The organism is Streptomyces sp. NPDC029122 (genome assembly GCF_055569445.1).
The window spans coordinates 167,487-393,214 of sequence record NZ_JBVHWK010000001.1 but is presented as its reverse complement, the minus strand read 5'-3'; the positions used below and the strand labels follow the sequence as shown (position 1 = coordinate 393,214).

Genomic DNA, 225,728 nt, shown 5'->3' with positions numbered 1-225,728 from the left:
CCGTCGGCGCCGGGTGAGTCGCGTTCCCGTGGGCCCGGCAGGCGGTCGAGTCCCGTGACGGGTGCTCAGCGCCTCGTCTCGTACCTGGTCAGGACCACGCCGCAGGGAAGCGTCCGCGTCTCCACCAGGTTCAGGCTCACCCAGCTGTCCAGCGCGGTGAAGAACGGCGTGCCGCCGCCCACCAGGACCGGCGCGGTCGCCAGCACGTACTCGTCGATCAGCCCGGCCCGCATGGCCGCCCCGGCGAGCGTGGCGCCGCCGATGTCCATCGGGCCGCCGTCCTCGGCCTTGAGCCGGGTGATCTCGGCGACCGCGTCGCCGGTGACCAGGCGGGTGTTCCAGTCGACCGTGTCGATGGTCGAGGAGAACACCACCTTCGACATGTCCCGCCAGCGGCGCGCGAACTCCATCTCCGCCGGGGTGGCGGTTGGCTGCCGGTCGCCGGTCGGCCAGTAGGAGCTCATCGTCTGCCACAGCTTGCGCCCGTACAGCGTCAGGTCGGTCGCCTGCAACTGGTCGGACCAGAACTGGAACAGCTCGTCGCTCGGCACGCTCCAGCCGATGTCGTCGCCGGGCGCGGCGATGTAGCCGTCCAGGCTCAGGTTCATGCCGTAGATCAGTTTTCGCACGGCGCCAGCCTTCCACGAGTCGGTCTCACGCTCACAGACCGGCGCGGCGCGGGAATCCCATCGGTGCGCGGCGCTCCGCGGCGCTGAGCCGGGTCCGGCGTCAGGCGCCCTGTTCGCGCAGGCGGCGGCTGACTTCTCCGAGCCCGTCGGCGAGGGCGTCCAGCTGCTCGGGGGTGAGGACGTCGACGAGGACCTCGCGCACGGCGGTGACGTGGCCGGGGGCCGCCTCCTCCAGGCGGGCGCGGCCGGCGTCGGTGAGGACGGCGAAGATCCCGCGCACGTCGGAGGGGCAGCTGCGGCGGCGGACCAGGCCGGCCTTCTCCATCTGCCCGACCTGGTAGGTCAGGCCGCTCTTGGAGTTGATCAGACCGTTCGCGAGCTCCGTCATGCGCAGCTCCTGGCCGGGTGCCGCCGCGAGCCGCACGAGGATCTCGTACTGGGGGTGGGAAAGCCCCGAGTCGTCCTTGAGCTGCTGGTCGAGACGCCGGTTCACCAGTGCCGAGGCGGCCAGGAAGCCCCTCCAGGCCCGCATCTCGCGGTCGTCCAGCCATCTCGTGTCAGCCATGGCGCCAGGGTACACGAGTTGTTCGAATTTGAATCAGTGGCTAGGCTCGCGTCCGCCGGTTCGAATTTGAACTAACTTCCCTCGGGCCGCGAACGACCGGAAGGACCCCCATGACCAGCGCCTCCGCCACCCTGACGCAGACCCCGGCCGCCGCCCCCGCCGCGCCCGTGGCCGACACCTCCGCCCACGACGCCGGACTGCTCCTGCTGCGCGTCGTGCTCGGCCTCGCCGTCGCCGCCCACGGCACCCAGAAGCTCTTCGGCTGGTTCGGCGGCGGCGGGATCGGCGGCACCGGCCAGTTCTTCACCGCCGGCGGCTACCCGGCGGGCGACGCCATGGCCGTCGTCGCCGGCCTGACCGAGACCCTGGGCGGCCTCGGACTCGCCCTCGGCCTGCTGACCCCGCTCGCCGGAGCGGCCGTCACCGGCACGATGATCAACGCCCTGGCCGTCCACGGCGCCGGCGCCTTCTTCGCCCCGAAGGGCATGGAGTACGAGCTCCTGCTGGCCGCCGCCGCGGCCGCCCTCACCCTCGCGGGCCCCGGCCGTCACGCCGTCGACCGCCTCCTGCCCGTGCCCGCCCTGCGCACCCACCGGCTGGCCCTCGGCGCCCGGGCCCTCGCCCTCGGCGTGGTCCTCGCCGCCGTCGCCCTGCTCATCCGTCACTGAAACACCCTTGCGGGCGGACTGATTGACCCCCCGCGTTTGCGGGAAAAGCGGATGAATGACACAACCCATCGAAGACTACGCACTCATCGGCGACCTGATGACCTGCGCACTGGTCGGCCGCGACGGGTCCATCGACTGGCTGTGCCTGCCCCACTTCGACTCCGCCGCCTGCTTCGCGGCCCTCCTCGGCGACAAGGAGAACGGCCACTGGCGCATCGCCCCGGCCGGCGCCGAGGAGGGCGAGCGGTGCACGCGGCGGGCGTACGTCGACGGCTCGCTGGTCCTCGAGTCCTACTGGGAGACCGACGAAGGCACCGTCAAGGTCGTCGACTTCATGCCGCAGCGCGGCAGCGCGCCCGACGTCATGCGGATCGTCGAGGGGGTCTCCGGCCGGGTCACCGTCCGCAGCACCCTGCGGCTGCGCTTCGACTACGGCCACGTCGTGCCCTGGGTACGGCGCAGCGAGGGCGACCGCGTCGCGATCGCCGGACCCGACTCGGCGTGGTTCCGCAGCGAGCCGCCCGTACGGACCTGGGGCGAGGACCGCAGCACCCGCTCGGAATGCACCGTCGGCCCGGGGGAGAAGGTCGCCTTCGTGCTGACCTGGCACCCCTCGCACGAGCCGCGGCCCGAGACCGTCGACCCGTACGAGGCACTGGAGCACAGCCTCTCCGACTGGCGCGACTGGTCCGCCCAGTGCCGCTACGAGGGGCCCTACCGGGAGGCCGTGACCCGCTCCCTGATCACCCTCAAGGCCCTCACGTTCGCCCCCACCGGCGGAATCGCCGCCGCCGCCACCACCTCACTGCCCGAGGAGATCGGCGGGGTCCGCAACTGGGACTACCGCTACTGCTGGCTGCGCGACGCCACCCTGACCCTGGGGGCCCTCCTGTCCACCGGATTCCTGGACGAGGCCCGTGCCTGGCGGTCCTGGCTCCTGCGCGCCATCGCGGGCGACGCCGCCGACCTCCAGATCATGTACGGCATCTCCGGCGAGCGCCGCATCCCCGAGACCGAGCTGCCCTGGCTGCGCGGCTACGAGGGCTCCGCGCCGGTCAGGGTCGGCAACGCCGCCGTGAACCAGCTCCAGCTGGACGTGTACGGAGAAGTCCTGGACGCCCTCCACCTGGCCCGGGCCTCCGGGCTGGCCTCGGAACGGCACGCCTGGAAGATCCAGCTCTACTTCCTCGACTTCCTGGAACGCAACTGGCGCCGGCCGGACGAGGGACTGTGGGAGGTGCGCGGGCCGCGCCGGCACTTCACGCACTCCAAGGTGATGGCCTGGGTCGCCGCCGACCGGGCCGTGCGGACCCTGGAGGGCGCCCCGCACCTGCCGGGCGACATCGATCGCTGGCGGGCCATGCGGGACGAGGTGCACCGCGACGTCTGCGCGAAGGGCTACGACCCCGAGCGGGGCACCTTCACCCAGTACTACGGCTCCCGCGAGCTGGACGCGGCCACCCTCCTCATCCCCCGCGTCGGTTTCCTCCCGCCCGACGACCCCCGGGTGACCGGCACCATCGACGCGGTGTGGGCGGAACTGGGCAGCGGTGGCCTGGTCCGTCGCTACAGCACCGAAGGTCTCCCGGTCGACGGGCTCCCGGGGGACGAGGGCGCCTTCCTGGCCTGCTCGTTCTGGATGGCCGACGCCCTGCACATGACCGGCCGGACCAAGGAGGCCCGCGAACTCTTCGAGAGGCTGCTGGCGGTACGCAACGACGTGGGCCTGCTGGCCGAGGAGTACGACCCCCGCGCCGGCCGCCAGCTCGGCAACTTCCCGCAGGCGTTCAGCCACGTCGGCCTGGTGAACACCGCGATCACCCTGTCCGCCGGCGGAGCCGCCGGCTGAACCCCGTCCCCGCCACCGGGGCCGCCGCGGATCGCGGCGGCCCCCGTGGCCGTACTCCGGGCGCAGGGGCTACGCCTCCCGCGCCCCCTCCGTGTCGGGGATGCTGACCAGCCAGCGCGGTCCCCTCCGCTTCGCAGGACCGCGAGACAGGCCCGGGAGGGCCGGCGGGGCACCGTGCGGGAGTTCTGGCCGCGCCTGTGGGCCTATGTCGCATGCGCCCGAATCGTTCCGGGGAACTGGGCGGCCGGCGGACCGGTGCGCCTCGCCGCGGTGGCCCCCGCTCAGGAAGGTCCGGCGGGCGGCTCCGGCGCGGCGCCCGCAGCCGGGGTCGGGGCCGGATCGCGGGAGGCCAGGAGGAGGGCGATGTCGTCCGGGCGGTCGGCGGTGCGGGCCGCCTCGGCGACAAGCCGGTCGGCCGTCTCCGTCAGCGGCGACGGCCGGGCCGCGGCCAGCGCCGCCCGCAGCCGCTCCACGCCGTCGTCGATGTCCGCGCCCGGCGTCTCCACCAGCCCGTCGGTGTACAGGGCCAGCACCGCGCCCGGCGCCAGCTCCAGCTCCGTCACCGGGTACCGCGCCCCGGGGTCGACGCCGAGCACCACCCCGCCCGCCAGGTCCAGCACCTCGGCCCGGCCGTCGGCGTGCCGCAGCAGCGGCTGCGGGTGCCCGGCGCGGACGGCCAGGGCGCGGCCGGAGCCCGGGTCGAGCAGGACGTAGCAGCAGCTGGCGAACTGCCCCGGGTCCAGGTCGATCAGCAGCTGGTTGGTACCCCGCACCACCTGCTCCGGGTCATTGCCGCTGAGCGCGAAGGCCCTTACCGCGCTGCGCAGTTGGCCCATGGTGGCGGCGGCCGCCACCCCGTGGCCCTGGACGTCGCCGATGACCAGTGCCAGCCGGCCCTCGGCCGCCTCGATGACGTCGTACCAGTCGCCGCCGACCTCCATGCCGTCCGTCCCGGCCAGGTACCGGCCCACCGTGGTCACCTCGCCCCGCACCGGCAGCCGGTGCGGCAGCAGCGCCGCCTGGAGACCCCGGGCCAGCGCCGCCTCGCTGTCGTAGCGCCGCGCCCGCTCCAGGGCCTGCGCGATCAGGCCCGCCAGCGCCGTGAGGACCGTACGCTCCTCCGGGCTGAAGCCGCGGCGCTGGTCGAAGCCCAGGATGCAGGAGCCGACAGGGCGGCCGGAGGCGATCAGCGGCAGGAAGGCCCGGGCGCCGATCTCCGCGTCCAGCGGGATCCCCGGATAGGCCTCCGCCAGGCGCTCCATCGACTCGAAGAACAGCGGCCGGCCCGAGGTCAGGGTCTCCACGCCCGGCAGCCGTTCGTGGAGCGAGACCCCGTCGAACCGGTTCAGGAACCCCTTGGGGAAGCCGGTCTCCCAGGCGAGGTACAGGTGCCGTTCGTCGAGCACGTAGATCGCCAGCTGCCGGCCGCCGAACGCGGGCAGCAGCTCCTCGGTGACCACGGCCGACACCTGGCGCGCGGTGACCGCCTCGGTCAGTGCGATGGCCAGGGCCACCGGCCGGTAGAGGGAGGAGGCCCGGTCCGCCGGCGAACCGAGCCCGGCGCCGGGACGGGTCACCGACCCGGGGGCGTAGGCGGGAGGGTCGGCGGCCTCCAGGGTGACCGTCACCCCCGACGGCCCCGGATACAGACCCACGGACAGCCACTCCGCGTCCGGGCCGGTGCCGGTGCCGGTGCCGGGACGGGCGTCGGCGTCCGGCGGCGGGCCCCGCCGGGCCGTGAAGCGCACGGGCTCGCCGGAGATGAACACCCCCCGTACGTGGTCCTCGTAGGCGGGGTGGCCGAGCCAGGGCAGCGCCTCCCACAGCACACGTCCCCGCAGCGGGGGCGCGTCCCGCCCGAGCAGCTCCCGGGCGGCGGTGTTGGCGAAGGCGATGCCGCCCTGCCGGTCCACCGACAGGACCGCCGTCCCGAGCCGGTCCACGGCCTCCCGCGCCTCGTCCGCGGCGGCGGGCACGGGCACGCACAGCGGGTCGCCGTCCCAGCGGACCGCTTCCCCGGCGGCGCCCAGCGCGGCCAGCTCCCCCGCCAGCCCGGCGGCGACCTCCCGCAGCCGCTCCCGGGCGCCGGCCCCCAGCTCCTCGCCGGGCGTCGCGGGCCGCAGCACCAGCAGCACCCCGAACCGCTCCGCACCGGCGGTGACCGGCTCGTAGAACGACCCGAACGGGAACGGCAGCCCGGCCATCAGCTGCGGGAAACGCCGCATCGCGGCCTCCGCGTCAGGCAGGTGCACGGACTGCCCCGTGCGGTACGCCTCGGCGACCGGGTACGGCCGGTTCACCTGCATCCGCCACCAGGGCCGGAACAACCGCACGGGCAGCCCCGTGACCACGGCCATCCGCAGCAGCCCGTCCGTATCCGAGCGCAGGTAGACACCGCCCCCGTACCCGCCGACGGCCCGCATCGCACCGGCCGCCGCCCGTGCGAGCGCCCGGCCCGTGTCGACGGGGGAGGGGCCGCCGCTGTCCGCTCTCGCCGTCACACAGTCAGGATGCGCCCTCGCCCACGGCGGCTGCACCCGCGCGCCCCCGGCGCCCCCCGTCCGCGCCCCGGTATCCCCGGACCACCACCGCCGCGGCGACGACCAGTACGGCAGCCACCGTCCGCAGCGCCACCCCCATGGCGTCGGTGAAGGCGGCCGCCTGCGCGGGATCCGCCGGGTCCCCGTGGAACCGTGAGGCCAGCACCGTCCCGACCACCGCCACCCCGAGCGCCGCGCCGATCTCCCGCGCGGCGGTGTTCAGCCCCGAGCCCAGCCCCGCCTGGTGCGCCGGCAGCTCCGAGACCACCGTCAGCGTCAGCGCGGGCGCGCACAGCCCGGTACCCACCGACAGCACCAGCAGGTAGCCCGCGTACGCGGCGTACGGGGTGCCCGCGTCGGCGGTCGACACCAGCAGCAGCCCGGCCCCGATCAGCAGCAGCCCCGCCCCCACCGGCAGCCGCGGCCCCGTCCGCTCCGCGAGCCGCGCGCCGAACCGGGGCACCACCGCCATGCCGACGGTGAGCGGGACGATCGCCAGCCCCGCCAGGGCCGGCGAGAAGCCCTTGGCGTACTGGAGGTACTGGGCGTTGACGAAGAACAGGGCGAAGAGCCCGAAGAAGGCGGCGCCGATGCCGAGCGTCCCCGCGCGCAGCCCCCGCGAGGCGAAGACCCGCGGGTCCAGCAGGGGGCGGGCGGCGCGCAGCGCGTGCGCGGTGAAGGCGGCCAGCAGCACCGCCCCGCCCCCGAAGGAGCCCAGGACCCGGGTCGAGGACCAGCCGTACGAGGGCCCCTCGATGATGCCGTGGACCACCGCGAACAGTGCCCCCGCCAGGACCAGGGCGCCGAGCGGGTCGACGGCCGCGTCCGCGCGCGACGGCGTACGCGGCACCGTGCGGGCCACGGCGAGGGCGAGCAGCGCGCCCAGCGGGACGACGGCCCAGAACAGGGCCCGCCAGGTCAGGAACTCCCCGGCCAGACCGCCCGCCACGTTGCCCGCCAGGCCCCCGAGGCCGGCGGACAGCGTCCAGGTGGCCAGCGCCCGCCCGCGCCGCTCGGGCGGGCTCAGGTGGACCAGTACCGACATGGTGGCGGGCATGATCAGCGCCGCTCCGGCCCCGCACAGCCCGCGTCCGGCGATCAGCGTGGCGGGGGAGGCGGCGAGCGCGCTGAGGGCCCCGCCCGCCGCGAACAGGGCGAGCCCGGCCAGCAGGGCGCCCTTGCGGCCGTAGCGGTCGCCGAGCGCCCCGGCCGGGATCAGCAGCGCGGCGAAGACGATCACGTACGCGTCGACCGCCCACAGCAGCTGGCCCGGACTCGGGTGCAGGGCGGAGGCGGCGAGCTGCGGGATCAGCAGGTTCACGGCGGCGACCATGCCCTGGGCGACGAGCACGCAGGCGCACAGCGCGAGCAGGGCGGCGCGGGACGGACCGGGCGCGGAAGCACCGGCCGGCGGCGACGGCGGTGGCGACGCCGGCAGCGGCGGCAGCGGCGGGGACGGTGTGCGGGCACGGCGGAGCACGGCTCCTCCTGGGAGTCGACGGTCGGTGGGGACGGGATGCGCGGCGGTCCGGTCCGGTCTGCTCGAACACCCCGGAATCACCGTAGGGTTGGCGTGACCTGCTTTCCAGTGCACGTTCTGCAAGGGATGAATGCGCGTGACGCAATCCGCATCCGGGCTTGACCTCAACCTGCTCCTCGCCCTCGACGTCCTCCTGGAGGAGTCGAGCGTCTCCCGCGCCGCCGCCCGCCTGCACCTCTCCGAGCCCGCCATGAGCCGCACCCTGGGCCGGCTCCGCAAGGCCCTCGGCGACCCCGTGCTGGTCCGGGCCGGCCGGACGATGGTCCCCACCCCGCACGCCCTGTCCGTCCGGGGCGAGGTCCGCGCCGTGGTCGAGCGGGCCCGCGCCCTGTTCCTCACGGGCGGCCAGGTGGACCTGGCGACCCTGAGCCGCACCTTCACCGTCCTGGCCCACGACTCCTTCGCCGCCGCGTTCGGAGCCGCGCTCTTCCGGCGGACGGCCCGCGAGGCGCCCGGGGTACGGCTGCGGTTCCTGTCCGAGAGCCACGTCGACCTGCCGGTGCTGCGCGAGGGGGTCGCGGACCTGGAACTCGGCGTCATCGACAGCCGTTCCCCCGAGGTGCGCGCCGAGCACCTCTTCGACGACCGGATGCTGGGCGTCGTACGCGGCGGGCACCCGCTGCTGCGCGGCCGGATCACCGCGCGCCGGTTCGCCGCGGGGGAGCACCTGACCGTCTCGCGGCGCGGCAGACTGGAGGGGCCGGTCGACGCCGCCCTGGCCGAACGGGGGCTGTCCCGGCGGGTGGTGGGCGGCGTCGGCTCCTTCCCGGCCTCCCTCTTCGTGCTGCGGGACACCGACCTGATCGGCCTGATCGCCTCCCGCAGCGTCCCCCAGGCCGAGGCCCTCGGCCTCGTCACCTTCGAAGTCCCCCTGGAGCTCCCGCCGCTGCCCGTGGGGCTCGCCTGGCACCCCCGTCATGACGCCGACCCGGCGCACGTCTGGCTGCGCGCCTGCGCCCGCGAGCTGCTGCCCGGCTGACGGGGCGCTTCCGCAGCCGCGATGCGCCGAACGCCTCCCCCGAAGGGGGGACGCGGCACCGCGCACGCCGTCAGCCGCGCCCCCGCCGGGGAGGCATCCGGCATGCGACCCCCGTACGACGACACGCACCCGGCACCCCGCGCCGCCTTCACGGCGGCCGACGCCTTCACCCTCCGCACCGCCCTCGACGCCCTCGGCGGGGTCCGCGACCTCGACACCCTCGACGTGGCCTGCGGACACGGCGGCACCGCCGCACTGCTGGCGAGCGGCGGCGCCCGGCGCACCGTCGGCGTGGACAGCTGCCCGGACCGGGTCCGGCGGGCCCGGGCGTCCGCGCCCCCCTCCGCCACCGTCGAGTACGTGCTCGCGGACGCCGCCGACATGCCGCAGCTCGGCCCCTTCGACCTCGCCACCGCCGTCTACCTGTTCAGCCACGCCCCCGACCGGGCCGCCCTGCACGCCATGTTCCGCGGCATCCGGGCCAACCTGCGCCCCGGCGGACGGCTGCTGTCGCTCGTGCGCAACCCCGGCGCGTACCCGCGCGTGGACTGGTCCCCCTACGGGATGCGCATCCTCGACCGGGTGCCGGACGGGGACGCCCCGCTGCTGAAGGCCCAGTTCCTGACGGAACCCCCGCAGCACTTCGAGTACCGCGAATGGGCGCACGCCGACTTCGCCGAAGCCGCCGTCGACGCGGGCTTCAGCACCGTCGGCTGGCAGCCCTCCCGCACCCCGCCCGCCGACGCCGCGCGCGACGAGGCGTACTGGACGGCGTACCGCGCCTGGCCGGTCAGCTCGCTCATGACGTGCACCGCCTGACCTCGCGCGGCGCGCACCGCCCGGCCGCGGGCGGCGAGCACCTTCCGGCCGCGGGCGGTGTCCCGGCCGGTGCGGCTCCGGCCGGTCTAGGGGGTGTCGGCGGCCTCCCCGATCAGCTCGACGATCCTGTCCCGGGCCGCCCGCCCCTCCGGGACCGGCAGCAGCGGGTACGCGTGCGGCAGGCCCGGCTCCTCGTGCCACTCCACCCGGACCCCGGCCGCTCCGGCCCGCCGCCGCAGCTCGTGGCTGTCGGTGGCCAGCACGTCCCGGGTGCCGGTGAACACCGTCAGGGGCGCCAGCCCCTCGAAGGAGCCGTACAGCGGACTCACCCGGGGGTCGTCCACCGCGAGGGTCCCCGCGTACAGCCGTCCCGCCTCGGCCAGACCGGCCCTCGCCAGCACCGGATCGGCCGCCTCCAGCGCCTCCTGGCCGGGGTGGCTCATGCCCAGGTCCAGCCAGGGCGAGATCAGCACGATCCGCGACGGCTGCGCACCGGTGCGCTCCCGCAGCCGCTGCGCGGCGGCCAGCGCCAGCCCGGCCCCGGCGCAGTCCCCGATCAGTACCGTCCCGCCCGCGCCGCCGCTCTCGATCAGGCCGCTCAGCAGATCGGCGGCCACGGGAACGTTCCGGTCGGCGGTCCCGCGCGGGGCGAGCACGTACGCCGGTACGACCACCCGGGCCCGGGCCCGCGTCACCAGGGTCCGGATCAGCGACCAGTGCGGCCGGACCAGCTCACCGATGTACGCGCCGCCGTGGACGTACAGCACCTGGGCCACGGGCTCCTCCCCGCGCGGCGAGGCGTCGTACACCGGCCAGGCCCCGACGAAGGTCCGCGACAGTTCCGCTACCCGTCCCAGCGAGCGCGGGGGCAGATGCGAAGCGGGCCTGCGGGCCGCCTGTGCCACGGCCGCCCGCACCGCCTCGGCGGTCGTGAACCGCTTGCGCCGCCGCATCGCGACCAGTGCGGCCGAAAGCGCCCTGCTGCGCAGACTCGGCACGCCCCTCACCTCCCCTTTTCCCCGGTGAGGGACCATAGCGCGGCTGCCGCCCCCCGGTCCCCTCCCCGTCACGGGAGGAGCATAGGCGTGAAGCTGCGCTGTCGACCCGCTTAAGAAAGTCTCGATGGACTGATCACCGAGCCGATCGGCAGATTGGTCCCCGTCACCCACGCCCCCCGCGCACCAGCGGGAGCGGCACTCCCTTCCGCATGCCTGGAGCCACCGCCATGAAGGCACTCGTCAAGCACAAGGCCGAGCCCGGGCTGTGGCTCATGGACGTCCCCGAGCCCGAGTACGGCCCCGGCGACGTGCTGATCAAGGTGCTGCGCACCGGCATCTGCGGGACCGACCTGCACATCCGTGCCTGGGACGGCTGGGCGCAGGGCGCGGTGAAGACCCCGCTGGTCCTCGGCCACGAGTTCGTCGGCGAGGTCGCGGCGGTCGGCGCGGACGTCCGCGACATCGAGACCGGCGCCCTGGTCAGCGGCGAGGGCCACCTGGTGTGCGGCAAGTGCCGCAACTGCCTGGCCGGCCGCCGCCACCTGTGCCGCTCCACGATCGGGCTCGGCGTCGGACGCGACGGGGCCTTCGCGGAGTACGTGGTGCTGCCCGCGCAGAACGTGTGGGTGCACCGGACCGCCGTGGACCTCGACGTGGCGGCCATCTTCGACCCCTTCGGCAACGCGGTGCACACCGCGCTGTCCTTCCCGCTGGTCGGCGAGGACGTGCTGATCACCGGCGCGGGCCCGATCGGCATCATGGCCGCCGCCGTGGCCAGGCACGCCGGCGCGCGCAACGTGGTCATCACCGACGTCAGCCCCGAGCGCCTGGACATCGCGCGCAAGGCGGGCGCCACGCTCGCGGTGAACGTCGCCGAGTCCTCCATCGCCGAGGCACAGACCCGGCTGGGGCTGCGCGAGGGCTTCGACGTCGGCCTGGAGATGTCCGGCCGCGCCGAGGCGATGCGCGACATGATCGACAACATGACGCACGGCGGCAAGATCGCGATGCTCGGCCTCCCGGCCCAGGAGTTCCCGGTGGACTGGGCGAAGGTCGTCACCTCGATGATCACCATCAAGGGGATCTACGGCCGCGAGATGTTCGAGACCTGGTACGCGATGACCGTGTTGCTGGAGGGCGGGCTCGACCTGTCCCCGGTGATCACCGGCCGCTACTCGCACCGCGACTTCCAGGCCGCCTTCGACGAGGCCGCGACCGCCCGCAGCGGCAAGATCATCCTGGACTGGACGGCCTAGGACCCCACGGCCCGGGGCGACACGGCCCTGGCCTCCGGCGGTGGCCGGGCCGGGCCACCGACCCGCGCCCGGGGCCCGGACCCGGGAAAACCGGTCCGAGCCACCGGACCGGAACCGGCGTCCGGCGCCCGCCCTCCCGGCCGGGACGGCGGGACCGGTGGTTCGGGCCAGGGCCCACGAGCAGCACCCGGTCGCCCGGGCGACCGCCGCGACCACCGCACGAGACCACCTCCCTCCGGGCCGGGCCCCGCCAACCCTCCCCCCTCCGCGGGGCCCGGCCCCCTCCTCCCCGTCCGCCGGACGGCGATCCGCACAAGGAGAATCCGAAGCCCATGTTCGAGTCCGTACGCGAAGACCTCCGCACCACCCTCGACGAGATCCGCGCAGCGGGCCTGCACAAGCCCGAGCGCGTCATCGGCACCCCGCAGAACGCCGCCGTCGCCGTCACCGCGGGCGGCGCCCCCGGCGAGGTGCTGAACTTCTGCGCCAACAACTACCTCGGGCTGGCCGACCACCCCGACGTGGTCGCCGCCGCGAAGGACGCGCTCGACCGCTGGGGCTACGGCATGGCCTCCGTCCGCTTCATCTGCGGCACCCAGGAGGTGCACAAGGAGCTGGAGGCCCGCCTGTCGGCCTTCCTCGGCCAGGAGGACACGATCCTCTACTCCTCCTGCTTCGACGCCAACGGCGGCGTCTTCGAGACCCTGCTCGGCGCCGAGGACGCGGTGATCTCCGACGCCCTCAACCACGCCTCCATCATCGACGGCATCCGGCTGTCCAAGGCCCGCCGCTTCCGCTACGCCAACCGCGACATGGCCGAGCTGGAGGCGCGCCTGAAGGAGGCCACCGAGGGCGGCGCCCGCCGCAAGATCATCGTCACCGACGGCGTCTTCTCCATGGACGGCTACGTCGCCCCGCTGACCGAGATCTGCGACCTCGCCGACCGCTACGACGCCATGGTCATGGTCGACGACTCGCACGCCGTCGGCTTCGTCGGCCCCGGCGGCCGCGGCACCCCGGAGCTGCACGGGGTGATGGACCGCGTCGACATCATCACCGGCACCCTCGGCAAGGCCCTCGGCGGTGCTTCCGGCGGCTACGTCGCCGCGCGCGCCGAGATCGTCGAACTGCTGCGCCAGCGCTCGCGCCCGTACCTCTTCTCCAACTCCCTCGCCCCGGTGATCGCCGCCGCCTCCCTGAAGGTCCTCGACCTGCTGGAGTCCGCCGACGACCTGCGCGAGCGGCTCACGGCCAACACCAAGCTCTTCCGCACGAAGATGACCGAGGCCGGCTTCGAGATCCTGCCCGGCGACCACGCCATCGCCCCCGTCATGATCGGCGACGCCGCCGAGGCGGGCCGGATGGCGGAGCTGCTGCTGGAGCGCGGCGTGTACGTGATCGGCTTCTCGTACCCGGTCGTTCCCCTCGGCGCGGCCCGTATCCGCGTCCAGCTCTCGGCGGCCCACTCGACGGCCGACGTGGAGCGCGCGGTGGCCGCCTTCGTGGACGCCCGCGCGACGCTTTCCGCTGCTCAGGGCTGACATCATGGGGGTGTGATCGACCCCCGCCGGCTGCGCATCCTGCGGGCCGTGGCGGACCACCGTACGGTGACCGCCGCGGCCGCAGCCCTGTACCTCACCCCCTCCGCCGTCTCCCAGCAGCTCGCCGCGCTGGAGCAGGAGACCGGCCACGCGCTGCTGACCCGCAGCGGCCGGGGCGTACGGCTCACGGCGGCCGGGGAGATCCTGCTGGGCCACGCGCACGAGGTGCAGGCCCAGCTGGAGCGCGCCGAGGCGGAACTCGCCGCCTACGCGGGCGGTTCGGCCGGCGAGGTCACGGTGGCGGCCTTCGCCACCGGCATCGCCGAGGTACTGGCCCCGGCCATCGCCCGCCTCGCCCTGGAGCACCCGGGCATCCGGCTCCGGGTCCGCGACGCGGAGGGCGACCAGAGCCTGCCGCTGCTGCTCGCCGGGGAGGCCGACCTGGCGCTGGCGGTGGAGTACCGGGGCGCGCCGGGCGCCGACGACGGCCGGCTGTCGGTGCTCCCGCTGTACGCGGAACCCTTCGACGCGGTGCTGCCGGCCGGGCATCCGCTCGCCGGTCTGCCCGCCGTGGCGCTGGCGGACCTCTCCGACGCGGACTGGGTCGGCCAGTACCCGGGGAACCCGTGCCACGACGTGACCCTGCTGGCGTGTGAACTGGCGGGGTTCCAGCCGCGCTTCGTCCACTCCTCGGACGACTTCCGGGCGGTGACCGCCCTCGTCGGAGCGGGCGCGGGGGTGGCGCTGGTGCCGCGTTCGGCGCTGCGCGGCATGGACCTCCGGGAGGTCCGCGTACGCCCCGTCGCGGGCCCGGCCGCCACCCGCCGCGTCTTCGCCGCCACCCGTCGCGGAGCCGAGACCCACCCGCTGATCGCCCCGGTCCTGGCGGCCCTGACCCACGAGGCCCGGCGGGTCCCGGCACACTGAGCGGCCGGGCGCCGAAACCCGGTGGGCGCCGGGCGGGGAGCGGCCTACGGTGGGTCCGTGACGACTCAGATGATCATTCTCAACGGCGCGTCCAGCTCGGGGAAGTCCGGGATCGTGCGCTGCCTCCAGGCCGAACTGCCCGAGCCGTGGCTGGCGTTCGGCTGTGATTCCTTCGTCGACGCCCTGCCCGCGAGGATGCGGGACGCGGACGGGGGGATCGTCTTCGGCGAGGACGGCCGGGTGAGCGTCGGGGCGGACTTCCGGGCGCTGGAGGAGGCCTGGACGGAGGGCATCGCGACGATGGCGCGGGCCGGCGCCAGGATCGTCGTGGACGACGTCTTCCTCGGCGGAGCGGAGTCGCAGAAGCGCTGGCTGCGGGCCCTGGCCGGGCTGGACGTACTGTGGGTCGGGGTCAGGTGCGACCCCGAGGTCGCCGCGGGCCGGGAGGTCGCGCGCGGCGACCGCACCCCGGGCATGGCGGCGTCCCAGGCGGCCGTGGTCCACGAGGGGGTCTTCTACGACCTGGAGGTGGACACCACGCACACCGAGTCCCTCGCCTGCGCCCGCACCATCGCCGCCCACCTCGCCCGGCCCGGTTCCTGACCGCCGCGCGATCCGCGTCCCAGCCGGCTGAGGACCCGGTCGGAGGGCCCAGGGCCGTCGGCATGGCTGAGTGGGGGCTATGCGGTGAAGGGCGAGACCTGGCCCTTCTCCCGGCCGCCGCCACGACACCTGCGCAAGCGGAGTCGCCTCGCCGTTGGCGGCCTCGTGGGGGTTCAATGTCCAGGTGGTGGACTGGACACAGATGCGTGACTGCTGGTTCGAGGTTGATCGCGTTCCCGAGCTCTTGGAGCGGGTGGAGCGCGAGGGCGACCCTGAAGCGTGGAAGGAGCTGGGTTGGCGGCTCGTCCTTGAGCACGACCTGCTGTCTCCGGCCAGTTTCGCCGCCTTGCCGCGCCTGGTTCGCCTCGCGCCACGCAGCGCGGAGGCGCGCGGGCTGGCAGGGAAGATCCTTGAGCGCGTGGCAGGGCGGCACGGCTGCGATGGCCTGCTGGCTGACTGCGCCGACGCGATCAAGGAGTTCCGTGAGGTGCTGGACGGGCACCTGCGGTCGAGGCCGGCTGACTACTTCGCGTGCTTCCGTGCCCTGCTCGCAGTTGAAGAGGAGTACCACTGGGCGAACGCCCTGGAGGGCTTCACGGACGACATCATGGGCGTGGACTGTCCCCACTGCGGCGTGGCCGTGACGATCGCCATCGGCGGCTTCGGACGCTACTCGCAGGTGTACGACGCCGGTGAGCTGATCCGACGGGACCTGCGGCCGGCGGCCGCCGAGGAACTCACCGGAACCGGCCGATGGATGCACGAGGTCACTGTCCGCGACGGGCAGGAGGCGCTCGCCAACGGGATTGCCCACCTGTTCGGTGGAGCGGAATGCCCGCGATGTGCCAGCGTCTTCACAGTCGCGGACGAGTACACGTCCGCCAACCGTCCGGTCGTGCGGTAAGCCACAGCCACGAGCCGGGTGCTCCCGCCCCATCGGACAGCCCTCAGGCACCTCGCAGTGCGGCGAGGAGCCTGGCGCGCAGCAGCCGTACGGACGGGGAGTGCTGGTCGCGGCGGGCGATGAGGCCGAGCCGGCCGTGCGTGGCGGCGTCGGCGAGGGGGACGGCCCGGAGGCCGGAGCCCTGGGCGGAGGAGGCGCTGAGGACGGCGACGCCCGCGCCGCGTTCGGCGAGGCGGAGCAGGGTGAGCGGGGAGCTGGCCTCGATGTCCACGCGCGGGTCCAGGCCGAGCCGGCGGCAGGAGTCCTCGTAGGCGGCACGGATTCCGGTGCCCCGGGAGAGGCAGAGGACCTTCTCGCCCCGGAGGCCGGCCAGCCGGGGTTCCGCCCGGTCGAGACGGTGCCCGGCCGGCACGCATACGGCGATCGGCTCGTCGACGACGACGTCCGACTCCAGGCCCGGGGCGACCTCGCCCGCGTAGGCGATCAGGGCGAGGTCGAGGGCGCCGGAGAGGACCTGGGACTGGAGGTCGTCGGAGTGGCCCTCGTGCAGGCTGAGTTCGATGCCGGGGTGGGTGCGGCCGAGGCCGGCGACGGTGTCCAGGAAGGGCGGGATCGAGCAGCCCATGATCATGCCGAGCCGGACGCGGCCGCGGACCGCGTCGGCGAACTCGGCCGCGGTGTGCTGGATGGCGTCGACGGTGGCGAGGGCGTTCTTCGCGAGGGGGAGCACGGCCTCGCCGGCGGGGGTGAGGCGGACCCGGCGTCCGGAGCGGTCGAGCAGGGGCTGTCCCAACTCGCGTTCCAGTTTCGCCACTTGGGTGCTGATGCCGGATTGGCTGACGTGCAGGCGGTGGGCGGCGCCGGTGAACGTGCCCTCGTCCACCACGGCGGCGAAGTAGCGCAGCTGGTGCATCTCCATATTCCAGGATGATAGATCCCATCACCATCATCTGTTGGACTGATGGCCGCGGCGCTCGGGAAGATGGGGACATGACGACAACGAAGAGCGCACGACAGCTTGCAGAGGCCTACTTCACCGCCTGGGAGGCGGGCGACTTCGAGACCGTGCGGGGGCTGGTGGCCGAGGACGTCGACTTCGTCGGGCCGCTGGGAACGGCAACGGGGGTGGAGGAGGCGCTGGCCGGGCTGAAGGGGGTCGGCCAGGTGCTGGAGAAGATCGACGTGAAGGCGCGGGTGGCGGAAGGCGATGAGGTGATCACCTGGTTCGAGCTGCACACCACCGTGGCGCCGCCGGCGCCGACGGCGAACTGGATGCACGTGGAGGACGGCAGGATCGCCCGGATCCGGGTCGCCTTCGACCCCCGCGAGGTGCTGGCGGGGTTCGAGGGCCGGGGCTGAGCGGAGGGGGACGTTCGGTACGCCTTCCCCTGGCGCGTCGTCAGACCCGTACGACGTCCACGCCCGCGTCCCGGAAGGGCCGGGCGGCGGCGTCCGTCAGGGCGGTGTCCGTCACCAGGACGTCCACGGCGGAGGTGGCGCAGATCCGGGCGAAGGCGCGGACTCCCAGCTTCGTGGAGTCCGCCGCCACGACCACGCGGCGGGCCCGTTGGCACAGCAGCGCGTTGACGGCGGCCTCGTCCTCGTGGCGGGTGGCCGCGCCGTCGGCCGGGTCGAAGGCGTCGACGCCGACCACGGCCGTGTCGACGGTCAGCTGACCGAGCGTCTGCTGGGCCAGCGGCCCGGTCAGTTCGTACGACTGCGGCCGGGCCACTCCGCCCGTCAGGACGATCTTGAACTGGGGCCGGACCGCCAGTTCGCCCGCGATGTTGAGCGCGTTGGTGACCACGGTGAGCGCGGGGGAGCCGCCGACGGGTGCGGCGAGGTCGGCGCGGGCCGCGAGGGCGCGGGCGACCTCCGTCGTCGTGGTGCCGCCCGTCAGCCCGATCACCTCGCCCGGCGCGATCAGGGCCGCGACCGCCTCGCTGATCCGGCGCTTCTCGGCGGCCCGGCGCGAGGTGCGGTACCGCAGGGGGAGTTCGTAGGAGACCCCGTGCGGCACCGCTCCGCCGCGCGTGCGGACGAGCAGCTGCTGCTCCGCGAGCTGATCGAGGTCCCGCCGGATGGTCGCCGCCGACACGCCGAGCGCCTCGGCGGCCGGTTCCACCTCCAGCCCGTGGCGTTCCACGAGCAGGTCCAGCAGTCTTCGCCAGCGTTCCTCGCGGGTCATGGCGCCCCTCCCGTGTCGTCCCCCGGGCCTCCGCCGGGCCCGCCGTCGAGATTAACCCAGCGGATCACCGTGGAGATGCTTGAAGTTGCGCGAAACAGCCCGCTACCTTGCAGGAACACGCAACAGCAGGCAGAACACGCAGGAGCACGCAGGGAAGTCCGGCCGGTAGGCATCCCGGCCGACGCATCCGACCCGCAAGGAGCCCGCATGAGTCACGTCGCGTACGAGCTGGCCACGCAGCCCGACAGCTGGGAACGGGCCGCCGAACTGGCCCCGGCCCACCGGGCGGTGCTGCCCGGGCCCGGCGAGCGTACCGCGGTCGTCGGCTGCGGGACCTCGTACTACATGGCCCAGGCGGCCGCCGCCCTGCGCGAGGAGGCCGGGCACGGGGAGACCGACGCCTTCCCCGCCTCGGAGTTCCCCCGCCACCGCCGCTACGACCGGGTCGTCGCCCTGACCCGGTCCGGGACCACCACCGAGGTGCTGGACCTCCTCGCCGGGCTGCGGGAGGCCGGGACCCCGACCACCGCCGTCATCGGGGACCCGGACACCCCGGTCGTGACCCTCGCGGACGACCTCGTCGTACTGGACTTCGCCGACGAGCGGTCCGTCGTCCAGACCCGCTTCGCCACCACCGCCCTCACCCTGCTGCGGGCCCACGTCGGCGCCCACACCCCCGCCGTGATCGCCGACGCGCGCACCGCCCTGGAGCTGCCCCTGCCCAACGGCCTCGAGGCGCGCGGCCAGTTCACCTTCCTCGGACGCGGCTGGAGCGTGGGCCTGGCCCACGAGGCCGCCCTGAAGATGCGCGAGGCATCGCTGTCGTGGGCCGAGGCCTATCCCGCGATGGAATACCGGCACGGGCCCGTCAGCGTCACCGGCCCCGGCTCGGTCACCTGGTCGCTGGGCGACACCCCCGAGGGGATCGCCGAGCAGGTCCTGGGCACCGGCGCGCAATGGGTCGACGGGGAACTCGACCCGCTCGCCGAGCTGGTGCGGGCACAGCGCCTCGCCGTCGCCGTCGCCGCGCACCGGGGGCTCGACCCCGACGCGCCCCGCAACCTCACCCGCTCGGTGATCCTCACCGCGGGCGAGGAGGCGGTCCGATGAGCCTCGCCGCCGCCGGGGCCCTCGTCGCCGGGGCGGCCGCGGCCGGCGGCGCCGTCGCCGCCTTCAACATCATCACCCTGGAACACGCCGAAGCCGTGGTCGAGGGCGCCGAACGGACCGGCCTGCCCGTCATCCTGCAACTCAGCGAGAACGCCGTGAAGTTCCGCGGCGGAGCCCTGCTGCCCATCGCCCGGGCCGCCGCCGCCTGCGCGGAGGCCGCCCGGGTGCCCGTCGGCCTCCACCTCGACCACGTCAAGAGCCCCGACCTGCTGCGGCAGGCCGCGGACGCCGGCTTCGGGTCCGTGATGTACGACGCCGCGCACCTGCCCTACGCCGAGAACCTGGAGTCCACCCGGTCCGCCGCCGACTGGGCCCACGCCAACGGGCTGTGGATCGAGGCGGAGCTGGGCGAGGTCGGCGGCAAGAACGGGGCCGCGCCGCTCGACCCGCACGCGCCGGGCGCCCGTACCGACCCGGACGAGGCCCGGCGGTTCGTCGCCGACTCCGGGGTCGACGCCCTGGCTGTGGCCATCGGCAGCAGCCACGCCATGACCAGCCGCACCGCCTCCCTCGACCACGCCCTGCTGGCGCGGCTCGCCAAGACCCTGGACGTGCCGCTGGTGCTGCACGGCTCCTCCGGCCTGCCCGACGCGGAACTCGCGGCCGCCGTCGCCGGCGGGATCCGCAAGGTCAACATCGGCACCGCCCTCAACCTGGCCATGACCGAGGCCATCCGCACCCACCTCACCCCGGCCGACCCCCGCCCGTACCTCACCGCCGCCCGCACGGCGATGGCGGCGACGGCCGAGGCGATGATCGGGGCGCTGGGCCGGCCCTGACACCGCCGCCGGAGCCGCGCGTCCGCGCGGGCGCGGGCCTCGTCAGCCGTCGAGCGCCGCCAGCAGCGCCCGCGCGAACCCGCCCAGCGCCTCCGGCTCGGCCAGGGGTATCCCGCCCAGTTCCGCGAAGCACCAGCCGAAGGGATTGGCGTACCGGGGCGAGCCGTTCGCGTCGGTGCCGACCCGGTCCCGGTCCAGGTCGAAGGTGGCCTCCAGCGCCAGGTAGAGCTCGGGGCCGTAGCCGACCGTCGCCCGCACCTCGGTGTACCCGTCGTCGAAGAGCCGGAAGTCGGGCTCCCCGCCGCCGGCCTCCAGGGTGTCCAGGATCCCCAGCGCGAAGTCGCGTACGTCCTGCTCCCGCGCGGTCCCCGCCAGCAGGGGCGCCCGGGCGACCGGTGTGCCCACTTCGAAGATCCACGTCCCGTCGGCGGTCCGCCGCCGGAGCCGCAGGGGAACCGGGGTGTCACCCGTGTGGTGGTGGGTGAGCCCCGGGCACTCCACCACGATCTCGCTGCCCGCCACGACCGTCTCCACGTCCCTCATGGGGCGTGACCCTACCGGCGCGGGGGCCCCGGGTCGCCGTCCCGGCCCTTCCCAATTCCTGTAACGGGTTCTACTCTGACCGCCGCCACCGCAGCGACCGGCGCGACCGCGAGACTCCCGGAGGGGCCGTGCACCTCGAATACACGCCTGAGCAGCAGCAGTTGCGCACCGAACTGCGCGCCTACTTCGCCGAGCTCGTGCCGGAGGACGTCCACGCCCGCTACGAGGACCCCGCCGCGCAGAAGCGCTTCTACCGGGAGACCATCCGCCGCCTCGGCGCGGACGGCTGGCTCGGCGTCGGCTGGCCGAAGGAGTACGGCGGCCGCGGGATGTCGGCCATGGAGCAGTTCATCTTCTTCGACGAGGCCGCGCAGGCCGTCGTCCCGCTGCCGCTGATGGCCCTGAACACGGTCGGCCCGACCCTCATGCGGTTCGGCACCGACGAGCAGAAGGCGTACTTCCTCCCCCGGATCCTCTCGGGGGAGATCGACTTCGCCATCGGCTACAGCGAACCCGACGCCGGCACCGACCTGGCCGCCCTCAGGTGCGGGGCCGTCCGCGAGGGCGACGAGGAGAGCGGGACCTACGTGGTCAACGGCCAGAAGACGTGGACCACCAACGGCGACACCGCCGACTGGGTCTGGCTCGCCGTCCGCACCGACCCGGACGCCCCCGCTCACAAGGGCATCACCATGCTGCTCGTGCCGACCTCCGACCCCGGCTACTCCTGCACCCTGATCAACACCCTCGCCTCGCACGACACGACCGCCAGCCACTACGAGGACATCCGCGTGCCCGCGAGCCGCCGCGTCGGGCAGGAGAACAAGGGCTGGCGCCTGATCACCAACCAGCTCAACCACGAGCGCGTCACCCTCGCCGCTCACGGCACCATGGCCATCCGCGCCCTGCACGACGTACAGCGCTGGGCCGCCGCGACGAAGCTCGCGGACGGGCGCCGAGTGATCGACCTGTCCTGGGTGCGCGGCCGTCTCGCCCGCACGCACGCCCGCCTCGACGCGATGAAGCTGCTCAACTGGCAGATGGTGGGCGCCGTCGAGTCGGGCACCCTCACCCCGCAGGACGCCTCCGCGGTCAAGGTGTACGGCTCGGAGGCGCGCAGGGACGCGTACGCCTGGCTCATGGAGGTCGTCGGCGCGGCGGGCTCCCTCAAGGACGGCTCCGCGGGCGCGGTCCTGCACGGCGAGCTGGAACGGGGCTACCGCAGCGCCGTGATCTTCACCTTCGGCGGCGGCAACAACGAGATCCAGCGCGAGATCATCTCCTGGATCGGCCTGGGCATGCCGAGGGTCCGCCGCTGACCGCCCGCGCGCACCGCCGGCCGAGGGACCGCCCCTCGGCCGGCGGTGCGGCGGGTCAGACCAGTTCGGGCTGGGGCTCGTGCGAGCGGGGCGCCGGCAGGTGCACCGCCGGGGGCTGCCGGTCCCAGAGCCGCGTGGTCCTCACGTAGCCGTAGACGACCGCGGCCGACGCCAGGAGCACCAGCGGACCGAACACCCAGGGATGCCCGGCCATCTCCATCGACAGATAGCGGTACGACACCAGCAGCGCGGTGAAGACCGCGGTGCCGGAGCCGACCAGCAGGGTCGCCCGCCGGTCCCAGCCGCGGGCGAGCGCCCGCAGCGCCGCCTCGATCGTGAGGGTGAACACCACGCCCGAGACGATGTCCGCTCCGTAGTGGTAGCCGAAGCCCAGCGTCGCGCCGAGCGTGGCGATCAGCCAGAAGGTGCCGAGGAACCGCAGGACCCACGGACCCTTGCGGGAGTGGATGAAGATCGCGGTGGCCCACGCCGTGTGCAGGCTGGGCATGCAGTTGCGCGGGGTGATCTCGTCGAAGAGCATCGGCCGCGGGGTTCCGAGGGCGGGCATCGTGTGCGGCCACAGGTTGGCCACCGCCCACTGGCCGCCGTCGGCGCCGTAGGCGAGGATCGGCCCGACCACCGGGAAGACCATGTAGATGCCCGGCCCGAGGAGGCCGACCACCAGGAACGTGCGCACCAGGTGGTGGGCCGGGAAGCGCCGCTGGACCGCCACGTGGCGCAGCTGGTACAGGGCGACCAGGACCGCGCCGACCGCGAGCTGGATGTAGACCCATTCGAGCACGTGGTGGCCGAGCGGGCCGGTGGCCTCCACGATCCGGCCGGCCACCCACGACGGGTTGCCGAGCGCGTGGTCGGCGGCCGCCACGTACTGGTCCAGCACCATCGGGCGGGTCTTCGCGGTGATCAGCAGCCAGGCGTAGCCGGTCTTGCGGCCGGTGACCAGCAGCAGCGCCAGTCCGGCGCCCTTCAGCAGCAGGGCGCGCTCGGGGCCGGTGCGGCGCGTGACGGCGAAGACGGCACAGCCCAGGGTCACCCACAGGGCGCCGCTGCCGGCCATGTTCTCGGCGCCGAGCGCCCACCGTACGAGCCACAGGACCAGGTCGATGCCGACCGCGGCGCCGAGCGCGATGAACCGCTGCCGCCAGGTGAGCACGACCATCATCAACGCCATGCTCGCGTACAGCACGGTCCCCGACCTCGGGGCGAAGATCACCTCTCGCGCCTGGTCGGTGATCGGACCCGCCACGCCGTAACGGCGCGCGGTTATTTCCAGGGCGACGAGGAATCCGAGGCCCGTCACGCTCACCGCGGCCCACAGAATGACCCGTGGCCGACGCCAAGCCCCGGACTCGATTCCGCCGCCCATGCGCGCAAGCGTGCGCGATACCGCAGATATCATTTTCAGCCGATGTTCATATTTCAACCTGGTGATTGTTGGCTCGAACATGTTAGCGGAGCGGTGTGGCTCCGCTCATGAGGTCGGCCCGGACCGCATCAGGGATCGCCGCACCACCGGTTCTGTGCTGAGCTGGGAGGGTCCTCGGGCCACCGCGCGCCCCCGGGAGGCGCACCATGCCGCACGTCCGTCCCGGCGCACCCGCGCCGAACCGGCCCGGAGTCCTGCTGCCGAGGCGCGAGCTGGCGGTCGGCTGGACGCTGATGGTGCTGATCGCCGTACTCGCCTGGGCGGCCACGGTCGCCCAGTCCCGGCGGATGGGGACGGGGCCCGGCAGCATGGGCACGGCGCCGCCGCTCTTCCTCGCTCTCTGGGTGGTCATGATGGCGGCGATGATGCTGCCCTCGGTGGCGCCCGTGGCCCTCACCTGGGTGCGCGGCATCGGCCGCCGCTCGGCGGGCCCCGCCCGCGCACTGCGCACCGCCCAGTTCGTGAGCGGCTACCTGCTGGCCTGGACCGGCTTCGGGCTGCTGGTGTACGGGGCGCTGGCCGTGACCGGGCGCCTGGTGGAGGCCGCTCCCGGGGCGGCCCGGTGGATCGGCGCGGGCGCCTTCCTCCTCGCGGGGCTCCAGCAGTTCGGGCCGCTGAAGCGGGTCTGCCTGCGGCACTGCCGCAACCCGATGTTCCAGCTCGCCCGGTACGCGCGCTACCGGCGGTGGGCCAAGGACCTGCGGGTCGGCGCGCACCACGGCCTGTACTGCGTCGGCTGCTGCTGGGGCCTGATGATCGTCCTGATCCCGCTCGGGGTGATGAACGTGGCCGCGATGGCGGCCGTCGCCGGGGTGATCTTCCTGGAGAAGCTCTGGCGGCGGGGCCCGTGGCTGGCCCGGGCGGTGGGCCTCGTCTTCCTCGTGCTGGCGGCCCTCGCCCCCTTCCAGGACTGGCTGCTGCCGGGACTGGATCCGGGCCCGCCGATGGGGGAGATGGACATGCACCGGATGGGGTGACCGCTACCGCCGTCGCGGCGGCAGGAGGAGAATCGAGCTGATGACCCGTACCGCCGAACACGGGCGGCGGTGTCGGCCCGGGCATGGCGGGCCCTCCGCGACGCCCGCCCGGCGCGGGGTCACGTGGAGGCGATGAGATGTCCGAGACCCCAGCGACCGTCCCGGCCTGGCACGCGGCCGGGGACTGGTTCGACACGTGCAGATGTGATGTTCCGTGCCCCTGCTCCTTCGCCCAGCGGCCCAGCTACGGCGAATGCGACGGAGTCCTCGCCTGGCACATACGCGAGGGCAACTACGGTGACGTGACGCTCGACGGCCTGAACGTCCTGATGCTCGGCTCCTTCGTCGGGAACGTGTGGGCGGAGCACAGCGACACGTACGCGGCGATCTTCCTCGACGAGCGCGCCGACGAGGCCCAGCGCCAGGCACTGCAGATGATCTTCGGGGGCCAGGCGGGCAGCTGGCCGGCCGAGATGGTGGCCATGATGGACGCCGAGATGCGCGGCCTGGACTTCGCCCCCGTCCACATCGAGGTCGACGAGGACCTCGGCGGCTGGAGGGCCACCGTCCCCGGCCGGGTCGAGGCCAGCGCGGTGGCCCTCACGGGTCCCACGACCCCGGAGGGCGCGCGGGTCCAGTCGACGAACCTGCCGGGCTCGGAGACCGGGCCGGGACAGGTCGCCACCTGGGGCCGCTCGACCGCGGACCGGGCCGACGCCTTCGGCTTCCACTGGAGCAGGGAGGGCCAGTCCAGCAAGCACATCACCTTCGACTGGACCGGACCCGACGACACGGGCGCGGGACGCTAGCCGCCGATGTCGCGGCTGCGGAAGTCGTCCAGGGTCTCGCGCCTGACGAGGAGCCGTGCCGCGGCCCCGTGTACCGCGATCACCGGCGGCGGGCCGACCATGTTGTACCCGGAGGCCATGGAGAGCTGGTAGGCCCCGGCCACCGGTACGGCGAGCAGGCCGCCGGGGTGGACGTCGTCGGGCAGGGGCACCCCGGCGGCGAGGACGTCACCGGCCTCGCAGTGCCGGCCGACCACGGTGGCCGTGCCGGGGTCGGCCGTGGAGGCGCGGGCGGCCAGCCGGGGCGCGCACCGCACCCCGTACAGGGCGGGCCGCGGGTTGTCGCTCATCCCGCCGTCCACGGCGACGAACACGTCGTCCCGGGTGCGTTTCACGGCGAGCACGCGGTACAGGGCGACCCCGGCCGGACCCACGACGGCCCGCCCCGGCTCGATCGCGAGCCGGGGCACGGGCAGAGCGGCGGCGGCGCAGGCCCGGGCGAGGCCGGTGCGCAGCCCGCGTGCCAGCGAGGCCAGGTCCAGGGCCGGTTCCCCGGGGCGGTACGCGATGCCGTGCCCGCCGCCCAGGTCCAGCTCGGGCAGCGCGACCCCGTGCGCGTCGCGGACCTCGGCCATCAGCTCCACCATGCGGCGCAGCGCCACCAGGTAGGGGGCGACGTCGGTGATCTGGGAGCCGATGTGGCAGTGCGGCCCGGCCAGTTCCAGCTGCGGCTGGGGCAGGATCCGGTCGACGGCCCGCCGGGCGCTGCCGTCGGCGGCGGACAGCCCGAACTTCTGGTCCTCCGTACCGGTACGGATCTTCTCGTGGCCGCCGGCGCGGACACCCGGCACCACCCGCACCAGGACCTTCTGGCGGCCCCGGGGTCCCACGGCGGCGGCGATGCGGGCTATCTCGGAGGGGCTGTCGATGACGATCCTCCCCACGCCGAGCCGCAGCGCGGCCCCGATGTCCCGGGGTGATGTGGCGTTGCCGTGCGGCACGATCCGCTCGGCGGGGAACCCCGAGGTCACGGCGAGTTCCAGTTCCCCGGCGGAGCACACGTCCAGTCCGAGGCCCTCCTCCCGGACCCAGCGCACCATCGCGCGGGAGAGGAAGGCCTTGGCCGCGTACAGGACATCGGCTCCGGGGAAGGCGTCCCGGTAGGCGCGGCAGCGTGCGCGCACCTCACCCTCGTCCAGTACGTACGCCGGGGTCCCGAACCGTTCGGCGACCTCCGCCAGCGGCACCCCGCCGACGGCCAGGCCGCCGCGGGCGAGCGCGGTCGTGGACGCGGGCCAGACGGACAGGCCACCGGCGCCCGCCGACACCTCGGGGACGGCTGCGATGGTCATGGCACCCTCCCCTTCAGGCGGTCCGGGCGGCGGCACCCGACGCCCGGGGCGCGGGCACCGAAGGCGAAGGCGAGGGCGAGCACGCGGGCGCCGACGGAGCCGGCACCGCGGGCGTGCCGGACGGCCCCGGGGTGACCCCCGGAGCGGTCAGGACCGGGTCGACGGTGAGCGGCGTCGCCCCGAGCGGCTCGGCCAGGGCGCGCAGCGCCGGCTCCGAGAGCCGGATCCAGGGGTGCCCGGCCCCCAGCACGGCGGCGAGCCGGTCCGGCCCGGTGAAGCCGACGGCGGTACGGGCGCCCAGCGGGGTGCGGAACAGGCGTACCACCACCTCCGCGCCCCCCGGCCGGACCGGCACGTACAGCGGTCCGGCCGGGGCGCGTTCCTCCGGCTCGGGATCGTCTTCGTACGAGAACACGCACATGAGGTCTCCTCCTGGAGGAACCACGAGCGGCGGACGGACGGGCCCCGGGCAGCGGGGAGGCGTCCCGGGGCGCGCCACCGAGGCCAAGCCCGCCTCCGTCCGCGCGGGGCCACCCCCCGACGGGTCGTTGACGCCGCCCGGTCCCATCCTGACGGCCCGTTGACACCGTCCGCGCCGGTCCCGCCGGGACGCGACGGCCCCCGCGGGGTGCGGTCTGTGCCGCTATGCCCGTAATCAGGCCCGCTGCGCAAACGTGAAACGCACGCTTATGAAGCCGCGCGGAGCCTTGGGAGGCCGAAAAACCACCCCGGTGTGGGACAGGATTCAGGTGCAGGAGCTGATGCCCTCCCGAGCCGCCACACCCCAGCTGACCAGGGGTTTAGGCGCACCTTCCCCGACCCGTGGCCAGGCTTCGCCCTGCCCAGGAGCGGACGGGGGAGCGGGGGACGGACAGGCCCGAAACCGACCATCCAGGAGACCACACGTGTCCACCACCGCACACGAAGCCTTCCTCGCCGACACCCACACCGGTCTGCCCATCCCGGCGGACCCGGTCTTCGCCTCCGCCGAGGAGGAGCGCCGCCACCGCAAGCGGCGACTGGCCGCCGCCATGCGGCTGTTCGGCAAGGCGGGCTACGCCGAGGGGATCTCCGGCCACATCTCGGTCCGCGACCCCGAGGAACTCGACACCTTCTGGGTCAACCCCTTCGGCGTCTCCTTCAGCCGCGTCCGCGTGGCCGACCTGATCCGCGTCGACGCCTCGGGCCGCGTCGTCGACGGCACCGGCAAGGTCAACCCCAGTGCCTTCACCATCCACTCGAAGATCCACGAGCGGCCCGGGGCCGACGCCATCGCGCACGGCCACACCGTCCACGCCCGCGCCCTCGGCGCCCTCGAACGGCTGCTGGAGCCCTACGACCAGGAGTCCGCGGCCTTCTACCAGGACCAGGTCCTCTACGGCGACTACGACGGCCCCGCCATCCGGATCGAACACGGCCAGGACATCGCCGACCGCCTCGGCGCCAAGCGCGCCATGCTGCTGCGCCACCACGGCCTGATCACCGTGGGCGGCTCCCTGGAGGAGGCCGTCCACTGGTTCTTCACCTACGAGAGCTGCGCTCAGGTCCAGTTGCTGGCCCTCGCCGCGGGCCGCCCCGTCCCGATGTCCCACGAGCAGGCCCTGCTGGCCCGGGACGGCTTCGGCGACGAGCAGCTCGGCCGCTACAGCTTCCAGATCATGTGGGACGAGATCACGGCGGAACAGCCCGACCTGCTCGACGAGTAGCCGCCCGCGCCCCGACGCCCCGGCCCGCCCGCCCGGCCGGCCCGGCCCGCCCGCTCCGGTCCCGGCCGCCCGCCTGCCTGCCGCACCAGATCCCAGGAAGCAATCATGAGTTCGACCGCCTCACCACGCGCGGAAGCGCGCACCATCCTCGTCATCGTCGCGATCGTGCAGTTCGTCATCGGCGGCTGGTTCTCCTGGTCGGCGTCCCACGCCGCTCCCCGGGACCTGCCCGTCCTGGTCGTCTCCGCACCGGGCGCCCCCCAGAGCGCGGAGCAGCTCGCCGACCGGCTGCGCGAGGCCGCCCCCGGCGCCTACGACGTCGGGACCGCCGCCGGTGTCGAGGAGGCCGACGCCGCCCTGCGCGACCGCAAGGCGTACGGGGCCCTGCTGCCCATCGCCGGCGGACTGGAACTGCGCCTGGCCTCCGCCGCCTCGCCCGCCGTCGCCCAGACCCTGACCGGGCAGGCGCAGGAACTCGCCGGCGGCCCGGTACGCGTCACCGACGTGGTGCCCGCGGACCCCGACGACCCGCACGGCGCGGGCCTCTCCATGGGCTTCCTGCCCCTGCTGATCACCGCCGTGATCGCCGCCCTGCTCTTCGTCCTCAAGGTGCGCGCCGCCGGCGCCAAGTTCCTCGGCGTCATCGGCTTCGCCCTCGCCTCCGGACTCCTCAGCTCCCTGATGCTGACCCACCTCAGCGGGGTGGCGCCGGGCGGCTACTTCGTCAACGCCGGGATCGTGGCCCTGCTGGAGCTGGCCATGGTCTCCCTGATCACCGGGCTCGGCTCGCTGATCGGCCCGCCCGGCATAGCCGTCGGCGCCGTCCTGATGTTCGTCGTCGGCAACCCGCTCTCCGGCCTGGCCTCGGCCCCGGAGATGCTGCCCCAGCCGCTGGGCTCGATCGGCCAGTTCTTCCCGGCGGGCGCCGCCGCGACCCTGCTGCGTACCGCGGGCCCCTTCGGCGGCGCCGGCGCCGGCGGCCCGGTCCTGGTGCTCGTCGTCTGGGCGCTGATCGGCCTCGGCCTGCTCTACGCGAGCTCCCGCCGTCGCCCCGCCGCCGCCCCCACGGCCGCCGCCACCGAGCCGCAGCCCGCCTCCGCGCACTGACGGCGCCCCCGCGGGCGCCCCTCCCGCCGACTCCTCTCCACGAAGGGTGACCATGACCATCGACACGAACGACCGCCCGCCGACGCGCATCGGCCTGGTCGGCGGAGGGGCCGCGGCCGTCTGCCTGCTGGACCGGCTCTCCCGCACCCAGGGCCGCGGCCGGGGCACGATCACCGTCTTCGAACCCTCGGGCGGCCTGTGGCGCGGCCGCGCCTACCAGCACGACGCCGACACGGTCCTCGCCAACATCATCCCGGCGGAGATGAGCGCCCGCACCGGAGACCCCGACGACTTCCTGAACTGGCTGCGGGCGTCCGGACTCCCCTACGGGCAGGGCGACTACGCCGCCGACGGCTACTTCCCGCCCCGCTGGGTGTTCGGCAGCTACCTGGAACGCACCGCCGAGAACGCCGTCGGCGAGCTCTCCCTCGGCGGCTGGCCCACCGGCATCGTCCGCGACGCGGTCGTCGCGGCCCGCGAGGCGGGGGAGGAGGTGGTGCTGACCACCCGGGACGGCCGCACGCACGCCTTCGACTACGTGGTCTGCGCGGTCGGCGCCGGCCGGCCCGCCGACCACTACGAACTCGACGGCAGCCCCGGCTACTTCGGCGACCCCTACCCGCTGCGCACCACGGTCGCCGCGATACCCCCGACCGCCGACGTCACCGTCCTCGGCACCGGCCTCGCGGCCGTGGACACCGTCGTCTCCCTCGCCGCCCGCGGCCACCGGGGCCGGATCACCATGGCCTCCCGCAACGGCGCCCTGCCGGCCGTGCGGCAGCGCCCCGTCTTCCCCGAGATCCGGCACTTCACCCCCGCCGCCCTGCACACCCGCGCCGCCGGGAACCACGACGGCCGGCTCGCGCTGGACGACGTACTGGAGCTCCTGGAACGGGAACTGGCCGCACACGGCGCCGACCCCTCCGCGGTGGTCGCCGAACTGTCGTCCCTGGGCACGGAATCCCCCCTGGAGCGGCTGCGCCGCCAGTACGACCGCATCGACGAGGCCGACACCGGCATGCGGGTCATGCAGCACGCCGTCCCCGAGAGCGGCCCGGACGCCTGGACGCTGCTGCGCGCCGCCGACCAGGACTTCATCCGGGAGCACCACTACCGGGCCGTGATGAGCCTGTGCTGCCCGATGCCCCCGGCCAACGCCCGCAAGCTGCTCGAGCTCCACGAGGCGGGCGGCCTGCGCGTCCTGCGCGGCCTGTGGAACGTCAAGCCCCTGGCCGGAGCCGGCTTCCACATCGGGGCCGACGGAGGGGAGTACGAGAGCGACGTCGTCGTCAACGCCGTCAGCGCTCCCTCCCACCGGGTCCCGGCCCAGGCCCGCCCGTTCGTCGACTCGCTCGTCGAGGACGGCATCGGCGAGTACCACCCCTACGGCGGCCTGCGCATCGAACCGTCCACCAGCCGGGCCGTCGGCGCCGGCCGGCCCCACCGGCGGATGCACGCGATCGGCGACATGGGCGCCGGGACCCTCTTCTTCACCTCCGGCATGCCCTCCGTCCTCGAACGGGCCGACGACATCGTCCGGGCGGTCCTCGAGGACATCACCGCACCGGCCACCGCACCCCAGGAGCAGCGCGCATGAACACGATCACCCGCAGGGACATGATGCGGGCCGCCCTGACCACGGCCGTCGTCGTCGGCACCAGCGCCGCCGTCGCGCCGATCGTCCTGGCCGACCCCGCCCCCGCACCCGCCGGCGCACCAGCCGGGTCCGGCACCGCCGCCGCGCCGGCCCCGCCCGGCAGCTTCGACGAGGTGTACCGGGGCCGGCGCATCCAGGGCGGACCGACGGCCGTGCGCTACGCCTCCGCCCGGAGCGCCGCCGCCCCGGCCCCGGGCCCCGGCATCGAGGTCAGCATCGACGGCCGTCCGCTGCACGTCATGCGCCGCGCCGACGGCAGCTACCTGAGCCTGGTCAACCACTACCAGTCCTTCCCCACACCGCTGGAGGTGGCGCGGGCGGCGGTGGACGAGATAGGCACCGCGCAGCTCTCGACGGCCCGGCTGCACCACCACTGACGTCCGACAGAGCGAGGAACAAGCACACGTGTACACGCGCAAGAACCAGAAGGACCTGGACGCCGACGAGCGGGCGAGATTCGTGGCGGCCCTCCTGGAGGTGAAACGACGCGGCGTCTACGACGAGTTCGTCCGGCTGCACGGCCAGTACTTCGTCTCCGACGGCGAGGGCGGGCAGCGGGTGGGACACATGTCCCCCTCCTTCTTCCCCTGGCACCGCCAGTACCTGCTGGAGTTCGAACGCGCCCTCCAGCGGGTCGACCCGAAGGTGACCCTGCCCTACTGGGACTGGACCGCCGACCAGTCGCCCACCTCGGGCCTGTGGGCCGACGACTTCCTCGGCGGCAACGGCCGCCCCGGCGACCGCCGGGTCATGACCGGCCCGTTCGCCTTCGACCGGGGCGACTGGCCGGTGAACGTGGGCGTCACCGAGGAGAAGTACCTGATGCGCGACTTCGGCCGCCCCGCGGACCCGGTCGCGCTCCCGACGCCCGCCGAACTCGCCCGGGCCGTCGACGACCCGGTGTACGACTCCGCCCCCTGGGACTCCACCTCCACCACCGCGGGCTTCCGCAACAAGCTGGAGGGCTGGACCGTCGGGGAGAAGGAGGGCTGGCACAACCACAACCGGGTCCACCTGTGGGTCGGCGGCCAGATGACCGGCGGGACCTCCCCCAACGACCCCGTCTTCTGGCTCCACCACACCTTCATCGACCTCGTCTGGGCCCGCTGGCAGCGCAAGCACCCCGGATCCGGCTACGAGCCGCGCCGGCCCCTGCCCGCCACCGACCCCCAGCACGGCCGGGTCATCAGCCTCGACGAGCCCATGTCCCCGTGGCGGGTGCGGCCCTCCGAGCTGCTCGACCACACCCGCTTCTACCAGTACGCGCAGTGACGCGCCCCGCGCGCCCGCTGCCCACCCCCCGTCACCACCACAGAGAAGGAACCGTCATGCGCCTGCGCACCACCGTCCCGGCCCTCGCCGCCACCGCCCTGATCGCCCTCGCCGCGGCCCCGTCCGCCCAGGCGGCGGCCCCGGCCCCGGCCGCGGCCCTCGCCGCCCCCGCCGCACGGCCGGCCGCCGCCGTCCCCGCATTCGCGGGCCACACGTACGTCCTCACCCTCGACAACGGCGCCGTCCTGCGCAACTCCTACTCCGCCGACGGCACGACCCTCGACTGGACCGCCCTGGAAGGCCCGATGGCCGGCCGCGGCGGCCAGGAGCGGCTCTCCGTCCGCCAGGTGGGCGAGGGCCTCTACTTCGTCAACTGGGTCGAGGCCTCCGGCATGACCGTCAGCCACGTGATGGACCTCGGCCGCTCCACCGTCAGCGTCTACTGGACGTACGCCACCCCCGACGGCGGCCGCGCCGGCGAGCTGCACACCGCGACGCTCGAGCGCGTCTCTTCTTGACCGACACCGTGACGCGGGGCCGGCGCCACGGACGCCGGCCCCGCCCACGTCCGTACCCGGGGGAACCGCACATGCCCGCTCCACTCACCCAGACACCCCGGCCGCCCGCGGCGCGGGCCCCGGCCGACGGGGAGCTCGCCGGCGCCCTGCGCCCACGCCACCTGACCATGCTGGCCCTCGGCGGGGTCATCGGCGCCGGGCTGTTCGTCGGCTCCGGAGCCGGCCTGCGGGTCGCGGGCCCGGCCATCATCCTGTCGTACGCGCTCGCCGCCGCCCTGGCCCTGCTGGTCATGCGGATGCTCGGCGAGATGGCCGCGGCCATGCCGGCCAGCGGCTCGTTCTCCGTCTACGCCGACCGCGCCCTGGGCCGGTGGGCCGGCTTCACCGCGGGCTGGCTGTACTGGGCCGTGACCGTCATCGCGATCGCCATCGAGCTGATCGCCGCCGCGACCATCCTGCACCAGTGGGTCCCGGCCGTACCGCAGTGGGCGATCGCCCTCGCGGCGCTGGCCGTCTTCACCCAGTCCAACATGCTCTCGGTCTCCTCCTTCGGGGAGGCCGAATTCTGGTTCGCGGGAATCAAGGTGGCCGCCATCATCGCCTTCCTCGCCCTCGGCGTGGCCGCCCTGTGCGGCGCCGTGCCCGGGGTCGAGTCACCCGGCATGACCAATCTGACCGGCCGCGGCGGCTTCCTGCCCCAAGGCTGGGACAGCGTCGTCGCAGGCCTGCTGACCGTGGTGTTCGCCTTCGGCGGCATGGAGGTCATCACCATGGCCGCCGCCGAGTCCGGCGACCCCGCCCGCTCCGTCACCAAGGCGGTCGGCAGCGCCATCTGGCGGATCAGCCTCTTCTACCTCGGCTCGATCGCCGTGATCGTCACCCTGCTGCCGTGGGACGCGGCCACGCCCGGCCGCAGCCCCTACGTCGCGGTCCTCGACCGGCTCGGCATCCCGGGCGCCGGGCGGCTGATCGAGGTCGTCGTGCTCATCGCCCTGCTGTCCGCGATGAACGCCAACCTGTACGGCGCCTCGCGCATGGCGCACTCGCTCGCCGCCCGGGGCGAGGCCCCGCGCGTCCTGCTGCGCACCTCCGCCCGGGGCGCGCCCCGCGCGGCCGTCGCGGCGTCGGCGGCCTTCGGCTTCGTCGCGGTCGCCCTCGACCACCGCTGGCCGGAACGGATCCTGCCGTTCCTGGCGAAGGCCATGGGCGGCTCCATGCTCTACATGTGGCTGACCGTGGCCGCCGCCCACCTGGTGCTGCGCCGCCGGCTGGAGCGGGACTCCCCGCACCTGCTGGTGGTGCGGACGCGCGGCTTCCCGTACCTGTCCTGGCTCGCGGCGGCCGGCATCGTGGCCGTGCTCGTGCTGATGGCCCTCGACCCCGGGGCGCGCGGCCAGCTGGGCTGGTCGACGCTGCTGGTCCTGGTGCTGCTGGCGGCAGCCGGCGTACGGGCGCTGCGCGCGCGCCGCGCCCGGCGCTGAGGGGCGGGCCCGGCCGGGGTGCCCGGCCGGGCCCTCAGGTGCTCGACGGGTGGGATCAGGCCGAGAGGGGGGCGCAGTCCGGCTCGGCGCGCTCGTCCACGGGCAGCAGCCCGCTGGTGGCGATGAGGTAGCCGAGCTGGGCCCGGCTGCGGCTCTGCAGGGTGGCGGCGATCCGGCTCACGTGGGCGGCGACGGTCCGCCGGCTGGTGCCGAGCCGGCGGGCGATCGCCTCGTCCGTGTGACCGGCCACCAACAGGCGCATCACGGCCCGCTGGATCTCGTCGGCGATGTCGGGTTCCACGGTGCGCGAGGCACCCGGGTCGATGGTCGAACCCCGTTCCCAGGCCTCCTCGAAGACCCGCACGAGGAAGGAGACGATGGAGGGCTGCCTGATCTCCAGCACCGAGGTCCGGCCCTCGCCGGGGCCCGGGACGTAGGCGACGGCCCGGTCGATGACGATCAGCCGGTCGAAGACGTGGTCGAGGGTGCGGACCTCGCACCCGGCCTCGGTGAGCCGTTCGATGTGGCGCAGCGTTGCCGCGTGGGTCCGGGCCGCGTGCGGGTACAGGGTGCGGTGCCGTACGGCACCGCGTACGTGGTCGAGTTCGTCCAGGTCGTACGAGACGCGCGAGCCCCCCGGCTGCACCGTCATGAGCTCCTCCCGGCACTCGCGGACCGCGTGCGCCAGCGTGGAGTGGACGACCTTCTCCCCGTCGATCGCGGTGGCCCAGCCGGTGTGCTCGCGTTTGGCGGCGGTGTAGATCGCGGCCACCGGTACGAAGCTCCCGGCGATGGCGTGCGCGTCCAGCCGCTGCCGCTCCAGCGACTGCTCGATGGGGCGGACGAGTTCGGCCTTGGCGACGTCCGGCGCCACGGGCACGAGGACGGTCGGGTCGTCCGGCGGAGCGACGAGCAGCCCCATCCGCAGGAGACAGGCGGGTGCGCCGTCCCTGGGCGTGCATCCCTTCACGACGGCCTGGCGGTAGACGGTCAGGCCCTCACCGCATACGCCGCCCCCTGTGTCCGCGGAGCGGTCACGTTCACAACATTCCCCCGGGTACTGCCTTGCATGATCCTGCATGGCCTCATTATGCACTTCGAAAAGTAGCCGGTATCGGTACGTAGGCTGCCAACATGGTGTCTTAATAAGTTATTGACCATGGAACCGGAGGTAACGGGCGTTTGTCGAACCGTTTTGGGGTACTCGCCGACATCCTGGAGGAGTGGCGCGCGGCCTTCGGGGAGCGCCGCGTCGACGACATCGTGGCCCTCTTCGCCGAGGACGCCCTCTTCCAGGGCCTGTCCCCCCGGCTGCTGAACGGCCGGGCGGAGATACGGACCTACTACGAGAACGTCCCGCCCGGCACCACCGCCACCGTGGAGGTCCTGCACTCCCGCCCCGTCGCCGCCGAGGCGCTCGGCGGGTTCGCCACCGTCACCTTCCGGACGCCCACCCCCGAGGAACCGGCCGGGACCCCGCTCACCGTCCGCCTCTCCGTCCTCGCCCAGCACACCGGAGACGGCTGGCGGATCCGCCAGTACCACGTCTCGCGGCTGACCTGAGGCACGCCCGGGTGGGCTTCCCGGAGCAAGGGCGCCGTACACCCGCCCCGCCGCCGGGCCGGCGCCCGTGCCGCCGGGGAACTCCCGTGCGCCGCCCCGGCCCGCGGACCTCGGCCCTGGCCGAAATCCGCTGGGGCGCCCGCCCGTTGGCCCCGCCCACGGATCCCTGCCCCACCGGGCGCACCAGCCGTACGGACACCCCGCACCGGCCCCGCGCGCGGTCACCCGCCGCCTGCGCCCCACGCGCCGCGTGCTGCGCAGCATTCCCGCAGGTCCGCCCCGGCGGCTGCCTCCAGGTCACATCTTGAGAGCGATGCGCCGACTCGGCCCCGGCACCCGCCCCTCCGCGTACACACTGCGAACATCAGCGGCCATACTGGACCGGCCGGGGAGGGCGCGGCACGACGACGGGGGCGGCTTTAAGACATGGCGGAGTCCAGACTGATCCAGGGCCGGTACCGGTCACTCGATCTGATCGGGCGCGGCGGCATGGGCGAGGTGTGGCGTGCCCGCGACGAGTCGCTCGGCCGGCAGGTCGCGGTGAAGTGCCTCAAGCCCCTCGGCCCGGAACAGGACGCCCACTTCACCCAGGTCCTGCGCGAGCGCTTCCGCCGCGAGGCGCGCGTCGCCGCCTCGCTCCAGCACCGGGGCGTCACCGTCGTCCACGACTTCGGCGACGACAGCGCCTCCGGCGGCCCCCTCTACCTGGTCATGGAACTCCTCGAGGGACGCAACCTCAGCCAGCTCATGGAGGAGAACGAGGCGCGCCCGCTCCCCGTCGACGTGGTCCTCGACATCGCCGAGCAGATGGCCGCCGCCCTCGGCTACACCCACGACCAGGGCGTCGTCCACCGCGACCTCAAGCCCGCCAACATCATGCGGCTCACCGACGGCACGGTGAAGATCTGCGACTTCGGCATCGCCCGCCTGGCACACGACATCGGCTTCACCGCCAAGCTCACCGGCGGCGGCATGGCCATGGGCACCCCGCACTACATGTCGCCCGAACAGATCGCGGGCGGCGAGGTCGACCACCGCAGCGACCTCTACTCCCTCGGCTGCGTCCTCTACGAGATCGCCACCGGAGCCCCGCCCTTCGACCTCGGCGACTCCTGGTCCGTACTGGTCGGCCACCGCGACACCGCGCCCGTACCGCTGCGCGACCACCGCCCCGAACTGCCCGGCTACTTCGAGCGGCTCGTGCTGGAGCTGCTGGCCAAGCGTCCCGAGGACCGGCCCGGCGACGCCCGCCACCTGCACCGGCGCCTGGTCGAGTCCCGCTTCGGCCCCGGCGGGCGGCCCGCCGCCCAGCCCCCGCTGCCCGCCTGGGCGGCGGGGATGACCGCCGGGCGCAAGGCCGGAGTGGACGCCCGCCCCGCCAGCGGGGAGTGGGCCCTGCTCACCGGCTCCTGGACGGCGGCCCGCTCCGCCGCGACCGGATCCGGTGCCGTTTCCGCGAGTTCCGGCTCGGCCTCCGGTTCGGGTTCCGCAGGTTCTGGCTCTGCCTCCGGTTCCGGTTCCGGTTCCGCTCTCGGGACGGCCGAGCACCGCATCAGCCGGCCCGCCCCCGCCGAGGACCCCCGGCTCACCGCCGCGTACGGGCTGGCGCTGCGCACTCCGGCCGCCGGAGAGCCCGACGCGCTCGCCGCCGGCCACACCCGCGCCTTCGCCCTCAGCCGCGCAGGCCGGCCCGAGGAGGCCCTCGCCGTGTACGCCGCCGTGGCCCAGGGCCGGGCCCGGGTGCTCGGCCCCGACCACCCCGAGACCCTCGCCGCCCGCCAGGAGGAGGCGTACGAACTGGGCCGCCTCGGCCGCCACGGAGAGGCCTACGAGATGTACCGCGCGGTGCTGGCCGCCCGCGTCCGCGCCACGGGCCCGCTCCACCCCGACACGCTGCGCTGCCGCCACAGCCTGGCCTGCGCCCTGAGCGCCCTCGGCCGGCACGCCGAGGCCCACGTGGCCGCCGCCGAGGTGGCGGCCGACCGCGCCGCCGTGCTCGGAGCCGAGCACGCGGAGACCCTGCAGAGCCGCTACGAGGCCGCGTACGCCCTCGGCCGGCTCGGCCGCTGGCAGGAGGCCCTGACCGGGTTCCGCCAGGTCGCCGCCGCCCGGGAACGCGTACTCGGCCGGGACCACCCCGACGCCCTCGCCGCCCGCTACGAGACCGGCATCGCCCTGGGCCGCACCGGCCGCGCCGCCGAGGCCCTCGACCTGTTCCGCTCCCTGGTCCGCGACCGCACCCGGGCCTACGGCGCCGCCGACCCGGAGACCCTGCGCGCCCGCCACGTCCTCGGGGTCAACCTGGGCCGCCTCGAACGCTGGGAGGAGGCAGTCGCCGAGGCCCGCGAGGTCGGCGCGGCGCGCGCCAGGGTCCTCGGCGCGGAACACCCGGACACCCTGGTCAGCCGCCGGGAACTCGCCGTCGGCCTGGGGCGGCTCGGCCGCTGGGACGAGGCGCTGCCCATCTACCGGGACCTGTCCGGCATCCGCGAACGCTCCCTCGGCGACGAGCACCCCGACACGGTCCTCGCCCACGCCGACGAGGCGCACTGTCTGGAGCGGCTCGGCCAGGTGTGCTACCAAGAGCCATGACCGCCAACTCAGGTTCCCGGGGCTTCGCGCAGGACGTGTACGACGCGGTGATCGTGGGAGGCGGCCACAACGGCCTCGTCGCCGCCGCCTACCTGGCCCGCGCCGGCCGCTCGGTACTGGTCCTCGAACGGCTCGACCGCACCGGCGGGGCGGCCGTCTCCACCCGCCCCTTCGCCGGGGTCGACGCCCGGCTCTCGCGCTACTCCTACCTGGTCTCGCTGCTCCCCGCGAAGATCGTCCGGGACCTGGGGCTGCGGTTCGCGGTACGGCGGCGCACGGTCTCCTCGTACACGCCCTTCGAGCGCGACGGCCGCCCCGGCGGGCTCCTCGTCGGCGGCGGCGAGGCCCGCACCCGGGAGTCCTTCGCGAAGCTCACCGGCTCGGACCGGGAGTACGAGGCGTGGCGGGCCTTCTACGGGACCACCGGCCGGATCGCCCGCAAGGTCTTCCCCACCCTCACCGAACCGCTGCCCACCCGTGCGCAGCTGCGGGCCCGGATCGACGACGAGGCGGCCTGGCGGATGCTGTTCGAGGAGCCGCTCGGGCGGGCGCTCGAGGAACGCTTCGCCGACGACCTGGTCCGGGGCGTGGTCCTCACCGACGGCCTGATCGGCACCTTCGCCGACGCCGACGACCCGTCACTCGTACAGAACCGCTGCTTCCTCTACCACGTGATCGGGGGCGGGACCGGCGACTGGGACGTGCCCGTCGGCGGCATGGGAGCCCTCACCGACGCGCTGGCCGCGGCCGCCCGGGCGGGCGGCGCGCGGATCGCCACCGGCCACGAGGTCCTGCGCATCCACACCGACGGCACCGCCCCGGCCGAGGTCGTCTTCCGCACGGCGACGGGCGAGGGCACGGTCGTGGCGCGCACCGTGCTGGTCAACGCCTCCCCCCGGGCGCTGGCCGAACTCCTCGGCGAGGCCCCCGGCACCGCCGCCCCGGCCCCCGAGGGCGCCCAGCTCAAGGTCAACATGCTGCTGAGCCGGCTGCCCCGGCTGCGCGACACCTCGGTGGACCCCCGCGAGGCCTTCGGCGGCACCTTCCACGTCGCGGAGGGCTACGAGCAGCTCAGGCGCGCCCACGGCGAGGCGGCGGGAGGGGAACTGCCGTCCGTACCGCCCTCGGAGCTCTACTGCCATTCGCTGGCCGACCCCTCGATCCTCGGGCCGGAGCTCGCCGGCCAGGGCTACCAGACGCTCACGCTCTTCGGCCTGCACACCCCGGCCCGGCTCTTCGAGAAGGACAACCGGCAGGCCCGCGAGGTGCTGCTGACCGCCACTCTGGCCCAGTTGGACGCCCACCTGGCCGAGCCGCTCACCGACTGCCTGGCCTTCGACGGCGACGGGCGCCCCTGCATCGAGGCCAAGACCCCGCAGGACCTGGAGCGCGAACTGCGGCTGCCGGGCGGGCACATCTTCCACCGGGACCTGTCCTGGCCGTACGGGGACGAGGCGGAGACGGGGCGCTGGGGCGTGGAGACCGCCCACGGCAACGTCCTGCTGTGCGGTGCCGGGGCGGTCCGCGGCGGCGGCGTGAGCGGGATCCCGGGCCACAACGCGGCGATGGCGGTACTGGGCCGCTGAGCCGCTTCGCGTCGGGCGGAGCCCGGGGGCGGTCTTCATTCCGGGTGGGCCGGGTGGGCCGGGTGGGCGGGGAGGGCCGGGAGGGCGAAACCGTCGAACAGGTCGTCCAGCGCGCGCCGCGCGGCGCTCGCCGGGGCGGCCCGGAGGGCGAGGTCGCGCGCTGCCACCGCCAGCGGATGGGTGAGGGCGGCCACCCGGCCCATCCGGCGGGCCCGGATCCGGATGGCGTCGGTGCGGGCGAGCCTGGCCCGGGTGTAGGCGGCCAGGGCGGCCGGCACGTCAGGGCCGCCCAGCAGGTGGGCGAGGACGACGGCGTCCTCGACGGCCTGGCAGCCGCCCTGGCCGAGGTTGGGGGTCATGGCGTGTGCGGCGTCGCCGATCCAGGCGGTGCGGCCGTCGTGGAGCCGGGGGAGCGGCGCGGCCAGGTCGTACAGGTCGTGCTGGAGCACCGCCTCCGGGTCGATCCGCGCCAGCAGGGCGGGTATCGGATCGTGCCAGGTGCCGAAGCGCCGCAGCAGTTCGGTGCGGACGTCCGCGGGCCGGTACCCCTCGGGGACGACGGCGGTGGCGTACAGGTAGACCCGCCCGTCGGCGAGCGGGACCGTCCCGAAGCGTTCGCCCCGGCCCCAGGTCTCGGCCGCTTCGGCCGCCGGCCCGGACGGCAGCACGGTCCGCCAGGCGGTCTCCCCGGCGTAGTGCAGGCCCGGGTGGTCCGGGAAGCGGCGCCGGCGCAGCGGGCTGTGGATGCCGTCGGCGGCGACCACGGCGTCGGCGGTGAGGTCCCCGGCGGCGGTACGGACCACCGCGCGGCCGCCGTCCCCGTCCACGGCGGTGACCCCGGCCCCGTACACCAGGGTGCCCCCGGGCAGCGCCCGCGCCAGCGCGGCGGTGAGCGCGGTGCGGTGGACGGCGAGCGGGGGCCGGCCGTAGCGGGCGGCCAGTGCGGCGGTGTCGGCGCGGCTGAGCCGGGCGCCGCCGGGGCGGCGCACGCCCAGGGAGGCCGGGACGGCGCGGCCCGCCGCGCGGGTGGCGTCGAAGCCGATGGCGTCGTAGGCGCGCAGGGCGTTGGGGGCGAGGACGATCCCCGCGCCGACGGCCGCCGGTGCGGCCGCCCGTTCGCAGACGGTGACCCGCCACCCCTGGCGGTGCAGGGCGAGGGCGGCGGTGAGACCGCCGATCCCGGCACCGGCGACGACGGCGTGGCGCGGGGTTTCGGGCATGGCACGGCCTCCTGCCTTGACGGCTCCTCTACATCCGTAGAGGGCTCGACCGTCACTCTACAGCTGTAGAGTGACGGCATGTCCACCCCGGAGAGCCCGCCCCCCGCCGCCGACCGCCGGACGCTGATCGCGGACACGGCCATCGCCCTCGTCGCCGCCGGAGGACTGCGCGGCCTGACGCACCGGGCCGTCGACGGCGCCGCCGCCCTTCCGGCCGGCAGTACCTCGTACTACTTCCGCACCCGGACCGCGCTCATCGGCGCCTGCTACCGGCGCCTCGCCGAGCTGGACCTCGCCGACCTCGACGGCGCCGGCCCGCCGCAGGCCCCGCAGGACCGGGACGCCGCCGCGCGGCTGTTCGGGGCACTGCTGCACCAGTGGCTGACGCGGGGACGCGAACGGCAGCTGGCACGCTTCGAGCTCAGCCTGGAGACCGCCCGGAACCCGGAACTGGAACCGGCCCTCCGCCAGGCGGGCCTCGCCGCCCGCGCCCGCGCCGCCGCCGTCCTCGCGGCCCTCGGCGCACCCCGGCCGGGGGAGTCCGCCGAACTCCTGGCCGCCTGGACCGACGGCCTGCTCTACGACCGGCTCGCAGGCGCCCTCGCCCACGCCCGCCCGGCACCGGACCCGGCCGAACTGACCACCGTCGCCCGCCGGATGATCGACGCCGCACTCGCTGCGGCCTGAGGGCCGTCCCGTGATCCGCGGTGGGTCGGCGCCCGGCGTCGGACGCGGTGCACCGCGAGGCGGAGGGCCGTGCGGCGAGGTGCCGTGGCCGGCGCCGCGCGCCCGCCGGGGATCACGGACAGCCCTTAGGATCCCGACATGATCGCCGAACTGCAGTGCGTGGTGCTGGACTGTCCGCAACCGCTCGAACTCGCCCGATTCTACGGCGAGTTGCTCGGAGGGGAGGTCAACCGGCCCGACCGGCGCTGGACCCTGGACGAGCACTGGGCCACGCTCCACACCCCGTCCGGAGCCGTCCTCGCCTTCCAGCAGGTCACCGACCACCGGCCGCCGCGGTGGCCCGACCCCGCCCACCCCCAGCAGGCCCACCTGGACCTCGCCGTCGCCGACCTCGACCGCGCCCAGGAACGGGTCCTCGCCCTCGGCGCCACCCTCCTCGACGACACCCCCGACGCCCGGGGCTGGCGCGTCTACGCCGACCCCGCCGGACACCCCTTCTGCCTGATCCGGGAGGGCCAGTGAGCGTGCCCCGGCTGGCCCCGCTCATACGGCAGTTCACGTTCGCGTCCACGCGCCTGTCCGGCCGCCTGGCGGGTCCGGTGATGGACAGCGGCGACGGTACGGACACCCGGGTGGTGCCCATGACCGACGAGGAGTACCTCTGGGAGCCGGTGGCCGACTGCTGGTCGGTCCGACGGCGCACGGACGGTCCGGGGCCGCGCGCGACGCTCCTGGCCGGTGCCCGCACGGGCGAGTGGGGCCGTGACGCGGCCTCCTACCCGCACCCCTGGCCGCCGCCCTTCACGACCCTCGCCTGGCGACTGAGCCACCTGACGGAGATGCTGACCCTGCGCGCCGACCACACGGCCGGCACCCGCCGCCTCACCCGCGACGACCACCCCGTCACCGGCGACGCGGCCGGGGCCGTGGCCGCGTTCGCGACCGCCGCCGACGCCTGGCACACGGCGCTGCTGAGCGTCGACGAGGCCGCGCTCGACACCGTCGGGTACTGCACCTACCCGCACGGCAGCGACGCCGAGGAGCCGTTCGTCGACATCGTGTGGTGGGTCAACCAGGAAGTCCTCCACCACGGCGCCGAGATCGCCCTGCTCCGCGACCTCTACCGCGCCCGCCGCTCCCCGAACGGCGGCCGGGGGGCCGAAAACGCCTCGCCCGCACCCGGGACCAGCGCCTAGCCTCGGTCCGCATGAGCACCTTGAGCACCATCCACGACGTGCCCGTTCTGCTGTGCGACCCGGAGGGCGGGCGGATCGGCGGCGAACGGGACGTCCTGGACCTGGTGGGCAACGCCGCCTGGCAGGGCGCCCGGTGGGTCGTCGTCCCGGCCGGACGGTTCGACGAGGCGTTCTTCCGGCTGAGCACCCGGATCGCCGGTGACATCGTCCAGAAGTTCGTCACCTACCGAGTGGGCCTCGTCGTCCTCGGCGACATCTCCCGCCACACCGACGACAGCACGGCCCTGCGGGACTTCGTCCGCGAATGCAACCGGGGCGGCCAGACCTGGTTCCTCACCGACCTGGAAGAGCTGCGGGAGCGGCTCAAGAGCTAGGCCCGTCGCCGAAGTCGCGGTGGGCCCGTCGTCGGAGTTCCCGCCCTGTCCGCGACGCCCGGCACCGCGCCTCGGACGCCACTCCCGTCCCGCCCGGCGGGCCTCCGTAGGCCGCCACCCGCCACCCGGCCCCGCGAGGTCCGTCAGTCCGCCGAACGGGTCCAGCCCAACGCCTCGATGCGGGACGCGTCCGCCGGGAGGTCCTCCGAGAAGAGGAGCCCGGCCGGTTCGGCGACCCGCAGGACGTCCACGTACACCCCGCGCCCCACGTAGCGGCCGGTCGAGGCGTGGCGGAAACGGATGCGGACCTCGCGGCCGGCGGTCCAGGCGGGCAGGGGGGCTTCGAGGCGGTGCCAGACGCGGCCCGACCAGCCCCCGGCCGAGCCGGCCGGCCACTCTTCGGGAGCGCCGCCCGTGGTGCGGACCGTGCTGAAGGGGAGCGGCTCCCAGGCGGCCCCGTCGGGGGAGACCTCCAGGTGGAAGGCCCCCGCGCCGGGCACCGTGTCCCACCACACCGCGCAGCGCAGGCGGGCCCGTGCCGTTGTGGGGGTCAGCGGGGGCAGGGTGAGGGTGCCCGAGCCGCCGGCCTCCATGCCTGAGAACCAGGCGGGGCCGCCGTGCTTCGTACGGACCGGCACGGCCCGGGCGAAGCGGTTGCCGGTCGCGACGCGGGGCGCGCTGCCGGCCCGCCAGGTCCGCACGGGGTGGACGGAGTTGCCGAGCAGGATCAGGAAGGAGTCGGTGGAGGGGTCCAGGACGAGGGAGGTGCCGGTGAAGCCGGTGTGCCCGGCGGAGTGCGGGGTGGCCAGGGCCCCCATGTACCAGTGCTGGTAGAGCTCGAAGCCGAGGCCGTGGTCGTCGCCGGGGAAGGCGGTGTTGTAGTCGGTGAAGAGCAGTTCGACGGAGGCGGGGCGCAGGATGCGCCTGCCCGCGTAGACCCCGCCGTCGAGCAGGGCGCGGGAGAGGACCGCGAGGTCCCAGGCGGTGCCGAAGACACCGGCGTGGCCGGCGACCCCGCCGAGGGCGTACGCGTTCTCGTCGTGGACCTGCCCCCACACCAGCCCCCGGTCCAGGCCCGACCAGGGCGGGCGCTGCACCTCGGTGGCGGCGGTGACCCGGCGCCAGGACAGGGGTGGGTTGTAGCGAGTGCGGTGCATCCCGAGCGGAGCGGTGATCTCGTCGTGGAGCAGGACATCCAAAGTGCGGCCGGTGATCCGTTCCAGGAGCAGGTGGAGCGCGATCAGGTTGAGGTCGGAGTAGCGGTACACCGTCCCGGGGGTTTCCTGCGGCCGCACCGACCACAGCAGGCGCAGCTGTCCCTCGCGGGTGGACTCCTGGTAGAAGGGCGCCCACGAGCGCAGCCCCGAGGTGTGGGTGAGGAGCTGTCGGACCGTCACGGCCTCCTTCCCGCCCCCCGTGAACTCCGGCAGGTACCGGTCCACCCGGGCCTCCAGCTCCAGGCGGCCCCGCTCGATCTGCTGCACGGCCAGGATCGAGGTGAACAGCTTGCTCAGGGAGGCCAGGTCGAAGACGGTGTCCTCGGTCATCGCGATCCGCTCGGCCGCCGGGAACTCCACCGGCCGGTCGGTGCGGCCGTCGTAGTCCGCGTACCGCACCGCGTCCCCCATCGCCCGGTGCAGGGCGATGGTCCGGCCGCGTCCCGCGAGCACCACGGCCCCGGCGTAGTACGGGTGCTCGGGGGAGGGGCCCAGGAAGCGCCCCGCCTCCTCCGCGACCCCCTCCAGGTGCCGCTCCAGCAGCCCGGCCTGCCGCGCCGATCCGTAGCGCAGCCGCAGGCCCTGGAGGGCGCGCCGCTCGGCCGCGCCGCCCGCCGCCCCGGCCGGTGACCCCGGCAGCGCCGCGTGCAGGACCAGCACCCCGCCGAGCGCCAGCAGCCGCGCCCCGAGGCGCCGCCGACTCGGCCCCGGACCGGGCACGCCCCCCACCCATGGCCCGGCCCCGGCTCGGATGCCGTGCCCGGCCCCGGCCCCGACGCCGTGTCCGGGTCCGATGACGGTTCGGGCTTCGAGGCCGGCCCCGGCCGTGGGCCCGGCCCCGGCCCCGGTCTCGACGCCGTGCCGGGCTCCGAGGTCGCTCCCGGCCCTGGCCCCTGCTCCTGCTTCGGCCCTGGCCCCGGTTCCGCGCCCGACCCCGGTTCCGCGCCCGACCCCGGTTCCGCGTCCGTGCTCCGGCCCGCCGTCGTCCCGCGGCCCGCGTGGCGCCTCCGCTCCCGCCCCCGTGATTCCCACCATGATCGGCCTCCTGTCGGCTCCGAACCGTCCGCTGCCCGCCGAGTGTTGCCCGCCCGCCGTCCTGCGCCCGCTCCGCGGCCCGCCCGTCCGCGGCCCGGTACCGCCACGTGTCCCGTGCCCCCGGGCCCCGGCCGCTCGGCGCGGGCCCGGGGTCCGTTCAGCCTGCCGCCCCGGGCGCTCCGCACGCTACTGGGTATCTGCCCGCCCGCCGGGGACCCTCCGCACGGGCCCGCCCGCAAGAATCTGACACAGCATCAGAAAATCTCTTCCCTCGGCCGCCGCCCTGCGGCATCCTCACGCCCATGGAGACGGAGCTGAGCAAGGAACTGGGTATCGAGCACGCCATCTTCGGCTTCACGCCCTTCCCGGCGGTCGCCGCGGCCATCACGCGCGCGGGCGGTTTCGGCGTACTCGGCGCCGTCCGCTACACCGCCCCCGACGACCTCAAACGCGACCTCGACTGGATGCAGGCGCACACCGACGGCAAGCCCTACGGCCTCGACGTCGTCATGCCCGCCAAGAAGGCCGTCGACGGCGTCAGTGAGGCCGACATCGAGGCGATGATCCCCGCGGGACACCGCGCCTTCGTCCGCGACACCCTCGCCAAGCACCAGGTCCCCGAACTCGCCGAGGGCGAGGCCTCGGGCTGGCGGATCACCGGCTGGATGGAGCAGGTCGCCCGCAACCAGCTCGACGTCGCCTTCGACTACCCCATCAAACTCCTGGCGAACGCCCTCGGTTCACCTCCCGCCGACGTCATCGCCCGCGCCCACGAGAACGGCGTCCTCGTCGCCGCCCTCGCCGGCAGCGCCAAGCACGCCCGCCGCCACGCCGAAGCCGGCATCGACATCGTCGTCGCCCAGGGTTACGAGGCCGGCGGCCACACCGGCGACATCGCCACCATGGTCCTGGTCCCCGAGATCGCGGAAGCCGTCGCCCCGCTCCCCGTCCTCGCCGCCGGAGGCATCGGCAGCGGCGAGCAGATCGCCGCCGGACTGGCCCTCGGCGCCCAGGGCGTCTGGCTCGGCTCCCTCTGGCTCACCACCACCGAGGCCGACCTGCATTCCCGTGCCCTCACCGAGAAGCTCCTCGCCGCCGGCTCCGGCGACACCGTCCGTTCCCGCGCCCTCACCGGCAAACCCGCCCGCCAGCTGCGCACCGAGTGGACCGACGCCTGGGACGACCCGGAGGGGCCCGGCGCCCTCCCCATGCCGCTCCAGGGCCTGCTCGTCGCCGAGGCCGTCTCCCGGATCCAGAAGTACGAGGTCCAGCCGCTGCTCGGCACCCCGGTGGGCCAGATCGTCGGCCGGATGAACAGCGAGCGCGGCGTCCAAGCCGTCTTCGACGAGCTCACCGGCGGGTTCGAGCGCGCCATCGACCGCATCACCCGTATCGCCGGCCGGTCCTGAGGAGTGAGAAGCAGCATGACCGACACGCAGCAGCTGCCCAACGGATTCTGGGCGCAGGCCGCCGCAGATCCCGGCCGTACCGTCCTGTACACCCCCGAGGGCGAGGAATGGTCCGCCGGCCGGCTGCACGCCGACGTGAACCGCCTCGTCCACGGCCTGCGCGCGGCCGGGCTGGAGAAGGGCGACGCCTTCGCGGTCGTCCTGCCCAACGGCGTCGAGTTCTTCACCGCCTACCTCGCCGCCTCCCAGGCGGGCTTCTACCTGGTGCCCGTCAACCACCACCTCGTCGGGCCCGAGATCGCCTGGATCGTCTCCGACTCCGGCGCCAAGGTGCTCATCGCCCACGAGCGGTTCGCCGACGCCGCCACCGCCGCCGCCGAACAGGCGGGGCTCGACCCCGGCCGCCGCTACGCCGTCGGAGCGGTACCGGGCTTCCGGCCGTACGCCGAACTCCTCGACGGCCGCAGCGGCGAACCGCCCGCCGACCGCACCCTCGGCTGGGTCATGAACTACACCTCCGGCACCACCGGCCGGCCCCGCGGCATCCGCCGTCCGCTGCCCGGCAAGCCACCGGAGGAGACGTACCTCGGCGGGTTCCTCGGCATCTTCGGCATCCGTCCCTCCGACGGCAACGTCCACCTGGTCTGCTCGCCGCTCTACCACACGGCCGTGCTCCAGTTCGCCGGTGCGTCCCTGCACATCGGGCACCCGCTGGTGCTGATGGACAAGTGGAGCCCGGAGGAGATGCTGCGTCTGATCGACCGCCACGCCTGCACCCACACCCACATGGTCCCCACCCAGTTCCACCGCCTCCTCGCGCTCCCGCAGGAGACGAAGGACGCCTACGACGTCTCCTCGATGCGGCACGCCATCCACGGCGCCGCCCCCTGCCCCGACCACGTCAAACGGGCGATGATCGACTGGTGGGGCCGGTGCGTGGAGGAGTACTACGCGGCCAGCGAGGGCGGCGGGGCCTTCGCCACCGCCGAGGACTGGCTGAAGAAGCCCGGCACGGTCGGCAAGGCCTGGCCGATCAGCGAACTCGCCGTCTTCGACGACGGCGGCAAGCGACTGCCCCCCGGAGAACTGGGCACCGTCTACCTCAAGATGAACACCGGCGGCTTCAGCTACCACAAGGACGAGGACAAGACCCGCCAGAACCGCATCGGGGAGTTCTTCACCGTCGGTGACCTCGGCTTCCTCGACGAGGAGGGGTACCTCTTCCTCCGCGACCGCAAGATCGACATGATCATCTCGGGCGGGGTGAACATCTACCCGGCGGAGATCGAGTCCGCCCTGCTCACCCACCCGGCCGTCGCCGACGCCGCCGCCTTCGGCGTCCCCCACGCCACCTGGGGCGAGGAGGTCAAGGCCGTCATCGAACCCGCCGAGGGCTTCGAGGCGGGCGACGCGCTGGCGGCCGAGATCCTGCACCACTGCGAACGGCAGCTGGCCGGCTACAAGCGGCCGAGGTCGGTCGATTTCATCCGGGCGATGCCCCGCGACCCGAACGGCAAGCTCTACAAGCGCCACCTGCGCGACCCCTACTGGGAGGGCCGCGAGCGCGCCGTGTGACGGCGCCCCGCCGTCCGCCCGGACCCCCGGCGGCCCCGTCGGTCCGCTCCCGCAGCGGACCGGGGTGGCCGTCGTGGCGCGCGTACTCCCCGACGGGAAGAGCGGGTCCGCCTCACAGCTGTCCACCCCGCCCCGACATGTCATGAGAAATGCCACTTCAGGCCCCGGATGCGCGCCCCACGGCGCACCCGGGCGGCAACTCTGGCACCTTGGCTGGCATGAGTACGGCAACGCGCAGGTCCCCCCTGACCGACTGGACCCTCCTGGTCCCCGTGGTGGCGCTCCTCGCGCTCGTCCTCAGCTGGGGACGCGACCTGCCCGGCCCCGCCGTGGCCCTGGTCGCCCTCTGCCTCGCGGGAGCCGTCCTCGCGGCCGTGCACCACGCCGAGGTCGTCGCCCACCGGGTCGGCGAACCCTTCGGCTCGCTCGTCCTCGCCGTCGCCGTCACCATCATCGAAGTGGCCCTGATCGTCACCCTGATGGCCGACGGCGGCGACAAGACCGCCTCCCTCGCCCGCGACACGGTCTTCGCCGCCGTCATGATCACCTGCAACGGCATCGTCGGCCTGTCCCTGCTGGTCGGCGCCCTGCGCAACCGGGTCGCCGTCTTCAACGCCGAGGGCTCCGGCGCGGCACTGGCCACCGTCGCGACCCTCGCCGTGCTGAGCCTGGTGCTGCCGACCTTCACCACCAGCAGGCCCGGCCCCGAGTTCTCCTCCGCACAGCTGACCTTCGCCGCCGTCGCCTCCCTCGCCCTCTACGGGCTGTTCATCGCCGTCCAGACGGTCCGCCACCGGGACTACTTCCTCCCCGTGGACACCGCCGGCACCGGCCCGCACCCCGGCGGCGGTGGCGACGACCACGCCGAACCGCCCACCGCCCGCGCCGCCCTCATCAGCGTCGGCCTGCTCTTCGCCGCCCTCGTCGCGGTCGTCGGCAACGCCAAGGCCGTCTCCCCGACCATCGAGAAGGGCGTCTCCGACGCCGGACTTCCCCACGCCGTCGTCGGCGTGATCATCGCCCTGCTCGTCCTGCTCCCCGAGACCCTCGCCGCCGTCCGGGCCGCCCGCCGCGACCGCGTCCAGACCAGCCTCAACCTGGCCTACGGCTCCGCGATCGCCAGCATCGGCCTGACCATCCCCGCCATCGCCCTGGCCTCCGTCTGGCTGACCGGGCCGCTGCTGCTGGGCCTGGGGGCCGTCCACATGGTGCTGCTCGCGCTGACCGTGGTGGTCGGAGCCCTCACGATCGTCCCGGGCCGCGCCACCCTCCTCCAGGGCGGCGTGCACCTCGTGCTGCTGGCCGCGTACCTCTTCCTCGCCGTCAGCCCGTAGCACCGGCCCCGGCACCCCCGTCGGCATGCCGTTCGGGCCGTCCCCGGCCGGTGCGGCGATATTGACCCGGCGGCGGGGCCGGGCGAGGATCACGGCCATGACGGCAGTGCGGCACCAGACGGTCGACGGGCTCGTACGGGACAGCGCGCGGCGCGGCCCCGGCCGGGTCGCCCTGCGCTACCGGGAGCGGAGCTGGACGTACGGGGAGCTCGACGCGGCCGTCTCCACCGGCGCCGCCGTGCTGCGCCGGCGGTACGGGCTGGCCGCGGGGGACCGGGTCGCGGCCTTCGCCCACAACTCCGACGCCTACCTCATCGCCTTCCTCGCCTGTGCCCGCGCCGGACTCGTCCACGTCCCCGTCAACCAGAACCTCACCGGCGAGGACCTCGCGCACATCCTCGGCGACTGCGCGAGCTCCCTGGTCCTCGCCGACCCGGACCTGGCCGCGCGCGTGCCGGACGGGCACCCCGTACGGGCGCTGCGCGACGCGCCGGGCTCGTTCCTGTCCGAGCTGTCCGAGCCGCTCGCGTACGAGCCCGCCGGGGATCCGGCCGCGGTGGTGCAGCTGCTCTACACCTCGGGGACCACCGCACTCCCCAAGGGCGCGGTGATGACCCACAGGGCGCTGGCCCACGAGTACGAGAGCGCGATCGAGGCCCTGGACCTGGGGGCGGACGACCGGCCCGTCCACTCGCTGCCGCTCTACCACTCGGCGCAGACGCACGTCTTCCTGCTGCCCTACCTGGCGGTGGGCGCCGAGAACACCATCCTGGACGCCCCCGTCGCCGAGGACCTCTTCGACCTGGTGGAGGCCGGCGCCGACAGCCTCTTCGCGCCGCCCACGGTGTGGATCGCGCTGGCCGGCCACCCCGAGTTCGCGCGGCGGGAACTCGGCGCCCTGCGCAAGGCCTACTACGGGGCGTCGGTCATGCCGGTCCCGGTGCTGGAACGGCTGCGGGCCCGGCTGCCCGGGCTGGGTTTCTACAACTGCTTCGGACAGAGCGAGATCGGCCCGCTGGCCACCGTCCTGCGTCCCGGGGAGCACGAGGGACGGATGGAGTCGTGCGGGCGCCCGGTGCGCCACGTGGAGGCGAAGGTCGTCGACGAGGACGGTGCGGACGTCCCCGACGGCACGGCCGGGGAGGTCGTCTACCGCTCCCCGCAGCTGTGCCTGGGCTACTGGAACGACGACGAGGCCACCGGGAAGGCCTTCCGGGACGGCTGGTTCCGGTCCGGCGACCTCGCGGTACGGGACGCCGACGGGTACTTCACCGTGGTCGACCGGGTGAAGGACGTCATCAACTCGGGCGGGGTCCTCGTGGCGTCCCGGCAGGTGGAGGACGTGCTCTACACCCACCCCGGCGTGGCCGAGACGGCGGTCGTCGGACTGCCCGACGAGCGGTGGATCGAGGCCGTCACGGCGGTGGTCGTCCCCCGCGGCGAGGTCACCGAGGCGGAGCTGATGGCCTACGCCCGCGAACGGCTCGCGCACTTCAAGGCACCCAAACGGGTGCTGTTCGTGGAGGCCCTCCCGCGCAACGCCAGCGGAAAGATCCTCAAGCGCGAGCTCCGCGACCGCTTCGGCACCCGCTGAGGCCCTCCCGGCCGCCGGGGCGCTCCCGGCCGCCGGGAGGGGCCGTCAGCCATATCCGTCCGGCGGGGCGAGCCTGCTCTCCCATCAATCCGCCGGTGTCCCCCTGGCGTTGCCGGAGGTGCGGACCCGATCCGGCCACCCGCCGCCGCCCCCGCGGTCACCCCTGTCCCGGATCATGAGAAGGCCCCGGGTGCGGGGGCAGTACCCCGTCCGCGCGCAGCCGGCGCAGGGTCAGGTGCTCGTGGGCGAGGCGCCCGAGCATGGCCCCGCCATAGACCACGAAGCCGACGCCGACGAGCCAGGACTGGACGACCAGCAGCGTCCCGAACGGCCCGTACGTGACGGCGTTCGAGGCGATCAGCGGGGAGAACACCATCTGCGAGAAGATCCTGAGGCCCAGCAGCCCGAGACTGGTCGCCACCGCGCCGGGCAGCAGCGCCCGCCAGCGGACCCGGCCGCCCAGCAGGAGCCGCCCGGAGCTCCAGAAGAACAGGCAGGTGCCGACCGTGTCGCTGAAGGTGCTCACCGCCGCGCCCGCCGCGGTGTCGGACGGGGAGGGGATCCCGACGAGCAGCGCCAGGTAGCAGACCAGCAGCGCCAGCCACACGACGTGCCGCCACATGGTGTGCCAGCGGGCCGTCGGCAGGTCCCACACCTTCTCGTAGCCGGTCTGCACGGCGGAGCCGAAGGTCAGGCCGAACACGGCGAGGGCCGCCAGTCCGAAGGCGGTGGTCCGCTCCAGCGCCAGGTCCGCCGCCCCGAACAGCATCTCGACCCGGGACCGCGAGGCCGCCGTCACCCCGAGGGCCTGTCCCAGCCAGCGGCCGAAGTTGGACCCGCTGCCCGGCGCGGCCGCCGCCACGACCACCAGCAGCGGCACCAGGGTGAGGAACCCCAGAGCGGCGAAGCCCATCGCCCGGTGCATCAGCTCGATCTCCCGGCCCCGGCTCCAGGCCAGCCCGGCCGGGGAGCCCAGGAGCCGGGCGTGGAGGCGCCGGAGGATCGAGGTCACACCTGATCCCCTACCCGTACGGGCCCGGCCGCTCCCGGGAGCGGCACCGAAGTGAGCCCGAACAGGTGGTTTCGGCCGCCCACCGGTGTGGGTCGGCCTCCTCAGGGGGCGTGCGGTTCCCGGAGGTCCTCCACCCGCCTGATCTTGCCGACGGAGCGCTCCAGGCTCTCCGGTTCCACCACGTCGACGGCGACGGACACCCCCACGGACTCCTTGACCGCCCGCACCAGCTCCGCGGCCGCCGCCCGCCGTCTCCCGGCGTCGGCGTCCCTGCGTGCCTCCACCCGCACGGTGAGGGCGTCGAGGCGGCCCTCCCGCGTCAGCCGCAGCTGGAAGTGCGGGGCCAGGCCCGGGATGCGCAGGAGTATCTCCTCGACCTGCGTCGGGTACAGGTTCACCCCACGCAGGATGATCATGTCGTCGCTTCGGCCGGTCACCTTCTCCATCCGGCGGAAGGCGGGGCGGGCCGTCCCCGGGAGCAGCCGCGTCAGGTCCCGGGTGCGGTAGCGGATCACCGGCATGGCCTCCTTGGTGAGGGAGGTGAACACCAGCTCCCCCGGCTCACCGTCCGGCAGGACCGCCCCGGTCAGCGGATCGATCACCTCGGGGTAGAAGTGGTCCTCCCAGATGTGCAGGCCGTCCTTGTGCGAGGCGAACTCCTGGGCGACACCCGGTCCGATGACCTCGGACAGGCCGTATATGTCCACGGCGTCGATGCCCAGCCGGTCCTCGATCTCCCGGCGCATCTCCTCGGTCCAGGGCTCGGCGCCGAAGATCCCGGTGCGCAGCGAGGTCCGGCGCGGGTCGATGCCCTGGCGCTCCATCTCGTCCAGCAGGGTGAGCATGTAGGAGGGGGTCACCATGATGACCTCCGGGCGGAAGTCCTGGATCAGCCGGACCTGGCGGTCCGTCATGCCGCCCGAGGCGGGCACCACCGTGCACCCCAGCCGCTCCGCGCCGTAGTGCGCGCCCAGGCCGCCGGTGAACAGGCCGTACCCGTACGCGATGTGCACCATCTGCCCCGGCCGGGCGCCCGCCGCACGCAGCGAGCGGGCGACGACATCGGCCCAGGTGGCCAGGTCCCCGTCGGTGTAGCCCACCACCGTGGGGCGGCCCGTGGTGCCGCTGGAGGCGTGTATGCGGCGCACGTCCGCGCGCGGCACCGCGAACATGCCGAAGGGGTACTGCTCGCGCAGGTCCGCCTTGGTGGTGAGCGGGAAGAGGGACAGGTCCGCCAGGGAGCGGCAGTCGTCGGGCCGGACCCCCGCCTTGTCGAAGGCCTGCCGGTAGAAGGGCACATGCTGGTACGCCCGGTGCAGGGTCGCACGCAGCCGCTTCAGCTGGAGCGCCGCCAGCCCGTCGGCGCTCAGCCGCTCGCCTTCGTCCTGGAGATCCCCGAGGTCATCGAGACCCGCACGCGCCGTCATCGCCGTCACCTCATCGTCGAGAGTCGGACCCACCAACCCAACCGAACGTTCATTCGGTAGCCTGCCGGACCCCGCCGGGCAAATCAATGACTCGAACGAGTGATCGTCTGATCTGATGGCGCCCATGCCTGTTCTCACCACCTGTGACGGAACCCAACTCGCCTACCACGTCCGGGGCGAGGGGGAACCGCTCGTCTGCCTCCCCGGCGGCGCCATGCGGTCCTCCCGGTACCTCGGCGACCTCGGCGGACTCGCCGCCGGCCGCCGGCTCATCCTCCTCGACCCGCGCGGCACCGGCGACTCCGCGATACCGGCCGACGAGTCCACGTACCGCGTCGACCACCAGGTCGCCGACGTCGAGGCGCTCCGCGTCCACCTCGGCCTGGAGCGCATGGACGTCCTGGCCCACTCGGCCGCCGGCAACCTCGTCATGCTGTACGCCGCCGCGCACCCCGGGCGGCTGCGCCGGACCGCCCTGATCACCCCGACCGCCTGGGCGGTGGACCTCGGGACCGGACCTCGGGAGCGGCTCGAGGCGGCCCGCCTCAGGGCCGGCGCCGAGCCGTACGACACGGCCATCGCGTACGAACGGATCCTCGGGGGCGCCGACACGGACGCGGACTGGGAGAGGGCCGCCCCGCTCTTCTACGGACGCTGGGACGACGCCGCGCGGGCCGTCTTCGCGGCCGGCAAGCAGGACCAGAACGAGAAGGCCGCGCTGGCCTTCGCGGGCCCCGGCGCCTTCGACCCGCCCGCCACCCGCGCGGCCCTGCGGCACGTCGAAGGGGAGGTGCTGGTCCTCGCGGGCGAACTGGACGGCAACCCGCCCCCGCCCCTCGCGGCCCGCATCGCGGAGCTCTTCCCGCGCGGGATCCTGGAGGTCCAGCCCGCGACCGCGCACTTCCCCTGGCTGGACGACGCCCCCCGCTTCGCCGGACGCGTCGAGCGCTTCCTCGCCACCGGAGGCTGACGCAGCGCCGGCCGGGGGGCCGCCGGCCGGGGGGCCGGCGGCCGTCCCCCGGCGCCGGCGGTACGCCCCGAGCCGGCCGGGCACCGACGCGGACGCCGGAGCCCGGACGCCGGAGCCGGCCGGGTCAGCGCCCCGCGTCGGCCTCCGTCGCCACCGCCTTCGCCCATCGGTAGTCCGCCTTGCCGCTCGGGGAGCGCTGCACCGCGGGCGTGATCACCAGCTGCCGCGGGATCTTGTAACCCGCCAGCCTCGTCCGGCAGTGGCGCTGGATCTCCTCCAGCGTCGGCTCCGGCGCGCCCCGCCGTACCTGCACCACCGCGGCCACGTGGTTGCCCCACGTCGGGTCCGGGACTCCCGCCACCAGGGCGTCGTACACGTCCGGATGCGACTTCAGCGCCTGCTCGACCTCCTCCGGATAGACCTTCTCGCCCCCGGTGTTGATGCACTGCGAGCCGCGGCCCAGCACCGTGACGATGCCCTCCTCGCCGACGGTCGCCATGTCGCCGAGCAGCACCCAGCGTTCCGTGCCCTTCCGGAAGAAGGTCTCCGCCGTCTTGGCCGGGTCGTTGTAGTAGCCGAGCGGGACGTGCCCGCGCTGCGCGAGGCGGCCGGGCACGCCGACCGCCACCGGCTCGTGCGTCACCGGATCGACCACCTGCGTACGGTCGTTGACCTGGAGCCGGAAGCCCTTCTCCGGGCCGGAGTCGTCCGTCGCCCGGCCATTGGAACCGGACTCGGAGGAGCCGAAGTTGTTCAGGAGCAGCACGTTCGGCACCAGCCGCTGGAACTCGGCGCGGACGGTCTCCGACATGATCGCCCCGGAGGAGGAGACGCTGAACAGCGAGGACAGGTCCGTCCCCTTGAGCGGGCCGTTCAGCGCGTCGACGAGCGGCCGCAGCATGGCGTCGCCGACCAGCGACACGCTCGACACCTTCTCCTTCTCTATCGTGCGCAGCACCTCCTCGGGGACGTACTTGCGGTGGATGACCACCCGCTGGCCGTAGTTGAAGGCGATGAACGAGGTCAGCGTGGACGTGCCGTGCATCAGCGGGGGAGCGGGGAAGAAGGTGAGCCCGGCGCCGCGCGCCGCGACCCGCTCGGCCAGCTCCTCGGGCCGCTTCACCGGCTCCCCGGAGGGTTCCCCGCCGAAGAGTCCCGCGAAGAACAGGTCCTCGGCCCGCCACATGACGCCCTTGGGCATGCCGGTCGTACCGCCGGTGTAGATGATGAAGAGGTCGTCGGGGCTGCGCTCCGGGAAGCCGCGCTCCGGGGACCCGGCCGCCTCGGCGTCCGCGTACGCCACCGGCGCGACCGCAGGCTCCGGCACCCCGGCCGGCGCCCGCCCGACCCGGACCAGGTGCCGCAGCTTCGCCGTCCGCGGCAGCGCGGCGGCCACCCGCTCCGTGAACTCGCCCTCGAAGACGAGGGCGGCGAGGTCGGCGTCGTTGTAGAGGTAGACCAGTTCCTCCTCCACGTACCGGTAGTTGACGTTCACCGGCACCAGGCGGGCCTTGAGGCAGGCCAGTACGGTCTGCAGGTACTCGATCCCGTTGTAGAGGTGCAGCCCCACGTGTTCGCCGGGCCGCAGCCCGCTGTCCAGCAGGTGGTGGCCGACGCGGTTCGCCGCCGCGTCCAGCTCCGCGTACGTCAGGCGGCGCTCGGCGCCGGTCCCGGGGTGGTCGACGTACACCAGCGCCTCGCGGTCCGGGACCACGTCCACGACCGATTCGAACAGGTCGGCAAGGTTGTACTCCACCGTTCCTCCTGACCCGAAGTGCTCACGGCTGGGCTGCTCGGCGGTCATTAGAGCGCCGCCCGGTCCAAGTGGGAAGGGCGCATGCGCAAGAAATCTGACTGAGTGTCAGGAAACTATTGAACTGGACCGGACCCTGCTGCAACCTGTTCTAGGTCTTGAGACGGGAGGACGGCAATGGGTGGGACCGAACACCTGACCGTGGAACGCCGCGGCGCCACTCTGGTGCTCACCATGAACAGGCCCGAAGCGAAGAACGCGCTCTCGCTTCCCCTGCTGGTGGGCCTGTACGACGGCTGGCTGGAGGCGGACGCGGACGACACGGTCCGCTCGGTGGTCCTGACGGGCGCGGGCGGTGACTTCTGCGCCGGGATGGACCTCAAGGCGCTGGCCGGCCGGGGCATGGCGGGCGACCAGTACCGGGACCGCCTCAAGGCCGACCCCGACCTGCACTGGAAGGCGATGCTCCGCCACCACCGGCCGCGCAAACCGGTGATCGCGGCGGTCGAGGGCTACTGCGTGGCGGGCGGCACGGAGATCCTCCAGGGGACCGACATCCGGGTCGCCGGGGCCGGGGCCACCTTCGGACTGTTCGAGGTCCGGCGCGGACTGTTCCCGATCGGCGGCTCCACGGTCCGGCTGCCCCGGCAGGTCCCGCGCACGCACGCGCTGGAGATGCTGCTGACGGGGCGCCCGTACACGGCCGAGGAGGCGGCGCGGATCGGTCTCGTGGGGCGGGTGGTGCCGGACGGGACGGCGCTGGAGGCGGCGCTGGAGACGGCGGAGCTGATCAACGCGTGCGGGCCACTGGCCGTCGAGGCGGTGAAGGCGTCGGTGTACGAAGCCGCCGAGCTGACGGAGACGGAAGGCCTGGCGGCCGAACTGACCCGGGGCTGGCCCGTCTTCGAGACGGCCGACGCGAAGGAAGGGGCGCGCGCCTTCGCGGAGAAGCGGCCGCCGGTCTACCGCCGGGCCTGAGAGCCGTCCCGCAGTCCCCGGCCCCGCCACCGCCCGGTGACCGTTGCGATCGCCCGGTCCCACCGCCCCCGAGAATCGGAGAGACATCCATGACAGCCGCGTCCCCGCCCGAAGTGCTGCGTGCGCCCCTCGTCGTCGAGTTCCCCTTCACCCGGTCCCTCGGACCCGTCCAGAGCGCCTTCCTCACCGGGCTCCGGCAGCGGGTCGTGCTCGGCGTCAGGATCTCCGACGGGCGGGTCATGGTGCCGCCCGCCGAGTACGACCCCGTCACCGCCGAGGAGATCCGGGAGCTCGTGGAGGTGGCCCCCACCGGTACCGTCACCACCTGGGCATGGAACGGCGAGCCCCGCCCCCACCAGCCCCTCGGCACCCCCTTCGCCTGGGTCCTGGTGAGGCTCGACGGCGCCGACACCGCGATCCTGCACGCCCTCGACGCCCCCGGCCCCGACGCCGTGTCCACCGGCATGCGGGTGCGGATCCGCTGGGCCGCCGAGCGCACCGGGGCCATCACCGACATCGCCTGCTTCGAACCGTACGGGGGCCGCGCGGAAGAAGGCGGCGCCGCACCGCACGACGGGGTGTTCGCCGACCCCGTCACCGGCATCGTCGCCGAGGCCCGCCTCGACTACACCTACAGCCCCGGCCGCGCCCAGACCGCCTACATCAACGCGCTCTCCGAGCGCCGCACCGTCGGCGAGCGCTGTCCCTCCTGCCGCAAGGTGTACGTCCCCCCGCGCGGCGCGTGCCCCACCTGCGGGGTGGCCACCACCGACCGGGTCGAGGTCGGCCCGGCCGGCACCGTCACCACCTTCTGCATCGTCAACATCAAGGCGCGCAACCTCGACATCGAAGTCCCCTACGTCTACGCCCACATCGCCCTCGACGGCGCCGGCCTCGCCCTCCACGGCCGGATCGGCGGCATCCCGTACGACCAGGTCCGCATGGGCCTGCGCGTGGAACCGGTGTGGACCGACGGCGGCCGCTACCCCGACCACTACCGCCCCACCGGCGAGCCGGATGCGGACTACGACGCGTACAAGGAGCTGCTCTGATGCCCCGGAACGCCCGCCACGCGCGCGAGGTGGCCGTGGTCGCCTTCGCCCAGAGCGACCACCTGCGCCGCACCGACGAACTCAGCGAAGTCGAGATGGTGATGCCCGTCCTGCACCAGGTGCTGGCGGCGACCGGGCTCAAGGCGGGCGGGATCGGCTTCACCTGCTCCGGCTCCAGCGACTACCTCGCCGGCCGGGCCTTCTCCTTCACCATGACCCTCGACGGGGTCGGCGCCTGGCCGCCGATCTCCGAATCGCACGTCGAGATGGACGGCGCCTGGGCGCTCTACGAGGCCTGGGTCAAGCTCCAGACCGGTGAGGCCGACACCGCGCTCGTCTACGCGTACGGGAAGTCCTCGCCCGGATCCGTACGGGACGTCCTCACCCGGCAGCTCGACCCGTACTACCTGGCCCCCCTCTGGCCCGACTCGGTGGCCCTGGCCGCCCTCCAGGCGCAGGCGCTGATCGACGCGGGCGACACCGACGAGACCGCGCTCGCAGCGATCGGCGCCCGCAGCCGCGCCTCCGCCGAGGGCAACCCGCACGCCCAGCTCAGCGGCCCCGTCCCGCAGGGCGACTACCAGGTGCGGCCCCTGCGCACGGGCGACTGCCCGCCCATCGGGGACGGCGCGGCCGCCGTGGTCCTCGCCGCGGGGGACGTCGCCCGGCGCCTGTGCGAACGGCCCGCCTGGATCACCGGCATCGACCACCGCATCGAGGCCCACGGCCTGGGCCTGCGCGACCTCACCGACTCCCCGTCCACCCGGACCGCCGCCGAGCACGCCGGGGTCTTCGACGCCCCCGTCGACACGGCGGAACTGCACGCGCCGTTCTCCTCCCAGGAGGTCGTGCTGCGCAAGGCGCTCGGCCTGGGCGAAGCGGTGGCCGTCAACCCCTCCGGCGGCCCCCTCGCCGCCAACCCGATGATGGCCGCCGGCCTCGTCCGGATCGGCGAGGCGGCCGCCCGCATCCACCGCGGCGAGTCCCGGCGGGCCGTCGCGCACGCCACCTCCGGCCCCTGCCTCCAGCAGAACCTGGTCGCCGTCCTGGAAGGGGACCGAGCATGAGCACACCCGGCAAGGAGCCCGTGGCCGTCGTCGGGATCGGCCAGACCAAGCACGTCGCCGCCCGGCACGACGTCTCCCTCGCCGGCCTGGTCCGCGAGGCGGCGGGCCGCGCCCTCGCCGACGCGGAGCTGACCTGGGCGGACGTCGACGCCGTCGTCATCGGCAAGGCCCCCGACTTCTTCGAGGGCGTGATGATGCCGGAGCTCTACCTGGCCGACGCCCTCGGCGCGGTCGGCAAGCCGATGCTCCGCGTCCACACGGCCGGCTCCGTCGGCGGGTCCACCGCCCTCGTCGCCGTGAACCTGGTCGCGGCCCGCGTCCACCGCACCGTCCTGACCCTCGCCTTCGAGAAGCAGTCCGAGTCCAACGCCATGTGGGGGCTCTCGCTCCCCGTCCCCTTCCAGCAGCCGCTGCTGGCCGGCGCGGGCGGTTTCTTCGCCCCGCACGTGCGCGCGTACATGCGGCGCACCGGCGCCCCCGACACGGTGGGATCGCTCGTCGCGTACAAGGACCGGCGCAACGCGCTGAAGAACCCGTACGCGCACCTGCACGAGCACGACATCACCCTGGAGAAGGTCCAGGCCTCGCCGATGCTCTGGGACCCGATCCGGTACTCCGAGACCTGCCCCTCCTCGGACGGCGCCTGCGCGATGGTCCTCACCGACCGTGCGGGCGCGGCCCGCTCGCCGAGGCCGCCCGCCTGGGTGCACGGCGGCGCGATGCGCAGCGAGCCGACGCTCTTCGCGGGCAAGGACTTCGTCTCGCCGCGGGCCGGCAAGGACTGCGCGGCCGACGTCTACCGGCAGGCCGGGATCACCGACCCGCGCCGGGAGATCGACGCGGTCGAGATGTACGTGCCGTTCTCCTGGTACGAGCCGATGTGGCTGGAGAACCTGGGCTTCGCGCAGGAGGGCGAGGGCTGGAAGCTCACCGAGGCGGGCGTCACCGAACTGGACGGCGACCTCCCGGTGAACCCCTCCGGCGGGGTGCTGTCCACCAACCCGATCGGCGCCTCGGGCATGATCCGCTTCGCGGAGGCGGCGCTCCAGGTCAGCGGCCGGGCCGGGGAACACCAGGTCCCCGGGGCACGCCGGGCCCTGGGGCACGCGTACGGCGGCGGCGCGCAGTTCTTCGCGATGTGGCTCGTGGGAGCGCAGCCGCCGAGTTCCTGACGCGGGAGCGGAGCCGCGGGGTGCCTGACGCGGGTGCGCGGCCACCGGGTTCCTGACGGAGGCGTTCCGCCGGACCTCCGCGCGTGACGGTCCGCGGCCTGTGCGGCACCGGCCGCGATCGCTACCCTGGGCCCCCGACGACGTACCGTAACCGGGAGGAGCACGCACGTGGCCAAGAGCGCGACTTCGCAGCCGTCCGTCGGCTGGGGCAGGCCCGAGCTCGATCTCAGCGGGGCCGACTGGCAGGGCAGCAGCCGGGGGGTGGGCGACGTGCAGGTCGCCTTCGTGGAGGGGTTCATCGCGATGCGCAACGGCGAGCGCCCCGACGGCCCCTCGCTGGTCTTCGCGCCGCGCGAGTGGCGCAAGTTCGTGCTCGGGGCGCGCGGCGGCCGCTTCGACCTGACCTGATCCGGGGCGACACGCGAGCCCGCGGCGTCAGTCCGGGCGGGCGGACAGCCGCAGGGCGACCTGGAGCTCGTGCTCCCCGGACACGGTACCGAGGTGCTCGCCGGCGAAGGCGTCCTCCAGGACGGCGCGGACCTGGCGCACCGGCTCGGCGGCGCCGTCCAGCTCCGCCGTCACCGGTGCGCCCGGCCGGGCCCGGGGGCTCGCGCCGGGCGCCCGGTTGCGGACGTCCACCGTCGTCGACCAGATGCTCGTGGCCGCCGCGGGCCCGGCAGCCCCTTCCAGCACCGGCGGGGTCATCCCCGGGAACGCCTCCGCCAGGACGCCCAGTACGGCGTCCGCGCCCGCCCGGTCGCAGTGACTGACCAGTACGTTCACCTCGGCCTCCGCCGAGCGGCCCGCCTGCGCGCGGGCCTCGTCCACACGGGCCGCGTCGGCCGCGGGGCCGGAGCCCGTACCGGTGCGGGAGGGCACGCCCGGCGCACGGCCGTGCTCGTCCAGCATGGCCCCCGCGTCCGGGAGCAGCGCGCCGCGCCGCTCCGGGGCGTCGTACCCGCGGTTCGTGTTCATCGATTCGCCTCCGGGTCGGGGTACGGCCCCGCGCGGAGCCCGGGGACGACCGTGGACCGGCACGCCAGAGTGCCTCACCTGGCGGCTATCCGCGTACGGCCGCGCCAAACCCGCCCGCGCGTCCCGCAGCCGAATCCATGGGCGCCGTACCGCGCCTGGTCGGGGCTGCCCGTCACGGGACGCGGCGTGGGCCGTCCCGTGCGCGGCGAAGCCGACCTGGAGCGGGCCCGCCGCCCTCGACGCGGCCCCGGCCCGCTGGCGGCGCTCCCCGAGAACGGCTCCCCGACCTGGCGGTGGCACGGCTGAGCCCCTCGCCCCGGGGCACCCGCGGGTCACGGCCGGGATTCCGTACCGGCCGGACGGACGCGGAAGGGGCGACGGAGCGGAACGAGCCCCCGCCTACCGCCGCAGCGCCGCGACCGCCGCCAGCTCCGCCGGCCCCAGCGGCGGCCCGGTCAGTTGCGCCCGGCGCGGTCCCAGCAGGGCCGCCAGCAGCACCGGCGGGGTGAACAGCCGGGTGGCGGGCCGCTCCAGGGTCATCACGTCGGTCACCGCCCGGGCCACCCGTCCGTTGCCGGTGCTCGTGCGCATCAGCCGCCGTACGTAGGCGGCCGCGACCCGCTCGGCCGCCGTCGGCCCGCTCTCGGTGGCACCGGGGTAGAAGACGTCGTTCCCCGTGGACAGGGCCCACGCGGCGGCCACCGGACCGGCGACGGCCTTCTGGGCCCGGGCGGCGAGCCGCGCGTCGGCCCAGCCGTACCGGGCGACGGCGTCCCGCAGCGCGAGGGCGCTCTGCGCGGCCACCGACATCCCGTGCCCGTACACCGGGTTGTAGGCGGCGACCGCGTCCCCGAGCACCAGGAACCCGCCGGGCAGCGCGGCCTTCTCGTAGTGGTGCCTGCGGTTGACGGTCGTACGGGTGCGCACCACGTCCGTCAGCGGCTCCGCCCCGGCGATCAGCTCGCTGACGATCGGATGCCGCAGCCCCCGGGCGAAGGCCTCAAAGGCCTCCGGATCGGTGCTGGGTTCGCCGCCGCGCGTCCCCGACAGGGTGACGAGCCAGCGGTCGCCCTCGATCGGGACCAGCGTCGCGGACCGGCCCGGACCGGCCTCGCGGGGATCGGCCTGGACGTTCACGACGACCGGGAACGTGCTCCCCAGGTCCGCCGGGGCCCGGAAGACCCGGCTGGCGTAGACGAGTCCGGGGTCGACCGTCCGTACGGCGGGCCCGGCCACCCCCAGCTCGCCCAGCCACCGCGGCGTACGGGAGGCCCGCCCGGAGGCGTCCACCACCAGGTCCGCGTCCAGGACCCGCTCCACGGCGTCCGTCCCGCGCACCCGCACCCCGGTGACGCGCCGGGCGTCGCCCGCCAGGCCCAGCACTTCGGTGCGGTCGGTGACGGTGACGTTCGGCAGCGCCGCCACGGCCCGGCGGACGTGCCAGTCGAGCAGGTCGCGGCTGGCGATCAGCACGTAGTGGGACTCCTGCGCCCATCGGCGGAACCAGCCCTCGGGGGAGAAGCCCACCATGTTCGTGGGCAGCGCGATCCGGTGGGCCCCGTCGCCCCTGAGGGCCCCGATGGTGCCGGGCAGCAGGGAGTCGATGGCCGCGGCCCCGCCGGACCACAGCAGGTGCGCGTGATGGGCCTGCGGAAGCCCCTTGCGGGACACCGGCCCGTCCGGCAGTGCGTCCCGCTCGACGACGACGACCTCGCCGGAGCCGTCCCCGGCGAGCGCGGCGGCCGTGAGCATGCCGGCCAGGCTGCCCCCGACCACGACCGAGGTGTGCCGGGCGCGTGACGGCGGTGAACTGCTCATGGACTCACGCTCTCTCGGTGGTCTGAGGGGCAGGACCGGGCGCGGAAGGCGGTGACGGCGGGGGACCGGCGCAGGGCCCTGGCCACCGCGACGAGGTCCGGTGCCGCCTCCGGGCCGGGCACCGGGCCGTCCTCCGGCTCGGCCACGGCACCCCCGCGCAGGGCCGCGACCGCCGCGACCACGGCCACCGCGTCGGCGGTCGCCACCGCCCGCCCGGCGGCCTCGCCCCGGGCCCGGGCCTCGGCGAGGGCCCGTTCGCGGACCGCGGGGTCCATGTACGGCTGGAGCCGCAGCAGCCCGTCGCTGATCTGGGTCCTGCGCTGGACCAGGCGACGGCTGATGGGGGACCGGCGGGGCAGCCGTACCGAACCGGTCTCCAGTCCGGCCAGTTCGCGTACGAAGGGGGCGAGGCACCGGTAGTGGTAGTAGTCCCTGCAGATGCCCTGGAGCGCCTGGCCCGCGTGGGGCAGGATGAAGCCGACGGCGATGAACAGGGCGCACACGGAGGCGATGGGCGGGGCCACGTACGTGCTGAGCCAGTCCAGGTCGCGGCCGTTCCAGCGGGCGAACACCGCCGTGAGCTTCACCGTGTCGTAGCAGAGGTTCAGGATGAACCCGATGACCAGGAGCACCAGGCCGGCGCGCAGCCAGCCCGACACCTCCCGCAGCCAGGACCAGGTCACGACGGCGGTGATCGCGCAGGCGGTGGTGTGGGCCCCCAGGTAGAGCATGATGTGCTCGCGCATCCAGGGGGTGTTGGCGTAGTACGTGTCCAGGTCCCGCAGCCGCTCGACCGGGACTTCGGCGAACGCGAAGGTGATCCACAGACCGGCCACCACGGTCGCGTAGACGACGCCGATCGTCCAGTTGGTCCGGCGCACCCGCCGGGGATCGCCGCCCCGCCAGTGAATGATCATGATCAGGCAGCAGGCGCAGAACATCGTGAGCAGCGTGTAGACCACCGGCGCCGCGAAGTTGCTGACGCCGGTCGCGCTGTTCAGCAGGACCAGGGTCTTCGGCCGGCCGAAGTAGAAGACGGCCGAGGCCAGCAGGAGCAGACCGCCGACGGACCGGACGTTGGGGTCGATGCGCCAGAACCTCATCATGACCGGGAGCCGGATCGCGAAGGCCAGGGTGAGGATCGCCGCGGGTATGAGGTACGGGATGTAGTACTTGTCCGAGGTCACCGTCAACCGATCGGTCCGCGGTAGCCGAGGGCGTTGCCTATCCGGCCGGCGACATCGCTCCGGCGGGCGGCCCCGGCCGCGTCGCCGCCCGTCAGCCACGCCCTGCACCTGTCGCCGAGCATCAGCCCGAAGCTCTCGGCCTCGATCTCCTGCGTGTCCTCGTAGTGGGACCGCGCGGCGACACTGGCGTACGTCAGGTCCGAGGCGTCGGGCAGGGCCCGGGCCGCGTCGGCCGCCCCGCGCCCGTGGCCGGTGCAGTGGCCCGCCTTCATGTGCCACAGCTCGTGCCCCAGGATGACCAGTTGGTGGTCGGGGGTCGTGTACTTCTCCACCACGACGATGTCGTAGTCCTCCATGTTCAGCCACAGGCCCGAGGTGGTCAGCTCCGACGGGAAGCGCTCGAAGCGCAGCACGATCGGGCGGCCGCCCCGGGCGCGGCTCATGGCGTCGCACAGGGCCCGGAAGAGGATCTGCGGCTCGACCGGAGCCTCCAGGTCGAGCGAGGAGGTCAGCGTGGCGCACAGCTTGCGCATCGATCGGGACAGGTTCACCGTGCCACCTCCGAGGAGAGGTTCCCGCTGATCACCGCAGGCCCCATGGCCCGGTTCGCCGCCCGGGCGGGCGCGGGGTCGGCGAGCTCCACGCCGCGCGGCAGCGCCGCCGCCTCCACCGGGACGCCGGTCCGCTCGGAGAGGGACACCGCGTCGAGGATCTCGTCCACGTCCAGTCGTCTCTCCGCGGCGCGTGCCCGTGGCCGGGCGGGCGTCGTGGCGAGGGAAAGCGGCGGACCGCCAACGGGGACAGTCATCTGTCTGTGCTCCCATACGTCCGAAGGGCAGATCCGTCTGCGCACCGGGGACGACGGTAGCGACGGCAGGTCCCCCCGGGCGACAAGATCCCCAGCGCCGAAGCGATCGTTGTCGAATCGAAAACGATCGATGAGCGGACGTGGGGACGCACAGCAAGATACAGCCAGTGCGGCGGCCCGTGGCGGGAAAGGTCGCATGACCGCAGCTCATCGCGCCGGCTCGCCCCCCGGGTAAGGAGTACCCGGCGCACACACCCCATACCCGCAGGTCCGCAGCCCCGGCGGGCCCGCCCCCGGCCGCCCCCCGCCCGGCGCGGAACCCCTCCCGCGCCCCGCCCCGCAGCACCGTGCCCGACTGCGCCGTGGGAGAGCCCCCGGCGCCGGAAAACCCGCGCGGCCACGTACCATGGCCGCATGTCCTTCCTCCGCCGCCACCGCGCCGCCACACCCGCCGGCCCGGACTTCGACGTCCTGGCCATGGACCCGGGGGACTGGCCGGGCAACCTCGGGGCCGGGCTGCTTCCCGCGCCCGACGGCAGCTGCCAGGGCGTCTTCCTCCGCTACGACCTGTTCGGCGGCCGCGGCCCCGCGATGATCATCGGCAACCTCCCCGAGGGATCCCCGGCGCGCGAGCTCGCCGACGGCCAGGTCCCCTTCGAGGTGGCCCAGCTCCTCGACGCCCTCGAGAACGACGAGGACGTCGAGGTCACCGGGACCGAGGACTGCCCCGTCATGCAGGGCGACAACCTCCTCATCGTCCGCAAGATCAAGCTCTCCGAGGGCCGGATCTCCTGCGTGCAGTTCGACCGCAGCGACAACGTCCTCGTGACGATCGCCAGCTGGGACCGCCCGATCACCGACGACCTCTACGCGCTCCTGAAGCCGCTCCCCGCCGAGCTCTTCCAGCAGGGCTGATCCGGCCCGCCCGCAGGCCGTGGCGTGAAAGCAGCGCCGGCCGGGCACGACCTTGCCGACCCCGGCTAGGGCCTGTTGTGAGAATGGATCTTTGTTCGTTGATGGTCGCCTTGACCGCCTGACCCCGAGATCCCTGCCGCAGTCTACGAACGACCCGTCCGACGCGGCACTTTGACGACCGGCCTCAGGGCCGGCCTGGGCGCAGCGAACGGGCGGCGCGGGCGAACAGGCCGAACCGGCGTGCCCACGCCGCTCCGCCGAGCTGGTCGACGTACCGTCCGGCCTGCGGGTCGACGGCACGTCGGCCGGTCTCCAACTGGACGGTCAGCGCCAGCTGGTAGAGCTGCTCCAGCGCCACTGTTACCGGCGCGCCGTCGCCTGGCAGGGGTACCGACAGCTCGTACCGGCCCGACGTCCGGTCCAGGGCCAGGCGTACGCCGCTGACCGGATGTGCCACGGTCGTCCCGACTACGGGGGCGGCCGTCAGACCCAGGATCTCGTGGGCCTGCCGGGCGACCCTGTCCCATGCGGCGAGGGCCGCGACCGGACCGGTCGGGGCGTCGTCCTCATGGAAGGTGATCGCGTACCGTCCGGCCGTGCGCACCCCGCTCTGGGCTCCTTCCGGGAGCGCCTCGTCCGCCGCCTCGTGCTCGTCCCCGATCGGAAAGCGACTGCGCAACCACCTCTCGGCAGCCGCCCAGTCGCCCTCGCCTGCGCGGCCGATCCACCTCCGCAGCCGGTCCTCCGCCTCCCCCAGTCCCTCCCCGGAGTCGACCGCCCGCTCAAGGCCGTCTTGCAGGTCCGCCAGATCCGCCAGATCGCCCGGCTCCGCCTTCGCCTTCGTCGTCTCCGCCGGTCCCGAGGCCGGCAAAACCGCTCGCGTACCCTCGGTGCGTACGACCTCGCCGGCCAGCCCTTCCGGTACGCAGGACCGGGTCAGCGTGAAGGAACTGCTGCTCCCGATCTCCTGGGCCTGAACCACGCACACGTCCCGGCCGGGTCGCCAGGCGACCGCGCATCGGAGGTAACCGTGCGTCGGGTCGGCCAAGTGCTCGTGAGCCCCGGCGAGGTCCGCGAAGGTGTACAGGTACCGGTCCTCGACGTCGTCGGCGAACAGGAACACGGCTCCGATGCCTGCGCCTCCGCCCTCCGCAGGGGCGTCAACCGCGTGCACCAGTGCGAACGCGGCGAGCTCGTCGAGCTGCCCGCCCGACGCCTCGCTCCGGGTCATGAAGGTGTTGCCTCTCCGCCGGCCGTTCCGTCTGCCGGATGATACGTGGATACGAGCAGCAACCGTCGGCGGGCCGGTGATGTCGGACTTCGGCGGACGGCCTCCGTGTGGGCCGCGCTTCAGCCGGTTGCGGATTCGGTCCGCAGGCATCGGAATCGTGGCCTTGATCCCGCGTCCACGCAGGGCAGGAGGGGTTGCTGAGGGAGTCGTCCACTCTCGCCACAGGCCCTATCGGCTGTCCGCGATGTCGTTCGCCGCGACGTAACCGAACGTCATCGCGGGCCCGATCGTCGATCCGGCCCCCGCGTAGCTGTGGCCCATCACCGCCGCGCTGGCGTTGCCCGCCGCCCACAGGCCCCGGATCACCGACCCGTCCGCCCGCAGCGCCCGCGCCCGGGCGTCGGTGACGATGCCGCCCTTGGTGCCGAGGTCGCCCGGAACGATCCGGAAGGCGTAGAACGGCGGCGCCCACACCGGCGCCAGGCACGAGTTCGGCACCACGTTCGGATCCGTGTAGTAGTGGTCGTACGCCGTGTCGCCCCGGTGGAAGTCGGCGTCGGTCCCGCTCCACGCCTGGGCGTTGAACCGGTTGAGCGTCGCCCGCAGCGCACCCGCCGGCACCCCGATCTGCCCGGCCAGCGCGTCCCAGGTCCACGCCTTCTTCGCCGCCCCCGACACGAACCACGCCTCCGGCAGAGGCAGCGTCGGCAGGATGTCCTTGAACAGGTACTTGTTGCGGTAGTTCTGGTCCACGATCAGCCACGCCGGGATGTGCGAACCCGCAGCGCCCCGGTCCTTCTCGTACATCACGTGCACCACGTCGCTGTACGGCGCCGCCTCGTTCACGAAGCGGACGCCCGCCCGGTTCACCATCAGACCGCCCGGCAGGGTCCGCTCCGCCAGGCAGAAGTACGGCTCCCCGGGCAGCGGGATCGACGGCCCCCACCAGGCGTCCTCCATCAAGGCCAGGGCCGCGCCCGCCCGTTCCCCGGCCCGGATCCCGTCGCCGGTGTTCTCCTTCGCACCCACCGACCACTCCGTGCCGATCGGCTGCTGCTGGTACCGCGCCCGCATCTCCGCGTTGTGCTCGAAGCCGCCGGAGCCGATCACCACGCCCCTGCGCGCCCGTACGACACCCCGTACGCCCTCCTTCTCCACCACGACCCCGGTGACCGCACCGCCGTCCCGCACCAGGTCGACCAGCGGGCTGTTCAGCCACACCGGCACCCCCGCCCGCAACAGCCCGGCCCGCAGTCCGGCGGCCAGCGCCTGGCCCATCGTCAGCGGCTTCTGCCCGCGCAGCGCGGCACTGGCGCCCCGCGCCAGGCACTCCGCGGACACCGCGAGCCCCCTCGCGCTGACCGCCGCGAGGTTCAGCCACTTGTAGTCCTGGCTGAACACCACCATCCCGGCGGGCACCGGCATGTACGGCGGGTTCAGGTGCGCCAGCTCGGCGCCCAGGAGGTTGCCGTCGATCTGGTCCGGTTCGATGGAGCGGCCGTTCGGCAGCCCGCCGGGCAGGTTCGGGTAGTAGTCGCTGTAGCCGTCCATGAAACGGAACCGCAGCGGGCTGTTCGCCATGACGAAGTCCAGCATCCGCGGCCCGTTGTCGAGGAACGCCCGCTGCCGGTCGGCCGGCACCTGCGGCCCCACCACCGCCGACAGGTACGCCGCGGCCTTCTCCGGGGTGTCCGGCACACCCGCGCCCAGGATCACCGAGTTGTTCGGCAGCCAGATCCCCGCGCCGGAGCGCGCCGCGGAACCGCCGAAGGTCGGGGCCTTCTCCACCACCAGTACGCTCAGCCCCCGCGCGGCGGCCGTCAGCGCGGCCGTCATCCCCGCCGCACCCGAGCCCACCACGACGACGTCGTACTCGCCGAGCGGGCTCTCGGCGGCCCGCGCGGCCGCACCCGGCAGCACGGCGGCCGCGAGCACCCCGGCCCCCGTCCCGGCGAGGACCGCCCGGCGGGTGGGCGGCACGGCGCGCGGTCGGTCCGGGGTCTCGGTCACGGGCATGGCCTCGGTCATGGGCGGGCTCCAGCGGGATGGGAGGAAAGGCGGGCGGCGCGAGCTGTTCTGATGCCGGGTCAGGAAACTGTTCCGGGGATCATGGGATGTCAAGGCACGCGCGCGCAACGGTCCCGGCCCCGGACAGGCCGAATCCCGTGCCCCGCACACTGGGTGTGCGGCACACGGGATCCGTACGGTGCCGGGCGGGGGGCGGTCAGCGCGTGCCGACCGCCGCCCGGACCGCTCTGCGCGCCATCCCCGCGTCGTCGTGCAGGCGCCGCAGCAGAAGACGCTGCTCCTCACCCGAGGAAATCGCTCCCGCGGGCAGCGGCCGGTCCGGAGCGGAAGCCAGCATGGAGCGCTGCACCGCCGTCTCGCACATCCGGATCTCCCGCGTCAGCACCAGCATCAGATTGACCAGGAAGGCGTCCCGCGCCGCCGGGCCCGCCGACTGCGCCAGTCGGCTGATCTGGCCGCGGGCCGCCGGGGCGTCACCCAGCACCGTCCACAGCGTGGCCAGGTCGTAGCCGGGCAGGTACCAGCCGGCGTGCTCCCAGTCGAGGAGCACCGGTCCCGCCGGGGACAGCAGCAGGTTCGACAGCAGCGCGTCGCCGTGGTTGAACTGCCACGGCGTACCCGCCGGCCGCAGCCCGTGCAGCAGCTTCTGCAGGTCCCCGAAGTCCCGGTCGGTCAGCAGGCCCAGCTCGTGGTCACGCGAGATCCGCCGCGCGTAGTCCACGGGGTGCCCGAACAGATCCGCCGACGGCTGCCACTGGTTCACCCGGCACACGGCTCCCAGCGCGGCCCGTACGTCGGGCCGCGGCGGCGCCTCCACCGGATGCCGCTGGAGCGCGGCGACCCGGCCCGCCATCCGCTCCACCACCAGGACGCAGTTCTCCGGATCGGCGGCGATCAGCCGGGGCACGCGGACCGGCGGGCGGTGCCGGACGAAGGTCCGGTACGTCGCTATTTCGTGCCGGTACCGCTCGCGCCACTCCGGCGAGTGGTCCAGTAAAACCTTCGCGACCGCGGTCATCCGTCCCGTCGTCCCGACCAGCAGCACCGACCGGCCGCTGCGGCGCAGCACCTGGACCGGGGCGAACTCGGGGCAGATGCGCTGCACCGACGCGAGCGCGGTGCGCAGCTGCGCCCCCTGCGGCCCGGACAGGTCGATTCTTCCGCTGAGAGGCTGCGGTCCGCCTCCGGGCATCCGCCGAGCCCGTACGGCGCCCTGCGCCGGTACCGGCTGACGGCCCGGTTCGAGGTAGGAGCCGCCCCCCGCCTGGAGGGTGCGGTGCTGGCGGACCGGGGCGGACACGGAGGACGTTGCTGCGTACATGGCGTTTACGGTTCCCTTCGTGCGCCGACGAGTGCGTACGCCGCCCCGCCGGATCCCGTACTTCACCCTGGGGAGTTCCGCCGGTGAACCGGGTCGGGGAGGCGCATTCCTACCTGACACCCGCCCGCAGGTGGCGAACCACGGGGCGGCGGGTGGCGAACCCTGGCGAATAGTCGCTGGGCATCTGACGGGCGGCTACTGTCAACTCAGCCGAGAACCTGGGGGCTTGACGTGAGCAAAGGTCCAAACACCCGTCTGAACGACCTGTTCGGCCTGGCCGGCTGGTCGAAGGGCGAACTCGCGAGGATGGTCAACCGGCAGGCGGCCGCGATGGGCCACCACCAACTGGCCACCGACACCTCGCGGGTGCGGCGCTGGATCGACATGGGGGAGACCCCGCGCGAGCCGGTGCCCACGGTACTGGCAGCACTGTTCACCGAGCGGCTCGGTCGTGTCGTGACCATCGAGGACCTCGGGTTCGTACGGCAGCGGCGCACCACCAGACGGCAGCCGGACGCGGTTCAGCAGAACCCCGACGGAGTGCCCTGGGCGCCCGAACGCACAGCCGCGGTCCTCACCGAATTCACGGGAATGGACCTCATGCTCAACCGTCGCGGCCTGATGGGCGCGGGAGCCGCGCTCACCGCCGGCTCAGCCCTCAGCAACGCCATGTACGACTGGCTGCACACCGAGCCCTCCGGGGCCCGGAACGCGCAGCACTTCGGCGACCCCCACCAGGCCGACCCGGCGGGCTACGACCGCTACGAGGCGGCGCCCATCGGCTCCCAGGAGATCGAGGCCCTGGAACGTTCCGTCGAGGTCTTCCGGGCCTGGGACGCCTCCCGGGGCGGAGGGCTCCAGCGCAAGGCCGTCGTCGGCCAGCTCAACGAGGTCGGCGGCATGCTGGCCTACCACCACCCCGACCACCTCCAGCGCAGGCTGTGGGGGGTGGCGGCCAACCTGGCGGTGCTGGCGGGCTGGATGTCGCACGACGTGGGCCTCGAACCCACCGCGCAGAAGTACTTCGTCATCGCCGCGCACGCGGCCCGCGAGGGCGGCGACCGGCCGCGCGCCGGCGAGGCCCTCTCCCGGGCCGCCCGCCAGATGGTGCACCTCGGCAAGCCGAACGAGGCCCTGGACCTGATGAAGCTGGCACAGTCCGGCTCCGGCGAGCAGACCCTGCCGCGCACCCGCGCCATGCTGCACACCGTCGAGGCCTGGGCGCAGGCCGCCATGGGCAAGGGGCAGGCCATGCGCCGCACCCTGGGCGAGGCCGAGGAGCTCTTCGTCTCCGACAAGGGCGACGTACCGCCGCCCTCCTGGATGCAGCACTTCGACGAGGCCGACCTGCACGGCATGCAGGCCCTCGCCTACCGCACCCTCGCCGACCACGACGCCTCGGCGGCGCCCGTCGCGGCACGGCACGCGCGGGAGGCGCTGCGGCTGCGGGGCGACGGCTACCAGCGCTCGCAGATCTTCGACTACATCTCGATGGCCTCGGCCTGCTTCATCGCGGACGATCCCGAACAGGCCGACCGCTACGCACGCCTCGCCCTGGTCTCGATGAACGAGACCTCTTCGCACCGGACGTGGGACCGGCTCCGCGAGATGTACCGGCTCACCGGCCAGTACGCCGGGTACGCGGGCATCGAGGAGCTGCGCGAGGAGATCAAGCTGGCCCTCCCGAACAGCCCCGCCCCCGTCGCACGCGGAGCGGCGGTCTAGGGGCCGGGTGTCGTCGTGGGACGGGACACGGCCGGGACGCGGAAGGCCGGCGGCAGACGGGAGCACGGGAGGACGGGACGGAGGAAGGGCCGCGCCGTGTCGGCGCGGCCCCGCGGAACCCGTACGGCCGGGATCTCCTGCTCTCGCCGTCAGCCGCCGATCCGGGCGACCAGGACGCAGGCGTCGTCCTCGCGCTCGCCCTCGCCGAACTCCTCCGTCACCATCCGTACGCAGTCCCGGGCCGACCGGGCCCCCGAGAACCGCGGCGCCAGCGCCAGCAGCCGCTCGGTCCCGTCCGTTCGGCCGAACTCGATGCCCCGCGGGGTCAGTCCGTCGGTGTGCAGTACGAGTACGTCGCCCGGTTCGAGCTGCTCCTCGGCCTGCCCGTACACGGCTCCGGAGGTGGCCCCCAGCAGCACCCCCTCCGGGGATCGCAGGGGCCGGCCCTGGCCGCGCCGGAAGAGCAGGGGCGCCGGGTGCCCGGCCTGGGCCCAGGAGAGGACGCGGCGTGCGGGGTCGTAGCGGCAGCAGACGGCCGAGCCGAGGGCCGGCTGGACGGAGGTTTCCAGCAGCTGGTTGAGCCAGCCCATCAGCGGACCCGGCTCGATTCCGGCCATCGCCATCCCGCGCAGGGCGCCGAGCATCATGGCCATCCCCGAAGTGGCGGTCACCCCGTGCCCGGTCAGGTCACCGACCGTCAGGAGCGAGCAACCGTCGGGCAGTTCGAGCGCGTCGTACCAGTCGCCGCCGATCAGCGCGCTGGTCGCGGAGGGGAGGTAGTGCGCGGCCACGTCCATCGTGCCCGCGTTCCCGTGCGGGAACCGCAGGGAGCCGCGCCACGGGGGGAGCACGGCCTCCTGGAGCTCGACCGCGAGCCGGTGTTCGGTCTGGGCGATCTCCCGCTGGCGCTGGAGCGAGTCCCGTGACTCGCGCACCGCCCGCTGGCTCCGGCGCAGTTCGCTCACGTCCCGCAGCAGGGCCCACATCGAGGCCGTGCAGCCGTCGGAGTCGAGCACCGGTTCGCCCCTCATGTGCAGGGTGCGGACCCGCCCGTCGGCGCGGACGATGCGGAACTCGCCGTCTATCGGCTTGCCGTCGACCAGACAGTCCGTGACCATCGAGGTCATCAGGGGCTGGTCCTCGGAGAACAGGGTGGAGCCGAGCTCGTCGAGGGGCAGCGGGCCCGCCTCGGGGGGCCGGCCGAAGATCTGGAAGAGCTCCTCGGACCAGGTGACCTCGTCCGTCAGCAGGTTCCACTCGGCGCTGCCGACGCGGGTCTGGCGGTCCTCCATGGGGGGCTCGGGAGGTGCCGCGGGCAGCTCGGCGGGCTCCGGGGCGGGCGGGAGCCCTTCCTTGAGCTGGCCGAGGTGCTGGCCGAGGTCGTCGAGGTGGTGCACGGCGAGGTCGCACAGCGCGCGCTGCCAGCGGCCCTGGGCGTCGTCGTCGTCCACGACGGTGTCGCGGCGCACGGCGTCCACCTCGCCGCGCAGCCGGCGGGTCTGCGAGATCAGTGCGTCCACCGATCCCGGTTCGGGCGGCTGCGCGGGACGGTCCGCGTACAGGTGGGACGGCATGATGACTCCGATACAGGCGCGGCGATACAGACGCTGCTCGGTCGGGTCCCGGAGGGCGACCGGCGACGGCTGTGGACCGACTACGACTGTGGCACAGCCGGAGACGGCCTGTAAGGCGTTTGGCAACATCCGTAACGGTCTTGCTCCGGGCATATGCCGAAGGCCTTCCGGTTACCTCCTGTCCGTACGAACGTTTCCGGTCAGCCGTGGATGCGGTTCCTGCCCGCTTCCGTGCGTCTCCACACCGCGCCCGGTCGGAGTCCGCCGCTCCGTCACACCGTGAGCGGCACCGGGTGGACCTCGTCGGCGGGGTGCCCCGCGCGCTCGTGGATGCGGCGTACGGCGTCGGCCGAGGGCGCCTCGGACAGGCAGTACACCTCTCCCGAGGCGGGGTCGGCCCAGGCGCGCTCGAACTGCACCTTCTCGTCCGCCTGGATCGCCAGGTCCGCCCGGTGGGCGGCCATCAGCTCGTCCGCCGTGATGCCCTTCATCCCGTGGTGGACGTCCATGTACTTGGCCACCGCGAACACCTCCTCGTGCGTCGCCGTGTACGGGTCTGCTTCCATCGTGCGCCCGTGGCCGGAAAAGGGCCCTCCGAGGGGTGGCGGTCGATCACATGCGCGAGGCGTACGACTTCTCCACGCCCCCGTTCCCGTCCGCCCCCGGGGTCGTCCGCCCGTCAGGGGCACCACTCGAACGAAGGACCCCGTTCCGCACCACGCTTCCCACTTCTCCCGGTGATCGCTACCCTACGTGTCGGTAATGAGCCGGGGGCGGTCCGTTCTGCGGGCCTGGGAGGGCGGGGACACGGCCGGATGAGCGAACAGAGCAGCGCGCCGAAGGGGCGGAGCCGACGCTCCTTCCTGACCCACCTGGTCGCGGCGCCCACGCTGGCCCTGGTCACCCGGGCCGGAGCCGACCTGCTCGCCCCCCGGACCGCGCACGCCGTGGTCCCGAGCCTGCCCGCCATCGCCGACATCGTCGACCTGGGCGACCTGTTCATCCTGGCCGGCGCCCCCACCTCCGCGCTGCTGGCGCTCGCCGTGGAGACGGACGGCACCGTCCGCTTCAGGCTGCCGCGCGAGGAGGTCGGCCAGGGCCTCACCACCGCCGTGGCCATGCTGGTCGCGGAGGAGCTGGACGCGCCGCTGGACACCGTCCGGGTGGAACTGGACGACGCCCGCCCCGAGTTGCTGTTCAACCAGCTCACCGGGTCCTCCAACTCGATCCGCTCGCTCTACGGGCCGGTCCGCCAGTGCGCCGCCACCGCCCGGGCCCGCCTGGTCGCGGCCGCCGCCGCGCGCTGGAGCCTCTCCGCCTCCGCGCTGACCGCCGCGAACGGCACCGTACGGGCCCCCGACGGCCGCACCGCGAGCTACGGCAGCCTCTCCGCCGAAGCCGCCTCCCCGAGCCTGCTCGTCCCGGGCGCCTCCCCGAAGCCGGCCGCGGAACACGCCCTCATCGGCACCCCGACCCGCCGGATCGACGCCCGCGCCATGGTGACCGGCGCCCAGAAGTACACCCTCGACCTCGACGTACCGGGCGCGAAGCCCTGCGTTGTGCGCCGGCCGCCCTCCGTCGGCGGCACCGTCCGGGCCGTCACCAACCTCGCCGCGGTCCGGGCCATGCCGGGCGTCCTGGACGTGGTGACCGTCAAGACCGGCGTCGCCGTCGTCGCCGAAACGTTCGGGCAGGCCCTCACCGCCAAGGCCGCCCTCACCGTCGACTGGGGACCCGGTCCGGCCGACCAGCTCTCGGACGCGCAGATCCGTACCAAGCTGAGGGCCGCCACCCCGCCGCTGCTCGTACCGCCGCTGCTCACCCCTTACGTGGACGCCGAGTTCGACTTCGCCTTCGTCAGCCACGCCCCGATGGAGACCAACTCGGCCGTCGCCGACGTCCGCGCCGACCGCGCCGAGATCTGGTCCGGGCTCAAGTCCCCGATCGTGGCCCGGCAGACCATCGCCGCCGAGCTCGGACTGCCGCTGGACAGGGTGCGGGTGCACGTGGTCCAGGCCGGCGGCTCCTTCGGCCGGCGGCTGTTCTTCGACGCCGCGCTGGAAGCCGCCCTGATCTCCCGGGCCTGCCGCCGCCCGGTCCGCCTGATGTGGACCCGCGTGGACGACACCCGGCACGGCCGTATGCGCCCCGCCACCCACCACCGGATCCGGGCCACCCACCTGCTCGGAGAGGTGCTCAGCTTCGAGCACCGGGTGGCCGCCGCCGAGACGGACTTCCGGCACGGACTCGGCGAGATCATCACCGCCACCGCCGCGAGCCTGCCCGCCGGCATCGGCAACGCCACCCTCGCCCAGACCCTGTTCCACACCACCGTCAAGTCCCCGTACCACTTCGGGCTCACCACCCAGGCCCTGACCGAGGTCCCCACCGGCATCCCGACCGGGTCCTGGCGGTCGGTGTACTCGGCCAACACCCGGGGCGCCGAGGAGATCGTGGTGGACGAACTGGCCGCGGCCACCGGCAAGGACCCGTACCGCTTCCGGCGCACCTTCCTGAAGACCGACGCCCAGCGCGCCGTGCTCGACAAGGCCGCCGCCGAGGGAGAGTGGGGCCGGGCCCTGCCGGCCGGCTGCGCGCAGGGCATCGCCTTCCACGAGGAGTACAAGTCGCGCACCGCGTGCCTCGTGGAGATCGACGCCCGCGACCGGGAACGCGTCCGCGTCACCAAGGCGGTGATCGCCGTCGACGTGGGCCTGCCCGTCAACCCGCGCGGACTGGAGGCCCAGATGATCGGCGGCCTCACCGACGCGATCTCCACCACCCTGCGGGCCGGACTGCACCTCGACAAGGGGCTTCCCCTGGAGGGCAGTTACAGCCAGTTCCACTGGGCGCAGCAGCGCGACACCCCCCGTGACGTACGGGTCTTCGTGCTTCCGGCCACCGGTGCCGAACCGGGCGGCGCGGGGGAGCTCGGGGTACCCGCCGCCGTGGGCGCCATCGCCAACGCCTGGGCCCGCGCCACCGGTTCCAAGCCCCGCAGCTTCCCCCTCGACTTCGACGTCGACTTCACCCCTTACCCGCGCTGACCGCTGGAGTACGCCGCCGTGCCTCTGCACACCTTCACCGTCAACGGCCGCAGCGTCACCGTCGACGCCCCGGACGACCTCCCCCTGTTGTGGGTGCTCCGCGACATGCTGGGCGTCACCGGCCCCAAGTACGGCTGCGGGGTGGACGTCTGCAAGGCCTGCACCAGCCACCTCGACGGCGCCGACGTCCGTCCGTGCGTGGTTCCCGTCTCGGCCTGCGCGGGCAGGCAGGTCACCACCATCGAGGGGCTGGCCGACGGCGACCGGCTGCACCCCGTACAGGAGGCATGGCTCGAGCAGGACGTCGCCCAGTGCGGCTTCTGCCAGCCGGGGCAGATCATGGCCGCCGTGGCGCTGCTCAAGCGGACCAGCGAGCCCACGGACGAGGACATCGACGCCATCGCCAACATCTGCCGCTGCGGGACCTACTTCCGCATCCGGGAGGCCATCAAGGCCGCGGCCGCCAGGATGTGACGGCCGGACCGCGCGGGCGCCAGGTCCGCCCCGGCTCCGGGGAGCCCGGCCGCCGCCGCCCCGTCAGCGGCGCGGAGCCCCCGCAGGACCGTCACTGGGCCGTTCGGCGCAGCGCTCCGCGCCGGGACACAGCCCCGTAGCACCTGTAACGCCTGATATCCGGCCGAAATGGATGACCATGCCGGAATGAGGCGAATCAATGCGAAACGCGTGCTGGTCGGTGAGCCGCTCGACTCCGCGCGCCTGGGCGAGACCCTGCTGCCCAAACGGCTCGCGCTGCCGATCTTCTGCAGCGACCCGCTCTCCTCCGTGGCCTACGCCACCGAGGAGATCCTGCTGATCCTCGCCCTCGGCGGAGTCGCCCTGCTCCACCTCGCCTGGTACGCGGCCGCCGCCATCGTCTTCCTGCTGGTGGTCGTCATCGCCTCCTACCGGCAGACCTGCCACGCCTACCCCGGTGGCGGGGGCGCCTACGTCGTCAGCCGCGAGAACCTCGGCCCGACCGCCGCCCTCACGGCCGCCAGTGCCCTGCTCGTCGACTACGTGATGACCGTCGCCGTCTCCGTCGTCTCCGGAGTCGCCGCCATCACCTCGGCGATCCCCGCCCTCAGCGACCACCGAGTGGTCCTGTCCGTCGGCTTCGTGGCGCTGCTGACGCTGATGAACCTGCGCGGCGTACGGGAGTCGGGGCGCGTCTTCGCCGTGCCCACCTACGGGTTCGTCCTCGTCGTCTACGTGATGTTCGCCGTCGCCGCCGTCCGGCTCGCCACCGGCGACACCATCCGGGCCGAGTCCGCCGACCTCCCGATCACCGCCGCCGGTACCTACACCGGCCTCGCCGTGGTGTTCCTCGCCCTGCGCGCCTTCGCCTCCGGCTGCACGGCCCTCACCGGCGTCGAGGCCATCAGCAACGGCGTCCCCGCCTTCCGGAAGCCCAAGGCCAGGAACGCCGCCACCACCCTGGCCGTCATGGGGGTGCTCTCCGTGACCATGTTCGCCGGGATCACCGCCCTCGCCATGACGTACCACGTGCACTCCGCCGCCGACCCCACCGAACTGGGCCTGCCCCCCGGGACCCCCATGTCCACGGCGCTCGCCCAGATCGGCCGCGCCACCTTCGGGAGCTGGCACTTCCTCTTCTACCTGCTCCAGGCCGTCACCGCCGGCGTGCTCGTCCTGGCGGCGAACACCGCCTTCAACGGCTTCCCGATGCTGGCCTCGATCCTCGCCAGGGACCGGTACGCGCCCCGGCAGCTCTTCCACCGCGGCGACCGGCTCGTCTACTCCAACGGCGTCGTCCTGCTGGCGCTCGCCGCGGTCGCGCTGATCGTCGCGTTCGACGCCGAACTCACCCGCCTCATCCAGCTCTACATCATCGGAGTCTTCGTCTCCTTCACCCTCTCCCAGTCCGGCATGGTCCGGCACTGGAGGCGCGAGCTCGCCTCCCCCGCCACGCCCCGGCCCGAGCGCGTCCACATCCACCGCCGCCTTGCCGTCAACGCCGTGGGCGCGGTCCTCACCGCCCTGGTCCTGGTCATCGTCCTGACCACCAAGTTCACGCACGGAGCCTGGCTGGTCGTCATCGCGATGCCCGCCCTCTTCCTCGGCATGAAGGGGGTGCGCCGCCACTACGACCAGGTCTCCCGCCAGGTGGCCGTCGCCCCGGGCGCCGAACCCCGCAGACCCTCCCGCCACCACGTCGTCGTCCTCGTCTCCCAAGTGCACGCCCCCACGCTCAAGGCCCTCGGCTACGCCCAGGGACTGCGGCCCGACACGCTCACCGCCCTCTCCGTCGCCGCCGACGAGGAGGACTCCCGGCGCCTGCGCGAGGCCTGGGCGGAACACGCCCCGGGGATCCCGCTCACGGTGCTGCACTCGCCCTACCGGGAGGTGGCCGGGCCGCTCATGGAGTACATCGAGGAAGCGGCGGCCGCCGAGGGGACGGACGCGCTGTCGGTGGTCATCCCCGAGTACGTCGTCGGGCACTGGTGGGAGCAGCCCCTGCACAACCAGAACGCGCTGCGGCTGAAGGCACGGCTGCTGTTCACCCCGGGGGTCGCGGTGATCGACGTGCCGTACCTGCTGGAGTCGGCCCGGCAGGAGCCGGAGGCCCCGGCGGTGCGGACGGAGTAGTCCCGGCGGGGGAGGGGCCCTGGGCCGCCGCCGCGTGGGCCAGGGCCAGTTCCACCACGTGCGCCGGGTCCGAGAGCGCGCGGCCGGTGAGCCGCTCCAGGCGGCGCAGCCGGTTGGAGACGGTGTTGCGGTGGCAGTACAGCCGCTGGGCGGCGTAGGTGGTCGAGCCCTGGCAGGCCAGCCAGGTACCCAGCGTGGTCAGCAGCACCCGGGCGTCCTCCGGCGGCAGCTCCAGCACGGGGCCCAGCACCACCTGCCGCAGCCGGGCGGCGAGTTCCGGATCGGCCGCCACCAGCGCCGCCGGGAGCCGCTCGTCCAGCAGGGCGGCACCGGGTGCGGCGGACGGCGGGGCGGTGCGCAGGGCGAGGGCCGCAAGCCGGCGGGCCCCGGCCAGTTCGGCCGGGGTCCCGACCACCGGGCTGACCCCGGCGCGGACGGCGAGCGGGGCGAGCAGACGGCGCAGGGACTCCAGCGGGTGGTGGCCCAGCTCGGCGAGGCCGGTCTCCCCGTCCGCCCGGATCCGCCACAGCAGGCGCGGGGAGTCCGGTCCCGCCTCCGGTCCGCCGTCGGGGCGGGCCGGGCCGCCCGCGCCGTCAGACCCGAGCACGACCACGGCGAACCGCCCCCGCTCCGGCAGCCCCAGCCGCGCGGCCGCCTCCGCCACCGGGCCCGAGCCGTCGAGCAGCGCGTCCAGCAGGGCGGCCCGGCGCTCCCGTTCGCGCTCGCCCCGCTCGGCCTCCGCCGGCCGGTACGCCTCCGAGGCGGCCTCCGTCATCTGGTCCAGTACGTCCCACAGCGCGCCCGCCGCGGGCAGCAACCGCGGCAGTGCCGCCGGGTCGTGAGCGGTCACCGCCTCGGTCAGGCTCTGCCACAGCAGCCGTCCGCCGTACCGGTAGGTGCGCCGCAGCGAGTCGAGCGGCAGCCCCCGACCGGCGCTCAGGGTTCCGGCGGTGCGGGCGCCGGACAGCTCGACGGGCAGCCCCCGGGAGCTGCGGACCAGGCCGTCGACGGCCTGGTGGAGGGTGTGGTGGATCCGCTCGCGCAGCTCGGCCCGCCCGGTCAGGGCGGCGTAGGCGGGATCCTCGGTCAGCGTCCGGTCGGTGAGCCGGTCCGCCGCGACGGCGATCCGGCGGCTCAGGTCCTCGCGTATCTCCTCGATGATCCGGTCCATGACGGGCAGGGTGGCACGGGGGAGGGGGCCGTGGGGAGGGCCCGGAGGCCGGTGGTCCGCTAGCGTGTGCTGAGTACTGTGGGCGCAGTGCTCACGAGTACGCGCCCAGCCGCCGCGACCCCCGGGAACCGTCATGCGCCAGAATCCGCAGCGCCGAGCCGCGCTCCTCGACGCCGCCATCGAGGTCCTGGCCCGCGAGGGCTCCCGTGGCCTGACCCTGCGTGCCGTGGACACCGAGGCCGGGGTGCCCACCGGAACGGCCTCCAACTACTTCGCCAACCGGGGCCAGCTGCTGGTGCAGATACTGCACCGCACCCGCGAGCGCCTCACCCCCGGCCCCGACGAGCTGGCCGGCCCCCTCGACACCAAGGTGCTGCTCGGCCGGCTGCTCGGGCGGATCCGCCGCGAGCGCAGCGTGCACACCGCCGTGCTGGAGCTGCGCCTGGAGGCCACCCGCAGGCCCGAACTCCAGGCGGAGCTCTCCGCGTTCCTCGCCGCCGAGCTGGAGGAGAACATCGCCTGGCACCTGGACGCGGGCCTGCCCGGGGACCGGGCGGGCGTGGTGCTGCTCTACCTCGCGATGCAGGGCCTGATCGTGGATGACCTCACCATCCCGGCCCTGCTCGAAGCCCACCCCGTCGACGACCTCCTCGGGGTGATGGTGGAGCGTCTGCTTCCGGAGCGCTCCGCGGGCTGAGCGGTGCGACCGGCCGGGCGGTGCGACCGGCCGGGCGGCCCCGTGCGGCGGGCCCCTGATTCACAGGCTTGATCAAAAACGGACGGGTTCCGGCCAAGCTGTCACGCCCCACCGCGCATGTTCCAGCGGAAAATGCCAGAACCCCCTTTCACACGGTGGAACTTGAGTAAGTTCCCTTCTGTCACGCCGTACGACCGTGCGATCAGCACGTCCGGCCGGGAGGGGAGCCCGCGGTGCCTGGGATCGACGAATGCCTGCTCGAAGCCATGGCCCTGCCCGGTGCGCGGGGCGCCGCGCTGGTCGACTGGAGCAGCGGGCTGGCCCTCGGCACCGCCGGTGACTCGCCCGTCGGCGACCATGAGACCACAGCAGCCGAGACCGCGGAACTGGCCCGCGCGGCGGCCGAGTACGAGTCCTTCGCGCCCGCGCCGGACGGCGCGGGCGCCCCCGGCCCGCCCGTAGAGGACCTGATCGTCACCACGCGCACCGGCTACCACGTGCTGCGCTTCGTCGAGACGAGCTTCGACAGCAGCGTCTTCCTGCACCTGTGGCTCGACCGCACCGACGGCAACCTCGCCCTCGCCCGGCACCGACTCCGCGCCCTCGCCGAAGGACTGGTCCTGAGATGACCACCGCCACCGCCGTCTCCCCGCTGCTCACGCGGCTCGCCGCCGAGCGCGCCACCGGCGCCCTGCTGCGCGACCGGGGCACCCTCTTCCTGGAGGACGGCCGCATCGTACACGCCGAGAGCCCCGCCACCCCGGGTCTCGACGTCCTGCTCACCACCGGCGGGGGTCTGGCTCCCGAGCGCTGGACCGAGGCCGTGAACGAGGCCGGTGCCCGCTGCCAGGTGGGCCGCTTCCTCGTCGACAACGGCCGGCTGGCCGGGGGCGAACTGGAGATCTGCCACCTCGCGGCGATCTTCGACGCGGCCTTCTTCGCGCTCTCCCCGGGCAGCGGCCCCTCGCGGTTCCGCCGCGGCGCCACCCACTGGATCGGCCCGGTCCGCTCCGTTCCGGCTGCCGCCGTGGAACGGGAAACCGCCCGCCGCCGCGAACTGCTGGACGCGGTGTGGCCCTACCCCCTGCTCGACGTCTCCCCGGTGGTGCCCAGGGCGGCCGCCCCGGGGCAGACCGTCACCGCCCGGCAAAGGCTCCTGCTCGAACAGGCGGACGGCGTCCGGACCCCCGCCGACCTCGCGTGGGTGCTGGGCCGGCCCGCCTTCCACACCCTGCTCGACATACGAAGACTCGCGGCCGCGGGCCTCGTCGAGACCCCGCACGCCACGGCGCCGCCCGCCGCGCCGGCCCCCGGACCCCTGCCCGACTGGATGACCCAGGCCCACCCCCCGGACGTGGCACTGCTCCGCCGGTTACGCGACGCACTGGAGGCAAGCCTGTGAGGCTCCCGCTGCGACCGGTCCTGCGAGCCGACCGCTCCGAGCGCAGGCAGTCCGAGGAGAGGCGCCCCGGAGAGAGGAAGGCCGACATGACCCCACCGATGCTGCCCGCCGGGGCCGAAGCCGACGTACTCGCCGAGCTCCGGCGGCTGCGGGCCCGCGTACCCCAGCTCACCGGGGTGCTCGCAGCCAGCGCCGACGGCCTGGTGCTCGCCCAGGAGAGCGCCGCGGCCGAGGCCGAGTCCCTCGCGGCGCTGACCGCGGCCGCCCTCGGTGTGGCCCAGCGGCTCAGCGACTGCACCGGGCAGGGCGGCTTCCGGGAGCTGCTCGTGCGCGGTGAGCACGGGTACGTCGCCACCTACGCCGCGGGGGACTCGGCCGTCCTCACCCTGATCGCGGAGCCGCGCGTCAACGTGGGCCGTCTCCACCTGGAGGCCCGCCGCTCCACCCTGCGCATCACCGAACTCATGGACCACAGCCTCGGCCGGCGCGGCCCCGAGGCGCCGCCCGCGGGAGCCGTCCCCTCGGAGCGCGCCCCGGAGCACCCCTGACCTTCTCGAGAGCACACGAGTAAGACGCGAAAGCGAATCCCCCGGCCCGTCTCGGTGCGGGCGACTGCAGAAAGAGGAAGAATCCCATGATCAATGTGGAGACCGCTCTCAAGGAAGCCGCCGGCATCGAGGGCACCCTCGGCGCGGCCCTCGTCGACTACGGCAGCGGCATGCCCCTGGGTACCGTCGGCGGGAGCAAGGACCTGGACCTGGCGGTGGCCGCCGCGGGCAACACGGACGTGGTCCGGGCCAAGGTCCGCACGATGGAGATGCTCGGCCTCAAGGACGAGATCGAGGACATCCTGATCACGCTCGGCAACCAGTACCACCTGATCAGGCTGCTGAAGGGACGGGCCGGCGAGGGCTTCTTCCTGTACCTCGCCCTCGACCGCGGCCGGGCCAATCTGGCCATGGCCCGGCTGCAGCTGAAGAAGATCGAAGCCGATCTGGACATCTGACGGAGGCCTCGGGACCGTGACGGCGCGGTGGCGGGCGGCGGAATTCTTTGCCGTCCGCCCCGGCGGACCTGGGGATATGTCCGGGATGGGCGGACTTTATCATCCTGTTACAGAGTAAGATGCTGTAATCAGCTGATCTTCGAGCCCGTCGATAAAGCCAAAAACGCTGGAGAACCCGTCACCCATGCCCCCGCGCCTGAGCATCGTCGTACCCGTCTACAACGTCGAGCTCTATCTCGACGAGTGCCTGGAATCCATAGCAGCTCAGACGTTCGCCGACTTCGAGGTCGTGATCGTCGATGACGGGTCCACCGACACCAGTGCGGTGATCGCCAAGGCCTTCGCTGAGCGTGACAAACGGTTCCGGGTGGTCCTCCAGGAGAACGCCGGCCTCGGTGCCGCGCGGAACGTGGGCTTCCGGCACGCGACGGCGGGCAGCGAGTACATAGCCTTCGTCGACAGCGACGACACCATGCCGCCGTACGCCTACCAGCGGATGATCGACTCCCTGGACGAGACCGGCTCCGACTTCGCGGCCGGCAACGTCACCCGTTTCCGCTCCGTCGGCATGCAGCAGTCCTGGGGTCACCGCGTCGCATTCGCGAACGACCGGCCCAAGACCCACATCTCGAAGTTCCCGCCGCTGGTCACCGACCGCACCGCGTGGAACAAGGTGTACCGCCGCAGCTTCTGGGAGGAGCACGGCTTCCAGTACCCGGAAGGCATCCTCTACGAGGACGCCCCGGTCAGCATCCCCGCGCACTACTTCGCCGAGAGCGTCGACGTCATCAGCGACGTCGTCTACCACTGGCGGGTCCGTGAGACCGGCGAGCGCTCCATCACCCAGCGCTCCACCGACCCGGTCTCCGTCATCGACCGCGTCACCTCGGTACGGCTGGTCCGCGAGGCCCTGCTCGCCAAGCCGGGCGAGAAGTACGCCCGCTACCTGCGCGAGTACGACCACAACGTGCTCAGCGAGGAACTGCCCCTCATCTACAAGTACGTCGGCGAGGGCGGCCCCGACTTCCGCGCCGCCTTCGTCAAGGAGGTCGGCGGCCTCATCCGGGAGATCGGCACCGGCCCCTGGAACGACCTGACGGTCGCGGACCGGCTCAAGGCCTACCTGGCCCGCGAGGGCCGCGTCGAGGAGTTCATCGCCCTCACGCACCACCAGCGCGACTACAGCTACAGCGTGCCGGTCAAGGGACTGGCCCGCCCGCAGGCCGACTACCCCTTCCTCAAGGCGCCGGTGCCCCCCAAGCTGCTGACGCTCGGCCCGCGCGAGCGCCGCGTCGTGAGCCGCCTCGAGCAGGCGGCCTGGAGCGACGGCAAGCTGCTGCTGCGCGGCTACGCCGTGCCCGGGCACCTGGGAGCCGAGAGCCGCCTCGGCTCGCGCAAGATGCTGGTCTTCCGCGAGCAGGGCAAGCGCCGCCGCACCGTCGTCGGCGCCCGCACCGTCGCCTCCCCGATGGCCACCGTGAACACCCCGCACCTCGCCCTGCGGCACGCCGACTGGGCCGGCTTCACCGCCGTCGTCGACCCCACCGCCTTCCAGTCGGGCGGCAAGTGGCACGAGGGCGTATGGACCACCTCCATCGCCGTCACCGGGGCCGGAGGCCTGCACCGGGCCCGCCTCAGGGGCGGCGAGCACGACAGCGGAATGACCCCGCCCGCCCACTGGGCCACCCCCGACGTCCGCATCCTGCCGACCGTCGCGGGCGCCCTCACCATCCGCGTCGAGATCGTCCGGGCCCGCGTCCTTGACGTCCGCCGCCACGACGAGGACCTCGAACTCGTCGGCGAGCTCGCCGCCGAGGTCGGTGCCGGCGCCACCCTGCACGCCCAGCACGCCCTGACCGGTACGTCCTTCAGCGTCCCGCTGACCACCGGCGCCACCACCGCCGGCGGCCGGACCGCCTTCACCGCGGTCGTCCCGCTCGCCGAGCTGGCAGCCGTGCCGGCCGCCGAGACGCAGCCCGGCGGCTGGAGCCCCGAGCCGTGGAACCTCACCGTGGTCCGCGCCGACGGCACCAGCCACCCCCTGGCCCACGACGAGCGCGGCGGCTTCGCCGGGCTCGCCGTACCGCTCCCCGGCACCGCCGGAGAGCGCGCCGTCTTCGCCAAGCGCGGGATCAGCGGAGAGCTCGTCCTCTCCGTCCAGCCCAGCCCGCCGCTGGTCGACGCCGTCACCGCCCGCGACGGCACCCTGACCCTGAGCGGCACCTTCGTCGCTCCGGACGCCGGCGCGGACGAAGCGTACGAACTGGTCTTCCACGACCAGCACGGCACGGAGTTCTGCTACCCCGTCACCCGTGACGGCGACCGCTTCGAGGCCTCCTTCGAGCCCGTGCTGCCCGAGCCCTACGCCGGCCGCACCACCATCCCGCAGGGCCGCTGGTGGCCCACCCTGCGCCCGATCGCGCAGGGCGGCACCACCGCGGGCCTCCTCGGCGTCGACCGCGGTGCCCCCGTCCAGCTGATCGCGCCCGCTCTGGGCTCCGGCCCGCACGCCGTCACGGTCCTGGGCCGCCGGATGCGGATCGAAGCACGCCTGCGCGACCGCATGGTCCTGGTCTGCGACCCGCTGCTGAGCCCGCGCGACCGCTCCCGCCACGCCCAGCGCATCGCCCGCGACGAGACCTACCCGGCCCAGCGCCGGCTGCCGGTCAAGGACATGGTCGTCTACGACACCTTCCAGGGCCACGCCGCCGGCGACTCCCCCCGCGCCATCCACGAGGAACTGCTGCGCCGGGGCGAGAAGCTGGAGCACATCTGGCTGGTCCGCGACGGCCGGGCCGAGGTCCCGCCGACCGCGCGCGCCGTCCAGTACGACAGCCTGGAGGCCTGGGAGGTGCTGGCCCGCGCCCGGTACTACGTCGTCAACGACAGCGTGCCGTCGCACTTCACGCGCCGCCCCGGCCAGACCGTCGTACAGACCTGGCACGGCACTCCGATCAAGCAGATCGGCTACGACTACACGCACGACTACTACACCAGCCCCGAGGTGCTGGAGGGCCTGGAGCACGACAGCGCCCAGTGGACGCTGCTCGCCTCCCCGAGCTCCTACGCCACCTCCGTCCTCAAGCGGGCCCTCGGCTACCAGGGCGAGGTCGTCGAGTTCGGCAGCCCGCGCACGGACGCCCTCGTGCGCCCGGACGCCGAGCGGATCGCGGAGGTCCGGCGGCGCCTCGGCCTGCCGGAGGGCAAGAAGGTCGTCCTGTACATGCCCACCTGGCGCGAGAACCGCGAGGGCTTCAGCGGCGGCTACAAGCTCGACCTGCGCATCGACCTGGACGCGGCACGCCGTGAGCTGGGCGAGGACCACGTCCTGCTGGTCCGCGGCCACTACCGGGTGAACGAGCAGCTCCGCGACGGGGTGCGCGACGGCTTCGCCGTCGACGTCTCGCGCTGGCCCGACACCACGGACCTGCTGCTGGTCGCCGACGTCCTGATCTCGGACTACTCCTCCGCGCTCTTCGACTTCGCGCTGACCGACCGCCCGATCCTGCTGTTCACGTACGACCTCGAGCACTACCGCGACACCCTGCGCGGCTTCACCTTCGACCTGGAGGAGAAGGCCCCCGGCCCGCTGCTTGCGGACTCGGCGAGCCTGATCGAGGCCGTGCGCGACGCCGACGCGGTGGGCGCCGAGTACGCCGCCGCGCGGGCCGCCTTCCGCGCCGAGTTCTGCGACCTCGACGACGGCCGCGCCGCCGAGCGGGTCGTCGACCGCATGCTGGAGATGTAGCCCGCACGGGTGAACGTACGGACCGGTCCCGCGCCCACGATGAATTTCGGGCGCGGGACCGGTCTGTATGTGAGGGACGGCGTTCCCGCCCCCTCACCCACCCGTCCGGAGGCAGTCATGACCACCCAGGGCTTCACCACGTGTCTGTGGTTCGACGGCGAGGCGGAGGCCGCCGCCGACTACTACCTCTCCGTCTTCAAGGGCGGCCGGATCCTGCGGACCTCCCGCTACACCGAGGCGGGCCCGGGGCCCGCCGGTTCGGTGCTGGTCGTCGAGTTCGAGATCAACGGCCAGAAGTTCGTCGCGCTCAACGGCGGCCCCGAGTTCCACTTCAGTGAGGCGGTCTCCTTCCAGATCCACTGCTCCGACGAAGCGGAAGCGGACTACTACTACGACGCGCTGACCAGTGACGGCGGCCGGGAATCCGCATGCGGCTGGGTCAAGGACCGGTTCGGAGTCTCCTGGCAGGTCGTCCCGCCCGGCGCCATCGAGCTGCTGGACGACGAGGACCGGGACCGTGCCGCCCGCGCCACGGCCGCCATGCTGCGGATGCAGAAGCTGGACGTGGCCGAGATGCGCAGGGCGGCCGACGCGGGTTAGGGGGCGTCCCGGCGGAGGTGCCGGGCGGCGGTCAGCGTACGCGTGGGACGTGCTGTGTCACGCAATGGACGCCGCCGCCGCCCCAGGCCAGGTTGCGGGCCGGGGCGCCGACCACCTGGCGGCCCGGGAAGAGCGTGGCGAACTGCGCGAGCGCCAGGGCGTCCGCCGGTTCGCCCGCGGTCGGTACCACGACGTTCCCGCTGGTCTCGTAGTAGTTGGTGTAGCTGAACGTCCGCACCATCAGCCCGTTGTGCCGGAAGTGCGGCTGGTGGTGCAGCTCCACCAGCTGGAACGGCCGCCCGCGCGCGTCCGTCGCGGCGTCCAGCAATGCCTTGTTGGCCGCCATCCGGTCGTGGTTGGGGCTGGCGATGTCCGGCTGGGTGTGCAGCAGCAGCCTGGCGGGCCCGAGGTAGGCGGCGACGAGGTCGACGTGTCCGTTGGTGATGTCGTCGCCGGCCAGGCCGTACGGCAGCCAGATCACCTTGCTCGCACCGTACGAGGCCAGCAGCGCGGCCTCGATCTGCGCGCGGGTCATTCCCGGGTTGCGGTTGGGGTGGAGCAGGCACTCCTCGGTGGTGATCAGGGTGCCCTGGCCGTCGGTGATGACGGACCCGCCCTCCAGGACCATGTCGACGGGCTGCCGGGGGACGCCCAGGTACGAGCAGACGCCGACGGGCAGGAAGTCGTCCTTGTCGTACGGGTACTTCTCGCCCCAGCCGTTGAAGCGGAAGTCGAGGCCGGCCGAGCGGGTCCGCGCGTCGTTGACCGTGAAGACGGGGCCGGTGTCGCGGGCCCAGCAGTCGTTGACGGGGTACTCGGTCACCGTGACCGAGCTGCCGCAGCGCGCCCGCGCCTGGGCCCCCTGCCCGGGTTCGGCGACCATCACGACCGGTTCGAAGCGGGCGACGGCCCGGGCGATGCCGGCGACCTCGTCCTGGACGTCGCCGAGCAGTGCGCCCCATCCGGCCGTCCGGTCCCAGGGCCAGGCCATGACGCAGGCGGAGTGGGGCTCCCATTCGGCGGGAGCGTGGTGGAGTTCGTCGCCCTTGGTCTGCGCGTCCGCGGCGAAGGCGGGGGCCGGACCGGCGAGGAGGGGGTGGGCGGCGGCCGCGAGGGCGGCGGCGCCGAATCCGCGCCGGCTCATGCGTGGCAGGTGCATGACATATCTCCTTGTGCTGTCGGGGAGTTCGCGGGGCCGGGCGGGTGTCCGGTGGCGGTCCGCAGGACACCCGCCGCGGGTCAGGAGGTTTCGCCGGCGAGTTCGCCGACGGGAGCGCCCGTCGCCCGCTCCTCGCGCGCCCGGGCCGCCCGCAGCGTGTCCTGCGGCTTCTTGACGGCGAGGTAGACGAGGCCGGCGGTGATGACCGCGCCGGTGCCGAGCAGCCCGGCCCAGATCTGGTACCAGGGAGCTCCGGGCGGGGCCAGGATCGCCCGTGGCCAGCAGACGTTGGCCACCTCGAAGGCGGTCCAGAGGACGGCCAGGACGTTGAGGAAGGTGCCCTTGCGCCCGAGCCGGACGTGCCCCGACGGGACCCACGTACCGCGCAGCCGGGCGATCAGCGCGGCCAGGCTGACCAGGAAGAACGGCAGGAAGGTGGCCGCCGTGCCGAAGGCGATCAGGCTGCCGATGGCGGTGGCGTTCAGGCCGAGCAGCAGACCGGTGCAGCTGACCAGGGTGGAGGCGATCAGGCCGCCGATGGGGGCCCGGCGCCGGTTGACCCTGCGGACCTGGCGGGAGAAGGGGAACACCCCGTCCCGCGCCAGCGAGTACACCCCGCGGGCGGCGCCGCCCTGGGAGGCCATGGCGCAGGCGAGGAAGCCGATCAGGACCACCGCCACGAAGGGCTTGTCGGACCAGGAGCCGAAGGCGGTGACCACGGCGGTGGTCACCGGGTCGAGGTCCTCGCCGGCGACGACGGCCCGCGGGTCCGGGTGCGCCAGCGCGACCGCCATCGCGTTGAGGACGACGACCAGCCCGACGCTGAGCAGCGCCCACCACATGGCCCGCGGCACCTGGCGCCCGGCGTCCTTGGTCTCCTCGGCGGTCGAGACGCAGGCGTCGAACCCGATGAAGCCCCACCCGGCGACGGCGAGGACGGCCAGGAAGGCCATCGGGGCCGATCCACCGGACAGCGCTTCGGCGCCGAGGGTCTGCGCGAACACCGCGAAACCGTGCTCGCGGAAGAACAGCAGCAGGGCGAAGCCGACCAGCACGGAGGCGATGGCCTCGGCGGCGATGCCCAGCGAGACGAACCAGCTCAGGATCCGGATCCCGTAGGCGTTGACCAGCATGCAGGCCACCAGGATCCCGGCGGCGACGGCGACCAGGGCGCCCGGCGAGGGCACGACCCCGATGAGGGCGAAGACCCAGGGGGCCGCCAGGTACGCCACGGTGGTGTTGCCGAACATCACCGCGAACTGCCACACCCAGCCGCTCATCCAGCCGAACGACGGGCCGAGCAGCCGGCGGCCCCACTGGTAGGGGCCGCCGGCCAGCGGCCACTGCGAGGCCAGCTCTGAGTAGACGTTGACCACCAGGCACTGGCCGAGCAGGACGATCGGCAGCGCCCACACCCAGGCGGGCCCGGCGATCATCGTGCCGACCATCGAGACGGCGTAGAGGGCGACCACGGGCGAGACCACGGCGAAGCCCATGGCGATGTTCCCGAGGACCCCGAGGCTGCGGTGCAGCTCCTGCTGGTAGCCCAGGTCGCCCAAGCGGGCGGCGTCGGTGTCCGGCGGGGCGTCCCGGCCGGGGGCGAGGGGGGAAAGGTCTGGCATGCGCACCTCTGGAGGAGGGGGAACGCGGGCGGCCGCACCCGGGCGGGCCCGGAGCGCTCCGGAACGTAAATCTAACGGCGTTAGGTATCGGGAATGCGGGGACCTTAACCCGGCCCGAACCTCTTGGGAACCCCTCCCTACGGGTAACCTGGCGGCGGAAAACGAGGGGGATCACCGTGGGCCGACCCAACCAGCCGCTGCTCAACCGCGGGATCATCGCGCGCGCGGCCCTCGAACTCCTCGACGAGGAAGGCCCCCAGGCCCTGAAGATGCGCACCCTCGCCGACCGCCTCGGCGTGCGCGGGGCCTCGCTCTACCACCACGTCGCCTCCAAGGACGACGTGCTCGACGCGGTCTCGGAACTGATCAACGAGGAGATCGACCTGAGCCCGCTGGACGACCCGCGGTGGCGCGAGGGGATCGCCGCCTACGCCCGCGGCTACCGGCAGGTCTACCTCCGCCACCCGAACGCCATCGCCCCGGCGGCCCGGCGCCAGGTCGAGGCCGACAAGGCGCTGCGCGGCTACGACGCCCTGCTCGCCGCGCTCGTCCGGGCGGGCTGCACCCCGGCCAGGGCGGCCGAGGCGGCCGCCGCCGTCGACTACCTGGTCCTCGGCTCGGCGCTGGAAACCTTCACGGCGGGATTCAGCCGTACCCCCGCCGACTACCGCCCCGACTACCCGGCACTGGCCGACGCGCTCACCGGTGCGGCCGGCACGGGCTCCGGCCTGGACGCGCTCGACGACCGCGGCTTCGAGCTGGGCCTCGGCCTCCTCCTGGACGGCCTCGCCGCCCAGCTGTCCCCGGCCCAGCCCGGCCGGGCGCGGACCGTCTCGCCCGGCGCCTGACCCGCTTCACCGGGCCCCGGCCCGGGCGGGTTACGCGAACCGGGCCAGGAGGGCCGGGAGGGCGGTGCCGATCGGCTCGCGGATCAGCTCGTCGGCCAGCGCGTCGTACGGAGTCTCCTCCGCGTTGACGATGATCAGGCGCGCCCCCGCCTCGGCCGCCATGCCGGCGAGCGAGGCGGCCGGCTGGACCTGGAGGGTGGTCCCTGCGGCGATGAAGACCTGGCACCCCTTGGCCACGGCCACCGCCCGCGCGAGCACCTCGGGGTCGAGACGCTCGCCGAACATCACCGTCGCCGCCTTCAGGATCCCGCCGCAGGCGGGACAGGCGGGATCCGGCTCCCCGCCGGCCACCCGGGCCAGCGCCTCCGCCATGCCCGACCGGGCGTGGCAGCGGGTGCAGACCACCTGCCTCGCCGTCCCGTGCAGCTCGAACACCTTCCGCGCCGGCATCCCGGCGAGCTGGTGCAGACCGTCCACGTTCTGCGTGATCACCCGCACCGGGGTGCCGGAGCGCTCCAGCTCGGCCACCGCCAGGTGCGCCGCGTTCGGCTGCGGCTCGAGAGCCCAGAGCTCGGAGCGCATGAGCCAGGACCGGCGGCGGATCTCCGGATCGGCCATGTAGTACCCGTACGTGACGAGCTTCTCGGCCTCCGGATCGCGCCGCCACAGGCCTTGCGGCCCCCGGTAGTCCGGAATCCCGGAATCGGTCGACATCCCGGCCCCACTGAACACTGCGACGAGCGGCTTCCCCATGGGCCGACCCTAGACAGAACCCGCACGCCCCTGCGACCGGATTAAGCCCCGCCGCTCGGCCGCTGCCGCCCCTGGTCCCGTCGGCGCTGCCTCCCCGGGGCCGGTCGGCGCATGAGGAGGGTCGTTTCTGCGGTGAATCTCCACGTCCACCGGAGTGAGCCCGCGCCGCGCCCCTGCCGACTGGCGCGGGCGGGCGGCTACAAACCGGACATGACGCTCATCCCGTACCGCCCGGGCGCCGTGCTGCTCGCACTGTCCGCCTCCCTGTTCCCCCTGATCGCGTCGTCGGTTCCGGCGGCCGCCCTCGCCGACCCCGTGCCCCGCTGGTCCCGCCAGCACCATCACACCCCCGAGGAGATCACGAGCTTCCTCACCGCCTTCTACGGGGACCACGGTCCCTCCGCGAGGGACCGCAGCCAGCGGGTCTCGCAGCAGCTGAAGGAGAAGCAGGCCCACAGCCCGGACGCCGACGTCGTGCTCTGCGCCCGGGGCGTCCCCCAGAACATCGGCATCGGCCCGGCCACGGTCGCCCATACCGCCGGAGTCGGCTGGGCCACCGTCACCACCACCTGGGACTCCGGCTTCACCGACACCTTCACCGCGTACGTCCGCCTCGACTCCCGGCCGATCGTGCTCGACGACGTGATCTGCGCGGGCTGATCACTATCGTGGGGGAGTGAACGCGACCACCACCGTCCTGTACTGCCACGACCCGCTGCACGAACGCCGGGCCGATGCCCACTTCGCGGCCGAGGCCCGGCAGTTGCGCACCGCCGGCGGGGCCGTCGCGCTCGTCGACCACGACGCCCTGCTCGCCGGGGACGCCGAGCGGGCGGTGGCCCGGGTCCCCGCCGGGGCCGGAGCCGTCTGGTACCGGGGCTGGATGGTCCCCGCCGAGCGGTACGCCGACCTCGACGCGGCCCTGCGGGGACGCGGCGCCCTGCTGGCCGTCAGCCCCGGGGCCTACCGGCGGGCCCATGAACTCCCCGGCTGGTACGAGACGTTCGCTTCGCTCACCCCCCACAGCCGCTGGCTGCCCGCCGCGCCGGGAGAGATTCCGGACGGGGACCGGCTCGCGGCCCTGTCCGCGGCCCTTCCGGCCGGGGCGGGCATCGTCAAGGACTACGTGAAGTCCCGCAAGCACGAGTGGCACGAGGCCTGCCACCTCCCCGACCTCGCCGACCGCCCCGCCGTCCACCGCGTGGTGAGCCGCTTCGTCGAACTCCAGGGGGAGTTCCTCGCGGGCGGGATCGTCCTGCGCGCCTTCGAGCGCTTCACCGGCCCCGAGGTCCGCGTCTGGTGGCGCGACGGGGAACCGCGGCTGGTGACCCCCCACCCGGATCACCCGGAGCACGCCGCCGTACTCCCCGACGCCGCCCTCGCACCGGTCCGGCAGGCCGTCCGGGCGCTCGGCTGCCGCTTCGTCACCACCGACCTGGCGCTGCGCGAGGACGGGGTCTGGCGGGTCGTCGAGGTGGGCGACGGCCAGGTCAGCGACCTGCACCCGGCGGTCGGGCCGCAGGCCCTCGCCGAGCTGCTGACGGCCGGATAGCGCTCCTGCGCACACGCCCGGCGTTCTGGTACAACACCGGCCATGACGGGATTCGAGATCACCGGCGCGGGCGCCGCAGACATGGAACTGCTGCGCACCTGGGCGGACCTGGAGGGCTGGAACCCGGGAGACAGCGACCGGTTCGCCTTCGCGGTGGCCGACCCGGACGGCTTCCTCGTCGGGCGCCGTGACGGGGAGCCGGTGGCGTGCATCTCCGCCGTGCGTTACGGCACCGGGTTCGGCTTCATCGGCTTCTACATCGCCCGTCCCGACGTACGGGGCCAGGGGTACGGCATCCGGCTGTGGCGGGCCGGGATGGACCGGCTCCACGGGCGGCTCGTCGGACTGGACGGGGTGGTCGAGCAGCAGGGCAACTACCGTAAGTCCGGCTTCCGTTCCGCCTGGACCACCATGCGCTACGAGGGCTCGCCGCAGGCCGGCGCGGACGGCGCGGACGGGGGCGTGGAGATCGTCGACGCGGGCTCGCTGCCCTTCGCCCGGCTCGCCGCCTACGACCGGCGCTTCTTCCCGGAACCGCGTGACGCCTTCCTCTCCGCGTGGATCTCGCTGCCGGGCCGGACGGCCCTCGCGGCCGTACGGGACGGCCGGATCGAGGGCCTCGGCGTGGTCCGCCCGTGCAGTGGCGCCTCCCGCATCGGCCCGCTCTACGCCGCCACGCCCGCGGTGGCCGCCGCCCTCGTGCGGCGGCTCGCGGAGCACGCCCCCGGCGGTGAGGTGGCCGTGGACGTGCCGGACGCGAACCCGGCCGCGGCCGCGGTGGCGGCCGGGCTGGGGCTGGACCCGTCCTTCGAGACGGCCCGCATGTACACCGGCCCGGCGCCGGAGGTGGAGCTGGCCGGGCTGTACGGGATCACCAGCCTGGAGCTCGGCTGACCGGCGCCGCGGGGGACCGGCGCGGGGCCGGACGGCGGTCGCGCGGCGCCGCCCGGCCCGGGAGCGGCGGTCCTCAGACGCCGAAGAGCACCCCGGTGGTGCTGCGCAGCCCGCAGGGGTTGCCGAAGGTGTACGTGTAGCTCAGCCGCCGGCCCTGCCAGACGCCCTCGGCGGTGACGGTCACCGGGTTCCACTCCCTGGTGCACGCGGTGTCGGGGCGGGGCGCCGCCAGGGCGTCCAGCGAGGCTCCGGCGGCCCGCAGCTCGGCGCAGGCCGCCGCCGGGTCGGGGTGCGTGCCGCCAGGCCGCGGCGCACACACCAGCGTGGCCGCGCGCAGCACCGTCCCGTGGACGGCGTCCTCCCCGGCCGTGACGCTGACCACGAGCGCGGACGGCGAGTACAGGCTCTGCGCTCCGGCCGGCGCCGCGTCTGCGGCTCCGGTCCCCGCCAGCGCGGTGAGCGCGGTGAGGGCCATTGCTCCGGAAGCCAGTCCCAGACTCCTGGTGATGGACCGCATTTCGAACACTCCTCGGGGTCGGTGCTTCGGATAGCGGACGCGAGTCTTGCCCATCCGCGCCGGGAACGCCCGTACGTACCGCTGTTTTCCGTCACTGATCGTAAGCGCGTGAGTGCAGTCCGCAGCCGTGTTGGCCCGGCCTCCCTCGGGGTGACCTGTGAGGGAAGGTTTCCGGGAAACGGCCGAACACCCTCCCCGAAAGGTTTGCCGCGAAAGGTTTGCCCGCGCCTTCAGCGCCCCGCCGCCGTGCGCGGCGAGTAGAGGTCGAGGAGCCGGGTGCGGGTTTGCTGGAGCCGAACGGCGAGGACCCGGCCGACCCAGTGCCCGATCGCGGAGCCGAAGGCGGGATCGGCGTCCATCAGCATCCGGACGGTCGCTCCGTCGAACTCGTAGGCGCGCACCGGGGTCATGGCCTCGGCGCTCAGCTGCCACACGTACGGCGGGAACAGCCACGACCAGCCGACGAGCTCCCCGGGGCCGAGGCTCTCGACGGGAGCGGGGGTGCGGCGGCCGGGCAGCGGCACCTCCAGGGTCACCGTGCCGGAGCGCACGATCCAGAAGGTCAGCGCCGGGGCACCCTCCTCGAAGAGCCGGGCCCCTTCGGGAAGATTGACCTCACGGGCGTGCGACATCAGCCGGCCGCGGTGCTCGGCGGACAGCACGGCGGCGATCCGGATGGGGGAAGGTGTGCTCATGACGGCCTCCGATCGCGACCCCCCACCAGCCTCTGGTCCCCCCAGTGTCGCCGACCCGGGCCCCGATGGGGACGTGCGGCGGTGCGGGCACCCTCGGTCGTCCGCCGTCCACCGAGGGTGGCGGGTGACGGGCCGGGCCGCCCCGGAGCGTCGCCCGCACCCGGGCGGAAGAAACCCTTCCGGTGGCTGTCGCCGCTACTCCTCGGCGTTGGCCTCCAGGCAGGCCAGCTCCATCGCGTCGAGCACCGCCTCGTGGCTGCGCCCGCTCAGTTCCGCGACGTTCTCGATCTGCGCCGTCGCCCAGGCGGCCAGCGTCATCACCAGCACGCGCAGGCCGTCGGTGCCGTGGTCGTCGAGGATCGCGTCGGCGACCGTCATGGCGTCCTCCGGCACCTGCTCGGGCGGCTCCAGTCCGGTGAGACCGCGCAGCATCGCCAGGGTGCGGCGCGATATCTCCGGGGTGATCCTCGCCAGCCGCATGTCTTCGTCGTCGTCCATCAGCCCCGCCCTCCCGTCACCGGCCCTGCCCCTCAGGGCACGGTAGAGGCGCACGGCCCCGCGCGGGGCGGTTTTCGCCAGGTGACCGCGCGTGAAAGGGATGGCCCGCGCTTCCCGGAATTGACGCCTCCAGACGCGGGCTCTCCTCCCGCCCGGGCCGCCTCACCGCGCCCGTCCCGCACCGCGCGGCCCCAACGCCCCCTGGGGCGCCGAGCGTTCGACATCCGATGCGTCAAGTGTGGTGTCCGGGACGGCGATCCGTCCTAGGGTGCGCCCGTACGGAAGAACACCGGTACCTCTGCGGTACAGCAGTACGACGCACAACGAACTGGGGGGTTCATGCGTAGATCCAGAGGCCTGGCGGCCGCTCTCGCCCTGTCACTGGCCGGCACCGGCGCGGCCGTCGGCCTCGGCCTCGTCCCGCAGGCGGCGGCCATCACCCCGCCCGTGGCCTTCACCGCCGACCCGCTGCCCACCTGGCAGCCCAACGGGGTGGTCTGGGCCCTCGCCGAGGCGGGCGGCACCGTCTTCGTCGGCGGAACCTTCTCCGCCGTACGCCCGCCGGCCGGAGCGGGCGGCAGCGAGCGTCCCGCGGTCAACTTCGCGGCGCTCGACGCCGCGACGGGCGCACCGACCTCCTGTGACCTGTCCTTCACCGTCGGCAGCGGTACCGCCACCGTCCGCGCGCTCGCCGTGTCACCGGACAAGAAGACGCTCTACGCGGGCGGCTACTTCGGCGCGGTCAACGGCACCCCCGTCTCCAGCATGGCCGCCATCGACGTGGCCACCTGCACCGTGAAACCGGCCTTCCGCCCGGCCTTCGCGGCCACCGTACGGGCCGTCGCGGTCACCGGCGACACCGTCTACGCGGGCGGCGACTTCCTCACCGTCGCCGGCCAGCCGCGAGGGCGCTTCGCGGCCGTCGCGGCCGCCGACGGCGCGCTGCGCCCCTTCAGGGCCGACGCGGACGAGCCGGGCCGGGCCGTCGAGGTCACCCCGGACGGCAAGAACGTGCTGCTGGGCGGCGACTTCTTCCGGGTCAACGGGACGGACACCCACGCGCTCGCCGTCGTCGACTCCACCAGCGGCGCCCTCACCAAGTCCTACGCCGGCTTCATCGAGACCAACTCGGTCGTCAAGGACATCGCCGCCGACGCGACCGGCTTCTACACCGCCAACGAGGGCACCGGCGGCGGGGTCTTCGACGGCCGGATCGCCCTCGACCTGGCCGGCTTCGGCCAGCGCTGGCGCGACACCTGTCTGGGCGCCACCCAGGCCGTCCTGCCGTACCAGAACGTGCTCTACAGCGCCTCGCACGCGCACGACTGCTCCAGCGTGGGCGAGTTCCCCGACGGCCGGCGCCACCACCTGCTGGCCCAGCCGACCACCAGCACCGGCAAGCTGGGATGGTCCCCCGACACCAACGACGGCATCGGCGAGGGCATCGGCCCGCGCGTGATGGCCGTCGGCTCCAAGGCGGGCGTCCCCTACCTGTGGGTGGGCGGCGAGTTCACCACCGTCAACGGGGCGGCGCAGCAGAGCCTGACACGCTTCTCCTCCGCCAACGACACGGGCGCGCCCACCGTTCCCGTGGCGAGCGCCGCGGCGTTCGGACCCGCCGAGGTCCAGGTGCGCTGGCGCACCAGCCTCGACCTGGACGACAGCGCGCTCACCTACCGGATCTACCGCAACGGCTCGGCGACCCCGGCCGGCACGGTGACCGCCGACTCGCTGTTCTTCAAGCGGCCACAGGCCTCATGGACCGACACCACGGCCCAGGCCGGCCAGACGTACACCTACCGGGTGACGGCCACCGACGCGGCGGGCAACGTCAGCGCCCCGTCCGCTCCGGCGAGCGTGACGGTCCCGGCCTCGGCCGAGGCCTACCCGAGCCGGGTCCGCGCGGACGGCGCCCAGCTGTACTGGCGTTACGACGACGCGGTCCTCCCGTACGCGGCCGACTCCTCGGCCGCCGGCAACCAGGCGGGCGCGCACCACAACGGCCCCGCCCTGCGCCAGTCACCGGGGGCGGTGGGCGGTGCGAGCACCGCGATCGGCTTCGACGGCGCGAACGCGCACGTCTACGGCGACAGGCGGCAGAGCGTGGGGAGCACCTACAGCATCGAGACGTGGTTCAAGACGAACACCACCCGCGGCGGCAAGCTCGTCGGCTTCGGCAACCAGCAGACCAGCGGCAGCAATCGGTACGACAAGCACATCTACATGACCAATGACGGCCGGCTGGTCTACGGCGTGTACACCGGGGCCACCCGCACCATCACCACCGCCGCCGCCTACAACGACGACAAGTGGCACCACGTCGTCGCCACCCAGGGCCCCGGCGGGATGACCCTGTACGTGGACGGCGTCCAGAAGGGCACCCTGAACGTCACCACCCACGAGAACTTCACGGGCTACTGGCGCACCGGCTTCGACGGCCTCGGCGGCTGGCCGGACCGTCCGGCCAGCGAGCACTGGGCGGGCCGGCTGGACGAGACCGCCGTCTACCCGGGTGTCCTGAGCGCGGCACAGGTGCAGCACCACTACGCCCTGGCTTCCGCCCCGGCCGACTCCGTCGTCCAGCTGACCGCGGCCGAGGACACGTACGCCAACGCGGGCGCCCCCGGCACCAACTACGGGACCTCCGGGTCCCTCGCCGTGCGCGGCACCTCGCCGTACACGAGCTACCTGCGCTTCGACCTGCCCGCCGCACCCGCCGGGAAGGTCCTCAAGTCGGCCGCGCTGAGCGTGAAGACCAGCACCATGGCCGGCGCCGGGACCACCGACACCGTCTCGGTCGTCCCCGTCACCGGCGCCTGGTCGGAGGGCGGGACCACGTACGACAACCGCCCGGGCACCGGCGCTCCGGCACTGGGCGGCTTCGCCGGGATCCCGGACGGCTCGGCGGTCCACACCACCGGGCTGAACACGGCCGCCGTCGCGGGCGCCCTGGGCGGCTCCTACGGCCTCGCCCTGACCAGCACCGGGACCGACGCGCTGTGGCTGTGGTCGTCGGAGGCGGCGGCGAACGAGGGGACGCCACAGCTACGGCTGACCTTCGGGGCGCCGTAGGCCGCGGGCGCGCTCCCGGCGCCGGCGACGCCGGGAACGCGCTCCCCGGGCCGTCGCCCGTCACGGGCCGGCGACGGCCCCGCCGCGGGTCAGGCCGACGCCCGTGCCCGCGAGCGCCGCACGTCCCGCACGAGGGTGAAGGCGGCCCCCAGGAAGAGCAGGACACCGGCCGCGATCCACAGGGGCGACGCCCCCGTCCGGTAGTCGTGAACGGCTCCGACGAGGAGCACCGAACAGGCGAGGACCCCGAAAGCCGAGATCGCGGTACCGGTGTGGCGGGTCATGACGGCATTGTCGCCGACGGCCGGGGCGGCCCCTCACGGGGTGCCCCGGCCGCCCGGCGCCTCCACCTCCAGGAACCGGCGGCCGCGGGGGCCCCGGTAGAGCAGGCAGTCCCAGCCGTGCCGCTCCAGCTCCGCCGCGCAGGCCTTCAGCCGTTCCTGTTCCTCCAGGGCCGCGCCGCCACCGGCCGGGCCGGCCCAGGTGACCTCCACCCGGTCCGCGCCCGGCACGACCCGGTACCCGGTCCGCACGCGCCGCCCCGATCCGTCCACCGCCGACGGCGGGAAGCCGGCCGCCTCCAGCACCAGGGCCACGGAGCGCGCCGCCGCCCGCAGCTCCCAGGGCGCCGGGACCGCCGTCCCGCCGGCGAGCAGCCGCCGGATCTGCAGCAGCCCCTCGTACGCCGTGCGCACCTCCGCCGCCCGCCCCGTACCGGACGGCTCCGGGCCGTCGCCGGTCGCCGCCTCGAAGCCCCCGCCCCCGGGTTCCGTCACCTCTCCACCCCCGCCGTCTGAGTACCCCATGACCAACGGCCTGAGTATCCGCCCCGATTCCCCGCCGCGCCGCCGCTGCTGCAATGACGGTATGAACACTTCGGCACCCGGACCCGCCCGCCCCCGCCTCGGGCACGTCACCGCCGCCGGCTCCGCGCTGGCCGTCGCGCTGGTTCCGCTCGTCGTCGGCGTCCTGATCGCCAAGGGGGTCGCCGCCGACCCGCACGCCCCCGTCAACGCCCTGATCACCGGCGGCGGCCAGCGTGCCGGGCTGCCCCGCGCCGAGTGGAGCCGTCGCGGTCACAGCGCGGTGCGCAGGCTGCGCACCGCCCGCCGGGGCACCGCCCGGCGCTGCGCGGCCGTCCGCGACCGCCGTCGGTCCCTCAGGGAGCCGGCGGCTCCCTGAGGGCGCGGGGACCCACCGCCCCGGGGGTCAGCGGCCGTACTGGCGCACGCACAGGTCCACGATGGACGGCGGCACGGTCCCCTCCGCCGCCTCGCACAGCTCCTCCCCGCGCACCGGGCGCGGCACGCGCGGCGCCGGTTTGGGGGGCCGTGCGTGCCGGGGGGCGGCGGGCTTGGCGGGCCGCTCGGCGGCCGGGCGGGCCCGGCGGGCGGGCGGCGGCACCCGAGGGTCCGGCTCGGGGACCTCGCCCAGGGGCGGGGGAAGCTCCGGCGGCGGGTCGTGGGTGTGGTGGGCTCCGGTGAAGTCCGGGGTGTCGGGCGAGTCCGGGGCGTCCACGGGCGGTACGGAGCCCCGTGCCGGACCGGGCGCGCCGGACTCCGGCCCCACGGAGACGCAGCCGGCGCTGGCGAGGAGCGCGAGAAGGGAGAAGGGCAGGGTGGCCCGGCGTAACTGCATCCGACCACCATGCCGTAGTCCGGGCCGGCCGGATCCCGGCGCTCACGCGTCCGGGTGACCCCGGGGGCGGCGGAGGGACGGCCCCGGATGTTGCCGAATTGATCCTTCAGGGGGTGGCCGGGAACGGCCCCGGCGGTCGCAGAATGGGCGGCAACGCGATCGGCACGGTACGGCAGTGCGGGCGACGGGGGAGGCGCGACCCCCGGGGCCCGGTGCCGCCGTGCCCGTCACCGCCCGCCCGCCGTACGGAGTGCCGAGCATGACCGAACCAGCCGCGTCCAGCGTTCCCGCCCCCACCCCGACGCCCGGACCGGGCCCGACGCCCGCGTCCGGCCCGACGGACCCCGCCCCGAGGCCCGAACCCGGCCCGACGCCCCCACCGCGCCCGACGGACCCCGGCCCTCCGGCCGCCGGCGGGCGGAGTTCCGTGCGGGGGTGGGCGGCCGTGGGGGCCGTTTCACTGGGGATCTTCTGCCTGATCACCTCCGAGCTCCTGCCGATCGGGCTGCTCACCCCCGTCGGGGCCGCACTGGGGGTGTCCGACGGCACCGCCGGGCTGATGGTCACCGTCCCCGGGATCGTCGCGGGCCTGTGCGCGCCCCTCGTCACCGTCGGAGCCGCCCGGACGGACCGGCGGCACCTGCTGTGCGTGCTGATCGCCCTGATGGCCGTCGCCAACCTCGCCGTCGCGTACGCCCCGGACTTCACCGTGGTCCTGGCCGCCCGGGTCCTGGTCGGCGTCAGCGTCGGCGGGTTCTGGGCCGTCGCGGGCGGGCTCGCCGTCCGGCTGGTCCCCGAGCACCACGTCGGCCGGGCCACGGCCCTGATCTTCGCCGGGGTGCCGACCGCCTCGGTCCTCGGCGTTCCCGCGGGGACCCTTCTCGGTCAGCTGGGCGGCTGGCGCACGGCCTTCGCCGCCGTCGGGGTGCTCGGCGCCCTCACGGCCGTCGCCCTGTTCCTGCTGCTCCCCGCGCTGCCCCCGGCCGGGCCCGTCGCCTTCCGCGAGCTGCCCGCCCTGCTGCGCCGCAACCGCGGGGTCCGGGCCGGAGTGATCGTCACCTTCCTGGTGGTGACCGGCCAGTTCGCCGCCTACACCTTCGTGCGGCCGATCCTGCGGGACGTCTCCGGCGTCGACTCCGGCCTGGTCAGCACCCTGCTCCTCGGCTACGGCCTCGCCGGGGTCGCGGGCAACTTCCTGGCCGGCCCGCGCGATGCCCGCCGTACGCTGCTGACCGTCAGTGCCATCCTCACCGCCGTACTGGCGCTGATCGCCGTCCTGCCGGGGGCCTTCGCCGGCACCGCGCTCCTGCTGGTCTGGGGCCTGGTCTACGGCGGGGTCTCCGTCAGCCTGCAGCGCTGGATGCTCCAGGCCGCGCCGCTGGCCGCCGAGGCGGCCTCGTCCCTGATGGTGGCCATGTTCAACTTCGCCATCGCGGCGGGCGCCCTCGCCGGCGGGCTCGTGGTGGACGGCGTCTCCGTGCCGGCGGCCCCGCTCACCGGCGCGGCCCTGATGCTGGCGGCCGCCCTGACGGCGGCGGCCGCCACCCGCCGGGACGGGGGCGGGGAGGGGGAGGGGGCCGGAGGCCCGGCCGGCGGGGTCCCGGACCACCGGCCGGCCGCCTCCGCCGCCCCCGACCCGCTGCCGGAGCAGAACGGACGCATGGGGCGGAACGGACACCCGGCTTGACGAAGCGGCGGCGGACGGCGAGAGTCCGCTCAAGAGCCACCGAATGAGCCGCACTTCGGAGAAGTCCCCCATGCCGATATCCGCCCGCGCCCCGTTCACCGTGCCGGCCCAGGGGGCGGGCCCGGCCCTCGCCGCCCGGCGGCGCAGGGCCTGACCGGCTGGACGGGGGCCGGTTCCGCACCGCCGCACCGGCCCCCGTCCGCGCCCGGAGACAACCGTGTCCCCACACCCCCATGAGAGCGGGCCCGAGCCCGACGACCACCTGTTCGTACGCCCGTACGTCGCCGTGCCGGAGGACCCGTCCGGCTCCGCCTACCCCGCCTGGCCGTCCGGCCCGGGGTTCCCGGAGCCGTCCGGGCCGGCGGACACGACACAGCCCCTGCCGCCCGTGCCGCCCGCGGCCCCGGCCGGTGCTCCGGTCGCCGCGGCCCGCCGTCGCACGCCCCCGCGGCGGCGGAGCCGGCTGCCGCTGACCGTCCTCGCGCTGCTGGCGCTGGCCGGGGCGGGCGCGCTGGCGTTCCTGGTGAGCGCGCCCGAACCGGAGCCCGCGCCGGCCGCGGGCCGGCCCGACCTGGTCCTGCCCGCGCTGCCCGCCCGCAGCCCGGGCGCCGGGGACTCCGACGTACGGAGCCGGGCGGCCACGGCGGCGCCCTCGGGCTCCGCCACCCGGCACACCCCCACCGCGTCCCCGTCCTCGGCGAAGCCGACGGGCTCCGCGACCCCGGGGCCGGAGGGCTCCGCGAAGCAGCCGGCCGGGTCCTCCGGGACCCTGCGCCCGGGGGACAAGGGGCCCGAGGTCAGCGCCCTCCAGGAGCGGCTGTACGGGCAGGGGTTCACGTACGTGCGGGTGACCGGGGTCTACGACGGGCAGACCAAGCGCGGTGTCGCGCAGCTCCAGCGGGACCGGGACATCAAGGGCGACCCGACCGGCGTCTACGGCCCGGCGACCCGCGCGGCCTTCGGCTGAGGCCGGGAGCGGCGGGAGCGGCGGGACGGAGGCGAAGGCGAAGGCGGAGCCCCGGCCGGCGCCCCCCGGCCCGGCTCACCGCCCGCCGCGCAGGTCCTCGGTCCGGGCCTCGGCGAGCCGGACCCGGGGCCGGTCACCGCGGCGTTGTTCACCAGCCCCGTGACCGGGCCCAGTTCCGACCCGGCGATGTCGGAGAGCCGCTCCACCGCGTCCTCGCGGGAGGTGTCCCCGCGTACGGTCACGCGGCGTGCGCCCGCCGCCCGCACGTCGCGGCGCCGATGCCACGGCTGCCTCCGGTGACGACCGTGACGGGGCGACGCGGCATGCGAACCTCCGTGCCGGTAAAGGCGGATGGGCTCCGCGTGCGGGCAGGCTAACACCCGGAGAATCCGCTGGACCAGCGGAAATGGTGGCGCCGAAAGTGGCCGGGACATCCGAACCCGTCCCGTCCGCCAGGAGGCGCCCATGTCCACCCTGCGAGTCACCGTGGAAGAACTGACCGTCCACGAGCATCCCAACGCCGACGCGCTGGAGCTGGCCCAAGTGGGCCTCTACCGCGCCGTCGTCGCCAAAGGCGCCTACCGCACCGGCGACTTCGCCCTCTACATACCCGAACAGGCGGTCCTGCCCGGCGCCCTGATCGAGGAACTGGGCCTGACGGGCCGCCTCGCCGGAGGCTCCCACGACCGGGTCAAGGCGGTCCGGCTGCGCGGCGAGCTCTCCCAGGGCCTGGTCTGCCTGCCCCGCGCGCTGGCCGGAGTGGACCTGGCCGGCGCGGCCGAGGAGGGCACCGACTTCGCGGAGGCGCTGGGCATCGTCAAATGGTCGCCGCCCGTCCCCACGACGATGGCCGGTGAGGTCGAGGCGGCGCCCGACCTGCTGCCGTGGGTGGACATCGAGAACCTCCAGCGCTACCCGCGGATCTTCGAGGAGGGCGAGCCGGTCGTCCTGACGGAGAAGCTCCACGGCACGGCCTGCCTGCTGACCTACGTCGCGGGGGAGGAGCGGGTCCTGGTCTCCTCCAAGGGAGTCGGCGCCAAGGGGCTGGCGCTCAAGGAGGACGGGCGCAACGTCTACTGGCGCGCCGTACGCGGCCACGGAGCGGCGCGGGCCGCGGCCCGGCTGGCCGAGCGGCTGGGCGCGAGCCGGGTCGGCGTCTTCGGTGAGGTGTACGGGGCCGGGGTGCAGGACCTGGCGTACGGGGTCCAGGCCGCGACGGCCGACGCGCCGCCCGGGTACGCCGTCTTCGACGTGGCCGCCGAGATCGACGGCCGGGTGCGCTGGCTGAACCCGGAAGAGGTGTTCCCGGACGGCGAACTCCCTCTGGTTCCCCGGCTCTTCGAAGGGCCGTACGCCCTGGAGGCGGTACTGGAACTGGCGAGCGGCCGGGAGACCGTCTCCGGGCGGAGCCTGCACCTGCGTGAGGGGGTCGTCATCCGGCCGGCGGCCGAGCGGTACAGCCCGGTGGTCGGCGGCAGGGCCATCGCGAAGGCGGTCAGCCCGGCCTACCTCACGCGCAAGGGAGGCACCGAGTACGAGTGAGGCCGGCCCGTCCGCGGGCCCGCCCGGCCCGCCGCTGCCGCACCGGCCGGGCGGCGGCGTTGCGCTCAGCGGCGCGGGCGGCCTCCCGTGATGGGATGGGCCCAGGGGCGATTCCGCCGGTCCGGGTTCGAGGAGAGGCCGTATCCATGTCGCAGGACACCGAGGACACCATGCGGGCGATGGCGTACCAGGCCTACGGCGGGCCGGAGGTGCTCGCCGAGACCCGTCTGCCCCTGCCGAAGGTCGCGCCCGGCGAGGTCCTCGTCCGGGTGCGCTGCGCGGCGGTCAACCCGGTCGACTGGAAGATCATGGCGGGTGGGCTCGACGGCCTGATGGACGCCGTGTTCCCCGTCGTCCCGGGCTGGGACGTGGCCGGCACCATCGAGCGGGTCGGCATCGACGCCCCCGAGTTCGCGGTCGGCGACGCCGTCATGGGGTACGCCCGCAAGGACTGGGTGCACGGCGGGACCTTCGCCGAGTTCGTCAGCGTCCCCGTACGCTGCCTCGCGGCCAAGCCCGCCTCCCTCGACTGGCAGCAGGCGGCGGGCCTGCCGCTGGCCGGACTGACCGCGTACCAGCTGCTCACCCGCCTCGGCACCGGCAAGGACGACACGGTCCTCATCCACGGCGCGGCGGGCGGCGTCGGCTCCCTCGGCGTCCAGATCGCCGCCGCCCTCGGCGCCCGCGTCATCGGCACCGCATCCCCGCGCAACCACGACCGGCTGCGCGAACTCGGCTGCGAACCCGTCGCCTACGGGGACGGACTGACGGAACGCGTCCGCGCCCTCGCCCCCGAGGGCGCCACCGTGGTCGCCGACTTCGTCGGGGGCGTCGTCGACGTCACCCGCGCCGTCCTCGCCGAAGGCGGACGCCACGCCTCCATCGCCGACCACGCGGTCCTGGGGGCGGGCGGCCAGTGGATGTGGGTCCGCCCCGACTCCGCGGACCTCACGGCCCTGGGCCGCCTCGCCGACGAGGGCCGCCTGACGGTCACCGTCGCCAGGACCTTCCCGCTCTCCGAACTCGCGGCGGCCTTCGCCCTCAGCCAGGAGGGCCACACCGCGGGCAAGATCGTCATCGAGGTGTGAAACGACGGCCGCCCATCCACGACGCCCCGGGCCGAGGGGCCGCACCGGGCCGCGCGTCCCCTCACGGCAGGTCCGGGACCTCCCCCGACGGCTTCCAGTCGACCTCCACACCCGGCAGGGAAGCCGCCCAGGGCCCGGCGAGGGCGGCCAGGGCGGCCGCGTCCGGCGGGGTCGGGCCCAGACCGACGGCGTAGCGGGCCAGGGTGGCGGTCCGCTCGAAGGGCCGGGGCCAGGCGTGGGCAGCCGGAAGCCCGGCGAGCAGCGCCCGCAGCCGGCCCCTGGCGCGGCCCAGCCGCTCCTCGAACTCCCCGGCCGCACCGCCCCGTACGGTCACCACCGCCCACGCCGCGTGCCGTCGGTGCAGCGGCGGCGGCGACAGCAGCCGGCCGAGGCCGTCCGGCTCCGCCTCCAGCACCTCCCAGGCCCGGTACAGCTCCTGGACCAGCAGGTCCCGCAGGCCCGGCCCCACCTGCGCGGTGCAGCTGCGGACCGGCGCGCAGGGGGTCAGGACCGTGACCGGGTCCGGGGACCGGCCCGTCCCGCCCGACGGGAGCAGGGACACCGGCTCGCTCCAGTCCCAAGCGGCCCAGGTCCCGAAGAACTCCCGCCGCAGCGCGGCCGGGGAGAGGTCCGGGGCCTCCCGCACGGTCCGGGCCGCGAGGACCGCCCAGGCCAGCCCCGGCAGCCCGCCGAAGGGCGCCGAGTCCAGCCCCCGTGCCCGCGCCCAGGCCTTGGCCTCCCGTGCCAGGCCGGCGAAGGCGGCGTGCTCCGCGCCCACGGAGCCGCGCACCGCGTCGGCGTCGTCGAGGGCGCTCAGCGCCACGGCCGCCGCCCCGCCCAGCTCCGCCCGCCGGGCCACCGCGTGCTCCGGGTCCAGCTCTCCGGCGCCGACCAGCACCAGGTCCACGTCCAGCCCGGACGCGCGCAGCCGCAGCCCCGGCACCCGCGCGCCCGTCACCTCGCGCAGCCGCCGCGCCTCCGGCAGCGCGGCCGCCACCCGCGCCCGCACCCCGGCGGTGTCCACCGGCCCGGGCAGCACGGCCACCAGGTCCAGGTCGGCCCCCGGCAGCGCGCAGCCCATGCTGCGGGAACCCGCCGTCCGCACCAGCCCCTCGGGCAGGGCCGCCGCGATCCGCGCCGCGAGCTCCCCGGCCGCGCCCGGCACCTCGGCGCTCCCCGCCGGGGCCCCGGCCCCGGGCCCCGCCCACCGCACCGCGCCGGTGCCCAGCTCCACCACGGCACGGACCCGCATCGGCCCGTCCCCGCGCCGCGACAGCACCGCCAGCTCCCCGACCCGCGCCGCACGCCCGCCCGGCCCGAGGCGCTCCGCGAACTCCCGCTCCGCCCGCCGGGGATCCGTGCTGCGGCCCACCGTCAGGTGCGGGGTCCAACCCTCCGCGCGGCCCCGGCAGCCCGGGAACCGGTCGGCCAGGGCACGGCGCAGCTCCTGCCACGCCGCGTCACCGTCCGGGCCCGCCGCCGGATCCAGCCAGAGCGCGGCGTCCTCCCGGTGCCCGAAGGACCGCACCCCCTCCAGCCGGGCGGTGAACGGCTCCGTCCCGGCCGCGACCTCCGCCAGCAGCGGCAGCGCCTCCTCGAAGGAGGACTCCGGCACGAAGCCGAACAGCAGGTTCACATGCGCCGGCCAGCGGTCCGCCTGCGGGTCGTGCGCCCGGCGCAGCTCCGCGACCACCGGGTCGTGCGGCGGCAACCACGCCACTGCCGTCCGGGCCGTCGCCGGTACGCCGCACCGCGCGGTCCCCGCGTCCGGTGCCGCGTACTCCACGGTGGCCTCCACCCCGAAGTGGTCGGAGACGAACAGCCCCTGCGGCCCCGGGGAATCACCCCGCAGCGCCGCCTGCCGCACCCGCGCCCCGCCGGAGGGGCGCAGCAGGATGCGGTCCAGCCGGCCGGGCCGCCCCGACAGCGAGGCCACCGCCGCCAGCGGGTTGACCCGGGGGTCGAAGGTGGGCGTGTCGTCCCCGGGCCCGTGCACGTCGTTCCACGCGTCCAGCAGCCCCAGCGCGGCGGCCGGCCCCTCGGCCCCGGAGCGGCCGTCGTTGAAGTCGCCGAGCAGCGCGACCCCGGCGTCGATCCCGCCCAGCCCCTCGGCCAGCCGCGCCAGTTCGGCCTCCCGCCGGTCGGCGCCGTTCTCGGTGTGGTCGCTGGTCAGGTGCGTCGCGGCGACGACCAGGGGCCCGCCCGCGGTGTCCACGGTGACGGCGGTGACCGCCTTGTGCCGGCCCAGAACGTGCAGCCCCGCCTCCCGCACCGGCAGCCGGCTCAGCACCAGCAGCCCGTGGTCCGGGACGTCCTCGCCCTGCGGATCGGTGCCCAGGGTGTAGCCGGCCCGTACCCACGGCTCGGCCAGCAGCATCGCCAGCAGCGCCGGTTCGACCTCCTGGAGCGCGATCACGTCCGCGCCGGCCACCGCCAGGTCCGCCAGCAGCATCGGCCTGCGCCGGGCGGTGAAGACGCGCGGGGCGTCGTACCGGTCCCACAGGGTGTTCCAGGTCAGCAGCCGCACGCGCGCCGCGGGGTACGGACCCGGCCCGTCCGGACCGGCCTGAACCGGCCGCCAGCCGCCGGCCGCCGGATCCCAGGCGTGCGGGGTCCTCGCAGTGAAGAACGGGGCGGACAGCAGCCGCCGCTCCCGCACCCGCCCGGCCCCCGTCGAGTCGATCCGGTCGACGCCGGTGGCCCGGTCCCACACCAGTTCGCCGTCCGCCTCGACGAACAGCACCCGGTGCCAGGGGATGTCGCCGCCCGGCACGAAGGAGGGCAGCGGCACCCGCTTGGGCGCGGCCCCGCGCTGGAGCAGGCCGAGCGTGAACCGCGCCGGGTCGAACCGGGGGTCCCAGCGGACCTGGTGGTAGAGCTGCTCACTGGTGCGCATCAGAGACCGTCCCCCTCGCCGGCCGGCCCGAGGGAGCCGGCGGTGTCCTCGACCGTGCCGCCCGCCCCGACGTACCGGGTCCGGTGCGCCTGCCCCGGGTGGGGCGGGCTGAACCGCCGCAGCTGTGCGGCCCGTACGGGCTCCGGCACCGGATGCGGCCGTACGGCGTTGCGCCGCGCCAGCTCCGCTTCCCCGACCAGCATCACCACCCGCGTCACCAGGGCGTCGCGGCGCCGCGCGACCGCGCCGGCCAGGCCGCGCTGCTGCTCGGTCAGGGAGGTGGCGTCCCACACCACCGTGCCCCCGGCGGCCAGGGCGCGGTCCAGCCGCTCCAAACCCTCGCGCAGCACCTCCGGATTGGCCCGCTGGTCGGCGCGCGCACCCCGGGCACCGCGCAGGTCGTCCAGGCAGATGTACGCGTCCACCCCGGGCAGGGTCCGCGCGAAGGTGCTCTTCCCGCTGCCCGAAGGCCCGCACAGCTGTACCAGGCGCGGGTACGCGGATCCGTCCCGCCAGCGCCAGGTCGCGGCGACGGCCTCCTGCGCCGAGGAGACCGAGCCCCGCCCGAAGGCCTCGCGGGCCTCCGCCCAGCACCGGTCGGCGGCGTCCGCGTCGAGGTCGCCGAGCGCCCCGCGCAGTCCGGTGCGCAGCTCGCCGAGCGGGTCAGGGCCCAGCAGGCCGGCCTCCTCGGCGCACAGCGCCGACCACTGCGCGCACTCCAGCTCCTCCGCCGTCGCCGGCAGGGCCGTCGCCAGCGCGTGCAGCACCCCGAGGTCGGCGGCCGAGGCCATCCGCACCAGCCCGGCCCGCCGCTCCTCCTCCGGGAAGGGCCTGCGCAGCGCCGGGTACAGGCCCACCAGGTCCGCCACCCGCCGCGCCGTGCGCATCCCGAGCGGTCCCGCGGCAAGCCGCGCCGCGAGGGCGCCGCGGTGCTCACGGTGCAGGGCGGCGGCCAGGACCCCCGCCAGCCGGGTCTCCCCGGTGCGGCCCGCGCCGTCGAGCCGGGCGGTGACCTCCCGGACGGCCCGCTCCCCTTCCGGGCCGGCCGGCGCGGGCGCCCCGACGGCGGTGAGCAGCGCGGCCGGATCCGGTTCGGAGCCGGAGCGGACCGCCCACAGAGGTGCGGCCGGGCCGAGCCCGTTGGGCACCACGGGCGCGTGCATCCAGTGGGTGCCGGTCCGCACATGGCCGCCCCGCACCCACTTGGCCGCGTACCGCCCGAAGTCCGCCCGGTCGAATCCGGCCGTCGTCCGTACGACGTAGCCCTCCTGGCGGGTGGTGTCGATCCGCAGCCGGCGCAGCGCCCGCTCGTCGTAGGTCCCGCGCCAGAGGACGCGCGGCACGGGAACGCCGAGCCGGCCGAGGAAGCGCACCGTGCGGTCCCAGTCGAGGCAGTGGTCGCCGTCCCACACCGAGAACCCGTAGAACCAGCTGTCGAGTTCCTCGTAGGCGAGCGAGTGGCGGGCGTACACGTTCTCCCCGCAGACCCGCCACCCCTGCGGTATGCGGGCGCCGATCCGGCTCTGGAGGCCCTTGACCCAGGCGCGGGAGGGGTGGTGGGCGGAGTCGAGGGAGCGGGCGTGCAGGCCGTCCGCGTACAGGGTGGTGTTCTCCCCGTCGAGCTTCTCGGTGACGACCACCTCGCGTCCGGCCAGCGCCGAGGTGCCGGCGGCGCGGACGTCGTCCGCCGTGGCACCGGGCGACCACGGCAGGTGTGCCGTGCGGGGGTAGTGCGTGCGCATGATGGCTCCAGCTCGGGCGACGGGTGCCCGGTCACTCTAGGTATCCGGAGCAGGCCCATCCACCCAATTTGCCACGTCCCCGCCCGTCCGGCGCCTGCCCGGCCCCAGTCCGCCCCGGCCCGGGCCCGCACGGTCAGCGGCACAGGGCGACGATGGCCGGATCCACCACCCCGTGGGCCGCCTCGCACAGACGGCTCATGTCGTACGAACGCTGCGGCGCGGGACGGGGCGCGGGGCGTGCGGGCCGCCGCTCGCGCGGCTTCGGGGCGGGGGCGCGGTGCGCGGGCCGGGCGGGCCGGGCGGGGGAGGCGCGGCGGGGCGGGCGGTCGTCGGAGCGGTGCCCGGGGCGGGGCGGGGCGTCGGGCCGCCGTGGGGCACCGGCCGGTGGCGCGGGGGCCGCGGCCCCGGCGGGCGGCGACGGCACCGCCACCGGATCCGGCGCCGGTCCCAGTGGCAGACCCTCCGCCACCGGCTGCCGGGGCGCCCACCCGGTCGGAGCGGGCGGTTTCCCGGGTGCCCGTACGGTCACGCACCCGGTGGCCAGCACCAGCAGGGCGAGCACCAGGGGCAGGGACAGGGCGAGCGGCAGGGTCCGGTGCGACGGCATCCGCCCACCCTGCCGCAAGGGGGCGCCGGCGGTCGCGCCCGCTCACACGGACGGGTGAGCGTACGTGGTCGGACCAGCCGCTTTCACACTGCCGGTCCGCAGCACGGACCGTAGCGAGACGGGCGTAACACGGCAATAAGGAGGCACGGAGCGGTGGAGCGGTCACCCAGGGTGCCCGGATGCCCGCCGTAACCCGGCGGCCGGAGCCGCTGTTGCACAGGCGGCTGGTCCACCCACGGTGAACGGAGTACCGATGCCGCAGCTGACCGACGACCCCGGACGTGCGGGCACCTGGATGACCCCGGCGGAGTACGGGGCCTCGCGCGCCGCGCTCTGGACCGGGGCGACGGTCCTCGTCACCGACTCGGACGGGCGGATCCTCGTCCAGACCGTCGACTACCGCACGGACCGGCTGCTGCCGGGCGGCGCCGTGGACGCCGGGGAGGCGCCCTCGGCGGCCGCGGCACGCGAGATGCGCGAGGAACTCGGCGTCGACGGCCACTACCCGCGCGGGCTCGCCGTCGACTGGATCCCCGCCGACATCCCCGGCATCCCGCCCGAGATGCGCTTTCCCGGCGAGATCCTGCACGTCTACGACGGCGGCACCTGGACCGCGGAGCGCATCCGCTCCGTGCGCCTGCCCGCCCAGGAGATCACCGGCATCGACTTCGCCGAGCCCGCCGACCTGCCCGCCCTGATGGACCCGGGCGACGCCCGCCGCGCCCTGTCCGCCCTCCGCGCCCGGATCAACGGCGCCGGCCCCGCCCTGCTGGAGGACGGCCGCCCCACCACCCCCACCGCCCTGGACCGCCTCGGGGTCCTGCGCGGCCGCCGTACCCCGCAGCACGGCACCTGGCACCCGGGCCCCGTCCCCGCGCGCCTGCCCGTACGGGACCACTCCGGCTGGCTCTTCGCCCCCGACGGGCGGGTACTGCTGCTCATCGCCCGCGCCACCGGCGCCGCGCACCTGCCCGCCCCGAACGCGGAGCCCGCCGTCGGGGCGGTGCCGCTCGGCTACCGGTACACCGACCGGGGGGCCCTGGCCCGCACGGCGGCCCGGCTCACGGCGGTGGCCCCGGCCGCGGACCCGGCGTACGCCCGGCTGCTGGCCACCCCGGAGCAGGTGCGGGAGCTCAGCGACTGGGGCCCGGCCGGGTGGCACGAGCTCGCCTCGGTGCACGCCGCCCGCGCCCACCTCGGCCTGCCCGCCGCCTTGCGGACCCCGCCCGTGGAACTGCCCGAAGAGGGACTGCGCTGGTGAGGGACCCGGCCCGCCAATGCCGGGCCCGCGGCGGCCGGTCCCGCAGCATGGGGCCATGACCGACAGCGTGATCGACTACACCGTCTACATCCAGGCCGACCCCGCCCGGGTCTGGCAGGCCCTCACCGACCCGGCCTACACCCGCCGCTACTGGGGGCTGACCTTCGAGACGGACTGGGCGGTGGGCTCGACGATGGACTGGGTGGAGCGCGGGGCCCGCACCAGCGACCCCGAGCAGGTGGTGCTGGACTGCGTCCCGGACCGCCGGCTCTCCTACACCTGGCACACCTTCAGCGCCGAGTGGGCGGCCTCCGCCGGCATCGCCGAGGAGCTGCGGGCCGAGCTGGCGGGTGAGCCGCGCACCAGGGTGACGTACGAGATCGAGCCGGTCGGGGACACCCTCGCCCGGCTCACCGTCCGCCACGAGGGGTTCACCCCGGGCGGCACCCTCCTCGGCATGTGCTCCGCCGCCTGGCCGATGCTCGTCTCCAGCCTCAAGACCCTCCTGGAGACCGGTGCCCCGCTGCCCGAGCCGGAACCGGGGCGGACCGGCCCGGCACAGTGAGCCCCTGCCCACTGAAGTCGCAGGTCAAAGGGCTGACCGCAGGTCCGCGTTCTCGCGCCGCCACCCGTTCGGCAGCGGTACGGGCCGCTGCCGAACCGAACCACCGCCCACGCAGGACGCTCGGCTGGAACGTCCCAGCCGAGCGTCGCCGTGCCGTGGGCCTCTCACCGCCCCACGGGAGTGGGCGAGCGGGTCAGGAACTGATGGGCGTGGTGAGGATCGGGGTGCTGACCACCTTCGCGCAGACGGCGTAGACCTTCAGGGTTCCCGGGTTGGTGGTGTCGGTGTTGGTGGCGAACGCCCACCAGGCCTCTCCGCTGATCGGCTGGGTCGAGTGCAGCAGGTACCGCTCCGCGTGCGAGTTGCCCGCGATCACGCTGGCGCCACCGCCGGTGCGGGTTTCGCCGGGCGGGCATGTGGCCTGGGCCGCCGCTCGGCCGGGGTAGCCGCCGGAGGCGACGGGGATGGTCACGGTGTTCTCCACGACGCGCACGATGTCGTCTGCCTGCGCCAGGGCGGCCGGTCCCATCACCATCGCCGCCGCTGCCGCGGCCACGAGAAACTTCTTCAGCACGAGATGCCCAGCTTTCGTTCGGTTGTCAGGAAGGAGGCGTCACATCGGGTGTGAGCCGCCTCAGATGTACCGCCACGTCCGAACGAACCTTCAAACGACATTTCGAAAGCATGCTCACATGGCGTAAACGATCCACTCCGACAGCCCCGGACCCGGTTCGGGTGCCTTCATTCCTGGCCCCGAACGTGCCCGGCAGAGGCACCCCAACCGCACCCGCCGACAGGTCATGGTCTTGTCCGGCGCCCTTCGAGCCGCACCACCGGGGCACGGCCGCGCGCACGGCTCGCCTCTCCTTCCGGGCGGACCGCCGAGGACCGGCCGTCCTCACCCACCGGCCGCCCTGACCCGCAGGCCGCCCGGACCCACCCCCACCCCCGCCCCGGGCCCGCGCACGGCGGTCGTGTGGAATATGGGCCATGGGCAGCCCAGAACACCAGATGCGCCGCACGCCGTCGGCCGGCCCGGCGACGACGGCCCGGCCTCCGCAGCAGGCGGGGGCGACCGACCGCTGGCGGTACGCCCGCCACCTCGACCGGCTCGCCGCCGCCGGGGCGGCCGGCGTGGCGGGGGAGGCCGCGGCGGTGGCCGAGGTCCTGCGCGACCGCGACCCGGTAATGGCGCAGAGCGCGGTGGTGACCCACCTGGACCGCCGGGCCGTACGGCTGCTGCCCGGCACCCCCTTCCACGACTGGGCCCGCGCCCTGCACCGCGTGCTCGACGGCCACGCGTTCCCCGCCCGCCGACTGCGCGAGTGGACCCTGCTCAAGGCTATCGAGGCCGGCGGGGAGTGGCCGCGGGCGGAGCTGGCGGCCGCCTCCGACTGGTGCCAGCGCACCGCGGCCCGGTCGCCGGCCCCCGACGAGGCGCTGGCCCTGCTGGCCGCCTCCGGCCGGACCCGCGGCGTACGCAACACCGCGGCCCGGCGGCTGCACAGGCGCGCCACCGCCTGAAGCGGAAACGATCAATGCGGAAGAACTCTCGCCATACGCCTGTTCGCGGGTTTATGGTCTGCCTACCTGGCCGGGTATCAGCGCCGAACCGTTGCCATTCCGCTGGAGGATGACTCCCCGTGTCGCACGTTTCACAGGCTCCCGTCACCACCCCCGACGCCGAGCCCGTACCACCCGCACCCACGTCCTTCGACGAGGTGAAGGGCTGGTTCTCGGCGCATGACCAGGTCCTCTTCGACTGGTTCCTGACCCGCCAGAACGAGGCCGCGCCCGTGGCGGGCGACCTTCTGGAACTGGGCGCCTTCATGGGCAAGAGCGCGATCTTCCTGGGCGGGTACCTGCGTGACGGCGAGGAATTCACCGTCTGCGACCTCTTCGACTCGCCCGCTCCCGACGACTTCAACCTGGAGGAAGTGCGGGACTCGTACCCCACCCTCACCCGCCGCGGGTTCGAGACGAACTACCTCGCCTTCCACGGGGGGCTGCCCACGGTCATCCAGGCCCCGACCTCCGTCGTCGCCGAGAAGGTGCGCCCCGGCAGCTGCCGCTTCATCCACATCGACGCGTCCCACCTGCACGAGCACGTCGTCCAGGACATAGCCTCGTCGCGGATCGTCGCTGCCCCGGACGCCGTGGTGGTCTTCGACGACTACCGCTCCGCCCACTGTCCGGGCGTCGCCGCCGCCGTCTGGGCCGCCGTGGCCACCGGCGAACTGCACCCGATCGCCGTGTCCGCCTCGAAGCTGTACGCGACCTGGGGCGACCCGGAGCCGCAGCAGACGGCGCTGCTCGGCTGGCTGGAGGGCCGCACCGACCTGTGGCACGGCGTCGACGTCATCGACGGCAAGCCGCTGGTGCGCATCGGTGACGAGGGCGCCCCGGTGCCGCCGGCCCCGAAGCCGCTGCACCCGCCGGTCCCCGCACCGGCCGCCGTTCCGGCCCCGGCCGCCCCGAAACCCGCACCCCGGCCGGGGATGCGCTGGCGCAGGCTGGCCAAGGACCTGCTCCCACCGCTGGTCACCCGCGCCATCGTGGCCCGGCGGCGCCGCGCCCGGGCCTGACGCCCGCGCCGTTCCCGGTGTCCGGCGGAGCGCCGCCGGACATCCGTGTTCCCCGGAGGCCGCTCAGAGGCCCTTGCGGACCCGGGCCGCGCGGCGGGCCTCGGCGGCCTGACGCGCCTCGATGGTCTTGCGGGACTCCTTGCCCTTGCCCGGGCGGCCCGGGCGGGTGCCGATGCCCCGGAAGCCGAGCTCGGTGCCGCTCGGGCGGCCCTTGGCGTCGGTCGGCAGCGCCCCGGACAGCGGGACTCCGGACGGCCTCCGCGCGCCGGTGATCCGGCTCAGCGCCGCCTCGCCGGAGCGCACCTGGGTGATGGTGGGCCGGATCTTGGCGTCGGCCATGAGGCGCACCATGTCACGGCGCTGGTTGGGGGTGACCAGGGTGACCACCTTGCCGGACTCGCCGGCCCGCGCGGTGCGTCCGCCGCGGTGCAGGTAGTCCTTGCTGTCGGCCGGCGGGTCCACGTTGACCACGAGGTCGAGGTCGTCGATGTGGATGCCCCGGGCGGCCACGTTCGTCGCGACGAGGACCGTGATCAGCCCGTCCTTGAACTGGCCGAGGGTCCGGGTGCGCTGCGGCTGGGACTTGCCGCTGTGCAGTCCCTCCGCCCGTACGCCCATGGCCCGCAGGTGCTTCACGAACTGGTCCACGCCGTGCTTGGTGTCCAGGAACATGATCACCCGGCCTTCCCGGGCCGCGATCTCGGTCGCCGCGGAGACCTTGTCCGCCGCGTGGATGTGCAGCACGTGGTGGTCCATCGTGCCGACCGAGGCCGACTGCGGGTCCACGGAGTGCGAGACCGGGTCCTTCAGGTAGCGGCGCACGAGCTGGTCGACGTTGCGGTCCAGGGTGGCCGAGAACAGCATGCGCTGTCCGGCGTGGTGCACCTGGTCGAGGATCTCCGTGACCTGCGGCATGAACCCCATGTCGCACATCTGGTCGGCCTCGTCCAGCACGGTGATCCGCACCCGCTCCAGATGCACGTCCCGGCGTCCGACCAGGTCGCTGAGGCGTCCGGGCGTGGCGACCACGACCTCCGCGCCGGTGCGCAGGGTGCTGGTCTGGCGGCCGATGGAGAGCCCGCCGACGACGGTGGCCATGCGCAGCTTCAGGGCCTGCGCGTACGGCGTCAGGGCCTCGGTCACCTGCTGCGCCAGCTCGCGCGTGGGTACGAGGACCAGCGCGAGCGGCCGCTTGGGGTCGGCCTGCTGACCGGCCGTGCGGGCCAGCAGGGCCAGGCCGAAGGCGAGGGTCTTGCCGGATCCGGTGCGGCCGCGGCCGAGGATGTCGCGGCCCGCGAGGGAGTTGGGCAGGGTGGCCGCCTGGATGGGGAAGGGCTCCCGCACCTCCTGCTCGGCCATGGTCCTCACCAGCTCAGGGGGCAGCCCGAGTTCGTCGAACGAGGCCACCGGGGGCAGTGCCGGGGTGGTGGTCCGCGGCATGGCGAACTCGCCCTGCGGACCGAGGGTCCGGGGGGCCTTGCCGGCTCCCCTCGCTACCGGCTTGGAGCCTGCCTTCGCTCCGGCCTTGATGCCGAAACGCCCGTGAGCTGACGGGTTCTTCATGCAGAACCTTCCGTGAGGAGAGTGAGGCTCTCGGTGCCCGCACCGGATGAACGGCGACGAGCCGGGGTCCGTACCCCTCGGTACGGTCCCCGGCTCGTCGTACGCGTCCGCCCGGGCCGCAAGCGCCCCGCGCCTCAAGTTTCCCGGCCATTTTACCAGCCGGTCACCGGCCCGGCCGGGGGTCGAGCTCCCCGGACCGCACCTGGGCGAGGTGGGCCCGCATCTCGACCGTCGCCCGGCCGAACCAGTCGGCGATCACGGCGATCTCGTCGGGGGTGTACTCGGCGAACACGGCCCCGAGCCGGTCGTAGAAGGGCTGGTAGGTGGCGATGACCCGGGCGGCGGCCTCGGGGTCGGCCACCACCCGTACCCGCCGGCGGTCGGCGGGATCGGGCTGCCGCCGGGCGTACCCGGCCCGCTCCAGCCGGTTGAGCACGCCGGTGACGGCGCCGGTGGTGAGGTTCACCAGCCCGGCGAGGTCACCGGCGGAGAGGGGCTTGTCGCAGGCGGCCAGGATGTGGGCGAGGCAGGTCAGGTCGGTGACGTTGATCCCGAGGAGCTGGGCCACCTCCTGCTGGCCGATGAGGCCGAGGGCCACGTACTGGTCCATGCGCGCGATCGCCTCCCCGGCCGTGGCCGCGGGGCGGGGCTTGCCGTGCACCGACACACTCCTTAGTATCTAAGTTACTTAGCTCGTGAGGTAAATGACCCTGCTCCGAGCGTACTGCTGCCTGCCCTTCGAGGGGGAATCATGAGCGCCCACGGCGACGTCGACCTCGGCCACACGGTGGCCGGCTGGACCGGTACCACCCTGGCCCTGCTGGGCTGCGCCGGAGCGGGTGCGGCCCTGTGCGCGGCCTGGACGCCGGGGATCTGGCTGGGCCTCGGCCTGGTCGTGGTCGCGGGGCTGGTGACCTGGCTGCTCCACCTCGCCGGATGGGGCAAGCCGAGCGGCCCCCGCCCGCGCGAGGCCTGGGACTGGCGCACCCGGGACACCGCCGCCCGGAGCGGGCACGCCGACTGCCTGGGCTGCCGGGCCGGCGGTCCCCGCCGCGCCGCGGCGGCGTCCGCGCGGCGCCCGTCCGTCCCCCACCGTTCCGCCGTTCCACTGCCCGCCACGGACGGCGACGCCTGACCCGGCCCCCGGTTGGCCGCGCCCGGTTGGCCGCGCCCCGCGTGTGGCCGGCGGGGCGGGTGGGCAGTATCGAGACGACCGCGGGTAAGCGGTCCCAGCGGAACGTTGAGAAGGATCAGTACCGATGGCAACTGGCACCGTGAAGTGGTTCAACTCGGAGAAGGGGTTCGGATTCATCCAGCAGGACGACGGCGGCCCCGACGTGTTCGTGCACTTCTCCGCGATCGAGGGGACGGGCTTCAAGTCCCTGGAGGAGAACGCCCGCGTTTCGTACGACGTCACCCAGGGGCCGAAGGGCCCGCAGGCGGAGCGGGTCGTACTCGAGTAGCGCCGCCGCCCGAGCAGTACCACTGGCCCCGCGGTTCCCGCCGGCCAAGGAGCCCCCTCCGGTCGACCGGAGGGGGCTCACCGCGGTGGAGGGCCCGGCCCCCGGCTCAGCCCTTCGGGGCCCCCTTCGAGGCGCCCGCACCGTCCCCGCCGGCCTCCCGCACGGTGATCGCCGAGACCGGGCAGGCGCGCGCGGCCTCCCGGACCAGCGGGTTGCCGTGGCCGTCCGCGCGCCCGGGGAGCACCTCGCTGAAACCGTCGTCGTCCTGGGTGAAGACCTGCGGCGCGGTCAGCACGCACTGGCCGGCGCCGATGCAGACGTCCTGGTTGACGGAGATCCGCACGGCGCTCACCAGGTCACCGGCAGTTCGATCATGCCCTGGATGGTGTCGCCGGGCTTGAACGGGATCCGGTCGGGATCGGCCGCCAGACGCAGGCCGGGCAGCCGCTGGAACAGGGTCCCGAGGGCGATCTCCATCTCGGCGCGGGCCAGGTTCTGACCCAGGCACTGGTGGATGCCGAAACCGAAGGCCAGGTGGTGGCGGGTCGGACGGTGCCAGTCGAGCGCGTCGGGGTCGGCGAACACCGCCTCGTCACGGTTGATCACCGAGGTGGAGAAGACCACCCCCTCGTCCGGCCGGATCGTCACCCCGCCGATCTCGATCTCCCGCGTGGCCACCCGCAGCATGCCGTCCGCGATCGACAGGTACCGCATCAGCTCCTCCACCGCCGCCGGCATCAGGGAGGGGTCGGACCGCAGCTCGGCCAGCTGCTCCGGGTGCCGCAGCAGGGTGAAGGTGCCGAGCGAGATCATGTTCGCCGTGGTCTCGTGCCCCGCGATCAGCAGGATCCCGGCCAGCGACACGAGCTCCTCGACATCGGTCTCGCCCGCCTCCAGACGGGTCGAGACCAGCTCGTCCAGGAGCCCGTCGCCCGGATCGGCGCGCTTGCGCCGGATCAGGGCCTCCAGGTAGGCGTCGAGCCGCCGCCGGGCGTCCTCCACGTCGCTGGTCGCGGGGCCGCGCAGCAGCCGCCGCGACTGCTCCTCGAAGAACTCGTGGTCCTCGTAGGGGACCCCGAGGAGCGCACAGATCACCATGGACGGCACCGGCAGCGCGAAGTCGCCCACCAGCTCGGCCCCGGGGCCCCGGGCCTCCATCGCGTCGATCAGCCGGTCCACGGTCTCCTGGATCCGGGGCCGCAGGGCGGCCGTCCGCTTGACCGAGAAACTCGGGATCAGCATCCGACGCTGCGCGTTGTGCTCGGGGTCGTCCACCCCGAGCAGGGCCGTACGCCGGTTCTGCAACCCCTTGAACCGGGGGGTGGGCGCGGGGAAGGACTCCCTGGTGCGGTCGGTGGACAACCGCCCGTCGGAGAGCAGCGCCCGCGCCTCGGCGTGACCGGTGACCACCCATACGGAGCGGCCGTCGAAGAGGGTGACCCGGGAGAGCGGCCGCCCCTCCCGGAGTGGCTGATAGGCGGCCGGGGGGTGGTAGGGGCAGGTTCGGTCCTGCGGGAAGGCAACGGCATCGGACATGGAAAGCAACACCTCGCAAGCGATGGTTCCGTCTCGCCGGACTCCATTACATGCCTAAGGCACCTATCCCACCTATGCCACTTTCGGCCAGCCTGCCCGAGTACACCTGCCGGGCCCGCCCGCCCCGCCCGGGCCGGACCGAGGCGCGCGCGGACTACAGGTGCGCGTCCAGGAAGGCGCGCAGCTCCGCCCTCCCCATCGGGCCCGCATGGGTCGCCACCGCCTCGCCGGACCGCAGCAGGACCACGGTCGGGGCACCCGTCACCCCGTAGCGCCGCACCGTTCCGGGGCAGCGCGTGATGTCGGCGCGCACGGCGGTGAACCGCGCCCCGTACTCCTGGTCCCCCGCCAGCTCCGCGACGAGGGAGTCCAGCTCCCGGCAGGCCTCGACGGCCTTGGGCCAGGTACCGGTGAAGCAGGCCAGGACCGGGCCCGGCGCCATGGCGGCGATGAAGTCGAATTCCTGGTCCTCCAGCGGCCGGTGTACCCGACTGGCCATGGGCGGTGCTCCTCGGTTCGCGTGGGACGGGACCGCCAGCCTAGGCGGTGTCCGCCCGCGTTCCCGGACCGCCCGTTGTCAGTGGCGGCTGTGAAGCTGGGCGCATGGACGACAGGATGCCGCGCCGCCGCGTCTACGGCGCCGACCACGAAGACCCCGACCCGGGCCCGCGCCCCGGCCGCGTCTACGGCGAGCTCGTGGGCGGTCCCCTCGACGGGCTCCTCCTCGACGTCACCGGCTGGAGCGCCCGGCGGCTCGCCGAAGAGGCCCGGCTGCCCACCGAGATAGGCCGCTACGGCGCCGGGGGCCGCGCCCTCTACCGCCGCCGTCCTTCGGACCCCCGGCGCTGGGACTGGTCGGGGGACAGCCGGTGACGGCGCCCCCGCCTCCGGCCGCCGCCCGGCCCCGCCGCGACGGCGAGCCGAGGAGGTCGTCGGCGGATACGCCTTCCTCCAGTGCAAGGACAAGGCGGAGACCCTCGAGTGGACCAGGCGGTTCCTGGAGACCCACCCGGCGGAATGGACCGTCGGCGCCGAGGTTCGCGAGGTCCAGGAGATGTGACCCGGCCGCGGCCCGCGCCACGCGCCGCGTTGGCCCCGCCCCGTCGCGGCCGCTCTGATGGGTGGCGGTGACGGCAGGGAGCGCGGCCCGGGCGGTCGAGACGGTGTTCAGGACCGAGTCCGCGCGGATCAACGCCGGCGTCACCCGCATCGTGCGGGACGTCGGGATCGCCGAGGAGATCGCACAGGACGCGCTGGTCGCCGCCCTGGAGCAGTGGCCGCACTCCGGGATCCCCGACCGGCCCGGCGCCTGGCTGACGGCCACCGCCAAGCACCGGGCCGTCGACCTCGTCCGCCGCGAGGAGACGTACGCGCGCAAGCTCGCGGAGGCCGGCCGGACCCGCGGCGGCCGCGCGCTACGAGGAAGGACACCGACTGGCGGTCCATCGCCACCCTCTACGGGAGACTCGCCGAACTGGCCCCCTCCCCGGTGGTCGAGCTGAACCGGGCGGTCGCCGTCTCCATGGCCGACGGCCCCCGGGGCCGCCCTGCCGCTGGTGGACGCCCTCGCCCGGGAACCGGCCCTGCGCTCCTACCACCTGCTGGCGAGCGTACGGGGAGACCTGCTGGAGCGGCTCGGGCGCGGTCCCGAGGCCCGCGCCGAATTCGAGGGGGCGGCCGCCCTCACCCGCAACGCCCGAGAGCGGGAGCTCCTGCTGGGGCGTGCCGCCGCCCTCGGGGAGCTCAGCCCCTGACGCGCACCGCCTGCGGTTCGGGCCGCCGGGGCGCCGTGAGCGCGACGGGCCTGCGGAACCCGCCGGTGCGCGCCACGCTCTGCACGGTCAGCCGCAGCGCCTCCTGGAAGTCGCCCATCGTGCGGCGGGCGGCCGGGGTGTCCACGTACAGCGAGTTCATGTGGAGTCCGTCCGCGTCCCGCTGGAACCACGAGCAGGTGCCGTTGGCCCGCGCCGACCACACGTGCGCGGCGGGCCGCCACTCGTCGTGCCGGTCGGCCCCCCGGCAGCGGCGCATGTCGATGTACGAGAAGAAGTTCACCGGGTACGGCCAGGAGCGTCCCGCGAACTCCTCGGGAGCCAGCAGCTGCCACGCCCGTACGAACGGCACGTCGAGGTGGCGCATCATCTCGGTGAACCCCGCCCTGACCTCGCCCATGACCTGGACGAAGTCCTTGCCGGGCGAGGCGTCGAACTCGATCGGCAGGGTGTTGACGAACCAGCCCACCGAGTTGTTCCAGTCCTCCCGCCCCCGCTCACTGACCGGCATGAACCCCCGGTACACCCCGGGCCCGCCCGCCTCGCGCAGACACACGCCCACCGAGCCGAGCAGACCCATGAAGGGCTTGCCGCCGGCCTCGCGGCACACCTTCTCGAACACCTCGGTCTCGGCGGCGTCCAGCAGCGTGGACGCCTCGTTGACGATCGGGTACATCCGGTCCGGCTCCACGCCCAGGTCCAGCGGGAACCGGGGGAAGAACTCCCCGCCGCGGGCCGTGAACGACTTCCAGTAGTCCAGGCGCTCGTCGTCCGCGTCGATCGACAGGTAGCGGCGGCGCTGCGCGTCGGCGAAGTCCAGATAGCTCGGAGCGGGCGGCAGCGCGGCCCGCTCCCCGCGGCGCAGCGCCTCATAGGAGGTCAGTACGTCGTGGACGACCACGGGCATCGACATGCCGTCGCAGACGATGTGGTCGAAGGCGAGGTACACCGTGGCGGAGTCCGGACGCAGCACCGCGCCCATCGTGAACAGCGGCCACGACAGGGTGTCGATGCTCCGGGTGAACCGTTCCGCGAGGAACTCGCGCATCGGCTCGGCGGAGTCGAAGGTGGCGACGTGACGCGCCTCCAGGGCGAGGGCGCCCGCCGCCAGCGGTTCGCAGGACAACTCCCCGGCGAGCCGGCGGAACTCGCAGCGCAGCACCTCGTGCCGCCGTACGAAGTCCAGCAGGGCCCCGGCCAGCGCCGCTTCGTCGAGTGCGCCCTCGATCTCGAAGGTGACGGCCACCCAGGACGCCATGGGATCGTCGTCCGCGCGGCTCTCCTCGGCGACGGTGAAGTGCTTGTCCTGGTTGAAGGACGCCTTCTTGCCCCCCTCGTCACCCCGGTCCGGGACCTGCGGTCCGGCCGAGGCCCGCAACCGCCACTCGACCAGGCGCCCCGGCTCCATGTGGTGCATCTGCAGAGGAAACTGCCGCATACGTCATCCCTTCGCCCCCCGGTTCAGCCCCGAGCCCCTAACGAGACCCGGGCCGGTGAAGTGACGCCCGAACCACCGGCGGACGGCGGGCCGGTGACCGAGGGGGGCGGTGGACCGTGCGGTGGGGGTGCTTCGAGGAACGCGGGGGCCCTGGCCCCGAACGCTTCGTGGAACCGGACGATGGCACGGTCCTCTCAACCACTCACCGCACCGGGCTCAAGGGGCGTCCCGCGGCCCGGCGTCGGACTCGTCCGGGTCGTCGGCGTCGTCGCGCCGGACCTCGATGCGGTCGGCGGCCAGGTCGACCGCGACGCGGTGCTCCATGCCCAGTGCCTCCAGGAACTTCTGGGGGAGCTGTACCCGGCCGGTGCGGTCCAGCATCACGTACTCGCGCTCGCTGACCGACTCCGTGCCGTGCTCGTCGGTGACCGTGCGGCGCAGCACCTCACTGCTGGTGCGGCCGTCGCGGATCGCCACGGTACGGCGGACCTCGCCCGCCACCATCGGGTCGTGGGTCACGATGACCACGGTCGCGCCCAGCTCCCGGTTCACGGTGCGGAAGGCCTCGAAGACGGCCGCCCCCGTCTCGGAGTCCAGCTCGCCGGTCGGCTCGTCGGCGAGCAGCACCGCCGGGTCGTTGGCCATGGCCACGGCGATGGCCACCCGCTGCTGCTGGCCGCCGGACAGCTCGGCCGGGCGCCGGCCGCCGAGGCCGCCGATCTCCAGGGCCTCCAGCAGTTCGGCGACCCGGGCCGCCTGCCGTGCCCGCGCCCTCCGACCGCCGCCCCTCAACTGCATCGGAAGGGCGATGTTCTGGGCGGCCGTCAGGAACGGCAGCAGGTTGCGGGCCGTCTGCTGCCAGACGAAGCCCACCGTCTCGCGTCGGTAGCGCAGCCGGTCGCGGGCGGACATCTCCAGCAGGTCGTAGCCGCCGACGGTGGCGGTGCCCGCCGTCGGCACGTCCAGCCCCGCCAGGATGTTCAGCAGGGTGGACTTGCCGCTGCCGGAGGCCCCGACCAGGGCCACCAGGTCGCCCTGGGCCACCGTCAGCTCCAGCCCCTGCAAGGCCTGCACCTCGACGCCGTCGCCGGTGAAGATGCGGACGAGGCGGTCGCAGACGATGGCGGTCCCGGCAGCGTGCCGGCGCGGCTCGGCGGCGGCCAGGGCCTGGCGCCGCAGTTCCTCGTACGTGGGCGCTTCGGTGTTCAACGTCGGTCTCCCGCTCTCAACTCGGTGGTGATCTGACGCCGGCCGTTCACCGCCGCCTCCGCGAGCACGGCCACGGCCACCAGCCCCGCCAGGCCGAGGGCCTGCGCGAGCACCGGCCGCAGGCCGAGCCCCAGGCCAGCCGGCACGGGCGCGCCGACCAGCGTCGTCAGGTCGAGCGACGGGCCCAGCAGGGCGATCGCGGCGACCGCCGTCAGCGCGCCGCCCAGCGGGGCCACCAGCACCTGCGGCAGCGACTCCGTCAGCAGGAGCACCACCCCCTGCCGGGGCCGCAGGCCCATGGTCCGCAGCCGGGCCAGCAGCGCGGCCCGCTCCGGGGCGGCCCGTACCAGGGTCAGCAGCACGGACAGCAGTGCGAAGCACGCCGCCGCGGCCAGGGAGGTCCAGAACAGCCGCCCGGACGCTTTCTGGAGGGGGTCGCCGGCGAACTTCGCCGACACCGCGGAGCTGGTCCGTACGAAGGTCCGTTCGGCGACCGCCGCCGGGGCGTGGGCGCGGACCAGTTCCCGCAGCCGGTCCTCGTCCACCGTGCCCAGGGCGAACCAGTGGTTGGGGTGCGCCGCCTCGGGCACCCGCGCGGTGACCGGCCCGGCCGGCATCACGACGACCGCCGCCTCCACGGACGGCTCCGCCGGGGTCCCCTCGACCAGGCCGACCGGCCGCGCGCGCAGCTCCGCACCGCCCGCGACACGGATCCGGAACTCGCCCCCGGAGCCCTTCCCGGCGAGGTCCCCGCTGACCAGCACCGGGACGGGAGCGTCCGCCCCGCCGCCCCCGGCCAGCCGGGCCGGGTCGAAGCGGCCCCGGCCCGCGGCCCCGGACAGCGCCGCGTAGGCCGCCGGGTCGGCGACCACCGCCCTGACCCGCGTGCCGATCAGGTCCTCGGACATCAGGAGGGCGTCCCGGTCGGTCCACACTCCGAGCGAGGTCCGTACCCCGGGCAGCGCGCCCGCCGCCCGGAGGAACTCCGGCGTCAGCTGCTCCCGGGGCGGGGCCGACACATGGGCGTCGCCCCCGACATCGCCCCGCGCGGCCTGCAGGCGGGCCCCGTCCACGGAGGCCAGTACGGCCGACCCGAACCCGCCCGTGGTCACCGCCAGCAGCAGCGCGATCAGGGGCAGTACGGAGGGACGCGCGCCCCCCGCGTTCCCCCGGGCGGCGCGCGCCAGCCCGAGGAAGCCGGTCAGGCCGCGCCCGCGCCCCGCCGCCCGGGCCGCCAGGCGCGCCAGCGGGGGCTGGATCCGGGCCAGCAGCAGCCCCCCGCACAGCGCCAGCAGCAGCGGCGCGGCGACGAGCAGCGGGTCCAGCCCGGCCCCGGCCGGGGCGACCCCGCGCCGGCGGACCTCCGCCACGGCGGCCGCGGTGGCGGCCAGCACCAGCAGCTCCGCCACCAGCCTGCGCCGCGGTGCGGCCGCGCGAGGGCCCGACAGCAGCACGAAGGCCCGTACCGGAAAGGCCAGCAGGGCCGCGAGCGCGACGGCCCCGGCCGAGAGCAGGCCGGGCGCAGGCCGGGGGGTCGGCAGCAGCAGGACCCCGAGGGCCGTGGCGAGCACGGCGGCGGGCAGCACGGTGACGGCCCCCTCGCCCAGCAGCCGGCGCAGGACACCCGTGCGGGAGCCGCCCCGGGCGAGCAGCAGGGCCAGTTCGGCCTCCCGCCGGTCACCGGTGAGCCCGGCGGCCAGGCAGAACACGACGAGGGCGACGCCCGCCACCCCGGCCGGCCCGATCGCGGCGAGCGGCGCGGCGGCCTGGCGGCGGGCCTCGGCGGCGGCGAGCAGTTTCGGCAGTTCGGAGGTGATCCGTATGTCGGGGTGGCCGGTCTCGGTGATCAGCCGGTTGGCGGTGGGACCGGCGACGTACGAGGCGATCTGCTCGGCGGCCTCGGACTGCCGGTCGGCGCGCAGGGCGCCGGTGTCCACCGGCAGCCGCCAGAAGTCCGTCGCGCGGGTGCCCCAGCCCGCCAGCCGGCCGATCCCCTCGGGGCCGACCAGGGCGGACGTCTCCCACCAGGACTTCTCCTGCTTCTGGTCCCATTTCAGACAGGCCTGCAAGAGGCAGGTGGTGGCGGTGTCGCTCCAGTAGACGCCGGCCGGGTCGCCCGGGGTGAACAGGCCGACGACCTCGATGCTCATCGGCGGGGCGATGCCCGAGGAGCCCTCCAGCACCGATCCCACCGTGGCGCCGATGCTGTCGGCGGCGCTCTTGGACAGGGCGACCGGGACGGTTCCCTCGCCGCCGCCGGAGGGCCAGCGCCCCTCGACCAGCCGGCTGTGAGAGGAGATCTGCGGCAGGTGCAGCAGGCCCAGGTTGGGTGCGATGTCCGAGGGGCGGGCGAGCCCGGGGCCCGTCAGGGAGCGCGGGTCCTTCGCGCGCACCCCGTAGACGGGGCCGGAGTCCGCCAGGCGGTAACCGGGCCCGACGGCGGCGCGCAGGGCGGCCAGCGAGGAGTCCAGGAAGGCCGGGAGGTCCCCGCTCCGCGCGGTCGGGGCGGTGGCGACGAGGCTGGTGGGGCCCGGGCCCTGCTCGGCCAGGTAGGCGCGCAGGGCCCGGTCGGCGTCCCGGTCGAGGGCGCGCGGCAGCGCGGTGGCCAGCAGGACGGAGACGAAGACCAGCACGGCCGACAGGAGCGTGGCCAGCGGGGCGGCGCGCAGCCGGGTCCGCACCCAGCCGGCCCCGCCGCCCCGCCCGGGCACGGCGGTCCGAGGGTCGGTGGTCGGGCCGGTCATGTCTCCTCCACGTGGCGCAGGCGGGCGGCGGCGCCCCGGGACGTGCGGTCGCCGCGGCCGCCGACCAGCGCCGACAGCAGCGGCACCGCCGCGATGGCGGCGGCCAGCAGCAGGGTCCGCAGGCCCGGCAGGTCGGCCAAGACCCGCGGTACCGGGCGCTGTGCGGCGGGGGTGAGCACCATCAGCGGCACCGTCAGGTGCACGATGGCCGTGCCCACCGCCAGCCCCACCCCGGTGCCGAGCGCGACGAGGACCAGGCCCTCGGCGGAGGCCGCCCGGGCCAGGCCCCGCCGGGGCGCCCCGAGGGCCAGGAGGATCGCGGACTCCCGGGCCCGCTGCCGCGCGGCCGCCGCAGCGGCGGCGGCGAAACCGATGGCGGCCAGCACCGCGCAGGACAGGGCGAGGGCGGCCAGCGCGAGGCGGGGGCCGGCGCTCAGCGGGTCGTCCAGCAGCCCGGCGGCCACCTCCTCGCGCAGCAGCACCCGGTGCGAGCCGGCGCCCGCGCGCAGTTCGGCGGCGGCCCGCGCGGGCGCGGGGTCCGAGGCGGAGGCCGCGGGCAGCCACCACTCGTCGGCGCCGGGCAGGGCCCGCCCGTCGGTCGCGGCGAGCAGCCGGCCGGCGGCGCCGACGTCGACGGCCACCGCCCGGGCGCCGGACGCGGGCAGGGCTCCGACGGCGGCGGTGATCCGTACGGGGACGGTGGCGGAGCCCATCGGCACCGTGATCCGGTCGCCGACCCGGGCCCCGACGGCGGTGAGGTAGGCGCGGGTGGCGATGCCCGGCAGCTCGGCGGCGGCCGGCCCGCCGGTGGTGAGGCTGAGGCCGTGACTCCCCGCGGCGGCACCCGTGTACCGCAGCCGCAGCAGGGACCCGTCGGCCGGCAGCAGCCGGGCGGCCGGGTTCCCGTCCGCCGCCGGGGCCACCAGGTTCCAGGCGGGTGCGGCGGCCCGGACGGGGACGGCCGGGCCGCCCGCCGTCTCCGTGACCGAGACCCGGCGCAGCGCCACCTCCGCGTCGACCGGCGCCCCGGCGTCCGGCCGGCTGGACCAGCCGGTCTCGGAGCCGTACGACACGGCGAGCCCCGCGAGGGACAGGGGTTCGGCGGCCGCCCCGAGCGGGGCCCCGGCCAGAGCCGCGACGTCCACCGAAAGGGTGCCCTCGCCGGTATCCGGCAGCGCCTGGACCGGCGCCCGGTAGGTCAGCCCGAACCGGTCGCGCAGCAGTACGCCCAGCCGGGCGCCGCCGCTCGCGCCGAAGGCCCGTACCGACACGTCGAGGTCGATCCGCTGCGGCCGGCCCGGCAGCACGATGCCGGCGCCGTCCGGGGTGCCGGCCGCCAGCGGGGCGAACAGTTCCGCCATCGGGCGCCCGTCCCGCAGGTCCGCCCGCAGCGGCACCCGCCGGGCGACGGCGGCGGCGTCCAGCGCGAGCAGTTCCCCGTCCGTGCCGCCGGGCAGCCCGTGGGCGGAGCGCACCACCGGGATCGCCCGGTCGCCGCCCGGCAGGGACGCGTACCGGCCGGCCCGGCCGGGGGCGGGCAGCTCGCTGCCGGTGACGCGCAGCCCCCCGGCAGTGGCGAACTCCGCCTGGTCGCGCTGCGAGGCGGACCAGGCGGTGTGGTGGCCGAGGGCGAGGACCCCGCTGGACACCGAGAGCACCAGCAGCAGCACCGGTCCGGTGGCCCGCCCGGGGCGCCGCGCGAGCTGCCAGCCCACGAGCGCCGGGCCGAGCCCGCGGCCCCGGGCGGCGATCCGGCCGCCGAGCCGCGCCGCGAACGGGAGCAGCCGCAGCACGAGCAGCGTGCCCGCGCACAGTGCCAGGGTGGGCGCGGCAACCAGGACGGGGTCGACGCCGAGTGCGCCTCCCGGCCCGGTACCGGCGCCGCTGTAGCGGTCGAGCCGGCGGTACGCGAGGACGGCCAGCGCCACCGTGGTGAGGTCCAGCCCGGAGCGCGCCGCCCCCGACACCACGGCCGCACGGCGCCCGGCGCGCCTCAGCACGGCGGCCGCGGCCCCGCGCAGCACGGCGGGCAGGGAGGTCAGCAGGACGCACGCGAGCGCGCAGCCCGCCGCGGCCGGCCACAGCAGCCATGCCCCGCCGGTCTCGACGGGGGCCTTGGCCAGCGGTCCGTACCGGCCCGCCAGCCGCAGCAGCGGCGGGGTGAGCAGCGGGGCCAGGACCGCCGAGGGCAGGGCGAGCAGCAGCGCCTCGGCCGCAGACAGCGCCCCGAGCCGGCGGCGGGAGGCGCCGCGCGCGGTGAGCAGGACGCGCTCGGGCTCCTGGCGGTCCGTCAGCAGGTGGGCGACCAGCAGCAGGGCGGCCCCGGCGAGCACGGCCAGCTGGAGCGCCCCGACCAGCAGGGTGGAGCGGGCCACCCGCTGTCCCGTCTCCAGCGCGGCGGTGAAGTCCCGCAGGTCCGTGGTGACGACGAGGCCGGCGGGGCCCTTGGTGCCGGTCTCCGGCGCCAGGGGGCGCAGGCGGTCGAGGTCGGCGGCCCGGGCGGCGCGGAAGTCGGGGGTCAGCAGTGTGGCGCGGCTGTTCTGCACCAGGGCGGCGCCGGTGAAGGCGGAGTCGTCGACGAGCAGCGGGCCGTAGCTGGTGAAGGAGGCGACCTGCACCTCGCGTCCGCCGAGCGGATCGAGCCGCCAGTACGGCGAGTCCGGTTCGGCCGCCCGGTAGACGCCGGTGACGAGGACGTTCAGGGGCGGCCCGCCGTAGCGGTCCTCCAGCCGGACCTCGGCCGGCAGTGCCCCGGCGGTCAGCCCGAGCCGGTTCAGCGCGGCCTCGGGCGCGGCCACCGGGACGCGCCCGGGGCGGTCCGCGACCGGCTCGGGCCACTGGCCCGCGAGGAGCCGTACGCGGTCGCGGCCGAGGGCGGCGAGGAGGGTCAGGTCGGGTTCCCGGCCGGGGGTGCGGGGGCCGGGCAGTCCGTACGAACGGCTGCGCGCCACGCTCTCGGCGCTGACGGGAACGCCGGCGAACAGGGCGTCCGCGAAGCTCCGTACGGCGGCGTCGTCACCGGCCCGGGCGGCCAGCGCGTGCTCTCCGGTGAGGACGACGGCGGTGCTCGACCTGCCGGCCGCGCCGGTCAGTGCCTGCCGCAGACCGGAGTCCCCCACGCCGCGGGTGAAGGCCAGCAGCGCGGTCAGCGTGGTCGTGGTGATGAGCGCGGTGAGCAAGACGGCGGCGGCGAGCGGCAGTCGGCCGCGCAACCGGCGCACGACAAAGCCGAGCATGCCTGTTCCTTCCCCCGAACCGGACCAAGGGCACCGGATAGCGGACGATGCTGTCAGATTCGGTCCATGGGAGGAAGGGACTTGCGTGATTGATGTGACAGATGAGCAAATTCGGACGCGAAGGTAGCGACAGTGCCTGGCCGAGGGGGAGCCCACCATGACGCAGCGACCGCACCGACAGGACACCGGGGCCACCCCCGCCACCACGTCCACCGCGCCGCCCATGATGACGGTGCGCGACCTGCGCAAGAGCTTCGGCAGCGGGACGAACGCCGTACACGCCCTGCGCGGCGTCTCGTTCGAGGCACGGCGCGGCGAACTCACCGCGCTCAAGGGCCGGTCGGGCTCGGGCAAGACCACACTGCTCAACCTGGTGGGCGGCCTCGACACCCCGAGCGGGGGCACCGTCGAAATCGACGGCACCGACCTGTCCACCCTGGACGAGAGCGGCCTGCTGGCGCTGCGCCGCGACCGGATCGGCTTCGTGTTCCAGTCGTTCGGGCTGATCCCGGTCCTCACCGCCGCCGAGAACGTCGGCGTCCCGATGCGCATGCGCAAGGTCCCGGCACGGCGGCGCGAGGACCGCGTCCGCACCCTGCTGGCCCTGGTCGGCCTCGCCGAACACGCCGAACAGCGCCCCGGGGAGCTCTCCGGCGGTCAGCAGCAGCGCGTCGCGCTCGCCCGCGCCCTGGCCAACGAACCCGCCCTGATCATCGCCGACGAGCCCACCGGCCAGCTGGACTCCGAGACCGGCCGTTCCGTCATGCGGCTGCTGCGCGCGGTGGTCCGCAGCGAGGGCGTCACGGCCCTGGTCGCCACCCACGAACCCCAGCTGATGGAACTCGCCGACCACGTCGTCGAGTTGCGCGACGGCCGGGTCGTCGAGCCGGCCGGGCCGGACCGCTGACCGCAGACAGCGGCACCCCTGCCCCGGCCCCGCGGTCCAGCGGCAGCCGCACGGAGCGCGGTGCGGCGGCCGGCTCCCGGCGGCGACCCTCACGTGACCACCGGTCCAGGACGTTGAGCGGGGCCGGGGGCGGGAACCGGCGCATTCACCCGCGTGGCCGTGGGGCGCGCGCGCCCCGGGCGGGCGGCCATGACGGACAGTGGGGCGCGTGGATGCCGATGCGGAAATGGATCTGGACGAGATCGTCGACGCGCTGTACCGGCCGCACCCCGCCGGGTTCAGGGCGGCGCGGGACGCGGCCGCGGCACGCGTGAAGGAGGCCGGGGACCCGGCGGCGGCCAAGCGGATCGCGGCACTGCGGCGGCCGACGCTCGCGGCCTGGGCGTCCAACACGCTGGTACGCGTGAAACCCGACGAGACCGAGCAGTTCCTCCAGCTCGGGCAGACCCTGCGCGCGGCGCACCGTTCCCTGGACGGGGAGCGCCTGCGGGACCTTTCGCACCAGCAGCACGTGGTGATCGGGGCCCTGGCGCGGGAGGCCGCCCGGCTGGCCGAGGAGGCGGGGACCCCGGTTTCCGAGACCGTGGTGCGCGAGCTGGAGCAGATCCTGCGCGCCGTCCTCGCCGACCCCGTCGCGGCGGGGGAGTGGGCCTCGGGGCGGCTCGTACGGGCCCCCGCGCCGGTGTCGGACTTCCCGGCGGTCGACCCGGACGTCGTGCTGCCGTCCGCGGTGCCGGAAGCCGGGGCGCCGGAACCGGGGCCATCGGAGCCCGCCGCGCCGGACACCGCCGCCGGAGCCGCCTCCGACACGGCCGCCGGACCTGCCGCCGGAGCCGCCGCCGAGCCCGTCGACCGAGTCCGCGCGGCCCGGATCGACGCGGCCCGGGCCGCCGCCGAGGACGCGGCGTGGGCCGCCTCCGCCCGCGAGGAGGAGCTGCGGATGGCCGAGCAGGCCCGGCAGCACGCCGTGGCCCGCGCGGCGGAGGCCGACGCCGTGGTCGCGCGGCTGCTGGAGGAGACCGAGCAGGCGCGGGCCGCGCGCGACCTGGCGTACGAGGCGGTGTCCGAGGCGGAGGCCCGCCACCGCCAGGCCGAGCGGGCGGCCCGCGAGGCCCGTCACGCGGCGGCGTCCGCCCAACGCCGCCTGCGCCGGCTGTAGACCGACCCCTGCGGGCGCCGGCCGCGCCGGCGGCCCGGGCCGCACTACGGCACGGGGCCGCGGCGTCGCCGGGCCCTTCCGCCGCGACCGGGCCCGAGCGGGTCCCGGCCCGCGGAACCGGACCGGTCGCGGCCGGCACACCGGCCCCGGCGCAGTCCCCGCCCCCGGTCCGGGCGCGGGCTACGGGGCCGGTCTCGACGCGGAGTGCCCGGCGGCGGGGCGCTGCTGGGGCGGGACGGCGGCCCGGGCGGCGCCGCGGCCCGCCACCGGCATCAGCTGGCCGGTGGCCGCGAGGGCGAGACGGGAGAACAGGGTGCCCGAGAAGCCGAACAGGAGCGCGATCGCCAGGGAGATCGGCCGGGCGGGCGCCCCCCAGGAGTTGTCCAGGAACACCTGGCCCAGGAGGTTCAGCTCGGGGTCGGCCAGCATCCGGACCAGCAGCAGACCGCCGGGCGCGGCCAGCGCGCCGCCGACCGGTGCCAGCACGAGAACGCCCCAGGAGGCGGGCCGCTGTGCGCGCATCACTCCGATCAGCGGCGACAGGAACCCGCCCAGCCCCCCGAGCAGCAGCGACAGGCGGTGGTCGAGCACCAGGCCGACCAGCAGTACCGCGCCGAGGCCGGTCAGGGCCAGCCACAGGGCGATGCGCTGGAGCTCGTACTCCCGCTCGAAATCGCCGTCCTCCTGCCAGGACAGCTGCTCGGTGACGGCGATCAGCAGGGCCCGTTCGGCAGGGGGGTCGCCCGCCCGCGCGGCGAGTTCCGCCACGAGGGAGTCGTTCGCGGGGTCCTGGTCCGAGGTGAGGCGCAGCCGCAGGGCGCGGCCGCGTACGGTGATCTCCTCGGCATCCTCCAGGCGCAGCAGCTGGCTCTCGGCCTCGTGCAGCACCCGCCAGGCGGAAGCGAGTTTGGAGAGCGGGATGGCGACCACCCAGCGCCCGGGGAGCAGGCGCCAGGCCACCTGGCCGTTCCTCTCCAGCCGGTCCAGCCGGTCGGTGACCGCCTTGAGGGCGGCGGACGGGCCCGCCGGGCCGGCCGCGCACACGTCGACGCGGGCGCGGCAGTCGTGGATGCGGGCCTGGAGCAGCCGGTAGCGGGGAGCGGCGATCAGACCCCGGCTGGTGATGTACACCACCACCAGGTAGCAGCCGCAGACCAGCCACAGCGCCCAGCGCCCGTCCCGGAAAAGGTGCTCCACCACGCCAATCCCCCTTCGGCGCCCGCCCGTCGCCGACGACGGGCACAGGGGCATCTTCCTACGCGGGACCGGCCCCTGTCCGGGTTTCCGGACCGGCGCACGCACACGGCCCGCCCGGCTCCCGCATCACGGGCCCGACGGCCGCGCCGGCGGCCGGGGTTCACCGGGCCGTACCCTCCGCGGAGCCCGCCGCACGCCGCAGGGCCTCCGTCAGCGACGCGGCGTACGGCTGCGGGTGGGGGCGCCGCGGGACGGCGACGCCGATGTGGCGGGCGGGGCGGGGCGGGGCCAGGGGCACCACCGCCGAACCGTCGGGCGGGGTCAGGGAGATGTGCGGGATCAGGGTGACGCCGACGCCCGCGCCGACCAGGGTCTGCGCGAAGAAGTAGTCGGTGGTCGAGGCGGCGACCCGCAGCTCGAACCCGGCCCGGTCCGCGTACCGGCGCAGGAAGGCCTCCGTCTTGAGGCAGCCCAGTACCCAGCGGTCCTCGGCCAGCTCCGCCGGCTCGAGCCCGTCCCGCCCCGCCAGCCGGTGGCCGCGCGGCAGGACCGCGTACAGCGGGTCCTCCAGCAACGGCAGCCACTCCAGCCGCGCGGCGGACGGCACCGGTCCGGAGGACGGCAGCGGCCCGTCGAAGCCGTACGCCAGCGCGAGGTCCGCCGCCCCGCCGCGCACCATCGCCAGCGAGGCCTCCGGCTCGGCCTCCAGCACCGTCAGCTCCACCTCGGGATGGGCGGCCACGAACTCCGGCAGGGCGCGGGGCATCAGGTGCCGGCCGCCGCTGGTGAAGGTGGCGACCGTCAGCCGGGGCCGGCCGGCGGCGAGCCGGTCGATCCGGGCGCGGACCTGGTCCAGCTCGGCGGTGATCGTCTCGGCCGTCTCCACCAGCAGCCGCCCCGCCTCGGTGAGGGTGACGCCGCGCGTGCTGCGCACCGCCACCGGGTGGCCGAGGCCGCGCTCCAGCGAGGCGATGTGCTGGGAGACGGCCGAGGGCGTCAGCCGCAGGGCGGAGGCGGCGCGGTTGAAGCTGCCGTGTTCCGCGACGGCCCGCAGGACGCGCAGCCGGTGCACATCGATCAACAGTTTTCCTTGGGGTCGGTTCAGTGGGTGACCGGTTCTGCCGGGGACCCTACAGCGGCAGAGTCGGGGGCATGGAAAAGGTTCTGGTCATCGGCGGCAGCCGCTACTTCGGCAGACATCTGGTCACACGGCTCCGCGACGCCGGCAGCGCGGTCACCGTACTCAACCGGGGATCCTGCGCCCCTCCGCCCGGCACCGCCCACCTGCTCGCGGACCGCGACGACGAGCAGGCCCTGCGCTCGGCGCTCGGGGCGCGCGCCTTCGACGTGGTCGTCGACCAGGTCTGCTACACCCCGCACCAGGCGGCCGTCGCCCGCCGCGTCTTCGGCGGCGGACGGGCCGGGCGCTACGTGATGACCTCGACGATGGAGGTGTACGACCCCGCGACCTTCCGCACCCCGCCCCCGGCCGGGGCCGCCGCCCGCCCGGTGGCGGAGGACGCGTTCGACCCGCTGGACCTCCCGCCCGGTCTCCCCGGCTACGCCGAGGGGAAGCGGCGGGCCGAGGCGGTGTTCCTGCGGGACGCGGCCTTCCCGTACGTCAGCGTCCGCTCCGCGCACGTACTGGGCGGGGGCCGGGCCGACTTCACGGGACGGCTGGCGCACTACGCCGGGCGGATCGCCGACGGACTGCCGGTCGCCGTCCACGGGGACGCGTACGAGACCTCCTTCGTCCACCACCGGGAGATCGCGGAGTTCCTGGCCTGGGCGGCCGCCGGGACCTTCACCGGGCCGGTCAACGCGGCCTCCCACGGCCCGCTCGACGTCACGGCCCTCACCGGCCTGGTGGCCGCCCGGATCGGACGGCCGGCCCGCCACCGGGTCGTCGGCGCGGGGGAGGAGGCCTCCCCCTTCTCCTTCGACCGGGCCTACGCCCTCGACAATATTCGTGCCACCCGTCTCGGCTTCACCTTCCGCCACACCCGTGACTGGCTGCCCGAGGCCGTCGACGAGGCGGTCCGCGAGACCACCGGCCTGCCCGGCCCCGTCGGCGGCCTCAGGCGCACAGCGCGATGAGGTCCGCGATGCCGTCGGCGTAGGCCGCCGACACCGAACCGGGCCGCCCCGCCCGGCCGCCGCGCAGCAGCGGCAGGCCGGCCCGGACGTGCGCGGCGCACTGGCCGTAGAGCCCCGCCTCGTACGGGGTCCCGTCGTCCTCGGAGTTCAGCAGCGCCAGCAGCGTCCACAGCAGGGCCTCGCGGGTCGCCAGCCGGGGCGGGCCGGCCGACCAGACGGCCATCAGCACCGCGCAGGCGGCCGGGGCCGGGGGACACAGCCGCGACCGGGCGAAGACGTGCCCCTCCAGCGCGTGGTAGGCCGCCGGGTGCCCCTCGGCCGCGTCCCACAGGGTGCCCGCGAGATGCCCCGCCGAGCGGCCGCAGCCGCAGACGAAGGACTCCCAGTCGTACCGCGCGATGGTCTCCCGTACGCCGTCGGGCACCAGCGGGCTGCCGAGCGGCTGTTCCTTCCCTCTCATGGGGCCCAAGTATGTAAGCGGGCCCCGGCCCGGTCGAGGAGGCTGACCGCGGGCCGGACGGGCCGGCCGCGCCGGGGGGCGGAACCGGCCGGCGGCCGGCCACGTCTGAGAGCCCGTGTGGATGAAGAGAAGGATCCTGACGCTGCTGTTCGCCCTGCTCGCGGCCCAGATCGGATCGCTGGTCAGCCCCGCCCACGCGTGCGGCTGCGGGGCGATGGTGCCCGACGGGGCCTCCCGGATCGGGGTCGACCGGGAGAGTTCCGTCGTGCGCTGGGACGGCCGGACGGAAGAGATCGTGATGCGCTTCACCGTCGGCGGCGACGCCCGCCGCGCGGCCTGGATCATGCCGGTCCCCGGCCGGGCCACCGTGGAGCTCGGCGACCCGGCCCTCTTCCGCCAGCTGACGGAGCTCACCAGGCCCGAGCGCAGGACCCGCACGTACTTCTGGCCGCGCGAGCGGGACTGGCCCTTCTCCTCCGGCCGCGGGGACGGCGCGGGGGCCGCCCTGCCCGGAGCCGGCAGCCCGGTCGGCGTGGTCGGCCGCGAGCGGCTCGGCGACTTCGACGTGGCCCGGCTGACCGCGACCGACCCCGGGGCCCTGCGCAGCTGGCTGGAGGAGAACGGCTTCGAGCTGCCCGAGCGGCTCGCCGGCGAACTGAAGCCGTACGTCGACCAGAAGTGGGAGTACGTAGCCGTCCGCCTCGCCCCCCGCGAGCCCGGCCGGACCCTGCGCGGCGAACTCGAACCGCTGCGCATCCGCTTCGACAGCACCCGCCTGGTGTACCCGATGCGGCTGTCCCGGCTGGCCCGCACCCCGCAGTTCCTCGGCCTCTACGTCCTCGCCGACCACCGGATGGAGCCCGGCTCGGCGATAGGCGGCGCCGACCCCGAGGTGACCTTCGCCGGGACCGTCGCGCCGAAGGGCGCCCTGGGCGAGCTGACGGGCGGCAAGCCGGTGTTCCTGACCGCGATCGACCAGCGGTTCCCCGACCCCTCCCGCATCGACGGGGACCACGAACTGCGCGCCACCGCCGAGGACACCCCCTACCGGCGGGCCGTCTACCGCGACGAACTCCTCACGGCGGGCGGGGTCCCCGTCTGGCTGCTGACGGTGGGCGGCGTGCTGGTGGCGGCGACGACCGCAGCCGTGTTCCTGGCCGTGCGCGGGCGCCGGCCGCCCCGCCCGGCCGGCCCCGGGAAACCGCTTGACCTGCCCGGACGCGGCTGACACCGTCCCGACGGTGATCACCTTTCCCGCGTACGACGGAACCCGCCTCGCCGGCCACACCAGCGGCGGGGGCACCCCGCTGATCTGCCTCCCCGGCGGCCCCATGCAGGACTCCGCCTACCTCTCCGGCCTCGACGGGCTCCTCCCGCACCGCCGCCTCGTCCGGCTCGACCTGCGCGGCACCGGCGGCTCGGAGGCCTGCGAGGACCCCGCCGGCTACCGCTGCGACCGGCTCGTCGACGATGTGGAGGCCCTGCGCGAACACCTCGGCCTGGAGACGGTGGACCTGCTGGCGCACTCCGCCGGCGCCAACCTGGCCGCCCTCTACGCCGCCCGCCACCCCGGACGCGTCGGCCGGCTCCTGCTGGTCACGCCCAGCGTCTTCGCCGTCGGCATCCCCGTCGCCGGGGACGACCGGCTGGAGGCCGCCCGGCTGCGCGCCGCGGAGCCCTGGTTCGCCCCGGCCTACGCGGCGCTGGAGGAACTCGTCGCGGGCCGGGCCACGGCCGGCACCATGGAGGCCGTCGCCCCGTTCTGGTACGGGCGCTGGGACGGGGCGGCCCGCGCCCACCGGGCCGCCGAGGCCGGGCAGAAGAACCAGGAGGCCGCCGCCGCGTACGGAGCCGAGGGCGCCTTCGACCCGGACATCACCCGCGAGGCACTCGCCGGGATGGCCGCACCGGTACTGCTGCTCGCCGGCGAGGCCGACCTGGCGGCCCCGCCGCGCGCGATGGCCGCGTACGCCGGACTGTTCCCGGACGCCCGGCTCACCGTCCAGCCCGGAGCCGGTCACTTCCCGTGGCTCGACGACCCGGTCGCCTTCGCCGGCGCCGTGGCGGAGTTCCTCGCTTAAGGGCCGTCTGCAGGGCCCGGGGCCCAGGTGGCGGTGAGCCCGTCGAGCCAGGAGGGCGGCAGCTCGGCGGCGTCCCATTCCTCCCGCAACGCCGTGGGCGCCGCGGCGAGCCGCTCCAGCACGGCGAGGCTGGTGGGGGAGTGCAGCAGGGAGTAGCGGCCGTGGAGCGCGATGGTGCTGTCGGGCCCGTACCGGGCGTACAGCCCTTCCAGGCGGGCGCGGTGGTCGTCGGCGAACCGCGTGAGGCGGCCCGCGTACGCGGCCCGCTGACGGGGGCTCATGGTCGCGAGAACGGCGGTGAGCACCTGCTCGGAGACTTCCGGATCGAGGTCGGAGGCGGTGCTGAAGGACAGGTAGAGGGGTGTCACCGCCACCTTCGCCCGTTCCACCTCCATCCTCCGGACGGGCGTACGGGTGTCCCGCGAGGCTTCCGACTCGCCGGCGCCGACGGCCCGGGCCAGGGCTCGTTCGGCGATGTCGCCGAGGGCGTCGGTCAGGGCGCGGGCGCCGTCGAGCCAGCCCGATGCGTAGGGTTCGCCCTTTTCCCGGGGGACGGTCCCGGCGGTCGCGCCGATCTCCCGGTGGGCGGCGGCGAGTACACCGGCCTCGACGAGCCCGATCAGCTCGTCGGCGGCGTCGGAGGGAACCCCCGCCCGGCCCAGGAGCTGGACGAGTGTCGTCCTCGCGTTGTGGAGACTGGCCGGGTCCAGCTGTTGCGGGTCTTCGTCGGCGGGGTTCATGGAATCCTCGTCGTCATGGGTCGCGCCGCAGGCGAGTCTACGCACATCGCCCGCCGGGTCCGCCACCCGGACGCGTCCCGGCCCGCCCGCGCGGGCTACCGGGCCCGGCGCAGAGCCAGGGCGGCGAGGGCTTCGGGGGCGCCGGCCTGGCCGCGGACGCCGGGGAAGGCGTTGACGTCGACGATGAGGGGTTCGCCGTCGTCCGTGGTGATGACGTCCACGCCGTAGACGTCCAGCGCGAAGACCGCACCGACCCGCAGGGCCAGTTCGTCCATTCCGCCGGGCAGCCGGCCGGGGGACCGGCCCGGCTCCTCGCGTCCGGTGGCCAGTTCGGAACGCCGCAGGCCGGTGAAGACCCGGTCGCCTATCACCCACAGCTTGTGGTCCCAGCCGCTGTTGGGGGCGAACGGCTGCACCACGACCGGCTCCCGTTCCCAGCCCGCGGCGGCCAGCTCGCGCAGCCCGGCCGGGCCGTCGACGCGGGCGACGAGGTCGTGCTTGCGGCTGTGCCGGCTCTTGACCACCACGGGCCAGGCGGGCTGCTCGGAGGCCCCCGGCTCCGCGAGCGAGCCGAAGGTGCGGGTGGCGGCGAAGGGGAGTCCGGCCCGTCGGGCCACCTCGGCCATGCCGGTGCGGTCCTGGCAGCGCCCGGTGGCCGCCGCCGAGTTCAGTACGGGCGCCCCGCGCCGCTCCAGTTCCCGCGCCAGGGCCAGGGCCGAGGGGGTCCGTGCCTTCAGCAGGTACACGTCGGCCCGTGCCCCGGCCGCGGCGGCCGCCCCGGCCTCCGGGTCCAGCACCCGCACCTCGTGCTCCGGCGCGAGCAGGGCGGCGGTGGCCGCCAGCAGCGGGTGCCCGGGGTCCGGGGTGATCAGACCGACCCTCACGCGCCGTCACCCGCCGCCGCCCGCGCGGGAACGGCCACCGGCCGGGCGTACGGCCGCACGGGCGGGCGGGGCAGGGCTGCCGGGCGGGCGCCGCCCGAGCGGGCCAGGTCCAGCACGGCGCGCGCGACCCGCGCGGCCGCGTCCGGCACCTGGCGGAAACTCGGGAAGTCGTTCACGTCGACCACGACCGGCCCGTCGGGACCCAGCAGCACGTCGACCCCGTACAGGTCCAGCCCGTACACCTCACCCACCCGCGCGGCGATCCCCGCCACCTCGGCCGGCAGCCGCACCCGGCGCTCGCGGACGGGGGAGTCCGGGTGCAGCGGGGAGCGGCGCTCGGTGGCGTAGGACTCCCCGCCGACGCAGTACACCTTGAGGTCGGTGCCGGAGTTCGGGACGTAGGGCTGCGCGATGAGCATCCCCTCGCCCGCGAGGTCGGGCAGCAGACCGGCGAGCCGGTCCGGCGAGGGCAGCAGGTGCACGCCCCGGCCGGAACTGCCGTCGGCGGGCTTGACCACCAGCGGGTACGCGGAGTCCGGCAGGCCTCCCAGGAGTTCCGGCCGGGCGAGGGCGTAGGTGGGAGGCATCGGCAGGCCCCGGGCGCTGCCGAGCGCGGCGGCCAGGGCCTTGTCCCGTACCCCGCGGATCGAGCGGGCGTCGTTGACGGTGGTGGTTCCGGCGGCGGCAGCGGCTTCCAGCAGGGTGAGCCCCGGCCCGCCGGACACCGTCTTGAGCACCCAGGCGTCGTGCGCGCCGGCCCGGACCAGGCCGTCCATGCGCAGCAGGGAGCCGCCCGGCCGGACGACGTCCACCTGGTGGCCCCAGGCGGTCAGTTGCCGGACGACCTCGTTGGGCATGCCGTCGTGGCGGTAGTGCTCCTCCACCAGAAAGCAGAGCCTCATGGACCTTCCCCGTTTTTCCGGACGTCCGCCGATTCCGTCCGGCGAGTGGTGACGTCACAGGATGCCACGGCATAGCCCCGAAACCGCTCCAGAAGGATCCTAATTGGGCACTACTCAACGTAATGTTTGTCAAGACCTTTCCTAAACGATCACCAATCCTCTTATAGTTGTGGCTCGTTGCCACAGGAACCCTCTCTTCCATTTACGCCCGGTTTGAGGCTTTGATTGATGACGGCGTCGCCCACCCCCCTCCGCCCCTCCGCGCTCGCCCTGCTGGTCACAGCAGCGGCCGCGGGCGCTCTGTCCACGGCGGCGGTGGCCGCGGCCCCGTCGGCCGTCCGAGTCCCGCTCGCCTGGTTCTCCTTCTCCGGCTCGCTGCTGCTCGCCGTCGCCGCCTGCGCCGTCACCTGGTGGGCGCGCACCGCCCGGCAGCTGCGCGGCCGGCTCTCCCACCTCGCCGGCGAACTCTCCGCCCGTGACGCCCACATCGCCCGGCTGACGGCCGACGGGGCCCGCGACGCGGCGGCCCGCACCGCCGAACGCACCCGGCTCACGACGGCCCACGCCGCCGAGGTGGAACACCTGACGGCGGCCCACGCCGCCGAACAGCACCACCTCACCACCGCCCACGCCGCCGAACTGGACCGGATCAACGCCGCCCACGCCCTCGAACTGGACCGGATCACCGCCGCCCAGCTCGCCACCCGGGAGCGGCTCGGCGACGAACTGCGCCGCGCCCAGTCGGGCCGGGCCGCGGCCATGGCCGCCGCCGCCAACGCGGCCGGCCGGATGCAGGCGCTCGCCACCGGAATGCTGGCCGACCTGCGGGACATGGAGCACAGGCACGCCGACGAGGCGGTCCTCGGCGACCTGCTCCACCTCGACCACCGCACCGCCCAGGCCGGCCGCCTCGCCGACTCCATCGCCGTCCTCACCGGAGCCCGCTCCGGCCGCCGCTGGGCCAGGCCCATCGTCATGGAGTCCATCCTGCGCGGCGCCATGGGCCGCATCGGCGGCTACCAGCGGATCCGGCTGCACTCCACCAGCGAGGCCGCCGTCGCCGGGCACGCCGCCGAGGGCGTCATGCACGCCCTCGCCGAACTCCTCGACAACGCCGCCAACTTCTCGCCGCCCACCGCCGAGGTCCACGTCTACGTGGAGGAGGTGCCGGCCGGGATCATCATCACCGTCGAGGACAGCGGACTCGTCATGAGCGAGGTCCAGCTGCGCCGCGCCGAGCAGGCCGTGTCCGCCGGCTCCCCGGACCTCGCCGGACTCTCCGGCACCCGCCTCGGCCTCGCCGTCGTCGGCCGCCTCGCCCGCAAGCACGGGCTGACCGTCTCCTTCCGCCCCTCCGCGCGCGGCGGCACCGGAGCGCTGATGATGATCCCCGAGGAACTGATCAGCCACGCGCCGGCCGAACCCCTGCCCGCCCCGGCCCTCCTCGCGGCCCCCGAGCCCGCCGCCGTGGCGGCGCCCGTACCGGCCCGGCGCACCGAGCCGGAGCCCGCCGGCCCCGCACCGGCCCCGCGGACCGGGGCGGAACCCGCCCGCGACACCCCCGTAGACTCCGCCGAATCCGAAACCACCGGCCGCAACCCGGTGCTCGGCGAGAGCGGACTGCCCCAGCGGCGGCGCGGCCGGACCCTGGCCGCCGCCCACCCCGAGGGGGCCGACGCCGCGGGTGCGGCGGCCCGCACCCAGGCCGCCCCCGGCGGCGCGTCCCGGTCCGCCGCCCGCTTCGGCAGTTTCCGCCAAGCCGTACGCGGCACCGCGGCCCCGGCGCAGCAGCAGCCCACGAACCCCCCGCACCCGGAAGGCAACGACACCCCATGACCGGCTCCACCACCGACGAGACGCTCAGCTGGCTCCTGGAAGGACTCCTGGAGCGCACCCCCGGCGCCCGGCACGCCCTCGTGCTCTCCCGCGACGGCCTCAAGCTGTGCCGCACCCCCGAGCTGTCCGTCGACCAGGCCGACCAGCTCGCCGCGATCGCCGCCGGCATCCAGAGCCTGTCCCACGGGGCGTCCATCGAGTTCGGCGACGGCACCGGAGGGGTCCGCTCCGCCATGGCCGAGTTCTACGGCGGGATCCTCTTCATCGTCGAGGCCGGCGAGGGCGCGCACCTCGCGCTCGTCGCCGCCGAGGACGCCGACGCCGGCCTCGTCGGGCACAACATGTCCGAGCTGGTGGAGCAGCTGAGCGAGCATCTGATCGCCAGGCCCCGGGGATGAGCCGCGTCAGGCCGGGCCGGGACGACTCCCCGGACCGGCTGTACACCCTCACCGGCGGCCGCAGCAGCTCCGGCAGCGACGCCTTCGACCTGGTGACCCTGATCGTCGCCGAGTGCGACCCGGTCCCCGGCATCCAGTCCGAGCACGCGGCGATCCTGCGGATGTGCCGCTTCCCGACGGCCGTGGTGGAGGTGGCGGCCGAACTGGGCCTGCCCGTCTCGATCGTACGGATCCTCCTCGCCGACCTCCTCGCGGCCGGGCGGATCAGCGCGCGGCACCCGCGCCTCACGACGTACCGCCTTCCCGACCCCGACATCCTGGAGCAGGTGCTCGTTGGACTCCGCAACATCTGACCGGGCCGAACCCCGGCAGGCCCTCAGCAGCACCGCCGACAACGGCCTCAAGATCGTGATCGTGGGCGGCTTCGGCGTGGGCAAGACCACCATGGTCCGCTCGGTCAGCGAGATCCGCCCGCTGAACACCGAGGAGACGATGACCAAGGCGGGCGAGGCCGTCGACGACACCGACGGCGTGGGCGCCAAGACCGCCACCACCGTCGCCTTCGACTTCGGCCGCATCACCCTCGACGCCCACAACGTGCTCTACCTCTTCGGCGCCCCCGGCCAGGAGCGGTTCTGGTTCCTGTGGGACCGGCTCTTCTCCGGCACCCTCGGCGCGGTCGTCCTCGTGGACACCCGCCGCCTCGCGGACTCCTGGTACGCCATCGACCGCCTCGAACACCACGGCACGCCCTTCGTCGTCGCCTGCAACGACTTCGGCGGACCCGCCCACACCACCGAGCAGATCCGCACCGCGCTCGACCTCCCGCCCGAGGTGCCCCTGCTGTTCTGCGACGCCCGCTCCCGCGCATCCAGCAAGCAGGTGCTGATCTCCCTCGTCGAGCACCTCCAGCACCGCCACAGCCACCGGCCCGACCAGCCGGCCGTCGTCCCGCACACCCTCCCGGAGCCCACCCCGTGACCACCCCCGAGCCACAGCCCGTCTACCTGGGCGGCCCCCGCTTCCAGAGCGACCCCGCCGAGCTGTACCGGGAGATGCGCCGCGACCACGGCCCCGTCGCCCCGGTCGTCCTCGACGGCGACGTCCCGGCCTGGCTGGTCCTCGGCTACCGCGAACTGCACCAGGTCACCAGCGACCCGCAGCTCTTCTCCCGCGACTCCGACCTGTGGAACCAGTGGGACCGCATCCCGGCCGACTGGCCGCTGCTCCCGATGATCGGACGCAAGCAGCCGTCCATCCTCTACACCGTCGGCGAACGCCACCGCGAGCGCGCCGCCGTCATCTCCGACGCGCTGGAGTCCGTCGACCCCTTCGAACTCAGGGGCCACGCCGAACGCTTCGCCGACGAGCTCATCGACGGGCTGTGCGGCAAGGGGCGGTGCGACATCGTCGGCGAGTACGCCATGCTCCTGCCCCTGCGCGTCCTCGCCCGCATCTACGGGTTCTCCGACGAGCAGGGCCCGGGCCTCGTCACCGCCATGAACGACATGATCAACGGACGGGAGGGCGCCCTGGAGGGCCAGCGCCACCTCGGCGAGTCCATGTACGCGCTGCTCGCGGCGAAGGCCGCCGCCCCCGGCCCCGACGTGGCCTCCCGGATGCTGGCCAACACCGCCGGGTTCACCGTCGACGAGATCGCCCAGGACCTGATGGTGATGATGGCCGCCGGCCACCAGCCCACCGCCGACTGGATCGGCAACTCGCTGCGCCTGATGCTCACCGACGACCGCTTCGCCGCCTCCCTGGCGGGCGGCCGGCACAGCGTCGGCGAAGCCATGAACGAAGTGCTCTGGGAGGACACCCCGACCCAGAACGTCGCCGGCCGCTGGACCACCCGCGACACCCACCTCGGCGGCCGCCGCATCGGCAGCGGCGACCTGGTCCTGCTCGGCCTGGCCGCAGCCAACGCGGACCCCCACGTACGCACCGACGCGGGCGCCCTCACCGGCGGCAACAACGCCTTCTTCTCCTTCGGCCACGGGGAGCACCGCTGCCCCTTCCCGGCGCAGGAGGTCGCCGAGGCCATCGCCCGCACCGGCATCGAGGTCCTCCTCGACCGGCTCCCGGACGTCGACCTCGCCGAGCCCGCCGCCGAACTCACCCGGCGCCCCTCGCCCTGGCTGCGCGGCCTCACCGCCCTCCCCGTGACCTACACCCCGACCCCCGCGCTTGGAGCCACACCGTGACCTGCCCGATCGACCACACCGGCCCCGCCCCCCTCACCCTCGACCCCTTCGTCGCCGACCTCGACGCCGAGAGCGCCGCGCTGCGCGCCGCCGGCCCGCTGGCCCGCGTGGTCCTCCCCGGCGGGGTCGCCGTGTACGCCGTCACGCACCACGCCGAGGCGCGCAAGCTCCTCACCGACCCCCGGGTCGTGAAGGACATCAACGTGTGGGGGGCCTGGCAGCGCGGGGAGATCCCCCTCGACTGGCCGCTGATAGGCCTGGCCAACCCCGGCCGCTCCATGCTGACCGTCGACGGCGACGAGCACCGCCGGCTGCGCACCCTCGTGGCCCAGGCACTGACCGCCCGCCGGGTGGAGAAGCTGCGCGCCGGCATCGAGGCCCTCACGGCCAGGTCGCTCGACCGGCTGGCGGCCCTCGCGGACGACGGGACCGTCGACCTGAAGGCGCACTTCGCCTACCCGCTGCCGATGAACGTCATCAGCGAGCTGATGGGCGTCGACGCCGCCGACCACCCGCGTCTGAAGGCGCTCTTCGAGAAGTTCTTCTCCACGCAGACCCTCCCCGAGGAGGTCCCCCAGATGATGGCGGACCTCGGGGCGCTGTTCTCCCGGATCGTGGAGTCCAAGCGGGCGCACCCCGGCGACGACCTCACCAGCGCGCTGATCGCCGCCTCCGAGGACGGCGACCACCTCAGCACCGAGGAGATCACCAACACCCTCCAGCTGATGGTCGCCGCCGGGCACGAGACCACCATCAGTCTGATCGTCAACGCCGTCGTCGCCCTGGAGACCCACCCCGAGCAGCGGGCCCTCGTCCTCAAGGGAGAGGTCCCGTGGGAGAACGTCATCGAGGAGACCCTGCGCTGGTCCACCCCCACCTCGCACGTCCTCATCCGGTTCGCCACCGAGGACATCGAGGTCGGCGACCGCGTCCTGCCGAAGGGCGAGGGGCTGATCGTCTCCTTCGGCGCGCTCGGCCGCGACGAGGCCCAGCACGGCGAGAACGCGGGCGAGTTCGACGTCACCCGCACCCCCAACCGGCACATCGCCTTCGGCCACGGCCCCCACGTCTGCCCCGGCGCTGCCCTGTCCCGCCTGGAGGCCCTGGTGGCCCTCCCGGCGCTCTACGCCCGCTTCCCGGACCTCACGCTGGCCGTCGCCCGCGAGGAACTGCGCAACAAGCCGGTCCTCACCCAGAACGACCTGTACGACCTCCCCGTGCGGCTGCGCGGCTGAGCACACGGGCCGGAACAGGGGGGGCGGAACACGGGCCGGGCACGCTCCGGAACCCCGCGCCGGAACACCGCGCCGGAAAAGAAATGGTAGTCACACCGGGGCCGTTGCTAGGTTGATCACGTGCCGAAGCTGAATCAGATCATCGCAGTCGAAAAGGGCGTCAAGTCCAAGTCCCTCCAGGAGCTCACCCAGGCTCACCACGACGTGCAGAAGCCCGCCCTGCTGGCCGGCATCTCGCGTACGTACCAGCCCAAGGACGAGGAGGGCGAACAGCTGCCGCCCGAGTCCACCCGGGTCCAGGTCAAGGCGGAGGACGTGCTGCGGGCGACGGCCGGCACCCTGACCCGCCTGTTCGACGTGACGGCGACCAAGGACTGGGCGAACCGCACCGCGGCCGCCGACGTCGTCGTCGACGGCAACGTGCTGCTCCCCCAGGTCCCGGTGCCCTACCTGCTCTTCCTCGAGAAGCAGCTGACCGACCTGCACACCTTCGTGCGCAAGCTGCCCGTCCTGGACGCCTCGGAGTCCTGGAACCTGGACCCCTCCACGGACTCCTGGAAGACGGAACCGGTGCGCACGATCCGCACCAAGAAGGTGCCGCGCAACCACGTCAAGGCCGAGGCCACGGAGAAGCACCCAGCGCAGGTGGAGGTGTACTACGAGGACGTCGCGGTCGGCTACTGGACGACCGTGAAGTTCTCCGGCGCCCTCCCGGCCCGCCGGGTCAACGAACTCCTCGACCGGGTGGAACGGCTCCAGCAGGCCGTGAAGTTCGCCCGCGAGGAGGCCAACGGCGCCGAGGTCACCGACCAGCGGGTCGGGGACGCCGTATTCGGCTACCTCTTCGGGTAGCCCCATGAACGCCCCCTGTGTGACAGGGGGTGCGCGAGAGCGCAAGCTGAAACTGACGTTGAAGCTGAAACAGGGGTGTCACTGGGGGTTCGAATCCCTCCCCCGGCACACGTGCCGGGGTGGCCCAAGCCGGTAGAGGCGGCCCCTTGAATCTCAGATTATCGCTCCAGTCTCAGCATTCGCCGCCGAACACCGGATCGACCGAGCGGGGACGATCACCGACGGATGGGGGTTCAAGTCCCTCCTGCGCCTCTTCGCGGCGCGGTAGTTCAAAGGTAGAACACGTCGGCCTCAGAATGATCCCCGCTCTTAAACGGCGCCGGTGTGCGCAATTGGGTGGCACCGAGGGGCCCGGGAACTGGACATGTTCCCGGGCCCCGTCACGCTTCCCCGCCCCCGCCGGTCCCCCGCAGCCTTGTCCTGTTTGCCCCGCCGTGTACGGCGCGCCGGACACGGACACGAGCGCCAATGGACACCCCGTGCGCCCTCCCGGACCCCATGGGTCACGGAAATGATGAGCACATCGCACATGAACCAGGTGATCCGCGGTCCCCTGTCCCCCGGCCGGGCGGACCGGCGGCGAAAGGAGTTCACGGTGTTGCTTCTCATCTCCCCGGACGGTGTCGAGGAGGCTCTGGACTGTGCGAAGGCGGCGGAGCACCTCGACATCGTCGACGTCAAGAAGCCTGACGAGGGCTCCCTCGGCGCGAACTTCCCCTGGGTCATCCGGGAGATCCGCGACGCGGTACCGGCGGACAAGCCGGTGTCCGCGACCGTGGGGGACGTCCCGTACAAGCCCGGCACGGTGGCGCAGGCCGCACTCGGCGCGGTCGTCTCCGGCGCCACGTACATCAAGGTCGGCCTCTACGGATGCACCACGCCAGACCAGGGGATCGACGTCATGCGCGCGGTCGTCCGGGCGGTGAAGGACCACCGCCCCGAAGCGCTGGTCGTCGCCTCCGGCTATGCCGACGCCCACCGGATCGGCTGCGTCAATCCGCTCGCCCTGCCCGACATCGCCGCCCGCTCCGGCGCCGACGCCGCCATGCTCGACACCGCGATCAAGGACGGGACGCGGCTGTTCGACCACGTGCCGCCGGACGTGTGCGCCGAGTTCGTCCGGCTGGCCCACGCCGCCGGCCTGCTCGCCGCCCTCGCGGGCAGTGTCACACAGGCCGACCTCGGACCGCTCACCCGTATCGGCACGGACATCGTCGGGGTGCGCGGAGCGGTCTGCGAGGGCGGCGACCGCAACACCGGACGGATCCGGCCGCACCTGGTGGCCGCCTTCCGGGCGGAGATGGACCGGCAGGCCCGGGAGCACGCGGCCGGCACCACCGCCGTGAGCTGACCACCGGCATGCCGACCTCCGAGCCCGATCGCGCCCCCCGGGACCGCACCCCGCGCCTCGCCGTCGTCGACCCGTCCACGGGGGAGGCCTTCGACGAGGCGCCCGACCAGCAGCCGGACGCACTGGACGCCGTCGTCGACCGGTCCCGCCGGGCCTGGCACGGCTGGCGCGCCGATGCCGCCGCCCGCACCACCGCGCTGCGCGCGGCGGCCGGCGCCGTCGAGGCGGCCGCCGACGACCTCGCCCGGCTGCTCACCCGGGAACAGGGCAAGCCCCTGGCCGAGTCGTACGCGGAGATCGCCCGTACGGCGGCCCGGCTGCGCTACTTCGCCGACCTGGCCCCCAGGACCCGGCGGATCACCGACGGCCGGCCCGTCCACAGCGAGATCCGCTGGCGCCCCCTCGGACCCGTCGCCGCGATCGTGCCGTGGAACTTCCCCCTCCAGCTGGCGGCGGCGAAGTTCGCGCCCGCCCTCGCGGCGGGCAACACCGTGGTCCTCAAACCGTCTCCCTTCACCCCGCTCGCCACTCGGCTGCTCGGCTCCGTCCTCGCCACCGTCCTGCCCGAGGACGTGCTGACCGTCGTCACCGGCCGCGAACCGCTCGGCGCCCGCCTCGCCTCCCACCCCGGCATCCGCCACGTCACCTTCACCGGCTCGGTGCCCACCGGGCGGGCCGTCGCCGAAGCGGCGGCGGCCTCGCTCGCCCGGGTCACCCTCGAACTGGGCGGCAACGACGCCGCCGTCCTGCTGGACGACGTCGAGGTGGACCGGATCGCGGACCGGCTGTTCTGGGCAGCCTTCCGCAACTGCGGGCAGGTCTGCATGGCGGTCAAACGCGTGTACGCCCCTGCCCGGATCCACGCCCAGGTCGTCGAAGCCCTCGCCGAGCGCGCCATGGCCGTCACCGTGGGGCCCGGCCTGGACCCGGACACCCGGATGGGACCGGTCAACAACGCCCGCCAGCTGGCCCGGGTCGAGCAGATCACGCAGCGGGCCCTGGCCGACGGCGCCCGGGCGGCGGCGGGGGGCCACCGGCCGGCGGGGCCGGGCTACTTCTTCGCCCCCACGATCCTCACCGACGTTCCCCCCGACAGCCCGGTGGTGACCGAGGAGCAGTTCGGACCGGTCCTGCCGGTGCTGTCCTACCGGAACCTCGACGAAGCCGTCGACGCCGCCAACGGCACCGGCTTCGGACTGGGCGGCTCCGTGTGGGGCACCGACCCCGACCGGGCCGAGGCGGTGGCCGACCGGCTCGAATGCGGCACGGCCTGGATCAACCACCACGCCGAACTGTCCCTCGCCCAGCCCTTCACGGGCGTCAAGGACAGCGGCGTCGGCGTGGCGGGCGGACCGTGGGGGCTGTACGGCAACCTGCGGCCGTTCGTTGTCCACCGCCCGCGGGAGGCGTCATGGTGAGGTTCCGGGCGGCCGTACTGCGCTCGTACGAGGATCCGTTCACGGTCGAGGAGGTCGCCCTGCCGACGGAACCCGCCGTCGGCGAGGTCCTGGTCGAGATCGCCGGCTGCGGGATGTGCCGGACCGATCTCGCGGTCCGGCGATCGGCCGGCCGCAGCCCGCTGCCGGCGGTGCTCGGCCACGAAGGGGCCGGGGTCGTGGTGCGGACGGGCGGCGGCCCGGACACCGCGATCGGCGTCGGCGACCACGTCGTGCTGAGCTTCGACTCCTGCGGGCACTGCCGGAACTGCCGCGGCGCGGCCCCCGCCTACTGCGACTCCTTCGCCTCCCTCAACCTCTTCGGGGGACGCGAGGAGGCCGCTCCCCGGCTCACCGACGCGGCCGGGGGAGCGCTGTCCCCCCGGTGGTTCGGCCAGTCCTCCTTCGCCGAGTACGCGCTCGTCCCGGCCCGCAACGCCGTCCGGGTCGACCCCGCGCTCCCCGTCGAACTGCTCGGGCCGCTCGGCTGCGGCTTCCTCACCGGCGCCGGAGCCGTGCTGAACACCTTCGCCGCCGGCCCGGGCGACACCCTCGTCGTTCTCGGCGCGGGAGCCGTGGGCCTCGCCGCCGTGATGGCGGCCACCGCCGCCGGCGCGCTGACCGTGGCCGTCGACCGGCACCCCCGACGGCTGGCCCTGGCCGAACGGTTCGGCGCGATCCCCCTGCCCGCGGGAACGCCCGGACGGGCCGAGCGGATCCGGCGGCTCACCGGCGGCGGCGCCCAGTACGCGCTCGACACCACGGCCTCCGCCCCGCTCATCAACGACGCGCTGCGGGCACTGCGTCCCACCGGCAGCCTCGGCCTGGTGGCACGGCTCCACACCGCGCTGCCGCTCGAACCGGGCACGCTCGACCGGGGCCGCAGCATCCGCCACATCTGCGAAGGGGACGCCGTCCCCGGACTGCTGATCCCGCTGCTGACCCGGCTCTGGCAGGCCGGACGCTTCCCCTTCGACCAGCTCATCCGCACCTACCCGCTGGCCGACATCAACGAGGCCGAACGCGACTGCGACGCCGGCCGCGTGGTCAAACCGGTCCTGCTCCCCACCGCGGGACGCTGAGCGCGGCGCGCGGCACCGTGGACCACCGCATCCGACGAGCAGGAAGCCCGCGGCCCCCACAAACGCCCATGGAGGAGACATGACCGGCACGGCGCCGCAGCACACGGACGTGGAAGGCGTGGACGGAGGTGTGGGCCTGACCGCCCTCCTGGTCGCCGCGGCACGGGCGATCGAGACCCACCGCGACGACAGCCTGGCCCAGGACCCCTACGCGGAACACTTCGTGCGCGCCGCCCCGGCGTGCGCGGACTGGCCGGTGCGCGTCCAGCAGGTCCCGGACGGGGACGGCGACCCGCTGTGGGGGCGGTTCACCCGGTACTTCGGCCTGCGGACCAGGGTGCTCGACGACTTCCTGCTCCGGTCGGTGCGGACGGGCCCCCGGCAGGTGGTCCTGCTGGGAGCGGGGCTGGACACCCGCGCCTTCCGGCTGGACTGGCCGTCCGGCTGCGCGGTCTTCGAGATCGACCGGGCGGGCGTGCTGGAGTTCAAGCACCAGGTGCTCACGGGCCTGGCGGCCACGCCGAAGGCGGAGCGCGTCCCCGTACCGGTCGACCTGCGCGCGGACTGGGCCGGCGCGCTGACCGCCGTCGGCTTCGACCCGGCCGCACCGAGCGTCTGGCTGGCCGAGGGACTGCTCTTCTACCTACCGGGCCCTGCCGAGACGTACCTCATCGACACGGTGGACGGGCTGACCACCGGAGGCAGCGCCCTGGCCTTCGAGGCAAAGCTGGAGAAGGACCTGCTGATGTACCGCGACAGTCCGATCTACACGGCGACGCGGGAACGGACCGGCATCGACCTGCTCGACCTCTTCGACAAGGGGCCACGACCCGACTCCGCGGGCGGCCTGACGGCCAAGGGCTGGTCCACCTCGATGTACACGCCCTTCGACTTCACCCGTCGGCACGGACGTGGCCCCCTCCCCGAGCCGAACGACGCGCTGGAGGGAAACCGGTGGGTGTTCGCGGACAAGCCCCGGCCATGACCCCCGCAGCGCTCAGCGGCCGCCGCCCCCGCGGTGATGCGCTGACGGGTGGTGTCAGACGGCCCGGGCGGTCACGAGCCGGTCGCCCGGGATGCCGGCCTTTTCCGGCGCGTAGTAGTCCTCGATGCCGGCGGCCCACGTGGCCACGGTGATGCGGTCCTCGGCGTCCGGGCCGAAGGCGTCGAAGAGGGCGTGGATGTTCGCCTCCTCGAAGCCGATCGCCGTCATCAGCGACACGAAGAGGGGGCGCTCGATCAGGCCGTCCCCGTCGGGATCGCCGAGTGCGGAGAGCGCCCCGGCGAACTCGGTGATCGTGGGACCGAAACGCTCGGGGTCGAGCACGAACGGACGAAACTCCTCCAGGGTGATCACGCCGTCGCCGTTGGCGTCCAGTTCAGTGGCGAGCGTCGTCCAGTAGCGACGGAACGCGGCCCGGAGGGCGGCCTTGGCGCCGCCGTCCGACGCGGCCGCCGCCTCCAGGACACGGCCCGTCATCAGGTCGAAGTCTCCGGAGTCGAGGACGCCGTTGCCATTGGCGTCGAAGAGCGAGAAGACCAGTTCGACCCGCTTGGCGGCTTCGTTTCGCATGTTCCCTCACCTGTCCTCTGTGACCCGGTGATCTCCGGGCCACGACCCATGGAACCGCCATGAAGAGCCGCAGACCGTCGATCTTCGCTTGTGGTGACAGAAGGACCGCCGAGTGAGCACGTCCGACACGTCGGATGCCTCACCTGTCACAACCGGACCGCTTGACCGATCCCGTTCATCAGCTCAGATGACCCCGCCGGCGACGACCCCTGGACCCTGGCTCACCTTCCGTCGAGGTCGCCCCCGAGCCGGTACGGGGACCCGCGCGGCCGCCGCGGGTCCCCGTACCGCGCCCGGCGCCGGCTACACCGGCACGGACACGTAGGTCCGGCCCGCCTCGTCCACCACCTGGACCTCCTTGACGTCCGAGGGATCCACGGCCGCGGAGCCGTCCAGGGCGGCGCCCTTGCCCTCCCCGTGCTCCGCCGTGCCCACCACCCAGCCGCCCGCCACGGACCGCGTACCGTCCCGGGAGACCACCACCAGCCGGCACCGCTCGCCCGCCGGCACCCCGGTCACCGCCGCGCGCAGCCGCACCCACTTGGCCGCCGGCGTCAGCTGTACGGTCATCCGCGCGCCGGTGCCCGGATCGGTCGCGGAGGCCACCCGGGTCCCCGCCACCGGAGGCGAGGGCACCGCCGACGCGGACGGCGACGGGGGCGGCGGCGGGGGCAGCGCCCCGGCGTTCCCCGCGTCCGCGCCCACCCGGGCCCCGGCCCAGAACACCGCCGCCAGTGAGGCCGCCGCGGCCAGTCCCACCACCGCGGTCCTCCACCGCGCGGCCGCCACCCGCTCCCCGCGCACCTGCCGCAGGGTCCGCTGGAGCATCAGGTCCCCGCCCTGCGGCGGCCCGTCCAGGAAGGCCTCCCCGGGCACCTCGCCCAGCGCCCTCTCCATCTCCCGCAACGCGGCCACCTCCTCCCGGCACCGCACGCAGTCGCCGAGGTGCTCCTCGACGCGCCGTACGTCCCGCCCGTCCAGGACGCCCAGCACGTACGGGCCGAGCAGTTCCATCTCCTCCTCGTGCCGCTGCCGGTTCACGCCACCACCTCCCGCAGTCCGCCGGGCTGCTGGGGCGGCCGGCCGGTTCCTCTCCTGTGCCCGCCGTCGGCGGTGCCGTCCCCGAACACCTCGCGCAGCGCCTTGAGGGCGTAGTGCGAGCGCGACTTGACCGTCCCCGCGGGTATGCCGAGGCGGTCGGCGGCCTCGGCGACGCTGTGCTGGCGGTAGTACAACTCCGTCAGGACGTCCCGGTGTTCCGGCGACAGCCGGTCCAGGGCGCCGAGCACCGTCATGGCGTCCACCACCGCATCCGCGTGGTCGCCCTCCACCGGGGGAGCGGCCGCAGACCCGGAGACCTCCGGCGGCCGCGCGGCCTTGGCCCGGTACCGGTCCGTGATGATGTTCCGCGTCACGGTGAGCAGCCAGCCGCGCACCGAGCCCTTCCCGTTGACCAGGACCTCGGAATGCCTCCAGGCCCGGATCAGGGTCTCCTGGACGACGTCCTCGGCGGCGGCGCGGTCGCCGGTCAGCCGGGTGGCGTAGGCGAGCAGGGCGTTGCCGTGTTCCTCGTACACCGCCCTGATCAGCGCCTCGTCGGTCGAGCCCCGCCGAGTGCGGGGCCACAGTGGTCCGGGCATTGCACCCTCCGTCCGCCTCCGTGTTGCGTCGTGCGGTCGGAACACGCCCCGAAGGGCCCGCCGGTTCATGTGACCCGCGTCACTCACATCCGGCAGGTGCGGCCTTCGTTGAGGCAGGCGACGAGCTCGGCCATCCGCGCGTCGGTCATCACGTCCACGAACATCGCGTGGTCCGTCCTCGGGCTGTGCCGCTGCTCCGGGAAGGAGTCGAGCGCGATGGGCACCCCCGGCGGCACCGCGTAGGCCAGCGACAGCCGCAGCTCGGGCACCGGAAACGTGCCCTGCGGGCAGACGCCCCCCGCGGAGGGGAACGCGAGGTGCGAGCGGTGGTCCGCGGCAGCCGTGTCCAGCCCGTTCCAGCAGCTGGGGAAGACGAGCGTACGGGTCACCAGCCGGCCGGGCGGGCAGCGCGGGTAGCTGGTGGTGGACCGGCCGGGGGAGCCCGAACAGCCCCAGCGGGCCCGGACGTCGGCGCCGGTCCCCGCCGTGGCGGCCACGGCGTCCCCCGTGACGGCCCGCAGGAAGCGGGGCATCGGCACCACCTTGCTGACGGGGCTGCCCCGGAACTCCACCCCCACCGAGGCCTCGGCGAGGATCTCGCCCGCGTTGCCGTGCCCGGCCGCCCGCTCGTGGGGCCGGCCGCCCGGCCGGTCGGTGCGCCGCAGGACGGGCCAGAAGTACGTGGAACGGTCGCCGCCGGCGCAGCTCGTGCCGGCGGCGGCCAGCGAGGCGTCGGTGGACAGGGCGTCCGTGGACAGATTGCCCACGTACGCGTGCGTGTGGTGGGCGCCCGCCCGCAGGCCCGGCGACACCACCATGTTGTCCTGGTTCCAGTGCCCTTGTTCGTTGCGTCCGCACTCCACCGTCACCGTCCCCGTGGAGGCGTCGGGCCCGGCCGGGGGCGGGGCGGGCCCGGGCGGGACGTCGCCGATGTCCACGCGGTCGCCGGACGCGGGGGCGGTGTGCGGCGGCGCCGCGGCCGTCCGGGCGGCCCCCAGCACGGCCGCGGCCGGCCCGGCGCCGAGCAGGAGGCACACGAGCAGCGCCGGCAGGCGGTTTCCGTTCCCCATGACGGTCACGGTCGCCGGTGGCGCGCCGGGCCGTCAACCGGGCATCCGTACGAGGCGGTCCCCGCGATGTCGTAGGTGTCGCAGGGGTGCGCGGACGGGGGCCGAGGTTGGCCCGTCCGGTGCTTGTCCGGCCGCGGGCCCGGCCGCGAGAGTTCTCCGCATGACACCGGAAGAGCTCCTGCACGCCTTCGCCCGCACCCGTGCCTCCCTCGACGGCGAGGAGACGGTCTTCTGGTGGACCGGCGACATCCACTCCTGGGCGCCCGGTGAGCCCTACCGCCGCCTCTTCGGCTTCGAGGGCCTCAACGCCGCCCGGCTGGAGGCCGACGAAGAGGGCGGGGGCTACCGGATGCTCTCCCGCGAGGCCGCCTTCTACCTCGACCCCGCGACCCGGGAGATCCTCGAGACCTGGCAGGGAAAGCCCGTCGTGCACGTCTGGAACGATCCGGCCAACCAGCGGTGGCGGCCCTTCCCCGTCCCGCGCACCGAACTGGGCGACCAGGTCTGCTTCAGCCTGGAGATCCCCCTCGCCTACCCCTCCCCGCTGCCGGTCGCCGACTACCCGCTGAACTCGGCCGACGACACCTACCGGGCCCTGGAGCTCTTCCAGTTCTTCACCTCCGCGGCCGCCCTCGCCGGTGACGCCCCGAGCGTCCCCGCCACCATGTCGTGGACCCGGATGTCCCCCTGGCTGCCCTGGATGGAGCAGGGGCAGAGGCCCGGCGGACTCACCTTCCACTGCCGGGGCGTGAAGCTCGGCTCGTACGCCGGGGTGCCCGAGCGCACCCGCGCGTACATCGCCGCCCACCACCCGGAATTCGCCCGCGCCCCGGAGAAGTGGACCGAACCCAACGAGTCCAGCTGGACCTACTTCCGCAAGCTCAACCCGCGCTGACCTGGCCGGCCCCCGCCAACCCCCGGAGGGGGAGGGGCCCCACAGGGTCCGGACAAGGGTTTTCCCCGTATCGGGTTCACCCCCGCGTTGCCTACTGTCTGCCCACCGGCGATCTTCCGCGCCCCGGGCGGGCCCCGCACCAACCCCACATGGTGTGAAACGACCGCGGACGCGCTGATCGCCGGGTACGCCGTTGCCCTGCCCCGCCGTCGCGGCCGGGCGACGTGGCGCGCGGCGGCGGCCGGGGCGGGATCGACCAGCCCGCCCGGGCCCCGCTCCGCCGGTTCCACCTCCCACACTGCACCCACCGGCCGCTCCGGCCTGCCCGGATCCGGCCCGTAAAAGGGGAACAACGTGCACGCACCCAGACGCCGGCTCATATCCGTCGTGGCCATGTCCGTCACCCTGCTCGCCGGCTCCGCCACGGCCGCGGTGGCCGTGACCCCCGCGAACGACCCGGCCTCCACCCTGCCGGCCGCCGCGGCCCCCGCCGCCCCCGCCGCCGCCCCGGTCGAGAACCTGATCGTCGGCTACAAGTCCTCGGCCTCCGAGGCCAGCTCGAACGACGCGGCCGCGAACGACGCCGCCGCCAAGGGCAAGAAGGCCGGCAAGAAGGCCACGTTCGACCGCCGTCTCGGCACCGGAGCGGCCCTCGTCAACCTCGGCGGTGCGACCGCCCCGGCCGACGCCGCCGCCCTGATGGACCAGTTCCGCGCCGACCCGGACGTCGCCTACGTCGAGCCGGACTCCCGCGCCTACGCGATGGCCACGCCGAACGACACCGAGTACGCCAAGCAGTGGGACCTCTTCGAGCCCACCGCCGGCATGAACGTGCCCGCCGCCTGGGACAAGACCACCGGTTCCGGCGTCACCGTCGCTGTGCTCGACACCGGTTACGTGGCCCACTCCGACCTCGCCGCCAACGTGGTCGCCGGCTACGACTTCATCAGCAGCTCCACCGCCGCCCGCGACGGCAACGGCCGCGACAGCAACCCGGCCGACCAGGGCGACTGGAGCGCGGCCGGCGAGTGCGGCACCGGCTCCCGGGCCAGCGACTCCTCCTGGCACGGCACCCACGTCGCCGGCACCATCGGCGCGGCGACCAACAACTCCAAGGGTGTCGCCGGCATCGCGTACAACGCCAAGATCCAGCCCGTCCGCGTGCTCGGCAAGTGCGGCGGCGCCACCTCGGACATCGTCGACGCCATCACCTGGGCCTCCGGCGGCACCGTCGCGGGCGTCCCGGCGAACGCCACCCCCGCCAAGGTCATCAACATGAGCCTCGGCGGCTCCGGCGCCTGCACCGCGAGCTACCAGAACGCCATCAACGCGGCCGTCGCCCGCGGCACCACCGTCGTGGTCGCCGCCGGCAACAGCAACGCGGACGCGGCCGGCTTCTCGCCCGCCAGCTGCAACAACGTGATCAACGTCGCCGCCAGCAACCGCACCGGCGACCGCTCCTTCTACTCCAACTACGGCGCGATCATCGACGTCGCCGCCCCGGGCGGTGAGACCCGCCGCGCCACCGACACGCCCGGCACCGTCACCACCCCCGAGAACGGCATCCTCTCCACGCTGAACGCGGGCACCACCACCCCCGGCGCCGAGATCTACAAGCCGTTCCAGGGCACCAGCATGGCCGCCCCGCACGTCGCGGGCCTCGCCGCCCTCCTCGTCGCGGCCAAGCCCTCGCTGACCCCGGCGCAGATCGAGTCGGCGATCAAGACCAATGCCCGCCCGCTGGCCGGCACCTGCACCGGCGGCTGCGGCTCCGGCCTCGCCGACGCCACCGCGACCGTCAACGCCGTGACCTCGACCCAGCCCACCCCGGCCTTCCAGAACACCGCGGACTTCGCCATCGGCGACAACGCCACGGTCGAGAGCCCGATCACCGTCTCCGGCGTGACCGGCAACGCCCCGGCCGCCCTCCAGGTCGGCGTGAACATCGCGCACACCTACATCGGTGACCTGAAGGTCGACCTGGTCGCCCCCGACGGCACCGTCTACACCCTGCACAACCGGGCCGGCGGCAGCGCGGACAACATCAACCAGACCTACACCGTCAACGCCTCCTCCGAGGTCGCGAACGGCACCTGGAAGCTGCGCGTCAACGACAACGCGGGCGGCGACACCGGCAAGATCGACTCCTGGAGCCTCGGCTTCTGACCCGGTTCGCACCGGTCCCGGCGGAGCCCCCCAACTCCGTGCTGACGGGCCGATAGTACGGACCAATCCAGTGCGCTGGCCTGCCGGTACCTCCCGTACCGGCAGGCCGGCGGCGCTTTCCTGTCACCTGACTGAATTCTGCGTCACAATCCGGGTCCGTCGGGGGGCTGACCTCGTATTGTCGCGTCTCACAGGAAGGGCACAGGAGCAGGGGCGCGAAAGGCTGGTGGCTGTGCGTGGCGGCGACGGGGAACGCTGACACCAACGTCGGACACGGCGCACTCATCGAGGCGGTCGACCGGGCGCTGGCCGCGCACGGCCGCGCCGTCCTCACGGGATGCGCCGGCTCGGGAAAGACCGAGGTGGCGCGCGCCGTCGCGGCCGCAGCCGCCAGGCGGCGCGAAACCGTCCTGCGCCTCGCCCCCGAGGCCGTCGACCGGGAGATACCCGAGGCCTCGGCCGCGGCCCTCCTCGCCTCCGTACCCCGCACCGCCCTGGACCGCCTCGCCGGACCGCAGCGCACGGCCGTCGCCCTGCTCCGCCGCGAGGCCGACGCCCCCCGCGCGGGCCGCGACCACGTCGCCCTGCGCCTGGCCGTCGTCGAAGTGCTCCGCACCCTCGCCGCCTCCGGGCCCGTCCTGCTCGTCCTCGACAACGCCCAGTGGCTCGACCCCGAGAGCACCGACCTGCTCCGCTTCGTCCTGCGCCTCACCCCGCCGCGCGTACGGGTCCTCGCCGCCGAATGCGTCCAGGACTCACCCGTCGCCGAATCCCTCTGCGGCCCCGGCACCCCCGTCGTCCACGTCCCCGCCCTCGGCGCCGACGAGGTCGCCGAGCTGCTGCTGCGCCACGGCCTGCCCGCCCGCCTCGCCGGCCGCATCCACCAGGCCAGCGGCGGCAACCCCCGCCTCGCCCTGGCACTGGGCCACTCCCTCGCCGAAGCCGCCGCCGGACAGGGCGGCGGCGCCCACCACGCCGACACCCTGCCCGTCACCGGCCAGGCCCGCGACGTCGCCCGCAGGCTCCTCGCCGCCGCGCCCGGCAGGGCCCGCCCCACCCTGCTCCTCGCCGCACTCGCCGCCCGCCCCACCACCGCCCTGCTGCGCCGGGCCGGACGCCCCGACGCCGAGGCGGAACTCGCGCAGGCCGAACGGGCCGCGCTGGTCACCGTCGGTGAGGACGGCACCGTGGCCTTTACCGCCGGAGCCCTGCCGACCGCCCTGGCCGCCGACGCCGGCTGGCCCGAGCGGGCCGCCGGGCACGCAGCGCTCGCCGCCGCCGTGGACGACCCCGTCCAGGCCGTACGCCACCGCGCGCTCGCCGTCGACACCCCCGACGCCGACCTCGCCGCCGAGATCACCCGGGCCGCCGACGCCTGCCGCCGCCGGGGGCAGCGGGCCCTGGCCGCCGAACTCGGCCTGCTCGCCGCCGAACGCACCCCCGCCGCCTTCCCGCAGGAGGAGCTCGCCCGCCTCGTCCGCGCCGCCGAGGACGCCGGCTGGGCCGGCCGCGCCGACCTGGCCCGCCGCGCCACCCGCGCCGTGCTCGCCCGCGACGCCTCGCCCGCCCAGCGGGTACGGGCCCGGCTCGCGGTCATCGACGCCGCCGGGCAGGCCCTGGCCGACCTCGACGAGACCATCGCCCACGCCGTGGCCGACGCCGCCGGAGACCCCTCCCTCCAGGCCGCCGTCCAGCTGAGGATCGCCTGGAAGCACAACATCGGCGACGGCGACCCGGTCCGCGCCCGCGACGCCGCGGCCGAGGCCGGAGCGCTCGCGAAGGCCGGGGGAGACCAGGTCGCCGAGGCCATGGCGCTGACCGTCCGCGCCCGGATGGGCCGCATCCTCGGCGACCCCGACGCGGAGGACATCCTGGCCGAGGCCCTCGCCCTGCCCGCCCCCGAGGTCCCCCTCGGCATGCGCAACGCCCCCCAGTTCCTCGCCGTCCGCCACGCCCTCTTCGACGACCGGCTCGCCGACGCCCACCGCCAGCTCCTCGCCCTGCTGCCCGCCGTCCAGCGGACCGGCTCCGCCGAGGACGTCTTCGAGGTGCTGCGCAGCATGACCGAGGCCGAACTGCGCCGGGGCCACTGCGCCCGGGGCACGGCCCATGCCCGCCGCGCCCTGGAGCTCACCATCGAAGCGGGCCTCTCACCCGGCCCGGCCTGGTACGTGGCCGCCACCGCCGAGGCCGCCGGAGGCAGCTTCGCCCGCGCCGCCGCCTATGCCCGCCGGGGCATCAGGGCCTCCGAGGAGGAGGGCGACCAGGTGTTCCTCTCCCGGGGGCTGTACGCGCTCGGCACGGTGGAACTGGCCACCGGGGACGCCGCGAAGGCCGTGGCCACCCTGCGCCGGGTCGCCGCCCTGGAGGAGGCCCAGCAGGTGGTGGACCCCTCCGTCCTGCGCTGGCACGGGGAGCTCGCCGAGGCGCTGGTCGCCGCCGACGCCCCGCACGAGGCGGTCGTACTGCTGGACCGGGTCACGCCCGTCGCCCGCTCCCTGGGCCGGACCACCGTGCTCGCGGCCCTGGACCGGGCCCGGGGCCTGTGCCTGTCCGCGCAGGGCGAGCCGGAGCGGGCGGTCGCCCTGCTGGAGGCGACCGCCGAGCGGTTCGGCGCCCTCGGACTGCCCCTCGAACACGGCCGTACGCTGCTCGCGCTGGCCCGCGTGGAACGCAGGCGCCGCCGCCGTGCCCCGGCCCGGGACGCGCTGCGGGCCGCGGCCGAGCTGTTCGAGGCCGCCGGAGCCGTGCCCTGGCTGGAACTCGCCCGGGAGAACGCGCCCGAGAGCTGCGGCCCGCACCCCGGCGTGGAGGCCCTGACCGAGGCGGAGGCCCGGCTCGCGCTCCTCGTCGCCGGGGGTGCCAGCAACCAGGAGGCGGCCGCGAAGCTCTTCCTGAGCGTCAAGACGGTGGAGTCCCGGCTCACCCGGATCTACCAGAAACTGGACGTCCGCTCCCGCGCCCAGCTCGCCACGGCGCTGCGCGGCCAGTGAGCCGGCCCCCCGGCCGCCGTCAGCAGCTCAGGTTGTTCCCCGGGGTGACGCCCAGCAACTGGGTGAAGCTCTGGTACTTGCTGACCCGGCTCTGTACCTGCGCCGGGTTCCCGCCGTTGCACTCCAGGGCGCCGTTGATGGAGCGGATCGTCTCGCCGAAGCCCGCGCCGTTGACCATGGCGGCGTGCGCGGTCATCGTGCCGGGGCCGTTCTGGGTGTTCCAGTACCAGAGCGCCGTCTTCATCGCGACGGCCGGGTCCCGCTCCACCAGGTAGGGGTCGGCGAGCAGGTTGATGCCGAGGGCGTCGCCCGCCGCCTTGTAGTTGAAGTTCCAGCTGAGCTGGATGGGGCCGCGGCCGTAGTACGCGGCCTGGCCGGCGGGGCAGCCGTAGGGCTGGGAGGCGTCACAGTAGTGCGGGTAGTTGGCGGTGTTCTGCTCCACTATGTGCACCAGCCCGCCCGTCTCGTGCGAGACGTTCGCGAGGAAGGCGGCCGCCTCGCGCCGCTTGACGGTGTCGTCGCCGGTGTTGGCGAACCCGGGGTACGCGGAGAGCGCCGCCACCAGGCCGTTGTAGGTGTAGAAGGGGTTCCGGTTCGGGAACATCTGGTGGAACTGGGCCTCGCTGACCACGAAGCCGGACGGGTTGCCGGTGCCCGGGTCGGGTTCCTGGCCCCCGCCGCCGCAGGCGCCCTGGTCCGACCAGACGCCCCACTGGCCGGTGGTGCCGGGCGTCTCGCCCTGCGTCCACCACTTGGCCTGCCAGTTGTGGCCGCCGTACGAGGCGTTCGTACCGCCCGTGTAGACGGCGGAGGAGCTCCAGGCGCCGGCGCAGGCGGGCGCCGCGGCGGCGGGGGAGGCGGGCAGGGCGACGGCCAGGCCGAGGGTCGCGGCGGCGGCCGCGGCGAGGGAGAGGGTGCGGCGGCGTAGCGTACGTATCACGTAACTGCTCCTGGAGTGGGGGGAATTGTCGCCGTCGCCTGGGGGGCGACGACTACCGCCACTGAACCGAAAGTGGTCTGGACCTGTCAAGGTCTAGACCAGAGCCGTTACGTGTGGGGCCGGAACGTGCCGGAGCGGTGTGACGGTCGAACCGTCACGCCGCTCCGGGGCCGCTGGGTCAGCTGCCGGCCGAGAGGTTGCCGGACAGGACCGGGATGTTCTCCACGAGGTGCGAGAGGGGCTCGTCGCCCTTGCCCTGGGTGGAGTTCTCGGCGCACTGCTGGTTCTGCGGGTTGGCCAGGACGTTGATGTCCTGGACACCGACGTTGACCAGGGCGAGGATCGACTGGACGTTGACCTTCGCCGGCAGGCCGATGCAGAGCTTGTTCAGCGAGCCCTGGACCGCGGAGAGCTGCGGGCTCAGACGGCCGGAGGTCTCCTGGTTGCCGTAGATCTGCGCGGAGTTGTTGCCGTTGACCGTGTTGACCCCGTTGTCGTTGCCGATCGCCATCGCCGGGGAGGCTGCGAGGGCGCCCGCCCCGACGACGGAGGCGGTGACCGCGGCGGTGGCCATGAACTTCTTGAGCATCGTGTGGATCCTTCTGTCGTATGTGCTGTCCCCGGCGGAACGACCTGATCAACTCCCCCCGGGCCGACGGGTTATCGCCCGTCACCCGTGCGGCCCAAAGGATCCACAAGGCCACCCGGTCAGCCGGCCGGCAGCCGGCCGGCCGGCCCGGCGGTCAGCCGGTCTTGCGGCGGACCTTCTTGTTCTTGCCGCCCGGCCCACTGCTGGAGCCCTGCACCTTCGCCCGGCTCTGGTGGGCCTGCTGGGACTGGGCGTTCGCGGCGTTGCGGTCGAGGGCCTCGCGGAACTTGCGCTTGGCCTCCTCGGCGGGGGACTCGTCCTGCGGGGCGTCCTTGCCGGGGGTGTCCGGTGTGTCGGCCATCTGCCTGCCTCCTGAAGTGATCGGGTCGCCAGTGTGTCAGCCGGACGGCCGGCGGGCCATCGAGGGGGTGTCAGGCCGGTGCGCGCGGTGCCACGGCGCCGCCACCGGCCCGGATCGCGCGCAGCGCGGCCGTGTGGAGGGCGTGGGGGTCCCCGTGGGCCACCGGGCTGCCGGTGAGCGTGTACCACTCGTCCGCGTCCGTGTACTGGACCTCGAGGCGGACCCGTCCGTCCGGGCCGCCGGTGGTGCGCAGCGTGAGCGGGCCCGTGATGACGCCGACCTCATCGGTCATGGCGCCGCCGGGGCCCGCGAGGACGTCGTCCTGCCACTGCCGGGGCGCGGTCATGGGGCGCAGGTGTCGATCATGGTGGTGAGCATGGTCCTTTCGGCTTCGGTGACGGTCAGACCGTAATGGGACTTCACGGTGGTCCAGGCCCGCCCGTACTGACACCAGCTCGACGTGTCCGGCGGCTGCCACAGGTCGGGACTCTGGTCGCCCTTGGAGCGGTTGGACGAGGCCGAGACCGCCAGCAGCTGCGGTCGCGTCAGGTCGTTGGCGAAGGCCTTGCGCTTCGCGGCGTCCCAGCCGGAGGCGCCGGACCGCCAGGCCTCCGCCAGCGGAACCACGTGGTCGATGTCCACCTTCGCGGCCTCGTTCACGGAGACGCCGTCGTAGAGGCTCTTCCAGCGGCCCGACACGGCCCGGCACTGCGCGTCCTGGGTGACGTCGGTCCCGTCCCGCTCGAGCACGGTCTCGCGGGTGTCGCACGAGCCCCCCTGCTCGGCCCAGTGCGTGAACCTGTCCCGGCTGTACCCGGCCATCGTGCCGGGCCTGCCGGTGGTCAGGGCGGCGAGCCGGGTCCGTGCGACGGCCGCGCTGACCATGCCCGGCAGTACGTCCCCGGAGGCCGGCTTGGCGTCGCCGTCGGAGGGCGCGGAGGCCGGGGCGGACGGGGAAGCGGAGGCCGGCGCCGGTGCGGAGGGGCCGATGCTCGCCGCCGGTTTCCCGTCCCCGGAACTCCCCGCCCCGCCGCACCCGCTCGCGCCGAGCAGCAACGCCACGGCCACCGCCGCGCCGACGGCACCCCTCTGACGACCCATGAGCCCACCCCACCCCGACGACACCGCGCGAAACCGACCCGGGGAGACTACCCAAAAGCGGACAAGCGTCCACGCACCGGCTCCCCGGCTCCCCGTCGCGCACGTCGCTGACGGTACGCCGGCAGGCGGAGCGACGGCGGTGCCGACGCCCCGCGCGGGAACACTGCCGCAGGGCCGCCCGGGGCCCCGGGTCAGGCCCAGGAGGCGGTCACCAGGGAACGCCGGGCCGCCTCGAGGTGGGTGGCCGCCGCCAGCCAGGCCCGGGCGTAGCCCTCGGACGAGGCTTCGGTGAGCCGGCCGAAGGCGTCCCGGGGGCGGCGGTCGGCCTCGGCCACCAGGGCCGCCGCCAGGTCGGCCGCCGTCCCGAAGCCGGCCCGGCGCAACGGTCCGCACGCCGCCAGCGGCTCCGGACCCCGGGCGGTCTCCGCGACCGACCGGCGCCCGCCGGCCACCCCCGTCTCCAGCAGCCGGCGCACCCGCCACAGCGGAGAGTCGGCCAGTGGGTCCGGCCCCGGCTCGCCGGGGAGCACCGGCTCCGGGGCCTCGCCCTCCGGGAAGTGGCCGCCCTGGAGCCGGTCGTAACCCAGATCGGCCCGGTCGCGCCACTCCGGCGGCAGCCGCAGCGTGTACGCCTCCCCGGGCACCGGCCCCACCGCGAGCGGGCTGAGCGTCGCGGCCCGGTCCGGGTCGGGCCGGCCCAGGACGCGTACCGCCAGCCCCGGACACCCCGCCAGGCGGCGCAGGTTGGCGGTGTGCGCCAGCTCCGGGTGCGGATGCGCCGGGCGCAGCCGCAGCAGCGGTGCGTCCGCGCGCAGCTCCCGCACCAGCAGGTGCTCCCCGGCCGCGCCGACCACCCGGACGTCGCAGCCCAGCAGCCCCGGTTCGGCGTCCTGCGACAGCAGCTCCCGTACGGCCTCGGCCGCCGGGCGGGCGAAGAGCGACGCCAGAGGCTCCTCGTCCCAGGCCGCCCCGGGCGCCGGCACCGCCCGGACCCCGCGCCCGGCGCCGAGGCGCCCGTCGGCGGAGACCGACGCCCCGGCGATACGCAGACCCGCGCGCGCCAGCCCCGCGTGGTCGAGGGCGGCTCCGCCCAGGGACACGGAGGCGGCCCCCGCGCCCCGGGCACGGGCGAACCCGCCGGGGCGCACGTCCGACAGCGTGTAGCGGGCGCCGTCCGCGCCCAGCAGGTGGGTGACCACACCGCCGTAGCCGGTGGCGGTCAGCACGGGCTCCCGGCACAGGCCGTGGACGCGCAGACCGCCCCCGGCCCCGTAGGCGCGCCGGCCGCCCGCGGTCAGGCCGGGACCGCCCGTCCCGGACGCCAGCAGCGCGGCGGTGCGCAGCAGTTCCGAGAAGGCGGCGGCCAGGTCGGTCAGCCGCTGGGCGGCGTGGCGCTCCCGCGCGGCACGCAGTCCCCGTACCACCCGCAGCGCGGCGGCCTCCGCGCGCGGCAGGCCGGCGAGCCGGGCGGTGTGCGCGGCCCGCAGCAGTTCGGCCTGGACCACCGCGCCCGCCGCGCCGGCCCCGGCGGCGAGCGCCTCCGCCGACACGGCCCACAGTGCGGCGCCGGCCCGTACCTGGGCCTGCGTGGGCCGTTCGCCCACACCTCCCGCACCGGGTCCGTCCGGGGATCCGTCCGCCGGGCGCACCCCGCCGGCTCCGGGGCCCGGGGCGGCGGCCTCCTCCTCCCGGGGCCCGTCCGCGGACCCCGCCTCCCCGGCCTCGTCCCCGGCCTCGTCCCCGGCCGATTCCTCAGCCGGCGGACCGGCCAGCGGCGCGGCCCCCAGGACCGCCGCCCGGTGCAGACAGCGCGGGGCCAGCAGGCAGCCGCAGACGGCCTGGCCGGGCTCCGTGACCGCCCCCGACGGCCCCGGCCGCAGGATGACCACCGCGTCCTCACCGAAGCGGACCGTGACACTCCCATCGGTCGCGGTGTCCGCTGCCGCCGCGCAGCCCTCGATCGCGGCGTCCAGCTTCTTGCGCAGCCGGGCGCTCAGGTTCTCCACCGCGTCCGCGACCACCTCGGCGGCGACGGGCGGCAACAGCGGGCTGGTCATCGGGGCTCCCCACGGAGTCGGTCGCCCACCCAGCGGGCGAGGGCGAGAGGGCTGAGCGCGGCCACCGGCATCCCCGCCGCGACGAGCTGCCGTGCGACCGGCACCGAGTACCGGGGCGCGCCCGAGTCGTCGAGCGCGGCGCAGCCCAGCAGATGGGCACCGGAGGCGGCCAGCGCGCGCACCTCGGCGAGCAGACCCCCGAGCGGGGCGCCCTCCTCGAAGTCGCTGACCACGACGACCAGGGTGCGGCTCGGCACCGTGATCAGGCTCCGGGCGTGCGCGAGGCCCGCGGCGATGTGCGTACCGCCGCCGACCCGGACCTCCAGCAGCAGAGAGAGGGGGTCCTCGACGCGGCCGCTGAGGTCGACGACCTGGGTGGAGAAGGCCAGGAAGTGGGTGGACAGGGTCGGGACGCCGCCCAGCACCGCGGCCGTCAGCGCCGACCACACCACGGACGCCTCCATCGACCCGGAGACGTCCACCACCAGGACCAGCCGCCAGTCCGCCTCCTTCGACGCCCGCGTGCTGAACACGGGCCGCTCCGGGACCACCACCACCCGGCCGTCGTCCAGGCGCCGGGTGTGCGCCAGGTTGGCCCGCAGGGTGCGCGCCAGGTCGAGCGGGCCGCCGGGACGGCGGGTCGGACGAGGCGAGGCCAGGCCCGTGAGGGCCGGGCGCAGCCGGGTGGCCAGCTCCTTGGACAGCTCGTCGACGAGCCGCCGCACCAGCGGCCGCAGCCGGGCCAGGTGCGCCTCGGACATGCCGCCGGCCAAGGACAGCACCGAGGTCAGCAGTTCCACGGACGGGCGCACCGACGCCGGGTCCAGCTGGGCCAGCACATCGGTGCGGCCCGCCCCGGCCGCGTCGGCCAGCACCTCCTCGCGCACGTCGGCGCCGAAGAGGGACTCCAGCTCCGCCGACCACTCCCGGGCGGTCGGGAAGGAGGCCCCGTCCCCGCCGCCGGAGCCGGGGCGGCCCACGTCCGCGGAACCCTCCCCGCGCCCGGCGCCGTACAGCTCGTCCAGCGCGCGGGCATAGGGCCGCGCGTCGGCCGGGAGCCGGTCGCGCTGGCGGCCGAGCAGCAGGCGCCACCGGTCGGCGGGCGCGAGCCGCCGCCCGTCCGGCAGCGGACCGCCGGGCGCGGGTGCGGCCGCGGCGGCCGGCTCCGCGAGGGTCGCGGCGGCCGTGACGGGGCAACCCCCGGGCAGCGCCAGCTCCTTGACCGCGGCCAGCCCGGCGGCGTCGGCGGCCGCCCACAGGGCCAGCAGCGCGGGCGGCGCGTCCAGCGAGAGGTCGACCCGGTCGCCGAGCCGCTCGGTGACCGTGTCCAGGAGCCGCTCCCGGGCGGCCGGGGTCAGCACGTCGAACCCGGCCCGCAGCGCCGGCAACCGCTCCAGGAACGCCCCGTCGGCCAGCGAGTCCACCCGGTCCAGCAGCGGGGTGAGGGCGGCCGGGGAGGCACCGAGCAGCGGCCCGGCGGCGGTGAGCAGTCCGGCGAGCCGGCGGGCCAGCGTGCGCCGCCCGTCGGCGGTGGCCGCGCCGTCCACCCAGGCGGCGGCGCGGGAGCCGAGCCCGGCGGCCGGATCCAGGTCGAGCAGGACCCGTACGGCCAGGGCCGCACCCCGCATCAAGGGGCCGGCTCCGGAGGCGAGTTCGGCGAGGGCGGCGTCCATGCGCAGCCCCAGCCGGCGGGCGGCGGCCCGGTCGGCGAGGGCCACCAGGGCGCCCGCGTCGGCGGGGTCGTCGCTGCCGGCGAGGCCGGGCAGGGACCGCAGCGCGGCGTCCAGCAGGTCGCCGACGAGCTCCTCGGCCGTGGCCCGCGCCCCGTCCGGGGCACCGGGCAGGTGGCCGCGGCGCAGCCCCTCCAGCAGGTCGACGGCCTCCAGGAGCTCGGGCACGGTGGCGGTGTCCGGCAGTACGGCCGCCATCTCCTCCAGTCGTACGCCGACCAGTTCGGGCAGGTCGCAGCGCGCGGCGGCGTCGAGCCCGGCCAGCACCTGGGCGGCCGTCGGGCCGCCTTCGGCCGCCTGGCGGCGCGCGGTGTCCCGCAGCGTCCCGGCGGCCGCCTGGGCGGCGCTCACGCCGCGGACCCCCGCCAGGTCGAGGCGGGCCGGGACCGACGGGGTCCAGGACAGCCGCCACTTGCTCCCCAGGGCGGTGCCGTCGCCGGTGGCGGCGACCGCCACGGGCTCCCCGTAGGAGGCGCCGCAGACCAGCAGCCGCCGCAGCAGCACCTCCCGGCGTCCGTCGAGCTCGGAGCGCAGCGGGTCCAGGCGGACCTCGCGCGGCTCCGGGTCCTCGGGACACGGCAGCCGCAGCGCGGCCAGCTCCGCCTCCACGGAGGGGCCGAGCCCGGAGCGGGGGGCGTGCGGGGTGGTCCGGCCGCGGCCCGTGCCGACGAACACGGCCTCCAGGGCGCGGGCCAGCGCCCGCCCCCGGCCCAGGGGTTCGCCCTGCCCGAGCACCGTGGTGACGGCCTCCAGCAGCTCGCCCCGGCCGGGGGCGGGCAGCCCGCGCAGCACCGCCAGGTCGCAGGCCAGGCGCAGCGTCTCGGCGGCCTCCCCGGTGCCCGCGGTGTGCCCGGCGCGGCGCAGCTCCCGGCACAGCCCGGTGACGGCGGCGGCCGCGGCCTCCCGCAGCCGCACGGGGTCCCCGCCCGCTTCGAACACGGCCTGCTGCCACAGCGGGTCCCGGATCCCGGCGGGGTAGCCGGAGCGGGAATCGAGCAGGTCGTGGGAGTACGCCACGAACGAGGTGACGACGCCGCCGTCGGCGGCGCCGGCGGTGTCCGGACCGGAGACCGCCACCGCCTCCCCGCCCGCACCCGGGGCCAGGGCGGGGGCGTGGAAGGCGCCGATCACGGCGGCGACCCGACGGCCCGCGAACCCGGCGAGCACGCCCCGCATGTGGGCCTCCCGCGCCAGGTCCACAGCCGGAACGTCGCCCGCGTCCGTACGCAGCGCCCAGCCGACGCCGAGCGCGGCGCGGCGTACGGCCTCCGCGGAACAGCCCGGGGCCAGGACCTCCACGGCCCGGTCCCACAGGTCGTCGCCCTCGCGTCCGGTGCCCGACGCGGCGAGCGCCCCGGCGTAGGACCGGAGCCCGGACGGGCCGGGGGCCGACGCAACGGCCTCCGGGGTCCACCCCCGGTCGGACAGCGGCAGGTCGCAGCAGACGACCTCCACGCCCCGGCCGCGCGCCCAGCGGATCGCCGCCAGCTCGGGGGAGAAGTCCGCGAACGGGTAGAAGGCGAGGCGCCCTTCGGCCCCCAGGCCCGCCAGCGCGACCGGCGCGAGGGTCTCCGGGTCGGCCAGGTGCGCCAGCCAGCGCTGGAAGTCGGCAGGCAGCTCCACGCAGACCACCTCGGGGTCCGCCGCCTCCAGCAGCGCGGGGACCACCGCGGCCAGCGCGGGACTGTGGTGGCGTACCCCGAGCAGGTACGGCGCGCGGCACGCGGCCAGTTCCTCGACCGCCGCCCGCGGTTCGGCGGTGAGCGTCAACGCAGGCTCCCGCGCAGGTCCCACAGGCGGCGCCACATCGCGGAGCCGTCCTCGGCCCGGCGGCGCACCGGGCCGTCCCAGTAGCCCAGCAGCCGCCCGTGGTCGGCGGGGTCGTCCTTGCGCACGACGCCCAGCAGGTGTCCCGGCAGCAGGTCCAGCACGTCACCGCCCGGCAGGTACGCGGCCGCGACGCCCAGCGAGGCCGCCACCTGCACGGCCTCGGCGGTGGACATGACGGTACCGGGCCGCTCCACGTCCCAGCCCTCGGCGCTGCGCCCCGATCGCAGGTCCCGGAAGACGGTGACGAGCGCGTCGAGGACGGAGTCGTCCACCCCGAAGGCCGCTCCGGCGCGTTCCACGGCGGCGACGGCCTGCCGCCGGACGAGGGCGGCCTCGGCGTCGGGGTCGGCGATCGGGCCGACGGTCTCGAAGTTGAAGCGCCGCTTGAGGGCGGCGGACATCTCCGAGACGCCGCGGTCGCGCAGGTTGGCGGTGGCGATGACGGTGAAGCCGGGGGCGGCGGAAACCACCGCGTCCTCGGTGGCGGTCAGTTCCGGCACGCTGACCCGGCGGTCGGACAGGATCGACACGAGCGCGTCCTGCACCTCGGGCAGGCAGCGGGTGATCTCCTCGACCCGCGCCACCCGGCCCGTCCGCATCGCGGAGAGCACGGGGGAGTCCACGAGGGCCTGCGGGGTGGGGCCCTGGGCGAGGAGCAGCGCGTAGTTCCACCCGTAGCGGAAGGCGTCCTCGGTGGTGCCGGCGGTGCCCTGCACGGTGAGCTCGCTCGTGCCGCACACCGCGGCCGACAGCAGCTCGGACAGCATCGACTTGGCGGTGCCCGGCTCACCGGTGAGCAGTAGCCCCCGTTCCCCGGCCAGGGTCACCACGCACCGCTCCACCAGGGCGCGTTCCCCGACGAACTTGCGGGCGATCACCCGCTTCGACGGCAGTCCGGCGCGCCGCTTGGGCAGGGCCAGCTCCTCGCCCTCGCTGCCGCACACGAAGGTGACCACCGCGCGGGGGGTGAGGAGCCAGCCGGGCGGGCGCGGGCCGGTGTCCTGGGCGGCGAGGAAGGCGAGTTCGGCGGCGTGACGCTCCTCGGCGGGCATGGCCTGCCGGGCGGGCGCGGACGGTTCGGTGACGGTCATCGGTGCGGGTCCTCTGGTTCGTGGAAGCAGTCGGGAAGGCAGCAAGGAAGAACGAAGGAAGGCAGCAGGAACGAAGGCGGAAAGAGAGGGAAGGAAGGGCGAAGGGGGCGGTGCGGGCCCGGTGGGGGCGCGGCGGCCGCTGCCGCGCACCCCCACCGGGCCCGGCCGGTCAGCGCCGGCGGCCGGCGGCGCGCCTCACCTTGAGCTCCTCGAAGCGCGGTACGTCGCCCTCGCGGACCCGCCCCCACGCCCGGCGGTACAGCTCCGCGGCCGGCTCGGCGGGCACCAGTACGCCCAGCGCCGGACGACCGCCCGCCGCCACCGCGTACAGGGGCAGCTTCCACGCCTCCACCGGCAGCACCGGCGCCCCCGGCTCGGTCCAGCCGCCGGGCAGGAACAGGGAGCGTCCGGCGCGGGTGCGGCTGGCCTGTACCACCAGCCCCGTGGCGGCCAGTTCGGCGCGGGCCGCCTTCATCCGGGCCGGCTTCCAGCCCGTCCAGCGGGCCGTGTTGCGGTCGGTCGGGTCGGGCATCGCCAGCAGCGCCAGGTACAGCGCGGCCGCGTCCGCGCCCAGGCCGTACTCCCCGGACACCTCCGCCACCAGCTCCGGCACGCTGCGCGACGGGTCCTGCGGCCACCAGGTGCCGTCCTTGTCGACGGCGCCCGCGACCGGTGTCCCCGGATCGGCGAGCAGCGCGGCGAACGCCGGGTCCTGGACCAGGCGCAGCGCCGTCTCGGCCGCGGAGGGCTGCTGGTCGGTGCCGCGCAGCAGCGGCAGGTACGGGTCGGACCCGGTCGAGTCCAGCAGGGCGGGCCGCAGCGCGGGCCGGGGCTGCGTGTCCTGCGTGGCCAGCACCACCGCGCCGTACCGCTCGTACCCCTCGCCGGTCTCGGTGGGGGTGCCCGCCGCCTTTCGGAAGTCGGGCAGCCGGATGTAGTGCCCGAGGCTGAGCAGGAGTCCGGGCGAGGCGAGGCGCTGGCGCAGCGCGGTCAGCGCCGGCGGCAGGCAGGCCCGTACCGGATGCCCGGCGGGCAGCCGGTGCGCGAGCCAGGCCGTCAGGGCCGCGGCCCCCGTCAGCACGCCCGAGTCGAAGGGCTGGGCCACCGGGGCGCAGGGTTCCACGTGGTCCCCCTTGACCGTCCACGCGACGTCCGTGCTCAGCACCTCGGAGGCCGCCGCGTCGAGCAGTGCCGGCAGCGCCCGGTGCGGGGCCCAGCCGCCGCCGCGCACCTCCTTGACGGCCTCGGCGAGCAGCCACTCGGGCACGGGGGTACGACGCCCCACGCGCTCGTTCCACACCCGCGCGGCGGCCGCCGCGTCAGGGCCCCGCGTCCACAGCGCCGCCGGGTCGGCGGGCAGCAGCGCCGCGACCAGGTCGCACCGGACGTCCACGCCCAGCTCCTTGAGCTCGTCGCGGGCGTTCACGGCGTCGGTGGCCTTCACCTTGAGGGTCTCGCGCAGCCCGGCGGGCAGGAACCCGCGCTCGTACGAGTCCAGGTGCGGCAGGCCCGCGAGGACCAGCCCGGCCACGGCGGCGCGGACCCCGGTGAGCCTCGCGAACTCCTCGGCGGCCTCCGGGAACCAGGGTGCCGGGCCGCGTTCGGCCGCCTCCTTCAGGAAGGCGGAGGCCCAGTCGGCGCCGCGCCCGCGGTCGCCGACCGGCCCGCCCGCTCCGGCCCCGGTGTAGGGGGCGGGCACGGCGAAGGCGCCGGCCGGGTCGTGCAGCAACGCGTCGAACTCGCGGCCCCCGGAGTACTCCTGGGTCTGCCCGTCGAGGGCGAGCACGGCGCCGCCGCCGAGCGGGACCACGGCGCGGTGCCGGCCGCCCCGGCCGCGCTCGCGGCCGTCGGCACCCAGCAGGTGTGCGGTGTCGACGCGCACCCGCAGGCGCCGCCAGCGCGCGGCGGACACCTCGGCCGAGGTGAGGCCCAGGGCGTCCGCCTCGCCGAGGACCCGCAGCAGCGCCGTCCGCTCCTCCTCGGTGGTGTCACCGGTGACGACCGCGCGGTAGGCGACCGCCGCCGGCGCGTCCAGGAACAGCCCGGTCCAGGGGAAGGCGGAATGGGCCAGCTTCGGCATGTCCACGTGCAGCCGGCCCGGTACCGCCTCGGCGGGGGTGTCGGCGACGGCCTCGGCCAGCGCGCGCAGGAAGCGGAAGGTGCCGTCGGAGTCCACGCCGTGGTAGCGGTGGTGCGGGGAACCCGTCAGCCCGTGCAGCGCACGGTGGAGCAGCCCGTCGGCCGGACCCCGGTCCACCGGCGTCTTCGGGCGCGCGTCCGGGGCCGGCTTCAGCGCGGCCGCGACCCTGTCCAGGGCCTGGCGCTGGGTCAGCGCCGCGCGGACGGTGTCGACCACCCCGCCGAGCAGCGCGGGCGCGGTGACGGCGGGCAGGGCCGCGCCGACCAGCGCGGGCAGCTCCGTACGCTTCACCGCCCGCGCGGCCGCCGCCAGCAGCTCCCCGGCACGACGCCCGTCCAGCGCGCGCAGCGCCGCGGAGCCCTCCGGATCGCGGGGCCGCAGGCAGTACCAGTAGGCGAGCCGGGGGAGTTCGGCGTGGCCGGTCCAGAAGAGGCCGCCGTTGTGGTCGGAGGTGACCCGGCAGGTGACGGCGCCCTCGGGGTCGGTGAGGGCCAGGGTCCGCCAGTCCTGGGAGACGGCGCGCGGCCGGTCGTCGCCGGGGAAGGCGACGGCCGCGCGCGGGAGGGGGCCGCCCTCGCGGACGGTGACGGAGCGCCCGGTGTTGTCGGAGCCGTGCCAGCCCTCGCCCCGGACGTACACGACGCGCCAGCCGAGCAGCCCGTCTACCGGCGTACCCAGCACGGAGCCCTCGACGGCGGGCGTCGGCCGCAGCCAGTTCTGGCCGACGTGGTCGTTGAGGACGCTGCCGCTCGGGTGGCCGTCCAGGGCGTCGGCGAGGAAGCCCGGCAGGGAGCGCCGCCCCAGTACGCCCGTGGCCGGGTCGTACTCGGCCCAGCCCCAGTCGCCCGGGCGGCCGCCCTGGTCCCACACCCAGTACGAGGTCCCGTCCGTGATGACGGGCCGTTCGGCGGGGAGCCTGCTGTCGCCCGCGTGCAGCGGGGCGGCGCCGCCGGTGGTGCGGCCGCCGCCGGGCAGCGGCAGGCTGACGTGCTCCGATCGCACCGACCAGAAGGAGTCGGAGGAGTCCAGGGTGAGCACGTCGTCGGGGGCGCTCAGCCAGTAGCCCTGGACCGGGCCGTCGTAGGAGGCCCAGAAGACGAGCAGGTCGCCGTCGGCGTAGTGGAAGCCCTGGTTGTACCGGTTGCCGCCCTGCGGGATCCGCAGGTCGTGGGTGAGCACGGTGGAGTCGGCGTCGATGACCCGGACCTGCGTGGAGTTCGCGACGATGACGTACGGCCAGGCGTCCATCACGGTCAGCCGCGTGCGCCCCTGGCCGGGCGCCAGCTCGGTGAGGGCGGCCTCCCAGGCCGGCCAGACCAGTTCCTCGAACAGGCCGCCCCGCAGGGTGCGGGCCAGGATCTCGCCCAGGTCGACGGACGCGGCCCGGGACACCTCCTCGGGGGCGAGGGCCAGTGCCTCGGACGGCAGCCAGGTGAGTCGGCGCAGCGCCTCCGGCAGCTCCGGCAGGGCCGCCACCGAGGACCGGGCGGCGAGCCCGCGGACCCACTCGGCGACCAGCGGGGCGCTGCCGGGAGCCCCGGCGAGGTGCCGCAGCGTCTCCCGCCCGGCCGAGACGTGGGTGTTGAAGCGCTCCAGGGTGCGGTGGAACGCCGGACGCATCCGCTCGTCGGCGCACAGCGCCCGCAGGTCGCGCCGCTCGGCCGAACGGGCCCAGCCGTCCAGGCCCAGCACCTCGTCCGGGCCGGGTCTGACGACGGTCAGCCCGAGCGAGAGCAGCAGGTCGAGCAGGTTCACGTCCTGGAAGCCCAGGCGCAGGCCCTGCTCCCGCCCCGGCAGGGCCAGTTCGGCGCGCAGCCGGCCGGCGCAGCGGGTGACGAGGGGCAGCAGGGCGGGGAGCGGCGGCGGGGTGCCCCAGCCGGTGTGGCGGGCGGTGTGGAAGCGCTCCAGCCAGCCGGCCGTGCCGTCGGCGCAGCGCTCCTCGGCGGGTGCGTCCGCCCCGGCGAGCCCGGCGGTGGCGCCGGACTCCTCCAGCACCTCCAGCCACAGGGCGGCCAGTTCCCCGGCCTCGCCCCCGCCGGAGGGCATGATGCCGAGCAGGGTCCCCCGTACCGCGGGCACGCGCTTGGCGAGGGCGACGAGCGCCGTGCGGTGGGCCTTCCACCAGCCGGTCGCGGCCCGCAGGGTGGCGGGCAGCGGCAGCAGCTCGGCGAGGTAGTCCTGCTCGGGTTCGTTGCCGGTCAGCCCGGCGGCGCGGGCCAGCCTGCGCAGCTCGACGGAGGCCTGCGCGGACGGCGGGAGCCCGCCCGCGGTGCGGCGTACGCACAGACGGCGGAAGCGCTCGAAGGCCTCGGCGGGGGAGACCCGCTGGGCCAGCTCCTTGCCGTAGCCGGTGAGCACCTTCACGGGCAGGGCGCCGGCCAGGGCGAATTCGAGGAAGACGGCGTCGAGCCGGTCCTCGTCGACGGCCAGGCCGTAGCGGGCCTCGCTCGTGCGGGCCCGGCCGAACAGCTGCGCCGCGTAGGTGGTGTTGTCCACGGCGAGGAAGAGGCGCGCGGCCTGCTCGTAGAAGACGGGCAGGAAGTGCGGGACGGCGGCGGCGAGCCGGTCGGCCAGCTCGGCGCAGGCGTCGAGGGCGGCCTTGGGCTTGGTCTTGGCCTGGCGGGCCAGCCGGTCCAGTTCGGGGACCACGGCCAGCGCGTGGTGCCCGTCCTCGGGGTGGTGCACCAGCACCCACTCGGGGAAGCCGAGTGCCTGGCGCCGGCCGAGGCCGACCACCCGCGGCTCGCCGTCCGGTACGAGGCCCAGGAAGCCCGCGGCGAGGTCCTCGGCGGCACCGAGCTCGGCCGCGGCCAGGCGGACCACGACCCGCTCGTCCCCCAGGGCCGGGTGACGGTACGTCCGCGCGGTGAGGGGGACGGCCGAGGGGCCCGCCCCGGTGGTCCCGGCGGGCAGGACGGCTCCCGCCGCCAGCAGCCCGGCGCTGTCGCCGAGGCCGTTGCGGGCCGTGCCCGTGGTGTCGGTGGTGCTCACGCTTCGTCCCCGCCCTCTTCGATCGTGCGCCCGGCGTACAGCGCCGCGGCCATCCGCATGCCCTCGGACCAGGCCACCGGTCCGACCTCGGCCAGGCGTACCGCCCGGCCCTCCTCGTCGTGCCAGTTCAGCGCCCCGGTGGCCGACTCGTCGTCCCAGTAGGGCTCGCCGATCCACACGGCCGCCTCCACCGCCCGGCCGGAGTCGCGCACCTTGCAGGTGGCGTATCCGCCGGAGACCCGGTAGCCGAGGTTCGTGGCGCGGGCGGCGAGGCTGAACCGGCTGGGGAAGACCCCGCCGGCGTAGTCGTGCACCTCGGTCGCGGCCGGTTCCAGGTCCGCGGGCTTCTCCCAGGTCGCCCTGTGGATCTGCTCGACCCGCTGGGTGATGTCCAGCTCGGCCGCGAACTCCCGTACGTCGTCCAGGTCGGGCAGCAGCACCGGGTGCGGCAGGGTCACCGTGCGCGGGGAGAGGCGTACGGTCTCGCCGTCGAGGTTGACCACCTTCAGCTCGCCGGCGGCGGTGGCGTCGCGCAGGAAGCCCACCTCGTCGGGGTCGCTGTCGGGGACGACCGCGAGGTCGCGCAGCGCGGCCTGCCAGGCCCCGTCGGGCCAGACCCGGGCGAGGAGCTCGGTCGGCACCGGCAGGGAGGACACCATCCAGGTGTCCACCTGGGCCGCGCAGGCCGCCTCGTGCCGGCCCAGCCACTCGGCGAGCCGGCGCAGCCGGTCCACCTCGGGGTGGTCGCGCAGCGCCTTCGGCAGCGCCTTCAACTGCCGTCCCGCGGGCCGCCGTACCGCGACCCGCCCCTCCACGAGGGAGATCTCGTACCCCTCGTCCAACGCCAGCCAGCCCATCAGCGCGCGCCCCTCCACCTGTCCGAAAACGTTCTTGCGCAGCCCGGATCACGGCGCGAGCGCCTGTTGAGCTGCGGTATGCGGGGAGAGTAGCGAGCGCCACTGACAACGCGGAGGGGAGGGGTTCCGCAGCGGTGCTCCCGGACGCGCCGCTGCCCCCGGTCCGTGCGGGACGGGGGCAGCGGGAGGGAGTGTGACGCGGGGTCAGGCCGCGTCGGCGGTGTCCGGGACCTTCGACGGGGCGGGGCTCGGGGCGGCCGTCCGCACCACGCGCGGGCCGTGGCCGGATCGCAGGCCGAGCCGGGCGATCAGCGCGACCAGGGCGAAGGCGGCGGCCCCGATCCAGAAGGTGAGGGTGAATCCGGACTCGGCCGGAAGCGGCGGGACGCCCTGCGGCAGGTGCTCGACGGTCTTCGACGCCAGGATGGTGGTGACGACGGCGCTGCCGATCGCGCTGCCCGTGGAGCGGGAGATGGAGTTGATGCCGTTGGCGATGCCGCTCTGGTGGTGCGGGACGCTGGACATGATCACGGCGGGCATGGCGGCGTAGCCGAAGCTGACGGCCGCGCCGACGACGAGGCCCGCGCCGATCACCGAGAGGCCGTGGTCGTGGTCGAGCGCCAGCCAGCCGAAGCCGACGGTGCCGAGCGCGGCGGCCACGGCGAGCGCGAGGCGGGGGCCGCGGTGGCGCACCAGTTGGCCGCCGATGGGGGAGGCGAGCAGCGAGACGATCGCGCCGGGCAGCAGGAACTGGACGGAGGCGCGCAGGATGGACGCGCCGAAGCCGTAGCCGGTGAGCTCCTCCGGCATCTGGACGAGGTAGGAGACGCCCAGGAAGTTGGCGAACATGCCGAAGCCGACGAGGATGCCGGCCAGGTTGGCCATCAGCACCGGGCGGTGGACGAACATCTTCATGTCGACGAGCGGCTCGGCGACCTTGCGCTCGACCAGGACCCAGACGGCGGTCATCACGGCCGCCCCGGCGAAGCCGCCGAGGGTGCGGGCGGAGGACCAGCCCCACTCGTGGCCCTGGGAGATGGCCAGCAGGAGCAGCAGCAGGGCGATGCCGAGGGTCAGCGCGCCGAGGAAGTCGGTGCGTCCGCCGGTCTTGTGCCGGGTGGCGGGGACCAGGAACACCACGGCGAGCAGGGCCAGGGCGGCGAACCCGGTCGCCATCCAGAAGGCGTTGCGGTAGTCGGCGTGGGCACCGGAGGTCAGCAGGCCGGTGGCGACCAGTGCCAGACCGCTGCCGAACGCGAGGGTGCCGCTGACCAGCGCCATGGCGCCCGGCAGCTTCTGCGGCCGGACCTCCTCGCGCAGGACGGACAGGGCCAGCGGGAAGATCGCCGTGGCGGCGCCCTGGAGCACTCGGCCGAGGATCAGCAGGGGCAGGGAGGTCGCCAGGGCGGCCACCACGGAGCCGGCCACCATCACGCCGAGGACGGCCACCAGCGTGGGCTTCTTTCCGTGCTGGTCGCCGAAGCGGCCCAGCAGCGGGGTGAAGACGGCGGCGGAGAGCAGGGTGGCGGTGGTCACCCAGCTGACGCCGGCGGTGGACGTGCCGAGGTCGTCGCGGATCAGGCCCAGGATCGGTACGGGCAGGGTCTGCATCATCGACACGACCATGGCGGCGAGGCTCAGGGCGAAGACGATGACCGTCTCGTTCCTGTTCCCCGCTTCGGCGGGGGCGGATGCGGCGGAGCTCATGAGGCGAGGACCTTCTTAAGTGCTTCAGGACGCAGATGTTTTATGTCGTCAAGTACTTTGGAGAAGGTAGCCAGCAATAGTTAAGGTGGTCAAGTAAAAGGTTGATAATAGCAACTATCTCGGCCGCCGGGTGTGCGCGGGCGGCGGACTGTCAGTCCCGGGAGGCCGGGCCGGCGGCGTCGACGGACTCCACGGCGGTGTCCAGGGCGGCCGTGAGGCGGCCCAGGCGCTGCTGGAGGTCGCGGATCTCGGTGAGCTCGAACCCGGTCGCCCTCGCGATCCGGCGCGGGACCTCCACGGCCCGCTCGCGCAGGGCGGAGCCCTCTGCGGTCAGCACCGCGTGCACGGAGCGCTCGTCCTCCGCGCTGCGCTCGCGGCGGATCAGGCCCGCCGCCTCCAGGCGCTTGAGCAGGGGCGAGAGCGTGCCCGAGTCGAGCCGCAGGTGCTGTCCGAGCTGCTTGACCGGCATCGTGCCGTGCTCCCAGAGCACCAGCATCACCAGGTACTGGGGGTAGGTCAGGCCCAGGTCCTTCAGGACGACCCGGTAGAGCCCCCCGAAGGCGCGGTTCGCGGCGCCCAGCGCGAAGCAGATCTGTCCGTCGAGGCGGAGGAAGTCCTGGTCGCCAAGGGGTTCGCGGAAGGCGTCGGCGGGCTGCTCGGTCATGGGCCCAGTGTACCGGAGGCGGCTTGCGGGCCATTGAGTTGTGCACAACTGAATTGTGTGCTCTAGTTGTGGCCGAGGGTCGCCACCGGCCGCCCCGCCCCTGCGAAAGGACCTCCCGATGGACGCGCTGTACACCGCCGTCGCCACCGCCAACGGCCGCGAGGGCCGCGCCGTCAGCTCCGACGGCCAGATCGACCTCCCGCTCGCCATGCCTCCGGCGCTCGGTGGCAACGGTCAGGGCACCAACCCCGAGCAGCTCTTCGCCGCCGGCTACGCCGCCTGCTTCGCCAGCGCCCTCGGGCTGGTCGGCCGGCAGGCGAAGGTCGACACCGGCGACGTGTCCGTCACCGCGGAGGCCTCCATCGGCCAGGACGCCGGCGGCTTCGGCCTCGCCGTCACCCTGCGCGTCGAGCTCCCCGCCCACCTGGAGGGCGAGACCGGCACCCTGCTGGTCAAGCAGGCCCACGAGGTCTGCCCCTACTCCAAGGCCACCCGGGGCAACATCCCCGTCGAGCTCGTCATCGAGTAACCCGGGCAGCCCGAGCGGCCCCGGCAGGGGCCACCGGCCTCACCGTCCCCCCGGCCCCACCGTTCCGCGGGCCCGACGCTGGCGCGGCCGGGCGGCCGGCCACGCCCTGACCGGGGCGGCCGATGGCTTCCGCTAGGCCGAGCGCCGCTGGAGCACGCCCCGGACGTAGGCCGCCTGGCCCGCGTGCTGGAGGTCGTCCGCCAGGACGCTGACCAGACGCACGCCCAGGCTGACGGGAGGGTCCCAGCGTTCGTCGACGATCCGCTCGAGATCGGCGGCGGACAGCCCGCGCACGAACCGCAGGCTCTGCTCGTGCACCTCGTCGTAGTAGCCCAGCAGCAGGCCGGGGGAGTCGACGCGCACCTGGCCGGCCTGGGCGGCGGTGTGTCCGTAGCCGATGCCGTCATCGGGCAGCGGCAGGCCGAAGCGGTCCGCCCAGCCCCCGGCCCGCCACACCTGCTCCAGGCCCGAGGCGTCGGCCACGTGGTCGTCCTGCACCCGGGTCAGGTGCCAGACCAGCCAGGCGATCGAGTTCGCCGCCGGATCGAGCCGGGCGTTCAGCTCCTCGGCCGAGAGCCCCTCGACCGTCTCGTGGACCACCTCCCGGATGCGTCCGAAGCCGTCCGCCAGTACCTCCGTGGCCTTCATGAGCAGTCCCCAGCCGTGTCTCTCGTCGTGTACGTCGTCGAGCGCTTCGGGGACCACCATGCTCGCCCGCCGCCCGGTCCGGCCGACGACACTCCGTCAGCGGCGGGAGCGGCGCAGCAGGATCCCGGCGGCCGCGCCGGCGAGGGCGATCCCGGCCACCCCGGCGGTGGTCCACCAGCCGCCGGAGCCACCGGACGGCGCGGGCACCGGTGCCGGGGAGGGGGAGGCGGAAGGTGCGGAGGGGGCGGAGGGGGCGGTCGGCACGGAGGGGGCCGAAGGGGCCGGGGCGGGGACGGCCGGCGGCGACGGGGCCGGGTCCACCACGGGCACCGCGACCTCCTGCCGCGCGTGCCCGAGCGCGGGGAAGCCCGCGTCGACGGTCACCGTCCACGTGCCGGGCGGCAGCGCCTCGGCCGTGATCCACCCCGCGGCCCGGCCCGCGTCGCGCACCAGCCGCCAAGGGCCCGCCGTCCGGCTCCCGTCGGCGCTGACGGCGTTCACGGTGGCGGCCACGGCCTCATCGACGGCGTCCCCGTCGTTCTCCCAGGTGACGTCGGAGGTGACACGGCCGTCCCGCTGACCGGTGATGACCACCTTCATGGTGTCGCCGTGCGCGCGGGCGGGTCCGGCCGTGCCCACGGCCAGCGCGAGGTACAGCAGGGGGAGGGCCAGTACGGCGAAGGCCAGGGCGGCGGCGGGGGTCGGGAGGTGTCGGCGCATCGGCGCGGTGCTCCAGGTGAGGGGAGTGACGGGCGAGGGGACGAGGGCCCCGCGGGAGGCGGGTTCCTCGGAGGGGAGGGCGAGGGGCGGGCGGCCGTAGGGGAGTACGGCCGCCCGCCGGCCTGGGGCCGGTCAGCCGGCCTTGCGGGCCGCCCAGACCTGCGCCGGACGGCCGTCCGCGCGCTGGAGGTCGAGCAGCCAGGTCCCGTAGTAGGGCCGGTTGCTGACCGTGAGGGCGAAGCCGCCGCTCGGGTCGGTGATGGTCACCGCGCCGTCGCGGGAGGTCAGCCGCCACTGCTGGGCGGCGGAGTTCCCGCAGGCCTGCTGCACGACCCACATGCCCGCGGCGGGAGCGCCGCCCGGCTGGAGGCACTTGCCGGAGGCCGCGGACCGGATGCGCACCGTCCCGCCGCCCGCGTCGTCGAAGTACCACTGCTGCTGCGCGTAGCCGTTGGTCCGGTTCGCGACGAGGACGGTTCCGTCGGCGGTCCGGCCGCCCCACAGCTCGGCGGCCATGCCGCTGCTGCCGTTGCCGAGCACGTAGCGGGTGCCCGGGGTGGTGGCGCCGCCGCCCGCGCCGGCCGTGCGGAAGGACGCGGCCTTGCCGGGGCCGCTGTCACGGCCGGAGCCGTCGCGGACCGACACGGCGGCCGTGTACGCGGTACCGGGCTTGAGGTTGTAGACGCGCAGCGAGGTGGACTGGACCCAGGTCAGGTGCTTGTCGTTCAGCAGGACCTGGTACCAGACCGCGCCCTCGGCCTTCGGCCAGCTCAGCACCACCGAGTCGGACTGGATCTGGCCCGCCGTCACCGCCGGGGCGCCCGAGGGCTTCTTGGTGGGCGACGGGCTCGGCTTCGCGGTGGGCGAAGGGTTCGGGTCCGGGGTGGTGCCGCCGCCACCGCCCGCGGAGCGCATCAGGAACTGGTTGTCGGCGATGTTCCAGTGGGTGGCCAGGTAGCTGCCCGGCTTCGGGCTGGTGTGGAAGTAGTCGTCGTGGTTGCAGTCCAGGATGTTCTCGGCGGCCTGGTTGCGGCACACGTCGCGCATCTTCGGGTAGTACGGGGTGTCGGAGTAGCACATGACGTCGAACTCGTCCGTGCAGTGCGCGCCCCGGCTGGTGTTGGGCGCGCTGTTGTTGACCGCGCCCAGGTTGTGGCCGAGTTCGTGGGCGGCGGTGTGGCCGCCCCAGCAGCCCGAGTCCGTACGCCCGTAGGAGGGGCCGAAGTTGCTCAGGTTGTTCTGGCCGGGCCGCTCGTCGCCGTTGAAGGTGCCGATGCCGCAGTAGACCTGGGAGTCCGCGAAGATCATGTACTTGCGGTCGCGGCGGTCCAGTCCCTTGGCCGCCAGCGCGTTGTTGGTGGCGCTGAACTCCCGGAGCGCGGAGTCCGGGAGCTCGATGTTGAGCACCGAGGGGGTGCAGTCGGCGGCCGTCACGTAGCGGATGTGCCGGACGCCGCCGGTCTCCTTGGCGCTCGCCGCGTAGATGAGGTCGGCGTCGGCCGCCCACTTGCGGAACGAGGCCACGTACTCGGCGTACCGGTCGCGGCCGGGGCCGTGTACGTACACGACCTGGACGCGGTTGCCGGTGCTGCCGTCCCCGTCGCACTGGACGGTCTGCCCGGCCGGCCCGGCGGCGACGGCCTGGCCGCCGGAGGCCGGCGGGGCCGGGGCCTTGGCGCTCGGGGCGGCGCCGCGGGCGTCGGCGGCGGGCGCGTCCTGAGGACGCCCGCCGTTCTCGGTGGCGGCCGGGTCGGCGTGGGCCGGGGAGGCGGGGTCGGCCGCCGGGGCCTTCGTACGGACCACGGGCTCCACGTCCCGCTTGATGTCGACGCCCCCGGGGGGAGCGTCCGGCCCGTGGGTGCACAGGCCCGCCGTCGTGCGGTAGACGCCGACGCAGCGGTCGCCCTTCGGGGCCGTCTCCAGCCCGTCGTAGACCATGCCGCGGCTGTCCTCGTTCGCGGGCGCCTTCGCGAGGGGGGCCGGTTCCGCGTCCCGGGCCGGTGCGGCGGCCGGTTCGGCGACGGCGGCGGGTGCCTCCGCCAGTGCGGTGGTGGTCGCCTCGGCGTCGCCGCCGATGCCGGAGTAGGCGATGCCTCCCGCGAGGACCGCCGCCGATGCGAGGGCGGCGGTCAGGAGTATCAGCTTCCTGGGTTTGCGCCGGTGGCCGGGCCTGCGCCGGCGGCCGGTGGATCGTGCTGTCATGCGCACCTCAAGTCCTGGTCAGGAGAGTGGGTGCGCGGAAGCTTGCCAGATGGACGGCTCGTGGAATTCGGACAAACGGGAGAACGGCCCGAGAAATCTATCCGTTACCTGGAGGCAGGATTTGATGAACCGTCAATTCGCTTTTAAAACAAGAGAGTTACGCGCGTCGCCCGTCAAAGGTCCAGGCCTTTTCGGCGTTCTTGTTATCAAATCGAGATATGAGGCGGAACCTTGTTGACGGGAATTCAGTCAGCTATTCATGTAAAAACTACCTGCCGAATTCCCCCCGTCACGAGCCGTGAAGCGGACGCGCCCGATGCGCGTGGGTCGTGGGTGCCCAGGCCGCCCGGAGGGTGCGGCGCCGGCTTGGGCACCCGTACGACTACCGGGCGGCGTCCCGCTCCCAGAGGTAGAACCGCTGGGCCATCGCGTCCTTCGGGCTCCGCCACGTCTTCGGGTCGTGCGGGCTGACGAAGGCCGAGAGCCGCTCGCTCAGGTCGCGGAACTCCGGGTGCCCGGTGACCTGGGCGATGGCCGGACCGGGGTCCCGGTCGGCCTCGATCAGGTGCATGTACACGTCCCCGAACTGGAAGAGACTGCGGCGGCGGACCCCGACCAGGTGGGGCAGCTCACCCGCGTCCGAGGCGGCGAACAGGCCGGCGATGTCGGGCGCCGAACCGGGCGCCATACGGGCCACGATGAGGGCTTGGTGCATCGGGAGGTGTGCCTTTCGACTGGACGGGACTGAGGAGGGAGGGGGCGGGAGGTCTCAGCGACGGCCGGCGACGGGCTTGCGGCCGCTCCGCTCCCGCTGCTCGATCTTGTCCCGGATGAGTTCCATCTGGATCCGGGAGTTGAGGTTGATGCGGTCGGTCATCCCCACGTCGTCGATCGGCGCGTCCGGCTTCATCGCGAAGTCCTGGACCCAGCGCATGCGGGTGCCGCCCGGCACCTCGCCGTACTCCCAGTGGATGTCCATGTGCGCGAAAGGACCGGTCTCCACCCGGCGGGCCTTCACCGTGAGGCCCGCGCGGTCCACCGTCCGCTCCGACACCCAGCTCCACACCACGCCGTTCTCGTCCGGGTGCATGGCGAGCCGGAACCGGGTGGTGTCGCCCGCCTTCTCGAGGATCTCGACCGAGGCGTACTCGCTGAACAGCTTCGGCCAGTTCGGCAGGTCGTTCGTCACGTCCCACACGACGTCGACGGGCGCTTTGACCACGATCTCGTTGTCGGTGTGTCCAGGCATGTCAGGCTCCGGTCATGAGGCTGTTGTTGACGAGGTCGACGAACTCGCGCGGGCTCTTGCAGCGGTCCGCGTCCGGGGGCAGCGCGCGGCCCCGCCGGTTCTCCAGCTCACCGACGATGCCGAGCAGACCGAGCGAGTCCAGGCCGTAGTCGTCGAACCGGGAGTCCGGGCGGCTCGCCAGCTCCGAGGGGTCGACGGTGATGCCGGCGCTCTTCATGAGCGCCGCCAGCTCTTCCATGGTCAGTTGGTCGGACATGGTGCCTTCTCTCTCTTTCCTGCTTCCGGGGGCCGGGCCCTTGACCGCGCCCGGCCCTGACGAACGGGGTACCGGTCCCTACGCTGCGGATCCGGGCCCCTTGCGGAGGACGAGTGCCGCGTTCGACCCCATCCGGCCCCGGCTCAGGACGAGCGCGGTCCGCAGGGGGGCGACACGGGCGCTGCCCGTGACCACGTCGAGGTCGTGGCAGACGTCGAAGACGTTCGGGGTGGGCGGGATGACGCCGTGCTCCAGAGCCAGCACGGCGGCGGCGGCGTCGAGGGTGCCGGCCGCGCAGTACGCCCGCCCGGTACCGGTCTTGGGAGCGGTCACCGGCACCTTCGCGCCGTACGCGCCCAGCGCCTCCCGGATCGCCCGCGCCTCCGCCGCGTCCGCCTCGGGCGTGCCCAGGGCGTCGGCGAAGACCACGTCCACCTCCTCGGGGGCCAGACCCGCCTCCCGCAGGGCGCCGCGGACGGCACGGGCCAGACCCGCTCCCGACTCCTCCGGCCGTCCCGGCCCGGTGAAGGTGGCGGCGTGCCCGGCCAGCAGGGCCCGCACCGGCGCACCCCGCCGCTCGGCCGCCTCCGCGTCCTCGACGGTGAACATCGCGCCGCCCTCCGCCGGGACGAACCCGCAGGCCTTCGCGGTGAAGGGCCGGTAGGCGCGCGCCGGGTCCTCCGCGGTGCTGAGCCCCTCGTACCCGAGCTGGCAGACCACCGAGTACGGCGCGAGCGGCGCCTCCGTCGCGCCGACCAGCATCGCCCGGCTCCCCTGGCGGATCGCCCGGGCGGCGTGCGCGAAGGCGTCCAGCCCGCCCGCCTCGTCGCTCGCGACCACCCCGCACGGGCCCTTGAACCCGCGCCGGATGGAGATCTGGCCGGTGCTGGCCGCGTAGAACCAGGCGATCGACTGGTACGGGCCGACGTAGCGGGGGCCCTGCCCCCACAGCCGCTGGAGCTCGCGCTGCCCGAACTCGCCGCCGCCCGAACCGGCCGCGGTGACGACGCCGACCGCGTACGGATCGTCCTCGTAGTCCGCCCGGCCCAGCCGGGCGTGCTCCAGCGCCAGGTCCGCCGCCGCCAGCGCGTAGTGGCTGAAGCGGTCCGTCTGGACGAGGAAGCGGTCCTCGACCAGCGCCCCGGGCTCGAAGCCCCGTACCTCGCCGGCGACACGCACCGGAAGGTGCTCGCAACCCTGCCGGGTCACCCGGTCCAGGACGCTCTCGCCCGCCTGGACCGCCTTCCAGAAGGCGGCGGCGCCGATCCCGTTGGGTGCGACGACCCCGATGCCCGTGACGGCCGCCGGCTTGCCGGCGGTGGGTCTGTTCACGTGCGTACCTCCTTGGGCTGGGTCATGACCACGGCGGACTGGAATCCGCCGAAGCCGCTGCCGACGGACAGCACGCTGCGCATGGTGTGGTCGCGGGCGGTGCGCGGCACGTAGTCCAGGTCGCATTCGGGGTCGGGCGTCTCGTAGTTCGCGGTCGGCGGCACCACCTGGTGCGTCATGGCCAGGACGCAGGCCGCGAGCTCGATCGCCCCGATGGCGCCCAGGGAGTGCCCCACCATGGACTTGATGGAGGTCATCGGCGTGTCGTAGGCGTGGTCGCCGAGCACCCGCTTGACCGCCGCCGTCTCGTGGCGGTCGTTCTGCTTGGTGCCGGAGCCGTGCGCGTTGACGTAGTCGATGTCCCGCGCGTCGATCCGGGCCTGCGCCAGGGCGGTCGATATCGCCCGGGCCATCTCCAGGCCCTCGGTGGTCAGCCCGGTCATGTGGTGGGCGTTGCCGAAGGTGGCGTAGCCGCCGATCTCGCAGTAGACGCGGGCCCCGCGGGCCCGGGCGTGCTCCAGCTCCTCCAGGACCAGGACCGCGCCGCCCTCGCCGAGGACGAAACCGTCCCGGTCGGCGTCGAAGGGCCGGGAGGCGTGCGCCGGGTCGTCGTTGTTCGCGGAGGTCGCCTTGATGGCGTCGAAGCAGGCCACGGTGATGGGGGACACGGGGGAGTCGGACGCGCCGGCCACGCACACGTCCATCCGGCCCTCCTGGATGGAGTGCACGGCGTACCCGACGGCGTCGAGCCCGGACGTGCAGCCGGTCGAGACCGTCTGTACGGGACCGCGCGCCCCCGTCTGCTCCGCCACCGCCGAGGCGAGGGTCGCGGGGGTGAACGCGCGGTGCAGGAAGGGCGAGGAGAGGCGGTGGTCCACGTCCCACCACGCCCCCTGCTGGCTCACCGCGACGTAGTCGTGCTCCAGCCGGGTGGTACCGCCGACCGCCGTGCCCAGGGAGACGCCCGTACGCCAGGCGCGTTCGCCGTCGAGCTCCAGCCCGGCGTCGGCCATCGCCTCGCGGGCGGCGACCAGGGCGAACTGGATGTAGCGGTCGGCCCGGGCCGCCTCGTCCTCGGTGAGGCCGTGCTCACGGGGGTCGAAGTCGACCTCGGCGGCTATCCGGGAGCGGAACCCGGACGGGTCGAAAAGGCTGATGCCCCGAGTCGCCGTACGGCCGTTGGACAGCAGGTCCCAGAAGGCGGCGGTCCCGATGCCGCCCGGGGCCACCACGCCCACCCCGGTGACGGCCACCCGCCGGCGCGTCACGAGACCACCCCGGAGCGCTCCGGCGGACGCTCGGCCCAGGCGGTGGCGTCCGGGTTCGGGGCCTCCTCGGTGTCCACGTGCCCGAGCTCCGGGCGCGGGGCGAGGGGGCCGAGGTGGAAGACCATCCGGGCCTCGGTACCGCCGACGTTGCGGAACCGGTGGCGCACGTTCAGCGGGACCAGCAGCCCCTGGTCGGTGCGCAGCGGGTGGGTCTCGCCGTCGAGGTCGACCTCGAGCGTCCCGGCGACCACGTACACGAACTCCTCGGAGTACGGATGGTAGTGCTCGGCGATCGACTCGCCGGGGGCCATCACCGCCAGGCCCATGAAGCCGCTGGTCGAGCCCACGGAGGTCGGGGTGAGCACGGCGCGCAGATCCCCTCCGCGCCTGCGGTTGGGCTGGGTCTCGCTGAGGTCGACGATGCGCGGCTGATGTCTGGTCATGCTGACTTCCTCCTGGCGGATCGGAGCCTTGGCGTGCGCGCGGGCTGCCGGGTCGTGACGGGGAGCGGGGCCGGGGGGCCGGGTCCGGGCCGTGGCCCGGGGCGGCCCCGTACGGATCAGGACTGCGCGGGAGCCCGGCGGTCGGTGATCAGGTCCATGGGGTGGGGGCCGGCCGGAGCGGTACCGGGCGCCCCGGCCAGCAGGCGGTCCAGCACCGCCGCCTTGCGGGGTCCCTCGAGGCCGAAGCCGGCCGCGAAGCGGGCGTCGGCCGGGCCCTTCACGTCGAGGAGGCGCACCACCACGTCGTCGCGCTGGAAGATGCTGCTGCTCAGCACGGGGGAGGTGGGGATCCTCGCCGCCGTCTCGTCCTGGCGGGCCAGGAAGCGGGCGACGAGGGGGCCGCAGCCCGCCTTCGCCGGGTAGAACAGCGCGTGCCGCGTCACCCGGTCGGGCTGCGGTCCGTGCGCGGCCACGTGGTGGACGGCCGGCAGGGCCGCGCGCATGAAGAACATCCGCGCCGACTCCGGATCGGACAGGTCCCGGTGCTGCTCCAGGTACGGGTTGATGGCGTGCTCGACGGCCCGCACCTCAGGCTGCTCCGACACGTGCCGCAGGGCCGCGGTGAGGTCGCCCTGCACCTCCACGGCACGCACCACCCGGTTGCCGTGCATGAACAGCGAGGTCCGGCAGAGCCGGGTGTGGTCGTCGACCCGGGCGGCCGGGGAGGAGTACGAGGAGAGGATCTCGGCGACCTCCGCCTCGCTGCCCGGCTTCACCGTGAAGGTCAGCGCGTGCCGGACGATGCCCTCGCCCAGCCGGGGCGCGCCCTGCAGCCGGCCGCCGGCGGCGCGCTCGGGCGCCTCGTACCGCTTGCCGGTCTCGCGCAGCACGGTGAAGGTCAGCGGCCGCATCGAGCGGGCGCAGGCGCCCAGCGGCCGGACCTGCTCGGCGTGCTCCTCGCTGTTCACCCACGCGAGGTACTGCGGCGCGCTCTCCCACTCGCTCGTGATCAGCCACTGCGAGGGGTTCGCGAAGGACTGGCAGAGCTGGTCGCCGAGGTGGCCGGGCACCGACGCGATGTCGTGCCGCAACTGCTCGTAGGCGTCGAAGAACCGCTGCTGGGCACCCTCGTGGAGGTCCATCAGCAGGACGACCCGCAGCATGGAGCCGTCGAACGCGGACTGCGACACCCGTTCGGACAGGGTGGTTGTCATCTGCTCACTCCTTCGTGAGGGCCTGGACCGGCGTGTACGCGGCTCGGTGCTTCGCCGGCGGCAACCGCCGGGGCGCGGGTCCCGGGGGGCCGCGCGGTCGGGGACGGCGGACGGTGTGGCCCAAGTGGGTCCGCCGCTGTCGCTCATCGTCATCCGGCCGGGTACGGATCGCGACATCTCCGGATCAAGCGGGTGACAAGACGCGACTCGCCAAGGCAAGAACCCTGATCGGGGGCATAAGGCGTCCACTGCCCCCCACACGAAACAGGAGCCCGCAGCCGATGGAAGAACATGCCGATGTCCGCGTACCGGTCCTCGTCGTGGGCGGTTCCCTCGTAGGCCTCTCCGCCTCGCTGTTCCTGAGCCGCCACGGCATCAGGCACATGGTGGTCGAGAAGCACGCCGGGACCTCCGTCCACCCGCGCGGACGGGGCATCAACGCCCGGACGATGGAACTGTTCCGGACGGCGGGCGTCGAGCCCGCCATCCGCAAGGAGGCCTCCGCGCTCGAGGCCAATCAGGGCATCCTGCAGACGCATGCCCTCATCGGCGGCGAGCACAAGTGGCTCATCAAGGCGGTCGACCCCTCCGGGGCCCTCGCCCGTTTCAGCCCGACCGGCTGGTGCCTGTGCAGCCAGAACAACATCGAGCCGGTCCTGGCCGCGCAGAGCCGCGCCCAGGGCGCCGACGTACGCTTCGCCACCGAACTGATGAGCTTCGACCAGGACGCCACCGGGGTGAACGCCCTGGTCAAGAACCGGGAGACCGGCGAGCACCTCACCGTCCGCGCCGACTTCCTGATCGCCGCGGACGGCCCGCGCAGCCCCGTCCGGGAGGCGCTCGGAATCCGCCAGACCGGCAACGGCGAGCTCTTCCACAACGTGAGCATCGTCTTCCGCTCGGAGCGCCTCGCCGAGGCCCTGGGCGACCTGCGCTTCATCGTCTGCTACCTGATGAGGCCGGGTGCGGACGGGGCGCTGCTGCCCGTCGACAACGAGACCCAGTGGGTCTTCCACGCGCCCTGGCACCCCGAGACGGGCGAGACGCTGGAGGACTTCACCGAGGAACGCTGCATCGCGCAGATCCGCGAGGCCATCGGCCTGCCCGACCTCGACGTGGAGATCGGCGGCAAGGCCCCCTGGCACGCCGCCGAGCGGGTCGCCGAGCAGTACTCGGTCGGCCGGGTCTTCGTGGTGGGCGACGCGGCCCACGAGATGTCCCCGACCGGGGCGTTCGGCTCCAACACCGGCATCCAGGACGCGCACAACCTCGCCTGGAAGATCGCGGCGGTGCTGAACGGCTCGGCCGGCCCCCGCCTGCTCGACAGCTACGAGGAGGAGCGGCTCCCCGTCGCCCGGGCCACCAGCGAGCGGGCCTCCGCCCGCTCGGCCGAGCACAGCCACCCCGGGTACGTGCCGCCGCCCACCATGGGCGGCGGGCCCGGCAGCGGGGTCCTCACCACGGCCATGGGCTACTGCTACCCGAGCGGCGCCGTCATCGGCGGCGACCCGGCGCGGCCGGTCATCCCCGAGGAGATGCGCCTCAAGGGCGACGTCGGCACCCGGGCACCGCACATGTGGCTGACCCGGGCCGGCGAGCGGATCTCCGCGCTGGACCTGTACGAGACGTCGTTCGTGCTGCTGAGCAGCCCGGGCACACCCTGGCAGGAGGCCGCCAGGCAGGTCGCCCGGGAACTGGGCGCGCACCTGGACGCCTACACGGTCGGCTCCGCGCCGGACGCCGACCTGGTCGAGGCGGAGGGCACCGACTGGGCGCGGCTCCACGAACTGCCCGCCGACGGCGCCGTCCTCGTGCGCCCCGACGGCTTCGTGGCCTGGCGGTGCGAGGGGACCCCGGCGGACCCGCGGGCGGAGCTCGCCGACGCCATGACCCGGCTGCTGCGCCGCTCCTGAAGGGCGGGGCCCGCTCAGCGGCAGGCCCAGCACCCCGCCCAGCACCCGTGGCCCCCGGGCCGCGGCGGCGGGCGGTGGTGCGCGGCACGCACCGGCCGGGCGCCGGCCCGCGCGGCCCGGCCGGCGAGGCAGGCGACCACCACCGTGATGGCGGCGAGTTCCTCGGGCCGGGCGGTGCCCCGGTGGATCCGGAGCAGGCTGGATATGGAGACGTCGCTTCCCATCGGTACGGCCTCTCGTCGGGAGACCCCCCTGCCCCGGTCGGGCCCTCTCGGGCCGGTGGACCGGGTGCTGACGACGCTACGAGCCCCCCGGCGGCGTGTCGTGCGGGGGAGCCCGGTCCGCACCCATTCGGGGGACACGCCCGCGAGCGGCGCGCGAGGGGGCCCCGCCGCCGGACTACCGCAGGCCCAGCTTCACCCACTTGGCGGTACTGGGCACCCCGCGCGCGTCGAGCAGGAACAGCATGTAGTACCCGGGCGGGGCGTCCGCCGGCGTCGGCGGGGTCCGCAGGGTGATGCGGTCGCCGCGCACCGCGGTGAGCGGCAGTTCCAGGTGCCGCTGGCTGGTGTTCACCGCGTGGGTGACGGTGGTCGGCGCCAGGAGTACGGCCCGCCGGACGGCGGCCGCGGTGGAGCTGCGCACCTCGAAGGCGGCGCCGTGGGCGAGCTCGCCCCGGGGCGCCCGGTCCAGGGCCGGCCGGGGGCCGCCCCGGTGGAGGTAGGCGGGCTCGTAGATCTCGATGCTGCCGTCCATCGCGTCGCGGATGTCGGGGTCGTTGGCGATCTGCTGGAGCTCGTCCCCGGTCACCATGACCCGCCCGTCGGGCATCACCAGGGCGTTGGAGTGGTAGCCCCGGGGGAGCCGCTGGGCCGGTCCGAGCCGCCAGTGGCCGGCGGCGTCGCGCAGCTCGGTCCGCCGGTACTTGAGGTCGGCCTTCGGGTTGAAGGGGCCGTACCCGTAGTCGCGGGTGCTCAGGGCTCCGTTGACGGTCAGCAGGGTCGCGTCCGGCAGGATCAGGGTGTCGTCCTGGGTGCGCCCGAAGGCCCGGGGCTCCTCCGTGGTCCACCGGCCGCCCGCCAGCCGGTAGGTGTTGGGGTCGTGCGGGTCCCCGCCGAGCACGAGCACGGAGTCCGGGCCGCGCAGGCCCGCCGGGAGGGGCACGGCGGATCCGTAGCCGCGGAAGTCCGCGGGGCGCCGGGGCAGGTCGCGGCGGGTCTCCCTGACCGGGTCGAAGAGCCACTGCTGGTCGGCGTCCCGGCCGAGCCCGTAGATCATGCCGTCCCGCAGTGAGAACAGGTGCGGGTAGTCGTTGCGGAAGGGCGCGTCCGCCCGGAACCGGTCGGCCGCGACGTCCAGAGGGATGTCGAACGGGCGCCAGGGCACCGGCAGCCCCTTCGCCGGGAAGCGCTCCACCACCGGGGTCGGGGTGCCCGTACCGCGCTCGGACTGGCCGGACATGATGATCTGGCGGCCGTCGGCCCCGGTGACGGCCGACGGGTACCAGCGGCCCACCGCCATGTCGCGGTTGCGGTACCAGTGCTCGGTCCACGGGTCGAAGACGAAGGAGAGCTTGGCGCCGCTGCCGCCCTTGCCGCCGGTGTTGCCGCCGAAGACGGCGAGCATCCCGTTGGGCAGGAACGCGTGCCCGGCGCAGAAGAACGGGGCGGGGCGCGGGGCGTACGTACCGTCGGGCATCAGCACCGTCGGCGGCCGGACCTCCTTGAACGCCCGTGCGCCGGTGCCCTTGGCCGGGTCCCACAGGAAGGCGCGGCCCGCGTTGGTGGGGCCGGTCCGGTCGGTGGGGCCGGTCTCCCTGGTCGGGTCGACCTCGACCCGTTCGAAGGAGAAGAGCAGCACCTTGCCCGTCGGCAGCTGGGCGAGGTGGACCCCGAAGTCGGGGGAGGGGAAGAACTCCGTGAAGCGGCCGTGCTCCGCCGGGCGCAGGCCCTTGTTGGCCAGTGCCTGCGACGCGGTGAGCGCGGTCAGGCTCGCGGTGCGGGTCGCCTGCGGGTAGCCGTCGGAGCCGCGGACCGCGCGGCGCCGCTCGGCGTGGGCCCGTGCGTGCTCCTCACCGATCAGGGCGGCCTCCGCCGCCGTGACCCCGGCGCCGCCGTCCGCGTGGTCGTGGGCGGGCGCGGCCGCGGCGGCCGGCCCGGACAGGAGGACGGCCGTGGCCAGCGTGGCGGCGAGGACAGCGGACCGGTGTGTTCGTCGGGACATGCGACTCCTCCGTGTGCGACCGCCGGGGGGACGGGAGGGACGCCATGCTAAAAGATCAGGTGGATATCGCCTCATATGGCGCGAACCGGCTGCCTCGTACGGGTGCCCCCGGCGGCCCCCGTACGCCCCTGCCGTGACGCCCGGCGGCGAGCCGGCCGCCGCCTCCGCGGGGGTGGGCCAGTCCGGTACGCATACAAAAACGCCCCGGACGAATTGACGTCCAGGGCGGGCTTTCGCGTATATTCAATACTTCACGCCCTCGCTCGAATGGAGGGCGTGGCGAAGCTTTACGGGGACATCGTATCGCGCTGGGAGCGAAATTGTCAAACACAGAATTTCAGAGCGAGCAGAAATTCATCACCGAGCTCTACGCGCGCCTCGAAGACCTGCGCGACCAGGCCGAACGGGCCGTTCAGGGCGCCCTGGGGGAGAGCGGTACCGGTTTCCAGGCGCGGCTGGAAAGGGACGTCCTGGTGGCCGAGCAGTCCGGTCTGCTTTCCGCTCTGAACTCCGCCGAACACGGCCTCTGTTTCGGCCGGCTCGAGTTCTCCGACGGCCGCGATCACCACATCGGCCGTATCGGCATCAGACAGGACGACGCCGAGCGCACCCCGCTCGTCCTCGACTGGCGCGCCGAAGTCGCCCGCCCCTTCTACCTCGCCACCGGGCACGTCCCGATGGGCCTGCGCCGCCGTCGCCACATCACCACCGAGGGGCGGCGGGTCACCGCCCTGCACGACGAGATCCTCGACCTCGCCGACACCGAGCGCACCGGCTACGAGGGCGCCGACGCGGACGCCGTGCTGCTCGCCGCCCTCGACACCGCCCGCACCGGCCGCATGCACGACATCGTGCGGACCATCCAGGCCGACCAGGACCGCATCATCCGCTCACCGCACCAGGGCGTGCTCGTCGTGGAGGGCGGCCCCGGCACCGGAAAGACCGCCGTCGCCCTGCACCGCGCCGCCTACCTCCTCTACGCCCACCGCGAGCTGCTCGCCCGGCGCGGCGTGCTGATCGTCGGACCCAACCCCGCCTTCCTCGGCTACATCGGCGAGGTGCTGCCCGCCCTCGGCGAGACCGGCGTGCTCCTCGCCTCCCCCGGCGACCTGTACCCCGGAGTGCGCGCCACCGGCACCGACCGGCCCGGCGCCGCCGCCGTCAAGGGCCGCGCCGTCATGGCCGACGTCCTCGCCCGGGCCGTCGCCGACCGGCAGACGCTCCCCGAGGACGTACCCGCCGGCAGCGGGGAGGACAGCGCCGTGGTCCCCGAGCCCGCGCTGGAGATCGACCACGACGACTACGGCACCCTCCTGCTCGACCGGACCATGGCCCACGCCGCCCGCGACCGCGCCCGCGCCACCGGCCTGCCCCACAACCCGGCCCGCCCCTACTTCGCGTTCGCCGTCGTCGACGCCCTCACCGAACAGCTCGCCGACCGGCTCGGCGCCGACCCCTACGGCGGCCCCAACCTGCTCGGCCCGGACGACGTCGCACAGCTCGGCAAGGAGATCGCCACCAGCCCGGAGGTACACGCCGCCATCGACACCCTCTGGCCCCGGCTGACCCCCGAGCGGCTCGTCGCCGACTTCCTCGCCGACCCCTCCCACCTCCCCCCGGAGGACGCCGACCTGATCCGCCGGACCTCGGGCGACTGGACCCCGGCCGACGTCCCGCTCCTCGACGAGGCCGCCGAGCTCCTCGGCGTCGACGACAGCGCCCTGCGGGCCGCCGCCGAACGCGACCGGCTGGAGCGCATCGCCTACGCGCAGGGCGTCCTCGACCTCTCCCAGGGCTCGGAGTCCTACGAGTTCGAGGACATGGAGAACGAGTACCTCGCCGCCCACGACATCATCGACGCCGAGCGGATGGCCGAACGGCAGGAGGAGGCGGACCACCGCACCACCGCCGAACGCGCCGCCGCCGACCGCACCTGGGCCTTCGGGCACCTCATCGTCGACGAGGCGCAGGAGCTCTCCGAGATGGCCTGGCGGCTGCTGATGCGCCGCTGCCCGACCCGCTCCATGACCCTGGTCGGCGACCCGGCGCAGACCGGAGACGAGGCCGGCTGCGGTTCCTGGAAGCAGATCCTCGACCCGTACGTCGGCGACCGCTGGGAACACGTCCGGCTCGGCGTCAACTACCGTACGCCCGCCGAGATCATGGAGCTGGCCGCCGGAGTGATGCGCGCCCACCGGCCCGGCTTCGAACCGCCCCGCTCGGTGCGCTCCACCGGCGTACCGCCGTGGGTGCGGGCGGCCCGTGACCTCGCCGGCGCGGTCGCCGGAGCCGTCCGCGACGGGGCCCCGGCCGAGGGCCGGCTCGCGGTGATCGCCCCGCGCCCCCTGCACCCGGCCCTGGCCGAGGCGCTGCCCGGCGTACGGGCGGGGGAGGAGCCGGACCTCACCCGGCCGGTGGTCCTGCTGGACCCGCGCCAGGCCAAGGGGCTGGAGTTCGACACGGTGATCTTGGCCGAGCCCGCGGACCTCGCGCCGAGCGACCTCTACGTCGCGCTCACCCGCGCCACCCAGCACCTCGGGGTGGTGCACACCGGCCGTCTCCCCGAAGGGCTGCGCGGCTGACGGACCGGCCACCCCGACGGTGGAACGGGCCGGCCACCCTGTAGGTGCGGAGTGGCCGGATCCGCCCCCCTCCAAGGGGCTTTGACCGTCGTAGGGTGACCGGATGCCTGTAGTTGACATCAGTTCCGCGGCCGCCGACTTCGACTCCGACCCCCACTCCTTCTACGCGGCACTGCGCGCCGCCGGTCCGGTGCACCGGGTCCGCGGCGTCATGCCCGACGAGGACCCGTACTGGCTCGTCGTCGGCTACGAGGAGGCCCGCCAGGCCCTCACCCACCCGGACCTGCTGAAGGACTGGCGCAGTTCCGGGCTGTATCCGGACATCGAGCCCAGCGCCTCCAACTCCAACATGCTGGAGTCCGACCCGCCCCGCCACACCCGGCTGCGCCGCCTGGTGGCCCGGGAGTTCACCGCCCGCCGGGTGGAGGCGATGCGCCCCCGCGTCCAGCAGATCACCGACGAACTGCTGGACGCGATGGCCGCCCGTCCCGCGCGCTCCGCCGACCTCATCGAGGCCCTCGCCTTCCCGCTCCCCATGACGGTGATCTGCGAGCTCCTCGGCGTCCCGGACCTCGACCGGGAACGCTTCCGCCGCTGGTCCAACGACATCGTCGCGCCCCGCCCGGAAGCCACGAACGCCGACGCGCACGTCCAGCTCAGCCTCTACCTCGCGGACCTCGTCGCCGAGAAGGCCGAGTCCCCCGGCGACGACCTGCTCAGCGCACTGATCCGCACCCGCGACGAGGACGGCGACTCGCTCTCCCCCGACGAGCTCATCGGGATGGCCTTCCTGCTGCTCGTCGCCGGCCACGAGACCACCGTCACCCTCATCTCCAACGGCGTCCGCGCCCTGCTGGCGCACCCGGACCAACTGGCCGCGCTCCGCGCCGACTACGACGGGCTGCTGGCCGGGGCCGTGGAGGAGATGCTCCGCTACGACGGCCCCGTGCAGAACTCCACCTACCGCTACGCCGTCAAGGACGTGGAGCTCGGCGGTGCGGTCATCCCCGCCGGGTCGGTCGTGCTCGCCTCGCTGTCCGGCGCCGGCCGGGACCCGGGCCGCTTCACCGAACCCGACGTGTTCGACATCCGCCGCGCCCCCGGAGGGCACCTCGCCTTCGGGCACGGGCTGCACTTCTGCCTCGGCGCCCCGCTGGCCCGGATGGAGGGCCGCATCGCGATCCGGGGCCTGCTGGAACGGTTCCCCGGCCTGGAGACCGACCCGGCCGGCGGCCCCCAGGAGTGGATCCCGGGCAGTCTGATGCACGGGGTGAGCCGACTGCCGGTGCGCTGGTAGCGGGACGCCTCCCCCGGGCGGTACACCACCGGTGGCCCGCCCGGCGGGGGCGCGTACCGGCTGCCGGTACGGGTTTTGGACTGGTGCCCGATCCTCAATACGATCCGGCGATGATCATAAGAAAACGACTGGCGGCGGGGGCCTGCGGCCTGTTCGTCGCCTTGACCGCGGGAATCCTCCCGCCGACCGCGGCCGCCGCCGACGGACCGGCGAAGGAGCCCCCGAAGGTCGAGCTCGTGCTCGACGTCAGCGGCTCGATGCGCGCGACCGACATCGACGGCCAGTCCCGTATGACCGCCGCCAAGCAGGCCTTCAACGAGGTGCTCGACGCGGTCCCCGACGAAGTCCGCCTCGGCATAAGGACCCTGGGCGCCACCTACCCCGGTGACGACAGGGCGCTCGGCTGCAAGGACACCAAGCAGCTCTACCCCGTCGGCACGGTGAACCGCACGGAGGCGAAGACCGCCGTCGCCACCCTCGCGCCCACGGGCTGGACCCCCATCGGACCGGCCCTCCAGGCCGCCGCCCAGGACCTGGAAGGCGGCAACGCCACCCGCCGGATCGTCCTCATCACCGACGGGGAGGACACCTGCGCCCCGCTCGACCCCTGCGAGGTGGCCCGCGAGATCGCGGCCAAGGGCATCCACCTCGTCGTGGACACGCTCGGACTCGTCCCCGACGCCAAGACCCGCGCCCAGCTCACCTGCATCGCGGAGGCCACCGGCGGCACGTACACCGCGGTGACCCGCACCGCCGAACTCTCCTCCCGCGTACGGCAGTTGGTCGACCGGGCCGCCGACCCGGCGGCCACTCCGGTGGCCACCGAGGGCGCCAAGCGGTGCGAGGGCGCCCCGCTGCTGAAGGCGGGCCTCTACAGTGACCGCGAGACCTTCGGCGAGCACCGCTGGTACCGGGTCGACGTACGCCCCGGCCAGGAGCTGCGCGCCTCGGTCAGCATCGGTGCCGACCGGGCCGTCAACAACGACTACGGCGTGCTGCTGCGCGCGACCACCGTCCACGGGCGGGAGATCGTCCGCGGCTCCGAGGCCGGGGACGGCCGTACCGACGTGATCTCCACCGGCCTGCGCTACCCGAAGGCCGAATCCGACGGAGCCGACGGGGACGCCGCCGGGGCCCCGGAGACGGTCTGCCTCCAGGTCAGCAACTCCTTCGCCGCAGGCCCGGCCGTCAAGACCAGCCCCGGCATGCCCGTCGAGCTGACCATCGACCTGGTCGACGGCCCCGACGAGGGCTCCGACGTCGCCTCCTTCGGCCTCGGCCGCGGCTGGTGGCTGCTCGGCCTGCTGGTGCTCACCGGCCTGCTCGCCGGTCTGGTCTGGGGCTGGATCTCGCGCTGGCGCGTCTCCGTCTGGAGGACCAACTGATGCGTCCCGTACGCGCCCTGACCGCCGCACTGCTGGCGGGAGCCGCGCTCCTCGCCCCGGCGGCGTCCGCCGCCGCGGCCCCGAGCCCCGCCCCCAGCCCCACCCCGAGCGCGGGCCGGGGCACCGGCAAGGACGGCCGTGCGCCGACCGAGGCCGGGACGGGCTTCCGCACCGCGGCGCTCTTCCGGCCCGGGCAGAAGGCCACGGCCGCCGGGTCCACCGGTGACTACCTCTACTGGGCGTTCCCCGCCGACACCGGCCAACGGGCCACCGTACGCGCCTCGGTGACGCTCCCCGAGCCGGCCGCCCGGCACGGCGCGCAGACGTGGCAGCTCGACGTGTACGACGGCCTGCGCCGCCGGCAGCCCTGCGTGTACGGGCACCAGAGCGCGACGGCGGACAGGGCGGCCGCCTCCGTGGAACTCTCCTGTACCCTGCGCACCGTCCGCTCCGGGGCCGAGGCCTGGTCCAACGACCCGCTCCCGGGCAGCTACTACGTCCGCCTCACGGCCGTCGGGGCGCACGAGGAGGATCTCGGACTGCCCGTGAAGGCGCAGGTCGAGGCCGAGGTGAAGGAGACGGGCGGGGCCCGGGCGGTGGACGCGGTCCTGGCCGAGCCCCTGGTCCCGGGGGCGGCGGGCGCCTCGGAGCGGCAGCGGGAGGCCCGCGCCCCGGAGGGCGGCTGGTCCGGCGGCCGGTGGTCGGACCGCTGGCTGTGGACGGCCGCCGGCGGGGTGCTCGCGGCCCTCGCGGGCGTCTACGGGTACTCCCTCACCCGCGGCTCCGGCCGCCCCTCCCGGCCCCGGGCGTGACCGGGTGCCGCCGTCCCCGCGGGGTACGGCGGCTCCCGTTCCGGAGGATCATCCGGCCACGGAGCGTGGGCTATGTTGGGGGGAGAGTGACGTGAGAAGGAGGCCGCCGGTGTCATCGGGGCAGCAGGCACGCGCGCAGGCGGCCGCGATCACGCCCGGCGGGACCCCGCCCGGGCAGGAGAAACCGCCGGCCGAGCGGCTCCTCGCGCTCTTCGACGGCCACCGCCTCTCGCCGGGCCAGCGGCGGATCGCCCAGTACCTGATCGATCACCTCACCGAGGCGGCCTTCCTGTCGATCACCGAGCTCGCGGAGCGCGTCGGCGTCAGCCAGCCGTCCGTGACCCGGTTCGCGTCCTCCCTCGGCTTCAGCGGCTACCCGGCCCTGCGCGACGTGCTCCAGCCCATCGCGCTGTCGGCGGTGGCCGCGACCCCGGACAGCCGCGAACAGATCCGCCGGAACGAACTCCAGGCCGCCGTCGACGCCGAGATCGAGAACCTGGAGAACGTGCGCCGCCTCCTCGCCGACACCAACCAGGTGCTGGACATCGGCCGCGAGCTGGCCCGCTCCGTCCCGCTGACCGTGGTGGGCCTGCGGATCTCGGCCTCCCTGGCGGAGTACTTCGCCTACGCGGCCCGCCGCATCCACCCCGACGTGCGCCTGGTGACCCGGGGCGGCAGCGTGGCGTACGACGCCCTGCTCCAGTGCCGGGCGGCCGGCGGGAGCTGGGTGCTGGCCTTCGCCATGCCCCGGCACGCCAACGAGACCCTCGCCGCGCTCCGCGCGGCCCGCAGCACGGGGCTGAAGGTCGTCCTGATCACGGATCCGACCGTCGGACCGCTGGTGGAGGCGGCCGACGTGGTGCTGACCGCCGCCACCGGTTCGCGGCTCGTGTTCGATTCGTACGCGGCCCCCGGGATGCTCTCCGCCGCCCTGCTCCAGGCGATGGCCGACGCGGACCCCGAGCGGACCCAGGCGCGGCTCGAACAGTACGAGCAGGTCGCTGACCAGCACGGTTTCTTCATGTAGGGGCAGAACGCCCCCGCCGTACACCCGCAGTACTCCCGCATGCCGTCCGGGGATATTCAGCCGCGTACATGCATGAAATTTTTCATACTCTTGATTACTCGACGGTATATATGTTTACTGACGGCGGCGCTCCGGATCCCTCAGACGCCAAAGGCGGACGCTCCCCTCGTCCGCCTCGAACGGCCCCGGTACGCCGAACCTCCTCACGGCGGGACCGGACGCCGCGTCAAGGCTTGTGGATCCCCCGGAGGAGCGCCCCCGGCGGCCTCGGTCAACCCCTGGGCCGAGGCCGCCCACCAGCAGTGTCTCGATCAGAGTTCGACACCACTCGGAAGTGACGAGAATGCCCCAGACGGCCACCCTCACGCGCAGCCCGGACTGGCCCCTCCAGGTCAAGGCCCCCGGGACGCACGACTGGGAACGCAGCGCCACCCGCTGGCTGCGGGACCTCCTTCCGGCCCGCTACGGCAGCTACCTGACGCTGACCCGTCACCACGCCCTGCTCGCCCGCCACGTGCAGCTCCAGCTCCAGCACGAGATGCGCGCGGTCCGCGTCGCCCTGCACACCAGCCGGGCCGAGCTGCCGACGATGGGCATCGCCGAGTCGGTCATAGAGAACACGATCAGGATGTACGCCATCGAGCTCGAACAGCTCGGCCGCCTCTCGCGGGGGGCCCGCCTCGTATCGGAGGCGCTCCTGCTGGCGGCCGCCCCGGGCCGGCGCAGGCGCTGACCCGGAGCGGGGCGGAGCCGGCCGGCGGGCAACAGCCGCCCGGCCGTGTCCGGGGGTCAGAGCCAGGGGATCTCGTGGGCGCCGTGGCGGTAGGCGCGGAAGACCGAGTTCTGGGCGCCCCGCGAGGACTCCAGCCCCGTGCCCCGGCTGAACGACCCGAACTCCGGGACCACGAACTCCCACACCACGTCCCCCTCCGGCGTCACCTCGAAGAGGCGCCCGAAGGAGCCCTCCGCGACGAAGGTGTTCCCGTTCGGCAGGCGCTGGGCGCTGGACATGTACGGACTGAAGAAGTTCTGCGGCGGGTTGTCCTCGTACGACCACACCTCCCCGCCGGTGGCCGGATCGAGCTCCAGCACCCGGGAGTACGGCACCGAGGTGGTGTCACGGTAGGTCCCGTTGTCGAAGACCAGAAGGGTGCCGCCCGGCAGCTCGTGCGGGTGGTGCTGCTGCGCCAGCACGTCCGGGCCGATCCGCCAGCGGACGGAGCCGTCGGCGCGGTCCACGGCCACCGTCGTCGACGCGCTGCGGAAGCCCACCACGATCCCGCCGTCGGCGAGTTCGTTGACCGTGTTGGCCATCGGCCAGTGCTCACGGGCGAAGTGCGGGTTCAGCGGCACCTCCTCGGGGTCCAGGTGCTCGATCGCCGCCCAGCGCCACAGCACCTCGCCGTCCCAGGCCAGTTCGTACACCACGTCCCCGTAGATCACCTCGCCCGGCGCCTCCGAGCCGGGGATCCCGCCGCGGATCCGGGCGGCGTCCGCCGCCGACAGCGGCTCCACGGCGTTGATGAGCAGGTTGCCGTTGCGCAGGACCGACGCGTCGTGGTGGTGGAAGGGGTGCCGGGCCTCGCGCAGCACCGTGGAGTCGGGGGCCAGCTCCTGGAAGATGCCGCCGTGGTAGACGTCCCAGATGGGGAACAGCGTCGGGCCCGAGGTGTCCTTCGCCGCGTAGAAGAGGTTGCCGTTCGGCAGGAGCTGCGCCTGGCGGCCCGGCGGGTTCGGGGAGGTCCAGGTGTGGGCGGGCTCGCCCTCGATGTCGACGAGGTGGATCCGGCCCTCGCTGGTGATCGGGGTGTAGAGGGTGTAACCGCCGTAGCTCCGCTCGGGGTCGTGGGCGCGCAGTCCGGTGCCGCGGCGGCGCAGGGTGTTCTGGTCGATGGTCATGGCGGGTCCGCTTTCTCGTGGTGGGTCAGTCGAGGGTGACGGCGGCCGGGTCGGCCGCCTTGAGGGGGCCGGGGTGCAGCCGCTCGCGCAGGGTCCGCCGGTCGGCGGAGCCCGGCAGGGACAGGGTGCTCACGGCCCAGGCGGCCTCGTCGGCCAGCTGGGTCAGCAGCTCGGGGGTCAGGCTGGCGCCGTACGCGTAGCGGGGGTGGAAGGTCTCGACGTGACCGGCCCGGAGCGCGCCCCTGGCCTGGGCGACGACGGCCTTCCGCGCGGCGCCCGGATCGGCCTCGGCGGCCCGCTGAGCGCGCAGCACCGTACGCAGGACGGCGGTGGCCGCCGCCTCGTCGGCCGAGGGGCCCGAGACGAGCAGGGTGCGCGCCGTGTAGCCGGCGAAGGGGACCTCCGCGTAGCGGTCGGCCAGGGCGGTGCGGGCGGCGTCGTAGAAGCTGGGGAAGGTGACCCCGGCGTCGACGTCACCGCGGGCGAGGGCCGGCGCGACCTGGTTCGGGGCCAGGTTGACCACGGTCACGTCGGCCGGGGTCAGGCCCGCCGAGGCGAGCATCCGGCTCAGCGCGTACTCGACGTTCGTGCCCTGCGGCACCCCGACCCTGCGGCCCCCCAGCGCGGCGAAGCCGGTGACGCCCCGGTCGGTACGGGTCAGCAGGCGCCAGTCGGAGAACCGCGACAGGTCGGCGACGATCCGCACGTCGCGCCCGCCGAGCACGGCCATGACGGCGGGCAGGTCGCCCACGACCCCGAACTGCGCCTGCCCGCCGAGGACGGCGTTCAGCGCGTCCCGCCCGGTGGGCAGGGTGGTCACGGTGGCGTCGAGGCCCTCCTCGGACCAGAGCCCCCGCTCCTGCGCGAGGTACACCGGCGCACCGCCGAGCTGGTCGCTCGCGGCCACGGTCACGGCGCGCCGGCCGCCGCCGTCGCCGTGGCCGTCCGGTGGGCCCGCGCAGGCCGTGGCGAGCACGGACAGCAGGGCGGCGAGCAGTACGGCGGCGGCAGCGTGGGGTCCGGTTCGCGGCATGGGCGGTGTCCTTTCGGAGTCGGGCAGGGGGAAGGGCAGAGGGAGGGGAAGGGGCGGTTCCGGGCCGGGTGCGGCCGTTCCGGCGGTCCGGCCCGTCGGGAGGGCCGTGCGCCGGGTCCGTCCGGACGGGCCGGAACCCGCCCGGGTCCGGCCGCGGCCCAGGAGGACCCGGTACGACCCGCCGGGTCAGCCCGCGGTCAAGTGGCGGGCTATGAGGGCGCGCAGGTCCGGATCCGGCGGGCCCGGGGGGACGGGGTGGTCGGCCAGGACTCCCCCCGGAGGGGTGCCCAGGACCACCACCCGCCCGGCCAGGGCGAGGGCCTCGTCGATGTCGTGCGTCACGAACAGCACGGTCGTCCCGCTGCGCTGCCACAGCTCCCGCAGCAGGTCCTGCATCCGGGCCCGGGTCAGCGCGTCCAGCGCCCCGAACGGCTCGTCCATCAGCAGCACCTCCGGCCGCGCCGCCAGCGCCCTGGCCAGCGCCACACGCTGCTGCATCCCGCCGGACAGCTGCGCCGGGTACTTGTGCGCCCCGTCCGCGAGGCCGACCTCCGCCAGCGCGGCCATCGCCCGTTCGCGCCGCTCCCGGCGCGGCAGGCCGAGCCGCTTGAGGGCGAACTCGACGTTGCCCCGGGCCGTGCACCAGGGGAAGAGCGCGTAGTGCTGGAAGACCACGCCCCGGTCCGGGCCCGGCCCTTCCACCGGCACCGACCCGGCCGTCACCCGGCCCGCCGCCGGCCGGACGAAGCCGGCCACGGTGTTCAGCACCGTGGACTTGCCGCAGCCGCTGGGGCCCAGAAGCGCCGTGAACGACCCCGCCGGGAACGCCAGGTCCGTCCGCTCCAGCACGGGCGCGCCGCCGTAGCCCACCGTCAGCCCCTCCAGCCGTACGTCGAGGCTCATGACGCGCCCCAGTGCACGAAGCGGCGTCCGGCGGCGGCCAGGAGGAGGTCCGCCGTCACGCCCAGCGTCCCGAGGACGAGCAGCCCCGCGAACATCCGGTCCACCCGCAGGAACTGGCCGTCCACCTGGAGCCGGTACGCCAGCCCGCTGTCGGCGCCGCCCAGTTCGGCGGCGACCAGGGCCAGCAGCGCCACCGAGGCCCCGTACCGCAGCGCCGCCAGCAGCGCCGGTGCGGCGGCGGGCAGCAGCACCTCGGTGAACCGGCGGTGCAGCGGCGCCCCCAGCGAGCGGGCCGCCCGCAGGTGCGAGACCGGCACCCGCGAGACCCCGTCGTGCACGTACAGCCAGACCGCGAGGAGCACGGCGTACGCGATGAGCAGGCGTTTGGCGCTCTCGCCGATGCCGAACCAGGCCGTCGCCAGCGGCACCAGCGCGATGGCGGGGATGGGCCGCAGGAAGGAGACGAGCGGCGTGACGGCGGCGGACAGCCGCGGCAGGTACCCCGTCGCGAAGCCGAGCGCGCCGCCACCGACCGCTCCGAGGGCGAAGCCCTGCCCCGCACGGGCCAGGCTGGCGGCGAGGTCGTCGGCCAGTACGCCGCTGCGGGCACTGTCGGCCAGCGTGGAGAGGGTGCCGGCCGGCGTGGGCAGCAGGCCCGGGGCCACCGCACCCGACCGGGCGAGCAGGGCCCAGAGTCCGAGCACGGCGGCGGCCGCGCCGAGCGGCGGGCCGAACCGGCCGAGGGCCCGGCCCGCCGGGGAGGGGGTGGTGGGGTGCACGTGAGCACTCCTCATCTCGTGATCTCGTGGGATTTCGTCGAGCCGCGCACCGGTCGGCCATCGCCGACCTGGCATTCATAACTGAGGTCAATAATTGACGAGGCTTATGAACGGTGTGTTGCGGCAGTACGAAACCTCCCGGGCCCGCCCGGCCCCCCGAAGGCGATGAGGTACGTTCACGAACGTGTCCCGACCCGAACCCACACCGGAAGCCATCGAGGTCGGCCGGGCGATCCGCGGCTGCCGCACGGCCCGCCGGGTCTCCATGGCCGTGCTGGCCGCCCGGTCAGGCCTCTCGCAGCCCTTCCTCAGCCAGCTGGAACGCGGACTGGCCACGCCCAGCCTCAGTTCGATCTACCGGATCGCCGAGGCGCTCGACGTGGCACCCGGAACCTTCCTGCGGCCGCCGGGCCGGCCGGGACCGGTCGGCCACGAGAGCGATCCGCAGGTGATCCGCGTCAGCGAGGGCGCCGGACAGGTGGCCCAGGTGCTCATCCCGGGCGGGCGCAGCGCCCTGATGGAGGCCTACGAGCACCACTTCGAGCCCGGTCAGGGCGAGCGCGGGTGGTTCGAACACCCCGGGGAGGACTTCCTGTACGTACTGGAAGGGGAGGTCGTCCTCGAAGTGCGGGGCGAGGAACCCCTCCTGCTGAAGGCCGGCCAGAGCGCCCACCACCAGGGCGACCTGCCGCACCGCTGCGTACTGGCCGGCGGGGGCGCGGCGGCCCGTACCCTGCTCGTCGTCGCGAACCCGTAACTCCCCTACCGGGGGGCCGCGTAGCAGCGCACGGAGACCACCCTCCCGGGCCCCCACCGTTGCTCGACGGCCGCCAGCGGGCTCCAGCCGAGACGTTCGTACAGCGCGACCGCCGCGGTGTCGGAGGCCACCACGTCCAGTACCGGATGCAGCCCGAGATCCCGCGCCTCCCGCACGGCCCGCGCCATCAGCAGGGCGCCGATCCCGTGCCCGCGCGCACCGGGCGCGACGAACAGCCGGCTGACGACGGCCGCGCCCTCCGCGGGCACCCCCGTCCGCAGGCTCCACAGCCCCGGTGCCGCATCGCCCGGTCCGCCGCGGCACAGGGCGATGTGGCCGGCCACCCGCCCGTCCCGTTCCGCGACCCAGCTGCCGAGCAGCGCGGGCGGCGAAAGCCACTCCCGAGGCCGTTCGGGCCAGTCCACCGGGTAGCCGTCACCGTGGTGGACCTCGGCGAGTGCGCGTACGCACGCGCCGAGGTCGTCGGGTCCGCGCCGTCGGATGTCCATCCGGTCATGCAACCACGGCGCGATCCGCCTCAGGACAGACGGGTGACCCTGGCCCCGAACGAGGGCCCCACCAGGTCCGTCCCGACCGCGACCGGCACGCTCTTCGCGCCGCTGCCCTCGCCCACCGTCAGCACTCCGACCTCGGTCCCGGCCTCGGCCTCGTGCGGCAGCGGCCCGGCGCCCGCCCCGAGGGCGAGCCGCAGCCGCTGACCCGGTACGCCGATGACGGTGAGGTCCTTCGCCGCCACGAGCGGGGTCGAACCGCCCAGCCCGTCGGACAGGTGGCCCACCAGCTGCCCCTTGCGGATGACGGTGGCCGGGCCGAGCGCGGTGCGGACCGCCTCGATGACCTTCCGGCTGTTCTCCTTCACCAGCTTCAGGCTGTTCGCGGCGTTGGGGTCCGGGCCGTCCACGCGCTGGTCCATCATCGTGCCGAGGATCAGCGGGGTCTCACCGCCGACCGTCTTGTACGCGGCCCACATCAGGGTGCCGCCGGCGGGGGTGCTCGACCCGGTCTTGATGCCCTTGATGCTCAGACCGGGGGCGAGGAGCAGGTTGTCGTTGTTGTTGTTGATCGGCTTGGGCAGCCCGTCGATGGTGGCGCTGGGCATCGACACGACCGCGCGGAACGCCTCGTCCTTCATCACCGCCTCGGCGAGCTTCAGCTGGTCGGCGGCGGTGCTGACGGTGCCCGCGTCCAGGCCGCTGGGATCCGTGTACGTGGTGTCCTTCATGCCGAGTTCCCTGGCCGCCGCGTTCATCTTCGCCACGAAGGCGGCCTCGTCGGCACTGCCGGTGTCCCAGCGGGCCAGCAGCCGGGCCACGTTGTTGCCGGACGGAATCATCAGCATCTTGATCATGTCCAGCTGGCTGAACTTCTGCCCGGCGGTGAGCCCCTCGATCCGGGACTCGTCCTCCGAGGTGCCGTCTGCCACCGCCTTGGCGTCGACCTCGATCTTCGGACCCGGGTCGTTCTTGCGCAGCGGATGCCCCTTGAGGACCACGTACGCCGTCATCACCTTCGCCACGCTGGCGGTCGGCACCGGCTTCTGCTCGCCGAACGTGCCGATGTCACCGGACCCCGCTACGCGCACGGCCGCCTGCCCCTTGGCCGGCCAGGGGACGGGGGTCGAACCGTCGAGGGTGTACGAGGTCTGGGCGGGCACGAACTGCGGGGCGGGGAGCGGGCGCAGCATCTGCGCACCCGCTACGGCCGCACCGAGCAGCAGCACGACCGGCGTCCACACCTTGACGCGGCGCGTGAGGGTGCGGCGCGGCGTCTCCGGCGGGGGAGCGGTGTTGGTCAGTTCGGCCAGCAGCTCCAGCGGCGGAAGCGGGGCCCGGCGGGCGGGCTCGAGCCCGGGCCGGGGAGCCGGCCGCGGCCCGGGCCGGGCGCCCGCGGGGTCCTCGAGCGCGACGAACTCGCGGGTCCGCTCCGGGTCGTGCGGCCGCGTCCGACGGGCGGGGGAGTCGTCCCCGGCGGCTTCGGGGGCACCGGCCCGCACCCCGCCGGAGACGGAACCGGCCTCCGCCGGGTCGCCGGGCGCGGGCGTGCGGGGGTCCGGGGCTCCCTTGCCGGGAGCGCAGGCCTCCGCCGGCCGGGGTCGCTCCTTCCCGGGCCCTGCCGGCGCCGCGTCGGCCGTGCCGGTGCCCGGTCCGGTGCCCGGAGCCCGGTCCCGCGCGCCGGGCGCGGGCGTGCGGGGGTCGGGGGCTCCCTTGCCGGGAGGGGCGGCCTCCGCCCGGGCGGTCGCGGGCTGGTCATCATCCAGCGCCCAGGACGGGCGGGGGCGGGCCGTTCCTGGCCGGGACGCCTCGTCGCCGGCCCCCTCGGGCGCGGGTGCGGCGGCTTCGCCCGCCCGGTCCCGAGCGGGGGACTCGGTCTTGGCCCAGGAGGGGCGCGGCCGGTCCGTCACGCGCCGCGCCGACGCCTCGTCAGCCGCGTCGGCGGTGCCCTTGCCTTCGGCGGTGGCGTCGTCCGCCGGCTCGGGGCCGGCGCCGCCCGGCCGCTTCCCGGCCGTGGCGCCGGCGTCGGTGTCGGCTTCCGGGCCGGAACCGGCCTGATCCGGCGCGCCTTCCGCCGGCTCGGCGTCGCCCTCGTCGTCGGTGTCCGCGCTGGCGGCGGTGGTATCGGTGACGTCCTGCTGTGCGGGTCGGGTGTCGTCCGCCGGCTCGGCGTCGCCTTCGGCTTCGGTGTCCGCATTCCCGCTGGGGGTGTCGGGGTCGCCCTGCTGTGCGGGTCGGGTGTCGTCCGCCGGCTCGGCGTCGCCCTCGGCTTCGGCTCCGGTGTCGGTTTCCGGCTCGGCGTTAGTCCCGGCGGCTGTCTGCCCGGTGAGGGCATCGCCATCGGGATGCGGTCCGGTTCCGGCAGTGGTGTTGGTGTCCGTCTGCGGGCCGGGGACGGCGTCGGTCTCCGGTTCGGCGTCGGTCCTGGCGGCTGTCTGCCCGGCCGGGGCAGGGGCGTCGCTGTCGGGTTCCTGCCCGGCCGGGGCAGGGGCGTCGCCGTCCGGTTCCCGCGCGGCCTCGGCGGGGGCGTCGGCGTCGGTGCCGGCGGCTATTCGCCCGGTCAGGGCAGGGGTGTCCATGTCGGGTTCCTGCCCGGTCAGGGCAGGGGTGTCCATGTCGGGTTCCTGCCCGGCCTCGGCAGGGGTGTCCATCTCCGGTTCCTGCCCGGCCAGGGCAAGGGTGTCGCCGTCCCGTTCCCGCCCGGCCAGGGCACCGGCATCCGTCCCGCCGCCCGCCACCGTTTCCGCCTTCATGCGCGCCCCACCTTGCTGTTCACACCCGGCTCCGCCGGTACTCGCCGTCACGTCGGCGCGGCCGTCACCGGCCCGCCGATCACCTAGATGTCCGACCCGGCCTCCGCGTTCCCACCTCGGCGGGCTGTGACGGTTCGGTCATACTCCGCCGGTTTGACGAGCCCTCACCACACCTGCACTATTCCACTAACGTGTTAGTGGAATAAGGGGGTGGGATGGAGTTCCGAATCGACCGGCGCAGCGGTGTCGCCACCTATCTGCAGCTCGTCACGCAGGTCAAACAGGCCCTGCGGCTGGGGGTGCTGGAGCCGGGCGACCGGTTGCCGACGGCCCGGGAGGTGGTGGCGGCCACCGCCATCAACCCGAACACCGTCCTCAAGGCGTACCGGGAGCTCGAGCGCGAAGGGCTCGTCGAACCCCGCCCCGGCGCGGGCACGTTCGTGCGCCGCTCCCTCTCGCACCCCGGCGCGGCCGCCGATTCGCCGCTGCGCCTGGCCCTGGCCGCCTGGATGGTCCAGGCCCGCGAGGCGGGGCTGGACCGCGAGGACATCACGGCGCTCATCACGGCCGCCGTGGACGACAGCTTCAACCCCTCCGGGCCCGGGCGGCCCGGGCGATCGAGAGAGGAAACGGCGTGAGCGATCCGCACCACGCGCCGGCACTACGGGCCACCGGGCTCGGACGGGAGTTCGACGGCCGCCGGGCCCTGCACGCGTGCGACGTCGAGCTGCCCGCGGGCGGCGTCACGGCCCTCGTCGGCCCCAACGGCGCCGGCAAGAGCACCCTGCTCCAGCTCGCGGCCGGCCTGCTGCGCCCCGGCAGCGGAGAGATACGCGTCTTCGGCGAGACCCCCGGCACCGCCGGGGCCCGCCGGCGCACCGGATTCCTGGCCCAGGACAAGCCCCTGCACGCCGGCTTCACCGTCGCCGACACCCTGCGCCTGGGCCGCGAGCTCAACCCCGGCCAGTGGGACCAGGGCGCCGCCGAACAGTTGCTCACCGGCTCCGGCATCCGCCGCGGGACCCGGGTCGGATCGCTGTCCGGCGGCAACCGGACCCGGGTCGCGCTGGCCCTCGTACTCGGCAAGCGCGCCGACCTGCTGCTCCTGGACGAGCCGCTCGCCGACCTCGACCCGGTCGCCCGGCACGACGTCATGGCCCTGCTCATGACCGAGGCCGCCGAGCGCGGCACCGCCATCGTGATGTCCTCGCACGTCCTGGCCGAGCTGGAGGACGTCTGCGACCACGTCGTGCTCCTCAAGGACGGGGCAGCCCGGCTCTGCGGCGACGTCCAGGAGCTCTGCGCGGCGCACACGTGGATCACCGGCCGGGCCGACCCCATGGAGGGCGACGGGCTGCCGCGCTCCTTCGACCGCGGCGGCGTCGTGCACTCCGCCGTCGGCGGCCGTCAGGTCACCGCGCTCGTCCGTACGCCGCCCGGCGCCCCTCCGTACCCGGACGGCGCGGCGGACGGCCGCTGGATCACCGAAACCCCCACCCTGGAGTCCCTGTTGCTCGCCCACCTGCGCGCCCCGGGCCGCGCCGCCGAGAAGGAGGCCGCCGTATGAAGGGCGTGCTGTGGCTGGCCTGGCGCCAGCAACGCCTGATGATCCTGTCCGTGCTCGCCCTGCTGGCGGTCTGCGCGGCGTGCGTGGCCCACTGGCGCTCCGAGATGGCGGAGCTGATCGCCGCCACCGGGTGGGAGCCCTGTCCGGGCTGGAACGGAGGCTGTGAGAGCCCCGTCACCTTCCAGATCATGGACTGGAACTCCGCCGGCATCCGTGCCCTCGGCGGCCTCGGCCTCGCGGTGCCGGCGCTGATCGGCGTGTTCTGGGGCGCCCCGCTCATCGGCCGGGAGCTGGAGACGGGCACGTTCAAGCTGGCCCTCACGCAGGGCGTGGGGCCGCGCCGCTGGTTCGCGGCCCGCTTCGGCCTGGCGGCGCTGGTCGCCGTGCTGGTGGCGGTGGTCATCGGGGGGCTCGTCGCCTGGTGGTGGCTGCCCATCGCCAACACCCTCGACGGCCCGTACTGGCACGACGCCCCGATCTACAACGCGACCGGCCCGGCTCCGGTGGCCTGCGCCCTGTTCGGCCTCGCCGCCGGCACGCTCGCGGGCCTGCTGGTACGCCGCGTACTGCCCGCCACGGGCGTGGCACTGGCCGCGATCTTCACGGTGATGGTGTGCGTGACGTACTTCCGCACCTCCTGGACGGCCCCCGAGACCCGGATAACGCCCGGTATGACGCCGAAGCGGCCCGTCGGCAGTGCCTGGTCCACCGGGCGGTTCGGGTACCTCACGCCCGACGGCCGCGAGCACTCCATAGACGGCGTCTGCCAGCTCTCCGGCGAGGAACTGCGGGCGTGCATGGCCGAACACGGATTCGTCGCCCGCTACCACAAGGTCTACCCCAGCGGCGACTTCTGGACCTTCCAGTGGATCGACACCGCCCTGTACCTCGGTGCGGCCGCCGTGCTCGTGGCCCTGACCCTCCTCGTCCTGCGCCGACGCACCGCCTGACGGCTCCCGGCCGCCCCGGGCGCATGTCTCCCGGCCGCCGGGCCTCCCCCCGCCCGGGCGGCCGCACCCCACACGGCCCGACCGCCACACCCTTACCGTCCGCACCCCAAGGGGACCCCTCATGGCCACCAAGAAGAACCTCACCGCCGACCGCACCGGCCTCGGCCACAAGGTCCGCTACGCGCTGGGCCATCCGACCCGCATCGCCCCGTACGTACGCCGTGCCGCACGCGACCGGTGGCTGCGCCTCAAGCACCCCGACCACGTGGCCTACTACCGTGCCGTCATGGCGTCCGACACCGGCCGCAACCCGGAGGCCGCCGTCGGGAGCCAGACCCACGACCGCTGGCTGGCCCTCGGCGAGATGCAGTTCGACTACCTCGTGCGGCACGGTCTCACCCCGCGCCACCGCATGCTCGACATCGGCTGCGGCAACCTGCGCGCCGGCTGGCGCTTCATCGAGCACCTGGAGACCGGCCACTACTACGGCATCGACATCTCGCCCGACATCCTCATCGAGGCCAAGCGGACGCTGACCGACCGGGGGCTCCAGCACAAGCTCCCGCACCTGACGATCACCCAGGACCTCACCCTGGACTTCCTCCCCGACCGGCACTTCGACGTGGTGCACGCGCACAGCGTGTTCTCCCACTCGCCGATCGGGATCATCGACGAGTGCCTCGCGCACGTGGAGCGCGTCCTGGCGCCCGGCGGCTGGTTCGACTTCACCTTCGACCGCACCGAGGGCGCCGAACACCACGTGCTGCGCGAGGACTTCTACTACCGCACCGAGACCCTCGTCGACCTCGCCGCCCGGCACGGGCTGAAGGCGCGCTTCATGGAGGACTGGGAGGAACTCGGCCACGGGCAGTCCAAGATCCGCGTCACCGCCGCCTGACGGCATCCGGCCCGGGGGCGAAGCCTGCTCGAAGGCTTCCCGCCCGGGCCTCTTCGTGCGCAAAAGTGCGTGGTACCGGACTACTTCGAGCACGTTCCTTCAAATCGGCCGCCCGGGTCCGCTATCTTGCCGGGTGCATGCCAAGGCGGTGTGTCCGCGATCCGGACCGCACGAGGAGCTGCCCCATGAGTCCGACGAGACTGTCCCTGAGGCGCGACCGGCACGACCCCCCACCCCGGCACCACCGCACCGGCCGCCCGGGCCGCCACCGGACCCGCCTCGCGGCCCTGCTCGCCGCCGCGCTCGCGGTCGCCGGCCTCGCCGCGGCCGGCCCGGCCACCGCCCGTGCGGCGGCCGCCGCCCCGGCCGCCACGGCGGGGACGGTCACCGGCCTCTCCCAGTCGGGCGGCACGTTCACCGTGAGCACCTCCAGCGGGGCCAAGGCCCGCGTGGTCGTCGCCCGCGCCGACATCTTCCGCCTCTGGCTCTCCCCCGACGGGGCCTTCACCAACGACCCGGCCGGCTCCGACCTCGCCCCCACCACCGACTTCGGCCCGGTGAACGCCCGGTACACCGACGCGGGCGGCTACTTCCGGATCACCACGGGAGCCCTCTCCATCCGGGTCAACAAATCGCCCCTGCGGTTCTCCGTCTACCGCGCCGACGACTCCACCCCCGTCTGGCAGGAGACCCAGCCCACCAGCTGGGGCGGCGGCAGGACCACCCAGTACCTGGCGCGCGGCGCCGACGAGCAGTTCTACGGCACCGGCCTGCGCCTCGGCGAATGGGCCCTGCGCGGCAAGACGGTGCCGGTCGCCGTCGACAACAAGTGGCGCGAGAACGACAACGCCAGCCCGGCCCCCTTCTACATGTCCACCAACGCCTACGGCGTCATGCGCAACACCTGGGCCCCGGGCTCGTACGCCTTCAACGCGCCCACCACCCTCACCCACGAGGAGACCCGCTTCGACGCCTGGTACTTCACGGGCGACTCCCTCAAATCCGTCCTCGACGCCTACACCGACGTCAGCGGCAAACCCTTCATGGCACCGATGTGGGGCCTCGAACTCGGCAACGCCGACTGCTTCAACGCCTCCAACCCCGACTACCAGGGCGACCACGACCGCCCGCGCCACCAGACCACCCCCGACGTGGCCGGCTACGCCGCCGACGCCCGCGCCGCCGACATGCCCTCGGGCTGGTTCCTGCCCAACGACGGCTACGGCTGCGGCTACACCGCACCCCTGAAGTCCACGGTCGACGCCCTGAAGGCCAAGGGCTTCCAGACCGGCCTGTGGACCTCCACCGGTCTCGGCTCCATCGCCGACGAGGTGGGCACCGCGGGCAGCCGGGGCGTCAAGACCGACGTGGCCTGGATCGGCAGCGGCTACAAGTACGCCTTCCAGGGCGTCCAGCAGGCCGTCGACGGCATCGAGAAGAATTCCGACGCCCGCCGCTTCGTCTGGACCGTCGACGGCTGGGCCGGCACCCAGCGCAACGCCGTCGTCTGGACCGGGGACACCTACGGCACCTGGGACGACATGCGCTGGCACGTCCCCGCCATCACCGGCGCGGGCCTGTCCGCCCTGAACTACGCCGCCGGCGACGTCGACGGCATCTTCGGCGGCAGCCCCAAGACGTACGCCCGCGACCTCCAGTGGAAGGCCTTCACCCCCGCCTTCATGACGATGTCCGGCTGGGGCGCCACCAACCCGTCGGCCGGCTACCAGGACAAGCAGCCCTGGCGCTTCGCCGAGCCCTACCTCTCCATCAACCGCAAGTACCTCCAGCTGAAGATGCGGCTGATGCCCTACCTGTACACGATGAGCCGCACCGCCCACGAGAGCGGCGTCCCGAGCACCCGCGCGATGGTCCTGGAGTACCCCGACGACCCGGTGGCCCGGGGGAACCTCACCAGCGGCCAGTTCATGGCCGGGGACTCCTTCCTCGTCGCGCCGGTCGTCTCCGACACCTCCGTCCGCGACGGCATCTACCTGCCCGCCGGGACCTGGACGGACTACTGGACCGGGAAGACGTACGCCGGCCCGGGCTGGCTGAACGGCTACCGGGCACCCCTCGACACCCTGCCGCTGTTCGTCAAGGGCGGGGCGATCGTGCCGATGTGGCCGCAGATGAACTACACCGGCGAGAAGCCCGTCGACACCCTCACCTACGACATCCACCCGCGCGGGACCTCCTCCTTCAGCCTGTACGAGGACGACGGCCGCACCCGCGCCCACCAGAGCGGCGCCTTCGCCCGCCAGCGCGTGGACGTCAGCGCACCGGCGGCCGGCTCCGGCACGGTGACCGTCTCCGTGGGCGCCCCCACCGGCAGCTACGCCGGACAGCGGGCGGCCCGCGGCTACGAACTCACCCTCCACGTGGCCTCCGCCCCCACCGCCCTCACGGTGGACGGCGCGGCGCTGCCCCGCCTCGCCGACAAGGGCGCGTACGACGCGGCCGCCACCGGATGGTTCTTCGACCCGGCCGACCGCGCCGGCGTCCTGTGGGTCAAGACCGGTACGAAGCAGGGCGCGTTCGGCGTCACCGCGACCGGCACCTCCGTCCCGGCGGCCGACCCGGTCCCCGTCACCTCCCCGCCCGTCCCGCGGAACGCCTGGAAGCTGGTCTCCGCCGACAGCCAGGAGACCGCCGCCGAGAACGGCGCCGCCGTCAACGCCTTCGACGGGGACCCCGCCACCCTGTGGCACACCGCCTGGTCCACCGGCAAGGCGGCGGCCCTGCCCCACGAGATCAGCATCGACCTGGGCGCCCGCTACGGCGTCGACGGCCTCGGCTACCTGCCCCGCCAGGACGGCGGCGTCAACGGCCGGATCGGCGACTACGAGGTCTACGTGTCCGACACCACCACCGACTGGGGCACCCCGGTCGCCACGGGAACCTTCGCCGACACCCCGACGGCCACATCCGTCACCCTGGCCCCCAGGACCGGCCGCTACCTGAGACTGCGGGCCCTGACCGAGGCGGGCGGCCGCGGCCCCTGGACCAGCGCCGCCGAGCTCACCCTCACCGGCCGCCCCGCACCGCTCCCCGCCGACGCCACCCTCGTCAACGCGGCCTCCGCGCGCTGCCTGGACCTGCCGCACGGCGCCACCACTCCGGGCACCGCGCCCACCCTCTACTCCTGCCACGGCGGCCCCAACCAGCGCTGGACCCTCCACGACGACGGCCGCCTCACCGGCCTGAACGGAGTCTGCCTCGACGCCGCGGACCCCGCGCGGATCACCGTACGCACCTGCGCGGCCGGCCCCGCACAGACCTGGCAGCCCGGCCCGGACGGCAGCCTGCGCAGCGCCGGCCAGTGCCTCACCCCGGCCGGCTCCGGCACCGCCGACGGCACCGGCCTCACCCGGGCCCCCTGCACCGGCAGCGCCGCCCAGCGCTGGACCTTCACCCCCTGACCCCCCACCGGGGTCCGGCCCGGCCCCCCACGCCGGGCCGGACCCGCCTACCGCCTACCGCCTACCGCCTGCGCCGCGGCCGCGCCCGCCTCCGCCAGGGGGCGGGCCCGCCCCGGCAGCAGCCAGGCCGCCACCAGGCCCAGGCCGGCCAGCGCCGCGAGGGCCGTCAGCGGCCCGCCCGCCGTACCGGCCCCCGAGGCACCGGCCCCGGCGCCCGCAGCGACCGCGATCCCCAGACTCGGGCCCACGTTCATCGCCGTCTGCTTGAGCCCGCCCACCACGCCCGCGTACCCGGCGGGGGCGTCGCCGACCACCGTCCCGGTGGCGGTGACCATCACCGCCGCGAACCCGGCCCCCAGCACCCCGAAGGCCACCCCGCCGCCCGCGTCCAGCCCCGCCGTGCCCAGCACCGTCAGCAGCGTTCCCGCGACCGCCGTCCGCCGCGCCCCGTACCGGCGCAGCGCGGCCCCCGCGACCGGCGCCCCGGCCACCATCAGAGCCGTCAGGGGCAGCACCCGCACCCCGGTGGCCAAGGGGCTGAGGCCCCGTACGTCCTGGAGCAGGAACGTCGCCGTGAACAGCGCCCCGAACATGCCGGCCGACACCGTCAGCAGCAGCGCCATCGAAGCCGCCACCGGCCGCGACCGCGCCACCGCGGCGGGGACCAGCGGCAGTTCCGCGCGCCGCTCACCCCGCACGAACAGCGCCCCGAGCACCGCGGCCGCCCCGAGGCCCAGCAGCGTCGGCCCGCCCGTCCACCCGTGCTCCGGCACACCGGCCAGGGCGTGCACCGCCACCGCCAGGGTGGCCGCGAGCAGCACCGGAGCGGCGGGGCCCAGCCGCCCCGGCTCCCGCCGCTCCGGCGCGGGCACCCGTACGGCGAGGGCGAGGGCGGCGATCAGCAGCGCGGCCGGCACGTTGAGCAGGAACACCGCCCGCCAGCCCAGCAGCGCGACCAGCACCCCGCCCAGCAACGGCCCCGCCGCCGCGGCCACCCCGATCGCGCCGGTCCGCACCGCGACCGCCCGGCCCAGCCGCTCCGGCGGGTACGCCAGCCGCAGCAAGGCCAGCGTCGCGGGCTGCAGCAGCGCCCCGAACACCCCCTGCACGGCGCGCAGCGCGATCACCCAGCCGACGCCGGGCGCCAGGGCGATCCCCGCCGAGGCGGCGGCGAAGCCGAGCACGCCCGTCAGCAGCAGCCGGGAGTGCCCGTAGCGGTCCCCGAGGCGCCCGGCGACGACGAGGAAGGCGGCGACGGCGAGCAGGTAGGCGGTGCTCGTCCACTGCACCTCGGCCACCCCCGCCCCGAGATCCCGGCGCAGGGCCGGCTGCACCACGACGAGCACCGTGCCGTCGAGGGCGACGAGCATCGCCCCCGCCACGCTGACCAGGAGCGCCAGCCGGGCCCTCACGCCCCCTCCGCCCCGAGGTGCGCGTCGACCACGGCGTCCACCACCGCGTCCAGGAGCGGGCGGCCGTCCGCGGCCGCGTCGGCCCGGGCCGCGTCCGCCCCGGCCGGGTGGACGCCCAGCACCAGCGGCAGACTGCCGTAGGCCCACAGCTGGGCCACCCCGTGCAGTCCCGCCCACAGGGCGGCCGCCGTCACCTCGGGCCGCTCCGCCCCGCACCCGGCGACCAGCCCGGTCAGCAGCGCGAACAGGGGCAGGGTCCGCTCCCGCAGCCCCGGGGCGCCGGAGGGCTCCTGGCCGGTGCTGTCCAGCAGGTCGTGCCGGAACATCAGCTCGAACATCCCGCGCCGCTCCAGCGCGAAGCCCACGTAGACCCGCCCCAGTGCCCGTACGTGCTCTTGGGGTGCGGGTTCCCCGGCGCCGGCCGCGGCGAACCGGGCGCCGAGATCGGCGAACCCGCGCCCGGCGATGGCCGACAGCAGTGACTGGTGCGTGGGGAAGTACCGCCGGGGCGCCCCGTGGGACACCCCGGCGCGGCGGGCGATCTCCCGCAGCCCGAGCGAGCCGGTCCCCTCGCTGGTGACCAGCTCCACCCCGACGTCGATCAGCCGCTCACGCAGCGGCGCGTCCGATTCCATGGGCCGTGTCTACCACGGCGAGTAGACAGTGTCTACTCGCTCCCTGTGCCCGCCGGTTACCCCCGCCCCCGGCGGGTAGGCGCGGGGCAGCGGCGATCGCACACCGGGAGGCCGTCATGGGAAGCGGAATCTGGGGATACGCGAGCGGATCGGGCCACGCACCCGGCACCGACCTCATCGGGTACAAGGTCGAGGCGGCCGACGGACCGATCGGCAAGGTCGACCGGCACACGGACGACGTGAGCCGCTCCTACCTCGTCGTCGACACCGGCCCCTGGATCTTCGGCCGCAAGGTCGTCATCCCGGCCGGCGTCGTCTCCCGCGTCGACACCGAGGAGAAGACCGTGCACCTGAGCCGCACCCGCGACCAGGTCAAGGACTCGCCCGACTACGAGCAGAACGGGCGGCACGAGGACGAGCCCGCCTTCGTCCGGCTCATCGAGACCCACTACTCCGACCCGCACATGTGAGAAGGGGCCGGGACGGCCGCCGAAGGCACACCGGCCCGCGCGGCGAAAACCCCTGGTGGACGGCCACCCCGCAGGTGATCATCTCCGGATGACCACAGACACGATCACCGCTTCGGCCTCGGGCTCCTGGACCCTCGGCGACCTCCAGGTCAACCGCGTCGGCTTCGGCGCCATGCGCCTGCCGCAGAACGGCCCGGCGCTCCAGGCCGATGCCGTCTCCGGCGACCGCGACCGGGCGATCGCCGTCCTGCGCCGCGCGGTGGAACTCGGCGTGAACCACATCGACACCGCCGCCTTCTACTTCTCCCCGCTCCGCTCCGCCAACGAGCTGATCAACAGCGCCTTCGGCGGCTCCTACCCCGACGACCTCGTCATCGCCACCAAGGTCGGCCCCGCCCGCGACGCCTCGGGGGAGTGGGCCGACCACGCCGGCCCCGGGCAGCTGCGCGGCCAGGTCGAGGAGAACCTGCGCCAGCTGGGCCGCGACCACCTCGACGTGGTCAACCTCCGCGTCCTGCCCACCCAGCCCCACTTCGCCGAACGCTTCGCAGCCCTCGCGGAACTGCGCGAGGCCGGGCTCATCCGCCACCTCGGCGTCTCCAACGTCACCCCCGAACAGCTCGCCCAGGCGCGGGCCATCGCACCCGTCGTCTGCGTGCAGAACATGTACGGCATCGGCGTACGCCCCGAGTACGACGACTTCGTACGCTCCTGCGGGGAGCAGGGCATCGCCTTCGTGCCCTTCTACGCGATAGCCGCCGCCGGCGGCCAGACCGGCGCGGCCGGCACCGAGAGCGAGGAACTGCGGTCCGTCGCCCGCGCCCACGGTGCGACCCCCGCCCAGGTCCGCATCGCCTGGACCCTCCGGCAGGGGCCCCACGTCCTGGCCATCCCCGGCACCGGCAACCCCGACCACCTCGCCGAGAACGTGGCCGCCGGCGCCCTGCGCCTCACCGAGGAGGACCTCGCCCTGCTGAACGGCCTCCACCGCACGGCGGCGCCGTAGCGGACCGCCGCCCGGCCGGGGCCGCACCCGCCGCCCCGGCCGAGTCCGGCACAATCGGCGGATGAGCGAAGAGACCCCCGCCGGCTCCGGCAGCCCGCACGACCAGGACCCCTACCTCTGGCTGGAGGACGTGGAGGGCGAGGAAGCGCTCTCCTGGGTCCGGGAGCGCAACGCGGAAACCGTCGCCGCGCTGACGACCCGCCCCGCGTTCAAGGAGCTGGAGCGCGAGGTGCGCGAGGTCCTCGACGACGACGGGCGCATCCCCTACGTCGTCCGGCGCGGCCGCCACCTCTACAACTTCTGGCAGGACGCCGCCCGGCTGCGCGGCGTCTGGCGGCGCACCACCCTCGAGGAGTACCGCACCGGGCAGCCGGCCTGGGAGACCCTCCTGGACCTCGACGCGCTCGCCGGGACCGAGGGGGAGAAGTGGGCCTGGGCCGGCAGCGCCGTGCTGGGCCCCGACCACCACCACGCCCTGGTCATGCTCTCCCGCGACGGCGCCGACGCCTGCGTGGTACGCGAATTCGACCTGCGGACACTGGAGTTCGTCCAGGACGGCTTCACCGTCGAGGAGGCCAAGACCCGGGTGGACTGGATCGACGCCGACCACATCTGGATCGGCACCGACTTCGGCCCCGGCTCCATGTCCCCCTCCGGCTACCCCCTCCAGGTCCGCCGCTGGCGCCGGGGCACCCCCCTCGCGCAAGCCGAGAAGGTCTACGAGGGCCGCCCCGACGACCTGTCCGCCACCGGCTGGCACGACGACACCCCCGGCTTCGAACGGGACTTCCTGTCCCGGCAGATCGACTTCTGGAACGGGGAGCTCTTCCTGCTCCCCGAGGACCCCGCCGGGCCGCCCGAGAAGATCGACGTACCGGACGACGCCGTCGCCGGGGTCCACCGCCAGTGGCTGGTCGTCCAGCCGCGCTCCCCGTGGCTCGGCCACCCCGCCGGCAGCCTGCTCGCCTTCGGCTTCGACGACTTCCGGGCCGGCGGGCGGGAGGCCGCGGTCCTGTTCACCCCGGACGAGCGCACCGCCCTCGCCGGCTACAGCTGGACCCGCTACCACCTCCTGCTGCGCACCCGGGCCGACGTCTCCTCCCGCCTGGAACTGCTCACCCCCGGCCCGGACGGCTGGAGCCGCGCTCCGCTGGACGCCGTACCGCCGCTGTCCACGGCCTCGGTGGTGTGCACCGACCCGGACGAGAGCGACGAGTACTTCCTCGACGTCACCGGCTTCCTCCAGCCCTCCACCCTCTTCCGCGGCGAGGCCGGAACCGCGGGAGCGGAGGCCCTCAAGCGGGCGCCCGCCCTCTTCGACACCTCCGGGCTGCGGGTCAGCCAGTACTTCGCCACCTCCCCCGACGGCACCCGGGTCCCGTACTTCGTCATCGGCCCCGAGGACCGGCCCGGCCCGGGCCCCACCCTGCTCTACGGCTACGGCGGCTTCGAGATCTCGATGGTCCCGCACTACAGCGCGGTCACCGGCCGGGTCTGGCTCGCGCGCGGGGGCACGTACGTCGTCGCCGGCATCCGCGGCGGCCGCGAGTACGGGCCCGCCTGGCACCAGGCCGCCCTCGGCGCCCACCGCGTCCGGGCCTTCGAGGACTTCGCCGCCGTCGCCCGGGACCTCACCGCGCGCGGCATCACCACCCCCGCCCAGCTCGGCATCGAGGGCGGCAGCAACGGCGGCCTCCTGATGGGCGCGATGCTCACCCGCGACCCCGGGCTCTTCGGCGCCGTCGTCGCCCACGTACCGCTGCTGGACATGCTCCGCTTCCACAAGCTCCTCGCCGGAGCCAGCTGGACCGCCGAGTACGGCAACCCCGACGACCCCGCCGACCGGCCCCACCTGGAGCGGATCTCCCCCTACCACCGGATCCGGGCCGACGGCCCCCCGTACCCGCCCCTGCTCCTGCTCACCTCCACCCGGGACGATCGCGTCCACCCCGGCCATGCCCGCAAGGCCGCGGCCCGGCTGCGCGAACTGGGCCACCCCGTCCTCTTCCACGAGCACATCGGCGGCGGTCACTCCGGCGCCACCGACCACCAGCAGACGGCCTTCAACGAGGCCCTCGTCGCCACCTTCCTCTGGGAGCGCCTCACCCCGCCGAGGTGACGGTCCGGCGCTCTCATGCGAGGGCGCGGGCGATCAGGAGGGCGACGTCGTCGTGCGTGTCGGGCCGGCGCAGCGCCGAGAGCAGCAGGTCGCAGGTCTCCTCGAGCGGGCGGTGGGGGCCGGCCAGGAGGTCGGTCAGGGTCAGCAGGCGGGCGTCGATGTCCTGGTCGCGGGTCTCGACCAGCCCGTCGGTGTAGAGCACCAGCTCGTCGCCCTCCCCGAGCGCCACGGCCGTGTTGCCGAAGGGCACGCCGCCCACGCCCAGGGGCACCGCCGTCGGCAGCCGCAGCAGCCGGGGAGGGCGGCCGCTGCGCAGGTGGACGGGCGGCAGGTGGCCGGCGGTGGAGATGTGGCAGAGCCGGCTGTGCGGGTCGTAGACGGCGTAGACACAGGTGGCCATGGCGTCGCCGAGGTCGCCGGTCGCGGCGTCGAGGTGGGTCAGGACCGTGGCCGGGTCGAGGCCGAGGCGGCCCAGGGCGCGGGCGGTGGCGCGCAGCTGGCCCATGGTCGCCGCCGCGTTGATGCCGCTGCCCATCACGTCGCCGACGACCAGCGCGGTCCGGTCCCCGGTGAGCGGGATGACGTCGAACCAGTCGCCGCCGGTCTCGTCGGCCGCCCCGGCGGGCTGGTACCGGTAGGCGATGTCCAGCCCGGGGGCGGCCGGCGGGTGCTGGGGCAGCAGGTGCCGCTGGAGGGCGAGGGCGGCGTGGCGCTGGCGCTGGTACCAGCGGGCGTTGTCGATGGACACGGCCGCGTGGGCGGCGAGCTCCGAGGCGAGCAGCACGTCGTCGGGACCGAACGGCACGGGGTTGCGGGCCCGCTTGAGGTCGAGGGTCCCGAGGACCTGGCCGCGTGCGATCAGCGGCACGGCCAGGTACGAGTGCACCCCCGCCTCGGCCAGCAGCCGGGCCGCGTCCTCGTCGCGGGCGATGCGCGGCAGGTCCTCGGGCCGGACGTGCGGCAGGAGCTCGGGCCTGGCGGTGCGGGCGCAGCGGGCCACCAGCCGCTCGGGGCGGTACGACGCCACGTCGCCGACGGGGTCGGCCGCCGCCTCCGCGGGGGTGCGGTAGGCCGCCTTCACCGCGAGCGCGCGGAACCGTACGCCCCGGTCGTCGCCGTCGGCGGCCTCGCCGGGCCGGGGGCCCGTCAGGATGGTGTCGAGGACGTCCACGGCGGCGATGTCGGCGATCTCCGGGACGGCGACGTCGGCCAGCTCCCGGGCGGTGATGTCCAGGTCGAGGGTGGTCCCGATGCGCACCGAGGCGTCCGCGATCAGGGCCAGGCGCCGGCGGGCGTGCGCGGCGGACACGGCCGCCCGGTGCTGTTCGGTCACGTCGACCACCGACACCGCCACGCCGATCACCCGGGCCGCCTGGTCCTCCAGCCGGTAGACCGACACCAGCCAGGCCCGCTCGCCGGACTCCTCGGAGATCCGGCCGGTGGTGAACTGGTCCAGTACCGGTACGCCGGTCGCCATCACCTCCCGCATCCGCGCCTCGACTGCCTCCGCGTCCAGGAAGGGCAGGACGTCGGAGACCCGCTGCCCGAGGTGCCGTTCGGCGGGCAGCCCGTTGATGCGTTCCAGAGCCGGGTTCACCAGGACGTACCGCAGTGCGGGGTCGAGGACGGCCAGCCCGATGGGGGACTGGTCGACCATGCGCAGCGACAGGGCCAGGTCCCGTTCGACGCGGCGCAGCGTCGCCTGCTCGGAGGCCAGTCCCAGCGCGTAGAGCCTGCCGTTGGAGGCCTGGAGGCGCATGTTGCGGAACTCGACGAGCACGCCGTGGCCGTCCCGGTGGCGCACGGGGAAGGAGCCCGCCCACGCGCCCTTGCCCGACATCACCCGGGCGAACAGTTCCAGGACCTCGTCGCGGTGCCGCTCCTCCACCAGCAGCGCGGCGGCGTACTGGCCCAGCGCCTCCTCGGCCGGGTACCCGAAGAGCGTTTCGGCCTGCGGGCTCCACAGGCTGATCCGGCCCTCGGAGTCCAGGACCACGGCGGCCACGCCGAGCACGTCGAGCAGACCGCCCGGCGCCGGAGATCCCGCTCCGGGGCCGCCGGCCGGCGGTTCGGGCTGCGCATCGGCCACTGCCGGCCTCCTCACCCGGGCGGACTCCCCACCATGCTGATGCCCCGGCCCGGTCCCGGCGACCCGGTCGCGGCTATCGGTGGTGGTCTCCCCGCCGGGGGAGCCCGGACGGGCCGGGGGTGAGCGGTGCGGGAGGCGGGTGGCGAGGCCCCGTCGTGCGGGCGGGGCGGGGCCGCGTCGTGGGGGGGGGGGGCGGGGGGGGGGGGGGGGGGAGGGGGGGGGGGGGGGGGGGAGGGGATGGGGGGAAAGGGAGAACAGCGC

The 225,728-nt window shown here is 74.7% G+C and carries 198 protein-coding genes and 2 pseudogenes (1 of these 200 only partly in view); 106 read left to right on the top strand and 94 right to left on the bottom strand.

Annotated features, from left to right (window positions below; translation table 11 throughout):
* A protein-coding gene (locus ACZ4WZ_RS01690) for a cupin domain-containing protein (protein WP_467883949.1) crosses the window boundary here: on the top strand, positions 1–17 show its final stretch. 415 nt of this gene lie to the left of the window's left edge; 17 of the gene's 432 nt are visible here — the last part of the coding sequence; its start codon lies beyond the left edge, outside the window; it ends in the stop codon at positions 15–17.
* A 48-nt stretch (positions 18–65) separates the two neighbouring features.
* Here the strand turns inward: ACZ4WZ_RS01690 and ACZ4WZ_RS01685 are convergent, their stop codons facing one another.
* Positions 66–629: a dihydrofolate reductase family protein gene (locus tag ACZ4WZ_RS01685; protein ID WP_467883947.1), complete on the bottom strand. Its 564-nt coding sequence runs from the start codon at positions 627–629 to the stop codon at positions 66–68.
* Between the two features lie 100 nt (positions 630–729).
* The gene (locus tag ACZ4WZ_RS01680; protein WP_467883945.1) at positions 730–1,194 is read right to left on the bottom strand and encodes a MarR family winged helix-turn-helix transcriptional regulator; all 465 of its coding nucleotides are present in this window, start codon (positions 1,192–1,194) and stop codon (positions 730–732) included.
* A gap of 110 nt (positions 1,195–1,304) precedes the next feature.
* On the opposite strand from ACZ4WZ_RS01680, the gene ACZ4WZ_RS01675 reads away from it, so the two are divergent.
* Positions 1,305–1,862: a DoxX family membrane protein gene (locus ACZ4WZ_RS01675; protein WP_467883944.1), complete on the top strand. Its 558-nt coding sequence runs from the start codon at positions 1,305–1,307 to the stop codon at positions 1,860–1,862.
* Between the two features lie 55 nt (positions 1,863–1,917).
* Positions 1,918–3,711 (top strand): glycoside hydrolase family 15 protein, encoded by a 1,794-nt coding sequence (locus ACZ4WZ_RS01670; protein ID WP_467883942.1) that lies wholly within the window; start codon positions 1,918–1,920, stop codon positions 3,709–3,711.
* A gap of 281 nt (positions 3,712–3,992) precedes the next feature.
* Here the strand turns inward: ACZ4WZ_RS01670 and ACZ4WZ_RS01665 are convergent, their stop codons facing one another.
* Positions 3,993–6,212, bottom strand: a complete 2,220-nt coding sequence (locus tag ACZ4WZ_RS01665; protein WP_467883941.1) for a PP2C family protein-serine/threonine phosphatase — start codon at positions 6,210–6,212, stop codon at positions 3,993–3,995.
* A 4-nt stretch (positions 6,213–6,216) separates the two neighbouring features.
* Positions 6,217–7,689, bottom strand: a complete 1,473-nt coding sequence (locus ACZ4WZ_RS01660; RefSeq protein ID WP_467884209.1) for an MFS transporter — start codon at positions 7,687–7,689, stop codon at positions 6,217–6,219.
* Positions 7,690–7,861: 172 nt separating this feature from the next.
* Between ACZ4WZ_RS01660 and ACZ4WZ_RS01655 the strand changes: the two genes are divergently transcribed.
* Both ACZ4WZ_RS01655 and ACZ4WZ_RS01650 read left to right on the top strand, forming a co-directional pair.
* Positions 7,862–8,770: a LysR family transcriptional regulator gene (locus ACZ4WZ_RS01655; protein WP_467883939.1), complete on the top strand. Its 909-nt coding sequence runs from the start codon at positions 7,862–7,864 to the stop codon at positions 8,768–8,770.
* A 102-nt stretch (positions 8,771–8,872) separates the two neighbouring features.
* Complete coding sequence (locus ACZ4WZ_RS01650) at positions 8,873–9,589, top strand: class I SAM-dependent methyltransferase (protein WP_467883937.1); 717 nt, start codon at positions 8,873–8,875, stop codon at positions 9,587–9,589.
* An 86-nt stretch (positions 9,590–9,675) separates the two neighbouring features.
* Here ACZ4WZ_RS01650 and ACZ4WZ_RS01645 read toward each other — a convergent pair whose 3' ends face one another.
* The gene (locus tag ACZ4WZ_RS01645) at positions 9,676–10,587 is read right to left on the bottom strand and encodes an alpha/beta hydrolase fold domain-containing protein (protein WP_467883935.1); all 912 of its coding nucleotides are present in this window, start codon (positions 10,585–10,587) and stop codon (positions 9,676–9,678) included.
* Between the two features lie 227 nt (positions 10,588–10,814).
* Here ACZ4WZ_RS01645 and tdh point away from each other — a divergent pair, with 227 nt between their 5' ends.
* The 5 genes from tdh (at position 10,815) to ACZ4WZ_RS01620 (ending at position 15,818) form a co-directional block, all read left to right on the top strand.
* Positions 10,815–11,843 (top strand): L-threonine 3-dehydrogenase, encoded by a 1,029-nt coding sequence (gene tdh, locus ACZ4WZ_RS01640; RefSeq protein WP_467884207.1) that lies wholly within the window; start codon positions 10,815–10,817, stop codon positions 11,841–11,843.
* 332 nt (positions 11,844–12,175) lie between these two features.
* On the top strand, positions 12,176–13,384 hold the full coding sequence (locus tag ACZ4WZ_RS01635) for a glycine C-acetyltransferase (protein ID WP_467883934.1): 1,209 nt from the start codon (positions 12,176–12,178) through the stop codon (positions 13,382–13,384).
* Between the two features lie 12 nt (positions 13,385–13,396).
* Positions 13,397–14,311, top strand: a complete 915-nt coding sequence (locus tag ACZ4WZ_RS01630; protein ID WP_467883932.1) for a LysR family transcriptional regulator — start codon at positions 13,397–13,399, stop codon at positions 14,309–14,311.
* A gap of 69 nt (positions 14,312–14,380) precedes the next feature.
* Positions 14,381–14,914: a chloramphenicol phosphotransferase CPT gene (gene cpt, locus ACZ4WZ_RS01625; protein ID WP_467884206.1), complete on the top strand. Its 534-nt coding sequence runs from the start codon at positions 14,381–14,383 to the stop codon at positions 14,912–14,914.
* A 184-nt stretch (positions 14,915–15,098) separates the two neighbouring features.
* Entirely contained in the window at positions 15,099–15,818 is a 720-nt protein-coding gene (locus tag ACZ4WZ_RS01620; protein ID WP_467883930.1) for a hypothetical protein, read from the top strand.
* 43 nt (positions 15,819–15,861) lie between these two features.
* Here ACZ4WZ_RS01620 and ACZ4WZ_RS01615 read toward each other — a convergent pair whose 3' ends face one another.
* Positions 15,862–16,737 (bottom strand): LysR family transcriptional regulator, encoded by an 876-nt coding sequence (locus tag ACZ4WZ_RS01615; RefSeq protein ID WP_467883928.1) that lies wholly within the window; start codon positions 16,735–16,737, stop codon positions 15,862–15,864.
* A gap of 71 nt (positions 16,738–16,808) precedes the next feature.
* Here ACZ4WZ_RS01615 and ACZ4WZ_RS01610 point away from each other — a divergent pair, with 71 nt between their 5' ends.
* Positions 16,809–17,177 (top strand): nuclear transport factor 2 family protein, encoded by a 369-nt coding sequence (locus ACZ4WZ_RS01610; RefSeq protein ID WP_467883926.1) that lies wholly within the window; start codon positions 16,809–16,811, stop codon positions 17,175–17,177.
* Positions 17,178–17,217: 40 nt separating this feature from the next.
* Here ACZ4WZ_RS01610 and ACZ4WZ_RS01605 read toward each other — a convergent pair whose 3' ends face one another.
* A complete protein-coding gene (locus ACZ4WZ_RS01605; RefSeq protein WP_467883924.1) occupies positions 17,218–18,006 on the bottom strand; it encodes a DeoR/GlpR family DNA-binding transcription regulator in 789 nt (262 codons plus the stop codon).
* A 207-nt stretch (positions 18,007–18,213) separates the two neighbouring features.
* Here ACZ4WZ_RS01605 and ACZ4WZ_RS01600 point away from each other — a divergent pair, with 207 nt between their 5' ends.
* Positions 18,214–19,116 (top strand): SIS domain-containing protein, encoded by a 903-nt coding sequence (locus ACZ4WZ_RS01600; protein WP_467883923.1) that lies wholly within the window; start codon positions 18,214–18,216, stop codon positions 19,114–19,116.
* Positions 19,113–19,955: a class II fructose-bisphosphate aldolase gene (locus tag ACZ4WZ_RS01595; RefSeq protein ID WP_467883921.1), complete on the top strand. Its 843-nt coding sequence runs from the start codon at positions 19,113–19,115 to the stop codon at positions 19,953–19,955. Before ACZ4WZ_RS01600 ends, ACZ4WZ_RS01595 begins: the two co-directional genes overlap by 4 nt.
* Before the next feature lie 42 nt (positions 19,956–19,997).
* Here ACZ4WZ_RS01595 and ACZ4WZ_RS01590 read toward each other — a convergent pair whose 3' ends face one another.
* On the bottom strand, positions 19,998–20,498 hold the full coding sequence (locus tag ACZ4WZ_RS01590; protein ID WP_467883920.1) for a hypothetical protein: 501 nt from the start codon (positions 20,496–20,498) through the stop codon (positions 19,998–20,000).
* 128 nt (positions 20,499–20,626) lie between these two features.
* Between ACZ4WZ_RS01590 and ACZ4WZ_RS01585 the strand changes: the two genes are divergently transcribed.
* Positions 20,627–21,817 (top strand): acyl-CoA dehydrogenase family protein, encoded by a 1,191-nt coding sequence (locus ACZ4WZ_RS01585; protein WP_467883918.1) that lies wholly within the window; start codon positions 20,627–20,629, stop codon positions 21,815–21,817.
* A 55-nt stretch (positions 21,818–21,872) separates the two neighbouring features.
* Here ACZ4WZ_RS01585 and ACZ4WZ_RS01580 read toward each other — a convergent pair whose 3' ends face one another.
* Positions 21,873–23,204: a phosphatase PAP2 family protein gene (locus tag ACZ4WZ_RS01580; protein WP_467883917.1), complete on the bottom strand. Its 1,332-nt coding sequence runs from the start codon at positions 23,202–23,204 to the stop codon at positions 21,873–21,875.
* Positions 23,205–23,410: 206 nt separating this feature from the next.
* Between ACZ4WZ_RS01580 and ACZ4WZ_RS01575 the strand changes: the two genes are divergently transcribed.
* A complete protein-coding gene (locus ACZ4WZ_RS01575) occupies positions 23,411–24,241 on the top strand; it encodes a DUF2182 domain-containing protein (protein ID WP_467883915.1) in 831 nt (276 codons plus the stop codon).
* A 137-nt stretch (positions 24,242–24,378) separates the two neighbouring features.
* Positions 24,379–25,050: a DUF1326 domain-containing protein gene (locus ACZ4WZ_RS01570; protein ID WP_467883913.1), complete on the top strand. Its 672-nt coding sequence runs from the start codon at positions 24,379–24,381 to the stop codon at positions 25,048–25,050.
* Here ACZ4WZ_RS01570 and lysA read toward each other — a convergent pair.
* Positions 25,047–26,381 (bottom strand): diaminopimelate decarboxylase, encoded by a 1,335-nt coding sequence (lysA, locus tag ACZ4WZ_RS01565; RefSeq protein ID WP_467883912.1) that lies wholly within the window; start codon positions 26,379–26,381, stop codon positions 25,047–25,049. The genes ACZ4WZ_RS01570 and lysA overlap by 4 nt on opposite strands.
* Positions 26,382–26,394: 13 nt before the next feature.
* Entirely contained in the window at positions 26,395–26,802 is a 408-nt protein-coding gene (locus ACZ4WZ_RS01560) for an SAV_915 family protein (RefSeq protein ID WP_467883911.1), read from the bottom strand.
* 484 nt (positions 26,803–27,286) lie between these two features.
* Between ACZ4WZ_RS01560 and ACZ4WZ_RS01555 the strand changes: the two genes are divergently transcribed.
* The 7 genes from ACZ4WZ_RS01555 (at position 27,287) to ACZ4WZ_RS01525 (ending at position 34,122) form a co-directional block, all read left to right on the top strand.
* Entirely contained in the window at positions 27,287–28,087 is an 801-nt protein-coding gene (locus ACZ4WZ_RS01555) for a class II aldolase/adducin family protein (RefSeq protein WP_467883909.1), read from the top strand.
* Positions 28,088–28,192: 105 nt separating this feature from the next.
* A complete protein-coding gene (locus ACZ4WZ_RS01550) occupies positions 28,193–29,194 on the top strand; it encodes an ABC transporter permease (protein ID WP_467883907.1) in 1,002 nt (333 codons plus the stop codon).
* Positions 29,195–29,246: 52 nt separating this feature from the next.
* Entirely contained in the window at positions 29,247–30,791 is a 1,545-nt protein-coding gene (locus tag ACZ4WZ_RS01545) for an FAD/NAD(P)-binding protein (RefSeq protein ID WP_467883905.1), read from the top strand.
* Positions 30,788–31,228, top strand: coding sequence for a tyrosinase family oxidase copper chaperone (locus ACZ4WZ_RS01540; protein WP_467883904.1), 441 nt, complete (start codon positions 30,788–30,790; stop codon positions 31,226–31,228). The genes ACZ4WZ_RS01545 and ACZ4WZ_RS01540 overlap by 4 nt, the downstream gene beginning before the upstream one ends.
* A gap of 28 nt (positions 31,229–31,256) precedes the next feature.
* On the top strand, positions 31,257–32,123 hold the full coding sequence (locus tag ACZ4WZ_RS01535) for a tyrosinase family protein (protein ID WP_467883902.1): 867 nt from the start codon (positions 31,257–31,259) through the stop codon (positions 32,121–32,123).
* Between the two features lie 56 nt (positions 32,124–32,179).
* Positions 32,180–32,641: a MoaF-related domain-containing protein gene (locus tag ACZ4WZ_RS01530; protein ID WP_467883900.1), complete on the top strand. Its 462-nt coding sequence runs from the start codon at positions 32,180–32,182 to the stop codon at positions 32,639–32,641.
* 71 nt (positions 32,642–32,712) lie between these two features.
* Positions 32,713–34,122: an amino acid permease gene (locus ACZ4WZ_RS01525; RefSeq protein WP_467883898.1), complete on the top strand. Its 1,410-nt coding sequence runs from the start codon at positions 32,713–32,715 to the stop codon at positions 34,120–34,122.
* A 55-nt stretch (positions 34,123–34,177) separates the two neighbouring features.
* Here the strand turns inward: ACZ4WZ_RS01525 and ACZ4WZ_RS01520 are convergent, their stop codons facing one another.
* On the bottom strand, positions 34,178–35,044 hold the full coding sequence (locus ACZ4WZ_RS01520; RefSeq protein WP_467883896.1) for a helix-turn-helix transcriptional regulator: 867 nt from the start codon (positions 35,042–35,044) through the stop codon (positions 34,178–34,180).
* 260 nt (positions 35,045–35,304) lie between these two features.
* Here ACZ4WZ_RS01520 and ACZ4WZ_RS01515 point away from each other — a divergent pair, with 260 nt between their 5' ends.
* The 3 genes from ACZ4WZ_RS01515 (at position 35,305) to ACZ4WZ_RS01505 (ending at position 39,863) form a co-directional block, all read left to right on the top strand.
* The gene (locus tag ACZ4WZ_RS01515; protein WP_467883895.1) at positions 35,305–35,685 is read left to right on the top strand and encodes an SgcJ/EcaC family oxidoreductase; all 381 of its coding nucleotides are present in this window, start codon (positions 35,305–35,307) and stop codon (positions 35,683–35,685) included.
* 426 nt (positions 35,686–36,111) lie between these two features.
* Positions 36,112–38,277, top strand: a complete 2,166-nt coding sequence (locus tag ACZ4WZ_RS01510; protein WP_467883894.1) for a serine/threonine-protein kinase — start codon at positions 36,112–36,114, stop codon at positions 38,275–38,277.
* The gene (locus ACZ4WZ_RS01505; protein WP_467883893.1) at positions 38,274–39,863 is read left to right on the top strand and encodes a phytoene desaturase family protein; all 1,590 of its coding nucleotides are present in this window, start codon (positions 38,274–38,276) and stop codon (positions 39,861–39,863) included. The genes ACZ4WZ_RS01510 and ACZ4WZ_RS01505 overlap by 4 nt, the downstream gene beginning before the upstream one ends.
* A gap of 35 nt (positions 39,864–39,898) precedes the next feature.
* Here the strand turns inward: ACZ4WZ_RS01505 and ACZ4WZ_RS01500 are convergent, their stop codons facing one another.
* Positions 39,899–41,083, bottom strand: a complete 1,185-nt coding sequence (locus ACZ4WZ_RS01500; protein ID WP_467883892.1) for an FAD-dependent monooxygenase — start codon at positions 41,081–41,083, stop codon at positions 39,899–39,901.
* Positions 41,084–41,161: 78 nt separating this feature from the next.
* Between ACZ4WZ_RS01500 and ACZ4WZ_RS01495 the strand changes: the two genes are divergently transcribed.
* The 4 genes from ACZ4WZ_RS01495 to ACZ4WZ_RS01480 all read left to right on the top strand — a co-directional run bounded on the left by ACZ4WZ_RS01495 (position 41,162) and on the right by ACZ4WZ_RS01480 (position 43,340).
* The gene (locus ACZ4WZ_RS01495; RefSeq protein WP_467883890.1) at positions 41,162–41,770 is read left to right on the top strand and encodes a TetR/AcrR family transcriptional regulator; all 609 of its coding nucleotides are present in this window, start codon (positions 41,162–41,164) and stop codon (positions 41,768–41,770) included.
* A 138-nt stretch (positions 41,771–41,908) separates the two neighbouring features.
* Positions 41,909–42,292: a VOC family protein gene (locus ACZ4WZ_RS01490; RefSeq protein WP_467883888.1), complete on the top strand. Its 384-nt coding sequence runs from the start codon at positions 41,909–41,911 to the stop codon at positions 42,290–42,292.
* A complete protein-coding gene (locus tag ACZ4WZ_RS01485; protein ID WP_467883886.1) occupies positions 42,289–42,966 on the top strand; it encodes a DinB family protein in 678 nt (225 codons plus the stop codon). The genes ACZ4WZ_RS01490 and ACZ4WZ_RS01485 overlap by 4 nt, the downstream gene beginning before the upstream one ends.
* Before the next feature lie 11 nt (positions 42,967–42,977).
* Positions 42,978–43,340, top strand: coding sequence for a DUF4180 domain-containing protein (locus ACZ4WZ_RS01480; RefSeq protein ID WP_467883885.1), 363 nt, complete (start codon positions 42,978–42,980; stop codon positions 43,338–43,340).
* Positions 43,341–43,483: 143 nt separating this feature from the next.
* Here ACZ4WZ_RS01480 and ACZ4WZ_RS01475 read toward each other — a convergent pair whose 3' ends face one another.
* Positions 43,484–45,277 (bottom strand): serine hydrolase domain-containing protein, encoded by a 1,794-nt coding sequence (locus ACZ4WZ_RS01475; protein ID WP_467883883.1) that lies wholly within the window; start codon positions 45,275–45,277, stop codon positions 43,484–43,486.
* Positions 45,278–45,894: 617 nt separating this feature from the next.
* Between ACZ4WZ_RS01475 and ACZ4WZ_RS01470 the strand changes: the two genes are divergently transcribed.
* The 4 genes from ACZ4WZ_RS01470 (at position 45,895) to ACZ4WZ_RS01455 (ending at position 51,504) form a co-directional block, all read left to right on the top strand.
* A complete protein-coding gene (locus ACZ4WZ_RS01470) occupies positions 45,895–47,001 on the top strand; it encodes a nitronate monooxygenase (protein WP_467883881.1) in 1,107 nt (368 codons plus the stop codon).
* Positions 47,002–47,016: 15 nt separating this feature from the next.
* Positions 47,017–48,576, top strand: coding sequence for an acyl-CoA synthetase (locus ACZ4WZ_RS01465; protein ID WP_467883879.1), 1,560 nt, complete (start codon positions 47,017–47,019; stop codon positions 48,574–48,576).
* Between the two features lie 218 nt (positions 48,577–48,794).
* Positions 48,795–49,910, top strand: coding sequence for a calcium:cation antiporter (locus ACZ4WZ_RS01460; protein WP_467883877.1), 1,116 nt, complete (start codon positions 48,795–48,797; stop codon positions 49,908–49,910).
* Between the two features lie 97 nt (positions 49,911–50,007).
* On the top strand, positions 50,008–51,504 hold the full coding sequence (locus tag ACZ4WZ_RS01455; protein WP_467883875.1) for a fatty acyl-CoA synthetase: 1,497 nt from the start codon (positions 50,008–50,010) through the stop codon (positions 51,502–51,504).
* 157 nt (positions 51,505–51,661) lie between these two features.
* Here ACZ4WZ_RS01455 and ACZ4WZ_RS01450 read toward each other — a convergent pair whose 3' ends face one another.
* Both ACZ4WZ_RS01450 and paaK read right to left on the bottom strand, forming a co-directional pair.
* Entirely contained in the window at positions 51,662–52,516 is an 855-nt protein-coding gene (locus ACZ4WZ_RS01450; RefSeq protein ID WP_467883873.1) for a YhjD/YihY/BrkB family envelope integrity protein, read from the bottom strand.
* Positions 52,517–52,617: 101 nt separating this feature from the next.
* Positions 52,618–53,943 (bottom strand): phenylacetate--CoA ligase PaaK, encoded by a 1,326-nt coding sequence (gene paaK, locus ACZ4WZ_RS01445; RefSeq protein ID WP_467883872.1) that lies wholly within the window; start codon positions 53,941–53,943, stop codon positions 52,618–52,620.
* A gap of 124 nt (positions 53,944–54,067) precedes the next feature.
* On the opposite strand from paaK, the gene ACZ4WZ_RS01440 reads away from it, so the two are divergent.
* The gene (locus ACZ4WZ_RS01440; protein ID WP_467883870.1) at positions 54,068–54,913 is read left to right on the top strand and encodes an alpha/beta fold hydrolase; all 846 of its coding nucleotides are present in this window, start codon (positions 54,068–54,070) and stop codon (positions 54,911–54,913) included.
* Positions 54,914–55,037: 124 nt separating this feature from the next.
* Here the strand turns inward: ACZ4WZ_RS01440 and ACZ4WZ_RS01435 are convergent, their stop codons facing one another.
* The gene (locus tag ACZ4WZ_RS01435) at positions 55,038–56,669 is read right to left on the bottom strand and encodes an acyl-CoA synthetase (protein WP_467883868.1); all 1,632 of its coding nucleotides are present in this window, start codon (positions 56,667–56,669) and stop codon (positions 55,038–55,040) included.
* Positions 56,670–56,843: 174 nt separating this feature from the next.
* On the opposite strand from ACZ4WZ_RS01435, the gene ACZ4WZ_RS01430 reads away from it, so the two are divergent.
* The 5 genes from ACZ4WZ_RS01430 (at position 56,844) to ACZ4WZ_RS01410 (ending at position 61,343) form a co-directional block, all read left to right on the top strand.
* Positions 56,844–57,644 (top strand): crotonase/enoyl-CoA hydratase family protein, encoded by an 801-nt coding sequence (locus tag ACZ4WZ_RS01430; protein WP_467883867.1) that lies wholly within the window; start codon positions 56,844–56,846, stop codon positions 57,642–57,644.
* An 89-nt stretch (positions 57,645–57,733) separates the two neighbouring features.
* On the top strand, positions 57,734–58,696 hold the full coding sequence (locus ACZ4WZ_RS01425) for a Zn-ribbon domain-containing OB-fold protein (protein WP_467883866.1): 963 nt from the start codon (positions 57,734–57,736) through the stop codon (positions 58,694–58,696).
* Complete coding sequence (locus ACZ4WZ_RS01420; protein WP_467883865.1) at positions 58,696–59,763, top strand: thiolase domain-containing protein; 1,068 nt, start codon at positions 58,696–58,698, stop codon at positions 59,761–59,763. The genes ACZ4WZ_RS01425 and ACZ4WZ_RS01420 overlap by 1 nt, the downstream gene beginning before the upstream one ends.
* Positions 59,760–60,935: a thiolase domain-containing protein gene (locus ACZ4WZ_RS01415; protein WP_467883863.1), complete on the top strand. Its 1,176-nt coding sequence runs from the start codon at positions 59,760–59,762 to the stop codon at positions 60,933–60,935. The genes ACZ4WZ_RS01420 and ACZ4WZ_RS01415 overlap by 4 nt, the downstream gene beginning before the upstream one ends.
* Positions 60,936–61,103: 168 nt before the next feature.
* Complete coding sequence (locus ACZ4WZ_RS01410) at positions 61,104–61,343, top strand: DUF397 domain-containing protein (RefSeq protein WP_467883862.1); 240 nt, start codon at positions 61,104–61,106, stop codon at positions 61,341–61,343.
* 27 nt (positions 61,344–61,370) lie between these two features.
* On the opposite strand, the gene ACZ4WZ_RS01405 is transcribed toward ACZ4WZ_RS01410, so the two are convergent.
* The 5 genes from ACZ4WZ_RS01405 to ACZ4WZ_RS01385 all read right to left on the bottom strand — a co-directional run bounded on the left by ACZ4WZ_RS01405 (position 61,371) and on the right by ACZ4WZ_RS01385 (position 65,723).
* Complete coding sequence (locus tag ACZ4WZ_RS01405; protein WP_467883861.1) at positions 61,371–61,910, bottom strand: hypothetical protein; 540 nt, start codon at positions 61,908–61,910, stop codon at positions 61,371–61,373.
* A gap of 399 nt (positions 61,911–62,309) precedes the next feature.
* Positions 62,310–63,728, bottom strand: a complete 1,419-nt coding sequence (locus ACZ4WZ_RS01400) for an NAD(P)/FAD-dependent oxidoreductase (protein WP_467883860.1) — start codon at positions 63,726–63,728, stop codon at positions 62,310–62,312.
* Positions 63,725–64,915 carry an MAB_1171c family putative transporter gene (locus tag ACZ4WZ_RS01395; protein ID WP_467883859.1) on the bottom strand — a complete coding sequence of 397 codons (1,191 nt, stop codon included), beginning with the start codon at positions 64,913–64,915 and terminating at the stop codon, positions 63,725–63,727. The genes ACZ4WZ_RS01400 and ACZ4WZ_RS01395 overlap by 4 nt, the downstream gene beginning before the upstream one ends.
* Positions 64,916–64,917: 2 nt before the next feature.
* Positions 64,918–65,448, bottom strand: coding sequence for a toxin-antitoxin system, toxin component (locus tag ACZ4WZ_RS01390; protein ID WP_467884204.1), 531 nt, complete (start codon positions 65,446–65,448; stop codon positions 64,918–64,920).
* Positions 65,449–65,462: 14 nt separating this feature from the next.
* Entirely contained in the window at positions 65,463–65,723 is a 261-nt protein-coding gene (locus tag ACZ4WZ_RS01385) for a hypothetical protein (RefSeq protein WP_467883858.1), read from the bottom strand.
* Between the two features lie 414 nt (positions 65,724–66,137).
* On the opposite strand from ACZ4WZ_RS01385, the gene ACZ4WZ_RS01380 reads away from it, so the two are divergent.
* Positions 66,138–66,638 (top strand): hypothetical protein, encoded by a 501-nt coding sequence (locus ACZ4WZ_RS01380; protein WP_214942325.1) that lies wholly within the window; start codon positions 66,138–66,140, stop codon positions 66,636–66,638.
* Between the two features lie 184 nt (positions 66,639–66,822).
* Here ACZ4WZ_RS01380 and ACZ4WZ_RS01375 read toward each other — a convergent pair whose 3' ends face one another.
* From ACZ4WZ_RS01375 to ACZ4WZ_RS01365, 3 genes are all read right to left on the bottom strand, one after another.
* Entirely contained in the window at positions 66,823–67,869 is a 1,047-nt protein-coding gene (locus tag ACZ4WZ_RS01375; RefSeq protein ID WP_467883857.1) for a hypothetical protein, read from the bottom strand.
* Between the two features lie 228 nt (positions 67,870–68,097).
* The gene (gene kstD / locus ACZ4WZ_RS01370) at positions 68,098–69,897 is read right to left on the bottom strand and encodes a 3-oxosteroid 1-dehydrogenase (RefSeq protein WP_467883856.1); all 1,800 of its coding nucleotides are present in this window, start codon (positions 69,895–69,897) and stop codon (positions 68,098–68,100) included.
* A gap of 196 nt (positions 69,898–70,093) precedes the next feature.
* Positions 70,094–71,218, bottom strand: a complete 1,125-nt coding sequence (locus tag ACZ4WZ_RS01365; protein ID WP_467883855.1) for an aminoglycoside phosphotransferase family protein — start codon at positions 71,216–71,218, stop codon at positions 70,094–70,096.
* A gap of 231 nt (positions 71,219–71,449) precedes the next feature.
* Between ACZ4WZ_RS01365 and ACZ4WZ_RS01360 the strand changes: the two genes are divergently transcribed.
* On the top strand, positions 71,450–72,943 hold the full coding sequence (locus ACZ4WZ_RS01360) for a DNA-binding protein NsdB (protein WP_467883854.1): 1,494 nt from the start codon (positions 71,450–71,452) through the stop codon (positions 72,941–72,943).
* Between the two features lie 149 nt (positions 72,944–73,092).
* Here the strand turns inward: ACZ4WZ_RS01360 and ACZ4WZ_RS01355 are convergent, their stop codons facing one another.
* The gene (locus ACZ4WZ_RS01355; protein ID WP_467883853.1) at positions 73,093–74,517 is read right to left on the bottom strand and encodes a PP2C family protein-serine/threonine phosphatase; all 1,425 of its coding nucleotides are present in this window, start codon (positions 74,515–74,517) and stop codon (positions 73,093–73,095) included.
* A 272-nt stretch (positions 74,518–74,789) separates the two neighbouring features.
* The gene (locus ACZ4WZ_RS01350) at positions 74,790–75,038 is read right to left on the bottom strand and encodes an SCO4226 family nickel-binding protein (RefSeq protein WP_467884202.1); all 249 of its coding nucleotides are present in this window, start codon (positions 75,036–75,038) and stop codon (positions 74,790–74,792) included.
* 294 nt (positions 75,039–75,332) lie between these two features.
* Here ACZ4WZ_RS01350 and ACZ4WZ_RS01345 point away from each other — a divergent pair, with 294 nt between their 5' ends.
* The 3 genes from ACZ4WZ_RS01345 (at position 75,333) to ACZ4WZ_RS01335 (ending at position 80,171) form a co-directional block, all read left to right on the top strand.
* Positions 75,333–77,564 carry a xanthine dehydrogenase family protein molybdopterin-binding subunit gene (locus ACZ4WZ_RS01345; protein ID WP_467883852.1) on the top strand — a complete coding sequence of 744 codons (2,232 nt, stop codon included), beginning with the start codon at positions 75,333–75,335 and terminating at the stop codon, positions 77,562–77,564.
* Positions 77,565–77,582: 18 nt separating this feature from the next.
* Complete coding sequence (locus ACZ4WZ_RS01340; protein ID WP_467883851.1) at positions 77,583–78,038, top strand: (2Fe-2S)-binding protein; 456 nt, start codon at positions 77,583–77,585, stop codon at positions 78,036–78,038.
* A gap of 186 nt (positions 78,039–78,224) precedes the next feature.
* On the top strand, positions 78,225–80,171 hold the full coding sequence (locus ACZ4WZ_RS01335) for an APC family permease (protein WP_467883850.1): 1,947 nt from the start codon (positions 78,225–78,227) through the stop codon (positions 80,169–80,171).
* On the opposite strand, the gene ACZ4WZ_RS01330 is transcribed toward ACZ4WZ_RS01335, so the two are convergent.
* Positions 80,083–81,342 carry a helix-turn-helix domain-containing protein gene (locus ACZ4WZ_RS01330; RefSeq protein WP_467883849.1) on the bottom strand — a complete coding sequence of 420 codons (1,260 nt, stop codon included), beginning with the start codon at positions 81,340–81,342 and terminating at the stop codon, positions 80,083–80,085. The two genes, ACZ4WZ_RS01335 and ACZ4WZ_RS01330, sit on opposite strands and share 89 nt — an antisense overlap.
* Before the next feature lie 133 nt (positions 81,343–81,475).
* On the opposite strand from ACZ4WZ_RS01330, the gene ACZ4WZ_RS01325 reads away from it, so the two are divergent.
* The 7 genes from ACZ4WZ_RS01325 to ACZ4WZ_RS01295 all read left to right on the top strand — a co-directional run bounded on the left by ACZ4WZ_RS01325 (position 81,476) and on the right by ACZ4WZ_RS01295 (position 88,795).
* On the top strand, positions 81,476–82,039 hold the full coding sequence (locus tag ACZ4WZ_RS01325) for a TetR/AcrR family transcriptional regulator (protein ID WP_388936469.1): 564 nt from the start codon (positions 81,476–81,478) through the stop codon (positions 82,037–82,039).
* 233 nt (positions 82,040–82,272) lie between these two features.
* Entirely contained in the window at positions 82,273–82,668 is a 396-nt protein-coding gene (locus tag ACZ4WZ_RS01320) for a hypothetical protein (RefSeq protein WP_467883848.1), read from the top strand.
* A complete protein-coding gene (locus ACZ4WZ_RS01315; RefSeq protein ID WP_467883847.1) occupies positions 82,665–83,441 on the top strand; it encodes a transcriptional regulator in 777 nt (258 codons plus the stop codon). Before ACZ4WZ_RS01320 ends, ACZ4WZ_RS01315 begins: the two co-directional genes overlap by 4 nt.
* Before the next feature lie 98 nt (positions 83,442–83,539).
* Positions 83,540–83,989: a roadblock/LC7 domain-containing protein gene (locus ACZ4WZ_RS01310; protein WP_467884201.1), complete on the top strand. Its 450-nt coding sequence runs from the start codon at positions 83,540–83,542 to the stop codon at positions 83,987–83,989.
* 86 nt (positions 83,990–84,075) lie between these two features.
* On the top strand, positions 84,076–84,447 hold the full coding sequence (locus ACZ4WZ_RS01305) for a hypothetical protein (protein ID WP_467883846.1): 372 nt from the start codon (positions 84,076–84,078) through the stop codon (positions 84,445–84,447).
* Positions 84,448–84,631: 184 nt separating this feature from the next.
* Positions 84,632–88,195: a bifunctional glycosyltransferase/CDP-glycerol:glycerophosphate glycerophosphotransferase gene (locus ACZ4WZ_RS01300; RefSeq protein WP_467883845.1), complete on the top strand. Its 3,564-nt coding sequence runs from the start codon at positions 84,632–84,634 to the stop codon at positions 88,193–88,195.
* 117 nt (positions 88,196–88,312) lie between these two features.
* A complete protein-coding gene (locus tag ACZ4WZ_RS01295) occupies positions 88,313–88,795 on the top strand; it encodes a VOC family protein (RefSeq protein ID WP_467883844.1) in 483 nt (160 codons plus the stop codon).
* A 31-nt stretch (positions 88,796–88,826) separates the two neighbouring features.
* Here ACZ4WZ_RS01295 and ACZ4WZ_RS01290 read toward each other — a convergent pair whose 3' ends face one another.
* Positions 88,827–89,954 (bottom strand): agmatine deiminase family protein, encoded by a 1,128-nt coding sequence (locus tag ACZ4WZ_RS01290; RefSeq protein WP_467883843.1) that lies wholly within the window; start codon positions 89,952–89,954, stop codon positions 88,827–88,829.
* Between the two features lie 80 nt (positions 89,955–90,034).
* A complete protein-coding gene (locus ACZ4WZ_RS01285; protein ID WP_467883842.1) occupies positions 90,035–91,576 on the bottom strand; it encodes an APC family permease in 1,542 nt (513 codons plus the stop codon).
* 176 nt (positions 91,577–91,752) lie between these two features.
* On the opposite strand from ACZ4WZ_RS01285, the gene ACZ4WZ_RS01280 reads away from it, so the two are divergent.
* The gene (locus ACZ4WZ_RS01280; RefSeq protein WP_467883841.1) at positions 91,753–92,424 is read left to right on the top strand and encodes a TetR/AcrR family transcriptional regulator; all 672 of its coding nucleotides are present in this window, start codon (positions 91,753–91,755) and stop codon (positions 92,422–92,424) included.
* A 30-nt stretch (positions 92,425–92,454) separates the two neighbouring features.
* On the opposite strand, the gene ACZ4WZ_RS01275 is transcribed toward ACZ4WZ_RS01280, so the two are convergent.
* Positions 92,455–93,177, bottom strand: coding sequence for an SIR2 family NAD-dependent protein deacylase (locus ACZ4WZ_RS01275; RefSeq protein WP_467883840.1), 723 nt, complete (start codon positions 93,175–93,177; stop codon positions 92,455–92,457).
* A 210-nt stretch (positions 93,178–93,387) separates the two neighbouring features.
* Between ACZ4WZ_RS01275 and ACZ4WZ_RS01270 the strand changes: the two genes are divergently transcribed.
* The 3 genes from ACZ4WZ_RS01270 to ACZ4WZ_RS01260 are packed head-to-tail and all read left to right on the top strand — an operon-like array spanning position 93,388 to position 95,623.
* The gene (locus ACZ4WZ_RS01270; protein WP_467883839.1) at positions 93,388–93,837 is read left to right on the top strand and encodes a hypothetical protein; all 450 of its coding nucleotides are present in this window, start codon (positions 93,388–93,390) and stop codon (positions 93,835–93,837) included.
* A 16-nt stretch (positions 93,838–93,853) separates the two neighbouring features.
* A complete protein-coding gene (locus ACZ4WZ_RS01265) occupies positions 93,854–94,729 on the top strand; it encodes an ATP-grasp domain-containing protein (protein WP_467883838.1) in 876 nt (291 codons plus the stop codon).
* A gap of 42 nt (positions 94,730–94,771) precedes the next feature.
* On the top strand, positions 94,772–95,623 hold the full coding sequence (locus ACZ4WZ_RS01260) for a GNAT family N-acetyltransferase (RefSeq protein ID WP_467883837.1): 852 nt from the start codon (positions 94,772–94,774) through the stop codon (positions 95,621–95,623).
* Between the two features lie 73 nt (positions 95,624–95,696).
* Here ACZ4WZ_RS01260 and ACZ4WZ_RS01255 read toward each other — a convergent pair whose 3' ends face one another.
* The 3 genes from ACZ4WZ_RS01255 to ACZ4WZ_RS01245 form a co-directional block, all read right to left on the bottom strand.
* Positions 95,697–96,140, bottom strand: a complete 444-nt coding sequence (locus ACZ4WZ_RS01255; protein ID WP_467883836.1) for a subtilase-type protease inhibitor — start codon at positions 96,138–96,140, stop codon at positions 95,697–95,699.
* Between the two features lie 230 nt (positions 96,141–96,370).
* A complete protein-coding gene (locus tag ACZ4WZ_RS01250) occupies positions 96,371–96,835 on the bottom strand; it encodes a Crp/Fnr family transcriptional regulator (RefSeq protein ID WP_467883835.1) in 465 nt (154 codons plus the stop codon).
* Between the two features lie 195 nt (positions 96,836–97,030).
* Positions 97,031–97,333: a hypothetical protein gene (locus tag ACZ4WZ_RS01245; protein ID WP_467883834.1), complete on the bottom strand. Its 303-nt coding sequence runs from the start codon at positions 97,331–97,333 to the stop codon at positions 97,031–97,033.
* Positions 97,334–97,672: 339 nt separating this feature from the next.
* Between ACZ4WZ_RS01245 and ACZ4WZ_RS01240 the strand changes: the two genes are divergently transcribed.
* The gene (locus ACZ4WZ_RS01240; protein ID WP_467883833.1) at positions 97,673–100,405 is read left to right on the top strand and encodes a DNRLRE domain-containing protein; all 2,733 of its coding nucleotides are present in this window, start codon (positions 97,673–97,675) and stop codon (positions 100,403–100,405) included.
* 89 nt (positions 100,406–100,494) lie between these two features.
* Here the strand turns inward: ACZ4WZ_RS01240 and ACZ4WZ_RS01235 are convergent, their stop codons facing one another.
* Together ACZ4WZ_RS01235 and ACZ4WZ_RS01230 are read right to left on the bottom strand one after the other, a co-directional pair.
* On the bottom strand, positions 100,495–100,689 hold the full coding sequence (locus tag ACZ4WZ_RS01235; RefSeq protein WP_467883832.1) for a hypothetical protein: 195 nt from the start codon (positions 100,687–100,689) through the stop codon (positions 100,495–100,497).
* A gap of 33 nt (positions 100,690–100,722) precedes the next feature.
* Complete coding sequence (locus tag ACZ4WZ_RS01230) at positions 100,723–101,211, bottom strand: hypothetical protein (protein ID WP_467883831.1); 489 nt, start codon at positions 101,209–101,211, stop codon at positions 100,723–100,725.
* Between the two features lie 61 nt (positions 101,212–101,272).
* On the opposite strand from ACZ4WZ_RS01230, the gene ACZ4WZ_RS01225 reads away from it, so the two are divergent.
* Positions 101,273–101,587, top strand: a complete 315-nt coding sequence (locus tag ACZ4WZ_RS01225) for a hypothetical protein (protein WP_467883830.1) — start codon at positions 101,273–101,275, stop codon at positions 101,585–101,587.
* Between the two features lie 27 nt (positions 101,588–101,614).
* Here ACZ4WZ_RS01225 and ACZ4WZ_RS01220 read toward each other — a convergent pair whose 3' ends face one another.
* Complete coding sequence (locus tag ACZ4WZ_RS01220; RefSeq protein ID WP_467883829.1) at positions 101,615–102,043, bottom strand: hypothetical protein; 429 nt, start codon at positions 102,041–102,043, stop codon at positions 101,615–101,617.
* Between the two features lie 445 nt (positions 102,044–102,488).
* Here ACZ4WZ_RS01220 and ACZ4WZ_RS01215 point away from each other — a divergent pair, with 445 nt between their 5' ends.
* Both ACZ4WZ_RS01215 and ACZ4WZ_RS01210 read left to right on the top strand, forming a co-directional pair.
* Complete coding sequence (locus ACZ4WZ_RS01215; RefSeq protein ID WP_467883828.1) at positions 102,489–103,730, top strand: MFS transporter; 1,242 nt, start codon at positions 102,489–102,491, stop codon at positions 103,728–103,730.
* 217 nt (positions 103,731–103,947) lie between these two features.
* Positions 103,948–104,697 carry a peptidoglycan-binding domain-containing protein gene (locus ACZ4WZ_RS01210; protein WP_467883827.1) on the top strand — a complete coding sequence of 250 codons (750 nt, stop codon included), beginning with the start codon at positions 103,948–103,950 and terminating at the stop codon, positions 104,695–104,697.
* Positions 104,698–104,822: 125 nt separating this feature from the next.
* Here the strand turns inward: ACZ4WZ_RS01210 and ACZ4WZ_RS01205 are convergent.
* Positions 104,823–105,022 (bottom strand): annotated as a pseudogene (locus ACZ4WZ_RS01205) (oxidoreductase); the annotation flags it as partial.
* Positions 105,023–105,162: 140 nt separating this feature from the next.
* Between ACZ4WZ_RS01205 and ACZ4WZ_RS01200 the strand changes: the two are divergent.
* Positions 105,163–106,239: an RNA ligase (ATP) gene (locus ACZ4WZ_RS01200; RefSeq protein ID WP_467883826.1), complete on the top strand. Its 1,077-nt coding sequence runs from the start codon at positions 105,163–105,165 to the stop codon at positions 106,237–106,239.
* Between the two features lie 170 nt (positions 106,240–106,409).
* Entirely contained in the window at positions 106,410–107,327 is a 918-nt protein-coding gene (locus ACZ4WZ_RS01195; protein ID WP_467884199.1) for an NADP-dependent oxidoreductase, read from the top strand.
* Between the two features lie 61 nt (positions 107,328–107,388).
* Here the strand turns inward: ACZ4WZ_RS01195 and ACZ4WZ_RS01190 are convergent, their stop codons facing one another.
* The 3 genes from ACZ4WZ_RS01190 to ACZ4WZ_RS01180 form a co-directional block, all read right to left on the bottom strand.
* Positions 107,389–110,223, bottom strand: coding sequence for a poly(A) polymerase (locus ACZ4WZ_RS01190; RefSeq protein WP_467883825.1), 2,835 nt, complete (start codon positions 110,221–110,223; stop codon positions 107,389–107,391).
* Positions 110,223–111,965 carry an RNA ligase family protein gene (locus ACZ4WZ_RS01185; protein WP_467883824.1) on the bottom strand — a complete coding sequence of 581 codons (1,743 nt, stop codon included), beginning with the start codon at positions 111,963–111,965 and terminating at the stop codon, positions 110,223–110,225. The genes ACZ4WZ_RS01190 and ACZ4WZ_RS01185 overlap by 1 nt, the downstream gene beginning before the upstream one ends.
* A 133-nt stretch (positions 111,966–112,098) precedes the next feature.
* Positions 112,099–112,572 carry a hypothetical protein gene (locus tag ACZ4WZ_RS01180; protein WP_467883823.1) on the bottom strand — a complete coding sequence of 158 codons (474 nt, stop codon included), beginning with the start codon at positions 112,570–112,572 and terminating at the stop codon, positions 112,099–112,101.
* Positions 112,573–112,825: 253 nt separating this feature from the next.
* On the opposite strand from ACZ4WZ_RS01180, the gene ACZ4WZ_RS01175 reads away from it, so the two are divergent.
* Both ACZ4WZ_RS01175 and ACZ4WZ_RS01170 read left to right on the top strand, forming a co-directional pair.
* Positions 112,826–113,833 (top strand): NUDIX domain-containing protein, encoded by a 1,008-nt coding sequence (locus ACZ4WZ_RS01175; protein ID WP_467883822.1) that lies wholly within the window; start codon positions 112,826–112,828, stop codon positions 113,831–113,833.
* 55 nt (positions 113,834–113,888) lie between these two features.
* Entirely contained in the window at positions 113,889–114,398 is a 510-nt protein-coding gene (locus ACZ4WZ_RS01170; protein WP_467883821.1) for an SRPBCC family protein, read from the top strand.
* A 193-nt stretch (positions 114,399–114,591) separates the two neighbouring features.
* Here ACZ4WZ_RS01170 and ACZ4WZ_RS01165 read toward each other — a convergent pair whose 3' ends face one another.
* Complete coding sequence (locus ACZ4WZ_RS01165; RefSeq protein ID WP_467883820.1) at positions 114,592–114,972, bottom strand: hypothetical protein; 381 nt, start codon at positions 114,970–114,972, stop codon at positions 114,592–114,594.
* Between the two features lie 416 nt (positions 114,973–115,388).
* Here ACZ4WZ_RS01165 and ACZ4WZ_RS01160 point away from each other — a divergent pair, with 416 nt between their 5' ends.
* Positions 115,389–115,922, top strand: coding sequence for a hypothetical protein (locus ACZ4WZ_RS01160; protein WP_467883819.1), 534 nt, complete (start codon positions 115,389–115,391; stop codon positions 115,920–115,922).
* A 119-nt stretch (positions 115,923–116,041) separates the two neighbouring features.
* The gene (locus tag ACZ4WZ_RS01155) at positions 116,042–116,983 is read left to right on the top strand and encodes a class I SAM-dependent methyltransferase (protein WP_467883818.1); all 942 of its coding nucleotides are present in this window, start codon (positions 116,042–116,044) and stop codon (positions 116,981–116,983) included.
* 63 nt (positions 116,984–117,046) lie between these two features.
* Here ACZ4WZ_RS01155 and ACZ4WZ_RS01150 read toward each other — a convergent pair whose 3' ends face one another.
* Together ACZ4WZ_RS01150 and ACZ4WZ_RS01145 are read right to left on the bottom strand one after the other, a co-directional pair.
* Positions 117,047–118,546, bottom strand: coding sequence for a DEAD/DEAH box helicase (locus ACZ4WZ_RS01150; RefSeq protein WP_467883817.1), 1,500 nt, complete (start codon positions 118,544–118,546; stop codon positions 117,047–117,049).
* 163 nt (positions 118,547–118,709) lie between these two features.
* The gene (locus ACZ4WZ_RS01145; protein ID WP_388936377.1) at positions 118,710–119,207 is read right to left on the bottom strand and encodes a MarR family winged helix-turn-helix transcriptional regulator; all 498 of its coding nucleotides are present in this window, start codon (positions 119,205–119,207) and stop codon (positions 118,710–118,712) included.
* Between the two features lie 90 nt (positions 119,208–119,297).
* On the opposite strand from ACZ4WZ_RS01145, the gene ACZ4WZ_RS01140 reads away from it, so the two are divergent.
* A complete protein-coding gene (locus ACZ4WZ_RS01140) occupies positions 119,298–119,681 on the top strand; it encodes an HGxxPAAW family protein (protein ID WP_467883816.1) in 384 nt (127 codons plus the stop codon).
* Between the two features lie 124 nt (positions 119,682–119,805).
* On the top strand, positions 119,806–120,009 hold the full coding sequence (locus tag ACZ4WZ_RS01135; RefSeq protein WP_388936371.1) for a cold-shock protein: 204 nt from the start codon (positions 119,806–119,808) through the stop codon (positions 120,007–120,009).
* Positions 120,010–120,115: 106 nt separating this feature from the next.
* On the opposite strand, the gene ACZ4WZ_RS01130 is transcribed toward ACZ4WZ_RS01135, so the two are convergent.
* The 3 genes from ACZ4WZ_RS01130 to ACZ4WZ_RS01120 form a co-directional block, all read right to left on the bottom strand.
* The gene (locus ACZ4WZ_RS01130) at positions 120,116–120,352 is read right to left on the bottom strand and encodes a ferredoxin (RefSeq protein ID WP_467884197.1); all 237 of its coding nucleotides are present in this window, start codon (positions 120,350–120,352) and stop codon (positions 120,116–120,118) included.
* Positions 120,353–120,357: 5 nt separating this feature from the next.
* Positions 120,358–121,545: a cytochrome P450 gene (locus ACZ4WZ_RS01125; protein ID WP_467883815.1), complete on the bottom strand. Its 1,188-nt coding sequence runs from the start codon at positions 121,543–121,545 to the stop codon at positions 120,358–120,360.
* A gap of 154 nt (positions 121,546–121,699) precedes the next feature.
* Entirely contained in the window at positions 121,700–122,044 is a 345-nt protein-coding gene (locus ACZ4WZ_RS01120) for a thioredoxin family protein (protein WP_467883814.1), read from the bottom strand.
* 104 nt (positions 122,045–122,148) lie between these two features.
* Between ACZ4WZ_RS01120 and ACZ4WZ_RS01115 the strand changes: the two genes are divergently transcribed.
* Entirely contained in the window at positions 122,149–122,418 is a 270-nt protein-coding gene (locus ACZ4WZ_RS01115; protein WP_467883813.1) for a hypothetical protein, read from the top strand.
* A 248-nt stretch (positions 122,419–122,666) separates the two neighbouring features.
* Positions 122,667–123,299: pseudogene (locus ACZ4WZ_RS01110) on the top strand (sigma factor).
* Here the strand turns inward: ACZ4WZ_RS01110 and ACZ4WZ_RS01105 are convergent.
* The 4 genes from ACZ4WZ_RS01105 to ACZ4WZ_RS01090 all read right to left on the bottom strand — a co-directional run bounded on the left by ACZ4WZ_RS01105 (position 123,289) and on the right by ACZ4WZ_RS01090 (position 131,944).
* Entirely contained in the window at positions 123,289–124,755 is a 1,467-nt protein-coding gene (locus ACZ4WZ_RS01105) for a condensation domain-containing protein (protein WP_467883812.1), read from the bottom strand. The pseudogene ACZ4WZ_RS01110 and the gene ACZ4WZ_RS01105 sit on opposite strands and share 11 nt — an antisense overlap.
* A gap of 216 nt (positions 124,756–124,971) precedes the next feature.
* Positions 124,972–125,964 carry an ABC transporter ATP-binding protein gene (locus tag ACZ4WZ_RS01100; protein ID WP_467883811.1) on the bottom strand — a complete coding sequence of 331 codons (993 nt, stop codon included), beginning with the start codon at positions 125,962–125,964 and terminating at the stop codon, positions 124,972–124,974.
* Positions 125,961–128,708 carry a thioesterase domain-containing protein gene (locus ACZ4WZ_RS01095; RefSeq protein ID WP_467883810.1) on the bottom strand — a complete coding sequence of 916 codons (2,748 nt, stop codon included), beginning with the start codon at positions 128,706–128,708 and terminating at the stop codon, positions 125,961–125,963. Before ACZ4WZ_RS01095 ends, ACZ4WZ_RS01100 begins: the two co-directional genes overlap by 4 nt.
* The gene (locus ACZ4WZ_RS01090) at positions 128,705–131,944 is read right to left on the bottom strand and encodes an FtsX-like permease family protein (RefSeq protein WP_467883809.1); all 3,240 of its coding nucleotides are present in this window, start codon (positions 131,942–131,944) and stop codon (positions 128,705–128,707) included. The genes ACZ4WZ_RS01095 and ACZ4WZ_RS01090 overlap by 4 nt, the downstream gene beginning before the upstream one ends.
* A gap of 223 nt (positions 131,945–132,167) precedes the next feature.
* Between ACZ4WZ_RS01090 and ACZ4WZ_RS01085 the strand changes: the two genes are divergently transcribed.
* Together ACZ4WZ_RS01085 and ACZ4WZ_RS01080 are read left to right on the top strand one after the other, a co-directional pair.
* Positions 132,168–132,851 carry an ABC transporter ATP-binding protein gene (locus tag ACZ4WZ_RS01085; RefSeq protein WP_467884195.1) on the top strand — a complete coding sequence of 228 codons (684 nt, stop codon included), beginning with the start codon at positions 132,168–132,170 and terminating at the stop codon, positions 132,849–132,851.
* A gap of 208 nt (positions 132,852–133,059) precedes the next feature.
* Positions 133,060–134,010 (top strand): hypothetical protein, encoded by a 951-nt coding sequence (locus tag ACZ4WZ_RS01080; RefSeq protein ID WP_467883808.1) that lies wholly within the window; start codon positions 133,060–133,062, stop codon positions 134,008–134,010.
* A 180-nt stretch (positions 134,011–134,190) separates the two neighbouring features.
* Here ACZ4WZ_RS01080 and ACZ4WZ_RS01075 read toward each other — a convergent pair whose 3' ends face one another.
* Positions 134,191–135,210, bottom strand: coding sequence for a hypothetical protein (locus tag ACZ4WZ_RS01075; protein ID WP_467883807.1), 1,020 nt, complete (start codon positions 135,208–135,210; stop codon positions 134,191–134,193).
* 157 nt (positions 135,211–135,367) lie between these two features.
* Positions 135,368–136,288 carry a LysR family transcriptional regulator gene (locus ACZ4WZ_RS01070; protein WP_467883806.1) on the bottom strand — a complete coding sequence of 307 codons (921 nt, stop codon included), beginning with the start codon at positions 136,286–136,288 and terminating at the stop codon, positions 135,368–135,370.
* A gap of 71 nt (positions 136,289–136,359) precedes the next feature.
* Here ACZ4WZ_RS01070 and ACZ4WZ_RS01065 point away from each other — a divergent pair, with 71 nt between their 5' ends.
* Positions 136,360–137,304 (top strand): NAD-dependent epimerase/dehydratase family protein, encoded by a 945-nt coding sequence (locus ACZ4WZ_RS01065; RefSeq protein WP_467883805.1) that lies wholly within the window; start codon positions 136,360–136,362, stop codon positions 137,302–137,304.
* Here ACZ4WZ_RS01065 and ACZ4WZ_RS01060 read toward each other — a convergent pair.
* Positions 137,285–137,764, bottom strand: coding sequence for a hypothetical protein (locus ACZ4WZ_RS01060; RefSeq protein WP_467883804.1), 480 nt, complete (start codon positions 137,762–137,764; stop codon positions 137,285–137,287). The two genes, ACZ4WZ_RS01065 and ACZ4WZ_RS01060, sit on opposite strands and share 20 nt — an antisense overlap.
* A gap of 121 nt (positions 137,765–137,885) precedes the next feature.
* Here ACZ4WZ_RS01060 and ACZ4WZ_RS01055 point away from each other — a divergent pair, with 121 nt between their 5' ends.
* Positions 137,886–138,992, top strand: a complete 1,107-nt coding sequence (locus ACZ4WZ_RS01055) for a DUF2330 domain-containing protein (RefSeq protein WP_467883803.1) — start codon at positions 137,886–137,888, stop codon at positions 138,990–138,992.
* A gap of 13 nt (positions 138,993–139,005) precedes the next feature.
* On the top strand, positions 139,006–139,845 hold the full coding sequence (locus ACZ4WZ_RS01050) for an alpha/beta fold hydrolase (protein ID WP_467883802.1): 840 nt from the start codon (positions 139,006–139,008) through the stop codon (positions 139,843–139,845).
* On the opposite strand, the gene ACZ4WZ_RS01045 is transcribed toward ACZ4WZ_RS01050, so the two are convergent.
* The 3 genes from ACZ4WZ_RS01045 to ACZ4WZ_RS01035 form a co-directional block, all read right to left on the bottom strand.
* On the bottom strand, positions 139,842–140,585 hold the full coding sequence (locus ACZ4WZ_RS01045) for a hypothetical protein (protein WP_467883801.1): 744 nt from the start codon (positions 140,583–140,585) through the stop codon (positions 139,842–139,844). The two genes, ACZ4WZ_RS01050 and ACZ4WZ_RS01045, sit on opposite strands and share 4 nt — an antisense overlap.
* A 95-nt stretch (positions 140,586–140,680) precedes the next feature.
* On the bottom strand, positions 140,681–141,469 hold the full coding sequence (locus ACZ4WZ_RS01040; protein ID WP_467883800.1) for an ATP-grasp domain-containing protein: 789 nt from the start codon (positions 141,467–141,469) through the stop codon (positions 140,681–140,683).
* A complete protein-coding gene (locus tag ACZ4WZ_RS01035) occupies positions 141,466–142,371 on the bottom strand; it encodes an ATP-grasp domain-containing protein (RefSeq protein ID WP_467883799.1) in 906 nt (301 codons plus the stop codon). The genes ACZ4WZ_RS01040 and ACZ4WZ_RS01035 overlap by 4 nt, the downstream gene beginning before the upstream one ends.
* A gap of 228 nt (positions 142,372–142,599) precedes the next feature.
* Here ACZ4WZ_RS01035 and ACZ4WZ_RS01030 point away from each other — a divergent pair, with 228 nt between their 5' ends.
* The 11 genes from ACZ4WZ_RS01030 (at position 142,600) to ACZ4WZ_RS00980 (ending at position 153,753) form a co-directional block, all read left to right on the top strand.
* Complete coding sequence (locus tag ACZ4WZ_RS01030) at positions 142,600–144,207, top strand: sensor histidine kinase (RefSeq protein WP_467883798.1); 1,608 nt, start codon at positions 142,600–142,602, stop codon at positions 144,205–144,207.
* Positions 144,204–144,605: a roadblock/LC7 domain-containing protein gene (locus ACZ4WZ_RS01025; RefSeq protein ID WP_136214855.1), complete on the top strand. Its 402-nt coding sequence runs from the start codon at positions 144,204–144,206 to the stop codon at positions 144,603–144,605. The genes ACZ4WZ_RS01030 and ACZ4WZ_RS01025 overlap by 4 nt, the downstream gene beginning before the upstream one ends.
* Positions 144,602–144,958 (top strand): DUF742 domain-containing protein, encoded by a 357-nt coding sequence (locus ACZ4WZ_RS01020; RefSeq protein WP_388936307.1) that lies wholly within the window; start codon positions 144,602–144,604, stop codon positions 144,956–144,958. The genes ACZ4WZ_RS01025 and ACZ4WZ_RS01020 overlap by 4 nt, the downstream gene beginning before the upstream one ends.
* Positions 144,939–145,586, top strand: coding sequence for a GTP-binding protein (locus tag ACZ4WZ_RS01015; protein ID WP_467883797.1), 648 nt, complete (start codon positions 144,939–144,941; stop codon positions 145,584–145,586). The genes ACZ4WZ_RS01020 and ACZ4WZ_RS01015 overlap by 20 nt, the downstream gene beginning before the upstream one ends.
* Positions 145,583–146,812: a cytochrome P450 gene (locus ACZ4WZ_RS01010; RefSeq protein ID WP_467883796.1), complete on the top strand. Its 1,230-nt coding sequence runs from the start codon at positions 145,583–145,585 to the stop codon at positions 146,810–146,812. Before ACZ4WZ_RS01015 ends, ACZ4WZ_RS01010 begins: the two co-directional genes overlap by 4 nt.
* On the top strand, positions 146,809–148,047 hold the full coding sequence (locus ACZ4WZ_RS01005; protein WP_467883795.1) for a cytochrome P450 family protein: 1,239 nt from the start codon (positions 146,809–146,811) through the stop codon (positions 148,045–148,047). The genes ACZ4WZ_RS01010 and ACZ4WZ_RS01005 overlap by 4 nt, the downstream gene beginning before the upstream one ends.
* 120 nt (positions 148,048–148,167) lie before the next feature.
* A complete protein-coding gene (locus tag ACZ4WZ_RS01000) occupies positions 148,168–148,899 on the top strand; it encodes a DUF7873 family protein (RefSeq protein ID WP_467883794.1) in 732 nt (243 codons plus the stop codon).
* 595 nt (positions 148,900–149,494) lie between these two features.
* Positions 149,495–150,250 (top strand): (5-formylfuran-3-yl)methyl phosphate synthase, encoded by a 756-nt coding sequence (locus ACZ4WZ_RS00995; protein WP_467883793.1) that lies wholly within the window; start codon positions 149,495–149,497, stop codon positions 150,248–150,250.
* A gap of 8 nt (positions 150,251–150,258) precedes the next feature.
* A complete protein-coding gene (locus tag ACZ4WZ_RS00990; protein WP_467883792.1) occupies positions 150,259–151,668 on the top strand; it encodes an aldehyde dehydrogenase family protein in 1,410 nt (469 codons plus the stop codon).
* A complete protein-coding gene (locus ACZ4WZ_RS00985; protein ID WP_467884194.1) occupies positions 151,665–152,768 on the top strand; it encodes an NAD(P)-dependent alcohol dehydrogenase in 1,104 nt (367 codons plus the stop codon). The genes ACZ4WZ_RS00990 and ACZ4WZ_RS00985 overlap by 4 nt, the downstream gene beginning before the upstream one ends.
* Positions 152,769–152,847: 79 nt before the next feature.
* A complete protein-coding gene (locus tag ACZ4WZ_RS00980) occupies positions 152,848–153,753 on the top strand; it encodes a class I SAM-dependent methyltransferase (RefSeq protein WP_467883791.1) in 906 nt (301 codons plus the stop codon).
* 54 nt (positions 153,754–153,807) lie between these two features.
* On the opposite strand, the gene ACZ4WZ_RS00975 is transcribed toward ACZ4WZ_RS00980, so the two are convergent.
* From ACZ4WZ_RS00975 to ACZ4WZ_RS00960, 4 genes are all read right to left on the bottom strand, one after another.
* Positions 153,808–154,341 carry an EF-hand domain-containing protein gene (locus ACZ4WZ_RS00975; RefSeq protein WP_467883790.1) on the bottom strand — a complete coding sequence of 178 codons (534 nt, stop codon included), beginning with the start codon at positions 154,339–154,341 and terminating at the stop codon, positions 153,808–153,810.
* A gap of 303 nt (positions 154,342–154,644) precedes the next feature.
* Positions 154,645–155,382, bottom strand: coding sequence for a zf-HC2 domain-containing protein (locus ACZ4WZ_RS00970; RefSeq protein ID WP_467883789.1), 738 nt, complete (start codon positions 155,380–155,382; stop codon positions 154,645–154,647).
* Positions 155,379–155,981, bottom strand: a complete 603-nt coding sequence (locus ACZ4WZ_RS00965) for a sigma-70 family RNA polymerase sigma factor (protein ID WP_467883788.1) — start codon at positions 155,979–155,981, stop codon at positions 155,379–155,381. The genes ACZ4WZ_RS00970 and ACZ4WZ_RS00965 overlap by 4 nt, the downstream gene beginning before the upstream one ends.
* An 83-nt stretch (positions 155,982–156,064) precedes the next feature.
* Positions 156,065–157,051: a DUF1996 domain-containing protein gene (locus ACZ4WZ_RS00960; RefSeq protein WP_467883787.1), complete on the bottom strand. Its 987-nt coding sequence runs from the start codon at positions 157,049–157,051 to the stop codon at positions 156,065–156,067.
* 160 nt (positions 157,052–157,211) lie between these two features.
* On the opposite strand from ACZ4WZ_RS00960, the gene ACZ4WZ_RS00955 reads away from it, so the two are divergent.
* From ACZ4WZ_RS00955 to ACZ4WZ_RS00945, 3 genes are all read left to right on the top strand, one after another.
* On the top strand, positions 157,212–157,946 hold the full coding sequence (locus ACZ4WZ_RS00955; RefSeq protein WP_467883786.1) for a DUF1838 family protein: 735 nt from the start codon (positions 157,212–157,214) through the stop codon (positions 157,944–157,946).
* Between the two features lie 393 nt (positions 157,947–158,339).
* Positions 158,340–160,112 (top strand): S8 family peptidase, encoded by a 1,773-nt coding sequence (locus ACZ4WZ_RS00950; protein ID WP_467884193.1) that lies wholly within the window; start codon positions 158,340–158,342, stop codon positions 160,110–160,112.
* Between the two features lie 236 nt (positions 160,113–160,348).
* Positions 160,349–163,105 (top strand): helix-turn-helix transcriptional regulator, encoded by a 2,757-nt coding sequence (locus ACZ4WZ_RS00945; protein ID WP_467883785.1) that lies wholly within the window; start codon positions 160,349–160,351, stop codon positions 163,103–163,105.
* Positions 163,106–163,124: 19 nt separating this feature from the next.
* Here the strand turns inward: ACZ4WZ_RS00945 and ACZ4WZ_RS00940 are convergent, their stop codons facing one another.
* The 12 genes from ACZ4WZ_RS00940 to ACZ4WZ_RS00885 form a co-directional block, all read right to left on the bottom strand.
* Positions 163,125–164,045 carry a glycoside hydrolase family 19 protein gene (locus ACZ4WZ_RS00940; RefSeq protein ID WP_467883784.1) on the bottom strand — a complete coding sequence of 307 codons (921 nt, stop codon included), beginning with the start codon at positions 164,043–164,045 and terminating at the stop codon, positions 163,125–163,127.
* Positions 164,046–164,223: 178 nt separating this feature from the next.
* On the bottom strand, positions 164,224–164,634 hold the full coding sequence (locus ACZ4WZ_RS00935; RefSeq protein WP_467883783.1) for a rodlin: 411 nt from the start codon (positions 164,632–164,634) through the stop codon (positions 164,224–164,226).
* A gap of 154 nt (positions 164,635–164,788) precedes the next feature.
* The gene (locus ACZ4WZ_RS00930; protein WP_467883782.1) at positions 164,789–164,995 is read right to left on the bottom strand and encodes a DUF5302 domain-containing protein; all 207 of its coding nucleotides are present in this window, start codon (positions 164,993–164,995) and stop codon (positions 164,789–164,791) included.
* A gap of 70 nt (positions 164,996–165,065) precedes the next feature.
* Entirely contained in the window at positions 165,066–165,341 is a 276-nt protein-coding gene (locus ACZ4WZ_RS00925; protein WP_467883781.1) for a hypothetical protein, read from the bottom strand.
* A complete protein-coding gene (locus ACZ4WZ_RS00920; RefSeq protein WP_467883780.1) occupies positions 165,338–166,096 on the bottom strand; it encodes an HNH endonuclease family protein in 759 nt (252 codons plus the stop codon). Before ACZ4WZ_RS00920 ends, ACZ4WZ_RS00925 begins: the two co-directional genes overlap by 4 nt.
* 191 nt (positions 166,097–166,287) lie before the next feature.
* Positions 166,288–168,153, bottom strand: a complete 1,866-nt coding sequence (locus ACZ4WZ_RS00915; protein ID WP_467883779.1) for a hypothetical protein — start codon at positions 168,151–168,153, stop codon at positions 166,288–166,290.
* Entirely contained in the window at positions 168,150–171,653 is a 3,504-nt protein-coding gene (locus tag ACZ4WZ_RS00910; protein ID WP_467883778.1) for a DUF5682 family protein, read from the bottom strand. Before ACZ4WZ_RS00910 ends, ACZ4WZ_RS00915 begins: the two co-directional genes overlap by 4 nt.
* Positions 171,650–172,804 (bottom strand): ATP-binding protein, encoded by a 1,155-nt coding sequence (locus tag ACZ4WZ_RS00905; RefSeq protein WP_467883777.1) that lies wholly within the window; start codon positions 172,802–172,804, stop codon positions 171,650–171,652. Before ACZ4WZ_RS00905 ends, ACZ4WZ_RS00910 begins: the two co-directional genes overlap by 4 nt.
* Before the next feature lie 169 nt (positions 172,805–172,973).
* Positions 172,974–177,935: a DNA-binding protein gene (locus tag ACZ4WZ_RS00900; RefSeq protein ID WP_467883776.1), complete on the bottom strand. Its 4,962-nt coding sequence runs from the start codon at positions 177,933–177,935 to the stop codon at positions 172,974–172,976.
* Positions 177,932–178,792, bottom strand: coding sequence for a DUF4132 domain-containing protein (locus ACZ4WZ_RS00895; RefSeq protein ID WP_467883775.1), 861 nt, complete (start codon positions 178,790–178,792; stop codon positions 177,932–177,934). Before ACZ4WZ_RS00895 ends, ACZ4WZ_RS00900 begins: the two co-directional genes overlap by 4 nt.
* A 204-nt stretch (positions 178,793–178,996) precedes the next feature.
* Positions 178,997–180,499, bottom strand: coding sequence for an MFS transporter (locus ACZ4WZ_RS00890; RefSeq protein WP_467883774.1), 1,503 nt, complete (start codon positions 180,497–180,499; stop codon positions 178,997–178,999).
* Positions 180,500–180,650: 151 nt separating this feature from the next.
* Positions 180,651–181,163 carry a MarR family winged helix-turn-helix transcriptional regulator gene (locus tag ACZ4WZ_RS00885; RefSeq protein ID WP_467883773.1) on the bottom strand — a complete coding sequence of 171 codons (513 nt, stop codon included), beginning with the start codon at positions 181,161–181,163 and terminating at the stop codon, positions 180,651–180,653.
* Positions 181,164–181,281: 118 nt separating this feature from the next.
* Between ACZ4WZ_RS00885 and ACZ4WZ_RS00880 the strand changes: the two genes are divergently transcribed.
* A complete protein-coding gene (locus ACZ4WZ_RS00880; RefSeq protein WP_007262362.1) occupies positions 181,282–181,692 on the top strand; it encodes an organic hydroperoxide resistance protein in 411 nt (136 codons plus the stop codon).
* A 132-nt stretch (positions 181,693–181,824) separates the two neighbouring features.
* Here the strand turns inward: ACZ4WZ_RS00880 and ACZ4WZ_RS00875 are convergent, their stop codons facing one another.
* From ACZ4WZ_RS00875 to ACZ4WZ_RS00830, 10 genes are all read right to left on the bottom strand, one after another.
* A complete protein-coding gene (locus tag ACZ4WZ_RS00875; RefSeq protein WP_467884191.1) occupies positions 181,825–182,340 on the bottom strand; it encodes a mycothiol transferase in 516 nt (171 codons plus the stop codon).
* Between the two features lie 96 nt (positions 182,341–182,436).
* Positions 182,437–183,060, bottom strand: a complete 624-nt coding sequence (locus tag ACZ4WZ_RS00870) for a hypothetical protein (protein ID WP_467883772.1) — start codon at positions 183,058–183,060, stop codon at positions 182,437–182,439.
* A gap of 132 nt (positions 183,061–183,192) precedes the next feature.
* On the bottom strand, positions 183,193–185,262 hold the full coding sequence (locus ACZ4WZ_RS00865; RefSeq protein WP_467883771.1) for an RICIN domain-containing protein: 2,070 nt from the start codon (positions 185,260–185,262) through the stop codon (positions 183,193–183,195).
* A 382-nt stretch (positions 185,263–185,644) separates the two neighbouring features.
* Positions 185,645–185,977, bottom strand: a complete 333-nt coding sequence (locus ACZ4WZ_RS00860) for a TcmI family type II polyketide cyclase (RefSeq protein WP_388937537.1) — start codon at positions 185,975–185,977, stop codon at positions 185,645–185,647.
* Positions 185,978–186,031: 54 nt separating this feature from the next.
* Positions 186,032–186,511 carry an SRPBCC family protein gene (locus ACZ4WZ_RS00855; RefSeq protein ID WP_467883770.1) on the bottom strand — a complete coding sequence of 160 codons (480 nt, stop codon included), beginning with the start codon at positions 186,509–186,511 and terminating at the stop codon, positions 186,032–186,034.
* Position 186,512: 1 nt separating this feature from the next.
* On the bottom strand, positions 186,513–186,767 hold the full coding sequence (locus ACZ4WZ_RS00850; RefSeq protein WP_388937540.1) for an acyl carrier protein: 255 nt from the start codon (positions 186,765–186,767) through the stop codon (positions 186,513–186,515).
* Positions 186,768–186,845: 78 nt separating this feature from the next.
* A complete protein-coding gene (locus tag ACZ4WZ_RS00845; protein ID WP_467883769.1) occupies positions 186,846–188,099 on the bottom strand; it encodes a beta-ketoacyl synthase N-terminal-like domain-containing protein in 1,254 nt (417 codons plus the stop codon).
* Complete coding sequence (locus ACZ4WZ_RS00840; RefSeq protein ID WP_467883768.1) at positions 188,096–189,367, bottom strand: beta-ketoacyl-[acyl-carrier-protein] synthase family protein; 1,272 nt, start codon at positions 189,365–189,367, stop codon at positions 188,096–188,098. Before ACZ4WZ_RS00840 ends, ACZ4WZ_RS00845 begins: the two co-directional genes overlap by 4 nt.
* Positions 189,364–189,810, bottom strand: coding sequence for a cupin domain-containing protein (locus ACZ4WZ_RS00835; protein WP_388937544.1), 447 nt, complete (start codon positions 189,808–189,810; stop codon positions 189,364–189,366). Before ACZ4WZ_RS00835 ends, ACZ4WZ_RS00840 begins: the two co-directional genes overlap by 4 nt.
* A gap of 116 nt (positions 189,811–189,926) precedes the next feature.
* On the bottom strand, positions 189,927–191,024 hold the full coding sequence (locus tag ACZ4WZ_RS00830) for a SchA/CurD-like domain-containing protein (protein WP_467883767.1): 1,098 nt from the start codon (positions 191,022–191,024) through the stop codon (positions 189,927–189,929).
* A 281-nt stretch (positions 191,025–191,305) separates the two neighbouring features.
* On the opposite strand from ACZ4WZ_RS00830, the gene ACZ4WZ_RS00825 reads away from it, so the two are divergent.
* Positions 191,306–192,937, top strand: coding sequence for an FAD-dependent oxidoreductase (locus ACZ4WZ_RS00825; protein ID WP_467883766.1), 1,632 nt, complete (start codon positions 191,306–191,308; stop codon positions 192,935–192,937).
* 14 nt (positions 192,938–192,951) lie between these two features.
* On the opposite strand, the gene ACZ4WZ_RS00820 is transcribed toward ACZ4WZ_RS00825, so the two are convergent.
* Both ACZ4WZ_RS00820 and ACZ4WZ_RS00815 read right to left on the bottom strand, forming a co-directional pair.
* Positions 192,952–193,161, bottom strand: coding sequence for an acyl-CoA carboxylase epsilon subunit (locus tag ACZ4WZ_RS00820; protein ID WP_467883765.1), 210 nt, complete (start codon positions 193,159–193,161; stop codon positions 192,952–192,954).
* A gap of 175 nt (positions 193,162–193,336) precedes the next feature.
* The gene (locus ACZ4WZ_RS00815) at positions 193,337–195,160 is read right to left on the bottom strand and encodes a glyoxal oxidase (RefSeq protein ID WP_467883764.1); all 1,824 of its coding nucleotides are present in this window, start codon (positions 195,158–195,160) and stop codon (positions 193,337–193,339) included.
* A gap of 320 nt (positions 195,161–195,480) precedes the next feature.
* On the opposite strand from ACZ4WZ_RS00815, the gene ACZ4WZ_RS00810 reads away from it, so the two are divergent.
* From ACZ4WZ_RS00810 to ACZ4WZ_RS00785, 6 genes are all read left to right on the top strand, one after another.
* The gene (locus ACZ4WZ_RS00810) at positions 195,481–197,742 is read left to right on the top strand and encodes a HelD family protein (protein WP_467883763.1); all 2,262 of its coding nucleotides are present in this window, start codon (positions 195,481–195,483) and stop codon (positions 197,740–197,742) included.
* Positions 197,743–197,845: 103 nt separating this feature from the next.
* The gene (locus tag ACZ4WZ_RS00805; RefSeq protein ID WP_467883762.1) at positions 197,846–199,039 is read left to right on the top strand and encodes a cytochrome P450 family protein; all 1,194 of its coding nucleotides are present in this window, start codon (positions 197,846–197,848) and stop codon (positions 199,037–199,039) included.
* 110 nt (positions 199,040–199,149) lie between these two features.
* Complete coding sequence (locus ACZ4WZ_RS00800) at positions 199,150–200,424, top strand: VWA domain-containing protein (protein ID WP_467883761.1); 1,275 nt, start codon at positions 199,150–199,152, stop codon at positions 200,422–200,424.
* Positions 200,424–201,236: a hypothetical protein gene (locus tag ACZ4WZ_RS00795; RefSeq protein WP_467883760.1), complete on the top strand. Its 813-nt coding sequence runs from the start codon at positions 200,424–200,426 to the stop codon at positions 201,234–201,236. The genes ACZ4WZ_RS00800 and ACZ4WZ_RS00795 overlap by 1 nt, the downstream gene beginning before the upstream one ends.
* 109 nt (positions 201,237–201,345) lie before the next feature.
* Positions 201,346–202,263: a MurR/RpiR family transcriptional regulator gene (locus tag ACZ4WZ_RS00790; RefSeq protein WP_388937556.1), complete on the top strand. Its 918-nt coding sequence runs from the start codon at positions 201,346–201,348 to the stop codon at positions 202,261–202,263.
* 343 nt (positions 202,264–202,606) lie between these two features.
* Positions 202,607–202,996: a hypothetical protein gene (locus ACZ4WZ_RS00785; protein ID WP_467883759.1), complete on the top strand. Its 390-nt coding sequence runs from the start codon at positions 202,607–202,609 to the stop codon at positions 202,994–202,996.
* A gap of 56 nt (positions 202,997–203,052) precedes the next feature.
* On the opposite strand, the gene ACZ4WZ_RS00780 is transcribed toward ACZ4WZ_RS00785, so the two are convergent.
* The 4 genes from ACZ4WZ_RS00780 to ACZ4WZ_RS00765 form a co-directional block, all read right to left on the bottom strand.
* Positions 203,053–204,162, bottom strand: coding sequence for an aryl-sulfate sulfotransferase (locus ACZ4WZ_RS00780; protein WP_467883758.1), 1,110 nt, complete (start codon positions 204,160–204,162; stop codon positions 203,053–203,055).
* A 25-nt stretch (positions 204,163–204,187) separates the two neighbouring features.
* Entirely contained in the window at positions 204,188–205,195 is a 1,008-nt protein-coding gene (locus tag ACZ4WZ_RS00775; RefSeq protein ID WP_467883757.1) for an ABC transporter substrate-binding protein, read from the bottom strand.
* A 186-nt stretch (positions 205,196–205,381) separates the two neighbouring features.
* Entirely contained in the window at positions 205,382–206,098 is a 717-nt protein-coding gene (locus ACZ4WZ_RS00770; protein WP_467883756.1) for an ABC transporter ATP-binding protein, read from the bottom strand.
* Positions 206,095–206,877, bottom strand: coding sequence for an ABC transporter permease (locus tag ACZ4WZ_RS00765; protein ID WP_467883755.1), 783 nt, complete (start codon positions 206,875–206,877; stop codon positions 206,095–206,097). Before ACZ4WZ_RS00765 ends, ACZ4WZ_RS00770 begins: the two co-directional genes overlap by 4 nt.
* A 184-nt stretch (positions 206,878–207,061) precedes the next feature.
* Here ACZ4WZ_RS00765 and ACZ4WZ_RS00760 point away from each other — a divergent pair, with 184 nt between their 5' ends.
* The gene (locus tag ACZ4WZ_RS00760) at positions 207,062–207,634 is read left to right on the top strand and encodes a helix-turn-helix domain-containing protein (RefSeq protein ID WP_467883754.1); all 573 of its coding nucleotides are present in this window, start codon (positions 207,062–207,064) and stop codon (positions 207,632–207,634) included.
* A gap of 5 nt (positions 207,635–207,639) precedes the next feature.
* Here the strand turns inward: ACZ4WZ_RS00760 and ACZ4WZ_RS00755 are convergent, their stop codons facing one another.
* Together ACZ4WZ_RS00755 and ACZ4WZ_RS00750 are read right to left on the bottom strand one after the other, a co-directional pair.
* Positions 207,640–208,143, bottom strand: a complete 504-nt coding sequence (locus ACZ4WZ_RS00755) for a GNAT family N-acetyltransferase (protein WP_467883753.1) — start codon at positions 208,141–208,143, stop codon at positions 207,640–207,642.
* 29 nt (positions 208,144–208,172) lie between these two features.
* Complete coding sequence (locus ACZ4WZ_RS00750) at positions 208,173–210,899, bottom strand: D-alanyl-D-alanine carboxypeptidase (RefSeq protein WP_467883752.1); 2,727 nt, start codon at positions 210,897–210,899, stop codon at positions 208,173–208,175.
* 215 nt (positions 210,900–211,114) lie between these two features.
* On the opposite strand from ACZ4WZ_RS00750, the gene ACZ4WZ_RS00745 reads away from it, so the two are divergent.
* The 5 genes from ACZ4WZ_RS00745 (at position 211,115) to ACZ4WZ_RS00725 (ending at position 217,736) form a co-directional block, all read left to right on the top strand.
* Positions 211,115–211,537 (top strand): GntR family transcriptional regulator, encoded by a 423-nt coding sequence (locus ACZ4WZ_RS00745; protein WP_467883751.1) that lies wholly within the window; start codon positions 211,115–211,117, stop codon positions 211,535–211,537.
* Positions 211,534–212,466: an ABC transporter ATP-binding protein gene (locus tag ACZ4WZ_RS00740; protein ID WP_467883750.1), complete on the top strand. Its 933-nt coding sequence runs from the start codon at positions 211,534–211,536 to the stop codon at positions 212,464–212,466. Before ACZ4WZ_RS00745 ends, ACZ4WZ_RS00740 begins: the two co-directional genes overlap by 4 nt.
* Positions 212,463–213,416, top strand: coding sequence for a transporter (locus ACZ4WZ_RS00735; protein ID WP_467883749.1), 954 nt, complete (start codon positions 212,463–212,465; stop codon positions 213,414–213,416). The genes ACZ4WZ_RS00740 and ACZ4WZ_RS00735 overlap by 4 nt, the downstream gene beginning before the upstream one ends.
* A gap of 121 nt (positions 213,417–213,537) precedes the next feature.
* On the top strand, positions 213,538–214,314 hold the full coding sequence (locus ACZ4WZ_RS00730) for a class I SAM-dependent DNA methyltransferase (RefSeq protein WP_467883748.1): 777 nt from the start codon (positions 213,538–213,540) through the stop codon (positions 214,312–214,314).
* Between the two features lie 185 nt (positions 214,315–214,499).
* A complete protein-coding gene (locus ACZ4WZ_RS00725; protein ID WP_467883747.1) occupies positions 214,500–217,736 on the top strand; it encodes a TIM-barrel domain-containing protein in 3,237 nt (1,078 codons plus the stop codon).
* A gap of 47 nt (positions 217,737–217,783) precedes the next feature.
* On the opposite strand, the gene ACZ4WZ_RS00720 is transcribed toward ACZ4WZ_RS00725, so the two are convergent.
* Entirely contained in the window at positions 217,784–219,106 is a 1,323-nt protein-coding gene (locus ACZ4WZ_RS00720) for an MFS transporter (RefSeq protein WP_467884189.1), read from the bottom strand.
* A gap of 38 nt (positions 219,107–219,144) precedes the next feature.
* The gene (locus tag ACZ4WZ_RS00715) at positions 219,145–219,783 is read right to left on the bottom strand and encodes a TetR/AcrR family transcriptional regulator (RefSeq protein WP_467883746.1); all 639 of its coding nucleotides are present in this window, start codon (positions 219,781–219,783) and stop codon (positions 219,145–219,147) included.
* A gap of 116 nt (positions 219,784–219,899) precedes the next feature.
* Here ACZ4WZ_RS00715 and ACZ4WZ_RS00710 point away from each other — a divergent pair, with 116 nt between their 5' ends.
* The 3 genes from ACZ4WZ_RS00710 to ACZ4WZ_RS00700 all read left to right on the top strand — a co-directional run bounded on the left by ACZ4WZ_RS00710 (position 219,900) and on the right by ACZ4WZ_RS00700 (position 223,378).
* On the top strand, positions 219,900–220,253 hold the full coding sequence (locus ACZ4WZ_RS00710) for a PRC-barrel domain-containing protein (RefSeq protein WP_467883745.1): 354 nt from the start codon (positions 219,900–219,902) through the stop codon (positions 220,251–220,253).
* Between the two features lie 88 nt (positions 220,254–220,341).
* Positions 220,342–221,259 (top strand): aldo/keto reductase, encoded by a 918-nt coding sequence (locus ACZ4WZ_RS00705; RefSeq protein WP_467883744.1) that lies wholly within the window; start codon positions 220,342–220,344, stop codon positions 221,257–221,259.
* A gap of 61 nt (positions 221,260–221,320) precedes the next feature.
* The gene (locus ACZ4WZ_RS00700) at positions 221,321–223,378 is read left to right on the top strand and encodes a prolyl oligopeptidase family serine peptidase (RefSeq protein ID WP_467883743.1); all 2,058 of its coding nucleotides are present in this window, start codon (positions 221,321–221,323) and stop codon (positions 223,376–223,378) included.
* 13 nt (positions 223,379–223,391) lie between these two features.
* Here the strand turns inward: ACZ4WZ_RS00700 and ACZ4WZ_RS00695 are convergent, their stop codons facing one another.
* Positions 223,392–225,467 (bottom strand): SpoIIE family protein phosphatase, encoded by a 2,076-nt coding sequence (locus tag ACZ4WZ_RS00695; protein ID WP_467883742.1) that lies wholly within the window; start codon positions 225,465–225,467, stop codon positions 223,392–223,394.
* Positions 225,468–225,728 lie beyond the last annotated feature (261 nt).

Excerpts from the sequence above, each read along its gene's own strand:
- ACZ4WZ_RS01045 (WP_467883801.1), bottom strand. The coding sequence starts at position 140,585 with ATGAACCCCGCCGACGAAGACCCGCAACAGCTGGACCCGGCCAGTCTC.
- ACZ4WZ_RS01390 (WP_467884204.1), bottom strand. The coding sequence starts at position 65,448 with ATGCGCAAGCTGTGCGCCACGCTGACCTCCTCGCTCGACCTGGAGGCT.
- ACZ4WZ_RS00975 (WP_467883790.1), bottom strand. The coding sequence starts at position 154,341 with ATGCGAAACGAAGCCGCCAAGCGGGTCGAACTGGTCTTCTCGCTCTTC.
- ACZ4WZ_RS00955 (WP_467883786.1), top strand. The coding sequence starts at position 157,212 with ATGACACCGGAAGAGCTCCTGCACGCCTTCGCCCGCACCCGTGCCTCC.
- ACZ4WZ_RS00720 (WP_467884189.1), bottom strand. The coding sequence starts at position 219,106 with ATGCTCGTCGCCCTCGACGGCACGGTGCTCGTCGTGGTGCAGCCGGCC.
- ACZ4WZ_RS01295 (WP_467883844.1), top strand. The coding sequence starts at position 88,313 with ATGACCACCCAGGGCTTCACCACGTGTCTGTGGTTCGACGGCGAGGCG.
- ACZ4WZ_RS01260 (WP_467883837.1), top strand. The coding sequence starts at position 94,772 with ATGACGGGATTCGAGATCACCGGCGCGGGCGCCGCAGACATGGAACTG.
- ACZ4WZ_RS01510 (WP_467883894.1), top strand. The coding sequence starts at position 36,112 with ATGGCGGAGTCCAGACTGATCCAGGGCCGGTACCGGTCACTCGATCTG.
- ACZ4WZ_RS01190 (WP_467883825.1), bottom strand. The coding sequence starts at position 110,223 with ATGCGCACCAGTGAGCAGCTCTACCACCAGGTCCGCTGGGACCCCCGG.
- ACZ4WZ_RS01245 (WP_467883834.1), bottom strand. The coding sequence starts at position 97,333 with ATGGACGACGACGAAGACATGCGGCTGGCGAGGATCACCCCGGAGATA.
- ACZ4WZ_RS01060 (WP_467883804.1), bottom strand. The coding sequence starts at position 137,764 with ATGAGAGGGAAGGAACAGCCGCTCGGCAGCCCGCTGGTGCCCGACGGC.
- ACZ4WZ_RS00795 (WP_467883760.1), top strand. The coding sequence starts at position 200,424 with ATGCGTCCCGTACGCGCCCTGACCGCCGCACTGCTGGCGGGAGCCGCG.
- ACZ4WZ_RS01125 (WP_467883815.1), bottom strand. The coding sequence starts at position 121,545 with ATGTCCGATGCCGTTGCCTTCCCGCAGGACCGAACCTGCCCCTACCAC.
- ACZ4WZ_RS01200 (WP_467883826.1), top strand. The coding sequence starts at position 105,163 with ATGTCCACCCTGCGAGTCACCGTGGAAGAACTGACCGTCCACGAGCAT.
- ACZ4WZ_RS01335 (WP_467883850.1), top strand. The coding sequence starts at position 78,225 with ATGAGGCGAATCAATGCGAAACGCGTGCTGGTCGGTGAGCCGCTCGAC.
- ACZ4WZ_RS00875 (WP_467884191.1), bottom strand. The coding sequence starts at position 182,340 with ATGAAGGCCACGGAGGTACTGGCGGACGGCTTCGGACGCATCCGGGAG.
- ACZ4WZ_RS01225 (WP_467883830.1), top strand. The coding sequence starts at position 101,273 with ATGAACACTTCGGCACCCGGACCCGCCCGCCCCCGCCTCGGGCACGTC.
- ACZ4WZ_RS01610 (WP_467883926.1), top strand. The coding sequence starts at position 16,809 with ATGACGACAACGAAGAGCGCACGACAGCTTGCAGAGGCCTACTTCACC.
- ACZ4WZ_RS01605 (WP_467883924.1), bottom strand. The coding sequence starts at position 18,006 with ATGACCCGCGAGGAACGCTGGCGAAGACTGCTGGACCTGCTCGTGGAA.
- ACZ4WZ_RS01120 (WP_467883814.1), bottom strand. The coding sequence starts at position 122,044 with ATGGCCAGTCGGGTACACCGGCCGCTGGAGGACCAGGAATTCGACTTC.
- ACZ4WZ_RS01345 (WP_467883852.1), top strand. The coding sequence starts at position 75,333 with ATGAGCGAACAGAGCAGCGCGCCGAAGGGGCGGAGCCGACGCTCCTTC.
- paaK (WP_467883872.1), bottom strand. The coding sequence starts at position 53,943 with ATGACGGCGCGTGCGGGTCTCGATGACCTCGGGGATCTCCAGGACGAA.
- ACZ4WZ_RS00920 (WP_467883780.1), bottom strand. The coding sequence starts at position 166,096 with ATGGGTCGTCAGAGGGGTGCCGTCGGCGCGGCGGTGGCCGTGGCGTTG.
- ACZ4WZ_RS01380 (WP_214942325.1), top strand. The coding sequence starts at position 66,138 with ATGTCCTTCCTCCGCCGCCACCGCGCCGCCACACCCGCCGGCCCGGAC.
- ACZ4WZ_RS00800 (WP_467883761.1), top strand. The coding sequence starts at position 199,150 with ATGATCATAAGAAAACGACTGGCGGCGGGGGCCTGCGGCCTGTTCGTC.
- ACZ4WZ_RS01530 (WP_467883900.1), top strand. The coding sequence starts at position 32,180 with ATGCGCCTGCGCACCACCGTCCCGGCCCTCGCCGCCACCGCCCTGATC.
- ACZ4WZ_RS01175 (WP_467883822.1), top strand. The coding sequence starts at position 112,826 with ATGCCGCAGCTGACCGACGACCCCGGACGTGCGGGCACCTGGATGACC.
- ACZ4WZ_RS01305 (WP_467883846.1), top strand. The coding sequence starts at position 84,076 with ATGATCAATGTGGAGACCGCTCTCAAGGAAGCCGCCGGCATCGAGGGC.
- ACZ4WZ_RS00950 (WP_467884193.1), top strand. The coding sequence starts at position 158,340 with ATGTCCGTCACCCTGCTCGCCGGCTCCGCCACGGCCGCGGTGGCCGTG.
- ACZ4WZ_RS01250 (WP_467883835.1), bottom strand. The coding sequence starts at position 96,835 with ATGAGCACACCTTCCCCCATCCGGATCGCCGCCGTGCTGTCCGCCGAG.
- ACZ4WZ_RS00775 (WP_467883757.1), bottom strand. The coding sequence starts at position 205,195 with ATGCCGCGAACCGGACCCCACGCTGCCGCCGCCGTACTGCTCGCCGCC.
- ACZ4WZ_RS01235 (WP_467883832.1), bottom strand. The coding sequence starts at position 100,689 with ATGACCCGCCACACCGGTACCGCGATCTCGGCTTTCGGGGTCCTCGCC.
- ACZ4WZ_RS01035 (WP_467883799.1), bottom strand. The coding sequence starts at position 142,371 with ATGAGGCTCTGCTTTCTGGTGGAGGAGCACTACCGCCACGACGGCATG.
- ACZ4WZ_RS01105 (WP_467883812.1), bottom strand. The coding sequence starts at position 124,755 with ATGCGGCAGTTTCCTCTGCAGATGCACCACATGGAGCCGGGGCGCCTG.
- ACZ4WZ_RS01405 (WP_467883861.1), bottom strand. The coding sequence starts at position 61,910 with ATGAACACGAACCGCGGGTACGACGCCCCGGAGCGGCGCGGCGCGCTG.
- ACZ4WZ_RS01220 (WP_467883829.1), bottom strand. The coding sequence starts at position 102,043 with ATGCAGTTACGCCGGGCCACCCTGCCCTTCTCCCTTCTCGCGCTCCTC.
- ACZ4WZ_RS01055 (WP_467883803.1), top strand. The coding sequence starts at position 137,886 with ATGAAGAGAAGGATCCTGACGCTGCTGTTCGCCCTGCTCGCGGCCCAG.
- ACZ4WZ_RS01115 (WP_467883813.1), top strand. The coding sequence starts at position 122,149 with ATGGACGACAGGATGCCGCGCCGCCGCGTCTACGGCGCCGACCACGAA.
- ACZ4WZ_RS01680 (WP_467883945.1), bottom strand. The coding sequence starts at position 1,194 with ATGGCTGACACGAGATGGCTGGACGACCGCGAGATGCGGGCCTGGAGG.
- ACZ4WZ_RS01180 (WP_467883823.1), bottom strand. The coding sequence starts at position 112,572 with ATGCCGTCGCACCGGACCCTGCCGCTCGCCCTGTCCCTGCCCCTGGTG.
- ACZ4WZ_RS01025 (WP_136214855.1), top strand. The coding sequence starts at position 144,204 with ATGACCGGCTCCACCACCGACGAGACGCTCAGCTGGCTCCTGGAAGGA.
- ACZ4WZ_RS01580 (WP_467883917.1), bottom strand. The coding sequence starts at position 23,204 with ATGGGCGGCGGAATCGAGTCCGGGGCTTGGCGTCGGCCACGGGTCATT.
- ACZ4WZ_RS00905 (WP_467883777.1), bottom strand. The coding sequence starts at position 172,804 with ATGACCGTCACCGAACCGTCCGCGCCCGCCCGGCAGGCCATGCCCGCC.
- ACZ4WZ_RS01135 (WP_388936371.1), top strand. The coding sequence starts at position 119,806 with ATGGCAACTGGCACCGTGAAGTGGTTCAACTCGGAGAAGGGGTTCGGA.
- ACZ4WZ_RS01615 (WP_467883928.1), bottom strand. The coding sequence starts at position 16,737 with ATGGAGATGCACCAGCTGCGCTACTTCGCCGCCGTGGTGGACGAGGGC.
- ACZ4WZ_RS01285 (WP_467883842.1), bottom strand. The coding sequence starts at position 91,576 with ATGCCAGACCTTTCCCCCCTCGCCCCCGGCCGGGACGCCCCGCCGGAC.
- ACZ4WZ_RS00710 (WP_467883745.1), top strand. The coding sequence starts at position 219,900 with ATGGGAAGCGGAATCTGGGGATACGCGAGCGGATCGGGCCACGCACCC.
- ACZ4WZ_RS00820 (WP_467883765.1), bottom strand. The coding sequence starts at position 193,161 with ATGGGAAGCGACGTCTCCATATCCAGCCTGCTCCGGATCCACCGGGGC.
- ACZ4WZ_RS01480 (WP_467883885.1), top strand. The coding sequence starts at position 42,978 with ATGAGCACCTTGAGCACCATCCACGACGTGCCCGTTCTGCTGTGCGAC.
- ACZ4WZ_RS01495 (WP_467883890.1), top strand. The coding sequence starts at position 41,162 with ATGTCCACCCCGGAGAGCCCGCCCCCCGCCGCCGACCGCCGGACGCTG.
- ACZ4WZ_RS00960 (WP_467883787.1), bottom strand. The coding sequence starts at position 157,051 with ATGGGGAACGGAAACCGCCTGCCGGCGCTGCTCGTGTGCCTCCTGCTC.
- ACZ4WZ_RS01635 (WP_467883934.1), top strand. The coding sequence starts at position 12,176 with ATGTTCGAGTCCGTACGCGAAGACCTCCGCACCACCCTCGACGAGATC.
- ACZ4WZ_RS01270 (WP_467883839.1), top strand. The coding sequence starts at position 93,388 with ATGACGCTCATCCCGTACCGCCCGGGCGCCGTGCTGCTCGCACTGTCC.
- ACZ4WZ_RS00780 (WP_467883758.1), bottom strand. The coding sequence starts at position 204,162 with ATGACCATCGACCAGAACACCCTGCGCCGCCGCGGCACCGGACTGCGC.
- ACZ4WZ_RS01095 (WP_467883810.1), bottom strand. The coding sequence starts at position 128,708 with ATGACCGGCCCGACCACCGACCCTCGGACCGCCGTGCCCGGGCGGGGC.
- ACZ4WZ_RS01670 (WP_467883942.1), top strand. The coding sequence starts at position 1,918 with ATGACACAACCCATCGAAGACTACGCACTCATCGGCGACCTGATGACC.
- ACZ4WZ_RS00855 (WP_467883770.1), bottom strand. The coding sequence starts at position 186,511 with ATGCCTGGACACACCGACAACGAGATCGTGGTCAAAGCGCCCGTCGAC.
- lysA (WP_467883912.1), bottom strand. The coding sequence starts at position 26,381 with ATGACCATCGCAGCCGTCCCCGAGGTGTCGGCGGGCGCCGGTGGCCTG.
- ACZ4WZ_RS01455 (WP_467883875.1), top strand. The coding sequence starts at position 50,008 with ATGACGGCAGTGCGGCACCAGACGGTCGACGGGCTCGTACGGGACAGC.
- ACZ4WZ_RS00990 (WP_467883792.1), top strand. The coding sequence starts at position 150,259 with ATGCCGACCTCCGAGCCCGATCGCGCCCCCCGGGACCGCACCCCGCGC.
- ACZ4WZ_RS00815 (WP_467883764.1), bottom strand. The coding sequence starts at position 195,160 with ATGTCCCGACGAACACACCGGTCCGCTGTCCTCGCCGCCACGCTGGCC.
- ACZ4WZ_RS01505 (WP_467883893.1), top strand. The coding sequence starts at position 38,274 with ATGACCGCCAACTCAGGTTCCCGGGGCTTCGCGCAGGACGTGTACGAC.
- ACZ4WZ_RS01330 (WP_467883849.1), bottom strand. The coding sequence starts at position 81,342 with ATGGACCGGATCATCGAGGAGATACGCGAGGACCTGAGCCGCCGGATC.
- ACZ4WZ_RS00735 (WP_467883749.1), top strand. The coding sequence starts at position 212,463 with ATGAAGGGCGTGCTGTGGCTGGCCTGGCGCCAGCAACGCCTGATGATC.
- ACZ4WZ_RS00830 (WP_467883767.1), bottom strand. The coding sequence starts at position 191,024 with ATGACAACCACCCTGTCCGAACGGGTGTCGCAGTCCGCGTTCGACGGC.
- ACZ4WZ_RS00935 (WP_467883783.1), bottom strand. The coding sequence starts at position 164,634 with ATGCTCAAGAAGTTCATGGCCACCGCCGCGGTCACCGCCTCCGTCGTC.
- ACZ4WZ_RS01310 (WP_467884201.1), top strand. The coding sequence starts at position 83,540 with ATGCTGCCCGCCGGGGCCGAAGCCGACGTACTCGCCGAGCTCCGGCGG.
- ACZ4WZ_RS01655 (WP_467883939.1), top strand. The coding sequence starts at position 7,862 with ATGCGCGTGACGCAATCCGCATCCGGGCTTGACCTCAACCTGCTCCTC.
- ACZ4WZ_RS01500 (WP_467883892.1), bottom strand. The coding sequence starts at position 41,083 with ATGCCCGAAACCCCGCGCCACGCCGTCGTCGCCGGTGCCGGGATCGGC.
- ACZ4WZ_RS00870 (WP_467883772.1), bottom strand. The coding sequence starts at position 183,060 with ATGCGCCGACACCTCCCGACCCCCGCCGCCGCCCTGGCCTTCGCCGTA.
- ACZ4WZ_RS01675 (WP_467883944.1), top strand. The coding sequence starts at position 1,305 with ATGACCAGCGCCTCCGCCACCCTGACGCAGACCCCGGCCGCCGCCCCC.
- ACZ4WZ_RS00755 (WP_467883753.1), bottom strand. The coding sequence starts at position 208,143 with ATGGACATCCGACGGCGCGGACCCGACGACCTCGGCGCGTGCGTACGC.
- ACZ4WZ_RS00890 (WP_467883774.1), bottom strand. The coding sequence starts at position 180,499 with ATGAGCTCCGCCGCATCCGCCCCCGCCGAAGCGGGGAACAGGAACGAG.
- ACZ4WZ_RS01595 (WP_467883921.1), top strand. The coding sequence starts at position 19,113 with ATGAGCCTCGCCGCCGCCGGGGCCCTCGTCGCCGGGGCGGCCGCGGCC.
- ACZ4WZ_RS00965 (WP_467883788.1), bottom strand. The coding sequence starts at position 155,981 with ATGCCCGGACCACTGTGGCCCCGCACTCGGCGGGGCTCGACCGACGAG.
- ACZ4WZ_RS01255 (WP_467883836.1), bottom strand. The coding sequence starts at position 96,140 with ATGCGGTCCATCACCAGGAGTCTGGGACTGGCTTCCGGAGCAATGGCC.
- ACZ4WZ_RS01400 (WP_467883860.1), bottom strand. The coding sequence starts at position 63,728 with ATGAGCAGTTCACCGCCGTCACGCGCCCGGCACACCTCGGTCGTGGTC.
- ACZ4WZ_RS00835 (WP_388937544.1), bottom strand. The coding sequence starts at position 189,810 with ATGACCAGACATCAGCCGCGCATCGTCGACCTCAGCGAGACCCAGCCC.
- ACZ4WZ_RS01520 (WP_467883896.1), bottom strand. The coding sequence starts at position 35,044 with ATGGGGCTGCTCGTCGCTCCGCCGGACGACCCGACCGTCCTCGTGCCC.
- ACZ4WZ_RS01140 (WP_467883816.1), top strand. The coding sequence starts at position 119,298 with ATGAGCGCCCACGGCGACGTCGACCTCGGCCACACGGTGGCCGGCTGG.
- ACZ4WZ_RS01150 (WP_467883817.1), bottom strand. The coding sequence starts at position 118,546 with ATGAAGAACCCGTCAGCTCACGGGCGTTTCGGCATCAAGGCCGGAGCG.
- ACZ4WZ_RS01365 (WP_467883855.1), bottom strand. The coding sequence starts at position 71,218 with ATGTACGCAGCAACGTCCTCCGTGTCCGCCCCGGTCCGCCAGCACCGC.
- ACZ4WZ_RS00915 (WP_467883779.1), bottom strand. The coding sequence starts at position 168,153 with ATGACCAGCCCGCTGTTGCCGCCCGTCGCCGCCGAGGTGGTCGCGGAC.
- ACZ4WZ_RS01385 (WP_467883858.1), bottom strand. The coding sequence starts at position 65,723 with ATGACTGTCCCCGTTGGCGGTCCGCCGCTTTCCCTCGCCACGACGCCC.
- ACZ4WZ_RS01425 (WP_467883866.1), top strand. The coding sequence starts at position 57,734 with ATGACAGCCGCGTCCCCGCCCGAAGTGCTGCGTGCGCCCCTCGTCGTC.
- ACZ4WZ_RS01590 (WP_467883920.1), bottom strand. The coding sequence starts at position 20,498 with ATGAGGGACGTGGAGACGGTCGTGGCGGGCAGCGAGATCGTGGTGGAG.
- ACZ4WZ_RS01275 (WP_467883840.1), bottom strand. The coding sequence starts at position 93,177 with ATGGGGAAGCCGCTCGTCGCAGTGTTCAGTGGGGCCGGGATGTCGACC.
- ACZ4WZ_RS01560 (WP_467883911.1), bottom strand. The coding sequence starts at position 26,802 with ATGTGCGTGTTCTCGTACGAAGACGATCCCGAGCCGGAGGAACGCGCC.
- ACZ4WZ_RS01600 (WP_467883923.1), top strand. The coding sequence starts at position 18,214 with ATGAGTCACGTCGCGTACGAGCTGGCCACGCAGCCCGACAGCTGGGAA.
- cpt (WP_467884206.1), top strand. The coding sequence starts at position 14,381 with ATGATCATTCTCAACGGCGCGTCCAGCTCGGGGAAGTCCGGGATCGTG.
- ACZ4WZ_RS00730 (WP_467883748.1), top strand. The coding sequence starts at position 213,538 with ATGGCCACCAAGAAGAACCTCACCGCCGACCGCACCGGCCTCGGCCAC.
- ACZ4WZ_RS01440 (WP_467883870.1), top strand. The coding sequence starts at position 54,068 with ATGCCTGTTCTCACCACCTGTGACGGAACCCAACTCGCCTACCACGTC.
- ACZ4WZ_RS01540 (WP_467883904.1), top strand. The coding sequence starts at position 30,788 with ATGAACACGATCACCCGCAGGGACATGATGCGGGCCGCCCTGACCACG.
- ACZ4WZ_RS01325 (WP_388936469.1), top strand. The coding sequence starts at position 81,476 with ATGCGCCAGAATCCGCAGCGCCGAGCCGCGCTCCTCGACGCCGCCATC.
- ACZ4WZ_RS00895 (WP_467883775.1), bottom strand. The coding sequence starts at position 178,792 with ATGGGCTGGCTGGCGTTGGACGAGGGGTACGAGATCTCCCTCGTGGAG.
- ACZ4WZ_RS01085 (WP_467884195.1), top strand. The coding sequence starts at position 132,168 with ATGATGACGGTGCGCGACCTGCGCAAGAGCTTCGGCAGCGGGACGAAC.
- ACZ4WZ_RS01020 (WP_388936307.1), top strand. The coding sequence starts at position 144,602 with ATGAGCCGCGTCAGGCCGGGCCGGGACGACTCCCCGGACCGGCTGTAC.
- ACZ4WZ_RS00745 (WP_467883751.1), top strand. The coding sequence starts at position 211,115 with ATGGAGTTCCGAATCGACCGGCGCAGCGGTGTCGCCACCTATCTGCAG.
- ACZ4WZ_RS00880 (WP_007262362.1), top strand. The coding sequence starts at position 181,282 with ATGGACGCGCTGTACACCGCCGTCGCCACCGCCAACGGCCGCGAGGGC.
- ACZ4WZ_RS00750 (WP_467883752.1), bottom strand. The coding sequence starts at position 210,899 with ATGAAGGCGGAAACGGTGGCGGGCGGCGGGACGGATGCCGGTGCCCTG.
- ACZ4WZ_RS01195 (WP_467884199.1), top strand. The coding sequence starts at position 106,410 with ATGCGGGCGATGGCGTACCAGGCCTACGGCGGGCCGGAGGTGCTCGCC.
- ACZ4WZ_RS01575 (WP_467883915.1), top strand. The coding sequence starts at position 23,411 with ATGCCGCACGTCCGTCCCGGCGCACCCGCGCCGAACCGGCCCGGAGTC.
- ACZ4WZ_RS01650 (WP_467883937.1), top strand. The coding sequence starts at position 8,873 with ATGCGACCCCCGTACGACGACACGCACCCGGCACCCCGCGCCGCCTTC.
- ACZ4WZ_RS00700 (WP_467883743.1), top strand. The coding sequence starts at position 221,321 with ATGAGCGAAGAGACCCCCGCCGGCTCCGGCAGCCCGCACGACCAGGAC.
- ACZ4WZ_RS00885 (WP_467883773.1), bottom strand. The coding sequence starts at position 181,163 with ATGACCGAGCAGCCCGCCGACGCCTTCCGCGAACCCCTTGGCGACCAG.
- ACZ4WZ_RS01185 (WP_467883824.1), bottom strand. The coding sequence starts at position 111,965 with ATGCGCACGCACTACCCCCGCACGGCACACCTGCCGTGGTCGCCCGGT.
- ACZ4WZ_RS01465 (WP_467883879.1), top strand. The coding sequence starts at position 47,017 with ATGACCGACACGCAGCAGCTGCCCAACGGATTCTGGGCGCAGGCCGCC.
- ACZ4WZ_RS00850 (WP_388937540.1), bottom strand. The coding sequence starts at position 186,767 with ATGTCCGACCAACTGACCATGGAAGAGCTGGCGGCGCTCATGAAGAGC.
- ACZ4WZ_RS01090 (WP_467883809.1), bottom strand. The coding sequence starts at position 131,944 with ATGCTCGGCTTTGTCGTGCGCCGGTTGCGCGGCCGACTGCCGCTCGCC.
- ACZ4WZ_RS01315 (WP_467883847.1), top strand. The coding sequence starts at position 82,665 with ATGACCACCGCCACCGCCGTCTCCCCGCTGCTCACGCGGCTCGCCGCC.
- ACZ4WZ_RS01490 (WP_467883888.1), top strand. The coding sequence starts at position 41,909 with ATGATCGCCGAACTGCAGTGCGTGGTGCTGGACTGTCCGCAACCGCTC.
- ACZ4WZ_RS01355 (WP_467883853.1), bottom strand. The coding sequence starts at position 74,517 with ATGCCGTCCCACCTGTACGCGGACCGTCCCGCGCAGCCGCCCGAACCG.
- ACZ4WZ_RS01430 (WP_467883867.1), top strand. The coding sequence starts at position 56,844 with ATGGGTGGGACCGAACACCTGACCGTGGAACGCCGCGGCGCCACTCTG.
- ACZ4WZ_RS00860 (WP_388937537.1), bottom strand. The coding sequence starts at position 185,977 with ATGCACCAAGCCCTCATCGTGGCCCGTATGGCGCCCGGTTCGGCGCCC.
- ACZ4WZ_RS00770 (WP_467883756.1), bottom strand. The coding sequence starts at position 206,098 with ATGAGCCTCGACGTACGGCTGGAGGGGCTGACGGTGGGCTACGGCGGC.
- ACZ4WZ_RS00930 (WP_467883782.1), bottom strand. The coding sequence starts at position 164,995 with ATGGCCGACACACCGGACACCCCCGGCAAGGACGCCCCGCAGGACGAG.
- ACZ4WZ_RS01300 (WP_467883845.1), top strand. The coding sequence starts at position 84,632 with ATGCCCCCGCGCCTGAGCATCGTCGTACCCGTCTACAACGTCGAGCTC.
- ACZ4WZ_RS01230 (WP_467883831.1), bottom strand. The coding sequence starts at position 101,211 with ATGGGGTACTCAGACGGCGGGGGTGGAGAGGTGACGGAACCCGGGGGC.
- ACZ4WZ_RS00980 (WP_467883791.1), top strand. The coding sequence starts at position 152,848 with ATGACCGGCACGGCGCCGCAGCACACGGACGTGGAAGGCGTGGACGGA.
- ACZ4WZ_RS01160 (WP_467883819.1), top strand. The coding sequence starts at position 115,389 with ATGGGCAGCCCAGAACACCAGATGCGCCGCACGCCGTCGGCCGGCCCG.
- ACZ4WZ_RS00715 (WP_467883746.1), bottom strand. The coding sequence starts at position 219,783 with ATGGAATCGGACGCGCCGCTGCGTGAGCGGCTGATCGACGTCGGGGTG.
- ACZ4WZ_RS01030 (WP_467883798.1), top strand. The coding sequence starts at position 142,600 with ATGACGGCGTCGCCCACCCCCCTCCGCCCCTCCGCGCTCGCCCTGCTG.
- ACZ4WZ_RS01460 (WP_467883877.1), top strand. The coding sequence starts at position 48,795 with ATGAGTACGGCAACGCGCAGGTCCCCCCTGACCGACTGGACCCTCCTG.
- ACZ4WZ_RS01550 (WP_467883907.1), top strand. The coding sequence starts at position 28,193 with ATGAGTTCGACCGCCTCACCACGCGCGGAAGCGCGCACCATCCTCGTC.
- ACZ4WZ_RS01065 (WP_467883805.1), top strand. The coding sequence starts at position 136,360 with ATGGAAAAGGTTCTGGTCATCGGCGGCAGCCGCTACTTCGGCAGACAT.
- ACZ4WZ_RS00705 (WP_467883744.1), top strand. The coding sequence starts at position 220,342 with ATGACCACAGACACGATCACCGCTTCGGCCTCGGGCTCCTGGACCCTC.
- ACZ4WZ_RS00825 (WP_467883766.1), top strand. The coding sequence starts at position 191,306 with ATGGAAGAACATGCCGATGTCCGCGTACCGGTCCTCGTCGTGGGCGGT.
- ACZ4WZ_RS01170 (WP_467883821.1), top strand. The coding sequence starts at position 113,889 with ATGACCGACAGCGTGATCGACTACACCGTCTACATCCAGGCCGACCCC.
- ACZ4WZ_RS01420 (WP_467883865.1), top strand. The coding sequence starts at position 58,696 with ATGCCCCGGAACGCCCGCCACGCGCGCGAGGTGGCCGTGGTCGCCTTC.
- ACZ4WZ_RS00785 (WP_467883759.1), top strand. The coding sequence starts at position 202,607 with ATGCCCCAGACGGCCACCCTCACGCGCAGCCCGGACTGGCCCCTCCAG.
- ACZ4WZ_RS01570 (WP_467883913.1), top strand. The coding sequence starts at position 24,379 with ATGTCCGAGACCCCAGCGACCGTCCCGGCCTGGCACGCGGCCGGGGAC.
- ACZ4WZ_RS01375 (WP_467883857.1), bottom strand. The coding sequence starts at position 67,869 with ATGACCCGGAGCGAGGCGTCGGGCGGGCAGCTCGACGAGCTCGCCGCG.
- ACZ4WZ_RS01525 (WP_467883898.1), top strand. The coding sequence starts at position 32,713 with ATGCCCGCTCCACTCACCCAGACACCCCGGCCGCCCGCGGCGCGGGCC.
- ACZ4WZ_RS01290 (WP_467883843.1), bottom strand. The coding sequence starts at position 89,954 with ATGCACCTGCCACGCATGAGCCGGCGCGGATTCGGCGCCGCCGCCCTC.
- ACZ4WZ_RS00805 (WP_467883762.1), top strand. The coding sequence starts at position 197,846 with ATGCCTGTAGTTGACATCAGTTCCGCGGCCGCCGACTTCGACTCCGAC.
- ACZ4WZ_RS00925 (WP_467883781.1), bottom strand. The coding sequence starts at position 165,341 with ATGACCGCGCCCCGGCAGTGGCAGGACGACGTCCTCGCGGGCCCCGGC.
- ACZ4WZ_RS01470 (WP_467883881.1), top strand. The coding sequence starts at position 45,895 with ATGGAGACGGAGCTGAGCAAGGAACTGGGTATCGAGCACGCCATCTTC.
- kstD (WP_467883856.1), bottom strand. The coding sequence starts at position 69,897 with ATGACCGAGGCCATGCCCGTGACCGAGACCCCGGACCGACCGCGCGCC.
- ACZ4WZ_RS00865 (WP_467883771.1), bottom strand. The coding sequence starts at position 185,262 with ATGACAGCACGATCCACCGGCCGCCGGCGCAGGCCCGGCCACCGGCGC.
- ACZ4WZ_RS01240 (WP_467883833.1), top strand. The coding sequence starts at position 97,673 with ATGCGTAGATCCAGAGGCCTGGCGGCCGCTCTCGCCCTGTCACTGGCC.
- ACZ4WZ_RS01545 (WP_467883905.1), top strand. The coding sequence starts at position 29,247 with ATGACCATCGACACGAACGACCGCCCGCCGACGCGCATCGGCCTGGTC.
- ACZ4WZ_RS01415 (WP_467883863.1), top strand. The coding sequence starts at position 59,760 with ATGAGCACACCCGGCAAGGAGCCCGTGGCCGTCGTCGGGATCGGCCAG.
- ACZ4WZ_RS00725 (WP_467883747.1), top strand. The coding sequence starts at position 214,500 with ATGAGTCCGACGAGACTGTCCCTGAGGCGCGACCGGCACGACCCCCCA.
- tdh (WP_467884207.1), top strand. The coding sequence starts at position 10,815 with ATGAAGGCACTCGTCAAGCACAAGGCCGAGCCCGGGCTGTGGCTCATG.